This window comes from Pseudomonas plecoglossicida NBRC 103162 = DSM 15088 (assembly GCF_000730665.1).
In the GTDB taxonomy this organism is placed as follows: Bacteria; Pseudomonadota; Gammaproteobacteria; order Pseudomonadales; family Pseudomonadaceae; genus Aquipseudomonas; species Aquipseudomonas plecoglossicida.
In genome coordinates this window covers 1-227652 of sequence record NZ_BBIV01000005.1, presented here as the reverse complement: position 1 = coordinate 227652, position 227652 = coordinate 1, and the positions used below count along the sequence as shown (strand labels likewise).

Below are 227652 nucleotides of genomic sequence, written 5' to 3'. Positions count from 1 at the left end.
TGACTTTGGGGTCCGATTTTTGGGGGCGCTTTGCGCCCCAATCGCCGCCACAGGCCCCATCAATGGAACATGAACAGCGTCTCGTTGGCGAACTGCGCCTCGAACTGGTTCGCCGCCATCGGCCGCCCGAACAGGTAGCCCTGCACCTCGTCACAACCATGCTCGCGCAGGAACTCCAGTTGCTCATGAGTCTCCACGCCCTCGGCGATCACCGCCAGGTTGAGGCTGTGGGCCATGGCGATGATCGCCCGGGCAATCTGCGCATCCTGCTCGCCTTCGGGCAGGCCGTCGACGAAGGTGCGGTCGATCTTCAGCACGTCGATGGGGAACTGCTTGAGGTAGTTGAGCGACGAGTAGCCGGTACCGAAGTCGTCGACCGCGATGCTCAGGCCCAGCACCTTCAGGCTGTCGAGAATCTGCATCGCCTCGTTGACGTCGCGCATCAGGATACTTTCGGTCAGCTCCAGTTCCAGGCAGGCCGGCGGCAGCCTGGTTTCCTCCAGGATCGAGGCGATGCGGTTGCCCAGCTGGCCATCGGAGAACTGCCGTGCCGAGATGTTCACCGACACCTTCGGCACGCGCACCTTGGCCGTGTGCCAGGCCTTGAGCTGGCGGCTGGCTTCGCGCAGTACCCAGTCGCCGACGTCCACCACCAGCCCCAGCTCCTCGATCACCGGGATGAAGTCGCCCGGCGGCACCAGGCCGCGGGTCGGGTGACGCCAGCGCAGCAGCGCCTCGGCACCGGTCAGGCGTTTGCCGTCGCCGCTGAACTGCGGCTGGTAGAAGAGGATGAACTCGTTCTGTTCCAGGGCGTGGCGCAGGTCGCTCTCCAGCTCCAGGCGCTCCAGGGCGCTGGCGTTCATCTCGGCCTGGTAGAACTGGAAGTTGTTCTTGCCGCGCTCCTTGGCGTGGTACATGGCAGTGTCGGCGTTCTTCATCAGCTGGCTCAGCTCGCTGCCGTCCTGCGGGCTCAGTGCGATACCGATGCTGGCGGTGACGAAGAACTCGCGGTTTTCCAGCACGAATGGCCGCACCAGGCTGCCGAGGATGTTCTCGGCCACGTGGATGGCGCGGTTCAGCGCCATCTCGCGGGTGGCGCGCGGTTGCAGCAGCAGGGTGAACTCGTCGCCCCCCATGCGCGCCACGGTGTCGTCATCGTCGACGCAGGCCAGCAGGCGCAGAGCCATGTCCTTGAGCATGCGGTCGCCTGCGGCGTGGCCCAGGGAGTCGTTGATCGGCTTGAAGCGGTCGAGGTCGAGGAACATCAGCACCACCCACGCCTTTTGCCGCTCGGCCTGTTGCAGGGCCGTGTGCAGGCGGTCCTGGAACAGCGTGCGGTTGGGCAGGTGGGTAAGGGCGTCGTAGTAGGCCAGGCGGTGGATGCGCTGTTCGCTGGCCTTGCGCTCGCTGATGTCGGTGAAGAAGCACACGTAGCTGGCCAGGTCGCCTTCGTCGTCCAGCACCGCGGTAATGCCGACCCAGGCCGGATAGGGATCGCCGTCGCGGCGCTTGAGCCACACTTCGCCTTCCCAGCTGCCACGCTGGTGCAGCTGTTTGAGCACATAGCGCAGGTGGCCTTCCTGCTGCTCGTCGACCGTCAGCATGCCGGGCAATTGGTCGAGCACGTCGCTCATGGCATGGCCGCTGACCCGGCTGAAGGCTTCGTTGGCCTGCACGATGTAGCCGGCCGGGTCGGTGATGAGGATCGCCGAGGTGGAGTGCTCGAACACCGTGGCGGCCATGCGCAGGTCTTTTTCCGCGCGGCGCTGCTGGCTGATGTCACGGCCGACGCCGAGCACGCCCTCGAACCGCTGGTGGTCGTCCCACACCAGCACCAGGCGCAGCTCGATGGGGATCTTGCGGCCATCGGCGCGCAGGCAGTCGAACAGGAACAGTTGGGTCGGCAGTTGCTCGCGCAGTTGCGCCAGTTGCTCGGCATCACCCATGGCCCGGCTGACCCGCTCCATCAGGCTGTAGATGCCGGTGAGCTGGGCCGGGTTGGCGATGATCGACTGCCAGCCGTTGTCGAAGATCCATTCGGCCGGGTAGCCCAGCACCGCGTGTATCGAGGGGCTCACATAGTTGAGCTGCAACTGGCTGTCGGTGGAGAAGATCACGTCGCTGATGCTCTCGGCGAGCATGCGGTAGCGTTGTTCGCTGTCGCGCAGCGACTGGCTGGCTTCGATCTGCACGGTGACGTCCTTGGCCACGCCGATGATACGGGTGACCTGGCCGTCGCCGTCGCGGGCAAGCACTTGTTCGCGGATGTCGTAGCAGCGCCAGCCGCCGTCGCGATGGCGAAAGCGCAGTTGGGTGTGCAGCGACTGGCTGTGACCGCTGTCGCGCTGCTGCTGGCGCAGGGCCCGGTAGCTGGCGGCGTCTTCGGGGTGCAGCAGCAGTTCCCAGAAGCGCTCGCCCATCTGCGCCAGCTCGGTGCGGTCGTAGCCCAGGGTCTGGCCAAGGTGGCGGTTGCTGAAGATCATGCGCTGGCTGAGCATGTCCTGCACATACAGCTGGTCGGGGACGGTACGCACCACGTCCGACCAGAAGCTTTCCCGCTCCAGCAGCGACAGCTCCACCTGTTTGCGGCTGGTGATGTCGCTGATGCTCAGGATCACCGCCTGGTAGTCGCGGCGCTGCTGCGGCAGGCGGGCCATCAGCCACAGGTGCAGCTCGCCGCCCAGGGGGGCAGGCAGGCGCACCTCCAGTTCGAGGGAGGGGCGCTGCTCGATCAGTGCGTCGATCAATTGCATGCCGACACTGTCCAGGCCATCGCCGCTGCCATCGATCAGCCGTTGCCAGGCGCCTTCGTGGCATTGGACGTTGAGCAGCTGGCGCGCCACCTGGTTGATTTCGGTGATCTTCAGTTCCTGCAGCAGCGCGCGGCGCAGGTTGGGCTCGAGCGCCAGGCTCTGCTTGAGCGCGGCGAGGTTGCGCAGGTGGTAGCGGTCGATCTTGCCGGGCAGGCTGGCAAGATCGAGCACGCACAGGGCCACACCGGTGCCCTCGAAGATCTCCTGGTAGCGCCGGCGGTCTTCCTGCAGCGCGCGCTGGCGACGGCGCATGTTGATCAGCGCCAGCACCGGCAAAAGGGCGCAGAACAACGCCAGCAGGCACTTGCCGAGCAACGCCGGCAGCAGTTGCTGGCGGGCGAAGCCTGCATCGAACAGGCCGCGCAGTTGCCAGGTGCTGTTGTCGATGAAGGCCAGCATCACGCTCTGCAGCGGCTCATCGCTGGTCGCCGTAGGGGCATGGCGCTGCAGCACTTCGCCGCTGCGGCTGTTTTCCAGCAACCACAGGGGGTGACCGGAGCGGTCCAGGGGGGCGGTCAGGGCCTGGTAGTAGTCGCTGGACAGGCGCAACAGCCAGTAGCCGCGGTCCTGTTCGCTGGCCTGGCGCAGCAGCAGGTAAAGGGTGCGGTTGTCTGCCGAGTTGGTGAAAAAGTACGCACGGCCCTGGTTCAGCTCCAGCACTTCGTCGATCAGCTGGCGGTCGGGGCTGCCGGTCAGGCTGTCGGCGCTCAATTGCCCGGCGTGGTCGATCCAGGCCAGCTCGCGCAGGCCGGGAAGGCGTTCGCGCAAGGTCGCCAGCAGGCTGGGCAGGGCTGCCGGGGCAGGCGCCCTGGTGTAGGGTTGGACCACATTCAGCGCCTGCTGGGCCTGCAGTGCCATGTTCAGGTGCAGGCGGTCGGCAAGCTCCGCGCTGGTCTCCAGGTTCTGCTGGCGCTGGTCCGCCTGGGTATGGCTGAACTGCGCGAGCAGTTGCCAGAGCAGCAGGCCCAGCAGGACCAACGCGAGCAATGCCAACGCACCCTTTATCGAACCGCGCAGGGACGCGACCGGGGCCGAGGTGGCAGGGCACAGCGACGACGGTTTCTTGTAATTGGTCAAGCGTTGGACCTGCGATTGGGCTGGCGATGGCAGGGAGAGCTATGTACGGTGCGTACCGGCGGCCGCAGAGGCCCGAACCGTGGTGGCGCACTATAAAGCCGGGCACCCGAAACGGGCTAGTATTATGGCAACGTGCCAGCTTTCTTGTCTGCTGCCGACGGTCGTGGTCCGGGCCGCGGGTTCGGCAAGACCCTGCTTCCTGTGCGAGAATACCGCCCGCTTCAATGACAACGCTTCGGAGATGTTCGGTTTTGGTTACTCACTTTTCCTCCAATGGCCTCGATTCCGCCTGCGGGCGCAGCAGTCAGACCCTTGTCAGCACTGCCGTGACCGCGGACGTATCGTGCAGGTCGTGCCAGCGCTCGCTGGTCAAGCCTGAGGCGGCAGCTGCCGCGAAAAACAAGACGCCGTCGCTGGCCGAACTGCGCAAGACCGCCAAGGCGGCAGCGCCGGTCGAGACGGTAGCCGCGAGCAAGCCGGCGGCCAAGCTCGTCAGTGCGCCTGCCGCCAAGCCGGCCAAGGCCGTCGAGCAGCCAGCCCGCAGTGGTGGCTTCAGCGTGAAGGCTGCCTACGCCGCGCGCCTGGCCGAGCAGGGCGAGCGTTGCCGGTTGCCGCGGGGCAAGGCCAAGCAGCGCCAAGTCTGATTTTTGTGATGCCCTTTCCGGCCTTATTGCCGGCGATGGGCCGCTCAGCGGCCCCAATCATCCCCACCACCCTGTGAAATGCCGCGTGTTGGCGTAGAATGGGCGTCTTTGTTCAATCACATCTCGTAAACACATCGCCCTGGCCCATGCCGGGGCGATCGTCGATGTCTTTATCTATCTGATTAGAGGGCTTGGTTTTGGCTCAATACGTCTACACCATGCATCGGCTGAGCAAGGTCGTGCCGCCGAAGCGGGAAATTCTCAAGAACATTTCCCTGTCGTTCTTCCCGGGCGCCAAGATCGGCGTGCTCGGCCTGAACGGCGCGGGCAAGTCGACCCTGCTGCGGATCATGGCGGGCGTCGACAAGGAATTCGACGGCGAAGCCCGTCCGATGCCCGACATCAACGTGGGCTACCTGCCACAGGAACCGCAACTGGACCCGAACAAGTCCGTGCGCGAAGTGGTCGAGGAAGCGGTCAGCGTGATCAAGGACGCCCAGGCGCGCCTGGACGAGGTCTACGCGGCCTACGCCGACCCTGATGCCGACTTCGACAAGCTGGCCGCCGAGCAGGCCAAGCTCGAGGCCATCCTGCAGGCGGCCGACGGCCACAACCTGGAGCGTCAGCTGGACGTCGCCGCCGACGCCCTGCGCCTGCCGGCCTGGGATGCGCGCATCGAGCACCTGTCCGGTGGCGAGAAGCGCCGTGTGGCGCTGTGCCGCCTGCTGCTGTCGGCCCCCGACATGCTGCTGCTCGACGAACCGACCAACCACCTGGACGCCGACTCGGTGGCCTGGCTGGAGCGCTTCCTGCACGACTTCCCGGGCACCGTGGTAGCCATTACCCACGACCGTTACTTCCTCGACAACGTCGCTGGCTGGATCCTTGAGCTGGACCGCGGTGCCGGTATCCCGTACGAAGGCAACTACTCGGGCTGGCTGGAGGCCAAGTCGGATCGTCTGGCGCAGGAATCCAAGCAGCAGAGCGCCCACGAGAAGGCCATGAAAGAGGAACTGGAGTGGGTGCGCAAAGGCGCCAAGGCCCGCCAGTCGAAATCCAAGGCCCGTCTGCAGCGCTTCGAAGAGATGCAGTCGCAGGAGTTCCAGAAGCGCAGCGAGACCAACGAGATCTACATCCCGGCCGGTCCGCGCCTGGGCGACAAGGTCATCGAGTTCAAGAACGTTACCAAGGGCTATGGCGACCGCGTGCTGATCGACAACCTGTCGTTCGCCATGCCGAAGGGCGCCATCGTCGGCGTGATCGGTGGTAACGGTGCCGGTAAATCGACCCTGTTCCGCATGCTGATGGGCAAGGAACAACCGGATTCGGGCAGCATCGAGATCGGTGAAACCGTGCAGCTGGCCTGCGTGGACCAGAGCCGCGAAGACCTGGACGGTGGCAAGACCGTGTTCCAGCAGGTTTCCGACGGCTCCGACATGATCCGCATCGGCAACTACGAGATCCCCTCGCGTACCTACGTTGGCCGCTTCAACTTCAAGGGTGGCGACCAGCAGAAGTTCGTCAAGGACCTCTCCGGTGGTGAGCGTGGCCGCCTGCACCTGGCCCTGACCCTGAAGGAGGGCGGCAACGTCCTGCTGCTCGACGAACCGTCCAACGACCTCGACGTCGAAACCCTGCGTTCGCTGGAAGAAGCCCTGCTGGACTTCCCGGGCGCCGCGATCGTGATTTCCCACGACCGTTGGTTCCTGGACCGTGTGGCCACCCACATCCTGGCCTACGAGGACGACTCGAACGTGGTGTTCTTCGAGGGCAACTACACCGAGTACGAAGCCGACCGCAAGAAGCGCCTGGGCGATGCCGCTGCCCAGCCGCACCGTGTACGGCACAAGAAGCTGGCCCAGTAAGCCGGTTTCGGATGCACAGCAATGGGGCCCTTCGGGGCCCCATTTTTGTGCCTGGTGTCTGCTCGGCGCCGCCGTTATCGCAAGCCCGCAGACCAGGGTTTGCTGGTCCGAGATCCACGCACCGCTAATCTGATTTTGTATACATTTATATATATCGCACCAAATAATTTCAAAAAAACGACATTTCGCCCTATTCCAGTGCGTTTGCTTCTTGGTACATTTCCGAAAAAACCAAAAAGTCCAATCCCTCTTGGTGAGACGTCTACCATGATCGAATCTGTCGACCATTTCCTCGCGCGCCTGAAGCAACGTGACCCGGCGCAACCTGAATTCCACCAGGCCGTCGAAGAGGTGCTGCGCAGCCTCTGGCCGTTCCTCGAAGCCAATCCCCACTACCTTGAAGCCGGCATCCTCGAGCGCATGGTCGAACCCGAGCGCGCCGTTCTGTTCCGCGTGTCGTGGGTCGACGACCAGGGCAAGGTGCAGGTCAACCGCGGCTACCGCATCCAGATGAGCAGCGCCATCGGCCCGTACAAGGGCGGCCTGCGCTTCCACCCGTCGGTGAACCTGGGCGTGCTGAAGTTCCTGGCCTTCGAGCAAGTGTTCAAGAACTCCCTCACCTCGCTGCCCATGGGCGGCGGCAAAGGTGGCTCGGACTTCGATCCGAAGGGCAAGAGCGATGCCGAAGTCATGCGCTTCTGCCAGGCCTTCATGAGCGAGCTGTACCGCCACATCGGCGCCGACCTCGACGTGCCGGCCGGTGACATCGGCGTGGGCGCCCGCGAGATCGGCTTCATGTTCGGCCAGTACAAGCGCCTGGCCAACCAGTTCACCTCGGTGCTGACCGGCAAGGGCATGACCTACGGCGGCAGCCTGATCCGCCCTGAAGCCACCGGCTACGGCTGTGTGTACTTCGCCGAAGAAATGCTCAAGCGCCAGGACCTGCGCATCGATGGCCGTCGCGTGGCCGTTTCCGGCTCGGGCAACGTGGCCCAGTACGCAGCGCGCAAGGTCATGGACCTGGGCGGCAAGGTCATCTCGCTGTCGGACTCCGAAGGCACCCTGTACGCCGAGGCGGGCCTGACCGACGCCCAGTGGGACGCGCTGATGCACCTGAAGAACGTCAAGCGTGGCCGTATCAGCGAGCTGGCCGAGCAGTTCGGCCTTGAGTTCCGCAAGGGCCAGACTCCGTGGAGCCTGCCGTGCGACATCGCCCTGCCGTGCGCCACGCAGAACGAACTGGATATCGAAGACGCGCGCACCCTGCTGCGCAATGGCTGCATCTGCGTCGCCGAAGGCGCCAACATGCCGACCACCCTGGAGGCTGTGGATCTGTTCATCGAGGCCGGCATCCTCTATGCCCCGGGCAAGGCGTCGAACGCCGGTGGCGTGGCAGTGTCGGGCCTGGAGATGTCGCAGAACGCCATGCGCCTGCTGTGGACAGCAGGCGAAGTGGACAGCAAGCTGCACAACATCATGCAGTCGATTCACCATGCTTGCGTGCATTACGGTGAAGAGGCCGATGGCAAGATCAACTACGTGAAGGGCGCGAACATCGCAGGCTTCGTGAAAGTTGCCGACGCCATGCTGGCCCAGGGCGTGGTCTGATACAGGCCCTGGGGGCTGCTTTGCAGCCCAATCGCCGGCAAGCCTGCTCCCACAGCTGAACAATGTGGGAGCAGGCTTGGTGGCGATTGGGGCGCGCAGCGGCCCTGCCTTTCAACCTTCGCCCACGATCTCGATGATTTCTATCGACTGATCCCCCACCGGCCGCTGCCACATCACCTCATCCCCAGGCCCGGCCCCCAGCAACGCCCGCCCCAACGGCGAACCCCAGTTGATCAGCCCATGGCTGGCATCGGCTTCATCTTCCCCGACCAGCCGCACCACGTGCTCCTGGTCTTGCTCATCTAAAAACCTCACCTGGCTACCAATCTGCACCTTGTCGACCGAGGTGGCGGCAGGCACCACCTGCGCGCTCTGCACCCGGGCGCTGAAATAGCGCAGGTCGCGTTCGGTATCGGCCAGGCGTTGTTTGTCCGCGTGCTCGCCTTGAGCCTGCAATTCACTGCGCAAGGCATTGAGCTCGGCAACGCGCTGCTGCAGCTGGTGCAGACCACTGGCGGTGACGTAGTTGGGTTGGTCGCTGACCCGCCGCTCCACCGGTTGATCGGCCTGGGCGGCGGCCTGGTCCTCGTTGACGAATGCTCGGCTCATTGGCAGGCCTCCTTGTGCTGGAGACCATGGTGACAGGTCGGTGGTTTCAAGGGATGTCCGCTTGCGACCTAGTCGTGGCGATAGGCACGTGCGGCGTCGCGGTCTTTCTCCTGCTGCCATTCGCGGTCACGCTCGTTCCAGTAGCGGTCACGGTATTGGCGTTCATCGTCGTCTTTCTGGATGGCGTTGCACTGGCGAAAGCCATCGTCCCAGCCGCTTTCGTACTGGCGGTTCTGCAGGTAGCGCGAGACATCCTTGCGAAAGTCGCCGGCCATCGATTCGGCGGCCTGGTGGCCACTGCTGCAGCCGTCCTTGAAACCGTCGGCGTAGGAAGGGGGGTAGCCTTGGCTGAGCATTTGCTCGTGGGTGGATTCGCAGCCTGCCAGGAGCAAGGCGATGCAGAGGCCGAACCAGTACCGCGACATGAATTTCAAGGCCTCCTGAGTGATACAGGAAAGTCTAGGTGCTCAGTTGTCGTGGGGCTGTCAAAAGCGTGTCAAAGCGTCGGTTGGTTCACAAGGTTGCCTGTACCGGCCCCATCGCCGGCTTGCCGGCGATGGGGCCGGTACAGGCAACATCCAACTTCAATAGTGATACCACTTCAGCTCCAGCATCACCTCATTCTGCGCCGTCGCCAGATGGCTGAACTCCCGCGAAGCACTCAGTCGCAAACCCAGGTTCTGGCTGATTTCCCACTGCTGGTTCAGGCTCACGTTACGCCGCACTTCGCCATTGGTGAAGTAGTCCCCCTTGGCCTCCAGCGTCAGGTTGCCCAGCCCGTTGCGCCACAGCAGCCCGCCATTGAACCCCGCCGCCGGGGCGACGAACTGGGCGAAGTCGTTGTGGTGCTCGACCCGCACGGTACCCAGGGCAAAGCCCAGCAACCCGTCGGCCAGTTGCCAGGTCCCCCCGGCGCCGCCGTTGACATGGCTCACCAGCACCTCGTCGTCATGCTTGCCCGGCACCCGTTCCAGGCCGCCGGCCACCTGCCATGACCAGGGCTTGAGCAGTTCGTTGCGCGGTGTCAGCGAGCGGATCGTCGCCAGGTCCAGGCGTTGCACCTGCCAGTCGTTGCCTTCGTACTGGCGCAGCTTGAGCTGGAGGATTTCGATCTGTGCGCCGAGGGGGAAGCCGTAGGCGTTGTCGTTGAGGTCGTGATAGGCCATGCGCAGGCCGTACTCGGCGTAGGCACGGTCTTCGCGTGTGCCGACCCCCAGTTGCCAGGTGCGCGAGTCATGGCCGTCCTCGGGCAGGCCGGGGCGTTCGATCTGCAACGGCGGCGGCGGGTTGCTGTTGATCGCCCGCAGCAGCTCGAAACTGCGCCGTGCCTGGCCGGGGTCGCGCTCCTGGCCATTGGCGCGGTAGCGCTCCAGGCGGTACGCGGCATCCTGCACCAAGGCCTGGCGGTCGCGGGGCAGGGCGGTGAACGCGGGGCTTTGCAACTGAGCCGTGTCGGCACTCACTGCCAGTACCTGGCGCTTTTCGTCGTGGTCCAAGGGCTCTGCGCGGGCCAGCAGTTCGCGTTCGCGCGACGGGCGGTAGGTTTCACTGGCGACCAGCCCCGACTGCTTCACCGCCTTGACCGTATCGGTGGGGATGGCGGTGATCGGGAACTGCGAGGTCAGGTCCAGGCTCGGCCGGGCCACTTGCAGCAATTCGAGCAAACGGTACGAGCAGTTTTCGTCGAAGAAGAAATAGTCGAACTGGACCTGCTTGAGCTCCCACACATGCTCGACCATGCGCCCGGTTTCCTCGGGCGTCAGGTCCAGCTGGTATTCCCACAGGTCGCGGTTCTCCAGGCTGCGGTACTCGGAGAGTTTTTCCTGGTAGGGCATCAGCGCGAACAGGCCCGGGTAGCCGCCCATCAGGCCTTTCCAGGCGTACAGGATGCTGTTGTCGCTGCCTTCGATGTAGGCGCCGAAGTTGATCGCGTAGCTCAGCAGCGTGGTGTCGTCGCTGCGGGTGGTGGACTGGTCGATGCGCAGCAGGGTATGGCCGAACATCGACGACGGGCTGTTCAGGTAGGCCGCCGGGAAGATCAAGGCAGCACTGTGCGGGTCGATCGACTGGTACCAGGTCTTGAACTCCTGGCAGTCCGGCTGCGGCAGGCCTTGCAGGTCAAGCTGCTCGCGCAGCCAGCGGGTGCGCGCGGGGAAGACGCACTGGGCGTGCTTGTCGCCAAGGCTGGCCGGGGCATACAGCGCCTGCACCGTGGCCCGCAGTTCGCGGTCCGGGTGGTGCGCGCCGTCGTCGGCGAGGAAGAAGTTGTCATCGTCCACATAGCTGCGCCAGCCGCCAAGCTTGGCGGTTTCATAATGGCCCAGGGCAATCCAGTAAGGGGTGTTGGCCAGTTGCTGGAGACGGCCTTCATCCAGCACGGGTGCAGCATGGAGCGGGGCGCAGGCACACAGCGCCAGGTAAGCGAGGCGTTTGAGCATGTCGGGCAACTACGTCTGAACGATGCCGAAAGAAAGGGCGAAGCCCGCCCCGGAGCCGGGGCGGGAGCAACCGGCATCAGGCCTCGGTAGCGTACTTGGCCAGGCGCGGGTCGTTCTTCAGAACGGCGAGGGTGTTGCTGTGGACAGTCTCGGCAGTCACGTCGGCGCTGCTGAAGATCTGGTTGAAGTGCTGGTGGGCGACCGAAGCGAAGTAGCTGCGGTCTTCCGGTGCCACGCCAAGGACCACGGCATAGGTGGTCAGGGCTTCGCCCTGGCCCATGGCCATGTCTTCGGACAGTTCGTTCATCATGCCGTTCATGGCGAACCAGGACTTGCCACCGTAGGTCAGCGAGGCCTTGGTGGAGCAGCCGTTGGTGCCGGAGGTCATGCCGAAGGTGGCGTTGCCGGAGGTGCCGTTGGTGGTGGAGGCCAGGAAGTGGGCCGGTGTGCCGCGCTGGCCTTCGAACAGCATGTTGCCCCAGCCGCAGTTTGGGCCACCTGGCGCTTCGGCCATGGCGTTGAGGGAGACCACGGTGAACAGAGTACCCAGAAGAATCCGTTTCATAGCATTTGTTCTCTATTTGTCTTAACCAAGGGTCAGGGTTTCTGGCAACTCGGTTGCCAGGTCGGGGAAGCATTTCACCCACCCGCGCAGCTTGGAGTTTAGGCACGATCTAAAGGTTGCGTCATTCATTGCGAAAAATTTGCTCCTGTACTACCGCGCGGGCGCTGCGACATAAAGTCCCGCCGAGCCTTGCAAGGCGCGCGCGGGCAGCGCCAGAATGCTGCGTATCCGCCCCGCCGAAGTAAGGAAACCCAATGCCCGATCCTGTCGCTGCGCGCCTGCGTCTTGCGCCTGAAGCCCTGACCCGGCGCTTCTCCCCCGAGCAGTTTGCCTTCACCCATACCGACGATCTGGAGCCGTTTCGCGGAGTCCTGGGCCAGGAACGAGCTGTCGAGGCCCTGCAATTCGGCGTGGCCATGCCGCGCCCTGGCTATAACGTTTATGTGATGGGCGAGCCCGGCACCGGCCGCTTCTCGTTCGTCAAGCGCTACCTCAAGGCCGAGGGCAAGCGTCAGCAGACCCCGGCCGACTGGGTCTACGTCAACCACTTCGACGACACCCGCGAACCGCGTGCCCTGGAACTGCCCTCGGGCAGCGCCGCAGAATTCACCAGCGACATGGGCGGGCTGATCGACAACCTGCTGGCCACCTTCCCGGCGGTGTTCGAGCACCCGTCCTACCAGCAGAAGAAGGGCGCCATCGATCGCGCCTTCAACCAGCGCTACGACCGTGCCCTGGATGTGATCGAGCGCGCCTCGCTGGAAAAGGACGTGGCCCTGTACCGCGATGCCAGCAATGTCGCCTTCACCCCGATGGCCGACGGCAAGGCGCTGGACGAAGCCGAGTTCGCCCAGCTGCCGGAGGAAGTGCGTGAGCAGTTCCACGAGGACATCGCCCTGCTCGAGGAACGCCTGAACGAGGAGCTCGCCAGCCTGCCGCAGTGGAAGCGCGAGTCGAACAACCAGCTGCGCCAGCTCAACGAAGAGACCATCACCCTGGCCCTGCAGCCGTTGCTGGCGCCGCTGTCGGAAAAGTACGCCGAGAACGCGGCGGTTTGCGCCTACCTGCAGTCCGTGCAGTTGAACCTGCTGCGCACCCTGGTCGAGCAACTGGTCGACGACAGCAAGACCGATGCCGTGGCGCGCAAGCTGCTCGAAGAACAGTACGCGCCGAGCCTGGTGGTCGGCCACCACGCCGACGGTGGGGCACCGGTGGTATTCGAGCCGCACCCGACCTACGACAACCTGTTCGGCCGTATCGAATACAGCACCGACCAGGGCGCGCTGTACACCTCGTACCGCCAGCTTCGCCCGGGTGCGCTGCACCGTGCCAATGGCGGCTTCCTGATCCTCGAAGCCGAGAAGATGCTTGGCGAGCCGTTTGTGTGGGATGCGCTCAAGCGTGCCCTGCAGTCGCGCAAGCTGAAGATGGAGTCGCCGCTGGGCGAGCTGGGCCGGGTCGCCACCGTCAGCCTGACGCCGCAGATGATCCCGCTCAACGTCAAGCTGGTGATCATCGGCTCGCGCCAGCTGTACTACGCGTTGCAGGACCACGATTCGGACTTCCAGGAGATGTTCCGGGTCCTGGTGGACTTCGACGAAGACATGCCCATGGTCGACGAGAACCTGGAGCAGTTCGCCCAGTTGCTGCGCACCCGCACCAACGAGGAAGGCATGGCGCCGCTGACCAGCGATGCGGTGGCACGCCTGGCCACCTACAGCGCGCGCCTGGCGGAAAACCAGTCGCGCCTGTCGGCCCGTATCGGCGACTTGTTCCAGCTGGTCAGCGAGGCCGATTTCATCCGCCAGCTGGCCAGTGACGAGATGACCGACGCCGGGCACATCGAGCGTGCGCTGAAGGCCAAGGCCACGCGTACCGGTCGTGTCTCGCAGCGGGTGCTCGACGACATGCTCGCCGGCATCATCCTGATCGACAGCGAGGGCGCGGCGATCGGCAAGTGCAACGGGCTCACCGTGCTGGAGGTCGGCGACTCGGCGTTCGGCATGCCGGCGCGCATTTCCGCCACTGTCTACCCGGGCGGCAGCGGCATCGTCGACATCGAGCGCGAGGTCAACCTGGGCCAGCCGATCCACTCCAAGGGCGTGATGATCCTCACCGGTTACCTGGGCAGCCGCTATGCCCAGGAATTCCCCCTGGCGATTTCGGCGAGCATTGCCCTGGAACAGTCCTACGGCTACGTGGACGGTGACAGTGCCTCGCTGGGTGAGGCCTGCACGCTGATTTCCGCCTTGTCGCGTACACCGCTCAAGCAGTGCTTCGCCATCACCGGCTCCATCAACCAGTTTGGCGAAGTGCAGGCGGTGGGCGGGGTCAACGAGAAGATCGAAGGCTTCTTCCGCCTCTGCGAGGCCCGCGGCCTGACCGGCGAGCAGGGGGTGATCATCCCGCGCGCCAACGTTGCCACGCTGATGCTCGACGAGCGCGTGCTGCAGGCGGTGGAGAACGGCGTGTTCCATGTCTATGCGGTCAGCCAGGCCGACGAGGCGCTGAGCCTGCTGGTGGGCGAGGACGCCGGTGAACAGGACGACAAGGGCCAGTTCAGCGAAGGCAGCGTCAACGCCCGGGTGGTCGAGCGCCTGCGCGAGATCGCCGAAATGATCAGCGAAGAAGAGATCGAGAGGGCGGAAAAGGAGCGCCTTGAAGAGGTGATTGCCCAGGCCAAGCCGGCCTGAGTCAATTAAACGGCGCTGGCGGCCATGTGCTACCGTTCAGCGCCGTTTTTCTAACTTTCCGTACCGTTCTTCTATGCTGGAACCTAAGGACGGCATCAGGGTTCAGGACGGAAACAGCCTGGGCATTCCAGGCTGAACAGGGCTCAATGGAGGGGACGCGGCCATGCGCAACCTCAGCCTTACTCGCCAGTGCCTGGGCCTGGTGACCCGCATCGAATGCAGCATCCGTCCGCTGGCGGGGGACAACGGCATGTGGACCTTGCTGTTCGCCGCCGGCATGGCCGGCGAGCAACCTTCGGCGATCAAGGCCCAGGGACCTTTCCATGGGCCGCTGGTGGCCGAATCGGTGCTCAACGCCATCGTCGACAGCCTGACCCTGCATGGCTATCAGGTGACGGAGGGGCCACAGATCTGGACGCTGCACCTGCAAGCGCAGCTGCGCCGGATCAATGGCGAACGTTGCCGCAACCTTGGGGACTACCAGTTCCATCCTGAATCCTGAAAGCAGGGCACACCACAGTCTGTGTGGGAGCCGGCTTGCCGGCGATGAGGCTTTTGCTGTCACAGGTGGCTGGCTATACTCGCGCACGCTTTTCCAGTCACCTGACGAGTCCCAAACCCTCCATGGAACGTATTCTCGAAAACGCGATGTATGCCTCGCGCTGGCTGCTCGCCCCCATCTACTTCGGTTTGTCCCTCGGCCTGCTGGCCCTGGCGCTGAAATTCTTCCAGGAAGTCATTCACGTCCTGCCCAACGTCTTCGCCCTGAGCGAAGCCGACCTGATCCTGGTGATCCTGTCGCTGATCGACATGTCGCTGGTGGGCGGCTTGCTGGTGATGGTGATGATCTCGGGCTACGAGAACTTCGTCTCGCAGCTGGACATCGACGACAGCAAGGAGAAGCTCAACTGGCTGGGCAAGATGGACTCCTCGTCGCTGAAGATGAAGGTGGCCGCCTCGATCGTGGCGATTTCGTCCATCCACCTGCTGCGGGTGTTCATGGATGCGCAGAACATCTCCACCGACTACCTGATGTGGTACGTGATCATCCACATGACCTTCGTGGTGTCGGCGTTCTGCATGGGCTACCTGGACAAGCTCACCAAGCACTGAGTCCTTTCCGGCCCCATCGCCGGCACACCACCTTGCCCTGTGGGAACCGGCTTGCCGGCGATGGGGCCAGCGCAGTCCAACTGACGAGCGGCGTCAGTTATGCCTTGTGCAATCTCCCACCTTGTACAAAAAATGAGCACTCATGCCTGGTTCCACCAGCGAGGTGCTCCCATGAACCTGCATCAGCTCAACACCGAGGCCAGGGCTGGCCATGTCGACGAAGTCAATCTGATCGCCATCGAAGGCGGTGACTATCTGCTCGAGGCCCGGGTCAAGGGCCGCGCCCATCCCTTGGCCGATACCCGTGGCGAGCGCTTGCGGGTGCGTTCGGTGGAAGATGCGCGCAAGGTTCTGCAAACCATCCCGATGGTCTCGATGAACCTGGTGCACTGGTCCGTGCAGGATGAAATGTGCGGTATGGGCGCCCATCCGGAAGAAGACCTCAAGGTGCCGATTTCCCAGCGTTCGGCCTGGTAGCTGCTCGCAGCTCCCCAGTGTGCTAGGCTGCTCGCCCTTTTCATCAAGGGCGCGGCAGCACTGCGCCCTGCAGTGGAGCACGACAATGTCCGAACTCAACCTGTCCACCGACGAAACCCGCGTCAGCTACGGCATCGGCCGTCAGCTGGGCGGCCAACTGCGCGACAACCCGCCACCGGGCGTAAGCCTGGAAGCCATCCTGGCCGGCCTGACCGACGCCTTCAACGGCGCCGACAGCCGCGTCAGCGAAGCCGACCTGTCGGCCAGCTTCAAGGTCATCCGTGAAGTGATGCAGGCCGAAGCCGCTGCCAAGGCAGAAGCTGCTGCTTCCGCCGGCAAGGAATTCCTGGTCGAGAACGCCAAGCGTGATGGCATCACCACCCTGGCGTCGGGCCTGCAGTTCGAAGTGCTGACCGCAGGTGACGGCGCCAAGCCGAGCCGCGAGAGCAACGTGCGCACCCACTACCACGGCACCCTGATCGACGGCACTGTGTTCGACAGCTCCTACGATCGCGGCCAGCCAGCCGAATTCCCGGTCGGTGGCGTGATCGCCGGCTGGACCGAAGCACTGCAGCTGATGAACGCTGGCAGCAAATGGCGCCTGTACGTGCCGAGCGAGCTGGCCTACGGCGCCCAGGGCGTTGGCAGCATCCCGCCGCACAGCGTGCTGGTGTTCGACGTCGAGCTGCTCGACGTTCTGTAAGACCGCAATCGCCGGCAAGCCGGCTCCCACAAGGTTCTGTGCAAGCTGCACGGTCCCTGTGGGAGCCGGCTTGCCGGCGCTGTGTCCTGCCTCAATTCCAGTCTGTTCCCCCAGGGCGCAACGCCCGTGCATAGCAGAACAGAAACAGGTTCCTCACCAATTCCTTGAGCACCATCGGCTCGCTCGAATTGAGCCCTTCAAGGTCCAGGTCTCCCTGGTCGCGCAGTTCATCCAGCGCTTCTTCCTCGAGCACCGCGCACACTTCACCGGTTTCCCGGTGCAGGATGCGCAGATAAGGGTGGGGGCGGTCCAGCCAGGCGTCGATCAGATAAGTCATGGCTATTCTCCTTGGATAGCGGTCCCAATGAGAATAATTCTTATTATCAGAATAGCAAGCGCCAATTGGCGGATTTTGTGCAATCAGACCTTGCGCACGAATTCCGACTTCAGCTTCATGGCGCCGATGCCGTCGATCTTGCAGTCGATGTCGTGGTCGCCGTCGCACAGGCGGATGTTCTTGACCTTGGTGCCGACCTTGACCACCAGGGACGAACCCTTGACCTTGAGGTCCTTGATCACGGTGACGGTGTCACCGTCCTGTAGCACGTTGCCGACCGAATCCTTCTTCACCACGTCGTCGCCTGCAGCCTCGGCTTCGCCGTTGGCCGACCACTCGTGGGCGCATTCGGGGCAGATCAGCTGAGTGCCATCCTCATAGGTGTATTCGGAGTTGCATTTGGGGCAGGGTGGCAGAGTGCTCACTTCGGTTCCTTAAGCAGACAGGCGGTAAAGGCCCATATTGTATAAGGTTTTCTCCTGGAAGTGTTTTCGTCTGCACAAAAGCATCGCGGGCAAGCCCGCTCCTGCATGGATCGCGCATGCCCGAGGGCGATGTTGATCCTGTAGGAGCGGGCTTGCCCGCGATGAAGGCGACGCGATCTCAGTGCGTACGCGCGACGGCAAACTCGCTCAGCTCGACCAGCGCATCCCGGTATTCGCTGGCCGGCAGCACTTCCAGGCAGGCGATGGCACGCTTGACGTAATCACGCGCCAACTCGGCGGTGTACTTCAGCGAACCCGAGGCCTTGACCGCTTCACGAATCGGCTCCAGGTCTTCCAGGCCACCCTTCTGGATTGCCTGGCGTACCAGCGCAGCCTGTTCCGGCGTACCTTCGCGCATGGTGTAGATCAGCGGCAGGGTCGGCTTGCCTTCGGCCAGGTCGTCGCCAACGTTCTTGCCCAGGGCCTCGGCATCGCCTTCGTAGTCGAGCAGGTCATCGACCAGCTGGAAGGCTACGCCCAGGTGGTCGCCAAAGGTACGCAGGGCTTCGCGCTGCTCCTCGGTGGCTTCGGCCAGGGCCGCTGCGCTGTGGGTCGAGGCCTCGAACAGCATCGCGGTCTTGCCGCGAATGACCTCCATGTAGACCTCTTCGGTGGTGCTGGCGTCGCGTACCCGCGACAGCTGCAGTACTTCGCCCTCGGCGATCACGCGGGTGGCCTTGGAGAGGATCTGCATGACCGGCATCGAGCCCAGCTCGACCATCATTTCGAACGAGCGCGAATAAAGGAAGTCGCCCACCAGCACGCTCGGCGCGTTGCCCCACAGGGCATTGGCGGTGGAGCGGCCACGGCGCATGCCGGACATGTCGACCACGTCGTCGTGCAGCAGGGTGGCGGTGTGCAGGAACTCGATGGTCGCGGCCAGCAGGCGCAGGTCGTCGCCCTCGCGGCCCAGGGCCTTGCCGCACAGCAGCACCAGCAGGGGACGCAAGCGCTTGCCGCCGGCCGACGTGATATAGTCGCCGATCTTCGATACCAGCGGCACGCGCGAGGTCAGCTGCTTCTTGATGATCTCGTCGACGGCGCTGAAATCATCAGCTACCGCGCGGTAGAAGGTTTGGGGTTGCATCGGCTGCTCCAGTGAGGTTGCGCGGCATGCTAGGTCGCAGGTCCCGGTGTGTCAAGGCGCGCTGCCCGTGGCCCGGGGGCGGCACTTGCAAGCAAAAGCCGGGTTGCGTACAATCGCGCACCCTAACTTCCTGGGCAGCACCTGCCTTACGCAATTGCACAGGGCCGTTCCAGCCCCATGCAGCCATGCCAGCCAATACTCATCATATAAAGCGCTGGGTGAGCAGGATTATCGGAGAAATACCCATGTCTTACGCAGTAATCGTTACCGGCGGCAAGCAGTACAAAGTCGCTGAAGGTGAATTCCTCAAGATCGAGAAACTGGAAATCGCCACTGGCGAATCCGTGACCTTCGATCGCGTTCTGCTGGTTGCCAACGGTGAAGAAGTCACCATCGGCGCACCAGTCGTCGCCGGCGCTAAAGTGGTTGCCGAAGTCGTTTCGCAAGGCCGTCACGACAAGGTTCGCATCATCAAGTTCCGTCGTCGTAAGCACCACATGAAGCGTATGGGCCACCGCCAGTGGTTCACCGAGATCAAAATCACCGGTATCCAGGCTTAATTTCCTAGATCCCCTGAATTTATTTGGAGAATTGAACCATGGCTCACAAGAAGGCTGGTGGTAGTACTCGTAACGGTCGCGACTCAGAATCTAAACGCCTTGGCGTGAAGATGTATGGCGGCCAGGTTATCAAGCCGGGCAACATCATCGTCCGTCAGCGCGGCACCGAATTCCACGCTGGCTACGGTGTTGGCATGGGCAAGGATCACACCTTGTTCGCCAAGATCGAAGGCGTGATCAAGTTCGAGAAGAAAGGCGAGTTCATGCGCCGTTACGTGAGCATCGTCGCCGCTTAATCGCGACGTCGCTCCAGAAGCCCCGTCATGCGACGGGGCTTTTTCGTTTGTGGTGAGCCTCTTGCAAAGCTGTTTGTATGGGCTGCCGGCGTGGGTTTCTACGGTCGTACGGGGCCGCCGCGCTCATTTTTGCAAGAGCCTCAGGTTTTCAGGTATTCAACTCGCCGATTGGCGAGAGGCGGTTTTTGAATGAAGTTTGTTGACGAAGTATCCATTCGGGTCAAGGCCGGTGACGGCGGTAACGGTTGCATGAGCTTCCGCCGCGAGAAGTTCATCGAGAACGGTGGCCCCAACGGCGGTGACGGCGGTGATGGCGGTTCGGTGTACATGGTCGCCGACGAAAACCTCAACACCCTGGTCGACTATCGCTACACCCGTCACCACGAGGCCCAGCGCGGCTCCAACGGCGGCAGCACCGACTGCACCGGCAAGAAGGGCGAGGACCTGTTCCTGCGCGTGCCGGTCGGCACCACCGTGATCGACGCCTCGACCCAGGAAGTGATCGGCGACCTGGTCACCCCAGGGCAGAAGCTGATGGTCGCCCAGGGCGGCTGGCACGGCCTGGGCAACACCCGTTTCAAGTCGAGCACCAACCGTGCCCCGCGCCAGACCACCCCAGGCAAGCCGGGTGATCAGCGCGACCTGAAAATGGAGCTGAAGGTTCTGGCCGACGTTGGCCTGCTGGGCCTGCCGAATGCCGGCAAGAGCACCTTCATCCGTTCCGTCTCGGCCGCCAAGCCGAAGGTGGCCGACTACCCGTTCACCACCCTGGTGCCGAACCTGGGCGTGGTCAGTGTCGACCGCTGGAAGAGCTTCGTCATCGCCGACATCCCCGGCCTGATCGAAGGTGCCTCCGACGGTGCCGGCCTGGGTATCCGCTTCCTCAAGCACCTGGCGCGTACCCGCGTGCTGTTGCACCTGGTCGACCTGGCGCCGCTGGATGGCAGCAGCCCGGCCGATGCCGCCGAGGTGATCATCAACGAGCTGACCCGCTTCAGCCCGTCGCTGACCGACCGTGAGCGCTGGCTGGTGCTGAACAAGGCCGACATGCTGATGGACGACGAGCGCGACGAGCGCGTCAAGGAAGTGGTCGAGCGCCTGCAGTGGGAAGGCCCGGTCTACGTGATCTCGGCCATCGCCAAGCAGGGCACCGAGCAGCTCAGCCACGACCTGATGCGCTACATCGAAGACCGCGCCGACCGCCTGGCCAACGACCCGGCCTACGCCGAAGAACTGGCCGAGCTCGACCAGCGCATCGAAGACGAGGCCCGCGCCCAGCTTCAGGCCCTGGACGATGCCCGCACCTTGCGCCGCACCGGCGTCAAGAGCGTCCACGACATCGGCGACGACGATGCCTGGGACGATGATTTCGAGGACGACGAAGACGGCCCGGAAATCATTTACGTGCGCGACTGATCGGTTGCAGTACACTGAACGCCGCTCTTTGGAGCGGCGTTTTTGTATCTACGGTATCTACAGATTCGACATAGGTTGGAAGACAAGATGCGAAGCAAGGTGACTGGCGCCAAGCGCTGGGTCGTGAAGATCGGTAGTGCGCTGCTCACGGCGGATGGCAAGGGCCTCGACCGCGGCGCCATGGCCGTGTGGGTCGAGCAGATGGTCGCGCTGCGTGAGGCAGGCGTGGAGTTGGTACTGGTCTCCTCCGGGGCCGTGGCTGCCGGCATGAGCCAGCTGGGCTGGACCTCGCGACCGAGTGCGATGAACGAGCTGCAGGCTGCCGCCTCGATCGGCCAGATGCGCCTGGTGCAAGCCTGGGAGTCGAGCTTCGGCGAGCACGGCAAGCATACTGCGCAGATCCTCCTGACCCACGACGACCTGTCCGACCGCAAGCGTTACCTGAACGCCCGCAGTACCCTGCGTACCCTGGTCGACCTTGGCGTGGTACCGGTGATCAACGAGAACGACACCGTGGTCACCGATGAAATCCGCTTCGGTGACAACGACACCCTGGCCGCGCTGGTGGCCAACCTGGTCGAAGCCGACCTGTTGGTGATCCTCACCGACCGCGACGGTATGTTCGACGCCGACCCGCGCAACAACCCCGAAGCGCAGCTGATCTACGAGGCCCGTGCCGACGACCCGTCGCTCGATGCGGTGGCCGGCGGTACCGGCGGCGCGCTGGGCCGTGGCGGCATGCAGACCAAGCTGCGTGCGGCGCGCCTGGCGGCACGCTCGGGCGCGCATACCATCATCATCGGTGGCCGCATCGAGCGCGTGCTCGACCGCCTCAAGAGCGGCGAGCGCCTGGGCACGCTGCTGTCGCCCGAGCGCGGCATGCTGGCGGCGCGCAAGCAGTGGCTGGCAGGCCACCTGCAGACCCGCGGTACGCTGGTGCTCGACGCCGGCGCCGTGCAGGCGCTGCGTGAGGCCAACAAGAGCCTGTTGCCGGTGGGTGTGAAGACCGTGCAGGGCAGCTTCCGCCGCGGCGAGATGGTGGTCTGCGTCGGCCCCGATGGCCTGGAAGTGGCCCGTGGCCTGGCCAACTACAGCGCGCTGGAAGCGCAGAAGATCATCGGTCAGCCGTCCGATGCCATCGAGTCCGTGCTTGGCTACAGCGCAGAGCCCGAACTGGTGCACCGCGACAATCTGGTGCTGGTATGAGCGTGCTGAAGCGGGCGCTGGCGGTGATCGCGCTGGCCGTGCCGATGGTCGCCGGGGCCGAGGAAATCGGCCAGGTGTCCACCGTGTTCAAGTTCGTCGGGCCGAATGACCGCATCGTCGTCGAGGCGTTCGACGATCCCAAGGTCGAAGGTGTGACCTGCTACCTGTCGCGCGCCAAGACCGGCGGTGTGAAAGGTGGGCTGGGGCTGGCGGAAGACCGGGCAGAGGCGTCGATCGCCTGCCGTCAGGTCGGGCCGATCAACTTCAAGGGGGAGTTGAAAGATGGCGAGGAGGTGTTCAAGGAGCGCACCTCGCTGGTGTTCAAGACCATGCAGGTGGTGCGCTTCCTGGACAAGAAACGCAATACGCTGGTGTACCTGGTGTATAGCGACCGCATGATCGAGGGCAGCCCGCAGAATGCGGTGACCGCAATACCTATCCTGCCTTGGGCGCATTGATCTAGCGGGGAGGCCCTTGGCCTCCAATCGCTGGCAAGCCAGCTCCTACAGGGATCTCCACAGCCTTCAAGAGCACTAGAGATCCTCGTGGGAGCCGGCTTGCCGGCGATTGGGCCGCAAAGCGGCCCCGTGCACCGAATCAGGCCAGTTCCTCGGCCTCATCCTCGCGCACGATCGCCTTCACCTCATCCAGCCGGCTGATGTACTTCCAGTCCGCCTCGTCGATGTAGATGCCATTCGGCCCGCTGCCACCTTCCAGATCGATCGCCACCCGCGCCGACACCTGCGGCTTCACGCTCGCCAGAATCGGCACGAAGCCCAGCTGCAGGCTGGTCTCCAGCAGCGCCGCCTGGTTCCGTTCGTCGATGTCGGCCGCCTCGTCGAGGTAGTACGGCAGGCGAATGCGCCCGGCCAGGTCACGGTCCATCAGGTGCAGCAACAGGTACATGTTGGTCAGCGCCTTGATGGTCATGGTGGTGCCGTTGGACGCCGCGCCGTCGATGTCGGCGTGGATCACCGGCTGGCCATTGATCTTGGTGATCTCGAAGGCCAGTTCGAACAGGTCCTTGAGGCCCAGCTGGTTGTGGTTGGCCGCCACCAGCCGTGCCAGGTATTCCTTGGCCTCTTCGTTCTTGTGGTCCTGCTCGGCACTTTGCGTCAGGTCGAACACCGACAGGGTCTCGCCTTCCTCGTACTGGCCGGCGCTGTGGATGATCTGGTCGATGTGCTTGAGCGCTTCCTTGTTCGGCGCCAGCACCACGCGGAAGCTCTCCAGGTTCGATACCTGGCGCTTGTTGATCTCGCGGTTGAACAGGGCCAGCTGGTGTTCGAGGCTGTCGTAGTCGCTGCGGATGTTGCGCAAGGTCCGGGCGATGTCGGTGACGGCCGCGCGGCGCGCCTTGGCCAGGGTCAGGGCTTCGTCGGTGCGGTGCGCATAAGCGTTCACCAGCAGTTGCAGGCGACGCTCCATGTCGTCTTCGCTGTCGAACTTGGCCACGCCCTTGAGGCGTACCTGGGCGTACAGCGCCTCGATCTGGTTGTCGACGCGCTGCAGGCCTTGCCAGCTGTCCTGGTAGTCATTGAGCAGCGGCAGCAGGTTGTCCATGGAGTCGTCGACCGCTTCCATGAACGGCGTGCCGAACGGCAGGTCGGCCGGCAGCAGCTGGCGACGGCGCAGGGCGTCTTCCAGGGTGCGCTGCTTGGACTCCAGGTCGCCGATCTGGCGGCCGACCAGCTGCAGCTTGGCAGACAGCTGCTGGACGCGCTCGGTGAAGGCATCGCTGGAGCGCTTGAGCTCATCCTGGGCGGCTTCCAGCTGCGCCAGTTGCTCCAGCTTCTCGGGTTCTTCGGCAGCCAGGGTTTCGCTGCGGCGGAAATCTTCCAGCGCCTTCTGGGCATCCAGTACCTGCTGGTACAGCGCTTCGGTCTGCGCCTTGGAGGCGGTGCGGTCGGCAGCCACCGATTGCTGGGTCTTGAGCTGCTTGAGCTCGCGCTCCAGGCGGTCCTTCTGGTCGCGCAGCGCTGCACGATCGGCCAGGGCCTGCAGGGCGGGCGGGTCGATGTGCGAGAGGTCGATGGAAATGCCCGGGGCCTCGAAGCGCTCGCCCTTGAAGCTGTCGAGCACCGCTTCCAGGGATTTCACCCACAGGTCGCTGTCGTCCAGCTCGATGCCGCGCTCGCCCAATGGCAGGCTGAACAGCGCGCCGTTGAACAGGCGCATCAGGCGGTCGACGTCGCCCTGCGAGAACTCTTCGCGCAGGCGTGCGTAGCTGTTGTTGTCGGCGTGGTCGAGCTGCTGCTTGACCTGCTTCAGGCGTTTTTCCAGGTCGCGCACGCGCTCGTCGAGGTCTTCGGCAGAGAACTGGCGCGACTGGGCCAGGGCACCGGCCAGCTCGTCGTGGGCGTCCTTGGCCGCCAGCAGCTGCTGCTCCAGGACCTTGACGTCATCGACCAGGGCGAAGCGGTGCTTGAGCACCGACAGCTCGCCCAGCCAGCGCTGGATACCGGTGATCTCGCGCTCCAGGCGCATCAGCTCCTGGGTGCCGCCGCGCTGGTCGTTCTGCAGGCGGTCCTGCTCGCCACGGTAGTGCTCGGCCTGGATGACCAGTTCTTCCTTGCGCGCCATGGCGTATTCCTGCCAGGTGCCCAGCAGGTTGTCGAGCAGCGGCGAAAGGCGGTGCAGCTTGCCGCGCAGGGTGTCGCGCTGGGTCACGCCACCGGCCAGGGCCTCGACCAGGGGGCCGGCAGCGACCAGGGCGTTGTAGTCCTGTTCCATGCGGCGCACGTCGCGGAAGGCTTCTTCGCAGGCGGCGATGTAGTCGACGCTGCCCGAACGCAGGCTGTGCTCGAACGCGTCGAGAAACAGCTGCTTGAGTTTGGCCGCGGTGATTTCGCGCATGTGCAGCAGGTTGATGAACAGTGCGCGGAAGGTTTTCAGGCTCTGCTCGCTGGTCGAGCGCAGCGGGATCATGGTCAGGTCCAGCGGCACCGAAGTGTGGCCACCGACCAGCAGCCGACGCAGTTCGTCGGGCTTGAGTTCATAGGCCTTCAGGCCCAGGCGCTCGAGGTTGGTGAACAGCTCTTTCTGGCGCAGGCAGGTGTCGTTCTTCTGGTAGTGGGCCAGGTCCAGCTCGCCTTTGTAGGCGAAGAACTGGTGACCGAAACCACCTCCCGGGCCGCGGCCGACCACGCCGATCACGTGCGGGCCGTGGGGCAGGTTCAGTTCGCAGAGGATGTACGAGGTGTCGCTGGCGAAGTAGAAGCGGCGCGACTGCTCCAGGCTGTACTTGCCGAAGCTCATGTCGGACATGCGCGCCAGGATCGGGAACTGCAGGGCGTTGATCGAGGCCGACTTGCCCAGGTTGTTGGCGCCGTAGACCGACAGCGGGTGTTCCAGGGGGAACAGGCCAAGGCTGTAGCCGGCGGTGTTGAGCAGTGCGAAGCGGCGGATGCCGTAGCGTTCCTGGCTCATGCGTCAATCTCCTGTTGCTCTTCGCGGATGGCCCGGGCCAGGGCCTCTTCTTCGCTTTCCTCGGCCTCGAACGGGGTCAGGTCGAGCGGGTCGTCGGTGCGCGCCAGTTCTTCCGGGGTCTCTTCCTCGACCAGTACCGGGGTCGGCAGCGGCAAATCGCTGTGCAGGCTGGCGGCCAGGTCGCGGTCCTGCTGCACCGACAGGCACACGTCGAGGAAGCGGTGCATCGGCGGCAGGAAACGGTAGATGCCACCTTCTTCATGGGCAAAGCCCAGCTGGGTCATGCGGCGCATGATCTTTTCTTCCAGCTCGTCGACGGTCTGCACCTCGGCCTGCAGGAACAGGTCGCGGTACTTGTCCAGCAGCGAGGGCAGCTCGTCGCGGCCGATGCTGCCGCCATCGAGCACGGCCATCGGGTCGCGGCCCTGGTCGGCCAGGTGCTCGACCAGGATGAAGGTGAACAGCGACAGGCGCTGGGCCGTCTTGTTGACCTGCGCGGCGGCCTGGTCGGGGACGAAGTAGTAGAAGCCACGGGTATCGCAGACCAGCTCGAAGCCCAGGGCCTTGAACAGCGTGCGGTACTGGTCCTGGAAATTCGACAGCTGGGCGTACATTTCCGGGTCGCGGCGGCTGACATGGAAGCCTTTGAACAGCTCGCGGAAGATCGGCGCGAGCTGGGACAGTTCGGAGAGATCAAGATGCATTGGCTGGGCTCGCGTGGGTTTCAGGTTGCGCTTCGCGGCTGGACGACAGGGCGAACGAGCGCAGGCTGACCAAGTGTTCCTGGGTGGTGTAGTCGCGCCGTTCCAGGCGTTCGCGCGTGAAGCGCTTCTCCCGCGACAGGCGCGAGAACCAGTACAGCAGTTCGTCGGTGGCGCCTTCGGGCTCCTGCTCCAGCAGCCAGACCATCAGGTCGGGCAGCGGCAGGGCGTCCTGGCAGCGTTCGAGCATTTCCTTGACCGTGCGCGGTGCGCGCGGCAGCGGGCCACTCTGGGTCTTGTGGGCCTTGGGGAACTTGGCCGGTTTCGGTTCGAAGCGGGCCAGAGCGTAGACATACGCCTCGACCTGGCTGGCGCTGCCGAGGAAGGTGCTCTGCGGACGGGTGAACAACGGCATGGCGGCTTGCGGCACGGCGTCGATGCCCTTGCGCCGGATCACCGACAGGGCCAGCGCCGCACCACGGGTCACGGCGTTGTGCCGGCGCGCTTCTTCGCGCAGCGGCAGCAGCAGCTCGCGGGCATGGCGCAGGGTCAGCTGGGCGCTGGTCTGCATTTCCAGGATCCGCGCGTGGGTACGCAACAGCATGTCATCGTCGACCAGATGACCGAGGCGCGCCTGTTCGCCGAGCAGCTTGAGCAGCACGGTCTCGACCTTGCGCACGCCCTGTTCGAAGGCGCCGTCGGCGTTGACCAGCTGGATCATCGGCTCGACGTACTCGTCCCAGGTCGCCAGTACTTCGGCATAACGCTGGCGCAGCGGGATCTGGCGGTTGCTGGTCTTGGCCCGTTCGGCCACGGCGACCAGCGCCTGCTCGTCGTTGTCGAGCTTCTTCAGGACATCGCGCACGCGCATGTCGAGCAGGCGCAGCTGGCGCGCCAGGTCGTCGCTGTCACGGTTGTCGAAGGCGTCCTGGATATGCCCCGCGAGGCGTTCCAGGTGGCGCAGGTAGGCCTCGATCTCCAGGCACAGGCCCAGGCGGTGCTCGCGGCGCAGGTAGGCGAGGAAGTCGTGGATCTGGGCATTGAGCTCGAAACGGTTCGGGCTCTTGGCCACCGGAACCAGGATGTCCAGGCGGATCCACACGTCGAGCAGCTGGGTGATGTCCTGCGGCGTGCTTTCCACCTGCTGGCGGCCCAGTTGCTGGCGCAGTTCGACCAGGCTCAGGGTGCCTTGGTCGAAGCGCTCGCACAGCGGCTCGATCAGGGCCCAGTGTTCGGCTAGGGCGCGCAGGACGCGCTTGGGTTCGATCATTGGCGTCTACTCGTTGCCAAGTAAAAAGGGGGCGATTGTACTGCATCCGGGGGGGAGGATTTCACCCCTTGGTCTGTAATGAGGGATTACCCCTGATTTTGCTGGGGAATTCTCTGGCCTCTGTACCTGTGGGAGCCGGCTTGCCGGCGATGAGGCCCGTGTGGACAACAACTTTCTGCCGACCAGTTGCGGCGCTCCTTGGCCAACAGCGTTAGAATGCCCGACTGATTATTCCCCCCCGGAAACCGTGCCTTGCTGACCGAGCCCCGCCGCCGCGCCTACCTTTCCGCCATGCAAGTGGTGCATTGGCTGCCGCGCGCCGAACTGCCGTTCGCCGCACCTTCGCGCCCCGAGCTGCTGTTGCCGCAAGCGCCGGTCGACGAGGTCGACTTCGAGGCCAGGCCAGCCGCACCGGCTGCCAACCAGGCGCCAGTCGCCCCCCAAGCGCGCTCCGGCGAACGTCCGAAAATCGAGATTCCGCGCCCGGCCAGCACGCCCAAGCCCGCAGCCAAGCCGGTCGAGGCCGAGCAGGAGGCCCCGGCGCCACGTCCGGCACGGGTGCCGCCGCCGCGCTTCTCGCTGCAGCTGCTGCGTGCCGGCAGCTGCCTGCTGCTGGTGGAGCTGGCCACCGGGCAGCCGTTCCAGAGCCGCGACCCGTCCTACCTGCTGCTCAAGGACATGCTGCGCGCAGCCGGCTTGCCCGACGCGCCGCAGATCATCGGCGAGCCAGTGCGCTGGCCGCTGCTGGTGCGCGGCAACATGGACCAGGGGCCCGACGCGGCACGTGATTTCGTCCAGGGCTTCATCCAGGCGCGCCTGGAAGAAGCACCCTGCACCTGTCTGTGGCTGATCGGCCTGCCGGCCCTGCGCTTCGCTGCCGGTGCCGAAGAACACACCTATTACCAAGTACTGCAGCTCGACGGCCTGGGCGATGCCTGGGCCTTGCCGGGCCTTGAACTGTTGATGGACGAGCCGCAGCGCAAGGCGGACGTCTGGCAAGCGATGCGCCAGCTGATGGCGCGCTGGAAGAGCGTTGAATGAGTGAATCGATCAGTTTCCGCCCGATGACCGAGGCGGATCTGGATGCCGTGCTTAAGATCGAATATGCCGCGTTCAGCCACCCCTGGACCCGCGGCATCTTCCAGGATGCGCTCAAGTCCTACGAAGTGTGGCTGATGTTCGATGGCCAGCAGCAGGTTGGCCATGGCGTGATCAACGTGATCATCGACGAAGCGCACTTGCTCAATATCACCGTCAAACCCGAGAACCAGGGCTGCGGCCTGGGCTTGCGCCTGCTCGAGCACCTGATGGCGCGGGCCTATCAGCTCAATGGGCGGGAGTGCTTCCTCGAAGTGCGGGCCAGCAACCAGTCGGCCTACCGTTTGTACGAGCGCTACGGGTTCAACGAGATCGGGCGCCGGCGTGATTACTATCCGGTTGCCGGGGGGCGCGAGGATGCGCTGGTGATGGCTTGTACTTTGCTCGAAGACTGACTTGAATTGCCTGTGCTGGCCTTATCGCCGGCAAGCCGGCTCCCACAGGGGGGAGGCGTTGGCTCATGAGGCAGGGGGCAGGGATGAAGCGGGCGAGGGCATGGCTGATAGCGGCGGCATTGATCACGGGGACGGCGCTGGCCGACGAGCGTGACCTGTGGATGTTCGCTCAATGGGCGGGGGATCATCAGACCCGACCTTTCCGCGATATGCTGGTAAATGCCCGCCTTTATGGCGTGGTACCGATTCACCAGTTGCTGCGCTCGGCGTCCGACTGGACGCTGTGCCGCGCTTCACCGTTCGCGGTGCCACCGACTGCCAACTGGCCCGCAGTACGTTCCACACTGGCGCTGATCAAGACCCTCGACGACCAAGGCATCCTGCGCCAGTTCGAAGTGGTTTCCGCCTACCGCGAACCAGGCCTCAACCGCTGCGCCGGCGGTGCCGTGGGCAGCGCCCATACCCGCGCCTTCGCAGTCGATATCCTGCTGCCGGGCTGGGCCGACCCCAACCCGCTGTGCCGCTTCTGGCAGCAATACGGGCCGGCCTGGAGCATGGGCCTTGGGCGCTACCCGACAGGCCGCATCCATATCGATACGGCGGGCTATCGCACCTGGGGCGGGGATGGCAGCTCGGATTCGTCGTTCTGCAGCAAGCCCAGGTGAGCCAGGCAGGCCCGGCTCTCGGCGATGACCCAGTCGCTGAAGCGCTGGCGCTTGCCGCCGTCATCCAGGGGTTGTGGGCTGAGCAGGTGGTAGGCGGAGCCGTCGCGCAGGAAGCCGAACGGTGCCTGCAGCTGCCCGCTGCCGAGTTCGCCGCGCACCATCAGTGCCGAGGCGATGGCCAGGCCCAGGCCCGCGCTGGCCGCCTGTAGCGACAGGTAGAAGTGTTCGTAGTCGCTGCGTTCGTTGTGCGTTGCCTGCCGCCCACAGAGGCGCAGCCAGGTGGGCCATGCGCTTGGTCGGGAGCTGCTATGCAGCAGGCGTTGGCCATCGAGGTTGTCGCTGCCGGCGCGGCCGACCGGGCCTGTCCATTCATCGCAGATCTTCACGCTGTGCAGTGCTGGTGGCCAATGGAAGTCGTCGCGGCGTAGTGCCAGGTCGACGCCGCTGCGGGCGAAGTCCACAGGTCCACCTGCGGCCACCAGGTGCAGCTGCAGGTCCGGGTGCGCGTCATGAAAGCGCGGGATCAGCCAGCGCATGGCAATGGTGGGCTCGCAGGAGAGCACCAGCGTTGCCGCTTTTCTGCAGGCAAAAGAAAAGGGCCTACCTTGCGGTAAGCCCTTTTCAAGTTTGGTGGCTACACAGGGACTTGAACCCCGGACCCCAGCATTATGAATGCTATGCTCTAACCAACTGAGCTATGTAGCCGATGGCGCGCATTATTCCCTTGTGCGGCACCTGTGTCAACACTCATTTCAAAAAAATTTGCACGCTTTCAAAAACTTAGCCGCCGCCCCCGGTTCTAGCGCACGATCAGCCACAGGCCGAGTACGTCGTACAACTGCACGTGCTGCTCGGCGGCGAGTGCCCGGAGGCTCTGGTCAGGGCGGTCGAGGTTGAAATCGCCGTTCACGCGCCGATAGGCCGTCTGCTCGTCCATCATCCACACACGCCTGCCCTGGTAACTGGCCAGGCGCTCGACGACTTGGCCCAGGGGCATTTCGCTGGCGTGCAGGCGGCCGCTGCGCCAGGCGTCTGCGGTTTTTACATCGGCATTTTGCACCGGGTCGATCCGCGCCTCGTTGAATGTCACGCGTTCACCGGCTGCGACCATGCGCTGGTCAGCGCCCTGCACGATCATCGCCTTGCCGTTGAACACCAGCAGTTCGTCATGCCCGGCATGGCGCGCCACCATCAGCCGGGTGCCGAACACCTGGATACGAGCATCGTCTACCTGCACCTCCAGGGTGCGACCGTCGAGCTTCACCTCCAGATCCACCAGGCCCTGCACCAGCTGCAGTTGCCGGTTGCGCCCGCGCAGTTCGACGTTCATCGCGCTGGCGCTGTCCAGGTGCAAGGTCGAGCCGTCGGCCAGGCGCACGCTGCGCCGTTCGCCGGCGCCGGTATGCAGCTCGCTGCCCAGGCGCTGCATCAGCGGCCAGTACAGGTAGGCCAGTAGCCCCAGCAGCAGGACGAACAGCAGGGCCAGCCCCTGGCCCAGGCGGCTGCGCTTGACCTTGACCGGCCGCGGTCGAGGCCGGGCAGGGGGCGCTTGCATTTGCTGCCAGCAGGCCTCGAGCTCGGCATAGGCGCGGGCATTGTGCGGGGCCTGGCACCAGCGGCCGAACGCTTGGCGCTCGCGCTCATCGCAGCCAGGTTGGCGCAGGCGAGAGAACCATTGCAGCGCTTGCTGCTGGGGATCGGCCGGTGACTGCGAGGCGGGCGTCGGGCTCATGGATGGTGTGCTCGTACAAGGGCGGTTTCGCCCAACGATTACGGAGGAAGTGATGCAAGGATGCTAAATATATTGAGAACCATTTACAAGTACGTGCCGATCAGGGGACAAAAAAGGTAGCTATGTATCTATTTATTTCCTGATAATCGGATCCCAAACCCGCGCACGGAATTCAAGCCCATGGCTATCAGCAGCACACCCACTGCCAGCAGCGGTTCGGCGAGCCAAGCCAACCCGCTGGTGATGCGCATCATCGCCTTCTGCGCCCTGGCGCACCTGATCAACGACCTCATCCAGTCGGTGCTACCGGCGATCTACCCGATGCTCAAGGCCAACTACGACCTGAGCTTCGCCCAGATCGGCCTGATTACCCTGACCTTCCAGATCACCGCGTCGCTGCTGCAGCCCTGGGTCGGCTTCTTCACCGATCGCAAGCCGGCGCCCAACCTGTTGCCGCTCGGCACCCTGTGTACGCTGGTAGGTATTGTCATGCTGGCATTCGTCGGCAGCTTCCCGATGATCCTGCTGGCTTCGGCACTGGTGGGCATCGGCTCGTCGACCTTCCACCCGGAAACCTCGCGTATCGCACGGCTGGCCTCGGGCGGGCGCTTCGGGCTGGCGCAGTCGACCTTCCAGGTCGGTGGCAATGCCGGGTCCGCGTTCGGTCCGTTGCTGGTGGCCGCCATCGTCATCCCGTTCGGCCAGACTAACGTGGCCTGGTTCGGCGTGGCCGGGCTGCTGTTCTTCGCCGTGACCCTGATGCTGCGCCGCTGGTACAAGGAGCACCTGAACCAGGCCAAGGCGCGCAAGGCCGTACAGGCCACCCATGGCATTTCTCGCCCGCGGGTGATCGCGGCGTTGATCGTGCTGGGCCTGCTGGTGTTCTCCAAGTACTTCTACATGGCCAGTTTCACCAGCTACTTCACCTTCTACCTGATCGAGAAGTTCGACCTGTCGGTGGCCAGTTCGCAGCTGCACCTGTTCCTGTTCCTCGGCGCGGTGGCCGCTGGCACTTTCTTCGGCGGGCCGATCGGTGATCGCATCGGGCGCAAGGCCGTGATCTGGTTCTCGATCCTGGGCGTGGCGCCGTTCACCCTGGCGCTGCCGTATGCCGACCTGTTCTGGACCACCGTGCTCAGCGTGGTGATCGGCTTCATCCTGGCTTCGGCGTTCTCGGCGATCGTGGTGTATGCGCAGGAGCTGGTGCCGGGTAGCGTGGGCATGATTGCGGGGATCTTCTTCGGGCTGATGTTCGGCTTCGGGGGTATTGGCGCGGCGTTGCTGGGCTATCTGGCGGACTTGCGCGGTATCGAGTACGTGTATGGGTTGTGCTCGTTCCTGCCGTTGTTCGGGTTGTTGGCGGTGTTTCTGCCCAAGACCAGCAAGCGATGAAATCTTTGGGGCTGCATAGCAGCCCCAGCGATTGACGACTCAACCTGGCTTGGCCTAGAGTGCCGCCTCTTTTTTCCCCACCTGCGTAGTAACCCAAGCAATGCGCCGTACCCAGAGCCTCCCCCATGCCCGCCAGCCTGCCCACCAGGCCATGCGTCGCGCGTGGCCGAGCGATACGGTGCTCAAGCGTCGGCGCAGCGTGCTGTTTGCCTTCACCTTCTCGCCACACCTTGCCCTGAACTGACCTCTGCCCCTGCGTCGTCCGCCATCCCGGCGTGCGCGTGGGCGCCTGTATCTGCGCGTCTTTTCGGTTTTGCTTGGAGTGGTACATGAACATGCGTTTGCTGGCGGGCCTTCTGTTCGCCGTTTCGGTCGTTGGCTTCAGTCTGGGGGCCAGCCTGCCGCTGGTGTCGTTGCGTTTGCACGACGCCGGGGCCGGCACCCTGGAAATCGGCATCATCTCGGCCATTCCCGCCGCAGGCATGATGCTCTCGGCGTTCATGGTCGACGCCTGCTGCCGACTGCTGACCCGGCGCACCATCTACCTGCTGTGCTTCAGCCTGTGCACCGCCAGCATCGCGTTCCTCGAGTCGGCGTTCGACTCCATCGCGCTACTGGCCGTGCTGCGCCTGGGGCTGGGGATCGGCATGGGCATCGCCATCATCCTTGGCGAGTCCTGGGTCAACGAGCTGTGCCCGGACCATAACCGCGGCAAGATCATGGCGCTGTATGCGACCAGTTTCACCGGCTTCCAGGTGCTCGGCCCGGCGTTGCTGGCGTTGCTCGGAGCCAACAGCCCGTGGATCACCGGCGTGGTGACGATCTGCTACGGCCTGGCCCTGCTGTGCATCCTGCTGACCGTGCCCAACGACCATGTCGAGCATGGCGAGGAAGGCGAGAAAAGCTTTGGCCTGGCCGGTTTCTTCCGGGTGGCGCCGGCGTTGTGCGTGGCGGTGCTGTTCTTCTCGTTCTTCGACGCGGTGGTGCTGTCGCTGCTGCCGGTGTATGCCACCAGCCATGGTTTTGCCGTGGGTGTGGCGGCACTGATGGTGACGGTGGTGTTCGCCGGCGACATGGTCTTCCAGCTGCCATTGGGCTGGCTGGCCGACCGGGTTGAGCGGACCGGGCTGCACCTGGTGTGCGGGCTGGTGGCGATGGCGATCGGTATCGCCTTGCCCTGGCTGCTGCGCATGACCTGGCTGCTGTGGCCGTTGCTGGTGGTGCTGGGCGCGGTTGCGGGGGGCATCTATACCTTGGCGCTGGTGTTGATCGGCCAGCGTTTCAAGGGCCAGGACCTGGTGACGGCCAATGCCAGCGTCGGCCTGTTGTGGGGCGTCGGCAGCCTGATCGGGCCGCTGGTCAGTGGCGCGGCGATGGATGTCGCGCCGCATGGGTTGCCCATGGCGCTGGCGATCATGGCCGGGCTGTTCGTGTGCTTTGCCCGTCAGTCGTATCGGCGGGTGGGCAAGTTGCGCGCTGTGGCGGACTGAAGGCCCTATCGCCGGCTTGCCGGCGATAGGGCCAGTAATTCCCACCAGGATCAAAAGCTCCCGCGCGCAATATGATTGTGAATGGTTCTCAATTCTATGCGTGGTTGGGGGTGTGGAGCAATGGCATACCAAACCTTGGATGGTCACTTTCTCTCGGCCAAGGAGATTGGCTATAAATTGTTGCGAGAAACGGCACTCTTCTGATCGGCACAAGCCGCGTAGAATCCACCGCCAGATTGAAGTGTAAAGAGGAATATCCGATGAGGCTCTGCAGCCTTTCCCGTGTTTGCCTTGGGATGATGGCCCTGATGCTGGCATTGGCCAGCCCGGCCTGGTCGGCACCCGCCGTGCCAGTGTCCAGCCTGGCTGCCGCCGAACTGCCGGTGCTGGAGGAGGACGCCAGCTTCGCGCAGTTGAGCGATCGGCTCGACCAGATTCGCCAGGGCGTGACCAGCAATGCCAACGACGACCTGCTGTCGCAGCTGCGCCTGGCCGCCGTGCAGGTCCAGCGCCAGGCCGATGCCTTGAGCGCCTTGCGTGCGGCCGATGTGCAGAAGCTGGACGACAAGCTCAAGGTCATCGGCCCGGTGCAACCGGACGAAGCCCAGAGCCTCGCGTTGCAGCGCAAGGCGCTCGAAGCGGAAAGGAAGGCGGTGTTCGCCGAGCAGGAACAGGCCGCCAAGCTGACCCAGTCGGCCCGTGACCTGTCCACCCAGATCGTCAACCTGCGCCGCAGCCAGTTCAACTCGCAGGTCACCAGCCGCGCAGCCAGCCCGCTGACGCCGGCGTTCTGGAAGTCGCTGATCCGCCCCACCGACGAAGACGTGTACCGCCTGCGCGACTTGCGCGGCGAGGCGGCCGACGCGGTGGCCAGTGCCTTCAGTCCGGGCCACCGCTGGTTCTTCCTGACCAGCCTGGTGGGCGCGATCCTGGTCTGGACGCTGGTACGCCGGCTGCTCGAACGCCTGCTCGCCGACGCCATGGTTCGCTGGCTGCCGGTCGGTCGCCTGCGCCGCAGTGCATTGGCCCTGAGCGTCAGCCTGGCCACTCTGGGCACCATTGCCGGTTCGGTATCCTTGCTCCGTTGGGGCCTGGAAAGCAGCTCCGAGCTGGGCTCCGATATCGGCAGCCTGACCAATCACTTCCTTGCCCTGGTGGTGTTCAGCGCCTTCATCTCCGGCCTGGGCCGCGCCATGCTGATGCTGCAGCGCCCTTCCTGGCGGCTGCCGCCGATCCATGATCATGTGGCCAGCGCCCTGGGCTGGTTCCCCAAGATACTGGCGCTGGCGCTGATGGTCATGTTGACCATGGAGCGCATCAACAGCGTGATCGGCACCAGCCTGGCGCTGACCGTGGCGACCAACGGCCTGACCGCGCTGGTAGTGGCCGTGATCTTCTCGGCGGCACTGGTGTGCTACCGCCGCACCCTGCGCAAGCATGACCTGGAGCGCCCCAGCGGCCTGGCCGGGTTGATTCCGTTCGTGGTCGTGGTGTGGGTGGCGCTGATCACCCTGGCGCTGCTGGCCGGCTACCTGACCCTGGCCTACTTCCTGGCGGCCAAGCTGCTGTGGATCAGTGTGGTGGCGACCTGCGCCTACCTGTTGACCACCTTCCTCAGCGACCTGTGCGAGACCTTGCTGTCGCCCCGCCAGCCCGGCGGCCTGGCACTGGCCTCGACCCTCGGCCTGGCGCCCCGCCACCAGGCGCAGGCCAGCACCATCCTCAGCGGTGTCGCCCGCACCACGTTGCTGTTCCTTGCCGTGTTGCTGGCGCTGATGCCGTCGGGCACCAGCCCGAGCGAGCTGCTGGTCAGCCTGGGCGACTGGGACGGCACCGGTGGCAAGATGCTGGGCAACCTGAACATCGTGCCGCGGGACATCCTGCTCGCGGTGGCGATCTTCTTCGGTGGCCTGTTCGCCATTCGCGTGCTCAAGCGCTGGCTGAGCGAGCGGCTGCTGCCGGAAACCGACATGGACGCCGGCATGCGTGCCTCGCTGGTGACCCTGGTGGGCTACCTGGGCTTCCTGTTCCTGGCGATGATGGTGATGTCGACCCTGCACATCAACCTCACCAGCCTGACCTGGGTAGTCAGTGCGCTGTCGGTCGGTATCGGTTTCGGCTTGCAGCAGATCGTGCAGAACTTCATCTCCGGCCTGATCCTGCTTACCGAGCGTCCGGTCAAGGTGGGTGACTGGGTAAGCCTGGCCGGGGTCGAGGGTGACATCCGCCGGATCAACGTGCGCGCCACCGAGATCCAGATGTCCGACCGTTCCACGGTGATCGTGCCCAACTCGCAGTTCATCTCGCAGAACGTGCGCAACGTGACCATGGGCAACGCCTTGGGCGTGGTGAGCATTACCCTGACCCTGCCACTGGAAACCGATGCCAACCGGGTGCGCGAGGTGTTGCTCAAGGCCTTCCAGGAACACGAGGCGGTGCTCGATGCGCCGTCGGCGTCAGTGACGTTCAAGGACCTGACCAGCGCCGGCATGGTGATCGGTGTCAGTGGTTACGTGGCCGGGCCGCGGCAGGTGTCGGGGGCGCGCAGCGACCTGCTGTTCACCATCCTTGGCCAGTTGCGCGACGAGGGCATTTCCCTGTCTTCGCCGCAGAGCATGGTGCTGGTGCAGGAAGGCTCGCGCCCGGCTGACGAGCCGGCGTAACGCCCATCGCCGGCAAGCCGGCTCCCACAGTGAATCAGCAGCGCTGCCGATTTTCATGTGGGAGCCGGCTTGCCGGCGATTGGGCCGCGAAGCGGCCCCCTGCGCTCATCAGCCCAGGCACCGCGTCACATGCTTCACCGACAGATACCCCGACAGGCCCCAAGGCCCGAGCTCTCGCCCGATCCCGCTGCCCTTGGTGCCGCCCCACGAGGTCTCGACGAACACCGCCTGCACCGAGTTGATCCACACATGGCCGACTTCCAGCGCATCGGCTACGCGCTCGGCACGTTCCAGGTCGGCGGAGCAGACGGTGGCAACCAGGCCGAAGCGGCTGTCGTTGGCTTCGGCAATGGCCTGCGCCTCGGTCGAGAAGCGACGCGCGCACAACACCGGGCCGAAGATCTCTTCGCTCCACAGGCGGCTATCCACAGGCACATCGACATACAGCGTCGGGCTGACGAACCAACCCTCGCGGTCCAGCGCCTTGCCACCGGCCAGGCACTGCAAGCCTTCTTCACGGGCGGTCGCGAAGTAGCTGGCAACCTTCAGCCATTGCGCCTGGCTGGTCAGCGGCCCCATGTCCACTTCTTCGCTCAATGGATTGCCCACGCGCAGTTTTTCCAGTGCCTGCTGCAGGCGGGGAAGCAACGCATCGGCAATGCCATCCTGCACCAGCAGGCGCGAAGTGGCCGAGCACATCTGCCCGGCATTCCAGCTGATGCCGGCGACGATCCATTGCACCGCCTGCTCCACGTCGCAATCATCGAACACCACGATCGCCGACTTGCCACCCAGCTCCAGGGTCACCGGCCGGCATTGTGCCGAAGCGCTGCGCATCACCTGGCTGCCGACGCTGTTGCTGCCGGTGAACGACAGCTTGTCCAGCCCGTTGTGGCTGCTCAGGGCCGCGCCGGTCTCGGCCTTGCCGTTGACGATGTTCAACACGCCGGCCGGCAGGCCGATTTCGTCGGCGATCTGGCCGTAGGCCTGCTCGATCAGCGGGGTGACTTCCGAGGGCTTGAGTACCACGGTGCAGCCTGCGGCCAAGGCCGGGGCGAGCTTCCAGGCGCTGGTCACCAGCGGGAAGTTCCACGGCACGATCAGGCCGACCACACCCACCGGTTCCAGGCGGGTACGGGCGGTAAAACCGGGGGCGGCCAGCGGCACTTCGCGGTTCTTTTCCGGCAACTGCTCGGCCAGTTCGGCGTAGTAGGCGAAGGTGGCGACGGCATCGTCCAGGTCGATTTCCGCCTCGTGGCGCGGCTTGCCGTTGTTGCGCATCTGCAGGGCGATCAGCGCTTCGCGGCGCTGGCCCAACTGCTCGGCAAAACCCCGCAGGAATGCTGCACGGGCGGCTGCGCCGAGGGTTTTCCAGGAGGGCAGTGCATCACGTGCGGCCGCCACGGCCTGGTCGACCTGAGTGACGCTGGCCGCCATCATTTCGGCGAATGGCACGCCCAGCGACGGGTCGGTGACGGTGATGCAGTCGCTGCCTTGGCCTTCGACCCAGCGGCCAGCGATGTAATGGGAAGTGGTCATGGTCGTATTCCAGGTCAGGCCATTTCGGCGGTGGTCACCGGCATGTGCCGGGTGCTCTTGCAACGCACCCAGCGCGGGCCATTGGGGCCATACACGCCAGCAGGTTCAGGGAACAGGTTGAGCAGCAGCAGGTACAGCGCGCCGGCGATGCCCAGGGTGACCGGCAGGCTCAGGTCGATGCCGCCGGCCAGGTCGCCAAGCGGGCCGACGAACTGCCCCGGCAGGTTGACGAAGCACAGGCCGATCGCTGCGCTGGGGATCCACCCGCCCATGCCGCGCCAGTTCCAGCCATGCAGGAACCAGTAGTGGCCACCACGCTGGCCGCGGGTGAACACCTGCAGGTCGTCGGCGTGGTAGAAGCCGCGGCGGGTGATCAGGCCGAGGATCATGATCACCATCCAGGGGCTGGTGCAGGTGATGATCAGCACGGCGAAGGTCGACACGCTCTGCACCAGGTTGAAGGTGAAGCGGCCGATGAAGATGAAGGCGATCGCCAGCACACCGATCAGCAGGGTGGCGCCGGCGCGGCTGAGCAGGCGCGGGAACACGCTGGACATGTCCAGCCCGGTGCCGTACAGCGCGGTGGTGCCGGTGGACATGCCGCCGATCACGGCAATCAGGCACACCGGCAGGAAGAACCAGCTCGGCGCCACGGCCAGCAGACCGCCGACATAGTTGTTGGCGGCGATATAGTCCGGTGCCTGGGTGGCCACCAGGGTGGCGGTGCACAGGCCGAACAGGAACGGAATCAGCGTGGCGGCCTGGGCGGCGATCACGGCCAGCATGATGCGCGCCTTGGGGGTCTGGCGCGGGATGTAGCGCGACCAGTCGCCGAGGAAGGCACCGAACGACACCGGGTTGCTCATGGCCAGGATCGCCGCGCCGACGAAGGCTGCCCAGAACCCGGCCTGGCCGAGGTTGACGCTCCCGGCGAAGCCGGCATCGAAGGGCCCGGCGAAAGCGAAGATGCCCAGCAGGAACAGCAGGCTCGACGCCCATACGGCGATCTTGTTGACCCACAGCATGAAGCGGAAGCCGAAGATGCACACCACCAGCACCAGCACGGCGAACAGGCCGTAGGCCAGGCCCAGGGTCAGGTCGGTTTCCGGCAACCCGGCCAGGCGCTTGGCGCCACCGACCAGTGCATCGCCGGAGCTCCACACCGACAGCGAGAAGAACGCCACGGCCGTCAGCAGTGACAGGAACGAGCCGACGATGCGCCCGTGCACGCCGAAGTGGGCGCCGGACGACACGGCGTTGTTGGTGCCATTGAGTGCACCGAACAGGCCCATCGGCGCCAGGATCAGCGCCCCCACGCCGACACCGAGCAGAATGGCCCAGACGCCGGTCTGGAACGACAGGCCGAACAATACCGGGAAGCTCCCCAGCACCGCGGTGGCGAATGTATTGGCACCGCCGAAGATCAGGCGGAACAGGTCCAGCGGGGAGGCGTCGCGTTGATCGTCGGGGATCTGTTCGACGCCGTTGGTCTCGATACCGGTCGAGTGGCTCATGGTGAGGCTCCAGCGCGTAGTTGTAGGCCGGTGCGCGGCACGGGCCCTATTGTGGGTGCGATGGCAGGGCGGCAGGGCCGCGTGAAAGGGGTCAGGCTGCGCTGAATACCGACAGGTGCTCGTGGCAGGCCAGCCAGCGTTCGCCCTGGCGGCGCAAGACGATGGTCTCGCGCTCGCTCAGCTGGTGTTCCTCACCGGCGATGCGGATGTGCGTGGCGACATCGTGCATGAAGATCGCCACGTCACCATGCAGGCTTACCTGGGTATTGCTCGACACACAGCCGAGCACGGCGAAGCCTTCGGCCTGCCACTGGGCCCAGAGTTCTTCGTAGGCGCGGCGCGACAGCAAGGGGTGCGGCAAGGTATGGAAGAGGAAGGTGGCGTCTTCGCTGAAGCAGGCGAAGTAGCGGGCGGTGTCGTTGCTGGCGAAGGCGGATACGAGGTCGGCGGCAGCTTGCCGTACCTGGAGTGTCTGGTCCACGGGAGTGGCCTCACGGTTATTGTGATTGTCGTGAAGCGATTCTGGTGGGATGTGCGGGGAGGGATAAATCGCTGCGGGAAAATAATTAGTTCAGAAATTCCTGAACCAATGTGCTGGCGCGCCCCGCAACCGTTCACGCAAGCGATCGAGCAGCGCTGCCACTCGATCGCTCACTGATGTGCAGACTGAAACGGCAATCGTCGTTCAGTTGGCCTCGCGCACGGCACTCAAGAACGCCCGGGTACGCTCCTGTTGCGGGTTTTCATAGATCTGCGCCGGCGTCCCCTGTTCATGGATCTGGCCTTTATAGAAGAAGCACACGCGATCGGCGAACTCCCGGGCAAAGCCCATCTGGTGCGTCACCATCAGCATGGTCAGGTTGTGCTCGCTGCCCAGGCGGCGAATCACGTTCAGCACCTCGCCACACAGCTCCGGGTCCAGCGCCGAGGTCACTTCGTCGAACAGCATCACTTTTGGCCGCATCGCCAGCGCCCGGGCTATCGCCACACGCTGTTGCTGGCCGCCTGACAACTGCGACGGGTAGTGATCGAACTTGCTGCCCAGGCCGGTGACTATCTGCGCGGTCAGCATCCCCATGCACTGGGCGCGTGGCTGAACATTCCCGAGCGCTGGGAGGTGGACAGCCTGGTGCGGGCCTTGCGCCGCCGGCAGATCGCGGTCACGCCGCCGGAGCCGTTCTTGGTGCGCGGCACACCGCGACCGCGAGCGGTGCGCTTGTGCGTGGGTGCCGAGTGTTCCGAGGCCAAACTGCGCCAGGCCCTGGGCGATATGCGCGAGCTGTTCGGGCAGTACCCGCAGATCCATGAGCTTTGAATGGCCGGGCAAGACAAAATCTCAGGCAAATTGCCCTAGTACATTCATCGTGACAATTTTCGCCTCATACACTCCGCCCAACATCAGGTCACTTGTTGGGTCACGATCATGTCAGCGCTCTCGCTTCACGATCTCTATCTTGCCCGCCAGCGTATCCATGGCCTCGTGCGCCGCACGCCGCTGGAGCTGTCACCCAGCTTGTCGCGTCGCCTGGGTACGCCGGTCTACCTGAAGCTTGAAGCGCTGCAGACCACTGGCAGCTTCAAGCTGCGCGGTGCCAGCAATGCCATCGCCGCCCTCGGCCCCGAGCAACGCTCACGTGGCGTGGTCACTGCCTCGACCGGCAATCATGGCCGGGCGGTCGCCCATGTGGCGGCGCAACTGGGGGTGAAGGCGACCGTGTTTCTTTCTGGACTGGTACCGGACAACAAGGTCCGGGCCATCCGTGAACTGGGCGCCGAAGTGTGCATCGCCGGCCAGTCCCAGGACGATGCGCAGCAAGCCGCACTGCAGTACAGCGCCGATCACGGCGCAGCGTTGGTCCCACCGTTCGACCACCCCCAGGTCATCGCCGGCCAAGGCACCTTGGGCCTGGAAATCATCGAGCAGTTGCCCGAAGTCGAACAGGTACTGATCCCGCTCTCCGGTGGTGGCCTGTTCGCCGGCGTGGCGCTGGCACTGAAAAGCATCAACCCGGCGATCACCACCCACGGCATCAGCATGCAGCGTGGTGCCGCGATGAATGCCAGCCTGCAGGCCGGCAGCCCGGTCGAGGTCGAGGAGTTGCCGACCCTGGCCGACTCGCTCGGTGGCGGCATCGGCCTGGACAACCAGTACACCCTGGCCATGACCCGACGCCTGCTCGACCAGATCCACTTGCTGTCGGAGGCCTCGATCGCCAACGGCATGCGCCATGCCTACCAGCACGAACGGCTGGTGCTCGAGGGCGCCGGCGCGGTGGGCATCGCTGCGCTGCTCGACGGCCTGGTAACCGCCAGTGGCCCGGTCGTGGTGGTGGTCAGCGGGCGCAACGTCGACAGCGCGCAGCACCTGCGCGTGCTCAATGGCGGCGACGCCTGAGTACTCACCTTTCCCTCACTGGAGGTATTTCCAATGCCGGCCATCACCTTGCTCAGCGAAGCCGACTTGCGTAGCTGCATCACCCTGGACTGCGCCGCGGTCGATGCCATCGAACAGGCCTTTGCCCTGCTCGCCACGGCCCAGGTGGCGATGCCACCGATCCTGCGTCTGGACGTGCCTGAGCACAATGGCGAAGTGGACGTGAAGACTGCTTACCTGCCAGGGCTGGAGCGCTTCGCAATCAAGGTCAGCCCGGGCTTCTTCGACAACCCCAAGCTTGGCCTGCCCAGCCTCAACGGCATGATGATGCTGCTGTCGGCACGCACCGGCCTGCTCGATGCCTTGCTTCTCGACAACGGTTACCTCACTGCCGTGCGCACTGCTGCGGCGGGCGCCGGGGCCGCACGCTGGCTGTCGCGTCAGGACAGCCGCCGGGTGGCGCTGATCGGCAGCGGTGAGCAGGCGCGCCTGCAACTGCAGGCACTGCGCCTGGTGCGGCCGATCGAGCAGGTCAAGGTCTGGGGCCGCGATGCGGACAAGACCGCGGCGTTGTGTGACGAACTCGGGCGCGATGGGCGCTTGCAGCTGCAGGCTTGCGACAGTGTCGACCAAGCCATGCAGGCGGTCGACATCGCTATCACCTGCACCCCAAGCCGCACGCCGTTGATCCAGCCGCATCACCTGCAGCCCGGCCTGCATATCACCGCCATGGGCTCGGACGCCGAGCACAAGAATGAAATCGCACCCACGGCCCTGGCCCGGCTCGACCGCTACGTCGCCGACCGCCTGAGCCAGACCCGGGTACTGGGCGAACTGCACCACGCCTTGCGTGCCGGCGCGGTTGGTGAACAGGCCGGTCACTGCGAACTGGGCCAGATCATTGCCGGCCTGCAACCGGGCCGGGTGAGTGCCGATGAGGTCACGCTGTGCGACCTGACCGGCACCGGCGCCCAGGACACCGCCATCGCCAACCTGGCCTTCGAACGCGCAGTCGCCGCCAACAAGGGCCTGGCGTTTCTCAGCTGAAGCCATTTGCAATCCACTCACAAGAAGGGCATCCGTATGTCACAAACAGTGGTCAACCTGCCGTTCAGCCGGCAGGAATACGCCCAGCGCCTGGCCAAGACCCGCGCCGCCATGCAGGCGCAAGGCCTCGAGTTGCTGCTGGTTACCGACCCATCGAACATGGCCTGGCTGACGGGCTACGACGGCTGGTCGTTCTACGTGCACCAGTGCGTGCTGCTGGCGCTCGATGGCGAGCCGATCTGGTTTGGTCGTGGCCAGGACGCCAATGGCGCCAAGCGCACGGTTTTCATGCAGCACGACAACATCGTCGGCTACCCGGACATCTATGTGCAGTCGCGCGAGCGCCATCCGATGGACTACCTGTGCCAGGCGGTGATTCTGGCCAAGGGCTGGGGCGGCCTGCGCATCGGCGTGGAGATGGACAACTACTATTTCAGCGCCGCGGCCTACCAGGCCCTGTGCAAGCACCTGCCGCAGGCGCGTTTCAGCGATGCCGCCGGACTGGTCAACTGGCAGCGGGCGGTCAAGTCGCCGCAGGAAATCGCCTACATGCGCATCGCCGCGCGCATCGTCGAACAGATGCACGGGTGCATTCTCGAACGCATCGAGCCGGGCATGCGCAAGAACGAGCTGGTGGCGGAGATCTACCGCAGCGGCATTCTCGGCGTCGATGGCCATGGCGGCGACTACCCGGCCATCGTCCCACTGTTGCCGACCGGCGCCGACGCCAGTGCGCCGCACCTGACCTGGGACGACTCGCCATTCAGTCGCGGGGCGGGCACCTTCTTCGAGATCGCCGGCTGCTACAAGCGCTACCACTGCCCGCTGTCGCGCACGGTGTACCTGGGCAAGCCGCCGCAGCATTTTCTCGAAGGCGAGAAGGCCGTGGTCGAAGGTATCGCCGCCGGCCTCGATGCCGCGCGGCCAGGCAATACCACCGGAGACATCGCCCGGGCGTTCGACCCGGCGCTCAAGGTCGGGCCGCAGGTGTCGGCGGCGTGCTTGGAACGAGGGATGATCGCCCGGGCCATGCCGCATGGTGACATTCTTGGTTTTGCCCCACCGCTGGTGCTCACCCAGGAGGATGCCGAGAAGATCGTTGCCATTACCAAGGACGCGGTCGATGCCGTGGCCGGCAAGGTGCTCGGCTGATATTCGCACCAGGGGCCGCGTCCTGCTGCCCCTGGCTGCTGGCTCGCCGCAATGGCGTGCGCCAGCGCCTCAAAAATTATTTTTGATTTGAATCAATCGTTTTCCTGGACTTATATCCCGCGCTCTCCCGGTTGATGCACATCACGCTGCGCTTACAAGCGAAACGGCTAATCTTCGTGGATCGACCATAATGACTCTTCAGTCGCAGTCAGGAGCATGTGATGTCCAAGATCCACAAGCACAAAGACCTTGATGCCGCCACGGAAAAACTGTCCGGCAAGGCCTACGAGAAAGAGCTGAAAGACCTCCACGTGGAGCTGGTCAAGCTGCAGGAGTGGGTGGTGGCCAAGGGCCTGAAGGTCTGCATCGTGTTCGAAGGCCGGGACGGCGCCGGCAAGGGTGGCACCATCAAGGCGCTCACCGAGCGCGTCAGCCCCCGCGTGTTCCGCACCGTGGCGCTGCCTGCACCGACCGAGCGGGAAAAGACCCAGATGTACGCCCAGCGTTACCTCAACCACCTGCCGGCCGCCGGCGAGGTGGTGATCTTCGACCGCAGCTGGTACAACCGCGCCGGTGTCGAGCGGGTCATGGGCTTTTGCACGCAAGAGCAGTCCGAAAAGTTCCTGGCCGTGGTGCCGCTGCTCGAGAAACTGATGGTCGAGTCGGGGATCATCCTCATCAAGTACTGGCTCGAAGTCAGCCCCGAAGAACAGACCCGCCGCCTGCAGGACCGTATTAAGGACGGCCGCAAGCTGTGGAAGCTCTCGCCGATGGACCTCAAGTCCTACACCCGCTGGGACGAATACACCCGCGCCCGCGACGAGATGTTCGCCGCATCCGATTCTTCCTGGGCGCCCTGGTTCATGGCGCACTCCGACGACAAGCGACGCGCCAGGCTCAACATCATCAGTCACCTGCTGACCCAGGTTCCGTACAAGGACATCACCCGCGACGAGGTAGTGAAACTGCCCAAACGCGGCAAGATCGGCAAATACAAGCCTGTGGCCTACCCCTTCAAAGTCATCCCTGAGCGCGTATGATGCGCGCCCCTATGAAAAACCCAGGGAGTCGCTTCCATGCCACATGATGGAAGCCTGTTACAGGCGACAGTCGTGTTTCTGTTGGCCGTGGTCCTTCTGGTACCCCTGGCACAACGCTTGAAAATGGGTGCAGTGCCAGGCTACCTGCTGGCCGGCATCCTCATTGGTCCATCGGTATTCGGTCTGCTGGGCAGCCCGGACAACGTCGCACGCCTCTCGGAAATGGGCGTGGTCATGTTGCTGTTCGTGATTGGTCTGGAGCTTTCGCCGCGCCGGCTGTGGACCATGCGCCGGGCACTGTTCGGCATCGGTTCGCTGCAGGTCGGGCTCTCGGCTGCGATCATCGGTGCGTTGGCCTATTGGCTGTTCGATCAGTCGAAGGCGGCGGCGATCGTCCTGGGCGTGGGCCTGGCACTGTCGTCCACCGCCTTTGGCCTACAGGTGCTGGCCGAGCGCAAGGACCTGAACAAGCCCCACGGTCGGCTGGCGATCGCCATCCTGCTGTTCCAGGACATCGCGGCCATCCCGCTGATTGCCGTGGTGCCGTTGCTCGGTGGCGGTGTCGACGTTGTCGACGAACGTCACTGGCCGATGCTGGCGGTAGCGGTAGGCATCGGTGTGGTGATCATCTTTGGCCGTTTCCTGCTGACCCCGGTATTCAGGTGGACCGTCGGTTCGGGCCTGCCCGAGCTGTCCATGGCCACGGCATTGCTGGTGGTCCTGGGCACTGCCTGGATCATGGAGCATGTGGGTGTGTCCATGGCCCTGGGCGCATTCCTTGCGGGCGTGCTGATGGCCGACTCGCCCTTCCGCCATGAACTGGAAACCCAGATCGAGCCGATCAAGGGCCTGCTGCTCGGGCTGTTCTTCGTCGGCGTGGGAATGAGCGCTGACCTTAGCCTGCTGTTCTCCATGCCCTGGGTGGTTTTAGGGTTAACCTTATTGTTGGTGGCTATCAAAATGCCATTATTGCTTGCCTTGGGACGCTACGCAGGGGGGCTGACCCGACCTGAGGCGCTGTGCCTGGGCATCGTCCTGGCGTCTGGCGGCGAATTCGCCTTCGTCGTGTTCAAGTTGGCAATCGAACATCAGGTGCTGACACAGCAAGTGCACAATTTGCTGGTGCTCGCCATCACCCTGTCGATGGCCGTGGTGCCTCTGGTGATGCTGGCCCTGGCGCGTCAATTGCGGGATGACACCCGCCCCGAGCGTGCAACCGAGACGGGCGAGTGAACGGCGCCACATGGCGTCTTGAATGTTCGGAGATAGAACAATGCAACAAGGATTAAAGCTGGACAGCGCCCTGTCACGGGGTTTGCTGGATGTACTGATCAAGGCCGGTCTGATTGCCGCGCTGGTGATCTTCTCCTTCCAGGTGTTCCAGCCCTTTCTGGAGCTGATGCTGTGGGCGGTGATCCTCGCGGTCACGCTGTACCCGTTGCAGCAGCGTATCCGACGAGGCTCCGGCCTCAAGGACGGTTTCGCCGCGACGCTGGTGGTGCTGCTGATGCTGGTCGTGCTGCTGGTGCCGATCTACCTGGTGGTGGTGTCCATCAGCGAATCGGTGGAGAGCCTGGTGACGCTGCTCAAGAGCGGTGCCTGGAGCGTGCCGACACCGCCTGACTCGGTCGCCACCTGGCCGCTGGTCGGGCCCAAGTTGCATGCCCTGTGGCTGTCGGCCTCGGAAAGCCTGGCGCCGGTGCTGAACAACATGATGCCGTACCTCAAGGGTGCCGGCCTGGGCATGCTTGGCGCGGCAGCCAGCGCAGGCGGTGCCTTCCTGCTGTTCATCGCAGCGGTCATCATTTCCGGCGTGATCATGGCCTTTGGCGAGCGCGGCGAGATCGCGGCGCAGCGCATTGCCATGCGCGTCTCCGGCGAGGAGCGTGGCAAGCCGATCGCCCGCTTGTGCACCGCGACCATCCGCGCGGTGGCCCAGGGTGTGATCGGTATCGCCTTCATCCAGATGCTGCTGATCGGCGTCGGTTTCGTGGTCAAGGGCGTACCAGGGGCCGGGATGCTGGCCATTGCCGTGCTCATGCTGGGCATTGCCCAGGCCCCGGCGACCCTGATCACCCTGCCGGTGATCCTGTATGTCTTCCATGCCGACGGCTTCACCGCCGCGACCATCATCTTCGCCGTCTACACCTTCGTCGCCGGGCTCGCCGACAACGTGCTCAAGCCGCTGCTGCTGGGGCGCGGAGTGGACGTGCCGATGCCGGTGGTGCTGATCGGCGCCTTGGGTGGCATGGTGGTCAAGGGCATCATCGGCCTGTTCATCGGCCCGGTGATTCTCGGCGTGACCTATGTGCTGTTCTGGCAGTGGGTCGCCCTGCAGGTACCGGAAAACCCTGTTGAGCCGGACGCGTGAGACACTGCATCAAATGGCCTTCTGCCTTTAATGCCGTCAGCCTGCTGGCCCTGTTGGCAGGCTGCACCCAGGTCGGCCCGGACTTCAAGACGCCGCAAGACCCCTGGCTGGACAACTGGAACACGCCGGCGCTGGAACAGGCCGGGCTGCGCGCGGCGACGCCGGACTTGCAACAGTGGTGGACGGTGTTCGCCGACCCGACCCTGGATGCACTGATTGCCGAAGCCGACGCGCACAACACCAACCTGCGGGTCGCCGGCCTGCGCATTGCCGAGGCGCGCGCGCAGTTGTCCATCGTCCAGACCGGACGTTATCCACAGCTGCAGCAGATGCGTGCGCAAAGCCTGTACCTCAAGCAGGACCAGTCGGGCGCCGCCAGCGCCCGCGATTCGGTGTTCTGGCAGTCCAGCGTGGGCTTCGACATCGGCTGGGAAATCGACTTCTGGGGCCGTTTCAGCCGCGCCATCGAAAGCGCCGACGCAGCCTACTTCGCCTCCCAGGCCAACTACGCCGACGTCATGGTGCTGCTGCGTGCCCAGGTGGCCGATACCTACTTCGCCGTGCGCACCACCGAAGCACGCCTGGCGATTGCCGAAGAGAACGCCAAGCGCCAGGCGCGCAGCCTGGAAATCACCGAGCGGCTGTTCCGCCACGGCGAGAACGATGAGCTCGACTGGCAGCAGGCGCGCACCCAGTACCTGGCGACCCAGGCCACCATCCCCGAGTTCGAGAACCAGCTCAACGCCTTGCACAACGTGCTGACGTCATTGCTTGGCCGACCGCCGGGGCCGTTGCCGGAGTTGCAGGCACGCCACGGCCAGTTGCCGATGCCCGACCGTGTCGTGCTGCAGGACGTACCCGCCAGCCTGCTGCTGCGCCGCCCGGACATACGCGCGGCCGAGCAGGCGGTGGCGGCGCAGTCGGCCTTGGTCGGTGTCGCCGAATCGGACCTTTATCCCCATTTGAGCCTGCTCGGCAGCATTGGCTGGAGCTTCATCTCGGCCAACAACCTGCCCGACAGCTTCGATATGGCCGCCGGGCCGAGCATGATCTGGAACCCGTTCGACTACGGCCGGCGCAAGAACGCCGTGCGCGTGGAAGATGCGCGGCTGCAGCAACTGATCGAGTTGTACCACCAGGGTGTGCGCGAAGCGGCGCGCGAGGCCGACGATGCCGCCAGTGGCCTGGTGCGTTCGCTGCAAAGTGCGACCATTCGGCACGACGCCTCCGAGGCAGCCCAGCGCTCGCTGAACCTGGCCAGTTCGCAGTACCGCGAAGGCTTCGCCGACTTCCAGCGCGTGCTCGATGCCCAGCAACTGCTGTTGCAGCAACAGGATGGCTACCTGGTCAGCCGCGGCAACGCGGTCAGCAGCCTGGTGAATTTGTACAAGGCGTTGGGCGGAGGCTGGGATGCCCGGCACGCGCCCATCGACCGCGAAACCCGTCAGCAGATGCAGGAACGTACCGACTGGGGCGATCTGCTCGACGAACCTGAACAGGGTGGAACGCAATGAGCGAAGTAAAGAATGTGCCCGCTGTGCAGGACCAGGCCCCCGATCGCGGCATGCACTGGGTGCTGTTGATCATTGTCGTGAGCCTGGTCTGGTACCTGCTCGCCGACCGCTTCACGCCCTACACCCAGCAGGCTCGCCTGCAGGCCTACGTGGTCCCGGTGGCGGCCGAAGTCGCAGGGCAGGTCAAGCGTGTGGCGGTGGGCAACAACCAGGAAGTGCGCCGCGGTGATGTGCTGTTCGAACTGGATCAGGATCAGTACCGCATCGCCCTGGCCCGTGCCGAGGCCGACCTCGATACCGTGCGGCGGCAGGTGGGCGCCAGCACCGCCGGCATCGAATCGGCCCAGGCATCGCTGGTGGCGGCACAGGCCAACGAACGCAAGGCACGCCAGGATGCCGAGCGGCTCAAGCGGTTGATCGAAGAAGACCCGGGCACGGTGTCGGTACGCCGTCTGGAAGGGGCAGAGGCCACCCGTGACCAGGCCATCAGCAAGGTGGCGGCGGCGCGTGCCGAAGTGGCACGGGCGCGTGAGCAGCAAGGGGGTGACGATGCCGACAACGCACAGTTGCGCAGTGCGGCAGCCAACGTCGAAAAAGCCCGCCTGGACCTTGCCCGCACGGTCGTGCGCGCTGACGCCAACGGCTTGATCACCGACCTGCGCACCGACGTTGGCCATTACGTCGGCGCGGGCACACCGATGATGACCCTGATTGCCATCCATGATGTCTGGATCAGTGCCGACATGACCGAGAACAACCTGGGCCGTCTGCGTCCTGGCGTGCCGGTGCTGGTGATCCTTGATGCCATGCCCGGTGAGGTGCTCAAGGGGCGGATCCGCAGCATCGGCTATGGCGTGAGCGTCGGCCAGCCTGCGCCACCCGGCAGCCTGCCGACGGTGCAGAACAGCCGCGAGTGGCTGCGCTCGGCGCAACGCTTCCCGGTGATCGTCGAACTCGACGGCGATCAGTTGCAGGACAAGTCCGGGCTGCGTGTGGGTGGCCAGGCTGAAGTCATGGCCTTGCCCGGTGAGGGCAACCCGTTGAACCTGCTGGGTCGGGTGTTCATGTGGCTGATGAGCTGGCTGGCCTATGCCTATTGAGTTGCGCCGCCTGCGCGCACTGCGCCTCGCCTGGGGCGTAGCGCTGTGCCTGGCGGTGAGCTTTGGCCTGGGGCTGCCGATACCGATCCTGGCGCCGGTGTTCGCGGTATTGCTGCTGGCCATGCGCAGTGCGCCACTGCCGTTGCGCGCCGCGCCGGCGCTGGCCGTGCTGGTTCTGCTCAGTTGCGGCAGCGGCCTGTTGCTGATTCCGCTGTTGCGCCATGCCCCGCTGAGCGGTGTGCTGCTGGTCGGCGTCGGGGTGTACCTGGTACTGCGCTACGCCCTCAAGGGTGGCAATGGCTTGCTGGCCAACTTGCTGGTGATCGGCTTGACCATGATCGCCGCAGCCGGCACCAGTGATTTCACCTTGGCACTGTCGGTGGTCGAGGCCCTGGCCAAGGGCATGCTGCTGGCGACCCTGGCTACCGCAGTGGCCCATGTGCTGTTTCCCGAACCTGCCGATGCACCGGCGCAACCGTCGCCGCCACTGCTCCCGGCCCAGGCCGTCAGTTGGGTCGCCTTGCGTGCCACGCTGATCGTCATGCCAGCGTTTCTGCTGGCGCTGATCGCCCCGGACCAGTTCATGCCACTGATCATGAAATCGGTGAGCCTCGGCCAGCAGGCCGAGGAAACCCGTGCCCGGCACGCCAGCCGCGAGCTGATCGGCTCGACCTTGCTGGCCGGGGTGCTGGCCATACTGATATGGGGCGCGCTGAGCTTGTTCGCGCACCTGTGGATGTTTTTTCTGTGGGTGTTGCTGTTCACGCTTTGGCAGGCGCGGCGGTTATACCGTGTGGTGTCGACCCGGCACAGCCCTGGCTACTGGGTCAGCTGCCTGACCACCATGCTGATCCTGCTCGGCCAGTCGGTGCAGGACAGCGCCAATGGGCAGGATGTGTATGGCGCCTTTGCCGTGCGCATGGCGCTGTTCCTTGCGGTGTCGCTGTATGCCAGCGCCATGCTGACCTGGATCGACCGGCGCAGGGTTCGGGCTGCTTAGTTGTGCATCCTGGCCCTATCGCCGGCAAGCCGGCTCCCACAGGTACACCACAGGCCTTTGTAGGAGCCGGCTTGCCGGCGATAGGGCCAGAACAGGCTACCTAGGGCTGCCAGTCGATGCCGCTGTCTGCCAGGTAGGCATCCACAGCCGCCCCGACCGTGGGGTGAAACGCGTTCTCGCCCATGTGCTGGAACAAGCCGAATTTCTTCATCTTGTCCTTCACCGGGTCTTTCATCTCGGCAAACTGCAACTCCACCCCCCGGGCCTCCAGCGCCCGGTCCAGCTCGGCGAGCATGTCTGCCGAAGTGACGTCGATGCTGGTCACAGGCTCCGCCGCTATCACCAGCCGCTGCACCGGCGTGGGCGATTCATCGACGGCATCGAGCACGGTGTTCTGGAACTGCTCGGCGTTGGCGAAGAACAGCGGTGCATCCCAGCGCAGCAGTACGAAGCCCGGAATTCGCCGAGCCTGTGGATAACGTTTCACATCATGGTAGCCACGGGTGCCGTCGACACGGCCAAGCACCGCGAAATGCGGGCGCCAGCCGTCCCAGAGGAACTCGATCACCGAGATTGCCACGGCAATGCAGATGCCCGGGATCGCGCCGAACACCGCGACGCCGACGAAGCAGGTGAACGACAGCCAGAATTCCCACTGCTGCATGCGGAAGATGCGCTTGAGGTCGGCGAATTCGAACAGCCCCAGTGCCGCTGCAATGACCACGGCGGCCAGTGCGCTGTTGGGCAGGTGCTGCATCAGGTTGGGCGCGACCAGCAACAGCAGGGTCACTGCCAGGGCGCCGATGATGCCGGTCAGCTGAGTCTTCGAGCCCGCCGCTTCAGCCACTGGCGTGCGCGAGGAGCTGCTGCTGATGGGGATGCCCTGGAACAGGCCGGCGGCGAGGTTCGCGACGCCAAGACCGAACATCTCCTGGTTGGGGTTGACCGGGGTTTTCAGGCGGGCCGCATAAGTACGTGACAGCACGCTGGTGTCGGCGAACGACACCAGCGCCACGGCGATCCCGCCCAGCAGCACTTCGACCAGGTCGATGTCGCTTACCCAGGGGAACACCAGGCTGGGCAAGCCCTGGGGCAGTTCGCCGAGCACCTTCACGCCCTGCTGGTCGAGCTGCAACAGGCTCACCGCCAGCGTTGCCAACACCACCGCGATGAGGATGCCCGGAAGGCGCTTGAAGGGCTTGAGCAACAGGATCAGCGCCAGGCTGCCGGCACCGACGGCAAAGCTGGGCCAGTGCCCTTGGCCCGCCAGCAGCGCCTGGGCCAGGTTCCAGAGGTCGCGCAACGGCCCCTGGCTGTCGACGGAAATACCGAACAGCTTCGGCAGCTGGCTGATCAGCACGGTCAGGGCGATGCCGTTCATGTAGCCGTAGCGGATCGGCTTGGACAACAGTTCGGTGATGAAACCCAGGCGCAGCAAGCCGGCTATCACGCAGAAAGCGCCGGCCACCAGGGCCATCATGCTGGCAATGGCGATCGCCCGTTGCGGGTCGCTGGCCGCGTACTGCACCACCACTGCCAGGATGGGCGCGGCCAGTGCCGAGTCGGGTCCAAGCACGAGGATCCGGCTGGGGCCGAACAGGGCATAGGCCAGCAGCGGAATGATGGTGGCGTACAAGCCATAGATGCCCGGTACCCCGGATGCTTCGGCGTAGGCGATGCCCACTGGGACCAGCATGGTGGTCAGCACCAGGCCGGCGGCGATGTCCTTGGGTAGCCAGGCTGCTTTGTAGTTGAGCAGTGTGGCCAGGCCTGGCAGCCAGCGCTTCCAGTCGAAGCGGGGGCGGGGAGGGGTTTCATGCATGGTCGAGGCTCCGACTTTACTGAGACTCAGCTTAGGTAAGCAGCGGGCCTTTTCCAGGCCTGAAACGACAGCGCCCCGATCGCCGGCAAGCCGGCTCCCACAAAGATCACATCGAACCCTGTGGGAGCCGGCTTGCCGGCGATCGGGGCGCCGCGGGTGTGGCGTTATACGTTGAAGCGGAAGTGCATCACATCGCCGTCTTTCACGATGTAGTCCTTGCCTTCCAGGCGCCATTTGCCGGCTTCCTTGGCACCGCCTTCACCCTTGAACTGGATGAAGTCGTCATAGGCCACCACTTCGGCGCGGATGAAGCCTTTTTCGAAGTCGGTGTGGATCACGCCAGCGGCTTGTGGCGCAGTGGCACCGACGCGCACGGTCCAGGCACGAACTTCCTGCACGCCGGCAGTGAAGTAGGTCTGCAGGTTCAGCAGCTCGTAACCGGCGCGGATCACGCGGTTCAGGCCAGGCTCTTCCAGGCCCAGGGCCTCGAGGAACATGTCCTTCTCTTCGCCGTCGTCGAGCTCGGCGATTTCGGCTTCGATCTTGTTGCACACCGGCACCACGACCGCGCCTTCTTCCTCGGCGATGGCCTTGACCACGTCCAGGTGCGGGTTGTTGTCGAAGCCGTCTTCGGCGACGTTGGCGATGTACATCACCGGCTTGCTGGTCAGCAGGTGGAAGCCGCGGATGACGGCTTTCTCGTCGTCAGCCATGTTCTTCATCAGGCTGCGCGCCGGCTTGCCTTCGGTGAAGTGCGGGATCAGTTTTTCCAGAATGGCCTTCTGTGCCAGGGCTTCCTTGTCGCCGCCCTTGGCGTTGCGGGTGACCTTCTGCAGTTGCTTCTCGCAGCTGTCGAGGTCGGCGAAGATCAGCTCCAGGTCGATGATCTCGATGTCACGCTTGGGGTCGACGCTGTTGGAAACGTGAATCACGTTCTCGTCTTCGAAGCAGCGCACCACGTGGGCGATGGCGTCGGTCTCGCGGATGTTGGCGAGGAACTTGTTGCCCAGGCCTTCACCCTTGGACGCACCGGCCACCAGGCCGGCGATGTCGACGAACTCCATGGTGGTCGGCAGGATGCGGTTGGGCTTGACGATTTCCGCCAGCGCCGCCAGGCGTGCGTCGGGCATCGGCACGATGCCGCTGTTCGGCTCGATGGTGCAGAAAGGGAAGTTCTCCGCCGCGATGCCAGACTTGGTCAGGGCGTTGAACAGGGTGGACTTGCCGACGTTGGGCAGGCCGACGATGCCGCAATTGAAACCCATGGGTATTCCCCTCTCTAGGAAATCAGGCCTTCTGGCTGTGCAGCTCGCGCATCGCCTTGGCGAAATCGCCGGCAAGCACGTCCGGCAGCACGCCGAGGGCAAAATCGATGCTGGCGTCGAGCTTCTCCTGCTCGGCGCGCGGCGCGCGGCCCAGGACGAAGTTGGAGACCAGTTTGGCGTCACCCGGGTGGCCGATGCCAAGCCGCAGGCGGTGGAAGTCGTTCTGGTTGCCGAGCTGCGCGATGATGTCGCGCAGGCCGTTGTGCCCACCATGGCCGCCACCGCGCTTGAGCTTGGCGACGCCGGGAGGCAGGTCGAGTTCGTCATGCGCCACCAGGATCGCTTCCGGCTTGATGCGGAAGAAATTGGCCAAGGCCGCCACGGACTGGCCGCTACGGTTCATGTAGGTGGTGGGGATGAGCAGACGAACGTCGTTGCCCTGATGGCTGAATTTAGCCGTCAGGCCGAAATACTTGCGGTCAGCGGTCAAGGTGACGCGCTGGGCGCTGGCAATGCGTTCAACGAAAAGAGCCCCTGCGTTATGCCGGGTCTGTTCGTATTCGGGGCCGGGGTTACCCAGGCCGACGATCAACTGGATGGCGGTCACGTAGGGGCTCTTCCTTGGAGTTGGTGGGTTACGGTGCGCGGCACTGTAACCCGATCAACACCGGCGCGCGAGTGGATTACTCAGCGGCGCCTGCTTCAGCTTCTGGAGCAACGCGCGGGGCGTGAACGTTGGCAACAGCTTTGTCATCACCGTGGGCCAGAGCAACGAACTCTACGCCTTTCGGAGCTTTCAGGTCCGACAGGTGGATGATGGCGCCGATTTCAGCATTGGCCAGGTCGACTTCGATGAACTCAGGCAGGTCTTTGGCTTCGCAGGAAACTTCGATCTCGGAAACAACGTGCGAGATCTCGCCGCCTTTCTTGATCGGGGCTTCTTCGCCGACGAAGTGAACCGGAACCTTGGCGGTCAGCTTCTGGCCAGCAACGACACGAACGAAGTCGGCGTGCATGATGAAGCCTTTGGCCGGGTGGCGCTGCATGGCCTTGACCACGACGTTCTGCTTGGCGCCGTCGACGTTCAGTTCGATAACGTGGCTGAAGGCAGCTTCGTTTTCGAACAGCTTGGCGATTTCCTTGGCCACGATGGTCAGGGATTGAGCTTCTTTATCGCCACCGTAAACAACGGCTGGGATGTTGGCGGAGTGACGCAGGCGGCGGCTCGCACCTTTCCCCAGGTCAGTACGCGCTTGGGCGTTCAGAGTGAAATCAGTCATTTTGTTTCTCCAAAATAGCCTCCCGAGGGCGTTTGCGACCAGCGCCAACGGGGATGGCAAAAAAGCCCCGCCCCAACGAATGCTGGGGCGGGGCGCTTCACATCAACACGTGTTCCGCTTAGCGGAACATCGCGCTGATCGATTCTTCATTGCTGATGCGGCGTACCGCTTCAGCGACAACCGGTGCGATATCCAGCTGGCGGATACGGTCACAGGCTTGAGCAGCGGCGGACAGCGGAACGGTGTTGGTCACCACCAGCTCGTCCAGTACCGACTTCTCGATGTTCTCGATCGCGCGGCCCGACAGGACAGGGTGCGTGCAGTAGGCGTAAACCTTGGCAGCGCCGTGTTCTTTCAGGGCCTTGGCCGCGTGGCACAGGGTACCGGCGGTATCGACCATATCGTCTACCAGGATGCAAGTGCGCCCTTCGACATCACCGATGATGTGCATCACTTCGGAGTGATTGGCCTTTTCGCGGCGTTTGTCGATGATACCCAGGTCGACACCCAGGGACTTGGCGACGGCACGTGCGCGCACGACACCACCGATGTCCGGGGAGACGATCATCAGGTTCTCGAAACGCTGGTCTTCGATGTCGTCGACCAGTACGGGCGAGCCGTAGATGTTGTCGACGGGGATATCGAAGAAACCCTGGATCTGGTCAGCGTGCAGGTCGACGGTGAGAACACGGTCGATACCCACGACAGTGAGCATGTCAGCGACGACTTTGGCGCTGATGGCTACACGTGCCGAACGCGGACGGCGGTCCTGGCGGGCGTATCCGAAGTAAGGAATCACGGCGGTGATTCGCGACGCAGAGGAGCGGCGGAAGGCATCAGCCATCACGACCAGTTCCATCAGATTGTCGTTGGTAGGGGCACAGGTTGGCTGGATGATGAACACGTCCTTACCACGAACGTTTTCATTGATCTCAGCACTGATTTCGCCGTCGGAGAACTTACCGACAGAAACATCACCCAGTGGAATATGCAGCTGACGTACGACACGCCGAGCCAGATCGGGGTTAGCGTTCCCCGTAAAGACCATCATCTTGGACACGCGCAGTACCTGAAGGCTGAGGGTATACCTGGATGAGTATAAGGAAAATGGCAGGGGCGGCTGGATTCGAACCAACGCATGGCAGGATCAAAACCTGCTGCCTTACCGCTTGGCGACGCCCCTGTATCTGTTGCTGCGAGCGCTAGGCACTCGACTTCTTGATCAGACTTTGCAACTCACGATGCAACATCGAAACATTGCTTCCTTTCGCCACAAACCCTGTTTGGGTCTCTGAAAGAAGGGCCAGAACTTTATCAGCTTCGGCTTTGCTTGGGAAGGCCCCAAACACGCAACTTCCAGTCCCGGTCAGTCGAGCCTTTGTGAATTTACCCAATGAATTCAACGCATTGCGAACTTCTGGGTAACTCTGCTCTACCACCGGTTGACAGTCATTTCGACTGTTTCCCTCGGGAACGGGGCGCATCTTAAGGGGGAGGGAATCACGTGTCAACTGTGGATGTGAAAAAATTTCTACAGTGCTGACAGACACTTGCGGCACCAGCACGACATACCAGGGCTCTTGCGGCTCGACCGGGGTCAGTTGCTCGCCCACCCCTTGGGCGAACGCCGCGTGGCCACGCACGAACACCGGCACGTCGGCGCCCAGGGTCAGGCCCAGGGCGGCCAGGCGGTCTTCGTTCCAGTCCAGATGCCACAGGTGCGCCAGCGCCAGCAGGGTGGTCGCGGCATCCGAGCTGCCGCCACCGATACCGCCGCCCATGGGCAGCACCTTGTGCAGCCAGATGTCGGCGCCACGGTGGGTGCCGGACTGCTCCTGCAATTTGCGCGCGGCGCGCACGATCAGGTTGCTGTCGTGGGGCACTGCTTCGATGTCGGTGTGCAGGCGGATCACGCCGTCTTCACGCAAGGCGAAAGTCAGTTCGTCGCCGTGGTCGAGGAACTGGAACACGGTTTCCAGCTCGTGGTAGCCGTCGGGGCGGCGGCCGATGATGTGCAGCCAGAGGTTGAGCTTGGCAGGGGCGGGCAGGGTGAGTTTGCGCATCGGTCAGTGGCCCAGCTGGCGTGGCTGCCAGTCCTTGACCACGAGGGTCACGTCCAGGTCCTTGCCGTGCAGCTTCAGGCGCTCGGGCAGCCAGTAGCCGTTCTGCTCGGTGTAGCTCAGATACTGCACCTGCCAGCCATCCTGATCGAGGGACGCCAGGCGGCTGTCACTGTCCAGGGTCAGCTTGCTCTTGCTGTCGGGGGCGGGCAGACCGCGCACCCACCAGACCAGGTGCGAGACCGGCAGTTGCCAGCCAAGCTGCTCTTCCAGCAAGGCTTCGGGGCTGTCTGCCTGGTAACGGCCCTGGTTGGCCACTTCCAGCACCACGCCGCCAGGGCGCCCGGTCAGGCGCGCGGCGCCGCGGCCCAGGGGGCCGGCCAGGCGGATGTCGTAGTAGTCCTGGCGCTGCAGCCAGAACAGCGTGCCGCTGCCGGAGTCGCGCGGGGCGCGGATGCCGACCTTGCCGTTGATCTGCCAGCCATCGAGGTTGCTCAGCTGTTCCTTGTGGGCGCGCCACTGCTGGGGGTCGCCTTGGCCCTGCAGGGCTTCGCGGCTACCGAAGCCGGCGCAACCGGCGAGCAGGGCAATCAGGGTGAAGGTGATGCAATGGCGCAAGAACATGGCGTTAAAGGGTCTCGGATCCGGTCAGGCGCAAGACGGTCTTGCGCAGGATAGGGCTGTCGGGCTGGGTTTCGAAGGCCTTGGCCCAGACCTGGCGTGCTTCGCGGCGCTTGCCGTTGGCCCAGAGGACTTCACCCAGGTGGGCGGCCACTTCATGGTCGGGGAAGCGCTCCAGTGCCTGGCGCAGGTAGCGCTCGGCTTCATCGAGGTTGCCCAGGCGATAGGCGACCCAGCCCAGGCTGTCGAGGATCGCCGGGTCGTCCGGGGTCAGTTGGTAGGCCTTGTCGATCAGCGCCTTGGCCTCGGTATAGCGGGTAGTGCGGTCGGCCAGGGTGTAGCCCAGGGCGTTCAGGGCCATGGCGTTTTCCGGCTCGCGGGCGATGATGGCGCGCAGGTCTTTTTCCATCTGCCCCAGGTCGTCGCGCTTTTCAGCAAGCATGGCGCGGGTATAGAGCAGGCTGAGGTCGTCCGGGTAGTGCTGGAGCGCCTGTTGCAGTACCTGGCTGGCCTGGGCGTCCTTGTTGTTGTTGCTGTAGCTTTCCGACTCGATCAGGTACAGCTGGACGGCGATGTCCGGCTGCGCTTCACGGGCGGCGGCGAGCAGGCGCGAGGCCTCGGCGCCGCGACCGTTGGCGATGAGGATATCGGCCTGGCGCAGTTGTGCCGGCAGGTAATCGGGGCCGGGGCCGACCAGGGCATACTCGCGCAGGGCGCCGGCCGGGTCGTGGCGTTCTTCGGCGATGCGGCCCAGGTTCAGGTGCGCGGCATCGACATTGCTGTCGCGGTCGATCATTTCGCGCAGGTAGCTTTCGGCTTCGTCCCAGTCCTTGTTCTCCATGCACACCAGGGCCAGGGAGTAGCGCAGTTCATCGTCGTCGGGGTATTGCTGGACCAGGCTGATGAATTCGCCCTTGGCGTCGGCGATACGGTCCTGTTCGACCAGGGTGCGCGCGTAGGTCAGGCGCAGGCGCTTGTCATCCGGGTTGTCGCGGATCGCGCCACGCAGCAGCGGCAGGGCCTCCGAGCCGCGATCGAGGGCCTGGAGAAGGCGTGCGCGGAGCAGGATCGGGGCGATTTCGCCATCCTGGGCCGGGTGCTCCTCGAGCAGTTCGAGGGCCTCTTCGGCCTTGCCGTCCTGATTGAGCAGCAAGGCTTTGCCGAAGATCAGCTGACTGTTGTCCGGGTGCTTGACCAGCAGGCGGTCGAAACTCTGCATCAGGCCATCGCGGGTGCCCTGGTCGGTTTCGGCGGCGGACAGGGCGAGGAAATCGAAGTGGGTGTCGCCGTGACCCTGCAGCACCTTCTCCATGTAGTCCATGGAGTCGTCATAACGGCCGGCGCGTGCCAGCTGGATGGCGGCGGCGCGCTGGGCATCGAGGTTCTGCGGGTCGTTGCGGGCCCAGACCAGCGCGTTGTCGAGGGCCGGCTCGTCGGCACCGAGGTATTCGGCGATGCGGTAGGCGCGCTCGGACACGCCTGGGTCCTGGGTCTTGGCAGCCTGGTCGGTGTAGTTGGCCAACGCGATGTCGAAGCGGTTGCGTTGCCCGGCCAGTTCGGCCACCAGCAGGCTGTACAGCGTGTCTTGCGTGAACGACCCATACGCCACGGGCTTTTGCGCCTCGCTTTTGTCGGCCTCGGCAACGGTAGGCTCGGCACTTTTCGGGGCCAGGCTCTGGCAGCCCTGGAGCAGGGCGAAGGCAAGCAGCAATGCGTAGGGTCTGTTCATATAAAGGCTTAGAAGGACTTACCGGCGGTCGGAGCATCATGACACAAGCGCGGGGGCAAACCCACCTGCGAAGGTCGAGGTTTACAGCAAGAGCTGCATGGGTCGGACCATGGCGGGAGGCGGAGGTTCTGAGGGATCGGCCGAGGCGGTGAGGTGAAGGGGCGGTTGAAACAAACGATTGAAAAAGTTCCATTTGACGAAGTGAATGATACTACGACTGGTGCGGGACGTTCCGATAGCCGATTTTGGTGGTTGAGTTAGTTTACGGCTTCAAATATCGAAGCCGCTCGGAAATATACCTTGAGAAGTCCATGGGTTCTTCAGGTGCATTTCAGGGAGGGCAAACTCAAGGAACAAGAAATGTCTGTGATATCGAAATCGCTTGAAGAGCTGCTTGCCGCTATCTATGCCGACGACAAGGTTTCCATGCGTGAATTCCTGACGCTGCAGGAAGATGCTGACCGCCGCTGGGACAAGGTCATTGATGAACTGGGGCCGAACACCACATTGCTGGCGTTCCAGAAGGCCATGGATGTAGCCATGCACATGCTGCATCTGAGTGTTGAACATATCAAGAAACAAGAGCTCACTGATCTGGGTGAGGCGATTGTCAAGGATGCCGTCACCGCTCAGGTCGAATATGTGAGAGCAGGCTGTGCGCTGAGCCTGCGGGCTTTGAAGGTCGGGCCGAATACGCTCTGACTAGATATTGAGGCGCTGAATGTCGGCTGTCTCTTCTGCAGTCTGGGCGAGGGTGCTAGCTCCATTTTTAGCACGCTCGCCTCGCCTTTATCTCTTGAGTTAACCTCGCTCAAAATACCTTGTGAAGCCTTCGAATATGATTAGGGATGAAACGGAGAGTATCAGGCAATACCAGAAAAACAGAAGCAGGTGCTTGGTTTTCTGTGGAATGCTTTGGATGTCAATGGGGTCTGCCAAGTTTCGGCGTATATAAAAATTTGGGGTCGAGAGCATCCCGGCGATCCCGCATAGTCTCATCATCTTGCCGAGAATTCCTGCAGTGGAGTACATCGAACGGTTTCCTTGCACAAACTTGCAATTAATTAGCTGAGACTCAATGGTTTCGATATGTCGGCAGGCGATGTAAATGAGCGCCACAAGGCTGATCATTAGTGAGGTCAACATAAAAAATGAAATGAACATCCACGGCGAGCTTGTCATTTATCAAGCGCCTCGTACAAAAAGTCTCCAAATTTTGTCGTCTATCCCTCTCAGGTATTGGATGCACTAGTTTCACACCCGGTACCTTGCTTTTTCACAAAGGATTCTGAAAGCCACGCCGCCTACATCGTAGATCTTGTCAGTGTCAGCAGCTCTGACATAGGTTGGAACAGGCAAGCACTCCTGTGCCTGCAAGATCAATCGTCGATCAATTCATCCAAAAGTACAGAGTTACTCGGAAACACATTAGCGCAATAAGTAGCCCAAGAAGTAAATTCCAGGTTGTGATTAGTGGCGTCTTTAATCGAGCCGGCATATTTTGAAAGTCATTTAAATCGATCAGGCCTCTGCGTGCGCATAATTTGGGTGCCATTAGGGAGAAAGAAATCATGCCGATACGCAAAAGTTTTCCGAGCAAGCCGGCTTCTGAGTAGGCTGATTTGTTGTCGCGAACCATTTTGCAATTTGATAAGGATGCTTCGATCTCGTCAATATGGCGATAAGCGATGTAGGTGACTACGCACATGGTCACCGCCAATGGTGCGATTATGAGAAATCCAATAATCGCGGCTATCGCTGGGGTCATTTGATGAAGTTCTCATAAAGGTAATCAGCCATTACCTCGAAGCCCATACTGCCCGCTTCTCCCCCTGCGACTCCGCCTATTGCGCCACCGACCACTCCACAAACTAGCGCGCCAGTCCCGCCGGTCGCCTGCATTCATCCGCTCGCCCCGAGGTACATGCTTGATGCACTTCCATTCCTGACGCGTAGATATCAAGCGCAATGCCGATGAAGGTGCCTTTTTTGACCAGTCTGGCTGCCTGTGCGACTCCCGCAACCTTATCCGCATACCCTGCAATCTTCCCAGTGTGCAGGTAGCTCTTAGTAGAAATCGCCAGTGCCCTTTTGATCGACCCTCTATTCCGCAGACCAGCCCCGAATGCTGCCAGCTTGCTCAACTGTTCATCCAGCTTCACGAACAGCGCAGCACGCCTTGCATAAAACTGGTCACGGGCCTTGAGCGTGCCGGAGCCAAGGTACTCCTTATGCAGCTTTTCAATTTCCAGCAGGGTGTCCTGAATAGCCTTCAGATGCCGGCTCCAGCCATCACTGACCACGCCCGCGCCCATTGAGGCGTGGGCGAGCAAGCTCTTCAGCAGTTCGAAATTATCCAGAAAGAAGTGGTCAGCACCCTGGCCGCTAGTCATCAAGCCCATGTGCGCGATGGCGGCCTTAGACATGAGAAAGGCCTCGTGGCTTGTGCAGGAAGGGGTGGTCCAATCACCCATGATGACCAGTTCGCCACTTTTGACCACTGTGTTGTAGATATGCGAATTCAGCACATCGAACTTGCTGGCAGCATGCCCCGTCAGGGCAAGGCCAGCCTTGAGCGTGTGGTAGTTCTGCATCCTGGGATTGATATAGGCGCGTGCCTGAGACATGGCCATACCCTCACGCGTATTTAGTGTTGCCGATGCGGTCCCAGCCGCCGGCGATGTTGCCGCCGCCGCTGCCGTCGATGCGTTGCTGCTGGGTATAGGTGGTCTTGATCCTGCCGTAATCGAGTTGGACCACCTCGATCGGCACACCGTCGGCGGCGCTTTGGGTGTAATCGGCAATGATCACTTCTTCGAGGACGATCTCGTAGTACTTGAGCTTGTCACCCCCCGCGCGGCACAGCGCGAGCCTGACTTCCTTGAGGTGCTGGCCTGCGCAACTGGCTTCCATAAGTTTGCAACTGGCACTGTCGAGAAACTTGGTGAAAGTGAAGTTGCTTACGGCGGTACGACCCGAAGTCGCTCCACCGGCAGAACTTGCAGTGGCAGAAGTGCTTTGGCTGACACCGAAGTCATAGCCCGTGACTTCGATCCATTTGTTGTATTTCTCATCCAGGGCTTCGCCGGGGATTTCGTCGATTTTTATATAAGCGTCAAAAGCCATGCCTACCGCTCCTTGGCAATCATTGGGTGTGAGGGGTTTGTATATGCTGGCGGGAACTTGGCCCGGGCAGTGAAGGGCAAGGCTAGGCATTGATGCTGGGTAATGCAATGGTTGGGGTGTTATTTCGGAAAAGGACTACAAGTTATCGGATTTAATCCCGGTGAATGTGTCGAAACATGTCGTTGACACCCACTTTATGTAGGAAAAGTTTCTGTACTTTGTTTAATTATTAAACGTCCTTCTTCAGTCAGCCCAGTGCTGACTGACGCATACATTGCTCGATGGATCAAACCGACCCTTGTGGTTGTGGGAGCCGGCTTGCCGGCGATCACCGGCGAAGCCGGTGCCAGGCATTCGCGGTGCCTGCATCGCCGGCAAGCCGGCTCCCACAGGGGCACCCAGCTGTCAGCGCCAAGGCTTCCACAGGGACATCTGCTGTCAGCGCCAAGGCTCCCACAGGGCCATCTGTTGTCAGGGCGAAGGCCTCTCCACGGCCACCTGCCGGCAGGGCGCAGCCTGCTATCACTCCGATAGCGAACGGTGGTTGTTCTAAAACCTGCGAAAGAGGACAATTATCGGCTTCCCGTCACAACCAGCGACCTTGCATGGCCTTTCTTGCACTCGGTATCAACCATAAGACTGCCTCGGTAGACGTACGCGAGCGCGTGGCGTTTACTCCAGAGCAGCTGGTCGACGCCCTGCAGCAGCTCTGCCGACTGACCGCCAGCCGCGAGGCGGCGATCCTGTCCACCTGCAACCGTAGCGAGCTTTATATAGAGCAGGACCACCTGTCTGCCGACGCCGTTCTGCAGTGGCTGGCCGAATACCACCGGCTGAGCCTGGATGAGCTGCGCGCCAGCGCCTACATCCATGAGGAACACGACGCGGTCCGGCACATGATGCGGGTGGCCTCCGGCCTGGACTCGCTGGTGCTCGGCGAGCCACAGATCCTCGGTCAGATGAAGTCGGCCTACGCCGTGGCGCGTGAGGCCGGTACCGTCGGCCCGCTGCTCGGGCGCCTGTTCCAGGCCACCTTCAGCGCCGCCAAGCAGGTGCGTACCGACACCGCGATCGGTGAAAACCCGGTGTCGGTGGCCTTTGCCGCAGTGAGCCTGGCCAAGCAGATCTTCAGCGACCTGGGCCGCAGCCAGGCGTTGCTGATCGGTGCCGGTGAAACCATCACCCTGGTCGCCCGCCACCTGCATGAGCAGGGCGTGCGACGTATCGTCGTGGCCAACCGGACCCTTGAGCGCGCCAGCACCCTCGCCGAGCAGTTCGGTGCCCACGCCGTGCTGCTGGCCGACATCCCCCAGGAACTGGCCAACAGCGATATCGTCATCAGCTCCACCGCCAGCCAGCTGCCGATCCTCGGCAAGGGCGCCGTGGAGAGCGCGTTGAAGCAGCGCCGGCACAAGCCGATCTTCATGGTTGATATCGCTGTGCCGCGCGACATCGAGCCGCAAGTGGGCGAACTCGACGACGTCTACCTGTACACCGTCGACGACCTGCACGAAGTGGTCGCGGAAAACCTCAAGAGCCGCCAGGGCGCGGCCCAGGCTGCCGAGGAACTGGTCTCGGTGGGCGCCGAGGACTTCATGCTGCGACTGCGCGAGCTGGCGGCAGTGGACGTGCTGCGCGCCTACCGCCAGCAGAGCGAACGCCTGCGCGACGAAGAACTGCAAAAGGCCCAGCGTCTGCTGGCCAACGGCGGCAACCCCGAGGATGTGCTGGCCCAACTGGCCCGGGGGCTTACCAACAAACTTCTGCACGCGCCCAGCGTGCAACTGAAAAAGCTCTCGGCCGAGGGCCGCCTCGATGCGCTGGCCATGGCCCAGGAACTCTTTGCCCTCAACGAGGGCTCGACGGACAAATCCCCGCAATGAAAGCGTCGCTGCTGAACAAACTGGACACGCTCCAGGACCGCTTCGAGGAACTCACCGCGCTGCTCGGTGACGCCGAAGTCATATCCGACCAGACTCGCTTTCGCGCCTATTCCCGCGAATACGCCGAAGTGGAGCCGGTGATCGCCGCCTATCAAGGCTGGCGCAAGGTGCAGGACGACCTCGAAGGCGCCCAGGCGCTGCTCAAGGACGCCGACCCCGACCTGCGTGAAATGGCCGTGGAAGAAGTGCGCGAAGCCAAGGAGCAACTGATCGGCCTGGAGTCGCAGTTGCAGCGCATGCTGCTGCCCAAGGACCCCAATGACGGTCGCAACGTGTTCCTGGAAATCCGCGCCGGCACCGGTGGCGACGAGGCGGCGATCTTCTCGGGCGACCTGTTCCGCATGTATTCGCGCTACGCCGAGCGGCGTGGCTGGCGCCTGGAGATTCTCTCGGAGAACGAAGGCGAGCACGGCGGCTACAAGGAAATCATCGCCCGCGTCGAAGGCGACAGCGTGTACGGCAAGCTCAAGTTCGAGTCCGGCGCGCATCGCGTGCAACGTGTACCTGAGACCGAATCCCAGGGCCGCATCCACACTTCGGCATGCACCGTGGCGGTACTGCCCGAGCCCGACGAGCAAGTGGCGATCGAGATCAACCCGGCCGACCTGCGCGTGGACACCTACCGCGCTTCCGGCGCCGGCGGCCAGCACGTCAACAAGACCGACTCGGCGATCCGCATCACCCACTTGCCCACCGGCATCGTGGTCGAGTGCCAGGAAGAACGTTCGCAGCACAAGAACCGTGCGCGTGCCATGTCCTGGCTGTCGGCCAAGCTCAACGACATGCAGACCAGCGCAGCCCAGAACGCCATTGCCAGCGAGCGCAAGCTGCTGGTCGGCTCGGGCGACCGCTCCGAGCGCATTCGTACCTACAACTATCCACAGGGCCGGGTTACCGATCACCGCATCAACCTGACCTTGTATTCCCTCGACGACATCCTCGCCGGTGGCGTGGACGCCGTGATCGAACCCTTGCTGGCCGAATACCAGGCCGACCAACTGGCCGCCCTGGGGGACTGATGACCATCATTGCCAGCCTGCTGCGCAACGCGCAGTTGCCGGACTCGCCCAGCGAGCGCCTGGATGCCGAACTGTTGCTGGCCGCCGCCATCGGCAAGTCGCGCAGCTACCTGCACACCTGGCCCGAACGCATCGTCAGCAGCGAGGATGCCGACACCTTCGCCGGCTACCTGCAGCGCCGGCGTGCCGGCGAGCCGGTCGCCTACATCCTCGGCCAGCAGGGCTTCTGGAAGCTCGACCTGGAAGTGGCCCCGCACACCCTGATTCCGCGCCCGGACACCGAGCTGCTGGTCGAGGCGGCCCTTGAGCTGCAGCCGGCGTCGCCGTCGAAAGTGCTCGACCTGGGCACCGGCACTGGCGCCATTGCCCTGGCCCTGGCCAGCGAACGCCCGGCCTGGCAGGTCACGGCGGTAGACCGGGTGGAGGAGGCGGTGGCGCTGGCCGAGCGCAACCGTCAGCGCCTGGGCCTGGGCAATGTCCAGGTGCTGGCCAGCCATTGGTTCGCCAACCTGGCCGGCCAGCGTTTCGATCTGATTCTGAGCAATCCGCCCTACATCGCCGCCGAGGATCCGCATCTGGCTGCCGGTGATGTGCGTTTCGAACCCAGCAGTGCGCTGGTGGCCGGTGTCGATGGTCTGGACGACCTGCGGGCAATCGTCAGCCAGGCGCCACAGCACCTGTTGCCAGGGGGCTGGCTGCTGCTCGAACATGGTTACGACCAGGCATTGGCCGTGCGTGAACTGCTGACCGTGCAGGGTTTCATCGAGGTTGCCAGCCGCAAGGACCTTGGCGGCCATGAACGTATTTCCTTGGGGCGCCTGCCATGTTGAGCGATCAGGAACTGTTGCGATACAGCCGGCAGATCCTGCTGGCGCAAGTGGACATCGACGGCCAGTTGCGGCTCAAGCGCAGCAAGGCATTGATCGTAGGCCTGGGCGGCCTCGGCTCGCCGGTGGCGTTGTACCTTGCCGCGGCAGGCGTGGGCGAACTGCACCTGGCCGATTTCGATACCGTCGACCTGACCAACCTGCAGCGTCAGGTGATCCATGACAGCGACAGCGTTGGCATGAGCAAGGTGGATTCGGCCCTGCAGCGCCTGCAGGCGATCAACCCCGAGATCAACCTGGTCGCTCACCGTCAGGCGCTGGACGAAGATTCCCTGGCGGCCGCCGTGGCGGCAGTCGACCTGGTGCTGGACTGCTCCGACAACTTCTCTACCCGCGAGGCGGTCAATGCGGCCTGCTTCGCCATGGGCAAGCCGCTGGTCAGCGGCGCGGCGATCCGCCTGGAAGGGCAGTTGTCAGTGTTCGACCCGCGGCGCGACTACAGCCCTTGTTACCACTGCCTGTACGGGCACGGCAGCGAAGCCGAGCTGACCTGTAGCGAAGCCGGCGTGATTGGCCCGCTGGTTGGCCTGGTGGGTAGCTTGCAGGCCCTTGAGGCGATGAAGTTGCTGGCCGGTTTCGGCGAGCCGCTGGTGGGGCGTCTGTTGCTGATCGATGCTCTCGGTACCCGCTTGCGCGAGTTGCGGGTCAAGCGTGACCCGGCCTGCGCCGTATGCGGCAAGCGCGATGGCTGAGCGTTCGGCGCCGGTCGGCGTGATGGATTCGGGGGTCGGCGGCTTGTCCGTCCTCACCGAGATCCAGCGGTTGCTGCCCAACGAATCGCTGTTGTACGTGGCTGACAGCGGCCATGTTCCGTATGGCGAAAAATCACCGGATTACATTCGCCAGCGTCTACGGCGCATTGCCGAGTTCTTCCAGGCACAAGGTGCCAAGGCCATGGTCCTGGCGTGCAATACCGCGACGGTTGCGGCGGTTGCCGACCTGCGCGAGCTGTACCCCGATTGGCCGCTGGTGGGGATGGAGCCGGCGGTCAAGCCTGCTGCCGCCGCCACTCGTTCCGGCGTGGTGGGCGTGCTGGCGACCACCGGCACTTTGCAAAGCGCCAAGTTCGCCGCCTTGCTCGACCGCTTCGCCAGCGACGTGAGGGTGGTCACCCAACCCTGCCCAGGGTTGGTCGACCTGATCGAGACGGGCGATCTGGGCAGTGAGCAGTTGCGTCAGCTGCTGCTTGGCTATGTACAGCCGCTGTTGGCTGCAGGGTGCGACACGTTGATTCTCGGTTGTACCCATTACCCGTTCCTGCGCCCGCTGCTGGCCACGATGCTGCCGGCCGATGTGGCCATCATCGACACCGGCGCTGCCGTGGCGCGGCAGCTGCAGCGCCTGCTGGCCGCGCGCGATCTGCTGGCCGAGGGGCCTGCCCGCAAGGCAACTTTCTGGAGCAGCGCCGATCCACAATCCTTGAGCAACGTCCTGCCTGTGCTGTGGCATGAGTCAGGCAGCGTGCAGCCTTTTCAGTTGTAAAAAAAACGTGAAAAACCGCTGAACTATCAAGCCGCCGCTTTCTACCGATTTGCCTGACGTACGGCAAATACAAAAAAAGGAAGAAGGATGTTTCTCATGAAGAAACGGCTCGGCTTGGCGGCACTTGCCGTGGTCATCTTGGGGCAAGCAGCGTCGTCACAGGCTGCTGATGTGTCATTTGCAGTGGGGCAGACCGGCGATTCGACAATGGTCTACCGCTTGGGGCTGCAATCGAACTGGGACGCCAGCTGGTGGCAAACCAGCGTCGGCCGGCTGACTGGCTATTGGGACGGGGCGTACACCTATTGGCAGGGTGACGAAACGGCGAGCAACCATAGCCTGTCGCTCGCACCGGTTTTCGTCTACGAATTTGCCGGCCAGTCGGTGAAGCCCTATATCGAGGCAGGCATCGGGGTTGCAGCTTTCTCGAGCACCGAGGTGGAAAGCAACGAGCTGGGCTCGGCGTTCCAGTTCGAGGACCGGGTCGGCTTTGGCTTGCGCTTCGCAGGTGGGCACGAGATTGGCGTGCGGGCCATTCACTACTCCAATGCGGGTATCACACAGCCTAACGATGGGGTTGAAACCTATACCCTGCATTACCGCATGGCACTCTGATCGTTTCAGTACCGAGCGTTGCGCGGGCAAGCCTGCGCAACAGCCGGTATCAGCGTGACAGCGGCCACAGGCTGCTCAAGTCCAGGACCTCCAGCACCAGTTCCGGTTCTCGCAGTGGCAAGCGCTTCAACAGCTCAGCGGCTGCACTTTGTGGCGTCCAGTTCTCGGGCCTGGCGTGCACGGCGGTCACCGGTACCTTCAAGGATTGCGGCGCCACCACCGTCAGCGCGATGCCGCGCTCATCCAATTCGTCGCGCTCTTCACGCAGCCACTGGGGCATGTTGTTCCAGCCAGCAGTGACCTGCGTCGGTGCATACAGCTGCAGCGCCGAATAGCGATTGAAGATGGCCATGACCTGCGCAGCGTCGCCCTTGGCCAATAATGGCAAGGCCTTGGTCAGGCAATGTTCGCCAGCCAACTGGTTGCTGCTGACGATGGTTTCGAACAGTTCGTCGTCCGGCACATCATCAGCCAGGTAGTCACAGGTGCCGGCGTTGATGATCAGCCCATCCAGTGCCCCCCAGGCGTGACATAGCTGCAGGCAGGCACTGACCGCCTGCTCTTCTTCATGCAATTGCCAGGGAAGGCGCAACAGCTTGCTGTCGTGGCGCGATGCCAGGGCCTGCAGTGCCTTGGCGTCCTTCCCGCTGGCGGCAACCCGGTGCCCTTGTTCAAGAAGCTCTTCCACGAGTGCCAAACCCAGTCCGTTGGTGGCGCCCGTTACCCAGAAACGACGCGAGTGATTCAAGATGCTCTCTACTCCTGTCGGCGCGGAAGGCTTTTGAAGGCCTCCATAGCGCGTTGACGACTACTTGCGAGATCAACAATTGGACTGCTGTAGGAATTAATAGACAAAAGATTCGCAGACTTCACGGGGTAATGAATAGTTTTATTATCGAGTACCCCTAGTTCTGGTAGCCACTGGCGGATAAAACGCCCTTCCGGGTCGAACCGCTGCGATTGCGAAACCGGGTTGAACAGCCGGAAATAGGGCACGGCGTCGGTGCCGGTGGATGCGCTCCACTGCCAGCCGCCGTTATTGGCGGCCAGATCACCGTCTATCAGATGACGCATGAAATGGCGTTCGCCCTGGCGCCAGTCGATCAGCAGGTTCTTGCTGAGAAACATCGCGACGATCATGCGCAGGCGATTGTGCATCCAGCCGGTGTGCAGCAGCTGGCGCATGGCTGCGTCGATGATCGGAAAACCGGTGCGCCCCTCTTTCCAGGCTTGCAGGTCTTGCGGTGCATTGCGCCAGGGCAAGGCTTCGGTGTGGGCGCGGAAGGCCCGATGGCGTGACACCTGTGGATAACCTTCCAGGATGTGCTTGTAGAACTCACGCCAGAGCAATTCGTTGACCCAGGTCTGGATGCCGTTGCTGCCGCTGTCGAATTCGCCGCGGTTGTTGGACAACGCGGCGTGCAGGTATTGCCGGGGCGATATCACGCCGGCTGCCAGGTAGGCGGATAGCTGACTGGTGCCGGTCCGGGCGGGGAGGTCGCGCAGGTGCGGGTAGTCCTCGACGGTTTCGTCGAGAAACCGCTCGAGTCGCGCTTGCGCTTCGTCCTCACCGGCCGGCCAATGCTCGCTGAGTGCACGCGGTGGTTTGTCGAAGCCCTCGATATGCTGAGGGATCGGGTCGCTGTCGATGCCAAGTGGCGCCTGCCGTTTCACCCGCTGGGCAAGCGCGGGCAGGCTGCGGTGAAGGTGCTCCAGGCAAGCTTTCTTGAATTGGCTGAAGACCTGGAAGTAAGCCCCGCTGCGGGTCAGGATGGTGCCGGGGCGTAACAGCAACTGGTCCAGGTAGCCATGGGCCTGGACCCCGGACGCCTGCAGCAGCGCCCGTGTGGCCTGGTCGCGCCGGTTCTCGTTGACGCCGTACTCGTCGTTCCAGTGCACCGCTTCGATCGCATGCTTGCGGCATACCTCGAGCACGCATGGGGCAGCTTCATCCCATGTGTCGATCTTGCGAATCAGCAGCGGGATGTTGAGCTTGCCCAGCGACCGGCGCAGGTCGCGCAGGTTGCGCAGCCAGAAGTCCACTTTGCATGCCGCGTCGTCATGGGCCTGCCATTGGCCCGGGCTGGTCAGCCACAGGGCCACGACCGGGCCGCGCTCGGCGGCGGCGCTGAGGGCGGTGTTGTCGTCGATGCGCAGGTCGCTGCGCAGCCAGATCAATTGCATGGCGAAGTCATCTCGGGAGGTCAGCGGTATGGTGCTGAAGAAGGCGCAGGGCCGCTTGGGGGGTATCGAACAGGAATAGATCGGGAAGATCGAACGCCTGCAGCTGGGCTTGATGAAGGGAAATCGTGGCGCCGCCGAGCAACTTCACCCCGGGCATGCCCCGAAGCGTGCGCTGCAGCGCCAGTGTTTCGATGCGCGGGCCAAGGTGCAGCAGCACTGCCCTGGGGCGCAAGGCGGCGGTCGCGCGCTGCAGGTTTGCGCCACTGACCGGCTGCTCCAGTACTTCGACGGGTATGCCGTTGCTGCTCAGCAACCAGGCACACAGCCAAAGGGTGGGATCGAAGCGGCGCTCGTCCTCTTCGACGAGCAGTACCGCGGGGCCTTGCAGCAGCAGGTTGTCATGGTAGACCCGTGCACCCAGCTTGCTGCGCAGCCAGGTGTGGAAAAACACTTGTTCGAGCTGGGCGTTGAAATAGGTGCTCCAGCGCAGGGCCAGGGCTTCCAGCAACGGCAATAGCAGCTGTTCGCAGAGGGTGATGGCGGGGTACAGGGCCATGGCCTGGTTCAATTGTTGATCCAGGGCGCGCTGGGAAAGGCCGGCGATGGCTTCGATCAGCTGTATCTGCCGTGCTTGCCAGTCGCCCAGAGGAGCGGTGTCGATGGCTTTGTCGAGCAGCTCGCGTACCTGGCCCATCGATGCGCCGCGTTCCAGCCAGGTCAGTATCGCCTTGACCCGTTCGACCTGCTCGTCAGGGTAGAGGCGGTGGCCCTTGGCGGTACGTTGCGGTTTCAACAGGCCATAGCGCCTTTCCCAGGCACGCAACGTCACCGGGTTCACGCCCGTGCGGCGCGCCAGCTCGCCGATGAGCAACAGCTCGTCAGACCGCATTGCGCAGCCCCAGGCTGTCGGGGTGCGGATGCAGGTAGGCCTGCTGCTGCAGATAAGGATCAGGGTGTTTGCGCAGGTAGTGCTTGAGCAGGGTGAGCGGTACCACCAAGGGCACGATACCTTGTTGGTACTGATCGATGATGTGCTGCAGCTCGGCTTTGTCCTGCTGCGTCAACGCCCCCTTGAAGTAGCCACTGAGGTGCTGCAGGACGTTGCCATGGGTGCCTCGGCTGGCGCAGCGGCGCAGGGCCTGCATCAGCTGGCTGAAGTAGCGCGGGCCGAGCAGCTGCGGGTCGACATCCCGGCTCATGCTGCCGAGCACTCGGCCGAGCTGGCGGTAGGCCTGCGGGTTGTTGGCCATCAGCAGGTACTTGTAGCGCGAGTGGAAGCGCACCAGCGCACCGCGGCTCAGGCCTTCGCCCAGCTGGCGTTGCCAATCGGCATAGGCATACACGCGGCTGATGAAGTTTTCCCGCAGCACCGCGTCGTGCAGGCGGCCTTCTTCTTCCACCGGCAGGTCGGGGCGAAGGGCGCAGAATGCGGCGGCATAGGCACCCCTGCCACCTTGTGCGGCGGGGTGGCCATTGTCCTGGTAGACCTTGACCCGTTCCAGACCACAGGAAGGTGACTTCTGCATGAAGATATAGCCGCAGATATCATTCAGCTCATGGGCCATCTGCTCGCCGTAGTTGCGCAGTGGGCCGGTCAAGTCCATGCCTGGGTTGCGCGTGCCGACCACGGCAGGCAGGTCGGGATCGCCGACCAGCCTTATCGGGTCGCGCGGCACACCCAGACCGATGGCGACCTCCGGACAGATCGGCAGGCAGTCGAAATGTTCATCCAGCAGTTCGCGACAGAGTTCGGAGGCCTTGTGCCCGCCGTTGTAACGCACGTTGTGCCCGGTCAGGCAGGCGCTGATGGCGATACGAGGCTTGGTGGCAGCGGCTTCGTGCATGGCTATCTCCAGAATAAACTTGTACATGGACCATTGCGTGTACAAGTTTATTCCAGCACAGCTGAAAACTTATGCAAGTACTTTTCTATGTACAGCTTTTCTGCGCCGTTTACTCGAGGTGCTCCAGCAGCCGTCGTGCCGCTTCCTGGCCACTGAGCCAGGCACCTTCCACGCGGCCGGACAAGCACCAGTCGCCGCAGGCATACAACCCTTGATCGGCATCGGCGAGTGCGCCCCATTCATGGTTGACCGCCGGCCGGGCATACAGCCAGCGGTGGGCGAGGGCGAAGCTTGGTGCTGGCACCACGCAGCCGACCAGCTCGGCAAATTCACCCCACAACTGTTCGATCACTTCTTCCTTGGCCAGGTCGATGTGCTGCTTGCTCCAGGCAGAAGTGGCATGCAGTACCCAGGTGTCGAGGTGTTCGTCGCGGCCGGGCTTGCTGCGGTTGCGCGCGAGCCAGTCGAGGGCGGCGTCCTGCACGAAGCAGCCTTGCATCGGGGTGTCCAGCGGGGTCTGGAAGGCCAGGGCGACAGCCCAGGTAGGTTCCATCACCACCCCGGCGGCCACCGCCGCGAGCTTGGGGGTGGCGGCCAGCAGCGGCGTGGCCTGCGGTGCTGGCACAGCAATTACCACGCGGCTGTATGGGCCGTGGCTGCAGCCTTCGGTGTCCTGCAAGTGCCAGTACTGTTTGCCTCGGAACACTTCGGCGATACGGCAGCCGAAATTCACCGTCACGTCCTTGAGCAGGCCGCGGGTGATGGCACTCATGCGCGGCACGCCGACCCAGCGGGTCTGCTCGTCAGGGGATGGCGTGAGTTCACCGGCGCGGTAGTTGTACAGCTGAGGTTTCCACTGTTCGGCCCAGCCCGATTCCACCCAGTGCTGCACCTGCTCGACGAAACGACGGTCGCGGGCGGTGAAGTACTGTGCACCCAGGTCGAGGGCGCCGGCTTCGCTGCGCTTGCTGGCCATGCGGCCGCCACTGCCGTGGCCTTTGTCGAACAAGTGAACGGCTTGCCCGGCCTTTTGCAGGGCCTGGGCGGCGGACAGGCCGGCGATACCGGCACCGATGATGGCAATAGGTACTGTCATGATGGCCTCTTCAAACCTTGCTGTACGCAGACTACGCTGTCAGGCAAACCTGTACAATGCACAATGCTTGTATAAGGTTATTCCGCTTATGGAGCAGGTTGGCCTATGTTTATCCGAGAGCGTTTGGTTAAAAAAGTGCCTTGTTGTTAAAAATAGACCATCGCCGCACTCTGCGAGGACACAGCCATGCATATATTGCTGACAGGCGGTACCGGCTTGATCGGCCAGCACCTGTGCCAGTTCTGGCTCGGCCAGGGCCACCGGTTGACGGTGTGGAGCCGGCGCCCCGATCAGGTGCCACGTTTGTGTGGCAGCGGTGTGCGCGGCATCGCGCAGTTGCAGGACCTGGCGGCGGACGACCCGGTGGACGCGGTGATCAACCTGGCGGGTGCGCCAATTGCCGACCGGCCCTGGTCGGCTGCCCGACGGCAACTGCTGTGGGCCAGTCGCATCACCCTCACCGAGCAGTTGCTGGCGTGGCTGCAGAGCCGGGAGCAACGCCCGCAGGTGTTGATTTCCGGCTCTGCCGTGGGCTGGTATGGCGATGGTGGCGAACGTGAACTGACCGAGGCCTCGCCACCCGTGCGGGAGGATTTCGCCAGTCAACTGTGCATCGCCTGGGAGGAAACCGCCCTGCGTGCACAAAACCTTGGCCTGCGGGTAGTGCTGGTGCGCACCGGGCTGGTACTGGCCAGCGATGGCGGCTTTTTGTCGCGCCTGCGGCTGCCGTTCAAGCTGGGGCTGGGCGGGCCGTTGGGCGATGGCCGCCAGTGGATGCCCTGGGTCCATATAGACGACCAGGTCGCGTTGATTGATTTTCTCTTGCAGCACAAGGACGCCAGCGGTCCTTATAATGCCTGCGCACCAGAGCCGGTGCGCAACCGTGAGTTCGCCAAACGCCTGGGGCGGGCCCTGCACCGGCCGGCGTTCATGCCGATGCCCGCGCTGGTGCTCAAGGCCGGGCTTGGCGAATTGTCGACCTTGCTGCTAGGCGGCCAGCGGGCGCGCCCGGTACGTCTGCTGGCAGCGGGCTTCACCTTCCGCTTCAACGATCTGCAATCGGCCCTGGACAACTTGTCCAGTCGCCTCTGACATAGGACGCTGCATGACCGATCATGCCCTGCTGCTGGTCAACCTGGGTTCCCCGGCCTCCACCTCGGTGGCCGATGTACGCCGCTACCTCAACCAGTTCCTGATGGACCCCTACGTGATCGACCTGCCCTGGCCGCTGCGGCGTCTGCTGGTGTCGCTGATCCTGATCAAGCGCCCGGAACAGTCGGCCCATGCCTATGCCTCGATCTGGTGGGACGAAGGTTCGCCACTGGTGGTACTGACCCGCCGTCTGCAGGCGGCGATGGTCGAGTACTGGCCGCACGGGCCGGTGGAAATCGCCATGCGCTATGGCCAGCCGGCGCTGCCGGACGTGTTGGCCCGCCTGGCTGCGCAAGGTGTGCAAAAGGTCACCCTGGCGCCGCTGTATCCACAGTTCGCCGACAGCACGGTGACTACCGTGGTGGCGCAGGCCGAACAGACAATTGCCGAGCGACAGCTGCCGCTGCAACTGCGGGTACTTCAGCCGTTCTACGATCACCCCGATTACATCGAGGCCCTGGCTGCCAGCGCCAGGCCGTACTTGCAGCAGGATCATGACCACCTGCTGCTGAGCTTCCATGGCCTGCCCGAGCGCCACTTGAAGAAGCTCGACCCCACCGGCGCACATGACTTCCAGGCAGCGGACTGCTGCAAGGATGCCAGCGCCGAGATGCGCGCGGTGTGCTACCGCGGCCAATGCCTGGCGACGGCCAAGGCCTTTGCGACGAAGATGGGCATACCGGATGGCAAGTGGTCGGTGTCATTCCAGTCGCGCCTGGGGCGGGCCAAGTGGATCGAGCCCTATACCGAGACACGCCTGGATGAGCTGGGCAAGGCTGGGGTGAAGAAGCTGCTGGTGATGTGCCCGGCGTTCGTGGCCGACTGCATCGAGACGCTCGAGGAGATTGGCGACCGGGGCAAGGAACAGTTCATCGAGGCAGGGGGCGAGGAGTTGGTGCTGGTGCCGTGCCTGAATGATCACCCGCAGTGGGTGAGGGTGCTGGCGGGGATGTGCGAAAAGGTCTGATCTTGAGATTGTCTGCCCTGGCCCTATCGCCGGCAAGCCGGGGCTCCCACAGGTCTTTTGTTGTCTCTGTGGGAGCCGGCTTGCCGGCGATAGGGCCAGGGCAGGCCTCAGTCACCTCATGGCAACTGATCATCCAGCTTCTTGTGCTTCCAGCCGTCGTTGCCCGGCAGGATCAGGTTCAGCGCAATGGCCACGATGGCGCACAGGGCGATGCCCTTCAGGCCCCAGTCGTCAGGGCCGTCGCCGCTGCCGATCAGCACGCCGCCGATACCGAACACCAGGGTGACCGACACGATCACCAGGTTGCGGGCTTCGGACAGGTCGATCTTGTGGCGGATCATGGTGTTCATCCCGACCGCCGCGATCGAACCGAACAGCAGGCACAGAATGCCGCCCATCACCGGTACCGGAATGCTCTGCAGCAGCGCACCGAACTTGCCGATGAAGGCCAGGGTGATGGCGAAGACCGCCGCCCAGGTCATGATCTTCGGGTTGTAGTTCTTGGTCAGCATCACCGCGCCGGTTACTTCCGCGTAGGTGGTGTTGGGCGGGCCGCCGAACAGGCCGGCGGCCGTGGTCGCCAGGCCGTCGCCAAGCAGGGTGCGATGCAGGCCTGGCTTTTTCAGGTAGTCACGACCGGTCACGCTGCCCACCGCAATCACCCCGCCGATGTGCTCGATCGCTGGTGCCAATGCCACCGGAACGATGAACAGGATGGCCTGCCAGTTGAACGCCGGAGCGGTGAAGTTGGGGATGTCCAGCCACGGCGCGGCGGCGATCTTGGCAGTATCGACCACGCCGAAGGCGAACGACAGGGCAAAGCCGACCAGCACGCCGGCGATGATCGGCACCAGGCGGAAGATGCCTTTGCCGAACACCGCGACGATCAGGGTGGTCAGCAGCGCCGGCATGGAGATCAGCATGGCGGTCTTGTACGGCAGCAGCACGCTGCCATCGCCGGCCTTGCCCATCGCCATGTTGGCGGCGATCGGCGCCATGGCCAGGCCGATGGAGATGATCACCGGACCGATCACCACCGGTGGCAGCATGCGGTCGATGAAACCGGTGCCCTTGATCTTCACCATCAGGCCCATGAAGGTGTAGACGAAGCCTGCGGCCATCACGCCGCCCATGGTTTCGGCCAGGCCGAACTGGCCCTTGGCGAGGATGATCGGGGTGATGAAGGCAAAGCTCGAAGCCAGGAACACCGGCACCTGACGGCCGGTGACCAGCTGGAACAGCAAGGTGCCGATGCCGGCGGTGAACAGCGCGACGTTCGGATCGAGGCCGGTGATCAGCGGCATCAGCACCAGCGCGCCGAATGCCACGAAGAGCATCTGCGCGCCCGAAACGACCTGGCGCCAGAGCGGGTCGTTGAAGCCGTCCTGCATGGTCAGGCGTCCTTCTGCTTGGTGCCGAAGATCTTGTCGCCGGCATCGCCCAGGCCCGGCACGATATAGCCGTGCTCGTTGAGGCGCTGATCGATCGAGGCGGTGTAGATGCGCACATCCGGGTGGGATTTCTCGACCATGGCGATGCCTTCGGGGGCCGCGACCAGGACCATGGCACGGATTTCCTTGCAGCCCGCCTTCTTCAGCAGGTCGATGGTGGCGACCATCGAATTGCCGGTGGCCAGCATCGGGTCGATGATCAGGGCCAGGCGCTGGTTGATGTCCGGCGCGAGTTTTTCCAGGTAGGTGTGGGCTTCGAGGGTTTCCTCGTTGCGCGCGACACCGACGGCACTGACCTTGGCGCCCGGGATCAGGCTGAGCACGCCGTCGAGCATGCCGATACCGGCGCGCAGGATCGGTACTACGGTAATCTTCTTGCCGGCGATCTTTTCCACTTCGACCTTGCCACACCAGCCTTCGATCTCGTAGGTTTCGAGGGGCAGGTCCTGGGTGGCTTCATAGGTCAGAAGGGCGCCGACTTCCTGGGCGAGTTCGCGAAAATTCTTGGTGCTGATGTCGGCGCGGCGCATCAGGCCGAGCTTGTGGCGGATCAGCGGATGGCGGATCTCACGAGTGGGCATAGGGGGCTCCGAAAGGCGGGCAAAAAAACCGCGCTAGGTTAATCTATTCAGCCTTTGCTGTCGTGCAGTCCTTTGCACGTTAGTCCATAAATGCTTGATCTGTGACGAGCGGATGCGTACCTTTGCCCGCTTTTCCAAACTGCACCCCCGGAGAGCGCCATGTCCGCTGATCTCGAGCACATTCGCCAAGTCATGCGCGAGGCAGACTGCCTTTACAACGAAGCCGAAGTGGAAGCGGCCATCGCCAAGGTCGGCGAGCAGATCTGCAAAGACCTGCACGACAAGAACCCGGTAGTGTTCTGTGTGATGAACGGCGGCCTGATCTTTGCCGGCAAGCTGCTGACCCACCTGCAGTTCCCGCTGGAGGCTTCGTACCTGCACGCCACGCGCTACCGCAACCAGACCAGCGGCGGTGAGCTGTTCTGGAAGGCCAAGCCTGAAGTGTCGTTCATCGACCGCGATGTACTGATCGTCGACGACATCCTCGACGAGGGCCACACCCTCAGTGCCATCATCGAATTCTGCAAGCATGCCGGCGCCCGTTCGGTGCACACCGCCGTGCTGATCGACAAGGACCACGACCGCAAGGCCAGCCCTGAGCTGAAAGCCAGCTACGTCGGCCTGCCTTGCATTGACCGCTACATCTTCGGTTATGGCATGGACTATAAAGGGTACTGGCGCAACGCAAACGGCATCTTCGCGGTCAAGGGACTGTAATCATGAGCCAGCCTGCCTTCATCGACCAATCGCTGTTTGCCGGGCTGGCGCTCAAGGCTGCCGAGTCTGCGCGTGGGCGTCATCACCATAGCTTCCACGGTGCTCAGGAGCCTTTCCATCGAATGGCGGTTGGATTGCAGCCGTCTACCTACGTTGCGCCCCACCGCCACCTCAGCGAGGACAAGGCAGAAACGCTGTTGGCGCTGAAAGGGCGGCTGGGGTTGCTGGTATTCGACGACCAGGGCGTGGTGATCGAAAAGCGCGTCCTGCAGGCTGGCGGTGATTGTGTTGGCGTGGACGTGCCGCCTCGTCTGTATCACTCGATAGTGGTGCTGGAAGCCGACAGTGTGCTGTTCGACTGCAAGGCGGGGCCCTACGTCCCGCTGAGCAAGGAAGAGCAGGCTCAGTGGGCGCCACGCGAAGGCGAAGAGGGTATGGCCGAGTACCATGCCTGGATGCTCGCGCAGTTCGATTGATCTTCGCTGTGGTTCAGCATGCTAGAGTGCGCCTTCATGCCAAGGAGCCTCTCATGCGTGCGCTTGTTCCCCTGCTGTTGGCGGTAAGCCTGCCCTTGGCTGCCGCCCCCCTGCACAGTCAGTTTCTCCCGCCCGATGACCAGGCCCTGCGCCAGGAAGCGCCAACCGCCCAGCAACTGCTGCAAGTGACCGACTATTCGGTAGTCGTTGGCGCCCAGCGGCAATCCGACCAGCAGCCGATTCCGATCACCCCCTCGCTGCAGGTGCGTCTCAAGGGCAAGCCGCTGAGCAAGGGCGCGACCATCAGCCAGGTGCTGCTCACGTTCGATGGCGAAGCGGGCAAGAGCCTGAAAAAGCCGGTCTATGACGAAAAGACTCGCACCTTGAGCCTCAATTACCCGGTCAGCGATTACCGGGTGATCATGGACCTGCTGCGCAACGAGACCCTCTATGTGCAGTTCCTCACCTATGCCAATGGCCACATCTGGGCCGACCTGCACACCGGCACCGTACGTACGCGTTGAGGCGCGCCGCCTGTGGGGGGTACACTGCCGGCCTTCGAAAATCCCGTGATGGTCCAGTTGGAGCCGGCAATGCGCAAAGACAAGAAGCAGGTGATTGGTGACGAGATCAGCGATGACTACGTCAAGACGTTCCTCCAGTTCGAGCCGGCCGATGGCCTGACCTCGCCGTCGCTGCACAAGCTGGTCAAGGCTTACCGTGGCCTGCGCGTCGATGACTTCGAGCGTTTCGTAGGTTTCTTCGTCGCGGCCGGTTTTGACCTCGATGGCAAGGACGAGCACGGCAAGACCTTCGTCGAGCAGATCGCTGACCAGCGCAATGCGCCCGAGTACATCGAGATCATCGACAAGGCTCGCTGATCTGTAATCTGCAAGGGTCTCATCGCCGGCAAGCCGGCTCCACAGTTGCAGATAGTGTGGGAGCCGGCTTGCCGGCGATGAGGCCCACGAAAGTACAGGCACAAAAAAACGCCCCGCGGGGCGTTTTTTCGTTTCAGCCAGATCAGGCGTAATGCTTGGCCGGGCTGTCTTCCACCAACTCTAGCGCCACATCGTTTTCGGCACTGATCTTGTGGTACAGGGCCGCATCGGTGGCCAGGGTCTTCTCGCGAGCCGGGAAGATTTCCTTGAGCTTGTCAGCCCAGGCACCTTTGGCCTGCTCGGGGAAGCAGCGTTCGATCAGCTCGAGCATGATCGAAACGGTCACCGAGGCACCCGGCGAGGCGCCGAGCAGTGCAGCCAGGCTGCCATCTTCAGCTGCAACCAGTTCGGTACCGAACTGCAGGATGCCGCCTTTCTTCGGATCCTTCTTGATGATCTGCACGCGTTGGCCGGCCACTTCCAGGCGCCAGTCTTCGGCTTTGGCCTCCGGGTAGAAGCGGCGCAGGGATTCCATGCGCTGTTCCATCGACTGCATCACTTCGCTGACCAGGTATTTGGTCAGGTCCATGTTGTCGCGGGCCACGGCCAGCATCGGGCCGATGTTGCCCATGCGTACCGAGAGCGGCAGGTCCATCAGCGAACCGTGCTTGAGGAACTTGGTGGTGAAGCCTGCATACGGTCCGAACAGCAGCGAGGTCTTGCCGTCCACCACACGGGTGTCCAGGTGCGGCACCGACATCGGCGGTGCGCCGACCGCGGCCTGGCTGTAGACCTTGGCCTGGTGCTGTTTGACGATTTCCGGGTTGTCGCAACGCAGCCACTGGCCGCTGACCGGGAAGCCGCCGAAGCCTTTGCTTTCCGGAATACCGGACAGCTGCAGCAGCGGCAGGGCCGCGCCACCGGCGCCGAGGAACACGAAGCGGGCGTCCACTTCACGGCTGCCCCCGCTGTTGACGTCCTTGATGCTGACGGTCCAGCCGCTGCCTTTACGGCGCAGGCCGACCACTTTCTTGCTGTACTTGACCTGCGCTTGCGGTGCGTCGCCCAGCAGCTTGAGCAGCTTGTTGGTCAGTGCGCCGAAGTTGACGTCGGTGCCCTTCATCACGCGGGTGGCGGCGATACGCTGGTCGGCCGGGCGGCCTGGCATCATCAGGGGGATCCAGTCCTTCATCACCGCCTGGTCTTCGGTGTATTCCATCTCGGTGAAGGCGTGGTGCTGCTTGAGCAGCTCGAAGCGCTTCTTGAGGAAGGACACACCCTTGTCACCTTCGACGTAGCTCAGGTGCGGGACCGGGTTGATGAAGGCTCGGGCCGAGCCGAAATTGCCTTTCTTGCTCAGGTAGGCCCAGAACTGGCGCGAGACCTCGAACTGGGCATTGATGTGCACGGCCTTCTTGATGTCGATGCTGCCATCGGCGGCCTGGGGCGTGTAGTTGAGCTCGCACAGGCCGGCGTGGCCGGTGCCTGCGTTGTTCCAGGGGTTGGAGCTTTCCGCGGCCCCGGAGTCCATCGCCTCGACGACCTCCAACTTGAGCGTCGGGTCGAGCTCCTTGAGCAGTACGGCCAGGGTGGCACTCATGATGCCCGCGCCTACCAGTACTACATCAACCGATTCGTTCTGCGCCATTTAACGCGTCTCCACAATCTACAGCTACCTAATTGACAGCATAGGACCCCGGGTTCGCCAGGATCGCCATGTCCGACTCTTCGCAGTTCTTGCAACTTCCGCGGACACCGCCAATCAGTCTTCGGGTTCAGCTATTGAACGCCGCTTGCCACGGGTGCGGCAATTCGACTTATGGTCAAGGTGTCGTGCGTGCGCTATGGAACGGCCTCAATTACCCATGTTGGATGAGTGATCTAGCCGCCTGTTCAGGGCTGTTCGGGACACATCTGTCGCTTTTGCACATGCCAGACTGTTCATTGCTCGCCACACTCTCGTGAAGTTGTGAAAAACCGTTTTTTCACGCTCTTTTGGAGTCGTGAACCTCAAAAGGGGGCTGCGCGATGGCAAACCCGAAGGTTCATGCAGTGCGAAGGGCCGGAAAAGCAGGCACGACAGCCGATGCAAGACCTCAGTGGAAGGCTCTCTGTGGGCGATGCGTTGAAGGTGCCGGGGTCAAACGGCAAATGCGGGGCCCGATCAGGAGACGTCCTTATAATCGGGGGGAGATTATAACGATGTCGCGGGCAGAAAGGTCGTAATTCGTGGTTTTTATTGCAGCGTTTGTCAGGCAGGCAGGCTGCGCTGTTGCCAGCGACGGCTTGCGCTGGCGCAAACCCGGGCATCGGCGGGCAACTCGCGGCCCAGCCAGGCCAGGTGAATCTCGCTGACCTGGACCCATCCGCCGCCGCCTGGAAGTTGCCGGCAGCGCTTGAAAGCCAGGCATTTTCCCGCTGCATCGAGACGGGCATAGCAGTTGTCGCGCGGGCGTTGGAAGAGCAAGGTCCAGAGCGAGGCCATGGCAGCGAGTCCTGTGCGTTAGGGCTGGCGCAAGGATAGCGGCGCGGCCATGAAACGATTGTGACAAGCGGGCCGCACCGATGACTGGTCGTGCCCTGGCTAGGTATACTGTGCACCTTTGCCGCATTTTCTGGAGAAACGCGCATGTTGCATCGACTGTTGTTCGGTTTGATCGCCGTAGCCAGCCTCGGCCTGGTCGGTTGTGCCCACAGCCCGCAACAACTCACACCGCAACCCACGCTCAATGCCCAACTCGCGCCGGTCGGCCATGGCCAGCCGGTGGTGGTGAAGGTGGTCGACGGCCGGGCTTCGCAGTCGCTGGGCACTCGGGGTGGCATGTACCCTGAAACCAGCACCATCAGCGTCAGCGGCAACGATGTCGTGCCCAAGCTGCAGGCCCAGGCTGAAGCCGCAGTGCGTCTGCTGGGCTTCACCCCGACGCCGAATGCCGGCAACGCGCCTCAGCTGACCGTGACCCTGGCCGAGCTCAAGTATCAGTCGCCCAAGGACAACCTGTACGTGACCGAGGCCACCATTGGCGCCACCTTCCGTGCCGATGTGTCCAATGCCAACCGCCGTTACAGCGGTCGCTACGGCGCTTCCCTGGACCAGCGCTTCGGCATGGCGCCAAACCAGGAAACCAACACCAAGCTGGTAAGCGATGTGCTGAGCGATGCGTTGACCCGCCTGTTCAAGGATCCGACCATCGGTCAGGTGCTGGCCGAGTAATCCTTCGCGTGTCGACGTGAAAAGCCCGCTGTCTCGTTCCGAGGCAGCGGGCTTTTCATTTGTCCGGCCTCAGGCCGCTTCGATGTGAAAGTCCAGCACGCTGACGCCGGTAAGTATGTCGACCTCTGGCAAGTCCTGGTGCGCATGCCCGCCCAAGGCGCAGTAGACCAGCCACTGGCGATCCTGGACATTGATGGCCAGGCCGTCGATCAGCGCCTGCTGCTCATCGCTCTGGGTCACGAGATAGAGTCGATCCTGGTTTTCGGCGTGCAACATGAACAAGCTCCGTCACTGGAAGAGGCCGCAAGGGTGGACTGTTCTGATGACGAGCATGTGACAGATGAAATCTGGCGACACTTGGTCGCCAAGGTCGGGCACCAGGAGCGGACTCCGGTAGAATGCCGACCTTCGCTGTCGTTCAAACCGAGGTTGCGTGATGTCCTTGCAAGTGCTCTGGGGGTTCCTGTCCGCCCACCCGGCCAAGCTGATCAATGTGCTGGCGCTGTTGATGACCTGCCCAGGCGGCATGCTGCTGCAAAGTGCGCGGCGCCGCGAGGCTGTCAGCCGTGAAAGCCTGGCCGTGGAGGAAGGGGTGGTGGATGCGTTCGACCAGCGGGTGCCGCGCTACTACTACATCCTCGGGTTTTCCTGCCTGGCGCTGGCCTTGCTGGTGTCCTGGTTCAGTACCTGGATCTGATACATCGGGGCCGCTTGGCGGCCCCATCGCCGGCAAGCCGGCTCCCACAGGGACATGAGCAGCCCCCGACAGGTCAGGCCACCGGCGCCTGTTGCCTGACCTGATACTGATTGCGCACCGGGGTCGCATACTGCAGCACCAGATACGGCCGCTGCTCCTCAGGGCAAGCATCCAGGCGGCGCTGCCATTCCTCCCTGGCCTTCGCCAGTTCTTCAGCCGGGAACACCTTTTCGGCGCTTGGTACCTGCAGCGCCTCGTCCTTCTCGCTCCACATCGCATAGGCCAGGTAGTGCACCGGGAACAGCCGGTAGCCACCGAGGATCTGCCGATCGATTTCCTGAGCCAGTTGCTTGGTGTCTTCGTAGTAGTCGGTGACCGGCGCTGCGAAGTTGATGTGCACCCGGCCCTTGTAGCCGGTAATGCCCTTGGCAATGCTGTTGTCGTCCTCGCCCGGAGCCTTCTTGTAGGTGCCGGTGGTGGCGCGGATGTACAGCTCGCGGGCCTTGGCCTGGTCGCAAGGGTCGTATTCGTAGCTGATCGAAACCGGGATCAGGTTCAAACCCTGGATCACGGCACCGAACGGCTCGTCCTTGCGGCTCATGTGGAACATCTTGAGGATCGCCGAGTCGGTGCGGTCGTCACCATCCTTGGCGCGTCCTTCGGCCTGGGCGATCCAGATCGAAGCAGCGTCGTTGCGGATCGAATGGTTGATGTAGGCCGACAGCAGCTGGTAGGCCGCGAGCTTTTCACGGCGTCCGGTGATCGAACGGTGGACGATGAAGCTCTTGTTCAGGCGCATCATGTCGCTGACGAACGGCTTTTGCAGCAAGTTGTCGCCGATGGCGATGCGCGGCGTCGGCAGGCCTGCGTGGTACACCGCGTAATTGACGAACGCCGGGTCCATGACGATATCGCGGTGGTTGGCCAGGAACAGGTAGGCAGTCCCCGACTTGAGCTGTTCGACGCCGGAGTAGGTGACACCGTCGGTAGCGCGCTCGATGGTCTGGTCGACGTAATACTCGACCTTGTCCTGCAGGGTGGAAACGCAGGTGACCCCGGCGAATTCCTTGCGCAGTCGCCGGGCGATCAACGGCTTGAGCAGCCAGCCGAGTGCGCCTGCGGCGCGCGGGAAGCGGAAGTGGGTGAGGATATCGAGGAATGCCGGGTCGCTGAGCAGGCGTGCCAGAACGGCAGGGACCTCAGCGTCGTCGTACGGTCGGATGGCATCGAATTCGCCCATCATGCTCTCTTGTTGGAAACGGCTAGGGTAATAAGGTAGGGGTGGGGCCCGAAAAAACGGCTCGGGCACACGCAAGCCCTGTAAACAGACCGACAATTATACGCATAAGTCACCCCGGAGGCCGCGATGCTCGAACAAGCGTTCTACGATTGCCCCTATTGTGGCGAGGAAGTCGAAACCACTGTGGACTTGTCCGGGGGCGACCAGGAGTACATAGAGGACTGTCAGGTGTGCTGCAAGCCTATTCGCTTCGTGCTGCAGGTTCATGGCGAAGAGTGGATGCTGGACGTCTACGGCGAGAATGACTGATGCGGCGGATCTACGAACCGGAAAACCTGCTGGAGGCTGAAATGCTGGCTGGCATGCTTGCCAGTGAAGGCATCGAGGTGCACCTGGTCGGCCGTGACCTGATGGGGGCTGCAGGCGAGTTGCCGATGCAGGGTCTGCTTGGCCTGGCAGTACCCGATGAGCAGGCCGGCTACGCGCGGCAGCTGATCGATGCGTACAATGGTGCCCAGCCGCTTGCCGGCGACGAACCGGAGAGTTATCCCGGTACCTTGATCTGCTAGGTTCTGAAATCGCTCATGTGTGGACGCTACGCCCTGTTTCGCTGGCCCCAGGCACTCGCCGGGCTGCCAGGCTTCCCTGCCGGCCAGCCGGCGCAGTGGAACATCTCGCCAGGTGCCTCGGTGCTGATCCAGCGCCAGCTCGACGGCCAGATGCAAGTGGCCAAGGCGCGCTGGGGCCTGACGCCGGCCTGGCTCACCGACCTGTCCCGAACCCCGGCCCACGCCCGGGCCGAAACCTTGGTCGAACAACCGATGTTCCGCGAGGCGTTCCGCCAGCGGCGTTGCCTGATGCCGGCCAACGGCTTCTACGAGTGGCGCGGTAGCGTACGCAAGCGCCCCTATTGGCTGACGCCCGGAGAAGGTTCGGCGCTGTGTTTTGCGGCGGTGTGGGAGGCGTATCCGGTTCAGGATCAGGTGTGGCTCAGTTGCGCGGTGGTGACCCAGGCGGCGATGAATCAGCGCCGGCCGCTGATCCTCGATGACGCAGGGCAGGCGGCCTGGCTAGACCCTGAAACCCCCTTGCCGCGGCTGCATGAACTGCTGGCCGCCCCGCCGGTCACGCTACGCGAGCGGGCGCTGGCCAACTTCGTCAATGATCCCAAGCTCGATGCCCCGGAATGCCTGACGCCGGCCTGATGTTGCCAGGGCTGCGCCGGCAGGCAAAATCTTCCCTGCGGCTATGGCGGCCCCACGCGACTAGGCCTACGATACTGCGCATGTAATCAGGGAGTGTTTTCATGCGTAAGTCTTTTGTCGTCAGTCTGCTCAGTGCTGGCATCCTGCTGGCCGGCTGTCAGGCGGTGAATACCACCAGCGGCGGTGCTGTCGGCGTCGAGCGCAAGCAGTACATGTTCAGCATGCTCTCGACCGATGAGGTCAACCAGATGTACGCCCAGTCGTACAAGCAGACGCTCGGCGAGGCGTCGACCAAGGGCGTACTGGACAAGTCCAGCGCCGATGCCAAGCGCGTCCAGGTCATCGCCGATCGGCTGATTGCCCAGGCGCCGAAGTTCCGCCCGGATGCCGCGCAGTGGCAATGGGAAGTCAACGTGATCAAGAGTGACGAGCTCAATGCCAACTGCGGCCCTGGTGGCAAGATCATCGTCTACACCGGCCTGATCGATCAGCTCAAGCTGACCGACGCCGAGATCGCCGCCGTGGTCGGCCACGAAATTGCCCACGCCTTGCGCGAGCACAGCCGTGAAGCGATGTCCAAGGCCTATGGCGTGGAAATGGCCCGTCAGGGCGCCGGTGCGCTGTTTGGCCTGGGCCAGAGCAGCATCGCCCTGGCCGACCAGGTGGTGAACTACGCCATGACCCTGCCCAACAGCCGTGCCAACGAGAACGAAGCCGACCTGATCGGCCTGGAGCTCTCGGCGCGGGCCGGCTACGACCCGAATGCCGCGATCACCTTGTGGAACAAGATGAGCAAGGCTTCCGAAGGGGCGCCGCCTGAATTCATGAGCACTCACCCGGCGTCCGAAAGCCGGATCGCCTCGTTGAAGTCGGCGATTCCCAAGGTGATGCCGTTGTACGAGGCGGCCAAGAAGTAATTGCGTTTCGGGCTGCTTTGCAGCCCAATCGCCAGCAAGCTGGCTCCCACATTGACACCGCTGTACCTGTGGGAGCCGGCTTGTCGTGGCGACGAACCGCGGCGATGGGCCGCAACGCGGTCCCAGGCTTTTCCCCTTACCCCACCCAGCCACTGGCCTTCATTGCCGAGTACACGGCCACGATCGCCAGCACGAAGAAGGCTGCAGCCGCCAGGCGGCGAATCAGTGTCAGCGGCAGTTTCTCCGCGGCAAAGTTGCCCGCCAGTACCACCGGCACGTTGGCAATCAGCATGCCCAGGGTGGTGCCGATGATGACCATGATCAGGTGCGGATACTGGGCTGCCAGCATCACCGTGGCGACCTGGGTCTTGTCACCGATCTCGGCCAGGAAGAACGCGATCAGCGTGGTGAGGAACGGGCCGAAGCGGCGCGCCGGGTTCTCGTCGTCATCCATCTTGTCCGGCACCAGCGTCCACAGCGCGGTGGCGGTAAAGCTCGCGGCAAGGATCCAGTGCAGTGCCGTCTGGCTGAAGAACCCGCCTACCCAGGCGCCGACCGCACCCGCGGCGGCATGGTTGGCAAGGGTCGCGGCGATGATGCCGGCAATGATCGGCCAAGGCTTGCGGAAGCGGGCAGCGAGAATGAGTGCGAGCAATTGCGTCTTGTCGCCGATTTCGGCGAGGGCGACGATCGCGGTGGGGACCAACAGAGATTCCAGCATCAGGATTCCTACGGGGGCGGGTCGACACGGCTATGACACGTACAGCCTCCCCGCCCCGGGTAAGGTGTGCGTGTCATAGGTCTTGTCAAACCCTGGATCTGTCTGTGCAGATCGTGGGTCGCACGCGCCATGGCCTGTGGGCCAAGTGTGTTGACGGGTGCCGGGCGAGCAGGGCGCTCGCGGGAGACTACTCCCCTAGGACGGTGCGGATTCTGCCTAGCCGAAACGGTTTCGGCAAGCCCTGATTTTATCCACGGGTTGCCCGGTAGATACGGAAGCCATCGGCTTCAGCGCACGTCTGGCAGTTGCCCAAGGCGCCTTCGATCAGCGGCTGGTAGCGCAGGAAACTGTTGGCGACCAGGCGCATTTCTCCACCTTTTCGCAGATGATCGCCTGATTTTTTCAGCAGGTTCTCGGAAGCCTGGTAGTTGGTGTGGACACCGGTATGGAACGGCGGGTTGCTCAGGATCAGGCTCAGCTCGCGGGGCGCCGCGTCGATGCCGTCACCGCTGACCACCTGGCCTTCCAGCTGGTTGGCAGCCAAGGTCAGGCGGCTGGCGGCCACGGCGAATGCATCCACATCCAGCAAGGTGACCTGGCTCTGTGGATAACGCCGCTTGACGGTCGCCCCGAGCACGCCGGCGCCGCAGCCGAAGTCCAGCACATGGCCGACCGGCAGATTGTCCAGGTGCTTGAGCAGCAGCGCCGTGCCGCGGTCCAGGCGGCCATGGCTGAACACCCCGGGCAGGCTGACGACTTGCAGCGGGCCATCTTCCAGATCGAGTTGGAAACGCTCGGCCAGGCTTTCCAGGGGCTTGGCTTCTGGCGCGTGCTCCACGGTCACCTGCCACAGCTGACAGTGGCGTGCGCTGTCAAGCTTGCGTGGCTTGCCGAACGCCTGCAACTGCTTGGCCGCGCCTTCGATGCCACCCCGTTTTTCCCCCACCAGGTACAGCTCACGCCCCCCCAGGCGCGAGGCCAGGGCATTGAGCAGGTAGGCTGCCAGCTCGCGGGATTTGGGCAGGAACAACACGGCTGCGTCGAAGGCGACCGTTGGCGCCTCGACGCCGTAATGGCTACGGCCGGCGAAGCGGCTGTCGAGCATGGCCTGATCGCCCGCATGCCAGGTCCAGCCGTGCGCCTTGGGCAACTGGCCGAGCAGGCCGTCGGCGGGGGCGCCGGCGAGCAGCAGCGGGCCCTGGAACAGGTCCGCCTGGCGGAGCAACACTTCACTGCGCGGGTCCATGGACGACGCCTCCTGGAAAAAAGTGGCGCAGTGTAGCAGAGCCGGTCGCTACGCTCAGCAGACCACGCGGCGCGGCTGACCGGCGAAGAAGGCCTGGGCGTTCTCGCTGAGCTGGCCGACGATGCGCTGGCGCGACTCCACCGCGCCCCAGGCGCTGTGCGGGGTAATGATCAGGCGCGGGATGTCCTGGGCCAGCAGCGGGTTGCCATTGACCGGCGGCTCCACGCTCAGCACGTCGGTGGCGGCGCCGCCCAGGTGGCCATTGCGCAGGGCATCGGCCAGCGCCTGCTCGTCGATCAAACCACCACGGGCGGTGTTGACCACCAGCGCACCGGGCTTGAGCGAGGCCAGTTCGCGGGCACCGATCATGTGCCGGGTGTGTTCGTTCAGCGGGCAGTGCAGGGTCAGGGCATCCACCTGAGGCAGCAGCTCATCCAGTGGCAGTCGATCGTCGCGCGCCGGGCGCCCGGGGATCTGGCCACTCAACACGCGCATGCCGAAGGCCTCTGCCAGTCGCGCGACAGCGCCACCCAGCTCGCCATGGCCGAGCAGGCCGAGGGTCTTGCCTTCGAGCTCGACGATCGGGTAGTCCAGCAGGCAGAACTGGCTGGCCTTCGCCCATTGCCCGTCCGCCACGGCCCGGTTGTAGTCGCACAGGCGCGTGGCCAGGGCCAGCAGCAGGGCGAGGGTGTGCTGGGCCACCGAGGGCGTGCCGTAGCCTTGGCAGTTGCACACGGTGATGCCTTGGGCGCGCGCCGCCGCCAGGTCGACATTGTTGGTGCCGGTGGCGGCTACCAGGATCAGCTTGAGCTGGGGGTTGGCTGCCAGGGCATCGGCGTCGAGCATGACCTTGTTGCTCACCACCGCGATGGCGCCCTGCAGGCGTTCGGCCACCTGCTCGGGGCTGGTCGAGGCGAACAGCTGCAGTTCGTCGAACTGATCGTGCAGCGGGGACAGGTCAAGGTCACCGAGGTCCAGGGACTGGTGATCGAGAAACACGGCGCGACGCGGGCTGGGCATCGGTAAGGCTCCAGGGGCAATGACGGGGTGATCGGTCAGTCCGCACAATGCCACTCATACCTTCGGCAGCCAAATCATTCCTTCGGCTGATTTGGTCGTCACATTGGCGAACTACAGTAGATACCAGACTTGTCCGGTTCGCTTTTCAAGAAGGGATATCCATGCTGCAGACCCGCATTATCAAGCCCGCCGAGGGCGCCTATTCGTTCCCCCTGTTGATCAAACGCCTGCTGATGTCCGGCAGCCGTTATGAAAAAACCCGCGAAATCGTCTATCGCGACCAGTTGCGGCTGACTTATCCACAGCTCACCGAGCGCATCGCGCGCCTGGCCAACGTGCTGACCGAGGCCGGGGTCAAGGCCGGCGACACGGTGGCCGTGATGGATTGGGACAGCCACCGCTACCTGGAGTGCATGTTCGCCATCCCGATGATCGGCGCGGTGGTGCACACCATCAACGTGCGCCTGTCGCCCGAGCAGATCCTCTACACCATGAACCACGCCGAAGACCGTCTGGTGCTGGTCAACAGTGACTTCGTCGGGCTCTACCAGGGCATTGCCGGGCAGCTGACCACGGTCGAGAAGACCCTTCTGCTGACCGACGGCGAGACCAAGACGGCCGAGTTGCCCGAGCTGGTGGGCGAGTACGAGCAGTTGCTCGCCGCGGCCAGCCCGCGGTACGACTTCCCGGACTTCGACGAGAACTCGGTGGCCACCACCTTCTACACCACCGGCACCACCGGCAACCCGAAAGGCGTGTACTTCACCCATCGCCAGCTGGTGCTGCACACCCTGGCCGAGGCGTCGGTGACCGGCAGCATCGACAGCGTGCGCCTGCTCGGCAGCAACGACGTCTACATGCCGATCACGCCGATGTTCCATGTACATGCCTGGGGCATTCCCTATGCGGCGACCATGCTGGGCATGAAGCAGGTCTACCCCGGGCGTTACGAGCCGGACATGCTGGTCAGGCTGTGGCGCGAGGAGAAGGTCACGTTCTCCCACTGCGTACCGACCATCCTGCAGATGCTGCTCAACTGCCCGAGTTCGCAGGGCCAGGATTTCGGTGGCTGGAAGATCATCATCGGTGGCAGCGCGCTGAACCGCTCGCTCTACCAGGCCGCGCTGGCCCGTGGCATCCAGTTGACGGCGGCCTATGGCATGTCCGAAACCTGCCCGTTGATCTCCGCCGCGCACCTCAACGATGAGCTGCAGGCGGGTACCGAGGACGAGCGCGTCACCTACCGGATCAAGGCCGGTGTGCCGGTGCCGTTGGTGGAGGCGGCGATCGTCGACGGCGATGGCAACTTCCTGCCGGCCGATGGCGAGACCCAGGGCGAGCTGGTGCTGCGCGCCCCCTGGCTGACCATGGGCTACTTCAAGGAGCCCGAGAAGAGCGAAGAGCTGTGGCAGGGCGGCTGGCTGCACACCGGCGACGTCGCCACGCTCGATGGCATGGGCTACATCGATATTCGCGATCGCATCAAGGATGTGATCAAGACCGGTGGCGAGTGGATCTCGTCACTCGACCTCGAGGACCTGATCAGCCGCCACCCTGCCGTGCGCGAAGTGGCGGTGGTGGGGGTGGCCGATCCGCAATGGGGCGAGCGCCCATTCGCGCTGTTGGTGGCGCGCGACGGCCAGGCCATCGATGCCAAGGCGCTCAAGGAACACCTCAAGCCATTCGTCGAGGAAGGGCATATCAACAAGTGGGCGATTCCCAGCCAGATCGCCGTTGTTACTGAAATTCCCAAGACCAGTGTCGGCAAGCTCGACAAGAAGCGCATCCGCCAGGACATCGTCCAGTGGCAGGCCAGCAACAGCGCCTTCCTGTCCACCGTCTAGGCAGACCGCGGGTCGCGTGCGACAGAACGCGACCCGCGAGCTAGAGCGGTTTGTTTGTTGCAAAATGGAAAAATTACGCCATCCTTCAACCCTGCCAGCGTGCAAACTGGAAATAAACGACTGAATTGGCGCGACGTCGCGCAAATCACACTTTAGAGGGATCAAGCACCTGTGCCTGCTGGCTATAGTCGGGGCCAGGGGATTTTCAGGAATGGGGGAGGGCGACAGGTGCAATACCTGTCGCCGCGGGTGCAAGCCCGCACACCGGTCTCACGGACCGTTCTTGAAAGGACTCACTGCCATAACAAAAAAAGTACATGGAGTAGCGTCGATGACATCTGCAACCACGATCTGGCGCCGGGCCAAGCTGCCCTTGGCGGTCAGCCTTGCTTCCACGCTCGCAAGTCCGGTTTTTGCGGTCAGCTTCAACATCGGTGAAATCGAAGGCCAATTCGACTCGTCGCTCTCCGTCGGGGCCAGCTGGTCGACCGCCAACCCGAACAAGAACCTCATCGGGGTCAACAATGGCGGCAAGGGCCTGTCACAAACCTCCGACGATGGCCACCTCAACTTCAAGAAGGGCGAAACCTTCTCGAAGATCTTCAAGGGCATCCATGACCTCGAACTGAAGTACGGCGATACCGGTGTGTTCGTGCGGGGCAAGTACTGGTACGACTTCGAGTTGAAGGACGAGAGCCGCCCGTTCAAGGACATCAGCGATTCCGGCCGCAAGGAAGGCGCCAAGTCGTCCGGCGCCCAGTTGCTCGACGCCTTCGTCTACCACAACTACTCGATCGGCGATCAGCCTGGGTCGGTGCGCCTGGGCAAGCAAGTGGTGAGCTGGGGTGAAAGCACCTTCATCGGCGGCGGCATCAACTCGATCAACCCGATCGATGTGGCGGCGTTCCGCCGCCCGGGCGCCGAGATCAAGGAAGGCCTGATTCCGGTCAACATGTTCTACATCTCGCAGAGCCTCACCGACAACCTGTCGGCCGAAGCCTTCTACCAGATCGAGTGGGACCAGACCGTCGTCGACAACTGCGGTACCTTCTTCTCCCAGCCCGACATCATTGCCGATGGTTGCACCGACAACCTGCGCGTGCTCAACAGCAGCCGTACCGTGCCGGTGCCGGCCCAGCAGTTCCTCGCCACCCAGGGCGTGGACATCAACGAAGAAGGTGTGATGGTGGCGCGTGGCGCCGACCGCGATGCTCGCGACAGCGGCCAGTTCGGCGTGGCCATGCGCTACATGTTCGAGCCGCTGGACACCGAGTTCGGTGCCTACTTCATGAACTACCACAGCCGCGCGCCGATCTTCAGCGCCACTGGCGCCCCTGCGTCGGTGTTTGGCGGCCTGAGCGCACTGCCGCCGCAGCTGCGTGCGCTGGCGCCGCTGATCGTGGCGGGCAACTCGGAGTACTTCGTCGAGTACCCCGAGGATATCCGCCTGTATGGCCTGAGTTTCTCCACCACGCTGCCTACCGGTACCGCGTGGAGCGGCGAGCTCAGCTACCGGCCGAATGCGCCGGTGCAGCTCAATACCACCGATATCCTGTTCGCCGGCGTACGTCCGATTGGTGGCGCGCTGGGCAACGCATCGCTGCTCACCGGTACCCCGGGCGAGGACCTGCACGGCTATCGCCGCAAGGAGATCACCCAGTTCCAGACCACCCTGACGCACTTCTTCGACCAGGTGATGGGCGCCAGCCGCATGACCGTGGTCGGCGAGTTGGGCGTCACCCATGTCGGTGGCCTCGAGAGCGCGCACGATACCCGTTACGGCCGCGACCCGGTGTTCGGCCCGGGCCCGCTGCCACCCACGGCCGGCAACGATACCTGCCAGGCGCTCAACGCAGGCACCATCGCCGGCGCAGGCCCGGGCGCCTCGACCGCCAACCTGAGCCGCAACTGCGAGAATGACGGTTTCACCACCAGCACCTCCTGGGGCTACCGCGCCCGGGTCATCTGGGACTACAACGACGTGTTCGCCGGGGTCAACCTCAAGCCCAACGTGGCCTGGTCGCATGACGTGTCCGGCTACTCGCCGGGCCCGGGCGCCAACTTCGAGGAAGGTCGCAAGGCAATCAGCCTGGGCCTGGACGCCGAGTACCAGAACACCTACACCGCGAGCCTGTCGTACACCAATTTCTTCGACGGCGAGTACAGCACCGTGGATGATCGCGACTTCGTCGCCCTCAGCTTCGGCGTGAACTTCTAAGCACTCAGATCCAGGACGACACCACATGAACAAGACCAGAAGTCTGCTGCAAGCCGGTGTGCTGGGCCTGTCCCTGCTGGCCAGCAGCGTCATGGCGGCAGTTTCCGCCGACGAAGCGGCCCAGCTGGGCGGCATCCTGACGCCAATGGGCGCGGAAAAGGCCGGAAACGCCGATGGCTCCATCAGCGCCTGGCAACCCCTGTCGAAGACCGCGGGCAGCGTCGATGCAAGGGGCTTCCTCGCCGACCCCTATGGCAGTGACAAGCCGCTGTTCACCATCACCGCGCAGAATGCCGAGCAGTACAAGGACAAGCTGTCGCCGGGCCAGATGGCGATGCTCAAGCGCTACCCCGACACCTTCAAAATCCCGGTGTACAAGACCCACCGTGGCGCCAGCGTGCCTGATGAGGTGTTCGCCGCCATCAAGAAGAACGCCACCGCCACCACGCTGGTCGAAGGTGGCAACGGGCTGAACAACTTCCAGGTCGCCGTGCCGTTCCCGATCCCCAAGAGCGGGCTGGAGGTGATCTGGAACCACATCACCCGCTACCGGGGCGGCAGCGTCAGCCGCCTGGTCACCCAGGCCACGCCGCAGCAGAATGGCTCCTACAGCCTGGTGTATTTCTCCGACCAGTTCGTGTTCCGCGACCGCATGAAGGACTACGACCCGAACAACCCGGGCAATATCCTCTTCTACTTCAAGCAGGAAGTGACCGCGCCAGCGCGCCTGGCCGGGACCGTGCTGCTGGTGCACGAGACCCTCGACCAGGTCAAGGAACCGCGCAAGGCATGGATCTACAACGCCGGTCAGCGACGGGTACGCCAGGCGCCGCAGGTCTCCTACGACGGCCCAGGTACGGCTGCCGATGGCCTGCGTACCTCGGACAACCTCGACATGTACAACGGTGCACCCGACCGCTACGACTGGAAGCTCGAAGGCAAGAAGGAGATGTACATCGCCTCGAACGCCTACAAGCTCGACGATCCGAAGCTCAAGTACGCCGACATCCTCAAGGCAGGCCATATCAACCAGGACCTGGCCCGTTACGAGCTGCGTCGGGTATGGCACGTGGTCGCGACGCTCAAGCCTGGCCAGCGGCACATCTACGCCAAGCGTGACTTCTACATCGACGAAGACACCTGGCAGGCCGCGGTGATCGACCAGTACGACGGCCGTGGGCAGCTGTGGCGGATATCCGAGGCGCACGCCCAGGACTACTACAACGTCCAGGTGCCGTGGTACACCCTGGAAGCCATCTACGACCTGCAGTCGGGCCGCTACCTGGCCCTGGGCATGAAGAACGAGGAGAAGCGCGCCTACGACTTCGGCTTCACTGCCAGCAAGGCCGACTTCCAGCCTGCCGCCCTGCGTCAGTCCGGTATTCGCTGAGCCGTACATGCCACTCCGTGTGATCCCCCAGAACGCCCCGGCTTGCCGGGGTGTTTCTGTTCTGTTGCCCCAATCATTCTGCTGAATACCTCGCCAAACCCCCGCACCAGCCGCTGTCTGTCAGCCATGTTGCTTTTTGTCGCAGTCTTTTCCTGGGAAGCGGAGCCCATCATCTTCAAATGCGCTGCGTTACCCGCTAGTCTCGCAACAATCCGTACCGCCGTAGTCTTCCAATCAGAACGAGCCGGCCATGACAGATCTGTCCCGTACGCATGGATTCGCCAGCCAGGCCATGGACTTGCTGGACGGGCGTTTCTTCCGGCCGCCCTTGCCGGACGGCCACGTGACGCGTGCGCGCCTGTGCCAGCGGCTGCACGCCGGCCTGAACGGGCGCTTGCTGCTGGTCAATGCCCCGGCAGGTTTCGGCAAAAGCTCCCTGGCCATCGAATTCTGTGAAGCGCTGCCCGAGCACTGGCGCAGCCTGTGGCTGGGCCTGAGCCAGCGTGATGCCGACCCCGGTCGCTTCCTCGAACGTCTGCTCGAAGGCCTGCAGCAGTATTGCCCGGCACTGGGCGGCCAGGCCATGGGGCTGCTGAAGATGCGCCAGCGCCACCAGCCATTCGCTTTCGAGGAATGGATCGATGGCCTGCTGGACGAACTGGCGCTTTACCTGCAGGCCGATACGCCGCTGCTGCTGGTGCTGGATGACTATCACCTGGCCCAGGGGGCGGTGCTCGACCGCTGCCTGCAATTCTTCCTCAATCACCTGCCAGCCGGCATGGTCCTGCTCATCACCAGCCGGCAGCGCCCGGACTGGCACCTGGCGCGGCTGCGCCTGTCGCGGCAGCTGGTCGAACTCAACGAGCAAGACCTGCGCCTGACGGCCGATGAAGCCCTGGCCGTCATCGGTCGCCAGCCGACCGGGTTGCGCGGCCAGGCCCTGGACAACCTGATCCAGCGCAGCGATGGCTGGGTCGCCGGGCTGCGCTTCTGGCAACTGGCAGCCAGCGAGTGTGGCGACGAGCACGCCTTGCCGCAGGCGCTGCACGGTGGCGAAGGGCTGATCCGAGATTACCTGTTGGAGGAGGTCATCGACATCCTGCCGCTGGACGTTCAGGCCTTCCTGTTCGACACCGCCTGCCAGGAGCGCTTCTGCGCAGCGTTGTGCGACGCCGTGCGCGAACGCCACGACAGCGCTGCGATCCTTGCCTTCCTGCAGGCCCATCAAGTGTTCCTGGTACCGCTGGACGAACATGGCCACTGGTATCGCTACCATCACCTGTTCTCCGACCTGTTGCGCAGCCGGCAGGCCAGCGAACCGCCTGCCCGCCTGCACTTGCGCGCCTGTCGCTGGTTCCAGGCGCAGGGCCTGCTCGACGAGGCCGTGGAGCAGGCCTTGCGTGCCGGCCATCTGGACGTCGCCGCCAACCTGGTGCAAAGCCTTTCGGAGGAGCAGCTGCTTGCCGAGCAGAACGTCGGCATGCTGTTGCGCTGGAAGATGGACCTACCCGACAGCCTGCTGATCAGCACCCCGCGGCTGATCGTGCTGTACAGCTGGGCGCTGGGGTTGGCCTGCCAGTTGGATGCGGCAGAAGAGCTGGCCAGTCACCTCAGCCGTTTTCTGCCAGCGCCTTCGGCCACTGCGCAGAGGTCGATGCTGGCGCAATGGCTGGCATTGAGCGGGGTGATCGCCCGCGGCCGTGGCGATCGCCAGCGCACCCTGGCCTATTGCGGCGAAGCGCTGCAAAGCTTGCCATGCAAGCGCTATGGGCAACGGCTGGTGTGCTTGTCGACGCTGTCGAACCTGGCCGTCGCCGACGCCGACTACTGGCGTGCACGTGGCTGGAACCGTGAAGCGCTGGAATTGGCCCAGCGTGTGGGCAACCCCTTGTTCGAAGCCTTGGCGCACTATGATCGAGCGCGGGTGCTGCATGCCCGTGGCGAGGTGCTGCGCGCGCTGGAAGAGGTGCGGCAGGGGCTGCAGCGCCTGCAAGGGCTGCCGGCGCAGCGTCTGTATGCCGTGCGTGCACGACTGACCTTGTACGAAGGCTATCTGCTGGTGTGGCGCCTGCAGCCTGCCCAGGGACGCGCGCGCTTGCGTGCAGGGCTGGGCGAGGCCCGAGCCTGTCGCGACATCAGCGTACTGATCGGCCATTGTGTGATCGCCGCGCTCGACGGTCGCGAGGGCCACTATGCAGAGGCGTTCGCCGAGCTGGCCGAAGCGGAGCGGCTGATGCACATCTGGGATGTGCCGCCCATCTTCTACCTGGCCATGATCACCTTGGTGAAGTGCGAACTGTGGCTGGCCCAGGGGCGCACGGACCTGGCCGAGTCCTGGCTGCTGCGCCTGGGGCAGACCTACGGCGGCGAGCTGCGTGCAGCGGCGCCCGAATTCCACCCGTTGCTGCCCTTGCATATCGAGTTGCAGCAGGCCCTGCTCGAGCGCGTCCAGGGTTGCATCGACGCGGCGGTGGCGCGCTTGCGTGGCCTGGTCGAGCGTGGCAATGCCAGTGGCGGCATGTTGCTGGCGCTGAGTGCATCATGCCAATGGATCGACCTGTCGTTGGCGCAAGGGCGCGACGCCGAGGCCGCCGAACTGCTGCCGATGGCCCTGGCGGCGGCCCAGGGTGGCGTGATGTTGCCATTCCAGCGGCTGGTCGAGTTGCATCCGTCGTGGCTGCGCGAACAACTGCTCGCACATCCCGGCTGCCAGCTGCAAGCAGAGCTGCTGGCGCTTCTGCCAGAGGTTGCGGTGCCATCGGGCGGCACCGGTGAAGCGCTGAGCGGCCGTGAGCTGGCAGTTCTGGAGTTGATCGCGCAGGGTTGTTCCAACCAGCAGATCAGCGAACGCCTGTTCATCTCCCTGCATACCGTGAAGACCCACGCCAGCCATATCAACAGCAAGCTGGGTGTGGAGCGGCGTACCCAGGCGGTTGCGCGGGCCAAGTCGATGGGCCTGCTGGCCTGATGCCGGCCTTGGTTTTTTCCAGATAGCCGTTTTCCCCTCATCTTTCCCGACCAACGGCCGATAAAGGATTCGGCGGTAAGCATCGCCTCACGCCATCTTCCTTCATCCCAATACAGGTCGTGTTGATGCTGCAGTACGGGCAAAAAAGTTTTCTGATCGTCGACGACTTCACCGACTTCCGCACCTCGACCCGTTCGATGCTGCGGGAGCTGGGCGTGCGTGACGTGGATACTGCCGACAGCGGTGAGCAGGCCCTGCGCCTGTGCGGGCAGAAGCGCTATGACTACATCCTCCAGGACTTCCATCTTGGCGACGGCAAGAAGAACGGCCAGCAAGTGCTCGAGGACCTGATCCTCGACAAGCTGATCAGCCATGAATGCGTGTTCATCATGGTCACTGCCGAAAGCAGCCAGGCCATCGTGCTCAGTGCCCTGGAGCACGAGCCCGATGCCTACCTGACCAAACCGTTCAACCGCGTAGGCCTGGCCCAGCGCCTGGACAAGCTCACCCAACGCAAGACCTTGCTCAAGCCGATCCTCCAGGCCCTGGACCGCAGCCGCCCGGCCGAGGTGCTGGCGGCCTGTGCCGAACTGTGCAAGAAAGACCCGCGCTTCGCCCCCTTGTGCCTGCGCTACCGCGCCGATGCCTTGCGTGACCTCAACCGCTTCGAAGAGCTGGAGAAGTTCCTCAAGGCCATCCTCGCCAGCCGCCCGCAGCCTTGGGTGTACGCCGCGCTGGGCAGCCTGATGCACAAGCGTGGCCAGCATGCCCAGGCCCAGGGTGTCTACGAACAGGCGCTCAAGGCCTTCCCGATCATGCCCGGTCTGTACGATGGCATGGCCGAGGTACTGGTGGCCCAAGGCGACAGCAAGCGTGCACAGAACATGCTTGAAGAGGCGGTGCGCCTGTCGCCGCTGGCGGTGCGACGGCAAGCGACGCTGGGCAAGCTGGCGCTGGACAACGAAGACTTCGAGGGCGCCTCGAAGGCATTTCGTCATGCAGTCAATCAGGGCCAGAGTTCCCGCTACAAGGACCCTGAAAGCAACCTTGGCCTGGTCCAGGCCTTGATGAGCAAGAATGCCGGTTTTGGCCTGGATGCCCGTGCCCGTGTCGAGATCAATACCGTGCTCAGCGAGGTGGCCAAGGACAATGCCGAAGACCAGGGGCTGCAAGTGCGTGCTCGCCTGATGAAGGCCGCCAGCCTGCAGCAGGCAGGCGATGCCGAAACGGCCGCCAAGCTTACCGAGCAGGCCATTGCGCGGCTGGACAAGATGGAGCAGTTCTTCTCGGTCGAAGCCGCCTTGACCGTGGCCAGGCAGCTGCAGGCGCTTGGTCAGGAAGCCGCCAGCGGCAGCATTCTCAAAGGTTGCGTGGAAACCTACGGTGACGACCCCAAGGTCATGCAGAGCGTGGCAAAGCTCACCGATGATCCAAGTGTGCTTGGCGCTGTCACCGAGGCGGTTGACCTCAACCGACAAGGCGTACGCAGCTATCAGGCCGGGCAGCTCAACGAAGCGTTGCAGATGTTCCGCAAAGCCTTGTCGTTGCAGCCGAAGAACATCAGCATCGCACTCAATACTGCCCAGGCGTTGCTGCGCATCGGTGGCGAGAACACACCGCCGGCCATCCTGCAGGAATGCCGCAGCTGCCTGACTTGTGTGTCGGGGATCCCCGCCAGCGACAGCCGCTACGATCGCTACCGCAAATTGCACACCAAGGTTTTCGGCGCATGAGCCAGGACAACCAGGGGCTGGATTTTTCCACGGTGATTGCCTCCACCGTGCACGACCTCAAGAACTCGCTGTCAGCGCTGATCCAGTCCCACGACCAGTGGCTTGCACGCCTGCCCGAGGACTTGCGCGGCGGCACCGAGCAAGGTGTGATCGAACACGAGTTCCGTCATCTCAACGGCATGCTGGTGCAGATGCTCGGCTTGTACAAACTGGGCGTCAATCAGTTGCCGATCTGCCCGGACTACCACGAGCTGGACGATTTCATCGAAGCCCAGCTGGCGGCCCACCAGCAAGTGCTGGAACACAAGGACATCCTTACCACCTGGCGCATCGACAGCGACGACCCGCTGGGCTTCTTCGACCGTGAGCTGGTCGCCTCGGTGATCGCCAATGTGCTCACCAATGCCACCCGCTATGCCGGGCACGCACTGTTGATCACTATCGGGGAAGAGCACCAGCAACTGGTCATCAGCGTCAACGATGACGGACCGGGCTACCCGGCACGGATGCTCGAGCGCCAGCAGGATTACGTTCAGGGTATTGATGCACAGAGCGGCAGCACTGGCCTTGGCCTGTACTTTGCCGCGCGGATCGCGGCGTTGCATGAGCGCGACGGCGTGCGCGGGCGGATCGAGATTGCCAATGGCGGGGCGCTTGGGGGAGGGTTGTTCAAGCTCTACCTGCCATAGACGGGTTTGTAAGCCTTTTCCCAAGGCTTTGTGAGGAAGCGCTTACTCGTGACATCCAGGCTTTTTTTACGGCCCGGTGAGTGACACTGTAGATACGACGTTTCTACATTTCACTTGCAATCACTTGGAGGGTTTCTACCATGTATCTACCTTTGGAGATACTCATGCAGATCAAGATTCAGCAGTGGGGCAATAGTGCCGCCATTCGCCTGCCAGCAGCAGTGCTCAAACAGATGCGCCTCGGTGTCGGCTCGACCCTGAGCCTGGATACGACCGGCGAAACGCTGGTTCTCAAGCCCGTGAGGCCCAAGCCCAAGTACACGCTTGAAGAGCTCATGGCGCAATGTGACCTGAATGCGCCCGAGCCCGAGGACATGGCCGACTGGAACGCAATGCGCCCAGTAGGGCGCGAAGTGTGAAGCGGGCCAGGTTCGCAAGGGGCGACATCGTTCGAATCAACGTCGACCCGACGGTTGGTCGGGAACAACAGGGGAGCGGCCGTCCGGCCTTGGTAATCTCGCCGGCAGCCTTCAACGCCTCGGGGCTCGCCGTGATCGTTCCCATATCCCAGGGTGCGGATTTTGCCAGGCATGCCGGTTTTGCGGTTACCCTGAGCGGGGCGGGTACGCAGACCCAAGGTGTAATGCTTTGCAATCAAATTCGCACGGTCGACCTTGAAGCCCGAGGTGCCAAACGTATCGAGTCGGTTCCGGAGGTGGTAATCCTCGACGCGCTGGCTCGCATTCAAACGCTATTCGATTGATCGGTTCTCATGGAAAACACATCGCTTGCCCTGATCCGCGAAACCTTCCCCGTAGGCCCTCTGCAGTGCAACTGCACGCTGATCGGCGACCCACTGACCAAGAAGGCCATCGTCGTCGATCCGGGCGGCGATCCGGAGAAGATTCTTGCCCGCCTGCAGGCCCACGGCCTGACCCTGGTGAGCATCATCCACACCCACGCGCACTTCGATCATTTCCTCGCCTCGGGCAAGCTCAAGGCGCTCACCGGTGCCACGTTGCACCTGCACAAGGATGACCAGTCCCTGTGGGACAACCTGGAAATGCAGTGCCAGATGTTCGGCGTGCCCTATACCCCGGTGCCTTCGCCTGACCGCTGGCTCGGTGATGACGAAGAGCTGGCCTGTGGCTGCGGCGTGGCCTTGCACACGCCGGGGCATACCCCGGGTTCGATGAGTTTCTGGTTCGCCGACGCGAAACTGCTGATCGCCGGTGATACCCTGTTCCGCCGTGGTATCGGCCGTACCGATCTGTGGGGCGGCGACCAGCGCGCCATCGTTCGCTCGATCAAGGAGCGCCTGTACCGCCTGGATGAAGAGGCCATCGTGGTCACCGGCCACGGGCCCGATACCCGGCTGGGTGACGAGATGCGCGAGAACCCGTTCGTGCGGGCATGAACGTGCATGAACGTCGTTTCATGGAATTATTTTGCCTTCACGCAATCCAAGGCTGGCATCGATCCATCTGCGATCTGCCGCACAACTGAATTTTTGTAGGAGCTTGTCCATGTTCACCATGCGTCGTCTGATTATCGTCGCAACCGCTGCAGCCCTGATGACCGGCTGCGCCGGCCAGAATCCTTATGACAGCCAAGGTCAGGCGCAGGGCGGTTCCACCGGGATGAGCAAGACCGCCAAGTACGGCGGCCTGGGTGCGCTGGCCGGCGCTATCGCCGGTGCCGCCATCGATCACGACAACCGTGGCAAGGGTGCTCTGATCGGCGCCGCTGCTGTCGGTGCCGCCGCTGCCGGCTATGGCTACTACGCCGACAAGCAGGAAGCCGAGCTGCGCGCGAAAATGGCCAACACCGGCGTCGAAGTGCAGCGCCAGGGTGACCAGATCAAGCTGATCATGCCGGGCAACATCACCTTCGCCACCGATTCGGCGAACATTTCCCAGAGCTTCTACGCGCCGTTGAACAACCTGGCGGGTTCGTTCAAGCAGTTCAACCAGAACACCATCGAAGTGGTTGGCTTTACCGACAGCACCGGCAGCCGCCAGCACAACATGGACCTGTCGCAGCGCCGCGCCCAGGCAGTCAGCAGCTACCTGACCTCGCAGGGCGTCGATGCCTCGCGCGTATCGGTACGCGGCATGGGCCCGGATCAGCCGATCGCCAGCAACGCCGACGCCAATGGCCGGGCGCAGAACCGCCGGGTGGAGGTCAACCTGAAGCCGATTCCAGGCCAGGAGTACCAGCAGGGGCAGGTTCAGCAGTAATCCTGATCTGACCTGACATCGGGGCCGCATTGCGGCCCCGATGCGTTTATGGGTGAGTGCTGGCCTGAATGGCGGTCAGGGCGATGGTATGCACGATATCGTCCACCTGCGCCCCCCGCGGCAGGTCGTTGACCGGCTTGCGCAAGCCTTGCAGCATCGGCCCCAGGCTGACCCCGTCGGCACTGCGTTGCACCGCCTTGTGGGTGGTGTTTCCGGTATTCAGGTCAGGGAACACGAACACCGTCGCGCGCCCGGCCACCGGGCTTTGCGGCGCCAGCTCGCGGGCAATCTGCGGGTTGGCAGCGGCGTCGTACTGCAGCGGCCCGTCGATCAGCAAGCCGTGGTCCGCGGTTTGTGCCAGGCGCGTCGCCTCGCGCACCTTCTGCACTTCCTCGTCGCTCGCCGAATCGCTCGAGTAACTGATCATCGCCACCCTGGGCGCAATGCCGAAGGCGTGCGCCGACTCGGCACTCTGCCGGGCGATTTCCGCGAGCTCCCCGGCACTGGGATGCGGGTTCATCACACAGTCGCCGTACACCAGCACCTGCTCGGGAAACAGCATGAAGTACACAGATGACACCAGGCTGGCACCCGGGGCGGTCTTGATCAGCTGCAGGGCAGGGCGAATGGTGTTGGCGGTGGAGTGGACCAGGCCCGAGACCAGACCATCGACTTCGTCCAGCGCCAGCATCATGGTGCCGATCACCACCGGGTCCTCCAACTGCTGTTCGGCCATGGGCGCGTTGAGGTTCTTGCTCTTGCGCAGGTCGACCATCGGTTCGACATAGCGGCCGCGAATCAGGTCAGGGTCGAGTATTTCCAGGTCGGCTGGCAGGCTGATGCCCTGGGCACGGGCCACGGCCTCCACGGCTTCGGGCTTGGCCAGCAGTACGCAGCGGGCGATGCCGCGCGCCTGGCAGATCGCCGCGGCCTGTACCAGTAGGGGCTCGGCGCCTTCCGGCAGGACGATGCGTTTGTTGGCCTGCTGGGCCCGCTGGATCAGCTGGTAGCGGAATACTGCAGGCGACAGGCGCAGCTCGCGAGGTGTGCCGCAGCGCTGGTGCAGCCAGGCGGCATCCAGGTGGCTGGCGACGAAATCGGTGATGAACTCGGCGCGTTCGCGGTCGTCCACCGGGATTTCGCGATTCAGCGAATTGAGCTGGTTGGCGGTGTCGTAGGAGCCGGTGCTGACCGACAGGATCGGCAACCCGGCCTGCAAGGCACCACGGCACAGGCCGAGAATACGTGCATCGGGCTTGCTGTCGCTGGTCAGCAGCAGGCCGGCCAAGGGCACGCCATTGATCGCCGCCAGGCTCACGGCCAGGATGATGTCGTCGCGATCGCCGGGGGTGACCACCAGGGTGCCCGGGGTCAGCAGCGGCACGGTATTGGCCACGGTACGGGCGCAGATGATGATCTTGTTCATGCGCCGCTGCTCGTAGTCACCGGCATTGAGCACCTGGGCACCGAGCAGTTCGGCCACGTCGCGGGTGCGCGGGGCGTTCAGTTCGGGCTGGAAGGGGATGCAGCCGAGCAGGCGGAAGTCGTTGCCACGCAGCAAGGGCGAATGTTCGCGCAGGCGCGTGGCGAAGTCGGCCATGCTTTCGTCGGTGCGCACCTTGTTGAGGATCACCCCGAGCACTTTCGGGTCGCGCGGGCCGCCGAACAGTTGGGCCTGCAGCTCGACGCGCCCGGACAGTTCGCTGAGCACTTCGTTTTCCGGCGCCGAGACCAGGATCACCTCGGCGTCCAGGCTCTTGGCCAGGTGCAGGTTGACCCGGGCCGCATAGCTGGCATGGCGGGTCGGCACCATGCCTTCGACCACCACCACGTCATTGCCGACGCAGGCTTGCTGGTAGAGGCTGATGATCGCCTCGAGCAATTCGTCGAGCTGGCCATCGCCGAGCATGCGCTCGACCTGGGCCAGGCTCAGGGGCATGGGCGGCTTGATGCCGTGGGTGCGGGCGACCAGCTCGGTGGAGCGTTCCGGGCCAGTGTCGCCAGGGTGCGGCTGGGCGATCGGCTTGAAGAAGCCGACCTTGAGCCCGGCGCGCTCCAGGGTGCGCACCAGGCCCAGGCTGATGGAGGTCAGGCCGACGCCGAAATCGGTCGGCGCGATGAAAAATGTCTGCATGTGCTTCTCGAAATAAGCGTTGCAAGGAGTCAACGGCCAAGGGTAGCGCTATCGGCCTGCCGTGCACACCAGCCACACGCGAAAGCCTGGCCGATGCGCTGCGCCCGTTGCGCAGGGTCAAGCACCCACGGGCGTGCCTGCCACGGCGGCTGGTGGCGCAGGTGCTGGGTATGGCCGCAGGAAAGCGTGACCACCCAGTGGCCTTCATCGTCCTGGTGGAAGCCGATGATCCGACTGATGGGTCGCTCCTCGCCCTTGCTGCGTTCGCAATCGGGCGATGCGTTGGTTACACTTGTGGGCTCTACATACTTTTGCAAAAGGTCTTGCCCCATGCTGATCGCCGCCAACAAGGCTGTCTCCATCGACTATACCCTGACCAACGACGCCGGGGAGACCATCGACAGCTCCGCCGGTGGCGCGCCGCTGGTCTACCTGCACGGTGCCCAGAACATCATCCCGGGCCTGGAAAAAGCCCTGGAAGGCAAGCAAGCTGGCGACGAGCTGAACGTCACCATCGAGCCGGAAGATGCCTACGGCGAGTACCTGGCCGAGCTGGTCAGCACCCTGAACCGCAGCATGTTCGAAGGCGTCGACGAACTGGAAGTGGGCATGCAGTTCCACGCATCGGCGCCGGACGGCCAGATGCAGATCGTCACCATCCGTGACCTCGACGGCGACGACGTGACTGTAGACGGCAACCACCCGCTGGCTGGCCAGCGCCTGACCTTCCAGGTCAAGGTGGTCGATGTGCGTGATGCCAGCGAAGAAGAAATCGCTCACCGCCACATCCATGGCGAAGGTGGCCATCACCACTGATTTTCTGCGCTAAGCTCAGAAGGTCGCCAGGCGCTCGGACAAGCCGACACGCCTCCCCGAGGGAGGTCACGGCTTGGATGAGCGCCTTTTTAGTGGGCGCAATTCGCCCCTGCGGCAACCGGGAACCTGAGAGGGGATACAACATGAGTGCATTTCACGACCTGACATTGAAGGCGCTGGACGGCCAGGATCTGCCCCTGGCACCGTTCAAGGGCCAGGTGGTGCTGGTGGTCAATGTCGCGTCCAAATGCGGTCTGACACCGCAATACGCCTCACTGGAGAAGCTCCAGCAGCAGTTCAAGGGCAAAGGCTTCAATGTGCTGGGCCTGCCTTGCAACCAGTTCGCCGGCCAGGAGCCTGGCAGCGAAAAGGAAATCCAGGATTTCTGCCGCCTCAACTATGGGGTGAGCTTCCCGCTGGGGGCCAAGCTCGAGGTCAACGGGCCGCAGCGCCACTCGCTGTACCGGTTGCTGGCGGGTGAGGGGGCCGAGTTTCCGGGGGACATCACCTGGAATTTCGAGAAATTCCTGGTGGGCAAGGATGGACGCGTGCTGGCGCGATTCGCGCCGCGTACCGCGCCAGATGATCCGGCGGTGGTGCAGGCCATCGAAAAGGCCTTGGTCTAAGCAGGCTTGCTCCCACAGGTCCAGCAGCACTGCAGATCGTGTGGGAGCCGGCTTGCCGTGGCGACGAACCGCGGCAATGGGGCGCGAAGCGGTCCCGGCGATACAGCAGAATCACTCAAATCAATAATGCTGGGCTCAGCTCCCGGCTGCCCCTAACCTCAGGCGCATTTCCCCTCCAGACGGAAGTGCCAATGTCCAGCAATCCACTGTTCCAGCCGTTCACCCTCGGCGCGCTCGAGCTGCCGACCCGTGTGGTCATGGCCCCCATGACCCGTACCTTCTGCCCTGGTGGCGTACCTCACGATGGCGTGGTCGAGTACTACCGTCGCCGTGCTGCCGCAGGCGTGGGGCTGATCATCACCGAAGGCACCACGGTCGGCCACAAGGCCGCCAACGGTTACCCCAATGTCCCGCGCTTCCATGGCGAAGACGCCCTCGCCGGCTGGAAGCAGGTGGTCGATGCGGTGCATGCCGAAGGCGGGCGTATCGTCCCGCAGCTGTGGCACGTCGGCGCAGTGCGCCGCCTGGGCACCGAACCGGATGCCGGCGTGCCGGGCTACGGGCCGAGTGGCAAGATCAAGGATGGCCAGGTGCTGGTGCAGGGCATGAGCCATGACGATATCTTCGATGTGATCGGCGCATTCGCCCAGGCTGCTCGCGATGCCCAGGCCATCGGCATGGACGGCGTGGAGATCCACGGTGCCCATGGTTACCTGATCGACCAGTTCTTCTGGGAAGCCAGCAACCGCCGCGACGATGAGTACGGCGGCGATCTGGCCGGGCGTTCGCGCTTTGCGATCGAGCTGATCCGCGCCGTGCGGGCGGCCGTGGGGCCGGACTTCCCGATCATCTTCCGCTTCTCGCAATGGAAGCAGCAGGATTACAGTGCGCGCCTGGTCGAAACGCCAGAGGCCCTGGCAGCGTTCCTCCAGCCATTGTCCGAGGCCGGCGTGGACATCTTCCACTGCTCCACCCGCCGTTTCTGGGAACCGGAGTTCGAAGGCTCGACATTGAACCTGGCCGGCTGGACGCGCCAATTGACCGGCAAGCCGACCATTACCGTGGGCAGCGTGGGGCTCGACGGCGAGTTTCTGCAGTTCATGGTCGATACCGACAAGGTGGCCAAGCCGGCCAGTCTGGAGGGCCTGTTGCGTCGACTGGGCGACGAGGAGTTCGACCTGGTCGCGGTGGGCCGGGCACTGCTGGTGGATGCCGAATGGGCGCAGAAAATCCGCGAAGGTCGTGAGGCGCAGGTGCTGCCGTTCAGCCGCGAGGCGCTGTCGACCCTCGCTTGATGGCCAAGGCCGCGTCTGCCACTGGGGCTTCGCAAGGCAGCGCGTGGCAGGCATTGCGCAAGTGCATCTCGAATTGCTCGACGATCGCCGGCCAGCCTTGGCGGCTGGCGTGCTGACGAGCGTTGAGGCGAACCCGGCGCAAGGTCTCGCTTTCCTCCAGCAACCAGCAGGCTGCATCGACGAAGGCAGCCTGGTCACCGGGCATGGCCAGTGCGCCACTGTGACCATGGCGGATGTGCTGTGCGGCAGCGGCCTCGTCATAGGCGACCACCGCCAGGCCCGAGGCCATGGCTTCGAGCACCACGTTGCCGAACGTTTCAGTCAGGCTCGGGAACAGGAACAGGTCGCCGCTGGCGTAATGTTCGGCCAGGGTCTCGCCCCGCTGTGCGCCGCAGAAAAGCGCATCTGGAAGCTGTTGTTCCAGGCTTTCCCGCTGGGGGCCGTCACCCACCACGATCAAGCGCAAGCGCCGATGTGGATAAGTTTTCTGCAGCGCTGCCATGCAAGGTCGAAGCAGGGCCAGGTTCTTTTCCGCGGCCAGGCGCCCGACATGCAGCACGGCAAGGTCATCCGCAGCCAACCCCCAGGCATCGCGCAGTGCCTGGTTGCGCCTTGATGGGTTGAACAGGCAGGCATCGACGCCGCGGGCCATCAGCGCCAGGCGTTCGAAGCCGCGGCGCTCCAGTTCCAGGCGTTGGCTGGCACTGGGTACCAGGGTGGCGATGGTGCGCCGGTGGAACCAGCGCAGGTAATGGGTGAGCAAGCGTGCCAGCAGGCCCAGGCCGTACTGGCCGGAATATTGCGGAAAGTTGGTATGAAAGCCGCTGACCACAGGGATGTCCAGGCGCCGGGCTGCGCGCAGCGCGCTGAGCCCCAGAGGGCCCTCGGTGGCGATGTACAGCACGTCCGGTCGCAGCTTGCGCCAACGCCGCAACAAGCTGTGCATCGACACTTCGCCCCACTGCAGACCGGGGTAGCCTGGCAGTGCCCAGCCGCGGCACAGCAGTAGTTGCTGGTCGTTATCCACAGGCGCTTCGCCCGCCTGGCGCGGTCGCACGATCTCGACGTGGTGGCCGCGCTGGCGCAAACCGTCACTCAGGCGGCCAAGGGTATTGGCTACCCCGTTGATTTCGGGTGGAAAGGTCTCGCTGACCAGGGTGATGCATAGGGCAGGTGTATTCATGACAAAAAGTTTCCGCCTGCGGCATTGCGCGCTTGTGACACACATGTGACGTGCACATGACGGTTGATTCCCGGCCATTTCAACGGTGTGAATTTTTCCTTTCGTGCAGCTCAAGAACTCGCGCCAGGCAGCCGATGAAGTTGCATTCGATCAGGTGAAGCGCCCCAGGAGAGCGGAATGTTCAACAGCAAGCTCAAGAAAGAAATCCAGGAACTGCGTGAGGCCCTGTGGTCGGTGGAGCAGGTCAAGAGCAGCCTGGACAGCGAAATGCTGGTGCTGCAACTCGACCCCGACGGGCGCATCGAGGAGGTCAACGGCAATTTCGAGAAAGAGATGCTTTACCGTGCCGAGCAACTGATCGGGCGCAACATCGAAGAAATTGTGCCGGCGCACGTGAAAAAGCTCGACTTCTACCAGCGCATGAAAAGCGCCATCAGCCGTGGTGAGCACCTCAACGGCGCATTCCGCCTGCTGCGTGGCAATGGCGAGGAAGCCTGGCTGCGCTCGATCCTGCAGCCGGTGAAGGCCCGTGACGGACGCATCAAGCACTTTTCCATGCACTCCAGCGACCTGACGCGCACCATCGAGACTTCGCGCGAGCACGAAAGCCTGATCAAGGCGCTGATGCGCTCCACCGCCGTGATCGAGTTCAGCCTCGATGGCCAGGTGCTGACGGCCAACGAGCGCTTCCTGCAATCGGTGGGTTACAGCCTGGAGCAGGTGCGCGGCAAGCATCACCGCATGTTCTGCGAGCCGGAAGAGGCCAGTTCAGCGGCCTACCAGGCGTTCTGGGACCAGCTGCGCCGTGGCGAGTACGTGGCCGATCGGTTCAAGCGTGTCGACGCCCACGGGCGCACGATGTGGCTGGAAGCGTCCTACAACCCGATCTTCGACGCCCACGATGTGCTGTACAAGGTGGTGAAGTTCGCCACTGTCATCACCGACCAGGTCAACCAGGAGCAGGCCGTGGCCCTGGCTGCGGACATTGCCTACAACACTTCGCTGGAGACTGACAACAGCGCCCGCAAGGCCACCGATGTGGTGACCCAGACGGTGGACGTGATGCGCGGGCTGGAAGGCTCCATGCAGGACGCCGCCGAAGGTATCCAGGCGCTGGACAAGCAGTCCAAGGTCATCGGCGCGATCATCAAGACCATCAGCGACATCGCCGGGCAGACCAACTTGCTGGCGCTCAACGCTGCCATCGAAGCCGCCCGCGCCGGTGAGCAGGGCCGAGGTTTTGCGGTGGTCGCCGACGAAGTACGTCAGCTGGCGTCACGCACCAGCAGTGCCACCGAGGAAATCGCCAAGGTGGTCCAGCAGAACGAGCAGTTGGCCCAGGCGGCAGTGGACATCATCGATACCAGCAAACGCCAGGCCGAGCAGGGGTTGGCGCTGGCGGCGGATACCGGTGGGGTGATCGTGGAGATTCAGGAAGGGGCGAAGAAGGTGGTGGATGCAGTGGGGCAGTTCTCCAGTCAGCTCAACCACTGATGACGAGGTGGAGCCGCGAAGCGACCCCTGTGTAGCGACAGATCAGCCCTCCTGTTCTGTCTGTTTGATGTGTCTGTACACAATGGTGATAGCTTCGTTGATCAGGTTCAGGTCGATTTTGAGGTGCTGGTCGATACTGGCCAGGCCTCGAGTCTTGAACAACCCGCCTTGGCTGCCGAGGGAGGGGCGTTCACTGTCCAGCACGGCCTCGGTCAACATCTCAACCAGCGTTCTGGAGTAGCTGACCACATTGTCATCGCCCCAGGTGGTGTAGAAAATCTGATCGTAAGTCCGTATCGCCTGGGAAGGCACGCGCAGCGATGGCCTCGACCCGTTCAGCCAGGAGCACCCGGATACGGTCTCCCGAGCTGCTCACCACATTGCCTTGGGGCATGTGGAAGTGGTGGTGCTGTTGTTGGGGGCGATCGTCTCGTACCTCACACGGGGGCGTGGCGATGTCCGGGTGCTGGCGCAGGAGATGGCGGCCAGCAGCAAGGGAGCGGGGCTGGGGCAGTGGATGCTCAAGCATGAGGAGGGGTTGAAGAAGCGGCCGGATTTGCAGGTGCCGGAGCGGCGCAAGGGGGCGATGGATGATACGCAGCCTGTGCAGCCGAATCGGCCTGCAGGGAAAGACAAGGAGCCTTCAAAGGGCAAGCCCGGTAGCATGCCACTTCATACGGTGCCGTGCTTCAAAGCGGACAAGCTACCGGGCTCCAAGCATGGGTCCTGGATTGAAGGAAGCCCTCTGGAAACGCGAGACAAATATCACTTGATTGCACGCAGCGCCTTTGGTGATCTCTATTTATGGGAAGAAAATAGCGGATTATCAGTTACGATCGATAGTCTACTTTCTCGTTATACGGGGGAGGATGTAGATCTAAGCTTGGGAGGAATGGACAGGGAGGTGCAAAACTTTTTTTGTCTGTTGATAAAGAATCCAATGATTTTGGTGATTTTTTCGAGCCCGCCAAGAAGAAACTGGGCCTGCTGAAGGTTGATGAGATGTACGGGTTTGTGCCCGCCTTGGCGTTCGGCGGGCAGGTTGCCTTTGCTAATATCGAGAAAGTCAAGGCGGTGGAGCATCTGATGATACTGTCACAAATTTCCGCGCTAGAGCCCTACAGCTTTTCCGACTTTTGAATCAGTGATCTGCAGATGGGGCTGCATCGCAGCCCCTTCACGTTTCAGCTGCGCTCCCGCACCCAGAACAACGTGGCCCCCGCCACCGCCGCCGGCATCATCAGCACGTTCACCCCCGGGATCATCAGCGCCAGGTAGGTAATCCCGCCAAACCCCAGCGACTGCCAACGCTTCTGGCGCAGCCAGGCGAGCATGTCCTGCCAGCTCATCTTGTTGTTGTCCGCCGGGTAGTCGATGTACTGGATGGCCATCATCCACACCCCGAAGATCAGCCACAGCGGCGCGGCGATCACGTTGACCACCGGGACGAACGAGAGGATGAACAGGCCGATGGCCCGCGGCAAGAAGTAGCCGAGCTTGCGCATCTCGCGGCTGAGGGTACGCGGTACCATGGCCACCAGTTCACCCCAGCTGAAGGCCGGGAAGTTGTCCTGGCCACGCACCACCACTTCGACCTTTTCGGCCAGAAAACCGTTGAACGGCGCCGCGATGATGTTGGCCACCAGGGTGAAAGTGAAGAACACCATCAGCACCAGCAAGGCGACGAACAGCGGCCAGAGGATGTAGCTGAGAAAGCTCAGCCAGTCCGGCAGGGTCGGCATCAGGGCGTCGAGCCACAGGCTGAACTGGTGCCCGGCGAAGTAGACCAGGCCGCCGAACAGCAGCAGGTTGATCGCCAGCGGCAGCAGCACGAACAACCGCAGGTTGGGGCTCAGCACCAGTTTCAGGCCTTCGCGCAGGTACTGGGGGCCAGAGAGGACAGGGGCTTGCATCGAGACGCTCCGCAGACAAGTGAAAACGCGCTGACCTTACCGAGTTTGCAGCGCCGACGAAAGGCGGGCGATCATGAAGAAACTAGCTGTAACAAATGCCCCAGAGCGGCTTTTGCCCGATGAAATCCACACATAGAGGTTGCCTATGAGGTGGATTGTCGAAGGATATTTCCTTAATCTCTGCCACCTCGCTACAGTGCGCTCAATTTTCTGCTTTCGGGACCTGCGCGTTGTAGCCTTCCCCAAGTGCTGCGCGGGTCCTTTTTAACTTTTCCAGCTGGCGCAGCCGGTATACCGATGCCGGCCCCTGCGGCCCGCTCGACAGGAGTTCGACATGTCTGAAGTACGTCATTCGCGCGTCATCATCCTCGGATCCGGCCCTGCCGGTTACAGCGCTGCGGTCTATGCCGCCCGCGCCAACCTCAAGCCGCTGCTGATCACCGGCATGCAGGCTGGCGGCCAGCTGACCACCACCACCGAAGTCGACAACTGGCCGGGCGATCCCCATGGCCTGACCGGCCCGGCGCTGATGCAGCGCATGCAGGAGCACGCCGAGCGCTTCGAGACCGAGATCGTCTTCGACCACATCAACGCCGTCGACCTGGCCAACAAGCCCTTCACCTTGCGGGGCGACAGCGGCACTTACACCTGCGATGCCTTGATCATCGCCACTGGCGCCAGCGCGCGTTACCTGGGCCTGCCGTCGGAAGAGACCTTCATGGGCAAGGGCGTTTCCGCTTGCGCGACCTGCGACGGCTTTTTCTACCGCAACAAGCCGGTAGCGGTCGTCGGCGGTGGCAACACCGCAGTCGAAGAGGCGCTGTACCTGGCCAACATCGCCAGCAAGGTGACCCTGGTGCACCGCCGCGAGACCTTCCGCGCCGAGAAGATCCTGGTCGACAAGCTCAACGCCCGCGTTGCCGAAGGCAAGATCGAGCTCAAGCTCAACGCCACCCTGGACGAAGTGCTGGGCGACAACATGGGCGTGACCGGTGCTCGCCTGAAGAACAACGACGGCAGCAGCGACGAAATCAGGGTCGACGGCGTGTTCATCGCCATCGGCCACACCCCGAACACCTCGCTGTTCGAAGGCCAGCTGACCCTCAAGGACGGCTACCTAGTGGTCAACGGCGGTCGTGAAGGCAATGCTACCGCAACCAACGTGGAAGGTGTGTTCGCCGCCGGTGACGTGGCTGACCACGTCTACCGTCAGGCCATTACCTCGGCCGGCGCCGGTTGCATGGCTGCGCTGGACGTCGAGCGTTACCTGGACGGGTTGGCCAACGCCTCGTTCTGATGTGATGACGCTGGGGCTGCCTTGCAGCCCAATCGCCGGCAACCCACAAAAAAACCGGCCCATTGGCCGGTTTTTTCATGCCTGCGATCAGCTCACAGGCTCAACCGCATCGACAGGTCCACAGCCTTCACATCCTTGGTCATGGCGCCAATGGAGATGTAGTCCACACCGGTTTCGGCAATCACCCGCAGGGTGCTCTCGTTCACGCCGCCACTGGCTTCGAGCTTGGCCTTGCCGGCCGTGATGCGCACCGCTTCGCGCATTTCGTCCAGTGTCAGCTCGTCGAGCATGATGATATCGGCACCGGCCGCCAGCGCCTGGCGCAGTTCGTCCAGGCTCTCCACCTCGATTTCCACCGGCTTGCCCGGCGCGATGCGGTGCGCCGCCGTCACGGCCTCGGCCACGCCACCGCTGGCGGCAATGTGGTTTTCCTTGATCAGGAAGGCATCGTAGAGGCCTATGCGGTGGTTATCGCAGCCACCGCAGGTCACTGCGTACTTCTGTGCCAGGCGCAGGCCTGGCAGGGTCTTGCGGGTGTCGAGCAAGCGCACCTGGGTACCGTCGACCAGGTCGGCCAGCAAGCGCGCACGGGTGGCCACGCCCGACAGCATCTGCAGGAAGTTCAGCGCACTGCGCTCGCCGCTGAGCAGCGAGCGTGCCGGGCCTTCGAGGTGGAACAGCGGCTGGTTGGCGACGGCGCGGTCGCCGTCGGCCACCTGCCAGTGCACCGCCACACGGGGGTCGAGCTGGCGGAACACGGCATCGACCCAGGCGCTGCCGGCAATCACGCAGTCTTCACGGGTGATGATGGTGGCCTTGGCCAGGCGCTCGGCCGGGATCAGCTGCGCGGTGATATCGCCACTGCCAATGTCCTCCAGCAGCGCGCGGCGCACGTTGGCTTCGATCTCGGCGGTCAGGTCGGCAAGGCGTAGGTTCGGCATGGTCGGCTCCACAAGCAAGGTGCCGGCGATTATAGGGCAGGGGGACGGTGTGTACAGCCGCCTTGCGGGCGACCTTTGGTCAGGCCGGCCGAGCATCCACGGGAAAGCGGGGTCTTTGAGCGGCAGGTGCTGGCAGCTGTCAGTCTTTTTACTGCATCTGCGCGCCTGCACCGGCCATGCGGATCAGGCACCGAACGAGGTAAGGGTGGACGAGGCGATCGTGCTGGCCCTGGCCGAAGAACCCGCCTGTGTGCCGCTGTGCCAGGTCGATGAGCGCGCCGTGGAATGGCGGGTGATACGTCACCTGCGTATCGGCGCCTGGATCGAGGTGCTGGACGATGACGAGGCGCTGCGCTGCAAGCTGGTGGCGCGCATCGACGGCAGCGACCGTCTGGTGTTCGCCAACCGCACCGGCATGAAGGTGCGCGAGTGGAGCACGGCCGGCCTGGTCCAGGCGTTGCGCCGTGGTGAAGTGCGCATGCTCGATGACGGGCTGCTGTTCGAGCGGGCGTTGGCCGCGGTGCTCGAAAACTTGCGCCAGCAGCAGGTTCACTGAAGGCAGGCGCAACACCGGCATTACAACGATTCACATGCAAAGCGCCGCCCGGGCAGGGCATACTGCGGTTCTGTACCCGGCGTTTTTCAGGACCTACCCCATGCAATTGGACCGTGCCACGGGCTGGTTCCACGGAACCGGAATCACCCACTGCCCATCGCCGAACTTCAATGCCCGCCCCGAGGGCGAATCGATTTCCCTGCTGGTGATCCACAACATCAGCCTGCCGCCCGCCTGTTTTGGCAGCGGCAAGGTGCAGGCCTTCTTCCAGAACCGCCTGGACCCCGATGAACATCCTTACTTCGCCAGCATCAGCCACCTCACCGTGTCGGCGCACCTGTTCGTCGAGCGCGACGGCGCCGTCACCCAGTTCGTGTCCTTGCTCGAACGTGCCTGGCATGCCGGGGTTTCCCGTTTCGACGGGCGCGAAGGCTGCAACGATTTTTCCATCGGTATCGAACTGGAGGGCACTGACGATCTGCCCTACACAGAGGCCCAGTACGCCGTGCTGACGCAACTGACCCGGCACATCCAGGCGGCCTGGCCGGCCATCGGCCTGGATCGCATCCAGGGCCACAGCGATATCGCCCCCCAGCGCAAGACCGACCCCGGCCCGGCATTCGACTGGCCGCGCTACCGCGCTGACGTGAAGGACAACGAGGACAAGGCATGAGTTTTCTGGTGTTGTTGCTGGCGCTGTGGGTAGAAAAATTCTCTGCCCTGCGCCACCAGGTGCAACGGGATGGTTTCTTCCTGGGTGAACTGGTACGCCTGGAGCGCAGCGGCAAGGTGCACCCCTGGTGGACCTTGGCCATCCTGGTGCTGGCGCCGGTGGCGCTGCTGGTCTTGCTGCTGCATGTGCTCGACCCGGTCGCCTACGGCTTGCTGGCCTTGCCGGTGCACCTGGTGGTGCTGATCTACAGCCTGGGGCGCGGCGATGCCAAGGCGTCCCTCGGGCCGTTCCGCGATGCCTGGCGGCGTGGCGACGACCAGGCCGCGCTGCATGTGGCCGAGCGCGACCTGGGGCTGGCAGCGGACGAGCCGCACAGCCTGCTGGTGCGCGTGCAGGGCAATCTGTTGTGGCAGGTGTACCAGGGTTTCTTCGCCGTGATCTTCTGGTACTTCGTGCTTGGCCCTGGCGCGGCGCTGGCTTATCGCTTGCTGGCGCTGACGGCCGAGCACAGTGGCCAGCCTGCGCTCAAGGCCCGTGCCGAGCGACTGAGGCATGTGATGGACTGGCTGCCGGTCCGTCTGCTGGCACTGAGTTTCGCCTTGGTGGGCAACTTCCTGGCGGTGACCCGGGTGATGCTGCACGAGGTGCTCAACGTGCATATCAGTGCCGCGCATCTGGTGGCCAGGGTGGGCCGGATTGCCGACGACATCCCCGAACATGAAGACAGCCAGCGTGGCCTGGGGCGGCTGGACAGCCTCTGGGAGCTGCTGCTGCGCGCTGCCGTGTTGTGGTATGCGGGCTTTGCCTTGTGGACGGTGCTGGTCTGAGCAAGCGCGCTGACAGCTTCTTACCTGTGGAAGCCGGCTTGCCGGCGATAGGGCCGGTACTACCAACCAAACAACTCACAGGCATTCTTGCTACTGGCTTGCGCCAGGACGTCTGCCTCGATGCCCATCAGCCCAGCCAGAGCCTCGGCTATCTCCGGCAAATGCTCCGGGCTGTTGCGCTGCCCGGCGAACATCGCCGGTGCCATGTCCGGCGAGTCGGTCTCGAGCACGACGCTTTCCAGCGGTAACCGGGCGATGGTCTTGCGCAACCGCAACGCCTGCGGCCAGGTCGCGGCGCCGCCCAGCCCAAGCCGAAAACCCAGCTTGATGTATTCGCGCGCCTCTTCATGACTGCCGGCAAACGCGTGGATCACCCCCGCCCGCGCCGGCTTGTAACGCTTGAGCGTGGCGATCACCTGGGCATGGCTGCGGCGCACGTGCAGCAGGGCGGGCAGGGCGAAGTCGCAGGCCATCTGCAACTGCGCTTCGAACAGCGCCTGCTGACGTTCCTTGTCCAGCGCTTCGAGGTAGTAGTCCAGGCCGAACTCGCCCACGGCGCACAGCCGCGGGTCACCGCTCAGGCGTTCCAGCCATTCGCGCAATTGCACCAGGTGCTCGGGGCAATGCTGGTCCAGGTAGACCGGGTGCAAGCCGAGCGCCGCATGCACGCAAGGTTCAGCGCAGGCCAGGTCCCAGACCCGCTGGAAATTGGCCTGATACACCCCCAGCACCACCATCCGCTGCACCCCGAGCGCCGCCGCATTGGCCAGCAGGCGCGGCCGGTCGGCGTCGAAATCGGGGAAGTCCAGATGGGTGTGGGTGTCGATCAGGTGCATGGTCAGCCTGCAGCAATGCGTTGCTTGAAGGTTCGACCGATGGCATGCACGCCGGGTTCGTAGCGTTTCTCTTCGATCGCGGCCAGGGCCAGCTCCAGCGCTGTCGAGGCGATCAGGCCGTGTTGCTGGGCCATGGCGTTGACCGGCAGCGGCAGGAAGTCCAGCAGCTGGTTGTCACCGAAGGTGCCCAGTTGCAGCTGGCGCGAGTCGGCCGAGCGCGCCTGCAGGGTGTCGAACACGCCTTGCAGCAGCACATAGGAGGTGGTCACCAGGGCATCCGGCAGCCCACCCAGCTCGTCGACCAGTTGCTGCATCAGGCGCTGGCCGCATTCGCGGCTGAAGGCCTCGCCTTGATAACGCCGCACGTCACCGGCAAAACCTTGCAAGGCCTCGTCGAAGCCACCGGCACGCGCCTGGCTGACCGACAGTTCCGGGCGCGCACCGATCAAGGCGATGCTGCGTGGCGCAGTGCTCAGCAGGCTGTCGGCCAGCTGGCGGCTGGCATCGCGGTCGTCACTGATGACCGAGCAGAAGTGTGCCGGGTCCAGGCGCCGGTCGATGGCGATCACCGGCAGGCCTTTGTCCTGCAGGTCGCGGTAGCTGTCGTCTTCGGGCGGCAGGCAGCTGGCGACGAACAGGGCATCGCAGCGCCGGGCACGGAACAGTTGCTGCAGCTGGCGTTCGCTGTCGGGCTGGTCGTCGCTGCTGGCAATCAGCAACTGGTAGCCACGGGCACGGGCGCCCTGTTCCAGTTGTTTGGCGATGCGGGCGTAGCTGGGGTTCTCCAGATCCGGGAGAATGAAGCCCAGGGTACGGGTGTGCCGGCTGCGCAGGCCCGCGGCCTGCGGGTTGGGGGTGAAGCCGTGGGCCTCGACCACCGCGCGCACGCGCTCGACAGTGCTGCTGCTGATGCGCTGCTGTTCAGCTTTGCCATTGATGACGTAACTGGCAGTGGTCACGGACACACCGGCCAGACGGGCGATATCGCTGAGTTTCACCGAATTTTCCTTGTTATTACCGGGACTGGTCGTGGGACAGGACCGAATAGTTTGACCCGGTCAGGCTGCCACGCGCAGACGACCATTGTCGCAATTGTCCGACAGGATGGGGCTTTTTCCCTGGAAGATTATCGAGTAACGTGGCCGCTTGGTCAGGTTAAACGTTTCAGCTGTCTATTTTTCTGCCCCGCCTGCCGCTCGTGCAAGGCCGTTGAACTGGCTGAAACCGTGAATTTCACAACAATACCTCACTACCCGGCATTTATCGCAAGGGGCTGCAAAAGGAGAAGGTCATGCTCGAGCTCGCCAAGGAGCAGATAGCCATGGGCCAGACGGCCGCCGACAAGGCCGAGGCATTGCGCCTGCTGGCGCAGCAGCTGGTGGCCGATGGCCTGGTCGCTGACGGCTACCTGCAAGGGCTGCAGGCGCGCGAGGCGCAAGGGTCCACGTTCCTTGGCCAGGGCATCGCCATCCCCCACGGCACCCCGCAGACGCGTGACCTGGTGTTTGCCACCGGCGTGCGCCTGCTGCAGTTTCCCGAGGGTGTCGACTGGGGCGACGGCCAGATCGTCTACCTGGCGATCGGCATCGCTGCCCGTTCCGATGAGCACCTGCGCCTGCTGCAATTGCTGACCCGTGCCCTGGGCGAAACCGACCTGGCCGAGGCCCTGCGCCGGGCCAGCTCTGCCGAGGCGTTGCTCAAGCTACTGCAAAGCGCGCCGCAGGAATTGGCGCTGGACGCACAGCTGGTCGGCCTGAACCTGCCCGCCGAGGACTTCGACGAATTGGCCTGGCGTGGCGCGCGCCTGCTGCAACGGGCCGGCTGCGTCGATGGAGGGTTTGCCGCCGTGCTGCAACAAGCCGAGCCATTGCCGCTGGGCGAGGGCCTGTGGTGGCTGCACAGCGAACGTCAGGTGCGCCAGCCGGGCCTGGCTTTCGTCACCCCGCAGCAACCCTTGCGCTATCGTGACCAGCCGCTCAATGGCCTGTTCTGCCTGGCCAGCCTCGGTGTGGCGCACCAGGCATTGCTCGAACGCCTTTGCGAAGTGCTGATCGAGGGCCGTGGGCAAACGCTGTACCAGGCCACCAGCAGCCGCGCCGTACTCGAAGTGCTGGGCGGCGAGGCGCCTGCCGACTGGCCCAGTGCACGCATTGCCCTGGCCAACCCCCACGGCCTGCATGCTCGCCCGGCGAAGATCCTTGCGCAGCTGGCCAAGGGCTTCGAAGGCGAGATTCGCCTGCGCGTGGTGGACAGCGCGCAGCCGGCGGTGTCGGTCAAGAGCCTCAGCAAGCTGCTCAGCCTGGGTGCCCGACGTGGGCAGGTGCTCGAACTGATCGCCGAGCCGTCCATCGCCAGCGACGCCTTGCCTGCCCTGCTGGCCGCCATCGAAGAGGGCCTGGGCGAGGCGGTGGGACCCTTGCCAGCCATCGCCAGCCAAGCCGCGTCGATGCCGGCCGAAGTACTTCAGGCACCCACCGCAGGCAGCCGCATCCAGGCGGTGGGCGCGGCACCTGGTATCGCCAGTGGGCCGGCGCATGTCTGTGTCGAGCGTGAGATCGACTACCCGTTGCGTGGCGAATCGCCCACACAAGAGCGCCTGAAGCTGCAGCAAGCCCTGGCAGCGGTGAACGGCGAGCTGCAGGCGCTGGTACAGCGCAGCGACAAGGCCATTGGCGAGATCTTCGTCACCCACCAGGAAATGCTCGCTGACCCGGCGCTGAGCGACGATGTCGAACTGCGCCTGGCCCAGGGCGAGAGTGTCGCAGCCGCGTGGATGGCCGTGATCGAAGCGGCCGCGCGCCAGCAGGAGGCGCTGCACGATGCGTTGCTGGCCGAGCGCGCCGCCGACCTGCGCGACATCGGTCGCAGGGTGCTGGCCCAGCTCTGTGGCGTGCAGGCCCAGGCCGAGCCCGAGCAAGCCTATGTACTGGTGATGGCCGAAGTGGGCCCTTCCGATGTCGCCCGGCTGGATCCGGCCCGGGTCGCCGGCATCGTCACCGCGTATGGTGGCGCCACGGCCCACAGCGCAATCGTCGCCAGGGCCCTGGGCATTCCGGCGGTGGTCGGCGCGGGTGCAACGATTCTGCAGCTCGAGGCCGGTACTGCGTTGCTACTCGATGGCCAGCGCGGCACCCTCAGCGTGGCGCCTCCTGCCGATGAGCTGCACCGTGCGCTGGCCGAGCGCGACCAGCGCGAACAGCGCCTGCGCGCCGCCTGGACCGATCGCCTGGCACCTGCCGTGACTCGCGACGGCCATGCCGTCGAGGTGTTCGCCAACATCGGCGAGAGCAGCGGCATCGACAAGGTCGTGGACCAGGGCGCCGAAGGCGTCGGCCTGCTGCGCACCGAACTGCTGTTCATGGCCCATCCCCAGGCCCCGGACATTGCCACCCAGGAAGCCGAGTACCGCCGTGTCCTCGATGGCCTGGAAGGGCGGCCACTGGTGGTGCGTACCCTCGATGTGGGTGGCGACAAGCCCTTGCCCTACTGGCCGATCCCCAGCGAAGACAACCCGTTCCTTGGCGTGCGCGGCGTGCGCCTGACCCTGCAGCGGCCGCAGATCATGGAAGATCAGTTGCGTGCCCTGCTGTGTGCCGCTGATAACCGCCCGCTGCGGATCATGTTCCCGATGGTCGGCCAGGTGCACGAATGGCGCGAAGCAAGGGCCATGGTCGAGCGCCTGCGTGAGGAAATCCCGGTCGCCGATCTGCAGCTTGGCATCATGGTCGAAGTGCCGTCTGCAGCCCTGCTGGCGCCACAGCTGGCGCGCGAGGTGGACTTCTTCAGCATCGGCACCAACGACCTGACCCAATACACCCTGGCCATCGACCGGGGCCACCCGAGTCTCTCGGCCCAGGCCGACGGGCTGCACCCGGCGGTGCTGAGCCTGATCGACATGACCGTTCGCGCCGCCCACGCCCATGGCAAATGGGTGGGCGTGTGCGGGGAGCTGGCCGCCGACCCTCAGGCCGTGGCCGTGTTGCTGGGCCTGGATATCGACGAGCTGAGCGTGGCAGCGCGCAGCATTGCCGAAGTAAAGGCCCTGGTCCGCCAGGCCAATCACCAGACGGCCCGCGCCCTGGCGCGCGAGGCCCTGCAACAGGACAGCGCCGCGGCAGTTCGCGCGCTGGTGGAGCGTTACTGAATGGCCAAGATCCTCACCCTGACCCTGAACCCGGCGCTGGACATTACCGTCGGCCTCGACGCCCTGCGCCCCGGGCACGTCAACCGAGCCCATGATCAGCGCAGCCATGCCGCCGGCAAGGGCCTGAACGTGGCCCAGGTCCTGGCTGACCTGGGCCACAGCGTGACGGTCGGTGGCTTCCTTGGCAGCGATAACCTGCAACCGTTCGAGGCGCTGATCGCGCAACGCGGTTTTACCGACTGCTTTGTCCGCGTGCCCGGCGAAACCCGTAGCAACCTCAAGCTGGTGGAAGCCGATGGCCGCGTCACCGACATCAATGGGCAAGGGCCGCAGGTCGATGACGCCGCTCAAGCTGCCTTGCTCGATCGCTTGCAAGCGATAGCGCCAGGGCACGACGCAGTGGTTGTGGCCGGCAGCCTGCCGCGTGGCGTCAGCCCGCAGTGGTTTCGCCAATTGCTGGAACGGTTGCAGGCGATGGACCTGAAGGTCGCCCTGGACAGCAGCGGCGAGGCCCTGCGCGCCGGCCTGCAAAGTGCGCCCTGGCTGGTCAAGCCCAATACCGAGGAGCTGGGCGAGGTACTGGGCCTCGCCGTGCATGGCCCCGCCGCCCAGCGCGCCGCCGCCGAGCGGATTCTGGCCACGGGGGTGGAGCATGTGGTGGTGTCGGCGGGCGAGCAGGGGGTCAGCTGGTTCGCCGCTGGCCGTGCGCTGCGCGCCGAGCCGCCGCAGGTGCGCGTGGCCAGCACCGTGGGCGCCGGCGACTCGCTGGTGGCCGGCATGGTCCACGGCCTGCTGTTGGCCGAAGCCCCGGCGCAGACCCTGCGCCGCGCCACCGCCATCGCCGCCCAGGCGGTGACCCAGGTCGGCTTCGGGATCCACGACCGCGAACAACTGGCGCGCCTGGAAGCCGCCGTGCAACTGACAGAACAACAAGAGGGTTGCCGATGAACATCGCCATTGTCACCGCCTGCCCCAATGGCCAGGTGTCCAGTGTGCTGAGCGCGCGCCTGCTGGCGGCTGCTGCCCAGCGCCGTGGCTGGAAAACCTGCGTCGAAGTCGTCGATGCCGAGCATCCGGAGCGCCAGCTCAGCGCCGAGCAGATCGCGCAAGCCGATTGGGTGCTGGTGATCAGTACGGGCTCGCTGGACCTGTCCCGGTTCACCGGCAAGCGCGTTTACCAGAGCACGCCGGCCCAGGCCCTGGCCGACCGCGAAGGGTTTCTCGACCGGGCCGCCGCCAATGCCCGGGTTCAGACGGATGTCCCCGCCCAGGTGGGCCAGCCAGCGGCTGCGCGCATCGTCGCGGTCACCGCCTGCCCGACGGGCGTGGCGCACACCTTCATGGCCGCCGAGGCCCTGCAACAGGCCGCTCAGCATCTGGGCCACGCGTTCACCGTGGAAACCCAGGGCTCGGTCGGCGCGCGCAACCCGCTTTCGGCCCAGGCCATCGCCGAGGCCGATGTGGTGCTGCTGGCCGCCGATATCGAGGTGCCCACGGCCCGTTTCGCCGGCAAGCGCATCTACCGCTGTGGCACGGGCATCGCGCTCAAGCAGGCCCGGGCAACGCTGGACAAGGCGTTGGCCGAAGCCAAGGTGGAAAGTGCAGGCGATACCACAGCTGCCGTTGCCAAGGCGGAGAAGACCGGTGTCTACAAGCACCTGCTCACCGGCGTGTCATTCATGCTGCCGATGGTAGTGGCCGGTGGTCTGTTGATCGCCTTGTCATTCGTGTTCGGCATCGAGGCGTACAAGGAGCCGGGCACCCTGCCGGCCGCCTTGATGCAGATAGGCGGCGAGGCGGCCTTCAAGCTGATGGTGCCGTTGCTGGCGGGCTATATCGCCTGGTCCATCGCCGACCGTCCGGGCCTTGCCCCGGGGATGATCGGCGGCCTGCTGGCCGGCACCCTGGGTGCCGGCTTCATCGGTGGCATCGTTGCCGGCTTTCTTGCCGGCTACAGCGCCAAGGCCATTGCCCGCTGGGTCCGGCTGCCGAGCAGCCTGGAGGCACTCAAGCCGATCCTGATCATCCCGCTGCTGGCGAGCCTGTTCACGGGCCTGGTGATGATCTACGTGGTCGGTCAGCCGGTGGCGGCCATGCTCGAAGGGCTGACGCACTTTCTCGACAGCATGGGTACCACCAATGCCATTCTGCTCGGCCTGCTGCTGGGCGGCATGATGTGCGTCGACCTGGGCGGGCCGATAAACAAGGCCGCCTATGCATTCTCGGTCGGGCTGCTGGCCTCGTCGAGCTATGCGCCGATGGCCGCGACCATGGCGGCCGGCATGGTGCCGCCGATCGGCCTGGGCATCGCCACCTTCCTGGCACGGCGCAAGTTTGCCCAGAGCGAGCGGGAAGCGGGCAAGGCGGCGTTGGCGCTGGGTTTGTGCTTCATCTCGGAAGGGGCGATTCCGTTCGCGGCCAAGGACCCCCTGCGGGTGATTCCGGCGAGCGTGGCAGGCGGCGCGTTGACCGGCGCACTGTCGATGTACTTCGGCTGCAAGTTGATGGCGCCCCATGGCGGGCTGTTCGTGCTGCTGATACCCAATGCGATCAACCATGCGCTGCTGTATCTGCTGGCGATCGTGGCCGGCAGCCTGCTGACGGCGGTGGTGTATGCCTTGATCAAGAAGAGTGAGCGGGTCGAGTTGGCGGTGGCGCCGGTCAAGGGGTGAGCCTTGCGTTGGTCTCACTGGCCTCATCGCCGATGCTTCTGCCGCAACGGCACCAGCAAGTCCCCCAGGCCGTTATGGTCGACTTCATGCATCAACGCCAGCAATCCACCCAGCTCCCCGGCCGGAAACCCCTTGCGCGCAAACCACGCCAGGTAATCCCCCGGCAGGTCGGCAATGATCCGCCCCTGGTATTTACCAAAAGGCATCGTGCGCGTGACCAGCAGTTCGAGGGTTTCCGGTTTCATGGAGGATGCCTGCCAAGGAAATGCGCCGACCATACTGCAATCTGCACGAACGCCCAAGCGGCGATCATGCACAACGCCGTTTGGTCGTGATCGGCGGAATTCATTAACTAATTGTTTTACAGGTATTTTTTTGAGACGTTGAGCTTGGCACGAAGACTGCTCCGTTATAGGTGACTATCACCTGCCAAGGAGTTATGCCATGAGCAATCCCAACAAAGACGTGATCGACGTGCTCAACGACCTGATCGAGTACAGCAAGGATGGCGAGAAGGGTTTCAAGACCTCGGCCGATGATGTGAAGAATCCTGAGTTGAAGGCGTTCTTCGTCCAGCGCGCAGGCGAGTGCAGCGCTGCTGCAAGCGAACTGCAAAGCGAAGTGCGCCGACTCGGTGGTGACCCGGAAACCTCCACCAGCATCAGCGGCGACATGCACCGCGGCTGGGTGAACCTCAAGTCGATGGTGACCGGCAAGGACGAAGAGGCCGTGCTCAATGAAGTGGAGCGCGGCGAGGACCATGCCCTCAAGGCCTACAAGGAAGCGCGCGAGAAACTGGTCAAGCTGGGCCGCGCGGCCAGCGACCAGAGCTATGCGCTGGTCGAGAAGCAGCTGCAAGGCGTGCAGCGCAACCATGACCAGGTGAAAGCGCTGCGCAACGCCGCCCGCGCGCGCTCCTAAGCGCTCGGCCCCTCTACCCGGTTGCGGCCATTGGCCTTGGCCCGGTAGAGGGCTTCGTCCGCGGCACCCAGCACCTGCGTCAGGTCTTGCTGGGTACCTGGAATGTATACACCGATGCCGACGCTGACCGTGACCGAACGGGCATCGTCGGCAAACGGTGCCAAGGCTTCGACCCCTGTCCGGATGCGTTCGGCCAGCAGCAGGGCGCCGGGCAGTTCGGTCTCCGGCAGAATCACCTGAAACTCTTCCCCGCCATAGCGTGCCGCCAGGTCGGCGGGACGGCGCAAGCACTGTTCAATGGCCTTGGCCACCTCACGCAGGGCATGGTCGCCACCGGCATGGCCGTGGCGCTGGTTGAACGCCTTGAAGTGGTCCACATCGACCATCAGCACCGCCAACGGCTTGCGATTGCGCTGGGCGCGGGCCCATTCCAGACGTAGCACCTGATCCAGCCGACGGCGGTTGGCAAGGCCCGTGAGGCTATCGGTTGCCGCCAGGGTGGCCAGGCCCAACTCGGCTTCCTGGCGGCGCTGCAGTTCGCGTCCCAGCAGCAAGGTCAGCCAGAGGATGCCGACGCACAATACCCCGGTAGCGACGCTCACCAGAATCGCCGTGCGCCGCCACGACTGGAACACCTCGTCGGCCGAGTTCACCACCAGCACGATCAACGGCAGATCGGCGACCCTGGCAAAGGTGAACATGCGCTGGGCGCCGGTACTGCTCGAGGGCGCGTTGAAACTGCCGCTGCGCTCGCTGAGCACGCGCTTGAAGTTCGGCCGCTCGCTGTAGTCGCCGCCGATCCGCGGGTCCTGCGGGCGTGAGGGTTGCCGGGCGAGCAACTGGCCGTTGGTGTTCAACAGGTTGATGCTGCTGTCCTCGCCGATGTCCAGGCGTTGGAACAGTTCGTTGAAATAGGAGAGGCGCAAGGCGCCTGCGGCCACCCCTGCGAATTCCCCCGTGGGGCCTGGAATGCGCCGGCTGAAACTGATGCACCAGTCGAGGTCGCCGAGCCTGGCCTTGAACGGCGGGCCCACCACCAGGCCCAGGTCGGGGTTGTGCAAGTGGGCCTGAAAGACCCCGGTGTCAGCGAAGTTGGCCTTGCGCGGCACGTTGCTGGTGGAGTCGCCCACCACATCGCCTGCCTTGTCGAGCCACAGCACGTCCCCACGGCGTTTATCGACGAAGGCTTCGTTGAACAGCAAGCGTTGGCGCAGTGGCCCAGGGATCTCGGGCAACTCCTTGCGGTTGACTGCCCAGATCAGCCCCTGCAGGGACTGATCGTAGAGTTCCACATTGCGCAGGATGTCGCTTTCGATCAGTTGCACGATGTTGTTCGAGGCGCGAATCGCCGACTGCTCCACGCTGTCGCGTTCGCGCGCCAGCAGGTAGCTGACGATGGCCACGATGGCGAGCACGGCAAGGCAACTGCCCAGGTTGAGGATCAGCTCGGGGTGCGACCTGTAGAGTGCGAGACGCGGTAATCGAGTGGGCATGCGCGCTATTGCTGAGGCAGGGCCATTTGCGGCGGCGACATTTTAGGGAAGCGGGAGTTGTCGGACAAGATTTGTCCGACGGAATCGTCCGGGGGCTGCGTTGCAGCCCATCGCCGGCAAGCCGGCGAAACGGGGGCAAGGCCCCCGCCCGCGGTCTGGGATCAGAACACGTTCAATGGATAATCGACGATCACCCGCAGTTCATCGTTGTCGCTGTTGTCGTCGATCGACGCATAACCCTGGCTGCCGCGGTGGGTGGCATAGCGCACCAGCACCGACAGATCCTTCAGGTTGCCTTCCTGGAACACATACTTCACGTCCAGGTCACGCTCCCAGTGCATGGCGTTCTTGCCATCGGCGCGGTAGTAGTCGTAGTGGCGGGTGTCCTGGGTGGCTTTGCTCAGGTCCGCCTCGCCGCGCGAGTACGAGACCATGGTGCTCAGCCCGGGAATGCCGACACCGGCGAAGTTGTAGCCATACTGCAGCTTCCACGAACGCTCGTTGGGTGCGTTGAAGTCGGAGTACATGCGCGAGTTGTCCAGGTACACGCTGTCACCCAGGTTGATGTAGTCGAACGGCGTGTTGCCGTTGACCCGCTGGTAGGCGGCGGTAACGCTGTGATAGCCGGCATTGACCGTGAAATGCAGGCTGTAGGTGTTGTTGTCGATCTCGCCCAGCAGCGCCTGGCCGGTGTCCTGGGTGTGGTAGAAGTGCACGCCCGGGTTGAGGCTGACCAGGTCGTTGACCACGTAGGTGTAGTCGAAGTCGGCGTAGTACTGGTTCCAGATGTCCTTCAGCTCGGCCGCATACAGGTTGGCGCTGATGTTCTCGGTGCCGGTCCAGGCGGCGCCTGCCCAGTTCAGGTGCTCGCTCTTGTCGCCTTCGTCCAGCGCACCGTAGTAGGTGTCGATACGGCGGTGGCCGCTCTGGTTGTAGGGCTTGGTGAAGCTGACCTGGCCACCTTCGAGCAGCAGGCCGTCGATGCTGGTGTTGGTCAGGCTCACGCCACGGAAGGTCTGCGGCAGCATGCGCGACTCACCCCCGGCGATCACCGGGTTGGTGAGGAACAGGTCACCGGCCTTGAGCTCGGTGTCGAACGCCTTGAGCTTGACCGCCGCGCCAGCGGTGGAGAACGAGTGCGGCGCCGCGCCCAGCTCGCCGTCGTCCTTGAAGTGCGAAGGCAGGATGCTGGTACCGGCATGGCCGCCACCACCGTCGAGCTTCAGGCCCAGTATGGCATGGGCGTCGAGGCCGAAGCCGACTACCCCAGGGGTATAGCCGGACTCGAATCGGGCGACCGCCCCCTGGCCCCACTCGCGCTTGTCGCGCACGCCTTGGTTGAGGTTGTTGCGGTTGAAATAGGCATTACGCAAATGCAGGTTGAACGACGAGCCTTCGATGAAGCCATCAGCCTTGTCTTCATCTGCCTGGGCGGCGACAGGCATCGTTGCAGCCAATGCAATGAACAGCGGGGTAAAACGAAACGCAGAAGACACCGGTACAAGCTCCTTTGGTCTGACGGTGGGGCAGTTTTTATTTTTGAATGTGCAACTTTCTTGTTCGCGACGTAACAACCAGGCTGATCGTCAAAGCACATAAAAAAGCCGCTGATCGGCAGCGGCTTTAAAAGGCTAACATATCGGCAGCGGTGCTGCCCATGACGTAGCCGAGGGAAAACTCGGGCGGCAGCGAGGTGAACTCAGCTGTCGGCGTTGGCTTCGACGGATACTTTAGAGGCTGTCTGTTCCGGTGCTTTCAAGGCGTCGGCTTTCTGTGCGACGACTTCGCGGGCTTCCTGATGAACAGCGGCAAGTTCTGCATTACGGGCGACAAAGGCCTGGGATTCTTCTGCCATGGCCAGGGGCGACAACAACAGGGAAGACAGAACGAAAACGCTGGCAATACCCATACTGTTGGACATTTTGAAACTACCTTCTTGCAACGCAAGTGCTAATGGGAACAGGGCTAAAGTTAGTCGTTTCAAGGCCCTGGAAACAGCGTCCCTGGTGATAAGCACTGTTGCGCAAAAGGTAATGATTGCGTTGAAAAGCAATTAGACTTTCGCCCCAAACCCGCGTGTTTGAGCGCTTGGCAGGCGAATGCCGAAGGTGTTCGAGCCACCTTCGCTACGCACGAAAACATCCCCACCATGCATCACTGCGATCGCCTTGACGATCGCCAAGCCCAACCCATGGTTGCCCCCGCCACTGTTGCTGCGGGCTGCATCCACCCGGTAGAAGCGCTCGAACAGCAGCGGCAGGTGGGCATCCTCGATCGCCGGCCCCGGGTTGCTCACGGCGATGCTGACCTGCTGCGGGCCGGCATCGATGTGCACCTGGATAGCCTGGTTCGGCGCGGTGTGCTGCACGGCATTGTTCAACAGGTTGATCAGCGCCCGACGCAGCTGGGCCTTTTCGATGGGGGCCAGAGCATCGCCACTGACCGTGACGCTGACCTGGGCGTCTTCGAGGATGTAGTCCAGGTAATCGAGGGTGGTCGCCACTTCCTCGGCCAGTGACGCCTGGGTCAGTGCCGTGGCCTTGCTGCCCTGGTCGGCGCTGGCAAGGAACAGCATGTCGTTGATGATGCTGCGCAGGCGCTCCAGCTCCTCCAGATTCGATTGCAGCACTTCGAAGTAGTGCTCCGCGCTGCGGCCGCGGGTCAGGGCCACCTGGGTCTGGCCGATCAGGTTGGTCAGCGGCGAGCGCAGTTCGTGGGCGACGTCGGCGTTGAAGGCTTCGAGGCGTGAGTAAGCCTGGCTGACCCGGTCGAGGGCGGCATTGAACGCGCCGGCGAACTGCGCCAGTTCCGGTGCCAGCTTGCTGGTTTGCAGGCGGCCGTCGAGGCGCGGCGGTGCCAGGGCCTGGGCTTCGTTGGACAGGGCCAGCAGCGGGCGCAGGCCGATACGGGCCACCCAGTAACCCAGCAGCGAGGCCAGCAGCACCCCCAGCACGGCCAGGCCGACGATGGCCACCAGCAGGCTGTGCTGCGCCTGCCAGAAGGTTTCGGTGTCGATGGCGATCAAGAAACGCAGCGGTGGCCGATCGCCCAGGGCCGGCAGTTCGCTCACCAGCACCTTGTAGGGATAGGGGCGGTCGGGCAGGCGCAGTTCGCGCATGCCTTGCGGGCCTTCGGCGAAGGCGCGCACCAGCTCGCTGGGGTGGCCGTACTCGAAGGCCGGGTTGCTGCTGACTACCCTGCTCACTACCCAGAACCGTATGCGCTTGTCCTCCTCGCTGAGCAGGTTGAGCTTGTTGGTGATCTTGGCCCAGTGCTCGGGCGTGCCGAAGCGGTTGAGGGTGGATTCGAGCACGCTGTAGCGCGCGTCCAGCTCGGCCGCCGGCAGCAGGTCGAGGCTGCGGTCGACCTGGCGGTAGAGCGCCGAGCCGATCAGCACGAACACGGCCAGCGCCACCAGGATGAACAGCGCCGAAAGGCGCAGTGCGAGGGAGTTAACCGGCACGGTTTTCCAGGACATAGCCCATGCCTCGGATGGTGTGCAGCAGCTTGTTGTCGAACGGTCCGTCGAGCTTGGCGCGCAGGCGCTTGATCGCCACTTCGACGACATTGGCATCGCTGTCGAAGTTGATGTCCCAGACCAGCTCGGCGATGGCGGTCTTGGAGAGGATTTCGCCCTGGCGCCGGGCCAGCACGCTGAGCAGCGAGAACTCCTTGGCGGTCAGCTCCAGGCGGGGGCCTGCGCGGCTGGCCTTGCGCGCCATCAGGTCGATCCACAGGTCGCCGACCTGGATCTGCAGCGGCTCGTGGCTGCTGCTGCGGCGGGTCAGGGCCTGCAGGCGGGCGACCAGTTCGAGGAACGAAAACGGTTTGCCGAGGTAGTCGTCGGCGCCTTCGCGCAGGCCGTGGATGCGGTCTTCGACACGCTCGCGGGCGGTGAGCATGATCACCGGTGTCTGCTTGCGCGCGCGCAACGCGCGCAGCACCCCGTAGCCGTCCAGGCCCGGCAGCATCACGTCGAGCACGATCACCGCGTAGTCGCCTTCCAGGGCCAGGTGCAGCCCGTCGATGCCGTCACGCGCAAGGTCGACGGTGAAGCCTTGCTCGCTCAGGCCGCGATGCAGGTAGTCGGCGGTTTTCTCTTCGTCTTCGATGATCAGCACACGCATGGTCGTCTTGTCTCAGCTGGCACTTGGCGCGGCCGCAGGGGCCGCCTTGCGGCGATGGAACAGGCGCTCCAGGGCCAAGTATATGACCGGGGTGGTGAACAGCGTCAGCGCCTGGCTCACCAACAGGCCGCCGACCACGGCGATGCCCAGCGGCTGGCGCAGCTCGGCACCGGTGCCGAAGCCGAACATCAGCGGCAGCGCGCCCAGCAGTGCGGCCAGGGTGGTCATGATGATCGGGCGAAAGCGCACCAGGCACGCCTGGCGGATCGCCTGCTCGGGCGTCATGCCCTGATGGCGCTGGGCTTCCAGGGCGAAGTCGATCAGCAGGATGCCGTTCTTCTTGACGATGCCGATCAGCAGCACCACGCCGATCAGCCCCATGATGCTGAAGTCTTGCCCGCTGCCCCAGAGCAGGATGATCGCGCCCAGGCCTGCCGAGGGCAGGGTGGAGATGATGGTCAGCGGGTGGACCAGGCTCTCGTAGAGCACGCCGAGGATGATGTACACCGCCACCAGCGCGGCCAGGATCAGGTAGGGCTGGCTCGACAGCGAGCTCTGGAACGCCTGGGCGGCGCCCTGGAAATTGCCGGCGATGGAATCGGGCATGCCCAGTTCGCGCTGGGTGCGGTCGAGGATCTGTACTGCATCGCCCAGGGCCACGCCGGGCGCCAGGTTGAACGACAGGTTGGCGGCCGGGAACAGGCCGTCATGGCTGATCGACAGCGGCCCGGTGCTGGGCGCGGCCACATGGGCCAGGGCCGACAACGGCACCATTTCGTTGGTCAGCGGCGAGCGCAGGTAGAAGAAGTTGAGGCTTTCGGCCTTGCCGCGCTGGCGAGCGTCCAGTTCGAGGATCACCTTGTACTGGTTGGTCTCGGTCTGGAATTCGCTGATCTGCCGCTGGCCGAAGGCATCGTACAGCGCCTGGTCGACGTCGGTGGTGGTCAGGCCGAAGCGCGCCGCGGCCTGGCGGTCGATGTCGATGCGTGTGACGCTGGCGCCCAGCTGCAGGTCGTTGGACAGGTCGCGGAAGGCCGGGTTTTCGCGCAGGCGTTCGGTCAGGCGCTGGGTCCACAGGTTGAGGGCGACGCCGTCGTTGCTCTTGAGCACGTACTGGTACTGGGTGCGCGAAGGCCCGGAGCTGAGGTTGATGTCCTGGCCGGCGCGCAGGTACAGGACGATGCCGGGCACCTGGGCCAGTTTCGGGCGCATCCGGTCGATCCATTCGCTGGCCGAGACCTCGCGATCGCCGCGTGGCTTGAGCGAGATCCAGAAACGGCCGTTGGCGATGGTCTGGTTGCTGCCGGTGACCCCGACCGAGTGCGAATAGGCGCGCACAGCCGGGTCGTCACCGATGACCTTCGCCAACGCCAGGTGTTTTTCGATCATCGAGGGATAGGAAACGTCCGCCGCTGCCTCGCTGGTGCCGAGGATGAAGCCGGTGTCCTGCAACGGGAAGAAGCCCTTCGGAATCCCCACGTAGCCGGCCACCGCCAGCGCCAGGGTCAGGCCGAACACGCCAAGGGTCAGGCGCCGATGTGCCAGGGCGCGGTCCAGGCCCTTCTCGTACCAACGCAGCAGGCGCGCGCCGAAGCCGCCGTCATGTTCGCCGGGCGGGCGCCGCATGATCAGCGCCGCGAGGGTCGGGGCCAGGGTCAGCGACACCACCACCGAAATCAGGATGGTGGCCGTGGCGGTCAGGGCGAACTCCTTGAACAGCCGCCCGACCACGCCGCCCATGAACAGCAGCGGGATGAACGCGGCGATCAGCGAGAAACTGATCGACACCACGGTGAACCTGATTTCGCCGGCGCCCTTGAGCGCCGCGGTGCGGCTGTCGTCGCCGGCTTCCAGGTGGCGATGGATGTTCTCCACCACGACGATGGCATCGTCCACCACGAAGCCCACGGCGATGACGATGGCCACCAGCGTGAGGTTGTTGAGGCTGAACCCCAGCACGTACATCAGCGCGCAGCTGGCGATCAGCGACACGCCCAGTACGCTGGAGACGATGAAGGTCGCCGACCACTGGCGCAGGAACAGCGCCATCACCCCGATCACCAGCGCCACGGCGATCATCAGCGTCAGTTCCACCTCGTGCAGTGAGGCGCGGATGGTCTGGGTTCGGTCCTGCAGTACCGACACCGCCACCGAGGCCGGCAGCATCTCCTCCAGGCGGGGCAGGGCGTCGAGCACGCGGTCCACGGTATCGACGATGTTGGCCCCGGGCTGGCGGAAGATCACCAGGTTCAACCCCGGCTGGTCGCCGGACCAGGCCTTGACGTAGGCATTCTCGGCGCCGTTGATCACCTTGGCCACGTCGTTCAGGTGCACCGGCGCGCCGTTGCGGTAGCTGACGATGAGCCTGGCGTAGTCCTCGGGATGGAACAGCTGGTCGTTGGCGGCGATGGTCGACACGCTGTGCTCGCCATACAGCGCACCCTTGGCCAGGTTGAGGCTGGTCTGCTGGATGGCCTGACGCACATCGGCCAGGGTCAGGCCGATGGCCGCGAGCTTCTCGGGCTGCGCCTGGACGCGGATGGCCGGGCGCAACTGGCCGGTGATGTTGATCAGGCCGACCCCTTCGATCTGGCTGAGCTGGCGGGCCAGCAGGGTCTCGGCATAGTCGCTGAGCTCGTTGCCGGGCATCTGCGCCGAGCTGACGGTGAGGATCACCACCGGGCTGTCGGCGGGGTTGACCTTGCGCCAGGTGGGCGGACTGGGCAGGTCCTGGGGCAGGCGCGCGGTGGCGGTGTTGATCGCGGCCTGGACCTCCTGGGCGGCGGTGTCGATGTTCTTGTCGAGGGTGAACTGCAGGATCAGCGTGGTCGAGCCCAGGGCACTGCTGCTGGTCATCTGGGTCATGCCGGGGATGGCGCTGAACTGCACCTCCAGCGGCGTGGCGACCGACGAGGCCATGGTTTCCGGGCTGGCGCCGGGCAGTTGGGCGGTGACCTGGATGGTCGGGAAGTCGGCCTCGGGCAATGGCGCCACGGGCAGGCGCGGGAAGGCGATGGCCCCGAGCAGCAGCATGGCGAAAGTCAGCAGCAGGGTGGCGATGGGGTGGTCGATGCACCAGGCCGAGACGCCATTGCGGTTGTTCATGGCTGGCTCCTGCGCTCGGCCATCTTGGCCGCTGCCGGCGCGTCTGGCGTGACCTCGACCCGCGCACCAGGCTTGAGGCGCGACTGGCCGTCGAGCACCAGGCGGTCACCGGCCTTGACTCCGGCGACGATGTTCAAGGTGCTGTCCTGGTACAGCACCTTGACCGGCACGCTGGTGACCTTGTCGCCGTCCACCCGGTAGACGAAGTGGCCATCGATACTGCGTTGCACCACCGGCGGCGGTACTACTAGAGCGTTTTCGTCCATCGCCGTGCGCAGCCGCACGGTCACCAGCTGGCCTGGCCACAGGCGGCCATCCTTGTTGTCGAACTCGGCTTTCACCCGCACGGTGCCGGTGTTGGCGGAGATCTGGTTGTCGATCAGGGCCAGGTGGCCTTCGCCCAGCAGGCTACGCTCGCCATCGGCGTCCATGAAGGCTTGCACAAGCGCTGGCGTGGGCGCCTTGAGCAGGGCTTGCAGGGTCGGCAGCATCTGCTGCGGCAGGGAAAACTCCACGGCGATGGGGTCGATCTGGGTCACGCTGAACAGGCTCTGGGTATCGCTGGTGCGCACCAGGTTGCCGGGGTCGACATTGCGGATGCCGACGCGCCCTGTCACCGGTGAGCGGATCTGCGTGTAGGACAGCTGCACTTCGGCATTGGCGATGGCCGCCTGGTTGCCCTTGACCGTGGCTTGCAGCTGGTTGACCAGCGCCTGTTGCTGGTCGAGGGTCTGCTTGGACACGCCGTCGTCGGTGCTGAGCAGCTTGTAGCGCTTGAGGTCGACACCGGCCACCTGGATCTGCGCCTGGCTCTGGCCGAGCTGAGCGCGGGCCTGGTCGAGCGAGGCGCGAATGCTGCGGTCGTCGAGGGTGGCGAGCAGGTCGCCTTGCTTGACCCATTGGCCTTCCTTGACCAGCACCTGGGTCAGCACGCCCTCGACCTGGGGGCGCACTTCGACGCTGTGCAGTGACAGCACCGAGCCGATGGCGCTGGCGTAGCGTGGTACGTCCTGCTGGGCGACGCTGACCACGCGCACCGGGATGGCGGTGGCTGCGCGGGTGACCGGCGCCTGCCGCTGGCCGTACCAGATACCCAGGGCCGCCAGGACCAGCAGTGCGGCGGTGGCCAGGAGGAGAGAGCGGGAAGGACGTCGCATCGGTGCGGGCACCTTGGCCAGGGGAAGGGGGTGTCTGTACCCCATCTTATAGCGCCCTGACCGGGTCGGCAGCATGACGGCTGGCTGACAGCGCTGACAGTTTCGGCCTCATCGCCGGCAAGCCGGCTCCCACAACAATCGTTGGCGCTGCTCGCCCCCTGTGGGAGCTGGCTTGCCAGCGATGAGGCCGGGCCTGCTTCCACCTGTCAGCTCACCGGGCCTCAGGATCCCACTCGCTGACAAAAGCGTGCTGCTGCTTGCGATCGTACAGGCACAGCTCGGTTCCGGTGCGTCCCTGCATGTGCTTCTGTGGATAGACTCCTTCGATCAACAGCGCGCTGAAGCCCACCTGGTCATCGAACTCCGCAGGCTTGCCGCGGGCGTGGGCATCCTTGAACTGGCTGGCTGCTAGGCAAGCCTTGAGCATCTGCTGGCGCTGTTCGTTCCAGGCCTGGCTGCTGGAGGCCTGGGTCATGCCGCTGAAAAGGGTGCAAGCGATCAGGAGAAAGCTGGAAAACTTCATGGCGCGGTTCCGACGAATGATCCGAGGGGCGCGAATTATGCCCGAGTCATCCCCGGCGACGAGCCAGGGAGTTTGTCGCCGAATATGACAACACGGACCTCAGCGTTCGGCAAACACCACGGTGCGGGCGGCGACCACCAGGCAGTCGGTCAGCTCCGGCGAAGAGAACTTGGTGAGAATCGCATTGGCCCCGGCCAGCCGGGCTTTTTCGGCACTCATCACGCTGTCCAGCGAAGTGTGCAGCAGGATGTAGAGGTGCTGGAAGTCAGGCGTTTCGCGCAGGGTGCGGGTGAACGCATAGCCGTCCATTTCCGACATCTCGATGTCCGACACGATGATGTTGATTTCCTGGGCTGTACCTTGCAGCTCCAGCAATACGTTGATCGCATCCTTGGCACTGCGGGCGGTGTGGCAGTCGATGCCGAGGTTGCGCAGGGTATGCACCGACTGCTGCAGCGCGACCTGGCTGTCGTCCACCACCAGGATATTGGCGGCGGCCAGCAGGCTGGCGTCTTCTTCGCCGAGGGCCCCCGGGTGCGCCGCAGGTTGCGGCGGGGCGATGGCATGGATGACCTTCTCGATGTCCAGTACCTGCACCAGGTGGTCGTCGACCCGGGTCACGCCGGTGATGTACGAACGGTTGCCCGAGCCATAGGGTGGCGGTTTGATGTCGGTGCTCAGGCAATGGACGATGCGGCTCACGGCCTGCACGTGCAGGCCCTGGCGCGAGCGGCTGATCTCGGTGACGATCAGGCAGCCGCCGTCGGGATCGGCCAGCGGGCGTTCGCCGATGGCCCGGGACAGGTCGATCACCGACAGCGAATTGCCGCGCAGGGTCGCCACGCCTTTCACATGGGGGTGCGACTCGGGCAGCTTGGTCAGCGTCGGGCAGGGGATGATCTCGCTGACCTTGAGCAGGTTGATTGCCATCAGCTTGCCGCTGCGCAGGGTGAACAGCAGCAGGGACAGCGAGTCCGCGCGGGCATTTTGCGTGGCCATTGGGAACCTTCAGGCAAGTGTGTATCAGGAGAGAATGCCGGGTTATCGGCCCGGACCGGCCAGGCTTTAGGCAAAAAGAAGGGGCCTTGCGGCCCCTCGGTAGTCAGAAATTGTAACGTGCCCCCAGGTTCACGCCCCAGGGCTGCTCGATATGGTTGCCCTTCATGTAGTCGAAGCCAACCTGTACCTGCACGGTGTCGGTCACTTGCGCGGCTACCCCGGCGCCGAGTTCGATGCGGCTGCCAGAGAGGTCGTTGTCGAACCTGTTGTCGTTGATCTTCACCGGGTTGTTGCGGGCGAACTCGTGGGCACCGGCGACCTTCACGTAGGGCTGCACGAAGCCGCCATCACGCAATGGGAAGGTGCGACCGACATGGCTACCGACCTTGCCCAGCATCGAATCGGCACTGCGGGTGCTGGCACGCATGCCGTTGTCCAGGCTGTAGCTGGCGCCGTCCACCCACAGCACGGAGGCTTGGGCGAACGGTTCGACGAACCACTCATCGTCGAGCTTGATGTGCTTGCCCACTTCGACCGAGGCGCCGATACCGTTGTTGCTGTAGTCGCCCTTGGCCTTGCGACCATCGCTCATGCGCACGTCCGACTTGTTCTGGAAGCGGTTGGCCTTGATCAGCGCGTCGATGTACAGGCCGTCGTCCGCCAGCCAGGTGGTGTAGGCACCCAGGTAGAAGCTGTCGACCTTGCCGGTGGTTCCGCCCGAGAGGTCGAGGTCCGAACGGCTGTAACCACCCATGACGCCTACCAGCCACTGACCATTAGCCGAAGGCATCGGTGCATCGGCACCAAAGGCGATGCCTTGCTGGACCTGGTCATAGGCCGCGCCGGCACCCGCCGCCACCTTGTATTTGTTGCCGTAGCTACGCAGCCAGCCGCCACCTTGTTCCTGACCATTGCGCAACTCACCCATGCGCCCGCGCAAGGTGCTCGATTCGCCGTACCATACGGTCGGCGCGGCGCTGAACAGGCCAGTGACCGAGCGGGCGCCGGGGGTGGTGGTGTCGCCCTTGCGCACCAGGAACCAGTCATCGCCGCGCTGCTCCAGCTCATAGGCGAAGGTGCCGAAGTCCACCTGCCCGCCGATCAGACCGAATTGGGAGGTGCTGCCTTCGCCGGTGTGCACCACCTGATGGGCGGCCACGTCAGCGCTCGGGTCGGTACCGGTGTTGGCCACCAGCAGTTGGTGATTGCCGCTGGCCTTGCCGGTGACATCGAGGAAGTCGCCTTGCTGGCTGGCCAGGTCAGTGCCGAGCATGAAGGTGCCGTTGCCGGACAGTTCGCCCAGTTGCAGGCGGCTGAAGCCGGTACTGCCCTCGGTACCGCGCAGGTTCACTGTGCCGCCGGCGAGGTTCAGGCTGTCGATGCTGGAGTCGCCGGTCATGATCCACGAAGAACTGCCGTCGATGGACAAGGAGTGGGCGTTGTCGATGCTGCCGGTCAGGCTGGACTGATTGGCGAAGCTCAGGTCGAGGCTGGCACCTTGCTCGGCGACGATGTTGCCGGTCAGGTGGCTGTTGTTGACGAGGGCGTTGGCGCTGGCGCCTTCGGCGACTTCCACGATGACGCCATTACCGGCCGAGAGCGTCGAGCCGTTGTTGATCTCGATGTATGCGGTCTCGGTGGTGGTATCGGGTCGTATGACCTTGATGGCACTGCCCTGACGTCCCACCACGGCAGATTGATCGAGCACCAGCGTCGCACCCTGCTCTTTGAGCCCGGTGAAACTCGAAAAAAGGACCACGCCATTGTTGTCGCCCGATACCACGCTACCGTTGCGCACGAAAGCAGTGGCGCCTGCCACTACCACCCCGGCGCCGCCTGTCACTGCGCCGCTGCCAGGCCCTCCGGCGTATCCGTCGACCTGGGTGTTGCTCAGGTCCAGTATCGCGCTGTTGGTCACATTGATGCCTCGGCCCACCCCTGACACGGTGCTGTTGCTGATGCGCGCCGTGGAGGCTTGTTCTGCCCCGATAAGGTTGATGCCGAACGCTGTGGCATTGGGTTTTGCGGGGTCGACGGTGGCAACGATGGTGCTGCCATCGATGACTGCGTGGCTGTTGCTCAGGGTGAGGGCATGAATACCGGTCGAGTCGACCCTGCCCTGCTGCATGTTCACGCGGGAACCCTGAGTGGCGAAGATTCTGTTGGTCTTGCCGCCTGGCACTACATTGAGCGTGGCCCTTCTTTCCAGCTCGTAGCGCTTGACGGGGCTGCTTTCGCGTACGGTGTAGGAACTGTTAGGCGGAAGGATGATGGTTTCGTTGGCCAGTACGGGAGACACTGAAGCAATCCCGAAGGCAACCAACGTGCAGGCTTTCACGGGGTTCATGGTCGTTCTCGGTTAAAAAATCGAGGCGCCATTTGACCGGAATGATTCACAAGTTCCCGCAGGAAAATTCTGATTATGGGTGTAAGAAAAGCCCTCAATAAATTACACGTAGTTACATCTTTTACGGATCACCAGGCGAACTGAAGCCCAACATTCACGCCCCACGGTTGTTCGATGTTCTTGCCGTTGCTGTAATCGATGTCGGCGTGCAGCTGCAGTATGTCGGTGAGTTGTGCGGCAACGCCGGCACCGATTTCCCCTCGGCTCCCGGACAGGTCGTCATGGAAGGTCGTGCGATTGACCTTGACCTCATTGTTGCGCGCAAACTCGCGGGCCACTGCCAGCTTCACATAGGGCTGCACGACCCCCCCTTTGTCCAGTGGCAGCGTTCGACCGATGTGCGTACCGATTTTTCCAAGCAATGAGTCTGCTCGATTGCTGTCCGCCTGCAGGCCATTGTCCAGTTCATAGTGCTCACCCTCTACCCACAGCGCTGATACTTGCAGGTACGGTTCGACGAACCAGCCGTCATCGAGCGTGATGTGTCGACCGGCTTCGATCGATCCGCCCACGCCATAGTTGTCGTAATTTCCCTTGGACTTTTCCCCATCGTTCATTCGCGCATCCGCCTTGTTGTCGAAGCGGTTGGCTTTGAGGATTGCGTCCACGTAGTAGCCATTGTCTGCGAGCCAGGTCGTGTAGAGGCCTACGTAGTAGCTGTCGACACCGCCGTTGCTGCCCTGCTGCATGTTCAACTCGGAGTTGCTGTAGCCAGCCAGCAGGCCGCCCAACCATTTGCCCTGTTGGCTTGGCAGCGTGGTATCGACACCCAATGACACACCCTGCTGGATTTGTCCGTAGTTCACCTGGTCGTCGGCCGAGACGCGATACTTGTTGCCATAGGTGCGTGCCCAGAATCCACCCTGGCCGTAACCTTTCCTCAATTCACCCATCCGGCTGCGCAGCGTGCTGAGTTCGCCATACCAGACCGTCGGCGCCGCACTGAACAGGGCAATGGCAGTTTGCGTGCCAGGAGAAATGATCGGGGCTGAATGCTGTGCCAGATACCAATCGGTACCTTGTTGCTCCAGCTCGTAGGAAAAGGTGCCGAGGTCTACCAGCCCATTGCTGCCGAGCAGGGTAAAGCTGGCGTTGCCGCCTTCGGTATGCACTACCCGTTGTGCAAAGTCACTGGCCGGTTCCACACCGGTATTGACGATGGCCAAGCGGTGGTTGCCTTCGGCCTGGCCTTCGATGTTCACCAGGTCGCCTTGGCCTTGTGCCAGGTCGGTGCCCAGCACGAAGGTGCCGTTGCCTTCGAGTCCTGAAGCCGTGAAGGTACGGAATGCAGCGTTGCCGCCGCGCAAGTTGACGGTACCGCCATCGAGGCGCAAACCGGCCACCTTCGAATCGCCGACCATGTCGAAGGTCGACCCTGTCTGGATGAGCGTATTGCCAACCTGATCGAGCGTGCCGGTCAGGTGCGCACCGTTGCTCAGGCTCAGGGTACCCGGCGTGTTCGCATCCTGGGTCAGGTCACCGCTCATACGGCTGTTGTCCAACGCCAGGCTGCCCGCGTTGATGACCGAGCCGGCAAGGTTCGAACCATGCTCAAGCGTCACCGCCGTGCTGCTACCGGACGCCGAGACCACATTGCCGCTCAGGCTGCTGGCGTCCAGGTGCAGGCTGCCGATGTTTTGCACATTGCCGCTCAGCGTCGAACCTGCCCGCAGGGTTGCCGTGGCAGTCGAACCTTCGGCTTGAATGAGGTTGCCGCTGACGTGGCTGGCATCCAGTGTCAGGTTGCGAACATTGTTCAGATTACCGGCCAGGGAGGCGTTATTGCTCATCAGCACATCCGCCACTGCACCATCGGCCACCTGGATATTGCCCGCCAGGGCACTGGCATCGACAGTCAATTGCGCCTGTGCCATACGATTTGGCAAGTCGCCGGGCAGGCCGACTTCGACCAGCGTGCCGTTGGCGGTCCGCAAGGATGATCCGTCACGGATTTCGATGGTGGCGAGCATGGGGCCACTGCCAAGATTGCTGACCACGATCGTGCTCCCGGTTTTCGATTCCAGGCTGGCGTGTTCCAGCACCAGATGCGGGTTTGCACTGCCGGGAGAATTGGAAAACAGCCCTGCCGCCCAATTGCTGCCGGTGGCGGTGGTATCACGCAAGACAGCTTCGCCGCCAACCAGTGTTACGCCTAGCCCGCTGCCGGCAATGGAGCCGCCTACGGCACCTGTACCGGTGATGCGCGAGCCAATGACGGTTGCGCTGCTGCCACCATCGACATTCAGGCCACGGCCTGCTCCGCTGATCGTGGTGTTTTCCACTTGTACCGTCGAGCCCGGGATTGACTCGTCCACCCCCCTGACCACTGACAGCGCGGTGTTGTTGTCGGAGATCACGGTGGCGTTGCGGATGGTGCCCTGGCTTTCCGTCAACACCACCGCGCGCAGGTTGCCGCCATTCACCGTGGCGCCGTCGAGCGTGAGGTTCGAGCCAGGGTTGGCGAGGATCGTAAGCGACTGGCCACCGGGTTCGATGGTCAGGCTGGCTGCGTCCAGCGTCCAGCGTTCGACAGGGTCACCGGGGCGAACCGTGACGTTGCTACCGGGCGGCAGGTTGGCTGCGTACAAGGTACCGGAAAAGCCGATGCACAGGGGAAGTAGAAGAAATCGTTGTGAGCGTTCACGGTCAATAACGTCCATGCTGGTTTCCCCATAAACTTGTTGTTATACAGCCGAGAGACCTGACTTGCGTGTCGCTCCATTCAATACCTTGATATTTACCCGTATGAGAGGCCACGGGCTACCTGGTAAAAATGCTAGGTTACAGGCAAATCGATGCGAACTAGCATCATCCAAGGCGTTACCAGTGCGGTATCGCCGACCCTATTGCCAATACCCGACTGGATAATTACCCGTTGCGTAATGGCGTGGCTCTTGAATATGAATATCAAAGTCTCACCTTAAAGGATGGTGTCCGATGAACGCTCCGATACGGCTTTCAAAAACTAGTGCGCCACGACATAGTGGGATCTCACCCTTGATGTTGGACCCCCTTGTCGTCCCGGACCGTGATCCGATTCGTGGGATCATTCCAATCGATAAGTTGACCGCTGATTTGCTGGTAGAGGTGCCCAAGGGGGCAGAATTCAGGAACTCGTTATCTATTCAACTTTTCATCAATAATGATTTCGAAGATCCTGATAACTTTATTGGTGATCCGGTTGATCTTGCGTCGTTTGATCTTACCGACCCGACGCTTGTCAAGTTTGACCTTTTTTACAAGACTACCGAGTTTCCCGCGCAGGGCGCGAATGTCACAGTTTCATTGAACTATTTCCTTTTCGACACGGCATCGGAGTCTGGCGTGGCGGCCGGCCTACCTCTCTCGGTACGCTTCGATCGCCAACCTGCCGGCGGCGACGAGCTGCCGCCGATTGCCTTTACTGATGAGCAACTCAGTGGCATCACCGCCAGCGATCTCGATGTCGATGGTAAATTGAACACTATCGTCGATCCCTACCACCTTGGCGAAGAAGGTGACCTCGTTGAATTGTGGCTCGGTGACAGCGCGACCAATGGCAGCTACCTGGCGCCGACTTACCCCGTGACTGATCCGAGACTGCAGCTTCCGGTCAGTTTCACGCGGGAACAGTTAGACGCCGTTGGCGATGCTCAGGCGATGTACTTCGGTTATCGCGTGACCGATTTTGCGGGTAATGTGAGCCCGGTATCCAACCTGACCGCGATCGATGTCTTCATCAACTTGCCTACCCTCGACCCACCTGTGGTACCTGAAGCAGCAGACGGCCTGGTGACTTACAACGATGCCAACCCCAGCGTGACCGTGGAGATTCCGCGTTACGATGGCGCCGCGCTCAATGACGCGATCGTCGTACTCTGGGGGGGCTTGCCAACCAACCCCCATGCGTTGACCCAAGCCGATATGGATCGTGACCCTCTCTTGCCCGTGGCCTACATCGAAGTGCCCTATGCCACCGTGGCTACAGCGGGTAATGGCATGGCCATCGAAGTGCTCTATCAGATGACTCGGGCCGGTAGTCCGATGCTGCCATCGCCGAAAGTCGATGTGCCGGTAGACCTGAGAACACCTGGCGGCCCGGATCCAGATCCCGATCCTGAACTTCCCGAGCACGGCAATATCAGGGTGCCTTCCATTCAATGCGGGACCAGCCCGGTCAATACCATCGATCCGACGGATTTTGGCAAGGACGCGGTCGCCACGGTGTTCCGTCAAGGTGTGGATAACAATCCAATCTGGCTGGTGGACGATGTTATCCAGATGCATTGGGCGACTATCTCTAACCCAGAGATCGCTTCGATGACGGTGACAGTCCCCAATGAAGGCGCGAATATTCCAATTCCCATCCCCTTCACCGATGTGATCGAGGCCATTGGCGTAGGGCCCGTGGATACTTGGTTCACGCTGACCCGCGAACTGCCTGCCGAGGGCGGGGGCACCGTGCCAGTAACGGTCAGATCGCCCATCCAGGAAGTGCAGGTTGCGTCAGCAAGTGCTTTGCCGGGTGATGGTAACCAGCTGGCGGCGGCTGATTTCTGGGAAAAGAATGCCAGCAATATCATCGTCAAACGGGTTGGTGCAAGAGGTACCAGCGTGCGTATTTCGTTGGCGGGTGTTTCCAATATCGGCCTGGCCCTCAATCCAACGATCAGTTACAACTTCGTGGGGCTTGAAAGTGGGGATGCGAATGGCCCTCCCACGCCTCCTGGTGCCGAGATCGAAGATTCCAGGATCACGGCAACCGATGTCCCACTGGAACAGTCGCATATTGACGATGGTTACTTCGAGGTGGCGCTGCCCTATGCGAAAACCTACTTCATCTGTCGTAACGGTGCGAAGCTGAATTATTCCCTTGCCAACGACTTTGGTCGCAACAGCAATCATGTCGAAGCCTTCGTCCGATTCGCAATGAATGAGGCGGGCGGTAGTTGCCTGGTACCGACGTTCGCCAAAGCATCGGGTGTTATGGCGAGCATGACAAGCGCGCCTACAAAGCACGCACTTTCGGTTTCCGATAACAACCTTCCTCCGATTGCCTTCACTGAGGAACAACGCAGCGGGATCAGTGAAGACGACCTGGAGCAAGGTGTGTTGGTCGCTGCCGTCAACCCCTACTTCGGCGTCGCCGAGGGCGATGTCATCGAGCCTTGGGTCGGGACCAGCGAGGCGGAGAGTTCCGGCATTTATCTGAGCTCCAGTACTGTGGATGATCCGGACAAGAAGACGCCGATCAACTTCGCCGGCGAGAGCATTCTGGAGGTCGGCAACAACCAGCGGCTCTACTTCGGCTATCGCGTGACTGATAAGGGCGGCGAGGTCAGTGGGTTGTCGCGTTTGGTCGGGATCCAGGTGAATATCGAGTCCAGGTAAGCCACTGGGTGTGAAAAAAAGAGAGGGGCGAAAGCCCCTCTCCGATTTTTACAGACTCACTGGACTTGCGAACTTTCAAGGCTTGCTTCGCCCTGTTCAATGGCTTGATCACCGAATAGTCATGGGCACTGATCTTGGCATATTCGTAAGGCGCGCCGGAATAAGGGCTGGCGCTGAAATATCAGGTTCTTCACGGTTTGCCGGGGAAGTCATTCTTTTTCATGAAGATCAAGAATGACTTCTACGGCAATCCGCGTAGAACTTTTTCGACAAAGGTTTGCAATAAGCGTCTTGCCAAGCGTTGTGGTTGTGAACTAGTAAAAATGCCAGGTTACGAAGTGCCCGTTACTGGATACATTCGAAGTACGCCATCGGGAAAGAATTGTTGTTCCCCCTGGCGCCAATGCCGCACGCATGGGCCGCGCGGTCGTTTTTTCACCTATGAAGAACACCAACCATGAGCGCAGAAGAAAAGTTCCTCAATCAACTCAAGGTTGCCGCACTGGCGGATGCCTTGAACCCACTTGTGATTTCCGACATGGATTCACCGGGCAACGAACGCAAGGGCCTCGGTTGGAACGAACTCTTCGATCCCCGGCGTCTCGTGCCGATGAGTGCACGTCTGCCAGAAGTCATTCGCCTGGGCGACGAAATCGGTTTGTACTGGACCCTTACAAAGCCATCCACGCAACCCCCAGAGGAAGGCCCGGTGGACACTCGGATTCAATTTTATGAATTGGATCAGGCCACCATCGACAGGGGATGGCTGAGCTTCGCCGCAACGCGTGAACTGATGAAAATCCCAGATGACCTGGTACTTGAACTTGTACGTAAACTGGAGCCCGAGCACCACCCCAGGTTCCTGCAGGCTCTCAAACTTGAACGCCTGCCTGAACCCCCGGCAGTGCGTGAGTTTCCTGAACCGTTCCTTGGTTATTTCTACTATTCCATTTACGATCCGAACTCCCAGAATCTCCGCTTTTCAGACTATCGCGAGGTGCTGATCGACCTGCAAGTGCCTGGCGGTCTGGACCCCAAGCCTGAGACGCCGATCAACGAGTTCCTGACTGCCCCCATAGTAATCCCTTCGAGAATCGAAACACCCGCTACGCCGGTAACGGTCACAGTAGATGCGTGGGACTTCATGCAAGCTGGCGATGTACTGACGCTGATCTGGAACGGGGTGCGCTTCGATAACCCCGTCCTGGAAGAGGGAGATGTCAGCAAAGATCCAGTGGTAATCCAAGTGCCTGCAGATGTAATCGAGCGCGGCGGCAGCGGCGATAATTTGCTGGTTTTTTACGAGATCCGTGACCAGGTACAGAACTACTCGCGCCCTTCGCCTCCTGCCTACGTAACGGTCGAAGACCCGAATGCCCTTGAGGCACCTGAGGTCGAAGGTGCAGAAAACCCTCCGTACCGGTTGGACCTGGATGCGCTGAATGGCGCTGATGTGGTCATTATTCTCCCAATCTATGACGGCTATGAGCGGGGTGATACGGTCACCATGCACTGGATCGGATTGACTGCCGATGCCGATGGCATGCAAGTGCCTTATGACTGGCCGGCGAGGGACATCAATGGCGCTCGCGACATGATTTTCGAACTGCCCTTTGCACTGGCTGCCCTGGTGGTCAATGGTTCGGCAAACGTCTTCTACGAGTCGCAGCCCAAAGGGGGGGGAGCGGCCAGGCCATCGAAAAGACGCTCTATCTCGATCGTCGGCCAATCCCTTGAGTTGCTGCCACCCGTGCTGCTGGAGGCCGTTGGCGACACCATCGATCTCGCTACGCTGACCGAAGAAGTGGTGCAGGTACGCATTCCGTTGTATCCAGGTCAGCGGGCGGGCGATGTGGTGACCTTGTCCTGGACGGGGCAAGTGGGCGAGGGCGGTGGCATGACCTGGGAGACAGACCTGACAGTCCCGCCGGGCGGTGAAAAAACGGAGCTTGTGTTTGACGTCAGCTTGCCCTTCCTGGAGCCGCTGGTGGATGGCACGCTGACCTTGAGTTACTCGGCGTTCACCCCCGACTTCGATCTCCGGCGGTCGTCGAGTGAGGTTGTCTACAACGTGGTCGATAGCGGCGCGGTGGACTACCCAGCCCCAACCTGCGCCCAGGTGCAGGGCAGTGGCGCCAATGCCTTCTTGCCTTCCGACACAGCCATTGCGGTGTTCGATATACCCAATACCGCGCCGCTTCGCACCGGGGATGTGGTCACGCTTCATTTTGCAGCAGCGTCTGGCACGCCGCCGGAACCCGTTATTGCACCCAAGACATTCAGCGGGTTCCCGTTCAACTTCAGCGTCGCCAATGCAGACATTCTTCCTTTTGTAGAGGTGGACATGTCGGTGACTTACTCTGTGGTACGCGGCAACGGCTGAGAGTCCAGTCCCGAAGGACTGGCTGATCTCCCACAGGAACAGCACAAGGCTCTGGCAATGTGCTGTCCCTGTGGGAGCCGGCTTGCCGGCGATGGCCGCGCAGCGGCCTTCAGCGCTCGCGCAATGCCTCCCTGGCGCGGTTCAACGGCTTGATCAGGTAATCGAGAATGGTCTTCTCACCGGTGCGAATATCCACCGTGGCGATCATCCCCGGCACGATGGCAAAGCGCTTGCCGGCCTTGTTCTGCAGGCTGTCCTGCTCGGTACGGATGAACACCCGGTAGTAGTAGATTTCCGGCTTCACTTCATCCTGCAGGGTGTCCGGCGAAATCCCCACCACCTTGCCATCCAGCCCGCCATACACCGAATAGTCGTAGGCGCTGATCTTCACCTTGGCCGCCTGGTCGGGGTGGATGAAGGCGATGTCCCGTGGCGCGATGCGGGTTTCGATGAGCAGGCGCTCGTCCATCGGCACGATCTTCATCACCTGCCCGCCCGGCTGCACCACACCGCCCAGGGTGTTGACCTCGATGTCCTTGACGATGCCGCGCACCGGCGAGCGCAGGGTCAGGCGCGACAGTGAATCGCTGCGACCGCGGATCACTTCCGACAAGCTGTCGGCCTCGGCGCTGGCTTTGGCCAGCTCCTCGCGGGCGCGCACCAGGTAGTCCGAGCGCGCTTCGCTGGCCTTGAGCTCCAGCTCCGAGCGCTGGCGGTTCAGGCGGATCACCTCGACCCGGCTGGAGGCACCCATCTTGGCCAGGTTCTCGGTAATCTTCAGTTCGCTGCGCACCAGCCGCAGCGAGTCCTCGATGCCCGCCAGGGTCTGCTCCAGGCCGCGTCGGCGGGTTTCGTAGAGGGCGGTCTCGGCGTCGATCAGCTCCGGCGAATCCCGCAGGCTGTCGGGGAAGTTCAACGGCTTGCCGGTCACCTCGGCGCGCAGCCGCGCGACGCTGGCCTTGGCCGCCCGGTACTTGGCCTCGCTCTCGCCGACGCTGGACGCGGTCTTGGTCGGGTCGAGCTGGGCCAGCACCTGGCCGCGATCGACCAGGGTGCCCTCGGCGACGTTCATCTCGGCGACGATGCCGCCTTCGAACGACTGGATCACCTGCTCCCGCGAGCTGGGGATCACCTTGCCGGTGCCCGTCGACACCTCGGTCACCTCGAACCAGGCAGCCCAGCCGAGAAACGCGGCGAGCATCAGCGCGCACAGGGTGATGACGCGCCCGGCGCGCAGCACGGCCTGGTCGTCCTGGCCATCCAGGTAGGAGGCGGGGAGTTCATGGTCGCTCATGCCTGGCCTCCTTGCAGTTTCGCCAAGGCCGCGTCGCGGCTGTCGTCGACGACGACGCGCCCACCATCGAGCACGATGATCCGATCGACGCGCTGCAGCACGCTCAAACGGTGGGTGGCGATCACCAAAGTCCGGCCCTGGCAGAAGCGGTCGAGACTGTCGAGCAGCTTGCGCTCGGTCATGTCGTCCAGCGAGGCGGTGGGTTCGTCCAGCAGCAGCACCTGCGGCTGGCGCACCAGCAGACGCGACAGCACCAGGGCCTGGCGCTGGCCACCGGAAAGGCCCATGCCGCCCTCGAGGATCAGGTGGTCCATGCCCTTGGTCAAGCGCCGGACGAAGTCCAGGGCGCCGGTGGCAGCCAGTGCGGCGACCAGTTCCTGGTCGCTGGCCTGGCCGGCGCCGAGGGTGAGGTTTTCCCGCAGGGTGCCGTGGAACAGACGTGCGTACTGGGGCAGCAGGCCCACGTCGCGGCGCAGGTCGGCCGGGTCGAGGTGGGCCAGGGCGATGCCGTCCAGGGTGACTTCGCCTTGCGCCAGGTCCATGGCCCCGCCAAGGGCCTGCAGCAAGGTCGACTTGCCCGCACCATTGCGCCCCAGCACGGCAATCCGTTCGCCCGGCTGGATGTCCAACTGGCCGATGTTCAGCACCGGTGGCGCTTCGGCCTCGTAGCGGAAGTTGGCCTGGCGCAGCCGGTACTCGCCACGGATGGCAGGCAGGTGCACGCGGGCTTCGCCTTCGGGGTGGTCGACCGGGGACTGCATCAGCTTGTCCAGGCCCTGCAGCGCCACCTTGGCTTGCTGCCAGCGGGTCAGTACATGGGTCAGCTGGGCCAGCGGCGCCATCATCCGCGACGACAGCATCGAGGCAGCCACCAGGCTGCCGGTGGTGAGGTCGCCGGCAATGACCATGGGCGCGCCGATGACGATGACCACGGCGAACACCGCACCCTGCACGTTCTGGGTCCAGGTCACCAGGCCGTTGGTCAGGGTGCGCAGGCGCAGGTTGGTGTGGGCGCAGGCGGCGTTGTACTGGTTCCATTGCCGCTCGAAGCGCGCTTCGGCCTGCAACGCCTTGATTTCGTCCAGGCCCTGGATGCTTTCCACCAGCATGGCATTGCGCAGCGACGACTCGCGCATCGACGCGTTGGCCAGGCGCGCCAGCCGCCGCTGCGCGAGCAACCCTGGCAGCACCATGGCCAGCAGCGCCACCAGCGGGATCAACACCAGCACCCCGCCGATCAGCCAGAACACCAACAGGAACAGCAGGAAAAACGGCAGGTCGGCCAGCGCCGTGGCGGTGCTCGAGGTGATCAGGTCGCGGATCGATTCCAGCTCGCGCAATTGCGAGATGAACGAGCCGGTGGATTTTGGCCGTGCCGAGTTGCGCAGGCGCAGGGCGTGGCCATAGACCAGGTCGGACACGCGCAGGTCGGCGCGCTTGCCGAGCAGGTCGGTCACTTTCAGGCGCAGCAGGCGCATGCTGAAATCGAACACCAGCGCCAGCACCACGCCGCCGAACAACACGTACAGGGTCGGCAACGATTCGGCCGGAATCACCCGGTCGTACACCTGCATGGAAAACAGCACACCGGCCAAGGCCAGCACGTTGGCCACCAACGACGCGACCATCACCTGCCCGTAGGGGCGCAGGTCGCGCAGCACGATACGGGCGAACCAGTGGCGGTCGTAGGGCGCGGTGTAGTCGTCGGTGCGCACGTCGCGCAAGGGCCGCGCCGGGCGCATCAGCGCGACCCGGTTGATGCGCCCTTCGAGCGCGCTGCGCGGCAGGCGCGAGGTCAGGCGCTGGTCGCCGGCAAACACCACGGCCAGCTCGTTTTCTTCGGTCACCGCTTCGACCACGGCCAGTTGGCCATCGTCGAGCTCCAGCACCAGCGGCGTGCGCCATTGCTTGAGGGCCTTGGCGTCGAAGCGCACGAAGCGCAGCGCAAGGCCTGCCTGGCGCGCCATGTGGCGGAGAATTTCGTCCAGTGGCCGGGCATCTTCCACCGCGGCCAGGCGGATACGCTGGGGCGAGACGTCCAGGCGGTAGTGGTGGGCGACTTGCAGCATCACTTCCAGCCAGGGCCCGAGGTCAGGGCGCTCGGCCACTGCCTGTTCGCCGTTGTGCTGCAGATTGGCCTGGCTCGGATTGACGGTATCGTTCATGGCTCGATCTCCACCCCTTGCAGGTTGCGCCCTTCCAGACCGAAGGCGCTGCGCAGGCCGCCGGTGTTGTACAGGCAGTCGACGTCCAGGCGCAGCAGGTCGGAGCGTGTGCCGGCGAGGTCGAAACGTGACTGATAGATTTCCTGCTCGGCGTTGAGCAGGTCGAGCAGCGGTCGCGTGCCCAGGTCCAGGTACTGCCGGCCATACAGCATGCGCGCTTCCTGGATGCTGACCTGGCGCGCTTCCAGCGAATTCAGCCGGCGCCCCAGCCCGGAAGTCTGCGCCATGGCTTCGGCGAGGCCACGGCGGGCCTGCAGGCGCGCGGCATCCTCGGCGGAATCGGCGGCGCTGAGAGCGTGGCCGGCGGCGCGGCTGCGGGCGCTGATGGCGCCGCCCTGGTAGATCGGCACCTCGAGGTTCAGGTAGATACCGGCCTGGGTCCGGTCGAGGCTGTGGTTGTCGCGGTCGTAGTCATTGTCCAGGTAATGGTTGACCTGCGGCTGCAGTGACAGGGTCGGGTAGGCTTCGGCCTTGGCCTGTGCCAGCTCCGCCTGCGATTGCGCACGCAGGGCCAGGGCCATGAGCACGGCGGGCAGGCGGTCGTCGCCATTGGCCGGGCGCTTGCAGGCCTGGTTCAGCTCCGGCGGCGCTTCCTCGGCCAGTGCCGGTGGCGACACACGGCCCAGCAGGGCCGCGAGGATCGAGCGCCAGCGCTGGTACTGCGCCTGGTATTCCTCGAGGGTGGCGCGAGCGGCCTCGACCCGCGATTCGGCCTGGACCAGATCGGAGCGGGTGCTGGCGCCCATGTCGCTGCGCTGGCGCGCCATGCCGGCGATGTCGTCGACCCCGCGGATCTGCTCGCGGGCGATGACCATCAGTTGCTCGTAGCGGCGCGTTTCGATCCAGGCATAGGCGGTGTCGCGCGCCAGGTCATCGACCACCAGCAGGATGTTGGCCTGGGCCCGGGTGGCGGCGGCGTGGGCGGCATCGACGGCGCTGTCGACCTTGCCGAAATCGTAGAGCATCTGCTTGAGCGACAGGTTCAGGGCCTGGCTGTTGCGGTCACCGCCGTAGCCTGAGTCGTAGCCGGTGCGGATACCTCCGGAAAGCTGCGGGTAATAACCGGCGCGGGCCACGTTGATGCCTTCGCCTTGCTTGTACAGGTTGCCGATGGCTTCGGCGACGCTCGGGTGCCACTGCGCGGCAGCCAGCACGGCTTCGGAGAGCCCCAGTCGGTCATCCGCGCTGGCCGACTGGCCTGACGGCGGACGAGCGGGGATGGCGTCGGGTGCATCACGCAACAGTGATGGCCCGATGGTGCGCAGCGAGGGATCTATGTCGTCGGCTGCCAGGGCAACCGGGTGGGTTGTGAGCACCAGGAGCCCGAGGGCTCCCGGCAACAGCGGTGACAGCGGACGGCGTCGCTTCACGAAATTCCCTTACTGCTGTTCATCCATGCCGCCGGGCGTGATGCCCGGCGGGTCGCAGTGGCCTCAGACGACATGGATGCCGTTCTGCACCCACAAGTGGTGGCTGGGATCCTCCTGGGCCGTGTACTGGCTGTAGTCAGTACCGTCAGCGGTTTGGTTCCCGGTCAGTGACCAGTTGTCGGTGAGGTGTACCGAGTCCTTGTCATCGCCCTTGATGATCAAGGTGTCTTTGCCGGTTTCGGTGATTGCCACCACATCCGTCAGGTTGAGGGTCAACGCCACCGAACTGGTGTCGTTGAGGTCGATGATCTCGATGTCGTGGACCCGCCCGACCAGGTCGCCGAGGTTGATGCTGGCATCGCCGCCGCCCCACAGCAGGGTGTCGGTGCCAGTGCCGCCGTCGACGCTGGCGAACTGCTGGTCGACCACTACCAGGGTGTCGTCCCCGGCGCCACCCTGCAAGGTGATGTGGCCACCTTGGCTGCCGTCGAGGTGGTCGTTGCCATCGGTACCGGCGATGACTTCGCTGGAGGCGGCTGCGGCGACCAGCGCCAGGTTGTCGTCGCCGCTGTCGGCCAGCATCGAGGTGGTGGCGGTGAAGGCGGCGGTGTTGTCCAGGTTGATGGTGAGGGTGGCCACGTCGCTGGTGCCGTTGGGGTGGGTCAGCTCGTAGGTGAAGGTGTCGTGCTGGCCGATTACCGCGGAGGTCAGCCCCGGGTTGAGGGTATAGCTGTAGCTGCCGTCGGCATGCACCAGCAGCGTGCCGTAGCTGCCGGCCACGCTGACCCCGTTGTAGCCGGGGATGACGTAGGTGTTGGCCGCGACCAGCACGCTCAGCACAGTGAGCGACGAACCGAGGGTGTCGGCGCCGCCGCCGGCGGTATCGGTCAGCAGGTTGCCGGTGACCGGGGTGTAGCCGCTGACCACGAACTCGTTGGTGTGCGTGGTGGTGGTGTTGAGGCTGGTGGTGATGGAGCTGGCCAGGCCGATGCCACCGGCCGTGACCCGGATATGGTAGGTACCGGGCCCCTGGTTCTGGAAGGTGTAGCCGGCGCCGCCGCCGAGCAGGCTGACCAGCGAACTGCCGCCCACCGCCTGCACCAGCACGTACTGCCCGGTGGCCGGGTTGAGCTTGAGCAGTTCCAGGGTGGTGCCGTTGAGCAGGCTCAGCAGGTTGGCCGAGTTCACCACCACTTGCAGGTTGGCCGTGGTGTCGGCGCCGACCGTGGTGGTGTAGGTCGCCTGGCGGCTGCCGATCAGCGGCAGGCTCAGCGAACCGAGGCTGGCGCTGCTGGTGTCCACGCGGTTGGCCAGGGCGATCTGGGTGCTGTCGATGTCATTGACGGCATCCACCACCGTGGCTGGTGCACTGAGGTTGCTGTCGCTCCAGATCTCCCCGGCCTGTGGGCTGTCGATGCGCACGTAGAGGTTGGCGACGTCGGTCAGGCCGTTGCCGTGCACCAGCTGGTAGCTGAACACATCCACCTTGCCGACGCTCGAGGGCGTGCCGTTCGGCGTGTAGGTGTAGCTGCCGTCGGCGCGAATCACCAAGGTGCCGTACAAGCCTTGCACTTCGGTGGCGCCGCCGGCGTTGACGAAACTGCCGTTCTTCAGCACCTGCAGCACCGCAGCGCTGTCCGGGCCGCGGGCATCGGTGCTGCCATCGACACCCGGGTCGCTGATGACGTTGCCGTTTACCGGGGTACCGATACCGGTGAACTGGGTCAGGCTGGTGGTATCGATGTCCAGGGTGGTGGTGACGTTGGTGATCAGGCCAATGCCGCCGCTGCCGACGGTCAGGCGGTACTCGCCGGCCTGCAGCACGCCGATGTCGACGCGGATGCCCTGGCCCAGCGGCAGCAGGATCAGGTCGAGCAGGCCCTGGCTGGTGCCGGTGGCCAAGGTCACCCAGGCGCCGGACGCATTCTTCACCTGCAGGGTGAAGGTGGCGCTGTTGAGCAGGGCCAAGGCGCTGTTGGTGGTCAGGGTCAGGGTCGGGTCCACCGTGGTGCCGGCACCGACCGTCCAGGTAAAGGTCTTGGTGAAGCCGGACAGCAAGGTGGTGAAGCTGTCGTTGTAGGTCTGGTGGGCGACCACCGGCGCCAGGTTGACGGTGGCGGTGGTCAGGTTGTCGCTGGCGATCACCGGGGCGTTGGCGTCGATGTCCGGCGCGGTGATGTTGACGTTGCCGGAGGTGTTGTTGCGCGGGTCGGTGAGGGTCACCGACAGCACCTGGCCGTTGTCCTGGGCAGGGCTCAGGGTGACGGTGAAGGTGCCGTTGGGTTGCACGGTCGCGGTCTGCAGCACGGTGCCACTGGCACTGCGCACGGTGACGGTGGCGCCTGGCTCACCGCTGCCGGTGAGGGTGCTGCCGTCGGCGCTGACCACCAGGTTGCTGGCGGCCGCCGGAGGGGTGAGGTCCGGTGCGGTCAGCGCGGTGGCGGTCGAGACGTTGCCTGCCGGGTCGGTGAGGGTGACGTTCAGTGCCTGGTTGTCGATCTGCGCTGCGGCCAGGCTGACCACGAACAGGCCGTTGCTGCCGACGGTGGCGGAGCCCAGCACGGTGCCGGCGCTGTTGCGCACGACCACCGTGCTGCCGATCTGGCCAGAACCGCTCACCGTGGTGCCGTTGGCGTTGATTGCTGCCACTGGGGCGGCGGGCGGTGTGGTGTCCGGGGCGGTGAGGGTGGCGCTGCCAGACAGGTTGCCGGCGGCGTCGGCCTGGCGCACGGTGAGCAGTTGCCCGTCGTTCTGCGCGCTGGCGAGGGTGATGCTGAAGTTGCCGTCGGCTTGTACCACGGCGGTGCCGAGCTGGCCGTTCGGCCCCACGACGGTGACCGTCGCGCCGGGCTCGCCGGTGCCGGTCAGCACCGTACCGCCGGTGTTGAGCCCAAGGTTGCTCGGTGGCACAGGCGCCTGCAGGTCCGGCGCGGTGTAGCGGGTGCTGCCAGAGACATTCTGTGCGGCATCGGCCTGGCTCACGCCGAGCACCTGGCCGTTGAGCTGGGCGCTGGCCAGGTTGATGCTGAACGCGCCTCCTGCATTCACCACACCACTGCCGAGCACGCTGCCGCTGGCGTCGCGCACCGTGACCGTGGCGCCTGCTTCACCGGTGCCGGTCAGGACCAGGCCATTGGCCGACAAGGCAGTGATGACCGGGTTGTCCGGCGGGGTGATGTCGGCGGCCTGGACGATCAAAGGCAGCGATTCGCCACCGAGCAGGGTCGAGGTGGTCACCGACAAGGTCTGGCCGTTGAGCTGCGGGCTGTTCAGCGTGAGGGTGAAGGTGCCGTTGAGGTTGGCCGCGCCGTTGCCGATCAATGTGCCTGCCGCATCGTAGACGCGGATCGACGCACCCGCGGCCGCAGTACCGGTCAAGGTCAGGCCGTCGGCGGCCAGCAGCGCACTGGTGGGCGGCTCAGGCGTCGGGATCAGGGGGGTGATGTAGTCGGCTTCAGCCGAGGTGTTGCCTGCCAGGTCGGTCTGGGTGACGATCAGCTGCGCGGCCGAGCCAGGGGCAGGGCTGAGGTCGACCTGGAAGGTGCCGTTGGCGGCGACGATGCCGGTGCCGATCACCACGTCGTTGAGTTTGACGGTCACCGTCGCACCGGCCTCGCCACGTCCGCTCAGCACGTCGTAGGCGGTGTTGATGTTCAGGTTGGTGACGAGTGCCGGCGCGGCGGTGTCCGCTGCCTGGTAGCTCGCGGGCGGCGAGGTGTTGCCGGCCTCGTCGGAGGCCACCACCGTGAGCAGTTGGCCATTGTTCTGTGCCGGTGCAAGCGTGACAGTGAACTCACCGTTTTCAGGCACGACGACCGTGCCGATCAGCGTATTGTTCGGGCCACGCACGGTGATGGTGCTGCCGGCTTCACCGGTACCGCTGAGCAGCGTGCCGCCACCACCCAGGGTCAGGTCGCCGGGTTGCGCGGGCGGGGTCAGGTCCGGTGCGGTCACTTGCAGGGGCGCAGAGGGATTGCCCGTGGCGTCCTGGGCAATGATGGTCAGGACCTGGCCGTTGATCTGTGGCGGGTTGAGGTTGAGCACGAAGGTGCCGTCGGCATCGACCACCCCCTGGCCGAGCATGTCGCCCCGGTCGTTCATCACCGTGACGCGGGTGCCCGCATCCCCGGTTCCGCGCAATTGCGTGCCGCTGTCGTTGAGATCGGCAAGCACGGCGCCTGGTGGTGTGATGTCGACCGCCGTGAGGGTGCTGATCGGCGATACGTTGCCGCTGCGGTCCGTCAGGACCACTTGCAGCAACTGGCCATCGAGTTGCGGCGCATTGAGGTTGACCACGAAGGTGCCGTTGGCGGCGACCGTGGCGGTGCCAATCTCCAGGGTGCCGACATACACGCGTACGGTGGTGCCGGCTTCGCCGGTGCCGCTGAGTTGATCGCCGCTGGCGCTCAGGTGCAGCCCGGCAGCCGCCGCCGGCGGCGTCAGGTCCGGTGCATCGACCGTGACCGGAGCGCTGATGTTGCCGGGTGGGTCGGCCTGCTGCACCGACAGCACCTGCTGGTTGATCTGCGCCGGCGTCAGCGGGACGCTGAAGCTGCCATCGGCGAGCACCAGGGTGGTGCCCAGGATTACGCCCGCGGCGTTGGTCACGGTCACGGTCGCGCCTGCTTCGCCGCGCCCGGTGACCACACTGCCGTCGGCGTTGATCGCGACATCGGTGAGCGCGGCAGGCGGGGTGAAGTCAGGGGTTTGCAAGGTGGCGACGGCCGACACGTTACCGGCGGCGTCGGCCTGGGTGATGCTCAGCAGCTCGGCGTTGCCCAGTGCCGGGGCGAGGGTGACGGTGAAATGGCCGCTGGCATCGACTCGCGCGGTGCCGATCTCGACACCCGCCGGGTTGAGCACGCTGATCAACGCACCGGCTTCGCCACGGCCGGTGAGGGTAATACCGTCGCTGGAGATCGCCAGTTCGGCAGGCGCGGCGGGGGGCGTGGTATCGGCCGCCGTGATCGGGCTTGGGTTCGACTGGTTGCCGGCGGCGTCGGTCAACACCACCTGCACCTGCTGGCCGTTGGCCTGAGGCGCACCGAGGCTGACCTGGAAGGTGCCATCGGCGCGGACCACGGCGGTGCCCAGCACGCTGCCATCGGCGGCCAGCACTTTCACCGTGCTGCCGGCCTCGCCGGTGCCGTCGAGCAGGCTGCCGCCTGCGCTGAAGGCGAGGTTGGCGGCAGCATCGGGGGCCACGCGGTCAGGCGCGGTGAGGGTGACGCTGTTCGACTCGTTGCCAGCGGCGTCCGTCTGGCTGGCGCCGAGCTGCTCGCCGTTGATCTGCGCGGCGCTCAGGGCAATGCTGAAATGGCCGCTGGCGTCGACCACGCCGGTGCCGAGGTCGATCCCGCCTTCACCGATCACGCTGACCGTGGCGCCCGGCTCGCCTCGCCCGCTGAGGGTCAGGCCATCGCTTGCCAGTACCAGGTCGGTCAGCGGTTGCGGTGCGGTGCTGTCCGGTGCCTGCAGGGTGGCTGGCAGTGAAGCACTGCCATCGGTGCCCACGGCACTGACCTGCAGCACTTCGCCGTTGGCCTGGGCGCTGCCGAGGGTGACGCTGAAGGTGCCGTCGTTGCCGACCGCTGCAGTACCCAGCAGGGTGCCCCCGGGGCCGTAGACGTTCACCGTGCTGCCCGGTGTGGCGCTGCCGGTGACCACCAGGCCATCGGCCGACAGCAGCAGGTTATCGGGCGTCTCTGGCGCCAGGTTGCCCGGCGCGGTGACGGACTGCGCGGGCGATGCGTTCTGGGCGGCATCGGCCTGGGTCACGCTGAGGCTTTCACCGGCAGACGCCGCCGGGGCGAGGCTGACGCTGAAGCGACCATCGCTGCCGACCGTTGCCGTACCAAGGGACGTGCCATCGGGGGCGCGCACGGTGACCGTGGCGCCCGCTTCACCGGTACCGGTCAAGGTGGCGCCATCGGCCGAGACGGCCAGGTTGGCGACCGCGGCGGGCGGGGTGGTGTCGGCAGCGGTGTACGGGGTGCTGGGCGACAGGTTCCCGGCGGCATCGGTGGCGCTGACCTGCAAGGTCTGGCCGTTGGTCTGGGCACTGTCGAGGGTGACCTGGAAGGTGCCGTTGCTGTTGGCCACGGCAGTGCCCAGCAGGTTGCCCGCCGCATCGCGCACGCTTACCGTGCTGCCCGCTTCGGCGATGCCGCTCAGCTGCAGTCCGCTGCCGGCCAGGGCCAACGCGCTGGGCGCTGCCGGCGGAGTGAAGTCCGGCGCGATGACGGCGACGGCGGCCGAGGTGTTGTTGCCCGCATCGGTCTGGGTCACGCTCAAGTGCTGGGCATTGAGCTGGGCACTGGTGAGGGTGAGGGTGAAACTGCCGTTGGCAGCCACCAGGCCGCTGCCGATGATGGTGCCGTCGGGCCCGCGCACGGTCACGCTGGCACCGGCTTCACCGAGACCGGTCAGGGTCAGACCATTGTTGTTGAGCACCACGTTGCTAAGCGCTGCCGGTGGCGTCAGGTCCGGGGTGCTCAAGGTGATGGCGGGCGAGGTGTTGCCCGCGGCATCCACCTGGCTCACGCCGATCGCCTGGCCGTTGGCCTGGGGGGTATCGAAGGTCACCGTGAAGCGGCCATCGGCACCGACGGTGGCGCTGCCGACCACGCTGCCGGCGGCGTTGCGTACCTGCACGGTGGCGCCCACTTCGCCGCTGCCGGACAACTGCCGGCCATCGGCGCTGAGCAGCGTATCGCTGACTGCTGCCGGTGCAGTGCGGTCGGGCGTCGCCAGGCTCGATGGCGCCGACACGTTGCCGGCGGCATCGGTGAGGGAGACCTGCAGGGCACTGCCCGTGGTTTGCGCATTGGGCAGGGTGATCTGGAACTGGCCGCTCTGGTTGACCGTGCCGGTCGCCAGGATTGCGCCACTGGCGTCGCGCACGGTGACGATCGCACCTGCTTCGCCCTGGCCGCTGACCACGGTGGCGGCGCTGTTCAGGCTCAGCCCGGTGGCGGCGTCTGGCGCCTGCAGGTCGGGTGCTTGCAGGGTGGCGGCGAGCGAAGTGTTGCCGGCGGCGTCGGCCTGGGTGATGGTCAGGTTCTGGGCGTTTGCCTGTGGCGGTGTCAGGTTGATGCTGAACAACCCGTTGCTGCCTACGGTCGCGGTGCCCAGCAGGGTACCCTGGGCATCCACCACGCGTACGGTAGCGCCCACTTCGCCGTGGCCGGTGAGGGTGCTGCCGCTGCGGTCGAGGGTGAGCTGGTCGGGTGCATCTGGTGCGGTCCTGTCCGCCGCGACGATGGTTGCCGGCACCGAAGGCTGGCCATCCAGCGAGGCGCGGGCGGTGACTTGCAGGGTCTGTGCATTGAGCTGGGCGTTGCTGAAGAACACCCGGAACGTGCCATCGCTACCGACCGTGGCGGTACCCAGGGTGGTGCCGCCGGAGGTCACGGTGATCAGCGAACCCACGGTGCCTTCCCCGGTGAGCAGGAACCCGTCGGCGCTGATCAGCAGGCCGCTGGGGGTGGCCACTTCTGTGCCGTCGGGGCCATTGAGGGGGGTGGGGGTTGCATTGCCAGCGCCATCGCTGACCACGACCTGGACGAGGTCGCCGCTGGCCAGCGGTGGCGCGACCGTGATCACGAAGCTGCCGTCGGGAGCTGCCGTGGCCGTGCCCAGTACCGTGCTGCCGTCACGCACGGTGACCGTGCTGCCGGGTTCGGCGGTGCCGCCGACGGTTGCGCCATCGGGGCTGACGGCAAGGTCCGTGGCGGCGGCGGGCGGCGTGTTATCCGGTGCGCTGATGGTGGTCGTGGCCGAGTCGTTGCCCGCACCATCGGTGACCACCACGGTCACGGCTTCGCCATTGGTCAGAGGCGTGTCCAGTGACACGCTGAAACTGCCATCGGCATTCACGGGGACGGTGATCACGTTGCCGTCGGGGTCGGTGACCGTCACCGAACTGGCGCCTGGTGCAGTGCCGGTGACCGTGGTGCCGTCCGCGCTCACGCCGACATCGGTCGGCAGCACCGGCGGGGTGAGATCGGGTGCGGTGGCCTGGCCTGCGGTGGAGGCATTGCCGGCCGGGTCGGTCAAGGTCACCTGGAGCGTCTGGCCATCGAGTTGCGCAGGCACCAGCGGCACGCTGAAGTTGCCGTTCGCCGGGATCACCAGGGTGCCCAACAGGTCGCCGTTGGCGTTGCGCACCTGCACCGATGCGCCGGCTTCACCCGTGCCGCTGAGCACGCTGCCATCGGCGCTGACCTGCAAGCCGGTCGGGGTGGCCGGCGCGCTGCTGTCGTCGGCCGTGAAGCTGGCCGATGGCGAAGCATTGCCCGCTGGGTCCACCAGTACTATCGACAGCACCTCACCGTTGGCCTGGGCCGGGTTGAGGGTGACGCTGAACGTACCGTCTTCATTCACCGTGGCACTGCCCAGCAACTGCCCGGCCGCGTTGCGCACCAGCACGGTGCTGCCGGCTTCACCCTGGCCATCGAGCTTCGTGCCGCCTGCGGTCAGTTCGAGGCCTTGGGCGGCTTGCGGCCCTTGCAGGTCGGTAGCGGTCACGGTGCCGGCCGTGGAGGTATTGCCAGCAGCGTCTGCCTGGGTGATGGACAGGGTCTGGCCATTGAGTTGTGGCGGGTCGAGGGTGACGTGGAAGCTGCCATCGGCCGCCACCACGGCAGTGCCGAGCACCGCGCCGCCGGCCCCGGTCACTCGCACCTGGGCGCCAGGCTCGCCGGTGCCCGACAGGACGCCGCCATTGGCGGACAAGCTCAGGCCGCCTGGGATGGCAGGTGCCTGGCTGTCCGGTGCAGACAGGTCGACCGCTGCCGAAACGTTGCCGGTCGGGTCGCGTTGTTCGACGGTCAGTGCCTGGCCGTTGGTCTGTGCCGTACCGAGGGTGATTTCGAAGGTGCCGTTGCTCGCCACCACCGCGCTGCCCAGTACGCTGCCATCAGCGCCGCGCACGGTGACGGTGGCGCCCGGCTCGCCGGTGCCGGTAACGGTCGTGCCGCTGGCATCGATGCCAGGGCTGCCGACGGCCTGCGGCGGGGTGCTGTCGGGCGCGGTGAAGTCCACCGCTGCAGAACTGTTGCCCGCGGCATCGATCACGCGGATGGCCAGGGTTTCGCCATTGGCCTGGATCGGGTCGAGGGAGAGGCTGAAGGTGCCATCCGGCCCGGCGATGGTGCTGCCGATCAGGGTGCCGTTGGCATCACGCACCTCTACGCGGGCGCCGGCTTCGGCGCTGCCAGTGAGGGTGCGCCCATCGGCGCTGATCACCAGGTTGCTGGCCGGTGCTGGTGCTGTGGTGTCACCACCGCCAGTGTCGATATCCGGCGCGGTGACACTGCCGGCGGTCGAGGTGTTGCCGGCGTGGTCGGTGGCAGTCACGTGCAACTGCTCGCCGTCGACCTGTGGCGGCACGAGGCTGATGCTGAACGCACCGTTGGCGCCCGCCACGGCGCTGCCGAGCACGGTCGTGCCGTCGGCGGCGAGTACTTTCACGGTGCTGCCCGGCTCGGCGCGGCCGGTCAGCACACTGCCGTCGGCGCTGATGGTCAGGCCGCTGGGTTGGGCGGGAGGCAGCAGGTCGGCCGAGGTCACCGCGCCGGGTGCGGAAACATTGCCGGCGGCATCGGTAAGCAGCACTTGCACGGTGCTGCCGTCGACAAGCGCCGGCTGGAGCGTCAGATGGAAGGTGCCGTCCGCGCCGACGGTGCCGGTTGCCAGGACATTGCCATCGGCATCGCGCACTTGCACCGTTGTGCCGGCTTCGCCGCGGCCACTGAGTCGCTTGCCGGCCTGGTCGATCACAAGGTTGGTCGGCGCATCGGGTGCAGTGGTGTCGGGCGGATTGCCCACGCCACCGTCGGGGGCTGTCACCGACGCGGGATCGGAGCTGTTTCCGGCAGGATCGGTCAGGGTGACACCCAGTTTTTCGCCGTTGGTCTGTGGCGAGTTCAGCGAGACATCGAAAGTACCGTCGGCCCCTACCGTGCCGGTGCCGATCACATTGCCGGCGGCATCGCGTACCGTGACCGTGGTACCCGCTTCGCCACGGCCGGTCACGTGCAGGCCATCGGGCGATACCAACAGATCGATGGCGCTGGCCGGGGGCGTGGTGTCACCAGGTGCGGAGCCGCCACTGCTGCCGCCACCGCTGCTGTGGTCCGCGGCCGCAGCCGCGCCACCGACGCCAAGCAGGCTCAGGGCGGCGATGGCCCAGGTCGGGGTGGCACTGCCGGCCACGCCGATGCCGGCCACCAGTTCATCGAGCGAGGCCACTTCGTCGAAGGTGAATCCGGTGAAGGCCGCGGCGTCATAGTTGGCGTGCCATAAGGTACCGTCTTCGCCGACGAACACCATGTCGCTACCGACGCCGGCCTGGTCCACGGCGAAGAAGTTGCCGACGGTGACCTTTTCCCCGGATTTGAGGGTGACGATCAGGTCCTGGCCACGGCGGGTGACGGTGGCCACCTGATCAGGGGCAACTGGCATCTGCACGACACCTGGGCTTTTGAGCGCGATATCACCCCAGGCATTCTGGGTGGCGACGGCGGATTGCTTGTCGGCGACGACGATGTTGTCCATGGATGCTCCCTGCTGGTGTGCGGTACGCGCAGGCGGACCTGCCTTGCGAGCTCGCCTGTCAGGCGCAGCTTGGCCGTGTAGCGGCCTGTGACCGGTGCTATGGGAGATATAGCAGTCCAGCAGGAAGCAACCAGAGGCTTTCTGGGTTAATCCTTTGGTAGAAACACGTCTAGCGCAGGCCTAAGCGCCTGGCCAGGCGGCTGAGGTTGGCGCGGTCCAGGCCCAGCTCGCGGGCGGCTGCAGCCCAATTGTCCTGATGGCGTTGCAGGCAGGCGTCGATGAGCTGGCGCTGGTAGCTGTCGAGCGCTTCGCGCAGGCGGCCGTCAGGCAGTGAAGTTGCCGGGGCCGGGGCTGGGGCGGGTTGCGCAGGCGTGGCGGAGACGGCGCGTACGTCAAGGTCGCTGGCCTCCAGGGTGAGGATGCGTGGCCGCTGTGGATGCTGGCCCATGGCTTTGAGCGCCGAACGGCCGATCAGGTGTTCCAGTTCGCGCACATTGCCGGGCCAGTCGTAGGCCAGCAGTGCGGCCTGAGCTTCGCTGCTCAGGCGCAGGCTGTTGAGGCCCAGGCGCGATCGGTTCTGTTCGAGGAAGTAACCGGCCAATAGCAGCACATCGCGCCCACGTTCGCGAAGCGGCGGCACCTGCAGCGGGTAGACGCTCAAGCGGTGGTAGAAGTCGGCGCGGTAGTTGCCGTTGCGCACTTCGGCGGCCAGGTCGCGGTTGGTGGCGGCGATCAGGCGCACGTCGACCCGGTGCTCGCGGTCCGAGCCCAGGCGCTGCAGCTGCCCGCTCTGCAGCACCCGCAGCAGCTTGGCCTGCACGGTCAGCGGCAGTTCTCCGACTTCATCGAGAAACAGCGTGCCGCCGTTGGCCAGCTCGAACTTGCCCCGGCGTTCGCCGTGGGCGCCGGTGAAGGCGCCGCGCACATGGCCGAACAATTCGCTCTCCACCAGGGTGTCGGGCAAGGCGGCGCAGTTGAGGCTGATCAGCGGCTTGTCGGCGCGGCTGCTGGCCTGATGCAGGGCTTGGGCGACCAGTTCCTTGCCCACGCCGGTTTCGCCGGTGATCAGCACGGTCAGGTCGCTGCCGCCGACCAGGCGGATTTCTTCCACCAGTTGTTTGTGTGCCTTGCTCTGGCCGATCAGCTCCCGGTCCTGGCCGCTGGCCTGGCGATAGATCTCGGCGCGGTAGTGTTCGTCCTCGGCGCGCAGGGCCAGGTGTTCGATGCGCTCGGCCACGGTCACGGTGGCGGCCGCCAGGCTGGCGAAGGCTTGCAGGGCGTCCAGCTCCAGGCTCTGGAACTGGCCGGGGGTGAGGGCGTCGAGGGTCACCAGGCCCCAGGGGCGTTCATCGACCATCAACGGGCAACCCATGCAGTCATGCACTTCAAGGGCAGCGTCGTGGGCGTTGACCAGGCCGTCGTAAGGGTCGGGCAGGTCGGAGTCGCTGGCGAAACGGGTCGGTTCGGCGCGGCTGAGGAGAATCTGGAAGCGGGGGTGCTCGCTGACCTTGAAGCGCCGGCCCAGGGTGTCGGCAGACAGGCCATCGACGGCCAGGGGCACCAGCCATTCGCCGTCCAGGCGCAGCAGCGCGGCAGCGTCGCAAGGCAGCAGGCCGCGCATGGCCTGGAGCAGACGCCGGTAGCGCTCCTGATCGGGCAGGTCGCAGGACAGGTCGCTGACCAGGGGGAGCAGGGCGGTGAGCAAGGGCTTTGCGGTCATAAAGACTCCTGTTGGTCGATATGACTATACGCCGGCGTTGGTCGTTTTGACATGATCCCCGTCAAACCCCTGATTTTACGGGCCGAAAAAGTTGGCACGATTGCTGAAGCACCTGAAGCAAACCATTCAAGCCTCAGGCTCAGGAGTCGTTGCAATGCTCAATGCCGAACAACGTGCAATCATCAAAGCTACCGTGCCCCTGCTGGAAACCGGCGGCGAAGCGCTGACCACCCATTTCTACAAGATGATGCTCAGCGAGTACCCGGAGGTTCGTCCCCTGTTCAACCAGGCCCACCAGGCCAGCGGCGACCAACCGCGCGCCTTGGCCAACGGTGTGCTGATGTATGCCCGGCACATCGACCAACTGGAGCAGTTGGGCGGCCTGGTCGGCCAGATCATCAACAAGCATGTGGCCTTGCAGATCCTCCCGGAGCACTACCCGATCGTCGGTAGCTGCCTGCTGCGCGCCATCGAGGAAGTGCTTGGCAAGGAAATCGCCACCCCGGAAGTCATCGCTGCCTGGGCCGCTGCCTATGGCCAGTTGGCCGATATCCTGATCGGTGCCGAGGAAGGCCTCTATAAACAGAAGGAAGAGGCTGCCGGTGGCTGGCGCGGTACCCGTGAGTTCCGCCTGGTACGCCGTGAGCAGGAAAGCAGCGAGATCGTTTCCTTCTATTTCGCCCCGGTCGATGGCAAGCCGGTGCTCAAGGCCGAGCCTGGCCAGTACATCGGCTTGCAGCTGTTCATCGACGGTGCCGAGCAGCGCCGCAACTATTCGCTGTCGGCCTTGTGCGATGGCGAGCAGTATCGCATCAGCGTCAAGCGGGAGGAGGGCGGCAAGGTCTCCAATTTCCTGCATGAGCAACTGGCGGTCGGCCAAACCCTGCAGCTGTTCCCGCCGGCCGGTGATTTCACCCTGGCCGCCAGCGACAAGCCGCTGGTGCTGATCAGTGGCGGCGTGGGCATCACCCCGACCCTGCCCATGCTCGAGGCTGCGCTGAAGACCGAGCGTGCGGTGCATTTCATCCACTGTGCGCGCAATGGCTCGGTGCATGCGTTCCGTGACTGGATTGATGGCTTGGCCGAGCGCCATCCGCAGCTCAAGCGCTTCTATTGCTATGCCGAGCAGGAAGGTTCGCAGGGGGCCGATGCCGTGGGCTTGCTGAATGAGGCGCTGCTGGCCGAGTGGTTGCCGCGTGAGCGGGATGTGGATGCCTACTTCCTTGGGCCCAAAGGGTTCATGGCGGTGATCAAGCGGCAACTGAAGGGGCTGGGTGTGCCTGAGGCGCAAAGCCGTTATGAGTTCTTCGGGCCGGCGGCTGCCCTGGAGTGATGTGCTGACTGGGCTGGCCCTATCGCCGGCTTGCCGGCGACAGGGCCGGTACTGGCTTCCTCTATATAAGGAAATATAAAACGCAACGGCCACCCTTCACTTTAATCCTCCTTTAATCACTGTATCCTTCACTCCCGGGTGTCGAGGGGCTTGCTCCTGCGCGGCCCCCGGGAAGTCGCTTTTAGCCGGCAGACGTTGAACCGACGTCGCCGCAGCCGGTCTGAAGCCCACTCCGGATAGCTCGCTTGCTCGACACGCAACAAGGCCCTGCCTGCGTGTAGACTTGCGCCTGGCAGGCACATCACGCTGCCCTCTATCCATCGAAGGAATCGGCAATGAACGAACTGACATCGCGCCTGAATCGTGAACGGCGCTATCTGGTGCTGCTGGGGCTGATCTGCCTGTCCATGATCGGCGGCGCGCTGTACATGCAGGTCGTGTTGGGCGAAGCGCCATGCCCACTGTGCATCCTGCAGCGCTATGCCCTGCTGTTCATCGCGATCTTCGCATTCATTGCCGCGGCGATGCCTGGCCGGCGCAGCCTGACCTTCTTCGAGTGCCTGGTCGTGCTCAGCGCCATTGGCGGAATCATTGCGGCCGGCAACCATGTGTATATACTCGCCAACCCCATGGTCAGCTGCGGCATCGATACCCTCCAGCCGATCGTCGACGACCTGCCGCTGGCCAAGCTGTGGCCCCTGGCGTTCCAGGTGGATGGTTTCTGCAGCACGCCATACCCGCCGATCCTTGGTTTGTCGCTGGCGCAATGGGCGCTGCTGGCATTCGTCCTGACGGCCATCCTGGTACCGCTCTGCATCTACCGCAACCGGCGCCAGCGTTAGACATTAGTCCCGATTTCAGTGAGGTCTTTTGCACCCACAGAGAAGAGGGAAAATTCCACTCCCGCTTGATCCAGATCAATCACCAAGCCTTGCGCAGCGCGGGCTTGAGGGCTATCAAGCGGGGTGCGACAAACTGTCGCGAAGTTGAATTTCCGGCCTGCATTGTTGCGGATTCCGTAAAAGACTGTTGCTCAATAAGTCATAGTCAAGGGTTGGCGACCTCACTACAATCGCCCCCAATTTCCGTTCGGCACTGCTTGCAAGTCGCAGGATTGAAGGAAGCCTCAGCGCTCCCTTTTGCTGACTTCGTCAAGTTTCGCCCAGCGGCGATACCGGGCGGACCCCCCTCCGCGTTTTCCCGCACCAAATGGACTTGGTCTGAAGTACAGGCCTGTTGCCTACGAAACCATAAGCACCGCTATCTCGCTTGACGCCAGATCCTGCAGTCGGATCTACGGCAGGAGCGAGTACGGGCGTGAATTGCCTCACTTGGCAGGACGAAGTGTTGGCCACCAAAACACAAATTGCATTGAAGCAAGCTGATCTAGAGGTCGTGAGATGAGTAAAAAGCGTTACCCCAGACTGTTTGGCATATTGCCCTTTTTAGGCATGCTTTTACTCAGTGGGTGCAACTGGACCCTGCTCGACCCGAAAGGTCAGGTCGGCATTGAGCAAAAGAACCTCATCCTCATCGCTACCGGCCTGATGCTGCTGGTGGTGATTCCGGTCATCATCATGACCGTGGCGTTCGCCTGGAAGTACCGTGCTTCCAACAAGGCTGCCACCTACACCCCCGACTGGTCGCACTCGACCAAGATCGAGGCCGCGGTGTGGATCATCCCGATCATCATCATCATCGCTCTGGGTTACGTCACCTACAAATCCACCCACAAGCTGGACCCGTACCGTCCACTGGATTCCGATGTGAAGCCGGTGCAGATCGACGTGGTCGCGCTGGACTGGAAATGGCTGTTCATCTACCCGGAGCAGGGCATCGCCACGGTCAACAAGATCGTCTTCCCGGCTAACACCCCGGTCAACTTCCGCGTCACCTCCGACGCCGTGATGAACTCGTTCTTCATCCCGGGCCTGGGCGGCCAGATCTACGCCATGGCCGGCATGACCACCAAGCTGCACCTGATCGCCAACGAGAACGGCGAGTTCGACGGTATCAGCGCCAACTACAGCGGCGCTGGCTTCACCGGCATGAAATTCAAGGCTACTGCAACTTCCCAGGAAGACTTCGACAAGTGGGTCGCCGAGGTCAAGCAGTCGCCGAAGAAGCTGGACAAGGCAGAGTACGACGCTCTGGCCAAACCTAGCGAATACAACCCAGTCGCGCTGTATAGCGAGGCCTCGCCTGACCAGTTCCAGCTGATCGTCGACAAGTACGAAGGCATGAACCGCGGTCGTCCGAGCCACGAAGAAGCAGGCAGCAAAGATCTGGCCACAACCAAGGGTGTGGAATCGAGTATGCAACCAGCTGCCGGTGCAGAGGAGTAAGAGATGTTCGGTAAACTAAGCCTGGAGGCGATACCCTATCACGAGCCGATAGTCATGGTGACGCTTGCCATGATCGCGCTCGGCGGTATCGCTGTCGTCGGTCTGATCACCTATTTCCGCAAGTGGACCTACTTGTGGACCGAGTGGCTGACCACGGTCGACCACAAGAAAATCGGGGTGATGTACATCATCGTCGCGATGGTCATGCTGCTGCGCGGCTTTGCCGACGCCATCATGATGCGTACACAGCTGGCTGCTGCTACCGGCGGCTCCGAAGGCTACCTGCCGCCTGAACACTATGACCAGATCTTCACCGCTCACGGTGTGATCATGATCATCTTCATGGCGATGCCGTTCTTCACCGGCCTGATGAACCTCGCGGTTCCTCTGCAGATCGGTGCACGTGACGTTGCCTTCCCGTTCCTGAACTCCCTGAGCTTCTACCTGCTGCTGGCAGGCGTGCTGCTGGTCAACATCTCCCTGGGCGTCGGCGAATTCGCCAAGACCGGTTGGGTTGCCTATCCGCCGCTCGCGGGTATCCAGTACAGCCCTGGGGTGGGTGTCGACTATTACATCTGGGCGCTACAGCTATCCGGATTGGGTACGACGCTTACCGGCGTGAACTTCCTCGTCACCGTGATGAAGATGCGCGCACCTGGCATGAAACTGATGGACATGCCGATCTTCACCTGGACCTGCACCTGGGCCAACGTGCTGATCGTCGCTTCGTTCCCGATCCTGACCGCTGCACTCGCACTGCTGACTGTTGACCGTTATCTGGACTTCCACATCTTCACCAACGAGCTTGGTGGGAACCCGATGATGTACGTCAACCTGTTCTGGGCGTGGGGTCACCCTGAGGTCTACATCCTGATCCTGCCGGCCTTCGGCGTGTTCTCGGAAGTCACTTCCACCTTCTCCGGCAAGCGTCTGTTCGGCCACCACTCGATGATCTACGCATCGGGCGCCATCGCCGTTCTGGGCTTCGCCGTATGGCTGCACCACTTCTTCACCATGGGTGCCGGCGCCAGCGTCAACACCTTCTTCGGCCTGGCGACGATGCTGATCTCCATTCCGACCGGTGTGAAGCTGTTCAACTGGCTGTTCACCATGTATCAGGGCCGCGTGCGCTTCACCGCGCCAATGCTCTGGACCCTGGGCTTCATGATCACCTTCTCCATCGGTGGCATGACTGGCGTTCTGCTGGCTGTTCCAGGTGCTGACTTCGTCCTGCATAACAGCCTGTTCGTGATCGCTCACTTCCACAACGTGATCATCGGTGGTGCGGTATTCGGCTACATCGCCGGCTTCGCCTACTGGTTCCCGAAAGCCTTCGGCTTCACCCTGAACGAGAAGTGGGGCAAAGCTGCCTTCTGGTTCTGGATCTCGGGCTTCTACGTTGCGTTCATGCCGCTGTACGCCCTGGGCTTCATGGGCATGACCCGTCGTCTGAACCACTCCGACAACCCACTGTGGGAACCCTACCTGTACGTTGCCGTCGTCGGCGCCGTGCTGATCCTGTTCGGTATCGCTTGCCAGCTGATCCAGCTCTACGTTTCGGTCCGCGACCGCAACCAGAACCTGGACGTGACCGGCGACCCATGGGGCGGTCGTACCCTGGAATGGTCGACTTCGTCGCCACCTCCGTTCTACAACTTCGCTCACATGCCTGAGCAGGTTGGCCTGGACGCCTGGCACGAAACCAAGGAAACCGGCAACGCCTACAAGCCAGCGAAGAAGTTCGACGCCATCCACATGCCGAGCAACACCTCTACCGGTTTGTTCATGGGCCTGTTCCTGACCGTCTTCGGCTTTGCCTTCATCTGGCACATCTGGTGGCTGGTTGGTGCAAGCTTGGTTGCAACCATCGCTGTCTTCGTTCGCCACGCTGCGCGTGACGACCAGGGCTACATGGTTCCGGCCGAAGAAGTGGCGCGCATCGAAGGCGAGCGCATGAAAGCGCTGGCCAAAGCAGGTGCTCTGCCTGCCGGCGCACGTGTCGAATCGTTTGAGCGGGTGTAATCAATGTCCAGTCAAGTAATGCACGGTGCTGCTCATGGTCACGACCATGGGCATGACGACCACCACCACGACTCGGGCCAGATGACCGTACTCGGTTTCTGGCTGTACCTGATGACCGACTGCATCCTGTTTGCGTCGCTCTTCGCCACCTACGCGGTGCTGTCCGGCAGTTTTGCCGGCGGCCCGTCGGGTCACGACATCTTCCAGCTCGACTTCGTGCTGGTTGAAACCGCGTTCCTGCTGCTGTCCTCGATCACCTTCGGCTTCGCCATGCTGAAGATGTTCGCTGGCAAGAAAGCAGGCGTACTGGGCTGGTTGGCTGTGACCTTCCTGTTCGGTGCTGGCTTCATCGCGATGGAAATCTATGAATTCCATCACCTGATCGGTGAGGGCTTCGGCCCTCAGCGCAGTGGCTTCCTGTCGGGCTTCTTCGCCCTGGTAGGCACCCACGGCCTGCACGTGACCGCCGGCCTGATCTGGATGGCGATCATGATGTTCCAGATCAACAAGCACGGCATCACGCCGACCGCCAAGACCCGCATGAGCTGCCTGAGCCTGTTCTGGCACTTCCTGGACGTGGTCTGGATCTGCGTATTCACCGTCGTCTACCTGCTGGGGGTTCTGTAATGGCTAACGCACACGACACTCATCACGAAGGTAACCACGGCAGCGTCAAGTCCTACATGGTCGGCTTCGTACTGTCGATCATCCTGACGGCGATCCCGTTCGGCCTGGTGATGTTCCCGAGCCTGCCGAAGAACCTGACCGTCCTGGTCGTGGTGGCCATGGCCGTCATCCAGGTGGTAGTGCACCTCGTGTACTTCCTGCACATGGACCGCTCGAAAGAGCAGCGTTCCAACGTGTCGACGTTCCTGTTCACCGTCCTGGTAATTGCACTGCTGGTCGGCCTGTCGCTGTGGATCATGTTCAGCATCCACTTCGAAATGCTGGCCAAGTGAGGTAAGACTGCATGTCCGTTAAGCACTTTATCCAAATCACCAAACCGGGGATCATTTTCGGTAACGTGCTTTCCGTGGCAGGCGGTTTCTTCCTTGCCGCGAAGGGCCATGTGGACTTCGCCCTGTTCCTGGCGGTGGTGGTAGGTACGTCCCTGGTGGTTGCGTCCGGTTGCGTGTTCAACAACTGCATCGACCGTGACATCGACATCAAGATGGAACGCACCAAGAACCGCGTCATGGTCCAGGGTGGCATGTCGCTGCCCCTCGCGCTGGTCTACGCCACCCTGCTCGGGGTGGCCGGCTTCAGCCTGCTGTATGTCCAGGCCAACCCGCTGTCGGCGTTCTGCGCAGCTGTAGGCTTCATCGTCTACGTCGGTTTCTACAGCCTCTGGCTGAAGCGCAAATCGGTGCACGGCACCTTGGTCGGCAGCCTGTCCGGTGCCATGCCTCCGGTGATCGGCTACTGCGCCGTGAGCAACAGCTTCGACCTGGCTGCGGTGACCCTGCTGGTGATGTTCAGCCTGTGGCAGATGCCGCACAGCTTCGCCATCGCGATCTTCCGTTTCAAGGATTACAGCGCTGCCAACATTCCGGTCCTGCCGGTGGCGCGCGGCATCCTCGCGGCGAAGAAGCAGATCGTGCTGTACGTGCTGGCCTTCGTGCTCGCCACCCTGATGCTCACCCTTGGCGGTTACGCCGGCCTCGGCTACCTGGCCGTGGCTGCGGCCATGGGCCTGTACTGGCTGTACATGGCCTGGGGTGGCTACAAGGCCGAGGACGACAGCAAGTGGGCGCGCAAGGTGTTCGGCTTCTCCATCCTCACCGTCACTGCCCTGAGCGTGATGATGTCGGTGGACAGCCAGACTGCTGCGGACGTGCTGATGACGTACGCGCGCTGATACAGTCGCCTGTTACAGAAAAACCCCGGCCTTGGTGCCGGGGTTTTTTTATGCCTGTTCCGGCCCTATCGCCGCGGTTCGTCGCCACGACAAGCCGGCGATAGCGCCAGACCTGAAAACATGAAATTCGAATTTTCAAAAAATTCATCTGAAAAGTTCTAACAAAACAGGAAATTGTCATTTACAGGCAAACTGTTTCGGCATTATCTTCTGATTCGGCCGTCGCAACGGCCAGCGTCGCTCGGACGGTTCCGGGCGCTTACGTACTCAGAGGAAACCATGGCCAACCCAGGTTCGCCGCGCCGCTTCGCGCGCATCGATCGTCTTCCCCCTTACGTCTTCAACATTACCGCCGAGCTCAAGATGGCGGCCCGCCGCCGCGGCGAGGACATCATCGACCTGAGCATGGGCAACCCCGACGGGGCCACGCCGCCACACATCGTCGAGAAGCTGGTGCAGGTCGCCCAGCGCGAAGACACCCATGGCTACTCCACCTCCCGCGGCATTCCGCGCCTGCGCCGGGCCATCTCCAACTGGTACAAGGAACGCTACGAGGTCGATATCGACCCGGAAAGCGAAGCCATCGTCACCATCGGCTCCAAAGAGGGCCTGGCACACCTGATGCTCGGCACCCTCGACCACGGCGACACCGTGCTGGTGCCCAACCCGAGCTACCCGATCCACATCTACGGCGCAGTGATCGCTGGCGCCCAGGTGCGTTCGGTACCGCTGGTGCCCGGCGTCGATTTCTTCAACGAGCTGGAGCGCGCGATCCGCGAGTCGATCCCGAAACCGAAGATGATGATCCTCGGCTTCCCGTCCAACCCTACCGCCCAGTGCGTGGAGCTGGACTTCTTCGAGCGCGTGGTGGCCCTGGCCAAACAGTACGATGTACTGGTGGTACATGACCTGGCCTACGCCGATATCGTCTATGACGGCTGGAAAGCGCCATCGATCATGCAGGTGCCGGGGGCCAAGGACATCGCCGTGGAATTCTTCACCCTGTCCAAGAGCTACAACATGGCGGGCTGGCGGATCGGCTTCATGGTCGGCAACCGCGAGCTGGTCAGTGCGCTGGCGCGGATCAAGAGCTATCACGACTACGGCACCTTCACGCCTCTGCAAGTGGCCGCCATTGCGGCGCTCGAAGGTGACCAGCAATGCGTGCGCGACATTGCCGAGCAGTACCGCCAGCGCCGCAACCTGCTGGTCAAGGGCCTGCACGAGCTGGGCTGGATGGTCGAGAACCCCAAGGCGTCGATGTACGTCTGGGCGAAGATTCCGCAGCAGTGCGCGCACCTCGGTTCGCTGGAGTTTGCCAAGAAGCTGCTGGCTGAAGCCAAGGTCTGCGTGTCGCCGGGCATCGGCTTCGGTGACTATGGCGACGACCACGTGCGCTTCGCCCTGATCGAGAATCAGGACCGTATTCGCCAGGCGATCCGCGGTATCCGCCAGATGTTCCGGGCGGACGGCCTGGCCCGCAAGTAAGGCCGGATCAGGGGCCGTTAAGCGGCCCCCGATGTTGTCGGATCGACGGCAAACTATTTTTGCATTACCCCTCTTCTCAGCCGACCTGGCTTCGATTACAAATGGCGCGCAGGCCCAGCCCCGATAACAACAACCTTCCCTCCGTGCCATCATGTCCGAATACAACCCTTGCCTTGACTGCGGCGCTTGCTGCGGGTACTTCCGTGTGTCCTTCTTCTGGGGCGAATGCCAGTCTGCCGGTGGCCTCGTGCCGGACGACCTGGTGGTGCAGATCAACCCCACCCGCGTGGCGATGATCGGCACCGATGCCAAACCTTGCCGGTGCGTGAGCTTGCAGGGCGAGATCGGCAAAGAGGTGGCGTGCACCATCTACGCCAACCGTTCCAGCCCGTGCCGCGAGTTCGAGGCGTCGTGGGAGGGTGGGGTGCACAACCCGAGCTGCGACGATGCGCGTGCTGCCTATGGGCTGCCACCGCTGACGCCACCTGGCGCCAACGAGCCGCATTGGCCGGATGACGGGGCCGAGGTGGCCTGATCGTGCGTCGATAGTCTGGGCCTTATCGCCGGCAAGCCGGCTCCCACAGGTGAGCTTGCGCTGTACCTGTGGGAGCCGGCTTGCCGGCGATTGGGCTGCTCTGACCGGGCACATGACGGTAGACTGTCCTCTTCCCAGCAATGGACAGGAGATCCGGCGTGACCCCACCCCGCAGTTTCCCCAGCGACCTCAGCCTCGACAGCCCACGCCTGCAACTGCGCCCGATGCGTCATGCCGATGCCGCGCAGTGGCTGGCGATCATGGCCGACCCCGAGGTCATGCGCTATTGGCACCATGCACCCTGGCACGACCTGGCCGAGGCCCAGAGCGCCCTGGCCGCCGACCGCGAGGCCTATGCCAATGGCGAGCAGCTCAAGCTGGGCATGTACCGTCGCGACAATGGTGAACTGATCGGCATGGTCCAGCTGTTCAACATCGATGATGTCTCGCGCCGTGGCGAGATCGGCTATTGCCTGGCCAGTGCGGTGCAGGGCAGGGGCTACATGGATGAGGCGCTGACCTGTTTCATCGACTACCTCGCCCACACCCTGCACATGCGCCGCCTGGAAGGCGAGATCGACCCCCGCAATCAGGGCTCGGCACGTACCCTCGAGCGCCAGGGCTTCGTCCTCGAAGGCACCTTGCGCGCGCGCTGGTGCGTGGCGGGCGAGTTGTCCGACTCCGGTATCTACGGCTTGCTGCTCGAGCCCCCTGTGGCATGACGGCTTTCTACCTGACCTTCAGCCTTGCCCTGTACCTGCTTGCCCTGTGCTTCGACGGCGCGGTGATGAGCGCCGGCACCCACATGCCGGCCCTGCAGATGCTGTTGTACGGGCCCTGGGGCGTGCCGTTCGGGCTGTTCCAGTGGTTTGCCAACCCGCTGTTGGCCCTGGCCATCCTTGCCCATCGACGCTGCCGCCGTTTGGCCTTGGTGGCCGGTTTGGGCGCACTGTACCTGGCGGTCAGCAGCTTCGGCATCGAGCGGCTGCCGGACAACATCAGCTACGCGTTCCATGTGCGCACAGGCTTTGGGGCAGGTTTCTACCTCTGGTTGTCGTCCATTGCCGTGTTTTGTGCAGGGCAGGCCTGGTATTGCCGGAAGGCGCGCAGCAGCACCGACATGCCGGGCTGGCATTGGCTCGATGTGGCGCTGATCACGGGACTGGCCCTGGCCCTGTATGTCGCGACGCAAATGCCGTCGTTGCGCTTCGAGCCGGGCCAGGTGTTGATGCCGCCGGAGCATTCCCGCGCACTTTGATGGAGGACCGCAATGAAGCAGCAGTATCTGATGGGATTGGCGCTGGCCAGCTGCATGCCGCTGGCGATGGCGGGCGACAACTCGCAGTCTTATGCGCAGTGCATGGACAAGGCGTCCAGCACGGTGGCCATGAGCGGGTGCATCCAGGCCGAGACCAGGCTGCAGGATGAGCGCCTGAACCGCGTCTACAAGCAATTGCTGGGCAGGCTCGATGCGGGGCAGCAGAAGCGCCTGCGTGAGGTGCAGCGGCAATGGATCGGCTATCGCGATGCCAACTGCGCATTCCATGTCCAGGCCAGTGGCGGGAGCATGGCGCAGCTCGAGGGCGGCATGTGTGTGCTGGACATGACCCGCGACAGGGCGGCGGAGCTGGAGCGGGTGCTCAGCCCTGGGCAGTGATGCGTTCTGTGCAGGCCCCATCGCCGGCAAGCCGGCTCCCACAGGATCATCACTGCCCTCGTGGGAGCCGGCTTGCCGGCGATGGGGCGCGAAGCGCCCCTAGCTTCTCACCCGTGGCTCACGTTTGGCCCGGGCCTTGAGGTACTCACGCACCTCCACCGCATCCCCGGCAAACTCGATTCGCCCAGCCTTGGCCTCGCGCTGGTAGGCATACATCGGGTCGTAGTATTCCTGCAGCAACCCCTCGATCCAGCCCCGGTGCAGGTCCACCGCACCATTGCGTACCTGCTCCTCCAGCGCCTGGCGCAGGATTTCGTGCAACCGCTGGAAGCGTTCGCCCCCCAAGCGTTTGTGGATATTGCTCATGCTCTGCAACATGCGCTCGGCGAACAGCCGGCGGCCATCCTCCTCGCCATGCAGCGTGACGAACTCCGCGCACAGATTGATCACATAATCGCGCAGGATACGTTCCACGCGGTTTTCGAAGCTGTCCTCAAGCCACACCATCGGGTACTGCTGCATGCCCTGGTACAACGCCAGCGGCACCGAGCAGCTGCCGACGATGCGACCCTCGTCCTCCAGCACGAACTGCTGGATGCCTCGGGCGCGCTTCTTCAGCACATCGATCGCCAGCTTGTTCTCGAAATCGATCTGCGCCGGCTGCGCGGTGGCGCGCTTGCCGAAGCTGGAGCCGCGGTGGTTGGCATGGCCTTCGAGGTCGAGCACGTTGTTCAGTTGCTGCAGCACATCGGTCTTGCCGGTGCCGGTCAGGCCGCCCACCAGCACGAAATCGCACTGCTCGACAGCTTGCTGGGTAGTGTCCAGCAGGAAGGTGCGCAGGGCCTTGTAGCCGCCCTTGATCCGAGGGTAGTCGATCCCGGCTTCATCGCGCAGCCATTGCTGGACGATCAGCGAACGCAGGCCGCCACGGAAGCAGTACAAGTAACCGTTGGGGTGCGCCTTGGCGAAACTGGCCCAGGCATGCAGGCGCTCGCGCTTGATGGCGCCGCTGACCAGTTGATGGCCGAGGGTGATGGCGGCGGCCTGGCCTTGCTGTTTGTAGCAGGTGCCGACCTTTTGCCGCTCCTGATCAGTCATCAGCGGCAGGTTGACCGTGTTGGGGAAGGCCCCTTTGACAAACTCGATGGGCGCACGCATGTCCATCATCGGCGCGTCATCGAGGAACAGCTGGCGCAAATCGGTGCAGTCGGGGCGCATCATTTCACCTCGACCGCGTGGCTCTGTCGCTCGACCAGCTTGCCGATCGGCGCCAGTTGCAGGCCCAGTTCGGCGGCCACGGCGAGGAATTCGGCCTCGCCTTCAGGGCTGACCGCTACCAGCAGGCCGCCGCTGGTCTGCGGGTCGCAGAGCAGGTGCTTCCGCTCGTCGTCGAGCGCGCCGAGCTTGTGCCCGTAGCTGTCGAAGTTGCGCAACGTGCCACCCGGGACGCAGCCTTCGGCCAGGTAATGTTCGACGCTCGGCAGGCGCGGCACGGCGGCGTAGTCCAGGTGCGCGGTCAGGCCGCTGCCCTCGGCCAGTTCGACCAGGTGGCCGAGCAGGCCGAAGCCGGTCACGTCGGTCATCGCCTTGACGCCGTCGAGCTTGCCGAAGCGGCTGCCTGGGGTATTGAGGGTGCACATCCAGTCACGTGCCAGGCCTTGGTCCTGTTCGCGCAGCTTGGCCTTCTTCTCGGCGGTGGTAAGGATGCCGATGCCCAGCGGCTTGGTCAGATACAGGCGGCAGCCGACGGTAGCGGTGTCGTTGCGCTTGAGGTGACGTTTGCTGACCACGCCGGTCACGGCCAGGCCGAAGATCGGCTCGGGGGCATCGATGGAGTGTCCGCCGGCCAGGGGAATACCGGCCTCGGCGCAGACTGCGCGGCCGCCACGGATGACCTCGCGGGCCACCTCTGGGGGCAGCACGTTGACCGGCCAGCCGAGGATGGCGATGGCCATCAGCGGGTCGCCGCCCATGGCGTAGATGTCGCTGATGGCGTTGGTCGCGGCGATGCGGCCGAAGTCATACGGGTCGTCGACGATGGGCATGAAGAAATCGGTGGTGGACACCACGCCACGCTCGTCATCCAGGGCGTAGACGGCAGCGTCGTCGCGCGAGGCATTGCCGACCCAGAGTTTCGGGTCCAGGGCCTGGGCGCCGCTCTCGGCAAGAATCACATCCAGCACCTTGGGGGAAATCTTGCATCCACAGCCGGCACCGTGGCTGTACTGGGTCAGGCGAATCGGCTCGCTCATACGCACCTCAGGGATCAAATTGTTGCGCGATTGTAGCAAAGCTGGCCTTTGCGGCTGTGGCTCTTATACTTCCCACGGTCGGCAGGTTGCCGCAATTTTCCCCGCTATTGACCCGGAGAACTCCCATGCTCAAACGCCCATTGGCGCTCGCCGCCGGCCTCGTGCTGTGTTGCTGTGCTGTTGTCGCCCAGGCCGCTGATACCTTGCGGGTAAGTGCAATTCCCGATGAGGCGCCAACCGAGCTGCAGCGCAAGTTCAAGCCGTTGGGCGAGTACCTGTCCAAGCAACTGGGCATGGAGGTCAAGTTCGTACCGGTGGCCGATTACCCGGCGGTGGTCGAGTCGCTGGCCAGCGATCGTCTGGACATGGCCTGGCTGGGCGGCTTCACCTTCGTCCAGGTGCACCTGAAAGACCCGACCGCCACGCCGCTGGTGCAGCGTGAGCAGGATGCCCAGTTCACCTCCAAGTTCATCACCGCCAACCCGGATGTGAAGAGCCTGGCCGACCTCAAGGGCAAATCGTTCGCCTTCGGTTCGATCTCGTCCACTTCGGGCAGCCTGATGCCGCGCTACTTCATGCTCAAGGAAGACAACATCAAGCCCGAGAACTACTTCAGCCGCGTGGCCTACTCCGGCGCCCATGACGCCACCGTGGCCTGGGTGCAGGCCGGCAAGGTCGATGGCGGCGTGCTCAATGCCAGCGTCTGGCAGAAGCTGGTCGATGCCGGCAAGGTCGATACCAGCAAGGTCAAGGTGTTCGCTACCACGCCGACCTACTACGACTACAACTGGACCGTGCGCGGCAACATGGACCCGGAGCTGAAAGAGAAGATCAAGCAAGCTTTCCTTACCCTCGACCCGGCCAACCCTGAGCACAAGGCGATCCTCGATCTGCAGGCCGCCAGCCGCTTCATCGAGACCAAGCCCGAGAACTACGTGGGCACCGAGCAAGCCGCACGCGAGGCCGGCCTGCTCAAGTGACTATTCATGTACAGGGCGTCAGCCTGAGCCACGGCCAGGTACGCGCGCTCGACGCAGTGAGCCTGCGCATCGACAAGGGTGAGCGGGTGGCGATCATCGGCCCGTCCGGCGCCGGCAAATCCAGCTTGCTGCACCTGATGGCCACGGCCGTGCAGCCCAGCAGCGGGCGGCTGGAGTTGTTCGACCAGCAGCCCTGGGCACTGTCTGCCAGTGCCCGTCAGCGCTTGCGGGCCAGGGTAGGCCTGGTGCATCAGGCACCGCCCTTGCCGCCGCGCCAGCGGGTGGTGACTGCGGTGCTGGCCGGCCGGCTGGGGCAGTGGAGCACCCTGCGTGGCCTGCTTAACCTGGTTTATCCCACGGATGTGCCGGGTGCACGCCAGGTACTGGCAGAGCTTGGCCTGGCCGAGAAACTCTTCGACCAGTGCGGGAAGTTGTCCGGCGGCCAGCTGCAGCGGGTCGGTATCGCCCGCGCGCTCTATCAACGTCCCGAAGTGCTGCTGGCCGATGAACCGGTATCGGCGATGGACCCGGTGCTGGCCGAGCACAGCCTGGCGTTGCTCAACCGCCATGCGCAGGCCAATGGCGTCACCCTGGTGGCCAGCCTGCACGCGGTCGAGCTGGCGTTAGCGCACTTCCCGCGGGTCATCGGCATTCGTGAGGGCCAGGTGGCATTCGATTGCGCGGCCGCCGCGGTGAGCGAACAGCTGCTCGACGCGCTGTACGCCAACGAGCAGCTGGCCTCGCCGGTTGTCCAGGGGCCGCCTCTTACGGTGCAGATCCCCCGATGCTGAAGGCCGACGTCCGCGACCCGGCGCTGCTGCCGCGTTTGTTGTTCACACTGCTTGCCCTGGCCTTGCTGTGGCCTGGGCTGCAGATCAGCGAACTGAACCCCGGCGTGCTGCTGCAGGCTGAAAACCGTCAGCAGATCGCCAGTTTCACCGGTGCGTTCTGGCCCCCGGCGCATGACGCCGAGTTTCTCGAATTGCTCTACACGTCGACCTTGCAGACCCTGGCCGTTGCCACTGCCGGGATGGCCTTGGCGTTGCTGCTGGCGATCCCGGCCAGCCTGCTGGCCAGTCGCGCCCTGTCGTTGCGTGCGGCGTCCCGGAGCGGTCGCGCCGGCGGTTGGTCGCGCCTGGTGCGGATGCCGGTGCGGGGGCTGCTGATCTTCCTGCGCAGCGTGCCGGAAATCGTCTGGGCGCTGTTGTTCGTGCGCGCCGTAGGGCTGGGGCCGACCGCTGGGGTGCTGGCCATCGCCATCACTTACAGCGGCATGCTGGGCAAGGTCTATGCGGAAATCTTCGAGTCGGTCGACCAGCGGCCGGCCCATGCCCTGCTGCAGGCTGGCAGTGGCCGGCTGGCGGCATTCTGCTACGGTATCTTGCCGAGTGCTGTGGCGGAGTTGGTGTCGTACACCGTCTATCGCTGGGAGTGCGCGGTGCGGGCGTCGGTGGTGATGGGCTTCGTCGGAGCGGGAGGGCTGGGTCAGCAGATCGACCTGTCCATGCGCATGTTCGCCGGCGGTGAAGTGGCGAGCATGCTGCTGGCCTTCTTCGGCCTGGTGCTGCTCGCTGACCTGCTCAGCCGCTTTCTGCGCGGGAGGCTGGCATGAACCGGTTGGTCAACCTGCTGGTCATCAGCGCCATCGTCGCGGCGGTGATGGCGTCGTTCGGCTATCTGGACCTGGAGCTGCAGGCGCTGGTGGGCGATGGTGGGTTGGGGCAGATGGGGGCGTATGCGCGGCGCTTCCTGCATCCGGACTTATCCACAGAGCATCTGCGCGCGGTTGGGCGTGGCGCCATGGAAACGCTGGCCATGTCGGGGTTGGGTACGCTGCTGGCGATGGTCCTGGGCATGCTCCTGGCCTTGCCGGCGGCGGGGCGTTTCGGTTGGCCGCTGCAAGCGGCTGCACGGTTGCTGCTCAATGCCTTGCGTGCCATCCCGGAGCTGGTCTGGGCGGCATTGACCGTGCTGGCGGCAGGGTTGGGCCCCAATGCCGGTACCCTGGCGCTGGCGTTGCACACGGCGGGCGTGCTGGGGCGGCTGTTTGCCGAAGCGCTGGAGAATGCACCGGCCGAGCCTGCTGCGGCGATTCGCCTGCAAGGTGGCGGGCAGGTGGCCGCGTTCTGCTTTGGCACTCTGCCCAACCTGTGGCCGCAGCTGCTGGCCTACAGCCTCTACCGCTGGGAAAACAACATTCGCATGGCCAGTGTGCTGGGCTTTGTCGGTGCAGGTGGCTTGGGGCAGATGCTGTATGCCACGTTGAGCCTGTTCCAGGAGGCGCAGGCGAGCACGGTGATCCTGGCGATGCTGGTGCTGGTGTTGCTGGTCGATGCCTTCAGTGATGTGTTGCGCCAGCGCTATGTGCGCGCTTGAGGGGTAGCCGGGGATTGGGCTGCAAAGCAGCCCCTCACTGCATCAACTCCCCACACTGCGCTTCGCGCTGCATCGACTCCAGGTTGCGCTCGATCGTTTCGCAGATCGTATCCATCTGGATCTGGTGCTCGCTGAAGCGGAACGGGCTCTGCAGATCGGTGCCGATTCGCTCGATCGCCAGCAACATGAAGCCGACTACCGTGGACGCCAGCGGCGTGAACCAGCCCAGCGACTCCACCAGCCCCACCGGCACGATCAGGCAGAACAGCGTGATGAACAGCCGCGGAAAATACACGTAAGGGTAGGGCAGTGGCGTGTTGGCGATTCGCTCCATGCCGCCCTGGGCGTTGGACAGGTCCACCAGCGTCGACTCCAGCCGCGCCAGGCGAATGCTGTCCAGGCGCCCGGCCTGATACTCGCGCGCCAGCAGCGCCGCCGAACCACCGAGTATGTCGTTGGCGAAGTTGTTCGAACGGTTGCGCCGCTCGAACTCGGCCGGCGGGATGAACGCCATCAACTCGTCCGGGCAGGCCTCGCCCTTGAGGTGCGCGGCCAGGCAGTTCACATAGGCGATATGCCGGCGCAGCAGCGTGGCCTTGACCGGGTTCAGCCCGTCATCCGGGTCGTCGATCAGCGTCAGTGTCTGCCGGGCGAAGCTACGCGAACCGTTCACCAGCGCGCCCCACAATGTGCGCGCCTCCCACCAGCGGTTGTAGGCGCTGCTGTTGCGAAAGCTCACCAGCACCACCAGCGCCGACCCCAGCAAGGTCAGCGGGATCAGCGGCAAGGTGAACTTGCTGTTGAAGAACAGCATGAAATCGATGGTGACCAGCACGTCCCAGATCAGCAGCCAGAACAGCGACCAGCCGATGTAGCCGAAGGTCTTCACCACCAGGCGGTACTTGCGGGCGATGATGTCTTTCATGCGGGGGATCTCGAAACGGGGGCGATGCAGGATCCGACGTCGTGTGAGGTAGAAGGTTCGGCGCTGAATGTTGCAAGGGATTTTGTGGCTATCTCAGCGCGGAAAAAGCTGACTCAGTTCAAGGACGCGACCGAATTTCTATTTCGGTGCAGCGCCGACAGAGTGGAATTACTTCCAAATCTTGAATATTCGTATCCATATGGATACGATTGGGGTGTCCACATGATCTGCGTTGTTGAGCAAACCGAGCACTTCGCTCGCTGGTTGGCGGGCTTGAAAGACCTCAGGGCCAAACTGGCTGTCGGTCGGAGGATCGAACGAGCGGCGATGGGTAATCTGGGCGACTTCAAGTCAGTTGGAGGAAGCATCAGTGAACTTCGCGTCGACGTCGCTGGGGGGTACCGGATCTACTTCACGCGAAAGCAACACCGGTTGATCATTTTGCTTGTTGGAGGGGACAAATCCTCTCAGGCCACCGATATCCTGAAGGCCAGAAAGCTGGCAAAGGAGCTGAAATGAACGAGAAGCTCATTCCTTTTGACATGGTCACACTGCTGGACAGCGACGAAGCTATCAGCGAGTACCTGAGTCAGGTCCTGGCCGATGGCGACACGGATGAAATCATTCGTGCGCTCGGCCACATTGCAAGGGCGCGTGGAATGTCTCAGATTGCAGCCGGTAGTAGTTTGGGAAGAGAGAGCCTTTACAAGGCCCTCACACCTGGGGCAAAGCCCCGCTTTGATACAGTACTGAAGGTCATTCGGGCGCTTGGCATCGATCTTTCTGCGCGGCCTCACCTGGTTTCGAGCTGACTCTTTCAGTTTCGATGCAAAGTTTGCTTCATCTGTACCAACGCCACCCGCTGTCCATCCGGGGCCTGCCGTTCCTCGATGCCAAATGGTACAAAGCCAAGCTGTGGATAAAGCAGCAACCCCGCCGTGTTGTGATTGAAGCACGACACCCAGACCTCGCGTGCCGCGTACTGCTCGCGGGCCAGTTCGACCATGCGTTGCACCAGGTAACGCGCTACGCCATGACCGCGTGCGGCAGGGGCTACCACCACGTTGCCCAGGGCGCAGATACCGCCCTGTTCGGCCTTGTAGAAATTTGCAAAGCCGAGCACCGCACCTTCGGCCTCCACTACCGTGGAACCGCTGCGTTGGTTGATGGCCTCGGTCAATTGCGCAGGAGTGAGGGGATAGGTGGCTTTGGGGAACATGTAGAACAGCTCGTCCGGGCCTTGCGGGAAGCAGCAGATGGCGGGGATGTCGCCGGGCTGGACGGGGCGGTGGGTGAGGTGCATGGCAGGTCCTTTTGCGGTGTGTGTTCAGGCCGCTTGGCGGGCAACGACATCATAGGCCAGATGGAGCGCACTGACCGACGCAGTCAAGGCTTGGTCGCAACCGCCACATACCCCTTGACCGGGCCAGGCGGGCCACCGGGTCTGTGCTTCTGCGCCAGGTACTGGAAGCGCCGCCACTCCTTGTCGATCTCGCTGTACGACATGAACACGCTGACACGCGCCTTGTCGGCCAGGTCGGGCCGGTTGCGGCTGTCGATCTCATCCTTGGGGATGAACGCCACATTGATCCCGACCACCTTGCCGTCCTCGGCGAACACCGGCCCGCCGGACATGCCTTTGACCATCGGGCCATCATGCACCGAATAGAAGACGCTGCCGGGCGTGCCTTCCAGCCGCACCAGCGAATCCAGAGTCCGGCCCTTGCCCTGCACCGGCATCATCAGGCTGTTGAAACCGATTGCGGTCACTGCCTCGCCTGGCACGTACTGGCGCCAGAGTGGCACCTTGGCGGCCTTGTGCTTGAAGAACACCACGTCGCCGAGGCCTTCATGGACCACGTTGCGCAGGAAGGGCGTGTGTTTGGCGGTGACGGCGTAGTCCTCGTTCCACTGGATGGCGGTGGCCATCAGCAGCATCGGCAGAGGGGCGCCCGAGGTGACTACGAAAGCCTGGTCGTAGACGGGGTCCGATACGTAAGTGGTCGGCATTCCATTGCACCCACTCAGCAGCATCATTGCTGCCAGACAGGGCACGGTCGATTTCATGATCTGCACAGCCAAGCAAGTGGGATTGTAACTATGGCTATGTGCCATTACGTCGGCAATACTTTCTGTGTATATCCGATGAGTGAAATCTTAAGTAGCGGGCGCGGTGCTGGCCAATAGATTGCAGCGATGGCGGGAGGGGGCGTGGCCGGTGGGCTGGCGTCAAGCAAGCGGCCGGATTCGAGCGCTGAATCGCAGGCACAAAAAAACCGACCACAAGGTCGGTTTTTTCTGGATTTGGTGCCCCGAGGGAGACTCGAACTCCCACTCCTTTCGAAAACGGATTTTGAATCCGCCGCGTCTACCAATTCCGCCATCAGGGCGTGTGGCGCGCAGTATAGAGAGGTGCCTTCGGTCGGTCAATCGGCTTTCATGGTCAATTTTCACGCGTTGGGCTAAACTTCCCGGCCCTGCCGAACCCGAACATCATCATGCGCGTCGCCGATTTTTCTTTCGAACTCCCCGATTCCCTGATCGCCCGCCACCCTCTGGCCGAGCGCCATGGCAGCCGCCTGCTGGTCCTCGATGGGCCGAGCGGGGCCCTGGCGCACAAGCAGTTCACCGACCTGCTCGACTTCCTGCGCCCTGGCGACCTGATGGTGTTCAACAACACCCGGGTAATCCCGGCGCGGTTGTTTGGCCAGAAAGCCTCCGGTGGCAAGCTGGAAGTGCTGGTCGAACGCGTGCTCGACAGTCATCGCGTGCTCGCCCATGTGCGTGCCAGCAAGGCGCCGAAGGAAGGCGCGACGATCCTCATCGACGGCGGCGGCGAGGCCGAGATGGTCGCGCGCCACGACACGCTGTTCGAGCTGCGCTTCACCGAAGAGGTGCTGCCACTGCTCGAGCGTGTCGGCCACATGCCGCTGCCGCCGTACATCGACCGCCCCGACGAGGGCGCCGACCGTGAGCGCTACCAAACCGTCTACGCCGAGCGCGCGGGCGCCGTGGCAGCCCCGACTGCCGGCCTGCATTTCGACGAGGCGCTGCTGGAGAAGATCGCCGCCAAGGGCGTCGAGCGCGCCTTCGTCACCCTGCACGTGGGCGCCGGCACCTTCCAGCCGGTGCGAGTCGACAAGATCGAAGACCACCACATGCACAAGGAATGGCTCGAAGTGAGCCAGGACGTGGTCGACGCCATCGCCGCCTGCCGTGCCCGTGGTGGTCGCGTGGTCGCGGTTGGTACCACCAGCGTCCGTTCGCTGGAGAGCGCGGCGCGTGATGGTGTGCTCAAGGCCTTCAGCGGCGACACCGACATCTTCATCTACCCGGGCCGCCCGTTCCATGTGGTCGACGCCCTGGTCACCAATTTCCACCTGCCGGAGTCCACGCTGCTGATGCTGGTCTCGGCCTTCGCCGGTTATCCCGAGACCATGGCTGCCTACGCGGCGGCGGTCGAGCAGGGTTACCGCTTCTTCAGTTACGGTGATGCCATGTTCATCACCCGCAATCCGGCGCCGCGCGGCCCCGAGGATCAAGCATGAGTCGCACCTGTCGAATGTCCTTCGAACTGCTGGCCACCGACGGCAAGGCCCGTCGTGGTCGCCTGACCTTTCCCCGTGGCACGGTCGAGACCCCGGCGTTCATGCCGGTGGGCACCTATGGCACGGTCAAGGGCATGCTGCCGCGTGACATCGAGGCCATCGGTGCCGAGATCATCCTCGGCAACACCTTCCACCTGTGGCTGCGCCCGGGTACCGAGGTGATCAAGAAGCACAACGGCCTGCACGATTTCATGCAGTGGAAGGGCCCGATCCTGACCGACTCCGGTGGCTTCCAGGTGTTCAGCCTGGGCGCCATGCGCAAGATCAAGGAAGAGGGCGTGACCTTCGCCTCGCCAGTCGACGGCTCCAAGGTGTTCATGGGCCCCGAGGAGTCCATGCAGGTGCAGCGCGACCTGGGTTCGGACATCGTGATGATCTTCGACGAATGCACGCCGTACCCGGCCGAGCATGATGTGGCGCGCACCTCCATGGAGCTGTCGCTGCGCTGGGCCCAGCGTTCCAAGAATGCTCACGGCGACAACACCGCAGCGCTGTTCGGCATCGTCCAGGGCGGCATGTACCAGGACCTGCGCATGCGTTCGCTGGAGGCCCTGGTCAACATCGACTTCGACGGCCTGGCCATCGGCGGCCTGTCGGTGGGCGAGCCCAAGCACGAAATGATCAAGGTGCTGGATTACCTGCCGGCACAGATGCCTGCTGACAAACCTCGTTACCTTATGGGGGTAGGCAAACCCGAAGATCTGGTTGAGGGTGTGCGCCGCGGCGTCGACATGTTCGACTGCGTGATGCCGACGCGCAACGCGCGCAATGGCCATCTGTTCGTCGATACAGGGGTGATCAAGATCCGCAACGCGTTCCATCGCCACGATGATTCGCCGCTGGATCCGACCTGTGACTGCTACACCTGCAGCAACTTCTCCCGCGCCTACCTGCATCACCTGGACAAGTGCGGTGAAATGCTGAGCAGCATGCTGAATACCATCCACAACTTGCGCCATTACCAGCGCTTGATGGCCGGTTTACGCGAGGCTATTCAACAGGGTAAATTGGCCGCCTTTGTCGACGCCTTCTACGCCAAGCGCGGGCTTCCCGTGCCGCCCTTGGACTGACTGTTCGCACTAACTTATTAGAACTTTACAACTGGAGTGCCCAATGAGCTTCTTGATCCCCGCCGCCTACGCGGACGCTGCAGCACCCGCCGCTGGCCCAGCCGGCACCGGCTTCGAGTGGATTTTCCTGGTCGGTTTCCTGGTCATCTTCTACTTGATGATCTGGCGCCCACAGGCCAAACGTGCCAAAGAGCAGAAGAACCTGCTGAGCAACTTGCAAAAAGGTGACGAAGTTGTCACCAACGGCGGCATCGCTGGCAAGATCGTCAAGGTCTCCGATGATTTCGTGGTGCTGGAAGTTTCCGACACCGTCGAACTGAAGTTCCAGAAGGGCGCCATTGCCGCGACCCTGCCAAAAGGTACGCTCAAGGCTATCTGAGTTACCGGTTTTTCTTTCCAGTCGGGGCGCGCAACGCGCCCCGCGTCTTGAACGGGCGGCGTGATGCTGAACAAATACCCTCTGTGGAAATACGCACTGATCGTGTTGGTACTGGCGATCGGTTTTATTTATTCCGCTCCCAACCTCTACCCGGATGATCCTGCGGTGCAGATCAGCGGTGCCAGCTCTGCGCTGCACGTGAATCAGGCCGAACTCGATCGCGTCACCAAGGCGCTGACCGAGGCCGGTATCACCGTCAAGGGCGCGAGCCTGGGCGAGAAGGGCAGCGGGCTGGTACGCCTGACCAACCAGGAAGACCAGCTGCCAGCCAAGGATGTCGTGCGCAAGGCACTGGGCGATGATTACGTCGTGGCCCTGAACCTGGCTCAGACCACTCCGCAATGGCTGCGCAACCTGGGTGCAAGCCCGATGAAGCTGGGCCTGGACCTGTCCGGTGGTGTGCACTTCCTGTTGGAAGTGGACATGGACAAGGCCATGAGCGCCCGCATGAAAGTCTACGAAGGCGAGGTCAAGACCTTGCTGCGCAAAGAGCGCATCCGCTACCGCAGCCTGCCTCAGCAGGATGGCGGCATCATGCTGGGCTTCGCTGACGATGCTACCCGCGAGCAGGCGCGTGCCCTGATCCGCAAGAATTTCAATGATTTCGAGCTGACCACCACCGAGCGCAACGAGCTCGCCGTGCTGCGTCTGGCGCTGACTCAGGCGAAAGTCGCCGAGATCCGCGAATACTCGATCAAGCAGAACCTCACCACCGTGCGCAACCGGGTCAACGAGCTGGGTGTGGCCGAGCCGCTGGTGCAGCGCCAGGGCGCCAACCGCATCGTGGTCGAGCTGCCGGGCGTGCAGGACACCGCCGAAGCCAAGCGTATCCTCGGCAAGACCGCCAACCTGGAGTTCCGCTTCGGTGCCGAGCCGGGCGCTTCCAAGGCCACTACCGAGGTCTTCGAGTTCCGCGAAGGCGGTCGTTCCGCCCAGGTCGAGCGCGGTCTGATCATCACCGGTGACCAGGTCACCGACGCCCAGGCCAGCTTCGACGAGCACGGTCGCCCACAAGTGAACATCCGTCTCGACGGTCACGGTGGCGAGCTGATGAGCCGCGCCACGCGCAGCAACGTCGGGCGCAGCATGGCGGTGATCTTCATCGAGCAGAAGCCGGTTACCCGCTACGTCAAGCAGACCGTCGACGGCGTCGAGAAGGAAGTGCCGGTACAGAGCTTCCAGGAAGAGAAGAAGATCATCAGCCTGGCGACCATCCAGTCGCCGCTGGGCAGCCAGTTCCGCATCACCGGCCTCAACGGCCAGGGCGAATCGTCCGAACTGGCCTTGCTGCTGCGTGCCGGTGGCCTGGCCGCACCGATGTACTTCGCCGAAGAACGTACCATCGGTCCGAGCCTGGGTGCCGACAACATCACCAAGGGTATCGATGCTTCGCTGTGGGGCATGCTGTTCGTCTCGCTGTTCATCATCGCCATCTACCGTGCGTTCGGTGTGATCGCCACCGTGGCCCTGGCCGGCAACATGGTCCTGCTGCTGGCGCTGATGTCGCTGCTGGGCGCGACCCTGACCCTGCCGGGTATCGCCGGTATCGTGCTGACCATGGGTATGGCGGTGGACGCCAACGTGCTGATCTTCTCGCGGATTCGCGAGGAGCTTAACGCCGGCATGTCGGTGCAGCGCGCCATCCACGAAGGTTTCAACCGCGCCTACACCGCGATCATCGACGCCAACCTGACCAGCCTGCTGGTCGGCGGCATCCTGTTCGCCATGGGTACCGGCCCGGTCAAGGGCTTTGCGGTTACCATGTCCCTCGGGATTTTCACCTCGATGTTCACCGCCGTCATGGTGACCCGTGCAATGGTCAACCTGACCTGCGGCGGGCGTGACATCAAGAAGCTGTGGGTTTGAGGGAGCTACGATGAAAACCATCAATTTCATGGGCGTGCGCAATGTCGCGTTCGCCATTACCGTGCTCCTCACCGTGCTGGCGCTGTTCAGCTGGTGGCAGAAAGGCCTGAACTTCGGCCTGGACTTCACCGGCGGTACGCTGATCGAGCTGACTTACGAGCGTCCGGCCGACCTCAAGGCTGTACGCGCCGAGCTGGTGGATTCCGGCTTCCACGAGGCCGTGGTGCAGAGCTTTGGTGCCACCACCGACCTGCTGGTGCGCATGCCGGGTGATGACCCGCAGCTGGGCAACAAGGTGGCTGCGGCCTTGCAGAAGGCCGGTGGCGACAACCCGGCGACGATCAAGCGCGTCGAGTTCGTCGGCCCGCAGGTTGGTGAAGAGCTGCGTGACCAGGGCGGCCTCGGCATGCTGCTGGCACTGGGCGGCATCCTCATCTACCTGGCCTTCCGCTTCCAGTGGAAGTTCGCGGTCGGCGCGATCGTCTCGCTGATCCACGACGTGGTGGTGACCCTGGGTATCCTGTCGTTCTTCCAGATCACCTTCGACCTGACGGTACTGGCGGCGGTGCTGGCGATCATCGGTTACTCGCTCAACGACACCATCGTCGTGTTCGACCGGGTGCGTGAGAACTTCCGCGTGATGCGCAAGGCTTCGCTGATCGAGAACATCAACGTCTCGACCACCCAGACCCTGCTGCGCACCATCGCCACGTCGGTTTCGACCCTGCTGGCGATTGCCGCGCTGCTGTTCTTCGGCGGTGACAACCTGTTCGGCTTCTCGCTGGCGCTGTTCATCGGCGTCATGGCGGGTACCTACTCGTCGATCTACATCGCCAACGTGGTGCTGATCTGGCTGAACCTGAACAGCGAAGACCTGATCCCGCCTGCCAAGGCCGAAGGTGTGGATGACCGTCCTTAAGGGCTGACTTCACGCCGTTTGGCAGTGAAAAGGCGCGAGTGTTGAACTCGCGCCTTTTTTTTCGCTCCAAGGCTGGGAGAAGGCGGGTTGACCCCCGCAGGTACGATCAGGAGGTTCATGTGAACAAATCAATGCTGGTGGGTGCGGTACTGGGTGCTGTCGGTGTAACTGCCGGAGGTGCTGTGGCGACCTACAGCTTGGTGAACAAAGGGCCTGAATACGCCCAGGTCACCGATGTGCAGCCGATCAAGCAGCAGGTGAAGACACCGCGCGAAGTCTGCAAGGATGTCGCCGTGACGCGTCAGGCGCCGGTCAAGGACCAGCACCAGATCGCCGGTACCGTCGTTGGCGCTATCGCCGGCGGCTTGCTGGGCAACCAGATCGGCGGTGGTACGGGCAAGAAGATCGCTACCGTGGCCGGTGCGGTGGGTGGTGGTTATGCCGGTAACAAGGTACAGGAGGGCATGCAGGAGCGTGACACCTATACCACCACGCAAACCCGCTGCAATACGGTCAATGACATCAGTGAGAAGGTGGTCGGGTACAACGTCACCTACTCCATCGGTAACCAGGTTGGCAAGGTGAAGATGGATCGCGAGCCGGGCCAGACCATTCCGCTGGACAAGAATGGCAACCTGATCCTGAGCGAAGCTGGGCAGTGATTTGATGTTGCCTGCTCTGGCCCCATCGCCGGCAAGCCGGCTCCCACAATTCCTGTAGGAGCCGGCTTGCCGGCGATGAGGCCGGTACAGGCAGCACAAAATTCAGGCATAAAAAAAGCACCCTCGGCGGGTGCTTTTTTGTGCCTGCAATCGGCGCTTAGCGCTTCATGTGTTCTGGCAGGTGCGGCTGGATGGCAGTCAGCACGGCCTTGAAGCACTTGATGTTGCCGGCGACGATGTGGCCCTTGTCGAGGAAGTCGTGGCCACCGTTGAAGTCGCTCACCAGGCCGCCCGCTTCCTGGATCAGCAGCACGCCTGCCGCCATGTCCCATTCGGACAGGCCCGACTCCCAGAAGGCGTCGAAGCGGCCGGCGGCGACGTAGGCCAGGTCCAGGCTGGCGGAGCCGGCGCGGCGGATGCCGGCGGTCTGGCCAGTCAGGGCGCGGAACATGCCCAGGTAGTTGTCCATGTCAGCCATCTGGTTGTCACGGAACGGGAAGCCGGTACCCAGCAGGGCGCCGTCCAGGCTGGTGCGCGAGCTGACGCGCAGGCGACGGCCATTGAGCTGGGCGCCACGGCCGCGGCTGGCGGTGAATTCTTCCTGGCGTACCGGGTCGACGATCACGGCGTGTTCGAGGCGACCACGGTATTTGCAGGCAATGCTGACTGCGAAGTGAGGAATGCCGCGCAGGAAGTTGGTGGTGCCGTCCAGCGGATCGATGATCCACAGGTAGTCCTTGCCTTCTTCGCCGGTGCCCGCGTGCAGGCCGGTTTCCTCGCCCTGGATGGAGTGGTTCGGGTAGGCCTTGCGCAGGGCGTTGACGATGCTCTGTTCGGCGGCGCGATCGACCTCGGAGACGTAGTCCTTGGCCTCTTTCTCGTCGACCTTGATGCTATCCAGGCGTTCGATGGAGCGGAAGATCAGTTCACTGGCGCTGCGAGCGGCGCGCAGGGCGATATTCAGCATAGGCTGCATGGGCGGGTCACCTGGAGATGTTAAAGAAGAAAGCCGGACATTCTAGCAGAAAAGTTTGGCGGCAGAAGTGTCACATTTGCTTTCATGGCGTTACGCTGGTCGGTTCTGTAAGATCGATACCCCCAAAACCTGCATCTGTGAGCACAACACCTTGCTGCAAAATATTCGTGTTGTTCTGGTCAATACCAGCCACCCCGGCAACATCGGCGGCGCTGCGCGTGCCATGAAAAACATGGGCTTGTCGCGTCTGGTGCTGGTGCAGCCAAAAGAGTTCCCGGCCGGTGACGCCACGGCGCGCGCCTCGGGTGCCGATGACGTGCTGGCCAACGCCCAGGTGGTCGACAGCCTCGAAGAGGCGCTGGTCGGTTGCAACCTGGTGATGGGCACCAGTGCCCGTGAGCGCAGCATCCCCTGGCCGCTGATCGACCCCCGTGAGTGCGGGGCCAAGGCCGTGGAGCACGCCACTGGCGGCGAAGAGATCGCCCTGGTGTTCGGGCGCGAGCACGCCGGCCTGACCAACGAAGAACTGCAGCGATGTCACTTCCACGTGCACATTCCCTCGAACCCCGACTTCAGTTCGCTGAACCTTGCCGCCGCGGTCCAGGTGCTCTCCTACGAGGTGCGCATGGCCTGGCTGGCAGCCGAAGGCGCGCCGTCGAAAGTCGAGAAGTTCGAAGCCAACTCGCTGCGCAGCAACGAGCTGGCGACCATGGACGAAATGGAGCTGTTCTACGAACACCTGGAGAAAACCCTGGTGGACATCGGCTTCCTCGACCCGGAGAAGCCCAAGCACCTGATGCCGCGCTTGCGTCGGCTGTACGGGCGCAGCTCGGTCAATCGTTCGGAAATGAGCATTTTGCGCGGCATCCTCACCGAGACCCAGAAGGTCGCACGGGGCGAGCCGCATAAACGGAAGGACTGACAGATGTTCGAGCGTCTGCGTGAAGATATCCAGAGTGTTTTCCACCGTGACCCGGCGGCGCGCAACGCCTTCGAGGTCCTGACCTGCTACCCGGGCATGCATGCGATCTGGCTGCATCGCCTGGGCAACGCGCTGTGGAAGCGTGACTTCAAGTGGCTGGCCCGGCTGGTGTCCAACTTCGGGCGCTGGATGACCGGCATCGAGATCCACCCCGGCGCCACCATCGGCCGGCGCTTCTTCATCGACCACGGCATGGGCATCGTCATCGGCGAAACCGCCGAGATCGGCGACGATGTCACCCTTTACCAAGGCGTGACCCTGGGCGGCACCAGCTGGAACAAGGGCAAGCGCCACCCGACCTTGGAAAACGGTGTGGTGGTCGGTGCCGGCGCCAAGGTGCTGGGGCCGTTCACTGTGGGTGCCGGGGCCAAGATCGGCTCGAATGCGGTGGTCACCAAGGCGGTGCCGGCCGGTGCTACCGCGGTGGGCATTCCGGGTCGGATCATCGTCAAGAGCGAAGACAGCGAGCTGGAGGCCAGGCGCAAGGCCATGGCCGAGAAGATCGGATTCGATGCCTATGGCGTCAGTGGCGACATGCCCGACCCGGTGGCGCGCGCCATCGGCCAGATGCTCGACCACCTGCAGGCCGTCGATGAGCGGCTGGAGGGCATGTGCGGCGCGTTGACCAAGATGGGTAGCGACTACTGTGCCAAGGAGTTGCCGGCGCTGCCGGAAGACGACTTCAGCGAAGGGTCTGTCGTGGCCCGGCGCGACACTCAGTCGCATTGAAAACGCCTCGCTGAACGCGTGCTGACATATGGGGCGTGTGCACACGCCCCTTTGCTGCTACAATCGCGCCCGCCTCCCAGATGCCAATTCCGACTAAAGCAGTAGGTCTAATAGTTGACTTAAATGCTCGGGAATCGCATACTCGCACACATCCTGTAACTCCCGTGGTACCCATTAGCCATGCGACTGACTACCAAAGGCCGATACGCCGTGACTGCCATGCTTGACCTGGCGTTGCACGCGCAGCATGGGCCGGTGTCTTTGGCCGACATTTCCGAGCGCCAGGGCATTTCCCTCTCTTATCTGGAACAGCTGTTCGCCAAGCTGCGCCGCAGCAGTCTGGTTTCCAGCGTGCGCGGTCCGGGTGGTGGCTATCAGCTGTCGCGCGGCATGGAGACCATCCAGGTGGCCCAGGTCATCGACGCGGTCAATGAATCGGTCGATGCCACCCGTTGCCAGGGCCTCGGGGACTGCCATGCCGGTGACACCTGCCTGACCCACCACCTGTGGTGCGACCTCAGCCAGCAGATCCATGAATTTCTCAGCGGCATCAGCCTGGCTGACCTGGTCATGCGCCGTGAGGTGCAAGAGGTCGCCCAGCGCCAGGACCTGCGTCGTGTCGCAGGCCGTACTGCCCAGCTGGACAAGATTGAGACGTCCGCCGTCGACTGACCCTTCATTAACAGTGCCGACGAGCGACGCCACCGCCTGATAGGAGATACCCATGAAGTTGCCGATCTACCTCGATTACTCCGCTACCACGCCGGTCGACCCTCGGGTCGCCCAGAAGATGGCCGACTGCCTGCTGGTCGACGGCAACTTCGGTAACCCGGCCTCGCGTTCCCACGTATTCGGCTGGAAGGCCGAGGAAGCGGTCGAGAACGGCCGTCGTCAGGTCGCCGAGCTGATCAACGCCGACCCGCGCGAAATCGTCTGGACCAGCGGTGCCACCGAGTCCGACAACCTCGCCCTGAAAGGCGTGGCGCACTTCTATCAGACCAAGGGCAAGCACATCATCACCTCCAAGATCGAGCACAAGGCGGTCCTGGATACCGCTCGCCAGCTCGAGCGTGAAGGTTTCGAAGTGACCTACCTGGAGCCAGGCGAAGACGGCATCGTCACCCCGGCCCAGGTCGAGGCGGCGCTGCGCGACGACACCATCCTGGTCTCGCTGATGCACGTGAACAACGAAGTCGGCTCGATCAACGACATCGCCGCCATCGGTGAACTGACCCGTTCGCGCGGCGTACTGTTCCATGTCGATGCCGCCCAGTCGGCAGGCAAGGTCGAGATCGACCTGCAGAAGCTGAAGGTCGACCTGATGTCGTTCTCGGCGCACAAGGTCTACGGTCCCAAAGGGATCGGCGCGCTGTACGTCAGCCGCAAGCCGCGTGTGCGTCTGGAAGCGATCATCCACGGCGGTGGCCATGAGCGCGGCATGCGTTCGGGCACTCTGCCGACCCACCAGATCGTCGGCATGGGCGAAGCCTTCGCCATCGCCAAGCAGGAAATGGCCGCTGAAAACGTGCGCATCAAGGCTCTGAGCGACCGCTTCTTCAAGCAGGTCTCGGATCTCGAGGAACTGTACGTCAACGGCAGCCAGACTGCCCGCGTGCCGCACAACCTGAACCTGAGCTTCAACTATGTCGAAGGCGAGTCGCTGCTGATGTCGCTGAAAGACATCGCCGTATCGTCCGGTTCGGCCTGCACCTCCGCTTCGCTCGAGCCGTCGTACGTACTGCGTGCGCTGGGCCGTAACGACGAGCTGGCGCACAGCTCGATTCGCTTCTCCTTCGGCCGCTTCACCAGCGAAGAAGAAGTCGACTACGCCGCGCAGAAAGTCTGCGAGGCGGTGAACAAACTGCGTGAACTGTCGCCACTGTGGGACATGTACAAAGACGGCGTCGACATCTCCAAGATCGAGTGGGCCGCCCACTAAGCAGTCGCCGGCAAGAGCGGCTCCCTGATGAGGAAGGAATTGCACCATGGCATACAGTGAAAAGGTCATCGACCACTACGAAAACCCGCGCAACGTCGGCAAGATGAATGCCGAGGACCCGGATGTCGGCACCGGTATGGTCGGCGCCCCGGCGTGCGGTGACGTGATGCGCCTGCAGATCAAGGTCAACGAGCAAGGCATCATCGAAGATGCCAAGTTCAAGACCTACGGCTGCGGTTCGGCCATCGCTTCCAGCTCCCTCGCCACCGAGTGGATGAAGGGCAAGACCCTGGACGAAGCCGAAACCATCAAGAACACCCAGCTGGCGGAAGAACTGGCATTGCCGCCAGTGAAGATCCACTGCTCGGTTCTCGCCGAGGATGCCATCAAGGCAGCCGTGCGCGATTACAAGCAGAAGAAAGGCTTGATCTAAGTCGCCTGCAGGGCAAGAGCTAAGGAGTTCCGATGGCTATCAGCATGACAGAAGCCGCCGCCAACCACGTGCGGCGTTCCCTCGAAGGGCGCGGCAAGGGCGAGGGCATCCGCCTGGGCGTGCGCACCACCGGTTGCTCGGGCCTGGCCTACGTGCTGGAGTTCGTCGACGAACTGGCGGACGAAGACACCGTGTTCGAGAACCATGGCGTCAAGGTGATCATTGATCCCAAGAGCCTGGTCTACCTTGACGGCACCGAGCTGGACTTCGTCAAGGAAGGGTTGAACGAAGGCTTCAAGTTCAACAACCCCAACGTGCGCGGTGAGTGTGGCTGCGGCGAAAGCTTCAACGTCTGAGGCTGGCTGTGGGTACTCCTTGTCATTACGCTCTGTTTGATCTCCAGCCGTGCTTTCGGCTGGACCTCGACAAGCTGGCCACTCGCTATCGCGAGTTGGCCCGCGAGGTCCATCCTGACCGTTTTGCCGACGCCTCCGAGCGCGAGCAGCGGGTAGCGCTGGAGAAGTCCGCGGCCCTCAACGACGCCTACCAGACCCTGCGCAGTGCGCCGCGCCGTGCCCGCTACCTGCTGGCCATCGGCGGCCACGAAGTGCCCCAGGAAGTCACGGTCCATGACCCCGACTTCCTGTTGCAGCAGATGCAGTGGCGCGAAGAGCTCGAAGAGCTGCAGGACGAAGCCGACCTCGACGGTGTTGCCGTGTTCAAGAAGCGCCTCAAGGGTGCCCAGGACACGCTGAACGAGGATTTCGCCGCCTGCTGGGATGTGCCTGCCGAGCGTGACCAGGCCGAACGCCTGATGCGCCGCATGCAGTTCCTCGACAAGCTCGCCCAAGAAGTGCGCCAACTGGAAGAGCGCCTCGACGATTAACCCGGCGCCGCCCGTGATGACGCCTAAGGTAATTAGATAAGCATGGCCCTACTGCAGATCGCCGAACCCGGTCAAAGCCCTCAGCCGCACCAGCGCCGCCTGGCGGTTGGCATCGACCTGGGCACCACCAATTCTCTGGTCGCTGCCGTGCGCAGCGGTCGCAGCGAGCCCCTGCCCGATGCGCAGGGCAACGTCATTCTGCCGTCGGCAGTTCGCTACCTGGCTGCCCACAACGAGGTCGGCCTGGCGGCGCGCGAGGCGGCGTCCAGCGACCCGCTGAACACCGTGCTGTCGGTCAAACGCCTGATGGGCCGCGGCCTGGCAGACGTCAAGCAACTCGGTGAACAGTTGCCGTACCGCTTCATCGGCGGCGAGTCGCACATGCCGTTCATCGACACCGTGCAGGGCCCGAAGAGCCCGGTGGAAGTGTCTGCCGACATCCTCAAGGTGCTGCGCGAACGCGCCGAACTGACCCTGGGCGGTGAGCTGGTAGGTGCGGTGATCACCGTGCCGGCCTATTTCGACGACGCCCAGCGCCAGGCGACCAAGGATGCGGCCAAGCTGGCCGGCCTGAATGTGCTGCGCCTGCTCAACGAGCCGACCGCAGCGGCCGTGGCCTATGGCCTGGACCAGAATGCCGAAGGCCTGGTGGCCATCTATGACCTGGGTGGCGGTACCTTCGACATTTCCATCCTGCGCCTGACCGCGGGCGTGTTCGAAGTGTTGGCCACCGGTGGCGATACCGCCCTGGGCGGTGACGATTTCGACCACGCCATCGCCGGCTGGATCATCGAACAGGCAGGCCTGTCCGCCGACCTCGACCCGGCCACCCAGCGCCAGCTGCTGCAAGCCGCCTGCGCCGCCAAGGAAGCCCTGACCGACACCGACGTGGTCGGCATCGCGCATGGCACCTGGCAGGGCGAGCTCAGCCGTGCTGCCTTCGAAGCCATGATCGAGCCGATGATCGCCCGCAGCCTCAAGGCCTGCCGCCGCGCCGTGCGCGACAGCGGCGTCGAGCTGGAGGAAGTCGGCGCGGTGGTCATGGTCGGTGGCTCGACCCGCGTACCGCGCGTTCGCGAGGCCGTGGGCGCGCTGTTCGGCCGCACCCCGCTGACTTCGATCGATCCTGACCAGGTGGTGGCCATCGGTGCCGCCATCCAGGCCGATACCCTCGCCGGCAATCGCCGTGAAGGGGGCGAACTGCTGCTGCTCGACGTCATCCCGCTGTCCCTGGGCCTTGAGACCATGGGCGGGCTGATGGAGAAGGTGATCCCGCGCAACACCACCATTCCGGTGGCCCGCGCCCAGGAATTCACCACCTACAAGGATGGCCAGTCGGCCATGATGATCCACGTCCTGCAGGGCGAGCGCGAGCTGATCAGCGACTGCCGCTCCCTGGCGCGCTTCGAGCTGCGCGGCATTCCGGCCATGGTCGCCGGTGCGGCGAAGATCCGCGTGACCTTCCAGGTCGATGCCGACGGCCTGCTCAGCGTTGCTGCCCGCGAGCTGGGTTCTGGCGTGGAAGCCAGCATCCAGGTCAAGCCGTCCTATGGCCTGACCGATGGCGAGATCGCCCGCATGCTCAAGGACTCCTTCGAGCACGCCGGCTCCGACAAGCAGGCCCGCCAGCTGCGCGAGCACCGGGTCGATGGCGAGCGTCTGCTCGAAGCGGTCCAGGGCGCCCTGGACGCCGATGGCGAGCGCCTGCTCAGCAGCGAGGAGCGCGAAGCCATCGAATTCCAGATGCAACAATTACGTGATTTGCTGACCGGCACCGATGGCCCAGCCATCGAGCAACAGACCAAGCGTCTGTCGCAGGTGACCGATGCATTTGCCGCCCGTCGCCTTGATTCGACGGTCAAAGCCGCACTGGCCGGGCGCAACCTGAATGAGATCGAGGAGTAACCGATGCCGCTGGTGACATTCCTGCCGCACGAGAAGTTCTGCCCCGAGGGGCTGACCGTGGACGTCGAGCCCGGGACCAACATCCTGGAGCTGGCCCACGATCATCACATCGAGATGGAAAGCGCCTGCGGTGGCGTCAAGGCCTGCACCACTTGCCATTGCATCATCCGCAAGGGCTTCGATTCGCTCGAAGAGGCCGATGAGCTGGAAGAAGACATGCTGGACAAGGCCTGGGGCCTGGAGGCGCAATCTCGCCTCGGCTGCCAGGTGGTCGTCGCCGATCAAGACCTGACCATCGAGATTCCCAAGTATTCGCTCAACCACGCTGCCGAAGCGCCGCACTGAGGTCTGCCCCGATGAGCCTGAAATGGATTGATGTACTTGAGATCGCCATCCAGCTTGCGGAAAGCAAGCCGGAAGTCGATCCTAAATATGTGAATTTCGTCGATCTGCACCGCTGGGTGCTGGCCTTGCCAGAATTCAGCGACGATCCGTCACGTGGCGGTGAGAAAGTGCTCGAGGCCATCCAGGCGGCCTGGATTGAAGAAGCCGACTAAGCGTGACGCTGCAGGTTAGGCAATCCCCTGGAACCCGCGTATAATTCGCGGGTTTAATTTTTCGTAACACTCATATTCTGGAGTTTTCCATGGCTGTTCAACGTACTTTCTCGATCATCAAGCCTGACGCCGTTGCCAAGAACGTGATCGGCAAGATCACCACCCGCTTCGAAGAAGCCGGCCTGAAAATCGTTGCCTCGAAAATCAAGCAACTGTCCAAGGCCGAAGCCGAAGGCTTCTACGCCGAGCACAGCGCTCGTGGCTTCTTCGGTGACCTGGTTGCCTTCATGACTTCCGGCCCGGTCGTCGTTCAGGTTCTGGAAGGCGAAAACGCCATCGCTCTGAACCGTGAGCTGATGGGCGCTACCAACCCTAAAGAAGCTGCTGCCGGCACCATCCGCGCTGACTTCGCCGAGTCGATCGACGCCAACGCCGTTCACGGTTCGGACTCCGAAGCTGCTGCTGCTCGCGAAATCGCTTACTTCTTCGCTGCTACCGAGGTAACCACTCGCTAAGCGAAAGCTTAAGGGTGAAGGTGAATCCATGACGACATCTACCGGCAAAATCAACCTGTTGGGGCTGACCCTGCAGGAAATGGAACAGTTCTTCGACTCGATCGGGGAGAAGCGCTTTCGCGCTGGCCAGGTGATGAAGTGGATTCACCATTTTGGCGTCGACGATTTCGCCGCCATGACCAATGTCGGCAAGGTCCTGCGCGAAAAGCTCGAGGCCGTTGCCGAGATTCGCGGTCCGGAAGTGGTCAGTGAAGACATTTCCGCTGACGGTACCCGCAAGTGGGTGGTCCGCGTTGCCTCCGGCAGCTGCGTAGAGACCGTCTACATCCCCACCGACGATCGCGGCACGCTCTGTGTCTCGTCGCAAGCCGGCTGCGCCCTGGACTGCAGTTTCTGCTCCACCGGCAAGCAAGGCTTCAACAGCAACCTCACCGCCGCCGAAGTGATCGGCCAGGTGTGGCTTGCGAACAAATCCTTCGGGACCGTTCCGGCCAAGATCGACCGCGCGATTACCAACGTGGTGATGATGGGCATGGGCGAGCCCCTGCTGAATTTCGACAATGTCATCGCCGCCATGAAGATCATGATGGAAGATCTGGGCTATGGCATTTCCAAGCGTCGCGTCACCCTGTCCACCTCGGGCGTGGTGCCGATGATCGACGAACTGGCCAAGCACATCGACGTGTCGCTGGCCCTGTCGCTGCACGCACCGAACGACGAACTGCGCAACCAGCTGGTGCCGATCAACAAGAAGTACCCGCTCAAGATGCTGCTGGAGTCGTGCATGGGCTACATGTCGACCCTGGGCGGCAAGCGCGTGCTGACCATCGAGTACACCCTGCTCAAGGATGTCAACGATCAGCCCGAGCATGCGGCGCAAATGATCGAGCTGCTGCGCGACGTGCCGTGCAAGATCAACCTGATCCCGTTCAACCCGTTCCCCCATTCGGGTTACGAGCGACCCAGCAACAATGCTATCCGTCGCTTCCAGGACCTGCTGCACCACGGCGGTTTCAACGTGACCACCCGTACCACCCGCGGCGAAGACATCGACGCCGCCTGCGGTCAGCTGGTCGGCCAGGTCAACGACCGTACCCGCCGCAGCGAACGCTACATTGCAGTGCGGCAGCTTTCCGCCGACGCTGAGCTTTCAGACAGCGCCGTGCACCACTGAGGCCGGTCTTGCCATGAGCCTGCGCGCCGCGCTGTCGATCCTTGCGCTTTCGCTGCTGGCCGGCTGCGTGTCGGGCGGCGCGAGCGACCCTTTGGCCAATCGCCAGGGCAGGGTGGAGGCGGGACGGGCTTATGTGCAGCTTGGGCTTGGCTATTTGCAACAAGGTTTGACCGAGCAAGCCAAGGCCCCACTGGGCAAGGCCTTGGCCCTTGATGCCAGTGACGCCGATGCCCACGCGGCCCTGGCGCTGGTATTCCAGGCCGAAGGGGAGCCGCTGCTGGCTGAGGCCCACTTCAAGAAAGCACTGGCGGCTGCCCCAGGCGATACGCGAATTCGCAACAACTACGGCAGTTTCCTATATGCTCAGCAACGTTTTGCCGAAGCCGAGCAGATGTTTCGCCTGGCCAGTGACGATAGCCTGTATCCTGAGCGCTCCAGGGTGTACGAGAACCTTGGCCTGACAGCGCTGAAGCTGGAAGACCGCGACCAGGCCCATGCGTATCTGTCCAAGGCACTGCAACTGAACCAGCGGCAGCCCAGGGCGTTGCTGGAAATGGCTGAGTTGTCCTACGAAAACAGGCATTATGTGCCGGCCCGGGACTACTACGATCGTTTCAGCCAGCTGAGCGACCACAGTGCCCGCAGCCTCCTGCTGGGCAGCCGTCTTGCCCGGGTGTTCGACGAGCAGGGCACACTGGCCGAGCTGGGCCAGCAATTACAACGACTTTATCCCGGTACGCCGGAATATCAGCAATACCTGTCGGAGCAACGATGAAAGCCGCGCATCCCGAAGTAGCAGCAGCGACTGGCCAGAACCCCGGTGAGCTGTTGCGCCAGGCCCGCGAAAAACGGGAGTGGTCGCAAGCCGAGGTGGCCCGCAAGCTCAACCTCACCGTAAGTTCACTGAACCACGTGGAAACCGGCGCCTTCGACAAGCTGCCAGGTCATACCTTCGCCCGTGGCTACATCCGCGCCTACGCCAAACTCATGGACCTGGACCAGGCATCCCTGGTCGAGGCCTTCGATCAGTACACCGGTACCCATGCCAAGGGCAGCGAAGTGCATTCGCTGGGCCGCATCGAAGAACCGGTGCGCCTGTCGCACAACATCCTGCGCGGTGTCAGCCTGTTGCTGCTGGTTGCCGTCATTGGCGGCAGCTTCATCTGGTGGCAAGACCAGGGCAGCCTGCGTGGCAAGGACCTGGCCAAGATCGCCCTGGAGCACGTCGAGGTCGAAAGCGCCGACGGCACTACCCAGATCCACCCGCTGGATGAGCCTGAAGACCAGGCCGTGACCGCCAGCCAGCAGGCCGAGAGCGCACCGCTGCCGCTGGAACAGGCCCCGGCCGAGCCGGCTGCAGAGCCCGCTGCCGAAGCCCCGGCTGCGGCTACCGCGCCCGCCCCGGCTCAGCAGGCGCCTGTAGCACCCGTGGCTGCACCCGCTGCACAGGCACCAGTACCTGCACCTGCTACGCCAGTAGCACCGGCCGCCCCTGTGGCCGCCGTGGCCAACGTGCCGGCGGTTGCCGCCACCGAGCCTGCCACCGTACCGGCTGGCAGCGCCAAGGTCGCGATCCAGTTCACTGCCGATTGCTGGACCCAGGTCAGCGACGGCAACGGCAAGGTGCTGTTCAGCGCCATCAAGCGCAAGGGTGACAACCTCGAGCTGACCGGCAAGCCGCCGTTCGCGGTGCGCCTGGGCTTTGCCCGCGGCGCCCAGGTCAGCTACAACGGCCAGGCCGTCGATGTTGCTCCGTTCACCAGTGGCGAGACCGCTCGCCTGAAGTTGGGACAGTAAGTCATGCACGGCGAATCTCCGATCAAACGTCGCGAATCCCGCAAAATCTGGGTCGGCAATGTGCCGGTGGGTGGTGATGCCCCCATCGCTGTGCAGAGCATGACCAACACCGACACCAATGATGTTGCCGCCACCGTGGCGCAGATCCAGCGCCTGGTCGATGCCGGCGTGGACATCGTCCGCGTCTCGGTCCCGGACATGGACGCCGCCGAGGCGTTCGGCAAGATCAAGCAGCTTGTCAGCGTGCCGCTGGTCGCCGACATCCACTTCGACTACAAGATCGCACTGCGCGTGGCCGAACTGGGCGTCGATTGCCTGCGTATCAACCCGGGCAACATCGGCCGTGAAGACCGTGTGCGCGCCGTGGTCGATGCCGCCCGCGACCGTGGCATTCCGATCCGCATCGGCGTCAACGCCGGCTCCCTGGAAAAGGACCTGCAGAAGAAGTACGGCGAGCCGACCCCGGCCGCGCTGGTCGAGTCTGCCCTGCGCCACGTCGAGCATCTCGACCGTCTGGACTTCCAGGACTTCAAGGTCAGCGTCAAGGCTTCCGACGTGTTCATGGCCGTCGAGGCCTACCGTCTGCTCGCCAAGCAGATCGTCCAGCCCCTGCACCTGGGTATCACCGAAGCCGGTGGCCTGCGTTCGGGCACGGTGAAATCCGCCGTCGGCCTCGGTATGCTGCTGGCCGAAGGCATCGGCGATACCATCCGTATCTCGCTGGCGGCCGACCCGGTCGAGGAAGTGAAGGTCGGCTACGACATCCTCAAGTCGCTGCACCTGCGCTCGCGTGGCATCAACTTCATCGCCTGCCCGAGCTGCTCGCGGCAGAACTTCGATGTGGTCAAGACCATGAACGAGCTGGAAGGGCGCCTTGAAGACCTGCTGGTACCGCTGGACGTGGCGGTGATCGGCTGTGTGGTCAACGGCCCCGGCGAAGCCAAGGAAGCCCACGTGGGGCTGACCGGCGGCACGCCGAACCTGATCTACATCGACGGCAAGCCGGCGCAGAAGCTGACCAATGACAACCTGGTCGATGAGCTGGAAAAACTCATCCGCCAGAAAGCGGCCGAAAAGGTCGAGGCTGACGCGGCGCTGATCGCCCGCAGCTGACACACAGATTCGTAAGGACTTTTCGTGAGCAAATCGCTGCAAGCCATTCGTGGCATGAACGACATCCTGCCGGAGCAGTCGCCGCTGTGGCGCTACTTCGAAGGCACCGTGGCCGGTCTGCTGGACACCTACGGGTACAGCCAGATCCGCACGCCGATCGTCGAGTTCACCGAGCTGTTCAAGCGCTCCATCGGTGAAGTGACCGACATCGTCGAAAAAGAGATGTACACCTTCGAGGACCGCAACGGCGATTCGCTGACCCTGCGTCCCGAAGGCACCGCCGCCTGCGTGCGTGCCGTGCTCGAGCACGGCATCACCGGCAACGGCCAGGTGCAGAAGCTCTGGTACATCGGCCAGATGTTCCGCCACGAACGCCCGCAGAAAGGCCGCTATCGCCAGTTCCACCAGATCGGCGTGGAAGTGTTCAACCTGGACGGTCCGGACATCGACGCCGAGCTGATCATGCTCACCTGGCGCCTGTGGGGCCTGCTGGGCATCCAGGACGCGGTCAAGCTCGAACTGAACAGCCTGGGCACCAGCGAAGCCCGTGCCCGCTACCGTGACGCGCTGGTCGAGTTCCTCTCGGCGCGCCTGGAGCAGCTCGACGAAGACAGTCAGCGTCGCTTGAAGAGCAACCCGCTGCGCATTCTCGACAGCAAGGACCAGGGCACCCAGGCGGTGCTGGTCGGCGCGCCGAAGCTGGAAGACTACCTGGACGAGAAATCCCGCGTTCACTTCGAGGGCCTCAAGGCCCGCCTCGACGCCGCCGGTATTCCGTTCGTGATCAACACCAAGCTGGTGCGTGGCCTGGACTACTACAGCAAGACCGTGTTCGAGTGGGTCACCGACAAGCTCGGCGCCCAGGGCACCGTCTGCGCCGGTGGCCGCTACGACGGCCTGGTCGAGCAGATGGGTGGCAAGCCGACCACCGGCGTTGGTTTCGCCATGGGTATCGAACGCCTGATCCTGTTGCTGGAAACCCTCGGCAAGGTACCGGAATCGATCAACCGCCAGATCGACATCTATCTGTGCGCCTTCGGCGAGCAGGCAGAGCTGGCTGGCCTGCGCCTGTCCGAAGGCCTGCGCGATCGCCTGCCGGGCCTGCGCCTGGCGGTCAACGCCGGTGGTGGCAGTTTCAAGAGCCAGTTCAAGAAAGCGGACAAGAGCGGCGCGCTGTTCGCCCTGATTCTTGGCGACGACGAGCTGGCCAAGCAAGAGATCGGCCTGAAGCCCCTGCGTGGTCAGGGCGAACAACAGAACATTGCCTGGGATGCTCTGGCTGAGCACCTGGAAACCGCGATCGCACAAGCGTAACGCGGTTCAACAAGCGAATAGGCGAAAAGGAGTATTGGGGTGTCGAGTACTGATGATGATGACCTGGCAGGGGTCAAGGACTGGTGGAACCGCAACGGCAAGCCACTGCTGACCGGCGCACTGCTGGCCGGTGTGGTGGTGCTGGGCTGGAACACCTGGCACAAGTACCAGAACAACCAGTCGCAAGGTGCCTCGCAGCTGTACCAGGCCTTGCTCGAGACCAGCCTGACGCCGAGCGGCCAGCCTGATGCGACCAAGGTCGCGGAGCTGTCCGGCAAGCTCAAGAGCGAGTTCGGCGGTACGGCCTATGCCCAGTACGGCAGCCTGTTCGTGGCCAAGGTCGCCGTCGAGAGCGGCAAACTCGATGATGCTGCCAGCGAGCTCAAGGGCGTGCTGGACAAGCCGGCTGACGTGACCCTCGGCGAAATCGCACGCCAGCGCCTGGCGCGTGTCATGGCTGCCCAGAACAAGGCCGAAGACGCCTTGAAACTGCTCGATGGCGACGCTGAAAAGGCATTCCTGGCCAGTCGTGAAGAATTGAAGGGCGACCTGCTGGTGCAGCTGGGTCGTGCCGACGATGCCCACAGCGCATACGAGAAAGCCAAGGCCGCGCTGTCCGATGACGCCGCTGTCGGTGGACTGCAACTGAAGCTGGATGACCTGGCCAAAGGGGACGCGTGACGTGATCGGTTGGAAACAAGCAGCAGTGCTGAGCCTGGCCGTGCTGGCCGCAGGTTGCAGCAGCAACAGCAAGAAGGAACTGCCTCCGGCCGAGCTGACCAAGTTCACCGAGGAAGTGGTGCTGAAGAAGCAGTGGAGCCGCTCGATCGGTGACGGCCAGGGCGAAACCTACAACACCCTGGTACCGGCCATCGAAAACGACCGGATCTACGCCTCCGACGTCAACGGCGAAGTCTTCGCTCTGGACCGCATCACCGGCGACGTGGCGTGGAAGAAGGACCTGGAGCTGCCGGTTTCCGGCGCGGTCGGTGTCGGTTACGGCCTGGTCATGCTCGGCACCCTCAAGGGCGAAGTGATTGCCCTGGACTCCAGCACCGGTGAGGAACGCTGGCGTTCCCGGGTGACCAGCGAAGTGCTGGCTCCACCTGCCAACAATGGTGATGTGGTGGTCGTGCAGACCCAGGACGACCGTCTGATCGGCCTCGACGCCGCCACGGGCGACCGTCGCTGGATCTACGAGAACACCCCGGCCGTACTGACCCTGCGTGGCACCGGTGCGCCGATCGCGACCAACCGGCTGGCCGTCGCCGGCCTGTCCACTGGCAAGGTGGTGGCGGTGGACATCAACAACGGCGTGCCCGTTTGGGAAAGCCGTGTGGCCATCCCGCAGGGTCGCTCCGAGCTGGACCGCGTGGTCGATATCGACGGCGGCCTGCTGCTGTCCGGTGGTACCCTGTACGTCAGCACCTACCAGGGCCGCGTCGCGGGCCTGGACCTGGAAAGCGGCCGCGTGGTCTGGCAGCGTGATGCTTCCAGCTACGTGGGTGTCGCCCAGGGCTACGGCAACGTCTACGTCAGCGAAGCCTCGGGTACTGTCGAGAGCGTCGACGAGCGCTCTTCCAGCGCCCTGTGGACCAACGACTCGATGGCCCGCCGCCAGTTGTCGGCACCGGAAGTGTTTTCCAGCTACGTGGCTGTCGGTGACTTCGAGGGTTACCTGCACCTGCTGAGCCAGGTCGATGGCCGTTTTGTCGGCCGTGAGCGTATCGACAGTGATGGCGTGCGCGCCCGGCCCCTGGTGGTCGGCGACACCATCTACGTCTTTGGCAACAGCGGCAAGCTCGAGGCACTGACCATCCGCTGAAGCTATGCTCAAGACCGCTACAGGTCTTGAGTTGCGGCGTAGGACACGCCGCCCGAACTCCGGCCGCTGCCTTGCAGCGGCCTTTGCATTTTCAAGAATTCAAGAGTGGAGAGCCGCATGGTTCCCGTAATCGCCCTGGTGGGCCGGCCGAACGTCGGCAAATCCACCATGTTCAACCGCCTGACCAAGACCCGCGATGCCATCGTCGGTGACCTGTCTGGCCTGACCCGTGACCGCCAGTATGGTGATGCCAGCTGGCAGGGTCGTTCCTACATCCTGATCGACACCGGTGGTATCACCGGCGACGAAGTGGGCATGGACGAGAAGATGGCCGAGCAGTCGCTGATGGCCATCGAAGAAGCCGATCATGTGCTGTTCCTGGTCGATGCCCGTGCCGGCATGACTGCCGCCGACCAGATGATTGCCGAGCACCTGCGCAAGCGCAACAAATCGGCCATCCTGGTCGCCAACAAGATCGACAACATCGACGCCGACGTCGCCCGCGCCGAGTTCTCGCCGCTGGGCATGGGCAACGCCATTCCGGTGGCCGGCTCCCAGGGCCGTGGCATCAACCAGCTGATGGAGTTCGTGCTGGGTCATATTCCTCGTGACGCCGAGGAAGAAGCCCTGGATCAGGAGGTTGCCGAAGGCGAGGAAGCCGTCCGTATTCCAGGCCCGAGCGAAAAGGATGGCATCAAGATCGCCATCATCGGCCGTCCGAACGTCGGCAAGTCGACCCTGGTCAACCGCATGCTCGGCGAAGAGCGCGTGGTGGTCTACGACCAGCCGGGGACTACCCGTGACAGTATCTACATCCCGTTCGAGCGCGATGACGAGAAGTACACCTTCATCGACACCGCCGGCGTGCGCAAGCGCGGCAAGATCCACGAGGAAGTCGAAAAGTTCTCGGTGGTGAAGACGCTGCAGGCGATCAAGGACGCCAACGTGGTGATCTTCGTCATGGACGCCCGCGAAGGTGTGGTCGACCACGACCTCAACCTGCTGGGCTTCGCCCTCGAGGCCGGCCGCGCCATCGTCATCGCCCTGAACAAGTGGGACGGCATGGAGCCGGGCGAGCGCGACTACGTGAAGACCGAGCTGGAGCGCCGGCTGTTCTTCGTCGACTTCGCCGACATCCATTTCATCTCGGCGCTGCACGGCACGGGCGTTGGCCACCTGTACAAGTCGGTGCAGGCCGCGTTCAAGTCGGCGGTGACCCGCTGGCCGACCAGCCGCCTGACGCAGATCCTCGAAGATGCCGTGAGCGAGCACCAGCCACCGCTGGTCAACGGCCGTCGCATCAAGTTGCGTTATGCCCACCTCGGTGGTGCCAACCCGCCGCTGATCGTGATCCACGGCAACCAGACCGAGAAGATTCCGAAGTCGTACTCGCGTTACCTGGAAAACACCTACCGGCGCGTGCTCAAGCTGGTCGGTACGCCGATCCGCATCGAGTACAAGGGCGGTGAGAACCCGTACGAGGGCAAGAAGAACACCCTCACCGACCGCCAGGTCAACAAGAAGCGCCGCCTGATGTCGCACCACAAGAAGGCCGAGAAAAAGCGCCGCGACAAGCGTTAGCAAGCAGCAAGCTTCAAGCTGCAAGCCGCAAGAAAGAACGGACATGATGCATACCGCTTTTTCTTGTGGCTTGGAGCTTGTAGCTTATAGCTCTCAGTCCCCCAGGAAAGAGGGCTTCATGATCCGCAGCAAACTGCCGAATGTCGGCACGACCATCTTCACCACCATGTCCCAGCTCGCCGCGCAGACCGGCGCGCTCAACCTCTCCCAGGGTTTCCCCGACTTCAATGGCCCGCAGGCACTGCTCGATGCAGTCGGCCGCCATGTCGCCGCCGGGCATAATCAGTACGCACCGATGACCGGCCTGCCAGCCCTGCGCCAGCAGGTGGCCGCCAAGGTCGAGCGCCTGTACGGCGCCAAGGTCGATGCCGATCAGGAAGTGACCATCACCCCCGGCGCCACCGAGGCGATCTTCTGTGCCATCCAGGCGGTGATCCAGGCCGGTGACGAGGTCATCGTCTTCGACCCCAGCTACGACAGCTATGAGCCTTCCGTGACGCTGGCCGGTGGCCGTTGCGTGCATGTGCAACTCGGCGCCGCTGACTTTCGCATCGACTGGCAGAAATTCAGCGATGCACTGACCCCGCGCACGCGTATGGTCATTCTCAACTCGCCGCACAATCCCAGCGGCGCACTGATCAGCCGGGAAGACCTCGATCAACTGGCCCGCCTGATCGCCGACCGCGACATCTACCTGGTCAGCGACGAGGTCTACGAACACCTGGTCTATGACGGCGTGCGCCATGCCAGCGTGCTGGCCCACGAACAGCTTTACCAGCGCGCGTTCGTGATCAGCTCGTTCGGCAAGACGTATCACGTCACGGGCTGGAAGACCGGCTACGTGATCGCGCCGCCGGCCCTGAGCGCAGAGCTTCGCAAGGTGCACCAGTACGTCAATTTCTGCGGCGTGACACCGCTTCAGTGTGCCCTGGCCGACTACATGGCCGGGCACCCCGAGCATATCGATGAACTGCCGGCCTTCTACCAGGCCAAGCGCGACCTGTTCTGCGACCTGCTCGAAGGTTCGCGCTTGGGTTTCACCCGCACACCGGGTACTTATTTCCAACTGGTGGACTATTCGCAGATCCGCCCGGACCTGAACGACGTCGACATGGCCCTGTGGCTGACCCGTGAGCACGGTGTGGCGACCATTCCGGTTTCGGTGTTCTACCAGCAACCCATCCCCGAGCAACGCCTGGTCCGCCTGTGCTTTGCCAAACGTGAGGAGACGCTGCGTCAGGCAGCGGAAAAACTATGCGCGATCTGAGTACACTGCCCAACCTGAGAGTCGCCCTGGTCCAGACCACCCTGGCCTGGCACGACCGCGAGGCCAACTACGCGCACTTCGAGGTGTTGCTGGACCAGGCCGGTGACGTCGACCTGGTGATCCTGCCGGAGATGTTCACCACCGGTTTCTCCATGGAGTCCGAACGCCTGGCCGAGCCCGAGAACGGCCCGACCTACAAGTGGCTCAAGGCCCAGGCCAAGCGGATCGGCGCGGTGATCACCGGCAGCGTGATCGTCCAGGCCGCCGACGGCAGCCATCGCAATCGCCTGCTGTGGGCGCGGCCAGACGGCGAGATCCTGCATTACGACAAGCGCCACCTGTTCCGCATGGCCGGCGAGCACAAGTACTACACCCCCGGCGAGCGCCAGGTGCAGTTCGAGGTCAATGGCTGGCGGGTGCGTCCGCTGATCTGCTACGACCTGCGTTTCCCGGTGTGGAGCCGCGATGCCCAGGACACCGACCTGCTGCTGTACACCGCCAACTGGCCGGCGGCGCGCCGTCAGCACTGGAACCGCCTGCTGCCGGCTCGTGGCATCGAGAACCTGTGCTATGTGGCGGCGGTGAACCGGGTGGGCACCGATGGCAAGGGCTTCGCCTATTCGGGCGACAGCCAAGTGCTGGACTTCCAGGGCGAGAGCCTGCTCAGCGCAGGCGAGGCGGACGGGGTGTTCACGGCGGTGTTGAGTGCGGCGGACCTGGCGGCCTATCGAACCCGGTTCCCGGCCAACCTGGACGCTGATACCTTTGAGTTGCACTGAGAACATACCGGCCCTATCGCCGGCAAGCCGGCGATAGGGCCAGTTCTTACTACATCACTCGATAATCAGTACACATCCCGCCGATACCGCCCATCCTCGATCAGCAGTTGCACAGCCTCTTGCCCCAGAATACCTTCGAGCGCCGCATCCACCCCCGCAGCCATTCCTTGCAGGCTGCCGCAGACGTACACACAAGCCCCATCGGCCACCCAGCGCCTGAGCGCATCGGCGTGCTGCAGCAACACATCCTGCACATACACTTTCTCGGCCTGATCCCGCGAAAATGCAAGATCCAGTCGTGCCAGGTCGCCGCTGTCCAACCAACCTTGCAGCTCCTCGCCACACAGCAAGTCATGTGCCCGGTTGCGTTCACCGAACAGCAGCCAGTTGCGCTGTTCGCCGCCCTCGACCCGTGCCTTGAGCAGGCTGCGCAGGCCCGCCAGGCCCGTGCCGTTGCCGATCAGGATCATCGGCGCCGCGGTTTCCGGCAAATGGAAACCGCTGTTGCGGCGCAGCCGCAAGCTGAGCGTGCCGCCCAGTGGCAGGTACTCGGTCAACCAGCCTGAACCCAAGCCCAGGGTGCCGTCGCCATGGCGTTCCTGGCGCACGATCAGCTCCAGCACGCCATCGCTGGCGATCGAGGCGATGGAGTACTCGCGGCTGCCGATCGGCACCAGTGCGTCGACCAGCGCTTGCGGCTGCATGCCGACCAGGTGGTCGCGGCGTGCCGGCAACTGGCGGCCAGCCAGCGCCTGGGCAAGGCTTTCCTGCAGGCCGTCGAGCTGCACCTTGGCGTTGGCATCCAGCGCCATGCCGCTGAGGAAGGCGTCGATCCGTGGCTGGCCATTGAGTGGCAGGATCTCCACCAGGTCGCCGGCCTGCCAGCTGGCAGGCTGCTCCGGGTGCAGGCCGACCAGGTACACCGGCTGGCCCTGGCTGCCGGCATTGAGCAGCTGGCGACGCACCAGGCTCCAGTTGCCGAAGCTCGGCGCCTGCCAGGCAGTGACCGGCTGGGCACCGGTCAGCTGCGCCAGGGCTTGTTGCCAGTGGTGCAGCGCCGACGGGTCGGCGTTGTCCACTTCCACCGGGCTGAACGCACTGCTGGCGCCGCGCTCGCCGAGCCAGGCCTGCAGGCGCCGGGCAAAGCCGCAGAAGTGCGGATACTGGCGGTCACCCAGGGCGAGCACGGCATAGCTGAGGTTGTTCAGCGCCCACGGCTGGCCCAGGACTTTTCGCTCGAAGGCTCGCGCGCTGTCGGGGGCTTCGCCGTCGCCAAAGGTGCTGACCACGAACAGTGCGCGGCGGGCCTGGCGCAGGGCGTTTTCGTCCAGCTCGGCCAGGGCGCGTACCTGTACCGGCAAGCCGGCGGCCTGCAGTTGCCCGGCGCTTTGCCAGGCCAGTTGCTCGGCAAAGCCGCTCTGGCTGGCGAAGCCGATCAACCAGCTGTCGGTGCCGGCGTTGGCGTTGTCGACGTTGCCGCGGGCGGCGCGCACCTGGCGCTTCTTGCGGCGGCGGTCGAGGTACAGCAGCCAGCCGGTGACGAAGAACAGCGGCATGGTCAGGCTGGCGAGGGTGACGATGATGCGCCCCGGCAGGCCGAAGTATTCGCCGACATGCAGGGCGTAGACGCTTTGCAGCAACTGCGCCTTGAAGGATTTGTCGGTGTAGCGGTCGTGGTTTTTCACCTGGCCGGTGGCCGGGTCGAGGACCAGGGTATTGAAGGCGCGAGGGTGCGCCGCGGTGTCTTGCAGGTAGAACAGATTGGCCGGCTGGCCGCCCGCTGGCGGCAGGCGCAGGTTGTAGCTGGCAAGACCGGGGCCTGCGGCATCCTTGAGGTTGGCCCAGATGGCGTCATAGTCGACCACCAGCGGCGGCGCGTTCTTGTCGACCTTCTGCGGCCCGTGGCGGCCCCGGCCTTCACCGCGCTTTTGCTGCTGACCGGCAGCAGGGGTATCGCCCAGCAGCCTGTTCAAGCCCTCGCGGTACCACTCGTACGACCAGAACAGGCCGGTGAGGGCAAACAGCAGATAGAACAGCAGGCACCAGGTGCCAGCCACCGCGTGCAGGTCCCAGTTGAAGGCGCGCCCCTTCTTGGCCCAGTCGAAGGTCAGCCAGGTGCGCCAGTTCAGTGCCTTGCGCGGCCAGCGCAGGTACAGGCCGGAGAGGCAGAAGAAGATCAGCATCAAGGTGCAGGCGCCGGTGATCTGCCGGCCGCTGTCGCCCATGGCCAGGAAGCGGTGCAGCTGCAGCATCAGGTTGAAAAAGCCTTGCCCGGCCACTTCGCCCTTGAGCTCGCCGGTATACGGGTCGGCGTAGCGCAGCTCGCCCCGGCGTTCGCCCGGGGCAGGGGTGAAGAAGATGCGCGCGGCATTGCCCTCGCGGACATCGACCCACAGCATCGAGATCTTGTCCCCTTGCTCGGTCTCGACCCGGCGCACCAGCTCGCTCGGCGGCAGCACGCCTTCGGGGCGCACCTCGACCTTGAGCACGTCGGAATTGATCGCCCGCAGCAGTTCTTCCTGGAACGAATACAGGGCCCCGGTGATGCCCATCAAGGCGAGCACCAGGCCGGCAGTGATGCCAAAGAACCAGTGCAATTGGAACAGCGTCTTCTTCACCACATCGATCACCTTGTCTTGCTGCCGCGCGTTGCACGGGGTGCATTATGCCTTGGTACGCAAAAGCCCCGCTCATGGCAATGAACGGGGCTTGGGGGTGCTGCTTCAGAAGTGGAAAGCGGTGGTCAGCAAGGTGGTCCGCCCGGCCGCCTGGTTGGCGAAGTGGGTGGAGAATGCCTTGTCGTAGTACACCTCGTTGGTCAGGTTCTGCACGTTCAGCTGCAGGTCGACGTTCTTGGTCAGCTTGTAGGCGGCCATGGCGTCGTAGCGTACGTAGCTGTCGACCATGGTGGTGTTGGCCACGCTGCCATAGACATCATCCACGTAGAACGCGCCGCCACCGATGGTCAGCTTCGGCGTGATCGAGTAGGTGGTCCACACGCTGGCGCTGTTGTTCGGCGTGTTTGGCAGCTGGTTGCCGTCGTTGGCCTTGCCCAGCGGGCCGCCATCGATCTGGCGAGCTTCCATGTAGGTGTAGCCGGCGAAGACCTGCCACTTGTCGGTGATCTTGCCGCTGGCCGACAACTCGATGCCTTCTACGCGGGTTTCGCCGACGTTTTCGTAGCTGTCGGTGTCCACCTGGACGCGGGCGTTTTCCTTCTCGGTGCGGAACAGCGCAGCGGTCAGGGACAGGCGCTGGTCGAGCAGGTCCCACTTGGTGCCGATTTCGTAGTTGGTGGTTTCTTCCGGCTCCATGTCGCTGGACAGCAGGTTGCCGTTGCGATCCGGGGTGCCGCCCAGCGGGTTGCCCTCGGTGCCTTCGCCCAGCATCGCGCCGGGTGGCGTGGCGGAGGTGGCATAGGACACGTAGATGCTGCCGTTCTCGGCCGGCTTCCACACCAGGCCCAATTGGCCGGTGACGAACTCGCTGACGTCATCGCCTTTGGCGGTGGTGGTGCCAGCGGCGTTGTAGGTCTTGTAGTCGGTGTCGAAGTGGTCGTAGCGCAGGCCCATGTTGACCAGCCACTCTGGGGTCAGCTCCAGGGTGTCGAACACGTAGATCGCGCGGGTCTTGCTGTTGGTGGTGGTGCCGGCGTAGTTGCGCGCGATGCTGCCGCTCCACGGGTCGTCCGGGTTCGGGTTGCTCAGCGAGGTGCAGTTGTAGCCGCTGTTGGCGCCGATCATCGCCGGGGTGCAGTTGGTGTTCGCGGCGCCGCCTGGGACTGTGTCGGTATTGACCGTGTAGGAAGAGCGCTCGCTCTCTTCCCGGCTCAGCTCGATCCCGGTGGAAAAGCTGTTCTTCAGGCCACCCAGGTAGAACTCGCCGAACAGGTCGGTCTGGTTGGTGGTGGTGTCGGTGTTGCTCACGCGGCTGTTGGCCCGGCGCCACACGCTGCCATTGTTGACGTTGCCCTTGCTGTCGTCAGGCTGGGTCAGGATGTAGTCCTGCATGCTGCTGCCATGACGCAGGGTGTTCTTGACGGTCAGCGACTCGTTCAGGTCGTGTTCGACGGCAATGGTGGCGATGTCCACGCGGGTCTTGCGGAAGTCGCGGTTGGTCAGGCCGTAGAAGTTGTCGCTGTCGCCGCCGTCGTTGGGCTTGCTCGGGTGCGCCGAGGTACGCTTGCTGCTGCCACCGGTCGGGATGGTGTACGGGATGCCCGAGTCTGGCAGGTCGTCGCTTTCCAGGTGGTAGTAGTCGAGGTTGACGCGGGTCGGGGTGCCGAGGCCGAAGGCCAGCGACGGTGCGATACCCCAACGGTCGTAGTTGACCTTGTCACGGCCGGAGACGTTGCTTTCATGGCTCATCAGGTTCAGACGACCGGCAGCGGTGTCGCTGAATTGGTAGTTGCCATCGAGGGTGTAGCGCTGGGTCTGGTCGCTGCCCCAGGTCCAGCCACCGTCCAGCGAGTTGCCCAGGTGGGCGCGCTTGCTCACCAGGTTGATGGTGCCGCCCGCGGCGCCGCGGCCACCGATGGCCGAGTTCGGGCCCTTGGCCACTTCGACCGATTCGATGGCGAAGATTTCACGGGTTTGCGAGCCGGTGTCGCGCACGCCGTCCAGGTAGGTGTCGCCCTGGGCGTCGAAGCCACGGATGAACGGACGGTCGCCTTGCGGGTTGCCGCCTTCGCCAGCGCCGAAGGTGATGCCTGGCACGGTGCGCAGGGCGTCCTGCAGGGTCAGGGCGTTGGTGTCCTTGATCACCTGTTGCGGGATCACGGTGATCGAGCGCGGGGTGTCCACCAAGGGTGCGGTGTACTTCTGCGAGGAGGCCTTCTCGACCTTGTAGTCGGTACTGGCCTGTTCAGCCTTGCCATTGACGCTGGTCGCGTCGAGGGTGATGGCGCTGTTGGCGGCCGGATCGGCGGCGTAGGCAGACGAAGCGCTGAGGGCGACGCCGATGGCGGACACGATCAGGCGTGGTGAACTCACTGCAGATGGTACGTGACGCATTGTTATGGACCTTCCCCAAGGTGTGAAGGCCGCGGATCATAGTGTAAGCGATTGTAACTAGCAATTGAGAGTCGTTACCATTCGCTAGGAATTTACAATCTTTACAAGTTCTCTTTACGTTTTGATTTGACTGAAACGTCTTAAGCGCCGAAAGGGCTTGTGCGGCGTAAAAGGGAATAAATATCATTGCCGCCTTTACCTCTCTTGTACGGTGCCGTCGCCATGCTGTTTCACATTCCCGGTCTGTTCGACAGCGACGAACTCGCCCGCATTCGCCAGGCGCTGGAGCAGGCCGACTGGGCCGACGGCAAAGCCACCGCCGGGTATCAGTCGGCCAAGGCCAAGCACAACCTGCAGTTGCCGGAAGGGCACGCCTTGGCCAAGGAAATCGGCGGCGCGCTGATCGACCGGTTGTGGCAGACCCCGCGCTTCCTGTCGGCTGCGCTGCCGCACAAGGTGTTCCCGCCACTGATCAACTGCTACCGCGAAGGTGGCAACTTCGGCTTCCACATCGACAACGCCCTGCGCCAGCCCAAGGGCAGCCCGGAGCGGGTGCGCACCGACCTGTCCTCGACCTTGTTTCTCAGTGAGCCGGACAGCTACGACGGTGGCGAGCTGGTGATCCAGGACACCTTCGGTATCCAGCAGGTCAAGCTGGCCGCCGGCGACCTGGTACTGTACCCCGGCACGAGCTTGCACAAGGTCAACCCGGTGACCCGCGGGGTGCGTTATGCGGCGTTCTTCTGGACCCAGAGCCTGGTGCGCGAGGACAGCCAGCGGGCGCTGCTGTTCGAGATGGACAATGCCATCCAGCAACTGACCGCCGACGTGCCGGAGCATCCGTCATTGCTGCAGTTGACTGGCACCTACCACAACCTGCTGCGCCGCTGGGCGGAGGTCTGAACCGTGTCTTACCAGCTACGGCGTGAAGAAGTAGTGGATGTCGACGGCCTGCGGGCCATGATCGAACACAGCCCAGGCCAGGCGGCCCAGGCGATCCTGGCTGCCGCCGGGGAGGGCGTGGTCGAGGCGCAATTGCTGCTCGGGCAGATCCTGCTCGACGGGCGTGGCATCGAGCAGGACGCCATCGTCGCGCGACGCTGGTTCGGCATCGCCGCCCAGGGTGGCAGCGCCATGGCGTACAACATGCTCGGTCGTTGCCTGGAGCATGCCTGGGGAGGGGAGGCTGACCTTGCACAGGCCGCCATCCACTATGCGCGCGCGGCGGATGCCGGGCTCGACTGGGGGCTCTACAACCTGGGCAACCTGCTGGCTACCGGGCGTGGCTTACCCGCCAACCAGGCGCAGGCGCTGCTGTGCTACGAGAAGGCCGCACACCTGGGTCATGCCAAGTCGATGAACCTGTATGGCCGCTACCTGGAGCATGGCATCGCCATTGCGCCGAGTCCGGTACGGGCGGTGCGCTGGTATCGGCGTTCGGCCGAGGCGGGGGATTTTCGCGGGATGTTCAGTTTGGCGATGGTGCTGTTCGAGCGTGGGCAGATGGCTGAGGCCGGGTCGTGGCTGGACCAGGCGCGAGAAGCAGGGAACCTGAATTTTCTGCGCAGTGCCTTGGTGACCTTGCAGGGGGCGGGGCCGATGTTGATGGCCTTTGCGGCGCGGTATGCCGAAGAGCTGGAAAAACGCGGAGATTGAGGGTGTCTGTTCCGGCCTTATCGCCGGCAAGCCGGCTCCCACAGGGTTCGGTGCGCTCTTTGTGGGAGCCGGCTTGCCGGCGATAAGGCCAGTACAGGCAAAACAAGAACGGGGCCTTTCGGCCCCGTCTTGCATTACAGGTAGTAAGCCTTCAGCGGCGGGAAGCCGTTGAATTCCACCGCGCTGTAGCTGGTGGTGTAGGCACCGGTCGACAGCCAGTACAAGCGGTCACCGATCGCCAGGTTCAGCGGCAGGCCGTACTTGTAGTTCTCGTACATGATGTCGGCGCTGTCGCAGGTCGGGCCGGCGATGACCACTTCTTCTGCCTCGCCTTTCTTCTCGGTCCAGATCGGGAACTTGATGGCTTCGTCCATGGTTTCGATCAGGCCGGAGAACTTGCCCACGTCGGTGTAGATCCAGCGCTCGACCGCAGTGCGCGACTTGCGCGCCACCAGCACCACTTCGCTGACCAGGATGCCGGCGTTGGCGATCAGCGAACGGCCTGGCTCCAGAATGATTTCCGGCAGCTCGTCACCGAAGTCTTCCTTGAGGAAGCGGATGATCTCTTCGGCGTAGGTTTCCAGGCTGTTGGTGCGGGTGATGTAGTTGGCCGGGAAGCCGCCACCCATGTTGATCAGCTTCAGCTCGATGCCGTCTTCTTCCTTCAGGCGCTCGAAGATCACCTTGACCTTGGCGATGGCCGCATCCCACACGCTGATGTCGCGCTGCTGCGAGCCGACGTGGAAGGAAATGCCGTAGGGCACCAGGCCCAGGTCGCGGGCGAGGATCAGCAGGTCCATGGCCATGTCGGTCTGGCAGCCGAACTTGCGCGACAGCGGCCAGTCTGCAGTGGTGGAGCCTTCGGTGAGGATGCGCACGTAGACCTTGGAGCCCGGCGCGGCCTTGGCGATGTTGCGCAGGTCGGCTTCCGAGTCGGTGGCATACAGACGCACGCCTTTCTCGTAGAAGTAGCGGATGTCCTTGGACTTCTTGATGGTGTTGCCGTAGCTGATGCGGTCGGCGCTGACGCCGCGGTCCATGACCTTGTCCAGTTCGTAGATCGAGGCGATGTCGAAGCTCGAGCCTTTCTCTTTGAGCAGGTCGATGATCTCGACGGCCGGGTTGGCCTTGACCGCGTAGTAGACCTTGGCGAATTCGAACCCGGCGCGCAGGTCGTCGTAGGCCTGGCTGATCATCTGGGTATCGATGAGTACGAACGGGGTTTCCTGCTTGTCGGCGAACGCCTTCATTTTCTGGAAGGTGTCACGCGCGAAATAGTCTTCGACCTGGATCGACATGCTCAGGGACTCCATGGGCAAACTGAAAAGATAAGTGGCTGCAAACTGAACGTCCTCCGTATCCCCACTTTGGTTCGCCTACTCAGTACTTGAGCCGGATGGATCGTTTCCAGCATGGACGTTCGGCGCGCACTTTAGGGCGTGAAGAATGCAGAATCAACAGGCAATCCGGGCGTGATCGCCGTGGATCGACGACCAGCCATTTGAATAACCGACTCGTGTGACCGGCTGATGTTCCCTGAGATGTTTCAAGCGTAAAAAATTGTGGAATGGACCGTATCGAGGCCATCGCGGATCAATCCGCTCCTACGGGCTTTTCAGGTTGCTTGCAGCAGCGGACTCATCCGCGATGCCCCCTCAGGTGTTCATATTTATGGCCACGAAAGCTGGCACGGCTGTGCATGAAATTCGCCATAATTTTTTTGTGACCGATCGGCGGATTTGCCCCTATTGATGAGAAACATTACTATTCGCACCCTTATCCGCCTCCCTGACGACCCCGACCGTGTCTGGACACAAAGGCTTCCTCGACCACTACCATGAGCTGATCGGCACCTGGACGCGCAAGCTGCGCAGTCGACAGCAGGCCGAGGACCTCACCCACGATGCGTTCGTCCGGGTAATGGAAAACCCGCGCGAGCAGGTCGAGCAGCCGCGTGCCTACCTGCACCAGACGGCGCGCAACATCGCGGTGGACGGTTATCGCCGCGAAGACCGGCGCCAGGCCCTGGAGCTGGAAGCCTTCGAGGAGGGGGCCGGCGGTACGGGCGATCCGGAAGCCTACATGCATGCCCTGGAACTGGCCGAGAGCGTCGAGCGGGCGCTGGCCGAGTTGCCCGTCAACTGCCGCCGGGTGTTCGTCTGGCAGAAAATCGAAGGCCTGAGCCAGGCCGAGATCGCCGAGCGCATGGGTTTGACCAAGAACATGGTCGAAAAGTATATGATCCGCACGCTCCGACATCTGCGTGAGCACCTGGATGTGTCGGCACGATGAGTCAGGAGACCCAGCCCATGAAACAGCACGCTATCGATAGCGTCCGCGAGCAGGCGGCCGAATGGTTCGCCCGTGTGCAGGATGCGCCCGGCGATGCCGGGCTGCAGGCGCAGCTCGCTGCCTGGCTGGCCGTCGACCCGCAGCACCGCGAGGAATACCAGCAGCTCGCCCGGCTGTGGCAGGCCGCCGACTTCATACCACGCCAGCGTCTCGAGGCGCTGTGCCAGGCCGAGCCGGTTCGGCAGTTGCCACGTCGGCGCCTGTTGCACCAGGCATTGGCAGCCAGCGTGGCGGTGGCCGCCCTGGGGCTGGGCTGGGGCAGCTGGAAGTACCAGCAACTCAATCATCAGGACACCTTGCAGACGGCATTCGGTGAGCGCCGCCAGGTGCAGCTACCGGATGGCTCGCGCCTGGACCTCAATGGCGCTACCGAGCTGCAGGTCGACTTCAGCGCTGGCCGGCGGCATATCGTACTGCGGGCGGGCGAAGCGATGTTCAGCGTTGCCCATGACAGCAACCGGCCGTTTGTGGTCGATACCGCACAGGGCAGCGTGACGGTCACCGGTACCCGTTTCGACGTGCGTCTGGACCCGGCGGCCACCCGCGTGGCGGTCGAGCAGGGTTCGGTGCGGGTGCAGGGCCAGGGCGCCGCGCTGGCGCAACTGACTGCCGGCCAGGGGTCGCATATCGACGATCGAGGCAACGTGGCAGCGCCTTATGCGGTCAATCCCTGGGCCCTGACCGCGTGGCGCCAGGGCAAGCTGGTGTTCGACAACGCAACCCTGGCCGAGGTGGTCGTCGAAGCCTCGCGCTACCGCGCCCAGCCGCTGCGGGTCGCGCCGGGCAAAGTGGCGCAGCTGCGCCTTTCCAGCACCTTCAGCATCGACGACACCGACGCCCTGCTGCGCGCCTTGCCGAGCATCCTGCCGGTGGCCATCAAGACCCATGAAGATGGTTCGCGAGAAATAATCGCGAAATAGATTCAGGTTTTTTTTCCCTCGTTCGTCTTCCCCGCCAGCTGCAACTGCCAAGCATTTCCATTTGCATGTGATTGGCGTTATCCCGACCTTCAGGATGTTTCGACGACGTGAACAACAACAAGCCTTTTCCACGCTTGCGTGCCATGGCGCTGGCCCTTGCGGTCAGTGCGGTAGCCGCCAACAGCCAGGCCGAGCAGGCCGGCACCGCGATCCAGATCCAGGCCCAACCGCTGGCCTCGGCGCTGAGCCAGCTGGGCCAGCAGACCAACCTGCAGCTGTTCTTCAGCCCAGAACTGGTGGCCGGCAAGCAGGCGCCGGCGGTTACCGGCCAGCTGACGCCGGTGCAAGCGCTGCAACAGTTGCTGCAAGGCAGCGGCCTGACCTACGAAATGTCCCAGGACACCGTGGTGGTAAAGCCCCTGCCGACCACGCTGGACCTCGGCAGTGGCAGCCTTGAGCTGGCACCGACCGATATCAAGGTGGTCGGCGACTGGCTGGGCGATGCCGACCAGGCGGTGGTGCAGAACCACCCCGGTGCACGCACCGTGGTACGTCGCGAGGCCATGGTGGAAAAGGGCGCGATGAACGTGCGCGATGTGCTGCGCGGCATTCCTGGGGTGCAGGTGCAGGATTCCAACGGCACCGGCGGCAGCGACCTGTCGCTCAACGTCGGTGTGCGCGGCCTGACCTCGCGCCTGTCGCCGCGCTCGACGGTACTGATCGACGGCATCCCGGCTGCCTTCGCGCCTTATGGGCAGCCGCAGCTGTCGATGGCGCCGATCTCCTCGGGCAACCTCGACAGCATCGACGTGGTGCGCGGCGCAGGTTCCGTGCGCTATGGCCCGCAGAACGTCGGCGGGATCATCAACTTCGTCACCCGCGCCATCCCTGAAAAACCCTCGGCGCAGTTGTCCACCACCCTGGAAACGTCCCAGCACGGCGGCTGGAAGCACACCGAGTCGGCCTTCGTCGGCGGCACCGCCGACAACGGCATGGGCGTGGCCCTGCTGTACACCGGGGTGAACGGCAACGGTTACCGCGAAAGCAACAACGGCAACGACATCGACGACGTCATCCTCAAGACCCATTGGGCGCCGACCGACGTCGACGAGTTGTGGCTCAACTTCCACTACTACGATGGCCGAGCCGACATGCCCGGTGGCCTGACCCAGGCGCAGTACGACAGCAACCCGTACCAGTCGCTGCGCGACTACGACTACTTCGCCGGGCGGCGCAAGGACGTGTCGTTCAAGTGGCAACGCCAGCTGGACGAGGCCACCCAGTTCGAAGTGCTGACCTACTACACCGACAGCTTCCGCGGCAGTGCCATTGCCTCGCGCGACATGAAGACCCTGTCATCGTACCCGCGCAACTACCACACCTTCGCCATCGAGCCGCGGGTGTCGCGGATCTTCTTCACAGGCCCAGCCACCCAGGAAGTCAGCGTCGGCTACCGCTACCTGAAGGAAGCCATGCGCGAGCAGTCGACCCGCCTGGCCCTGATCGACAACGTGCCGACGCCGACCCCGACGTCCGACGGCCATGTGTTCCAGGACCGCAGTGGGGGTACCGAAGCCAGCGCCTATTACATCGACGACAAGATCGATATCGGCAACTGGACCATCACCCCCGGGGTTCGCTTCGAGCACATCAACACCGACTGGCGCGACCGCCCGGTGCTGGACGCCAACCACAAGCCGGTGCCGGAGAAGAACCGCAGCATCACCAGCGACGAGCCGTTGCCGGCCCTGAGCGTGATGTACCACGTCTCCGATGCCTGGAAACTGTTCGCCAACTACCAGACCTCGTTCGGCAGCCTGCAGTACTTCCAGCTGGGTCAGGGGGGTGTCGGCGACAACACGGCCAACGGCCTGGAGCCGGAGAAGGCCAAGACCTACGAGATCGGTACGCGCTATGACAACGGCGGCTTCGCCGGTGAGCTGACCCTGTTCTACATCGACTTCGACGATGAACTGCAGTACATCAGCAACGATGTCGGCTGGACCAACCTGGGCGCCACCAAGCACCAGGGGATCGAGGCCTCGGCACGTTATGACCTGGCTGGGCTGGACCCGCGCCTGGAAGGCCTGTCGGTCAATGGTGGCTACACCTACACCCGCGCTACCTACGAAGGGGATATCCCCGGCTTCGAAGGCCGCGACCTGCCGTTCTACTCGCGCCAGGTGGCGACAGCGGGTGTGCGCTATGCGGTCAACCGCTGGACCTGGAACCTGGATGCCTACGCCCAATCCAAGCAGCGCGCGCCGGGTACCGGGATCAATGCCGATGGCAGCTTCAACGGTGACTACATCACCGAGCCGAGTGCCGATGGGCAGTTTGGCGACATTCCGGGCTACGTGACCTGGCATGCCCGTGGCGGGTACGACTTCGGGCCGAAGCTGTCGAACCTGTCGGTGGCGGCGGGGGTGAAGAACCTGTTCGACAAGCAGTACTTCACGCGCTCCAGCGACAACAATGCCGGCATCTATGTCGGTGAGCCGCGCACCTTCTATGTGCAGGCCAGTGTAGGGTTCTGATACCGCGTAGGCTCGATCGCCGGCAAGCCGGCTCCCACACAGGATCGAAGCAAGCCTGATGTGGGAGCCGGCTTGCCGGCGATCGGGGCGCAAAGCGCCCCCAGCACTTTAGGAAGCCACCACCTCGGCCGGCGACACGATGCTGGTCTTCGCCCCCCGCGATCTCCCCGAACTCAGGTAAGCCGCAATCGACTCCTGGGTCACTTCCCCAAGGAACACCTGCTCGGCGTCGAGCACCGGCAACCACGCGCGGTTGTACTCGTACATCCGCGACAACAGGATGCGCAGATGTTCATCGTGCGAAGCCGTGGCATTGAACGGTCTCAGGAAGTCCCCGCACACCCCTTGCTGGCGGTGCATGTCTCGCCGGCGCACATAGCCCAGGGCCTTGTTCTGCGCATCGGTCACCACCACGTAGCGGCGGTCGTGCTCGTCGAGCAGTTCCAGGGCATCGCTGACCGGCGTTTCGGGGCTTGCCGACGGGGCGTTGTCCGCCGCGTCTTCGGCACGCACCAGCAACAGGCGCTTCAGGGTGCTGTCCTGGCCGACGAAGTTGCTGACGAAATCATCCACCGGGTGCGCCAGCAGGGTGTCCGGGTGGTCCAGCTGGAGCAGCTTGCCGGCGCGGAAGATAGCGATCTTGTCACCCAGCTTGATCGCTTCGTCGATGTCGTGGCTGACCATGATCACGGTCTTGTTCAGCGCCCGCTGCATTTCGAAGAATTCGTTCTGGATCATCTCGCGGTTGATCGGGTCGACCGCGCCGAACGGCTCGTCCATCAGCAGCACCGGCGCATCGGCGGCGAGCGCGCGGATCACGCCGATGCGCTGCTGCTGGCCACCGGAAAGCTCCCGCGGGTAGCGCTGCAGGTACTGCTTGGGTTCGAGCTTGATCATGCTCATCAGCTCGCGGGCACGGTCATGGCAGCGTTGCTTGTCCCAACCCAGCAGGCGTGGGACCACGGTGATGTTCTCTTCGATGGTCATGTTGGGGAACAGGCCGATCTGCTGGATCACGTAGCCGATCTGGCGGCGCAGGGTCACTTCATCGAGGCCGCTGGTGTCTTCGCCATTGATGAACACCTGGCCGGAGGTCGGGGTGATCAGGCGGTTGATCATCTTCAGCGTGGTGCTCTTGCCGCAGCCCGAAGGGCCGAGGAACACGCAGATTTCGCCTTCGTTGACGGTGAGGCTGACGGCGTCCACGGCTTTGACGTCCTTGCCGTTGACGTTGAAGGTCTTGCTGAGGTTCTTGAGTTCGATCATGAGCGCAGTCCTTCTGGAGTCAGGGCACGTTGCAGGGTTTGCAGGAGCAGGTCGGCGATGATCGCCAGCAGGCTGACCAGCACGGCGCCGACCAGCAGCATCGACATGTCGCTGCGGCTGATGGAGGTGAGGATGAGCACGCCCAGGCCACCAGCGCCGATGGTGGCGGCGATGGTCATGACGCCGATGTTCATCACCACGGCGGTGCGCACCCCGGCGAGAATCACCGGTACCGCGATGGGCAGCTCGACCATGCGCAGGCGCTGGCCGAAGGTCATGCCGATGCCGCGTGCGGCTTCACGGATGCCGGGCTCGACATTGGTCAGGGCCAGGTAGGTGTTGCGCAGGATCGGCAGCAGCGAATAGAGGAACACGGCCGTGATCGCCGGCAATGGCCCCAGTCCCTGGCCGAACTTGGAGTAGAACGGCAACAGCAGGCCGAACAGGGCGATCGACGGGATGGTCAGCAGCACCGTGGCGCTGGCCTGCAGCGGGCCGGCAACAGCCGGGAAGCGGGTCATCAGGATGCCCAGAGGCACGCCGACGACGATCGCCAGGCCGACGGCGATGCCGACCAGCATGATGTGCTGCCAGGTCAGTTGCAGCACCTGGGCCCAGTCGAGGTGGGCGAACGTGTCGAGCAGGCTCATGGCTGTACCTCCTTGAGAGGATGCTCACGCAGGAATGCGGCGGCGACGGCGGTCGGGTTCTGGTGTTCGACGTCGACCTTGGCGTTGAGCTGGCGCATGGTCTCGTCGTCGAGCTGCTCGGCCAGTGGCTTGAGCAGGCCGGCCAGTTGCGGGTTGGCGTCGAGTACAGCCTTGCGTATCACCGGGGCTGCGGTGTAGTCGGGGAAGTAGTGCTTGTCGTCTTCCAGCAGCTTGAGGTTGAACGCGCTCAGGCGGCCGTCGGTGGTGTAGACCAGGCCTGCGAACACTTGATTGTTGTGCATGGCGGTGTAGACCAGGCCTGCGTCCATCTGGCGGATGTTGGCGCGGCCGACTTGCAGGTCGTACATCTCCTTCAGGCCGACCAGGCCGTCCGGGCGGTTGGCGAACTCGGTGTCCAGGGCCACCAGGTGATTGCGTTTGTGCTCATCGCGCAGCACCTGGTTGAGGTCGCTGATCGAGTTGACCTGCGGGTAGGCCTCGGCGACCTGTTTGGGCAGGCCCAGGGCGTAGGTATTGCTGAACTTCGAGGGAGTCAGCCAGATCAGGTCTTTCTTTGCGTCCAGTTCCTTGACCTTGGCGTAGGTGGCCTCGGCGCTGGGCATGCGCTCATCGATGTGGTTGTAGGACACCAGCGACACGCCGGTGTACTCCCACATCAGGTCGAGCTGGCCGGTTTCCTGGGCCTGGCGGGCAATACTGCTGCCAAGGCCGCTGGTGACGCGCACCTCGAAGCCGTTGGCGCGCAGGTATTGGGCGGTGATTTCGGCGAGCACGGTCTGTTCGGTGAACACCCGCGCGCCAATGCGCACCAGCGGTTTGTCCGCCGCCTGGGCAAATCCTGCGAACAGCAGGGCCGCGCCCAGCAGCAAGGCGATTGTCTTCTTCATACGTTCCCTCTTGTCAGTGGGCCAGGCCACGTTCCAGCCAGCGCTTGCTGGAGAAACTCACCGCAGCGTCCAGCACCAGTGCCAGCAACGCGGTACACGCAGCGCCGAGCAGCAGCTGTGGTTGGTTGTTCAGGGCGATGCCGGGGAAGATCAGGCTGCCCAGGCTGTTGGCACCGATCAGGAATGCCAGCGGGGCGGTACCGACATTGAGCGCCAGGGCCACGCGCACTCCGCCGATGATGATCGGCACGGCGTTGGGCAGTTCCACCTGCCAGAGTTGCTGGCGCGGGGTCATGCCGATGCCGGTGGCGGCTTCCTTGAGCGAGGCGGGGACGTTTTTCAGGCCCTCGTAGGTGTTGCGCACGATGGGCAGGAGGGAGGCGAGGAACAGCGCGAAGATCGCAGGCCCGGCGCCGATGCCCAGGATACTCAGGGCGATGGCCAGAACGGCCAGAGGAGGGATAGTGTTGCCAACGTTGAAGAACTGCATGAAGCGCTCGGCCTTGTCGACCCGGTGCGGTCGACTCAAGGCAATGCCGGCGGGGATGCCCACGGCCAACGCCGCCGCCATCGAAGCCAGCACCAGGACCAGGTGCGCTTGCAGGTAGAACCCAAGATCATCGCGATAGCGCGCGATCGTGTCGATGCCGATCCAGTGGATCAGCAGGGCCAGGATGACGAGCACGGCGGCCCATCCCAACAGCCCTTTACCGTAGCGTGTTGCCACAGGCGGACTCCTTGTTGTCGGCGAGCACACTCTTTTTTTGACCGGCCATGGTGGGCGGCGAGTGGTGTGTTCGCGAGTAAGCAGCGTGAGGCAACCGAAGGCTGCGATCAGGCCATGAGCCGAACCCCGTCGGGCCCGAAAATGCTGATGAAACCAGTCCCCAAGCGAAGCGGGTTGCAGGGGAGTGGACGTCTCCGTGGGCGTAAAGGTTCCCATCTGATGAGGCATTTGGCCAGTGTTAATCACTAGAGAGGGGGAATGTTGACGAGATAAAACAGCGTCTTGATTTGCTGAAGGCGTTGAAATAACTGCCCTGTGGCCATTTGTCGTGATAAAGCGATTGTCTGCGGATTTTGTCGTGTGAGCACTGGCCCTATCGCCGCGGTTCGTCGCCACGACAAGCCGGCTCCCACAGCGATCTCCACAATGTGCAGTACC

At 63.8% G+C, this 227652-nt stretch carries 198 protein-coding genes, 3 tRNA genes, 8 pseudogenes and 1 riboswitch; of the genes and pseudogenes, 126 read left to right on the top strand and 83 right to left on the bottom strand.

The window, feature by feature from the left end; all coding sequences use genetic code 11:
- Positions 1–59: 59 nt before the first annotated feature.
- A complete protein-coding gene (locus PPL01S_RS04000; RefSeq protein ID WP_016392864.1) occupies positions 60–3890 on the bottom strand; it encodes a sensor domain-containing protein in 3831 nt (1276 codons plus the stop codon).
- Between the two features lie 251 nt (positions 3891–4141).
- On the opposite strand from PPL01S_RS04000, the gene PPL01S_RS03995 reads away from it, so the two are divergent.
- From PPL01S_RS03995 to gdhA, 3 genes are all read left to right on the top strand, one after another.
- On the top strand, positions 4142–4534 hold the full coding sequence (locus PPL01S_RS03995; protein ID WP_028625283.1) for a hypothetical protein: 393 nt from the start codon (positions 4142–4144) through the stop codon (positions 4532–4534).
- Positions 4535–4731: 197 nt separating this feature from the next.
- Positions 4732–6399, top strand: a complete 1668-nt coding sequence (gene ettA / locus PPL01S_RS03990; RefSeq protein WP_016392862.1) for an energy-dependent translational throttle protein EttA — start codon at positions 4732–4734, stop codon at positions 6397–6399.
- Between the two features lie 267 nt (positions 6400–6666).
- Positions 6667–8007 carry an NADP-specific glutamate dehydrogenase gene (gene gdhA / locus PPL01S_RS03985; protein ID WP_016392861.1) on the top strand — a complete coding sequence of 447 codons (1341 nt, stop codon included), beginning with the start codon at positions 6667–6669 and terminating at the stop codon, positions 8005–8007.
- Between the two features lie 111 nt (positions 8008–8118).
- On the opposite strand, the gene PPL01S_RS03980 is transcribed toward gdhA, so the two are convergent.
- The 4 genes from PPL01S_RS03980 to PPL01S_RS03965 form a co-directional block, all read right to left on the bottom strand.
- The gene (locus PPL01S_RS03980) at positions 8119–8616 is read right to left on the bottom strand and encodes a GreA/GreB family elongation factor (RefSeq protein WP_028625284.1); all 498 of its coding nucleotides are present in this window, start codon (positions 8614–8616) and stop codon (positions 8119–8121) included.
- 68 nt (positions 8617–8684) lie between these two features.
- Entirely contained in the window at positions 8685–9041 is a 357-nt protein-coding gene (locus PPL01S_RS03975; protein WP_016392859.1) for a lipoprotein, read from the bottom strand.
- Positions 9042–9200: 159 nt separating this feature from the next.
- Positions 9201–11054, bottom strand: a complete 1854-nt coding sequence (locus PPL01S_RS03970) for an Lnb N-terminal periplasmic domain-containing protein (protein WP_016392858.1) — start codon at positions 11052–11054, stop codon at positions 9201–9203.
- A 76-nt stretch (positions 11055–11130) separates the two neighbouring features.
- The gene (locus tag PPL01S_RS03965; protein ID WP_016392857.1) at positions 11131–11619 is read right to left on the bottom strand and encodes a DUF3015 domain-containing protein; all 489 of its coding nucleotides are present in this window, start codon (positions 11617–11619) and stop codon (positions 11131–11133) included.
- 254 nt (positions 11620–11873) lie between these two features.
- Here PPL01S_RS03965 and PPL01S_RS03960 point away from each other — a divergent pair, with 254 nt between their 5' ends.
- The 5 genes from PPL01S_RS03960 (at position 11874) to bamJ (ending at position 16605) form a co-directional block, all read left to right on the top strand.
- A complete protein-coding gene (locus tag PPL01S_RS03960; RefSeq protein WP_028625285.1) occupies positions 11874–14312 on the top strand; it encodes a Lon protease family protein in 2439 nt (812 codons plus the stop codon).
- A gap of 163 nt (positions 14313–14475) precedes the next feature.
- Positions 14476–14814, top strand: a complete 339-nt coding sequence (locus PPL01S_RS03955) for a PA4575 family protein (protein WP_016392855.1) — start codon at positions 14476–14478, stop codon at positions 14812–14814.
- A gap of 122 nt (positions 14815–14936) precedes the next feature.
- The gene (locus PPL01S_RS03950) at positions 14937–15425 is read left to right on the top strand and encodes a TIGR00645 family protein (RefSeq protein ID WP_008092009.1); all 489 of its coding nucleotides are present in this window, start codon (positions 14937–14939) and stop codon (positions 15423–15425) included.
- 171 nt (positions 15426–15596) lie between these two features.
- Positions 15597–15902: a DUF6482 family protein gene (locus PPL01S_RS03945; RefSeq protein WP_016392854.1), complete on the top strand. Its 306-nt coding sequence runs from the start codon at positions 15597–15599 to the stop codon at positions 15900–15902.
- 85 nt (positions 15903–15987) lie between these two features.
- On the top strand, positions 15988–16605 hold the full coding sequence (gene bamJ, locus PPL01S_RS03940; protein ID WP_016392853.1) for a BamJ family beta-barrel-assembly machinery protein: 618 nt from the start codon (positions 15988–15990) through the stop codon (positions 16603–16605).
- Between the two features lie 91 nt (positions 16606–16696).
- Here the strand turns inward: bamJ and PPL01S_RS03935 are convergent, their stop codons facing one another.
- The 3 genes from PPL01S_RS03935 to PPL01S_RS03925 all read right to left on the bottom strand — a co-directional run bounded on the left by PPL01S_RS03935 (position 16697) and on the right by PPL01S_RS03925 (position 18514).
- Positions 16697–16942, bottom strand: a complete 246-nt coding sequence (locus PPL01S_RS03935; RefSeq protein ID WP_016392852.1) for a PA4570 family protein — start codon at positions 16940–16942, stop codon at positions 16697–16699.
- Positions 16943–17025: 83 nt separating this feature from the next.
- Positions 17026–17367 (bottom strand): zinc ribbon domain-containing protein YjdM, encoded by a 342-nt coding sequence (locus PPL01S_RS03930; RefSeq protein ID WP_016392851.1) that lies wholly within the window; start codon positions 17365–17367, stop codon positions 17026–17028.
- 178 nt (positions 17368–17545) lie between these two features.
- Positions 17546–18514, bottom strand: coding sequence for a polyprenyl synthetase family protein (locus tag PPL01S_RS03925; RefSeq protein WP_016392850.1), 969 nt, complete (start codon positions 18512–18514; stop codon positions 17546–17548).
- 245 nt (positions 18515–18759) lie between these two features.
- Here PPL01S_RS03925 and rplU point away from each other — a divergent pair, with 245 nt between their 5' ends.
- The 5 genes from rplU (at position 18760) to PPL01S_RS03900 (ending at position 22450) form a co-directional block, all read left to right on the top strand.
- The gene (gene rplU / locus PPL01S_RS03920; protein WP_008092021.1) at positions 18760–19074 is read left to right on the top strand and encodes a 50S ribosomal protein L21; all 315 of its coding nucleotides are present in this window, start codon (positions 18760–18762) and stop codon (positions 19072–19074) included.
- A gap of 38 nt (positions 19075–19112) precedes the next feature.
- The gene (gene rpmA / locus PPL01S_RS03915; RefSeq protein WP_003247464.1) at positions 19113–19370 is read left to right on the top strand and encodes a 50S ribosomal protein L27; all 258 of its coding nucleotides are present in this window, start codon (positions 19113–19115) and stop codon (positions 19368–19370) included.
- Between the two features lie 189 nt (positions 19371–19559).
- Complete coding sequence (gene cgtA, locus PPL01S_RS03910; RefSeq protein WP_016392849.1) at positions 19560–20786, top strand: Obg family GTPase CgtA; 1227 nt, start codon at positions 19560–19562, stop codon at positions 20784–20786.
- Positions 20787–20873: 87 nt separating this feature from the next.
- On the top strand, positions 20874–21992 hold the full coding sequence (gene proB / locus PPL01S_RS03905; RefSeq protein WP_016392848.1) for a glutamate 5-kinase: 1119 nt from the start codon (positions 20874–20876) through the stop codon (positions 21990–21992).
- Positions 21989–22450: a CreA family protein gene (locus PPL01S_RS03900; protein WP_016392847.1), complete on the top strand. Its 462-nt coding sequence runs from the start codon at positions 21989–21991 to the stop codon at positions 22448–22450. Before proB ends, PPL01S_RS03900 begins: the two co-directional genes overlap by 4 nt.
- A 139-nt stretch (positions 22451–22589) precedes the next feature.
- Here PPL01S_RS03900 and mksF read toward each other — a convergent pair whose 3' ends face one another.
- Genes mksF through mksB form a run of 3 tightly spaced genes read right to left on the bottom strand, consistent with a single transcriptional unit; the run spans position 22590 to position 27392 of the window.
- Positions 22590–25421, bottom strand: a complete 2832-nt coding sequence (gene mksF, locus PPL01S_RS03895; RefSeq protein ID WP_016392846.1) for an Mks condensin complex protein MksF — start codon at positions 25419–25421, stop codon at positions 22590–22592.
- A complete protein-coding gene (gene mksE / locus PPL01S_RS03890) occupies positions 25418–26125 on the bottom strand; it encodes an Mks condensin complex protein MksE (protein ID WP_016392845.1) in 708 nt (235 codons plus the stop codon). Before mksE ends, mksF begins: the two co-directional genes overlap by 4 nt.
- Positions 26115–27392, bottom strand: coding sequence for an Mks condensin complex protein MksB (gene mksB, locus PPL01S_RS03885; protein ID WP_016392844.1), 1278 nt, complete (start codon positions 27390–27392; stop codon positions 26115–26117). The genes mksE and mksB overlap by 11 nt, the downstream gene beginning before the upstream one ends.
- 252 nt (positions 27393–27644) lie before the next feature.
- Between mksB and PPL01S_RS03880 the strand changes: the two genes are divergently transcribed.
- The 3 genes from PPL01S_RS03880 to PPL01S_RS03870 all read left to right on the top strand — a co-directional run bounded on the left by PPL01S_RS03880 (position 27645) and on the right by PPL01S_RS03870 (position 29550).
- The gene (locus PPL01S_RS03880) at positions 27645–28433 is read left to right on the top strand and encodes a hypothetical protein (RefSeq protein ID WP_016392843.1); all 789 of its coding nucleotides are present in this window, start codon (positions 27645–27647) and stop codon (positions 28431–28433) included.
- Positions 28430–28885 (top strand): ribosomal protein S18-alanine N-acetyltransferase, encoded by a 456-nt coding sequence (rimI, locus tag PPL01S_RS03875; protein ID WP_008095185.1) that lies wholly within the window; start codon positions 28430–28432, stop codon positions 28883–28885. The genes PPL01S_RS03880 and rimI overlap by 4 nt, the downstream gene beginning before the upstream one ends.
- A gap of 83 nt (positions 28886–28968) precedes the next feature.
- Entirely contained in the window at positions 28969–29550 is a 582-nt protein-coding gene (locus PPL01S_RS03870) for a D-Ala-D-Ala carboxypeptidase family metallohydrolase (protein WP_016392842.1), read from the top strand.
- Here PPL01S_RS03870 and PPL01S_RS03865 read toward each other — a convergent pair.
- The 3 genes and pseudogenes from PPL01S_RS03865 to PPL01S_RS03855 form a co-directional block, all read right to left on the bottom strand.
- Positions 29490–30116 (bottom strand): annotated as a pseudogene (locus PPL01S_RS03865) (LysR substrate-binding domain-containing protein); the annotation flags it as partial. The gene PPL01S_RS03870 and the pseudogene PPL01S_RS03865 overlap by 61 nt on opposite strands.
- 62 nt (positions 30117–30178) lie before the next feature.
- A tRNA-Met gene (locus PPL01S_RS03860) sits at positions 30179–30255 on the bottom strand.
- 94 nt (positions 30256–30349) lie between these two features.
- Positions 30350–31282 (bottom strand): FecR family protein, encoded by a 933-nt coding sequence (locus PPL01S_RS03855; RefSeq protein ID WP_016392840.1) that lies wholly within the window; start codon positions 31280–31282, stop codon positions 30350–30352.
- A 180-nt stretch (positions 31283–31462) separates the two neighbouring features.
- Between PPL01S_RS03855 and PPL01S_RS03850 the strand changes: the two genes are divergently transcribed.
- From PPL01S_RS03850 to PPL01S_RS03840, 4 genes are all read left to right on the top strand, one after another.
- Positions 31463–32674 (top strand): MFS transporter, encoded by a 1212-nt coding sequence (locus tag PPL01S_RS03850; protein ID WP_016392839.1) that lies wholly within the window; start codon positions 31463–31465, stop codon positions 32672–32674.
- A 100-nt stretch (positions 32675–32774) separates the two neighbouring features.
- Positions 32775–32918 carry a hypothetical protein gene (locus tag PPL01S_RS25380; protein ID WP_016392838.1) on the top strand — a complete coding sequence of 48 codons (144 nt, stop codon included), beginning with the start codon at positions 32775–32777 and terminating at the stop codon, positions 32916–32918.
- Positions 32919–33003: 85 nt separating this feature from the next.
- Positions 33004–34164, top strand: a complete 1161-nt coding sequence (locus PPL01S_RS03845; protein ID WP_028625286.1) for an MFS transporter — start codon at positions 33004–33006, stop codon at positions 34162–34164.
- A gap of 260 nt (positions 34165–34424) precedes the next feature.
- Complete coding sequence (locus PPL01S_RS03840) at positions 34425–36827, top strand: DUF3772 domain-containing protein (protein ID WP_028625287.1); 2403 nt, start codon at positions 34425–34427, stop codon at positions 36825–36827.
- Positions 36828–36935: 108 nt separating this feature from the next.
- Here the strand turns inward: PPL01S_RS03840 and PPL01S_RS03835 are convergent, their stop codons facing one another.
- The 4 genes and pseudogenes from PPL01S_RS03835 to PPL01S_RS24455 all read right to left on the bottom strand — a co-directional run.
- Positions 36936–38366, bottom strand: coding sequence for an aldehyde dehydrogenase family protein (locus PPL01S_RS03835; RefSeq protein WP_016392113.1), 1431 nt, complete (start codon positions 38364–38366; stop codon positions 36936–36938).
- Between the two features lie 14 nt (positions 38367–38380).
- The gene (locus PPL01S_RS03830; protein WP_028625288.1) at positions 38381–39880 is read right to left on the bottom strand and encodes a purine-cytosine permease family protein; all 1500 of its coding nucleotides are present in this window, start codon (positions 39878–39880) and stop codon (positions 38381–38383) included.
- Between the two features lie 91 nt (positions 39881–39971).
- Complete coding sequence (locus PPL01S_RS03825) at positions 39972–40361, bottom strand: YybH family protein (protein ID WP_016392115.1); 390 nt, start codon at positions 40359–40361, stop codon at positions 39972–39974.
- 204 nt (positions 40362–40565) lie between these two features.
- Positions 40566–40910: pseudogene (locus tag PPL01S_RS24455) on the bottom strand (ATP-binding cassette domain-containing protein); the annotation flags it as partial.
- Here PPL01S_RS24455 and PPL01S_RS25020 point away from each other — a divergent pair.
- The 10 genes from PPL01S_RS25020 to PPL01S_RS03770 all read left to right on the top strand — a co-directional run bounded on the left by PPL01S_RS25020 (position 40905) and on the right by PPL01S_RS03770 (position 51478).
- Positions 40905–41195, top strand: a complete 291-nt coding sequence (locus PPL01S_RS25020; RefSeq protein WP_444517570.1) for a hypothetical protein — start codon at positions 40905–40907, stop codon at positions 41193–41195. The pseudogene PPL01S_RS24455 and the gene PPL01S_RS25020 overlap by 6 nt on opposite strands.
- Before the next feature lie 108 nt (positions 41196–41303).
- Entirely contained in the window at positions 41304–42275 is a 972-nt protein-coding gene (eutB, locus tag PPL01S_RS03810; protein ID WP_028625289.1) for a hydroxyectoine utilization dehydratase EutB, read from the top strand.
- Between the two features lie 33 nt (positions 42276–42308).
- Complete coding sequence (gene eutC / locus PPL01S_RS03805) at positions 42309–43301, top strand: ectoine utilization protein EutC (RefSeq protein ID WP_016392119.1); 993 nt, start codon at positions 42309–42311, stop codon at positions 43299–43301.
- Between the two features lie 36 nt (positions 43302–43337).
- Entirely contained in the window at positions 43338–44453 is a 1116-nt protein-coding gene (locus PPL01S_RS03800) for a M24 family metallopeptidase (protein WP_016392120.1), read from the top strand.
- Positions 44454–44674: 221 nt separating this feature from the next.
- Positions 44675–45493 carry a polyphosphate kinase 2 gene (ppk2, locus tag PPL01S_RS03795; RefSeq protein ID WP_016392121.1) on the top strand — a complete coding sequence of 273 codons (819 nt, stop codon included), beginning with the start codon at positions 44675–44677 and terminating at the stop codon, positions 45491–45493.
- A gap of 36 nt (positions 45494–45529) precedes the next feature.
- A complete protein-coding gene (locus tag PPL01S_RS03790) occupies positions 45530–46726 on the top strand; it encodes a monovalent cation:proton antiporter-2 (CPA2) family protein (protein ID WP_028625290.1) in 1197 nt (398 codons plus the stop codon).
- 40 nt (positions 46727–46766) lie between these two features.
- Complete coding sequence (locus tag PPL01S_RS03785) at positions 46767–47864, top strand: AI-2E family transporter (RefSeq protein WP_016392123.1); 1098 nt, start codon at positions 46767–46769, stop codon at positions 47862–47864.
- Positions 47861–49378, top strand: coding sequence for an efflux transporter outer membrane subunit (locus tag PPL01S_RS03780; protein WP_016392124.1), 1518 nt, complete (start codon positions 47861–47863; stop codon positions 49376–49378). Before PPL01S_RS03785 ends, PPL01S_RS03780 begins: the two co-directional genes overlap by 4 nt.
- Positions 49375–50478, top strand: a complete 1104-nt coding sequence (locus PPL01S_RS03775) for an HlyD family secretion protein (protein ID WP_016392125.1) — start codon at positions 49375–49377, stop codon at positions 50476–50478. The genes PPL01S_RS03780 and PPL01S_RS03775 overlap by 4 nt, the downstream gene beginning before the upstream one ends.
- The gene (locus tag PPL01S_RS03770) at positions 50468–51478 is read left to right on the top strand and encodes a DUF2955 domain-containing protein (RefSeq protein ID WP_028625292.1); all 1011 of its coding nucleotides are present in this window, start codon (positions 50468–50470) and stop codon (positions 51476–51478) included. Before PPL01S_RS03775 ends, PPL01S_RS03770 begins: the two co-directional genes overlap by 11 nt.
- Before the next feature lie 100 nt (positions 51479–51578).
- On the opposite strand, the gene PPL01S_RS03765 is transcribed toward PPL01S_RS03770, so the two are convergent.
- The 9 genes from PPL01S_RS03765 to PPL01S_RS03725 all read right to left on the bottom strand — a co-directional run bounded on the left by PPL01S_RS03765 (position 51579) and on the right by PPL01S_RS03725 (position 60255).
- The gene (locus tag PPL01S_RS03765; protein WP_016391681.1) at positions 51579–53300 is read right to left on the bottom strand and encodes a SulP family inorganic anion transporter; all 1722 of its coding nucleotides are present in this window, start codon (positions 53298–53300) and stop codon (positions 51579–51581) included.
- A gap of 164 nt (positions 53301–53464) precedes the next feature.
- Positions 53465–54565, bottom strand: a complete 1101-nt coding sequence (ychF, locus tag PPL01S_RS03760; protein WP_008099042.1) for a redox-regulated ATPase YchF — start codon at positions 54563–54565, stop codon at positions 53465–53467.
- A gap of 22 nt (positions 54566–54587) precedes the next feature.
- On the bottom strand, positions 54588–55172 hold the full coding sequence (gene pth, locus PPL01S_RS03755; protein WP_016391680.1) for an aminoacyl-tRNA hydrolase: 585 nt from the start codon (positions 55170–55172) through the stop codon (positions 54588–54590).
- Positions 55173–55248: 76 nt separating this feature from the next.
- Entirely contained in the window at positions 55249–55845 is a 597-nt protein-coding gene (locus tag PPL01S_RS03750) for a 50S ribosomal protein L25/general stress protein Ctc (RefSeq protein ID WP_016391679.1), read from the bottom strand.
- A 118-nt stretch (positions 55846–55963) separates the two neighbouring features.
- The gene (locus tag PPL01S_RS03745) at positions 55964–56905 is read right to left on the bottom strand and encodes a ribose-phosphate pyrophosphokinase (RefSeq protein ID WP_016391678.1); all 942 of its coding nucleotides are present in this window, start codon (positions 56903–56905) and stop codon (positions 55964–55966) included.
- A gap of 48 nt (positions 56906–56953) precedes the next feature.
- A tRNA-Gln gene (locus PPL01S_RS03740) sits at positions 56954–57028 on the bottom strand.
- A 19-nt stretch (positions 57029–57047) separates the two neighbouring features.
- The gene (gene ispE, locus PPL01S_RS03735; RefSeq protein WP_016391677.1) at positions 57048–57908 is read right to left on the bottom strand and encodes a 4-(cytidine 5'-diphospho)-2-C-methyl-D-erythritol kinase; all 861 of its coding nucleotides are present in this window, start codon (positions 57906–57908) and stop codon (positions 57048–57050) included.
- 3 nt (positions 57909–57911) lie between these two features.
- The gene (gene lolB, locus PPL01S_RS03730; protein ID WP_016391676.1) at positions 57912–58529 is read right to left on the bottom strand and encodes a lipoprotein insertase outer membrane protein LolB; all 618 of its coding nucleotides are present in this window, start codon (positions 58527–58529) and stop codon (positions 57912–57914) included.
- 4 nt (positions 58530–58533) lie between these two features.
- Positions 58534–60255: a tetratricopeptide repeat protein gene (locus PPL01S_RS03725; protein ID WP_016391675.1), complete on the bottom strand. Its 1722-nt coding sequence runs from the start codon at positions 60253–60255 to the stop codon at positions 58534–58536.
- Positions 60256–60615: 360 nt separating this feature from the next.
- Between PPL01S_RS03725 and PPL01S_RS03720 the strand changes: the two genes are divergently transcribed.
- Positions 60616–60957, top strand: a complete 342-nt coding sequence (locus PPL01S_RS03720; RefSeq protein WP_016391674.1) for a hypothetical protein — start codon at positions 60616–60618, stop codon at positions 60955–60957.
- A 1062-nt stretch (positions 60958–62019) separates the two neighbouring features.
- Here the strand turns inward: PPL01S_RS03720 and PPL01S_RS03710 are convergent.
- A pseudogene (locus PPL01S_RS03710) lies at positions 62020–62882 on the bottom strand (hypothetical protein).
- 10 nt (positions 62883–62892) lie between these two features.
- The gene (locus PPL01S_RS03705; protein ID WP_016391671.1) at positions 62893–63381 is read right to left on the bottom strand and encodes an Hcp family type VI secretion system effector; all 489 of its coding nucleotides are present in this window, start codon (positions 63379–63381) and stop codon (positions 62893–62895) included.
- Between the two features lie 605 nt (positions 63382–63986).
- Here PPL01S_RS03705 and hemA point away from each other — a divergent pair.
- From hemA to PPL01S_RS03675, 6 genes are all read left to right on the top strand, one after another.
- A complete protein-coding gene (gene hemA / locus PPL01S_RS03700; RefSeq protein WP_028625293.1) occupies positions 63987–65264 on the top strand; it encodes a glutamyl-tRNA reductase in 1278 nt (425 codons plus the stop codon).
- Entirely contained in the window at positions 65261–66343 is a 1083-nt protein-coding gene (prfA, locus tag PPL01S_RS03695) for a peptide chain release factor 1 (RefSeq protein WP_016392111.1), read from the top strand. The genes hemA and prfA overlap by 4 nt, the downstream gene beginning before the upstream one ends.
- A complete protein-coding gene (prmC, locus tag PPL01S_RS03690) occupies positions 66343–67173 on the top strand; it encodes a peptide chain release factor N(5)-glutamine methyltransferase (protein ID WP_016392110.1) in 831 nt (276 codons plus the stop codon). Before prfA ends, prmC begins: the two co-directional genes overlap by 1 nt.
- The gene (locus tag PPL01S_RS03685; protein WP_016392109.1) at positions 67167–67922 is read left to right on the top strand and encodes a molybdopterin-synthase adenylyltransferase MoeB; all 756 of its coding nucleotides are present in this window, start codon (positions 67167–67169) and stop codon (positions 67920–67922) included. The genes prmC and PPL01S_RS03685 overlap by 7 nt, the downstream gene beginning before the upstream one ends.
- The gene (murI, locus tag PPL01S_RS03680) at positions 67915–68712 is read left to right on the top strand and encodes a glutamate racemase (protein ID WP_028625294.1); all 798 of its coding nucleotides are present in this window, start codon (positions 67915–67917) and stop codon (positions 68710–68712) included. The genes PPL01S_RS03685 and murI overlap by 8 nt, the downstream gene beginning before the upstream one ends.
- A 96-nt stretch (positions 68713–68808) precedes the next feature.
- Positions 68809–69327, top strand: a complete 519-nt coding sequence (locus tag PPL01S_RS03675) for an acyloxyacyl hydrolase (protein ID WP_028625295.1) — start codon at positions 68809–68811, stop codon at positions 69325–69327.
- A 49-nt stretch (positions 69328–69376) separates the two neighbouring features.
- Here the strand turns inward: PPL01S_RS03675 and PPL01S_RS03670 are convergent, their stop codons facing one another.
- From PPL01S_RS03670 to PPL01S_RS03650, 5 genes and pseudogenes are all read right to left on the bottom strand, one after another.
- Positions 69377–70075, bottom strand: coding sequence for an SDR family oxidoreductase (locus PPL01S_RS03670; RefSeq protein WP_028625296.1), 699 nt, complete (start codon positions 70073–70075; stop codon positions 69377–69379).
- Between the two features lie 8 nt (positions 70076–70083).
- Positions 70084–71511 (bottom strand): deoxyribodipyrimidine photo-lyase, encoded by a 1428-nt coding sequence (gene phrB, locus PPL01S_RS03665; RefSeq protein ID WP_028625297.1) that lies wholly within the window; start codon positions 71509–71511, stop codon positions 70084–70086.
- Positions 71502–72400: pseudogene (locus PPL01S_RS03660) on the bottom strand (MerR family transcriptional regulator). The gene phrB and the pseudogene PPL01S_RS03660 overlap by 10 nt, the downstream one beginning before the upstream one ends.
- Positions 72390–73355, bottom strand: a complete 966-nt coding sequence (locus tag PPL01S_RS03655; protein WP_028625298.1) for a YbgA family protein — start codon at positions 73353–73355, stop codon at positions 72390–72392. Before PPL01S_RS03655 ends, PPL01S_RS03660 begins: the two are co-directional and overlap by 11 nt.
- Positions 73356–73464: 109 nt before the next feature.
- Positions 73465–74451, bottom strand: coding sequence for an NAD(P)/FAD-dependent oxidoreductase (locus PPL01S_RS03650; RefSeq protein ID WP_016392102.1), 987 nt, complete (start codon positions 74449–74451; stop codon positions 73465–73467).
- Between the two features lie 186 nt (positions 74452–74637).
- Between PPL01S_RS03650 and PPL01S_RS03645 the strand changes: the two genes are divergently transcribed.
- Together PPL01S_RS03645 and hemH are read left to right on the top strand one after the other, a co-directional pair.
- Positions 74638–75543 carry a TIGR01777 family oxidoreductase gene (locus PPL01S_RS03645; RefSeq protein ID WP_028625299.1) on the top strand — a complete coding sequence of 302 codons (906 nt, stop codon included), beginning with the start codon at positions 74638–74640 and terminating at the stop codon, positions 75541–75543.
- Between the two features lie 13 nt (positions 75544–75556).
- On the top strand, positions 75557–76570 hold the full coding sequence (hemH, locus tag PPL01S_RS03640) for a ferrochelatase (protein WP_016392100.1): 1014 nt from the start codon (positions 75557–75559) through the stop codon (positions 76568–76570).
- 116 nt (positions 76571–76686) lie between these two features.
- Here the strand turns inward: hemH and PPL01S_RS03635 are convergent, their stop codons facing one another.
- Both PPL01S_RS03635 and upp read right to left on the bottom strand, forming a co-directional pair.
- Positions 76687–77961 (bottom strand): uracil-xanthine permease family protein, encoded by a 1275-nt coding sequence (locus tag PPL01S_RS03635; RefSeq protein ID WP_016391569.1) that lies wholly within the window; start codon positions 77959–77961, stop codon positions 76687–76689.
- 2 nt (positions 77962–77963) lie between these two features.
- The gene (upp, locus tag PPL01S_RS03630; protein WP_028625300.1) at positions 77964–78602 is read right to left on the bottom strand and encodes a uracil phosphoribosyltransferase; all 639 of its coding nucleotides are present in this window, start codon (positions 78600–78602) and stop codon (positions 77964–77966) included.
- Between the two features lie 159 nt (positions 78603–78761).
- Here upp and PPL01S_RS03625 point away from each other — a divergent pair, with 159 nt between their 5' ends.
- The 4 genes from PPL01S_RS03625 (at position 78762) to PPL01S_RS03610 (ending at position 80676) form a co-directional block, all read left to right on the top strand.
- Positions 78762–79319: a hypoxanthine-guanine phosphoribosyltransferase gene (locus tag PPL01S_RS03625; RefSeq protein ID WP_016391567.1), complete on the top strand. Its 558-nt coding sequence runs from the start codon at positions 78762–78764 to the stop codon at positions 79317–79319.
- Between the two features lie 2 nt (positions 79320–79321).
- The gene (locus PPL01S_RS03620; RefSeq protein WP_028625301.1) at positions 79322–79795 is read left to right on the top strand and encodes a WbuC family cupin fold metalloprotein; all 474 of its coding nucleotides are present in this window, start codon (positions 79322–79324) and stop codon (positions 79793–79795) included.
- Between the two features lie 53 nt (positions 79796–79848).
- The gene (locus tag PPL01S_RS03615) at positions 79849–80319 is read left to right on the top strand and encodes a hypothetical protein (RefSeq protein WP_016391565.1); all 471 of its coding nucleotides are present in this window, start codon (positions 79849–79851) and stop codon (positions 80317–80319) included.
- Between the two features lie 69 nt (positions 80320–80388).
- The gene (locus tag PPL01S_RS03610; RefSeq protein WP_016391564.1) at positions 80389–80676 is read left to right on the top strand and encodes a PA4642 family protein; all 288 of its coding nucleotides are present in this window, start codon (positions 80389–80391) and stop codon (positions 80674–80676) included.
- A gap of 142 nt (positions 80677–80818) precedes the next feature.
- Here PPL01S_RS03610 and mqo read toward each other — a convergent pair whose 3' ends face one another.
- Positions 80819–82324 carry a malate dehydrogenase (quinone) gene (gene mqo / locus PPL01S_RS03605; RefSeq protein WP_016391563.1) on the bottom strand — a complete coding sequence of 502 codons (1506 nt, stop codon included), beginning with the start codon at positions 82322–82324 and terminating at the stop codon, positions 80819–80821.
- A gap of 603 nt (positions 82325–82927) precedes the next feature.
- Positions 82928–83161 carry a hypothetical protein gene (locus tag PPL01S_RS03600; protein WP_028625302.1) on the bottom strand — a complete coding sequence of 78 codons (234 nt, stop codon included), beginning with the start codon at positions 83159–83161 and terminating at the stop codon, positions 82928–82930.
- A gap of 144 nt (positions 83162–83305) precedes the next feature.
- Between PPL01S_RS03600 and PPL01S_RS03595 the strand changes: the two genes are divergently transcribed.
- Positions 83306–83890, top strand: coding sequence for a YajG family lipoprotein (locus PPL01S_RS03595; protein ID WP_016391561.1), 585 nt, complete (start codon positions 83306–83308; stop codon positions 83888–83890).
- Between the two features lie 69 nt (positions 83891–83959).
- On the opposite strand, the gene PPL01S_RS03590 is transcribed toward PPL01S_RS03595, so the two are convergent.
- Positions 83960–84166, bottom strand: a complete 207-nt coding sequence (locus PPL01S_RS03590; RefSeq protein ID WP_016391560.1) for a hypothetical protein — start codon at positions 84164–84166, stop codon at positions 83960–83962.
- Positions 84167–84326: 160 nt separating this feature from the next.
- Here PPL01S_RS03590 and PPL01S_RS03585 point away from each other — a divergent pair, with 160 nt between their 5' ends.
- Complete coding sequence (locus PPL01S_RS03585) at positions 84327–84587, top strand: hypothetical protein (protein ID WP_028625303.1); 261 nt, start codon at positions 84327–84329, stop codon at positions 84585–84587.
- 73 nt (positions 84588–84660) lie between these two features.
- On the opposite strand, the gene PPL01S_RS03580 is transcribed toward PPL01S_RS03585, so the two are convergent.
- On the bottom strand, positions 84661–85830 hold the full coding sequence (locus PPL01S_RS03580; RefSeq protein WP_016393895.1) for a 1-acyl-sn-glycerol-3-phosphate acyltransferase: 1170 nt from the start codon (positions 85828–85830) through the stop codon (positions 84661–84663).
- 123 nt (positions 85831–85953) lie between these two features.
- Between PPL01S_RS03580 and PPL01S_RS03575 the strand changes: the two genes are divergently transcribed.
- The 4 genes from PPL01S_RS03575 to PPL01S_RS03560 all read left to right on the top strand — a co-directional run bounded on the left by PPL01S_RS03575 (position 85954) and on the right by PPL01S_RS03560 (position 87949).
- Complete coding sequence (locus PPL01S_RS03575; RefSeq protein ID WP_008096588.1) at positions 85954–86136, top strand: CPXCG motif-containing cysteine-rich protein; 183 nt, start codon at positions 85954–85956, stop codon at positions 86134–86136.
- Positions 86136–86396, top strand: coding sequence for a putative signal transducing protein (locus tag PPL01S_RS03570; protein ID WP_016393896.1), 261 nt, complete (start codon positions 86136–86138; stop codon positions 86394–86396). The genes PPL01S_RS03575 and PPL01S_RS03570 overlap by 1 nt, the downstream gene beginning before the upstream one ends.
- 15 nt (positions 86397–86411) lie before the next feature.
- Positions 86412–87032, top strand: coding sequence for an SOS response-associated peptidase (locus PPL01S_RS03565; RefSeq protein WP_016393897.1), 621 nt, complete (start codon positions 86412–86414; stop codon positions 87030–87032).
- Positions 87033–87133: 101 nt separating this feature from the next.
- Positions 87134–87949 (top strand): M48 family metallopeptidase, encoded by an 816-nt coding sequence (locus PPL01S_RS03560; RefSeq protein WP_016393898.1) that lies wholly within the window; start codon positions 87134–87136, stop codon positions 87947–87949.
- A 136-nt stretch (positions 87950–88085) separates the two neighbouring features.
- Here PPL01S_RS03560 and PPL01S_RS03555 read toward each other — a convergent pair whose 3' ends face one another.
- The 3 genes from PPL01S_RS03555 to PPL01S_RS03545 form a co-directional block, all read right to left on the bottom strand.
- Positions 88086–88667, bottom strand: a complete 582-nt coding sequence (locus PPL01S_RS03555) for a TMEM165/GDT1 family protein (protein WP_171817235.1) — start codon at positions 88665–88667, stop codon at positions 88086–88088.
- Between the two features lie 90 nt (positions 88668–88757).
- A riboswitch (yybP-ykoY riboswitch) is annotated at positions 88758–88878 on the bottom strand.
- A 39-nt stretch (positions 88879–88917) separates the two neighbouring features.
- The gene (locus tag PPL01S_RS03550; protein ID WP_028625305.1) at positions 88918–89916 is read right to left on the bottom strand and encodes a methyltransferase; all 999 of its coding nucleotides are present in this window, start codon (positions 89914–89916) and stop codon (positions 88918–88920) included.
- A 54-nt stretch (positions 89917–89970) separates the two neighbouring features.
- Positions 89971–90936: a 2-hydroxyacid dehydrogenase gene (locus PPL01S_RS03545; protein WP_016393901.1), complete on the bottom strand. Its 966-nt coding sequence runs from the start codon at positions 90934–90936 to the stop codon at positions 89971–89973.
- Between the two features lie 161 nt (positions 90937–91097).
- Between PPL01S_RS03545 and PPL01S_RS03540 the strand changes: the two genes are divergently transcribed.
- From PPL01S_RS03540 to PPL01S_RS03495, 10 genes are all read left to right on the top strand, one after another.
- Complete coding sequence (locus PPL01S_RS03540; RefSeq protein ID WP_028625306.1) at positions 91098–92780, top strand: fatty acid--CoA ligase; 1683 nt, start codon at positions 91098–91100, stop codon at positions 92778–92780.
- Positions 92781–93111: 331 nt separating this feature from the next.
- Positions 93112–94998, top strand: coding sequence for a DUF1302 domain-containing protein (locus tag PPL01S_RS03535; RefSeq protein ID WP_016393903.1), 1887 nt, complete (start codon positions 93112–93114; stop codon positions 94996–94998).
- Positions 94999–95023: 25 nt separating this feature from the next.
- Positions 95024–96388 carry a DUF1329 domain-containing protein gene (locus tag PPL01S_RS03530; protein ID WP_028625307.1) on the top strand — a complete coding sequence of 455 codons (1365 nt, stop codon included), beginning with the start codon at positions 95024–95026 and terminating at the stop codon, positions 96386–96388.
- A 250-nt stretch (positions 96389–96638) separates the two neighbouring features.
- Positions 96639–99356 (top strand): winged helix-turn-helix domain-containing protein, encoded by a 2718-nt coding sequence (locus PPL01S_RS03525; RefSeq protein ID WP_016393905.1) that lies wholly within the window; start codon positions 96639–96641, stop codon positions 99354–99356.
- 125 nt (positions 99357–99481) lie between these two features.
- Positions 99482–101089 (top strand): tetratricopeptide repeat-containing response regulator, encoded by a 1608-nt coding sequence (locus PPL01S_RS03520; protein WP_016393906.1) that lies wholly within the window; start codon positions 99482–99484, stop codon positions 101087–101089.
- Positions 101086–101778, top strand: a complete 693-nt coding sequence (locus PPL01S_RS03515; protein ID WP_016393907.1) for a sensor histidine kinase — start codon at positions 101086–101088, stop codon at positions 101776–101778. Before PPL01S_RS03520 ends, PPL01S_RS03515 begins: the two co-directional genes overlap by 4 nt.
- 140 nt (positions 101779–101918) lie before the next feature.
- Complete coding sequence (locus PPL01S_RS03510; RefSeq protein ID WP_081663563.1) at positions 101919–102197, top strand: AbrB/MazE/SpoVT family DNA-binding domain-containing protein; 279 nt, start codon at positions 101919–101921, stop codon at positions 102195–102197.
- Positions 102194–102541, top strand: a complete 348-nt coding sequence (locus PPL01S_RS03505) for a type II toxin-antitoxin system ChpB family toxin (RefSeq protein ID WP_016393909.1) — start codon at positions 102194–102196, stop codon at positions 102539–102541. The genes PPL01S_RS03510 and PPL01S_RS03505 overlap by 4 nt, the downstream gene beginning before the upstream one ends.
- A 9-nt stretch (positions 102542–102550) precedes the next feature.
- Positions 102551–103195 carry an MBL fold metallo-hydrolase gene (locus PPL01S_RS03500; protein WP_016393910.1) on the top strand — a complete coding sequence of 215 codons (645 nt, stop codon included), beginning with the start codon at positions 102551–102553 and terminating at the stop codon, positions 103193–103195.
- A gap of 109 nt (positions 103196–103304) precedes the next feature.
- Positions 103305–104018, top strand: coding sequence for a YiaD family glycine zipper/OmpA-like lipoprotein (locus PPL01S_RS03495; RefSeq protein ID WP_016393911.1), 714 nt, complete (start codon positions 103305–103307; stop codon positions 104016–104018).
- A gap of 46 nt (positions 104019–104064) precedes the next feature.
- Here the strand turns inward: PPL01S_RS03495 and pta are convergent, their stop codons facing one another.
- Positions 104065–106152 carry a phosphate acetyltransferase gene (pta, locus tag PPL01S_RS03490; protein WP_016393912.1) on the bottom strand — a complete coding sequence of 696 codons (2088 nt, stop codon included), beginning with the start codon at positions 106150–106152 and terminating at the stop codon, positions 104065–104067.
- A 29-nt stretch (positions 106153–106181) separates the two neighbouring features.
- The gene (locus tag PPL01S_RS03485) at positions 106182–106484 is read right to left on the bottom strand and encodes a DUF3565 domain-containing protein (RefSeq protein WP_016393913.1); all 303 of its coding nucleotides are present in this window, start codon (positions 106482–106484) and stop codon (positions 106182–106184) included.
- Between PPL01S_RS03485 and PPL01S_RS03480 the strand changes: the two genes are divergently transcribed.
- From PPL01S_RS03480 to PPL01S_RS03470, 3 genes are all read left to right on the top strand, one after another.
- Positions 106483–106968, top strand: a complete 486-nt coding sequence (locus PPL01S_RS03480; RefSeq protein WP_016393914.1) for an FKBP-type peptidyl-prolyl cis-trans isomerase — start codon at positions 106483–106485, stop codon at positions 106966–106968. The genes PPL01S_RS03485 and PPL01S_RS03480 overlap by 2 nt on opposite strands.
- A gap of 143 nt (positions 106969–107111) precedes the next feature.
- Positions 107112–107594: a glutathione peroxidase gene (locus PPL01S_RS03475; RefSeq protein ID WP_016393915.1), complete on the top strand. Its 483-nt coding sequence runs from the start codon at positions 107112–107114 to the stop codon at positions 107592–107594.
- Between the two features lie 191 nt (positions 107595–107785).
- The gene (locus PPL01S_RS03470; RefSeq protein ID WP_016393916.1) at positions 107786–108889 is read left to right on the top strand and encodes an NADH:flavin oxidoreductase; all 1104 of its coding nucleotides are present in this window, start codon (positions 107786–107788) and stop codon (positions 108887–108889) included.
- On the opposite strand, the gene PPL01S_RS03465 is transcribed toward PPL01S_RS03470, so the two are convergent.
- Positions 108858–110072, bottom strand: coding sequence for a glycosyltransferase family 4 protein (locus tag PPL01S_RS03465; RefSeq protein ID WP_016393917.1), 1215 nt, complete (start codon positions 110070–110072; stop codon positions 108858–108860). The two genes, PPL01S_RS03470 and PPL01S_RS03465, sit on opposite strands and share 32 nt — an antisense overlap.
- A 177-nt stretch (positions 110073–110249) precedes the next feature.
- Between PPL01S_RS03465 and PPL01S_RS25955 the strand changes: the two are divergent.
- Together PPL01S_RS25955 and PPL01S_RS25950 are read left to right on the top strand one after the other, a co-directional pair.
- Positions 110250–110978 (top strand): annotated as a pseudogene (locus PPL01S_RS25955) (PAS domain-containing protein); the annotation flags it as partial.
- 156 nt (positions 110979–111134) lie between these two features.
- On the top strand, positions 111135–111566 hold the full coding sequence (locus PPL01S_RS25950; protein ID WP_371041508.1) for a methyl-accepting chemotaxis protein: 432 nt from the start codon (positions 111135–111137) through the stop codon (positions 111564–111566).
- 42 nt (positions 111567–111608) lie between these two features.
- Here PPL01S_RS25950 and PPL01S_RS03455 read toward each other — a convergent pair whose 3' ends face one another.
- Positions 111609–111878, bottom strand: coding sequence for a hypothetical protein (locus PPL01S_RS03455; protein WP_016393919.1), 270 nt, complete (start codon positions 111876–111878; stop codon positions 111609–111611).
- Here PPL01S_RS03455 and PPL01S_RS25580 point away from each other — a divergent pair.
- A pseudogene (locus PPL01S_RS25580) lies at positions 111856–112296 on the top strand (DUF6861 domain-containing protein); the annotation flags it as partial. The gene PPL01S_RS03455 and the pseudogene PPL01S_RS25580 sit on opposite strands and share 23 nt — an antisense overlap.
- Positions 112291–112706, top strand: a pseudogene (locus PPL01S_RS25470) (T6SS immunity protein Tdi1 domain-containing protein); the annotation flags it as partial. The pseudogenes PPL01S_RS25580 and PPL01S_RS25470, both read left to right, overlap by 6 nt.
- A 44-nt stretch (positions 112707–112750) precedes the next feature.
- Here the strand turns inward: PPL01S_RS25470 and cysZ are convergent.
- A complete protein-coding gene (cysZ, locus tag PPL01S_RS03440) occupies positions 112751–113479 on the bottom strand; it encodes a sulfate transporter CysZ (protein ID WP_016393922.1) in 729 nt (242 codons plus the stop codon).
- A 334-nt stretch (positions 113480–113813) separates the two neighbouring features.
- Here cysZ and trxB point away from each other — a divergent pair, with 334 nt between their 5' ends.
- Positions 113814–114776 carry a thioredoxin-disulfide reductase gene (trxB, locus tag PPL01S_RS03435; protein WP_016393923.1) on the top strand — a complete coding sequence of 321 codons (963 nt, stop codon included), beginning with the start codon at positions 113814–113816 and terminating at the stop codon, positions 114774–114776.
- Between the two features lie 92 nt (positions 114777–114868).
- On the opposite strand, the gene nadC is transcribed toward trxB, so the two are convergent.
- Entirely contained in the window at positions 114869–115717 is an 849-nt protein-coding gene (gene nadC, locus PPL01S_RS03430; RefSeq protein ID WP_016393924.1) for a carboxylating nicotinate-nucleotide diphosphorylase, read from the bottom strand.
- A gap of 151 nt (positions 115718–115868) precedes the next feature.
- Between nadC and PPL01S_RS24445 the strand changes: the two are divergent.
- The 3 genes and pseudogenes from PPL01S_RS24445 to ampE form a co-directional block, all read left to right on the top strand.
- A pseudogene (locus PPL01S_RS24445) lies at positions 115869–116273 on the top strand (DUF1631 domain-containing protein); the annotation flags it as partial.
- Between the two features lie 100 nt (positions 116274–116373).
- Positions 116374–116946, top strand: coding sequence for a 1,6-anhydro-N-acetylmuramyl-L-alanine amidase AmpD (gene ampD / locus PPL01S_RS03420; RefSeq protein WP_016393926.1), 573 nt, complete (start codon positions 116374–116376; stop codon positions 116944–116946).
- Positions 116943–117773: a regulatory signaling modulator protein AmpE gene (gene ampE / locus PPL01S_RS03415; protein ID WP_016393927.1), complete on the top strand. Its 831-nt coding sequence runs from the start codon at positions 116943–116945 to the stop codon at positions 117771–117773. The genes ampD and ampE overlap by 4 nt, the downstream gene beginning before the upstream one ends.
- A gap of 59 nt (positions 117774–117832) precedes the next feature.
- On the opposite strand, the gene PPL01S_RS03410 is transcribed toward ampE, so the two are convergent.
- Together PPL01S_RS03410 and cra are read right to left on the bottom strand one after the other, a co-directional pair.
- Positions 117833–118609 carry a TatD family hydrolase gene (locus PPL01S_RS03410; protein WP_016393928.1) on the bottom strand — a complete coding sequence of 259 codons (777 nt, stop codon included), beginning with the start codon at positions 118607–118609 and terminating at the stop codon, positions 117833–117835.
- Between the two features lie 2 nt (positions 118610–118611).
- A complete protein-coding gene (cra, locus tag PPL01S_RS03405; protein ID WP_016393929.1) occupies positions 118612–119607 on the bottom strand; it encodes a catabolite repressor/activator in 996 nt (331 codons plus the stop codon).
- Between the two features lie 293 nt (positions 119608–119900).
- On the opposite strand from cra, the gene ptsP reads away from it, so the two are divergent.
- From ptsP to PPL01S_RS03390, 3 genes are read left to right on the top strand one after another with little or no spacing between them, the layout of a single operon-like run.
- Positions 119901–122753 carry a phosphoenolpyruvate--protein phosphotransferase gene (gene ptsP / locus PPL01S_RS03400; RefSeq protein ID WP_016393930.1) on the top strand — a complete coding sequence of 951 codons (2853 nt, stop codon included), beginning with the start codon at positions 119901–119903 and terminating at the stop codon, positions 122751–122753.
- Positions 122754–123701 (top strand): 1-phosphofructokinase, encoded by a 948-nt coding sequence (pfkB, locus tag PPL01S_RS03395; RefSeq protein ID WP_016393931.1) that lies wholly within the window; start codon positions 122754–122756, stop codon positions 123699–123701.
- Positions 123698–125425 (top strand): PTS fructose-like transporter subunit IIB, encoded by a 1728-nt coding sequence (locus tag PPL01S_RS03390; protein ID WP_016393932.1) that lies wholly within the window; start codon positions 123698–123700, stop codon positions 125423–125425. Before pfkB ends, PPL01S_RS03390 begins: the two co-directional genes overlap by 4 nt.
- A 23-nt stretch (positions 125426–125448) precedes the next feature.
- Here PPL01S_RS03390 and PPL01S_RS03385 read toward each other — a convergent pair whose 3' ends face one another.
- Entirely contained in the window at positions 125449–125670 is a 222-nt protein-coding gene (locus PPL01S_RS03385) for a DUF3820 family protein (protein WP_016393933.1), read from the bottom strand.
- Between the two features lie 199 nt (positions 125671–125869).
- On the opposite strand from PPL01S_RS03385, the gene PPL01S_RS03380 reads away from it, so the two are divergent.
- Positions 125870–126346 (top strand): ferritin-like domain-containing protein, encoded by a 477-nt coding sequence (locus PPL01S_RS03380; RefSeq protein WP_008097096.1) that lies wholly within the window; start codon positions 125870–125872, stop codon positions 126344–126346.
- Here PPL01S_RS03380 and PPL01S_RS03375 read toward each other — a convergent pair.
- The 11 genes from PPL01S_RS03375 to PPL01S_RS03325 all read right to left on the bottom strand — a co-directional run bounded on the left by PPL01S_RS03375 (position 126343) and on the right by PPL01S_RS03325 (position 142817).
- Positions 126343–127839 carry a sensor domain-containing diguanylate cyclase gene (locus tag PPL01S_RS03375; RefSeq protein ID WP_016393934.1) on the bottom strand — a complete coding sequence of 499 codons (1497 nt, stop codon included), beginning with the start codon at positions 127837–127839 and terminating at the stop codon, positions 126343–126345. The genes PPL01S_RS03380 and PPL01S_RS03375 overlap by 4 nt on opposite strands.
- A 161-nt stretch (positions 127840–128000) precedes the next feature.
- Entirely contained in the window at positions 128001–129335 is a 1335-nt protein-coding gene (locus tag PPL01S_RS03370) for an OprD family porin (RefSeq protein WP_028625309.1), read from the bottom strand.
- Between the two features lie 203 nt (positions 129336–129538).
- Complete coding sequence (locus tag PPL01S_RS03365; protein WP_016393936.1) at positions 129539–129760, bottom strand: hypothetical protein; 222 nt, start codon at positions 129758–129760, stop codon at positions 129539–129541.
- Between the two features lie 132 nt (positions 129761–129892).
- Positions 129893–131317 (bottom strand): heavy metal sensor histidine kinase, encoded by a 1425-nt coding sequence (locus tag PPL01S_RS03360; RefSeq protein ID WP_028625310.1) that lies wholly within the window; start codon positions 131315–131317, stop codon positions 129893–129895.
- Positions 131292–131966, bottom strand: coding sequence for a heavy metal response regulator transcription factor (locus tag PPL01S_RS03355; RefSeq protein WP_028625311.1), 675 nt, complete (start codon positions 131964–131966; stop codon positions 131292–131294). Before PPL01S_RS03355 ends, PPL01S_RS03360 begins: the two co-directional genes overlap by 26 nt.
- A gap of 12 nt (positions 131967–131978) precedes the next feature.
- A complete protein-coding gene (locus PPL01S_RS03350; RefSeq protein ID WP_028625312.1) occupies positions 131979–135071 on the bottom strand; it encodes a multidrug efflux RND transporter permease subunit in 3093 nt (1030 codons plus the stop codon).
- Entirely contained in the window at positions 135068–136228 is a 1161-nt protein-coding gene (locus PPL01S_RS03345) for an efflux RND transporter periplasmic adaptor subunit (RefSeq protein WP_016393940.1), read from the bottom strand. The genes PPL01S_RS03350 and PPL01S_RS03345 overlap by 4 nt, the downstream gene beginning before the upstream one ends.
- Positions 136229–136439: 211 nt before the next feature.
- Positions 136440–136751, bottom strand: a complete 312-nt coding sequence (locus tag PPL01S_RS03340; RefSeq protein WP_016393941.1) for a hypothetical protein — start codon at positions 136749–136751, stop codon at positions 136440–136442.
- 99 nt (positions 136752–136850) lie between these two features.
- Positions 136851–137750 (bottom strand): chemotaxis protein, encoded by a 900-nt coding sequence (locus PPL01S_RS03335; RefSeq protein ID WP_016393942.1) that lies wholly within the window; start codon positions 137748–137750, stop codon positions 136851–136853.
- Between the two features lie 103 nt (positions 137751–137853).
- On the bottom strand, positions 137854–140097 hold the full coding sequence (locus tag PPL01S_RS03330) for an autotransporter outer membrane beta-barrel domain-containing protein (RefSeq protein WP_016393943.1): 2244 nt from the start codon (positions 140095–140097) through the stop codon (positions 137854–137856).
- Positions 140098–140225: 128 nt separating this feature from the next.
- On the bottom strand, positions 140226–142817 hold the full coding sequence (locus PPL01S_RS03325) for an autotransporter outer membrane beta-barrel domain-containing protein (protein ID WP_081833298.1): 2592 nt from the start codon (positions 142815–142817) through the stop codon (positions 140226–140228).
- A 340-nt stretch (positions 142818–143157) separates the two neighbouring features.
- On the opposite strand from PPL01S_RS03325, the gene PPL01S_RS03320 reads away from it, so the two are divergent.
- Together PPL01S_RS03320 and PPL01S_RS03315 are read left to right on the top strand one after the other, a co-directional pair.
- Complete coding sequence (locus PPL01S_RS03320; RefSeq protein WP_016393945.1) at positions 143158–145527, top strand: hypothetical protein; 2370 nt, start codon at positions 143158–143160, stop codon at positions 145525–145527.
- 457 nt (positions 145528–145984) lie between these two features.
- Positions 145985–147910, top strand: a complete 1926-nt coding sequence (locus PPL01S_RS03315; protein WP_028625314.1) for a hypothetical protein — start codon at positions 145985–145987, stop codon at positions 147908–147910.
- Between the two features lie 109 nt (positions 147911–148019).
- On the opposite strand, the gene PPL01S_RS03310 is transcribed toward PPL01S_RS03315, so the two are convergent.
- From PPL01S_RS03310 to norR, 5 genes are all read right to left on the bottom strand, one after another.
- Positions 148020–149204 (bottom strand): HlyD family type I secretion periplasmic adaptor subunit, encoded by a 1185-nt coding sequence (locus PPL01S_RS03310; protein WP_016393948.1) that lies wholly within the window; start codon positions 149202–149204, stop codon positions 148020–148022.
- Complete coding sequence (locus PPL01S_RS03305) at positions 149201–151369, bottom strand: type I secretion system permease/ATPase (RefSeq protein WP_028625315.1); 2169 nt, start codon at positions 151367–151369, stop codon at positions 149201–149203. Before PPL01S_RS03305 ends, PPL01S_RS03310 begins: the two co-directional genes overlap by 4 nt.
- On the bottom strand, positions 151366–152799 hold the full coding sequence (locus tag PPL01S_RS03300) for a TolC family outer membrane protein (protein ID WP_016393950.1): 1434 nt from the start codon (positions 152797–152799) through the stop codon (positions 151366–151368). Before PPL01S_RS03300 ends, PPL01S_RS03305 begins: the two co-directional genes overlap by 4 nt.
- A 63-nt stretch (positions 152800–152862) precedes the next feature.
- A complete protein-coding gene (locus PPL01S_RS03295; protein WP_028625316.1) occupies positions 152863–163359 on the bottom strand; it encodes a BapA/Bap/LapF family large adhesin in 10497 nt (3498 codons plus the stop codon).
- 169 nt (positions 163360–163528) lie between these two features.
- Positions 163529–165079, bottom strand: a complete 1551-nt coding sequence (gene norR / locus PPL01S_RS03290) for a nitric oxide reductase transcriptional regulator NorR (RefSeq protein ID WP_028625317.1) — start codon at positions 165077–165079, stop codon at positions 163529–163531.
- A 154-nt stretch (positions 165080–165233) separates the two neighbouring features.
- Here norR and hmpA point away from each other — a divergent pair, with 154 nt between their 5' ends.
- The 12 genes from hmpA to PPL01S_RS03230 all read left to right on the top strand — a co-directional run bounded on the left by hmpA (position 165234) and on the right by PPL01S_RS03230 (position 176317).
- The gene (gene hmpA, locus PPL01S_RS03285; RefSeq protein ID WP_016393953.1) at positions 165234–166412 is read left to right on the top strand and encodes an NO-inducible flavohemoprotein; all 1179 of its coding nucleotides are present in this window, start codon (positions 165234–165236) and stop codon (positions 166410–166412) included.
- A gap of 335 nt (positions 166413–166747) precedes the next feature.
- A complete protein-coding gene (locus PPL01S_RS03280) occupies positions 166748–167254 on the top strand; it encodes a disulfide bond formation protein B (RefSeq protein WP_016393954.1) in 507 nt (168 codons plus the stop codon).
- Between the two features lie 558 nt (positions 167255–167812).
- Positions 167813–168757, top strand: a complete 945-nt coding sequence (cyoA, locus tag PPL01S_RS03275; RefSeq protein WP_016393955.1) for a ubiquinol oxidase subunit II — start codon at positions 167813–167815, stop codon at positions 168755–168757.
- Between the two features lie 3 nt (positions 168758–168760).
- Positions 168761–170779, top strand: coding sequence for a cytochrome o ubiquinol oxidase subunit I (gene cyoB / locus PPL01S_RS03270; RefSeq protein WP_016393956.1), 2019 nt, complete (start codon positions 168761–168763; stop codon positions 170777–170779).
- 3 nt (positions 170780–170782) lie between these two features.
- Positions 170783–171406 carry a cytochrome o ubiquinol oxidase subunit III gene (gene cyoC / locus PPL01S_RS03265; RefSeq protein WP_028625318.1) on the top strand — a complete coding sequence of 208 codons (624 nt, stop codon included), beginning with the start codon at positions 170783–170785 and terminating at the stop codon, positions 171404–171406.
- Positions 171406–171738 carry a cytochrome o ubiquinol oxidase subunit IV gene (gene cyoD / locus PPL01S_RS03260; protein ID WP_016393958.1) on the top strand — a complete coding sequence of 111 codons (333 nt, stop codon included), beginning with the start codon at positions 171406–171408 and terminating at the stop codon, positions 171736–171738. Before cyoC ends, cyoD begins: the two co-directional genes overlap by 1 nt.
- An 11-nt stretch (positions 171739–171749) precedes the next feature.
- Positions 171750–172637 (top strand): heme o synthase, encoded by an 888-nt coding sequence (cyoE, locus tag PPL01S_RS03255; protein WP_016393959.1) that lies wholly within the window; start codon positions 171750–171752, stop codon positions 172635–172637.
- A 279-nt stretch (positions 172638–172916) separates the two neighbouring features.
- Positions 172917–174125 carry an alanine transaminase gene (alaC, locus tag PPL01S_RS03250; protein WP_028625319.1) on the top strand — a complete coding sequence of 403 codons (1209 nt, stop codon included), beginning with the start codon at positions 172917–172919 and terminating at the stop codon, positions 174123–174125.
- Between the two features lie 151 nt (positions 174126–174276).
- Positions 174277–174660 carry a YkgJ family cysteine cluster protein gene (locus PPL01S_RS03245; protein ID WP_016393961.1) on the top strand — a complete coding sequence of 128 codons (384 nt, stop codon included), beginning with the start codon at positions 174277–174279 and terminating at the stop codon, positions 174658–174660.
- Between the two features lie 158 nt (positions 174661–174818).
- Positions 174819–175382 (top strand): GNAT family N-acetyltransferase, encoded by a 564-nt coding sequence (locus tag PPL01S_RS03240; protein ID WP_016393962.1) that lies wholly within the window; start codon positions 174819–174821, stop codon positions 175380–175382.
- Positions 175379–175918 carry a hypothetical protein gene (locus PPL01S_RS03235; RefSeq protein ID WP_028625320.1) on the top strand — a complete coding sequence of 180 codons (540 nt, stop codon included), beginning with the start codon at positions 175379–175381 and terminating at the stop codon, positions 175916–175918. Before PPL01S_RS03240 ends, PPL01S_RS03235 begins: the two co-directional genes overlap by 4 nt.
- Before the next feature lie 12 nt (positions 175919–175930).
- Positions 175931–176317, top strand: a complete 387-nt coding sequence (locus PPL01S_RS03230; protein WP_016393964.1) for a lysozyme inhibitor LprI family protein — start codon at positions 175931–175933, stop codon at positions 176315–176317.
- Positions 176318–176416: 99 nt separating this feature from the next.
- On the opposite strand, the gene mnmH is transcribed toward PPL01S_RS03230, so the two are convergent.
- Both mnmH and selD read right to left on the bottom strand, forming a co-directional pair.
- Positions 176417–177535: a tRNA 2-selenouridine(34) synthase MnmH gene (gene mnmH, locus PPL01S_RS03225; protein WP_028625321.1), complete on the bottom strand. Its 1119-nt coding sequence runs from the start codon at positions 177533–177535 to the stop codon at positions 176417–176419.
- Positions 177535–178569, bottom strand: a complete 1035-nt coding sequence (selD, locus tag PPL01S_RS03220) for a selenide, water dikinase SelD (protein WP_016393966.1) — start codon at positions 178567–178569, stop codon at positions 177535–177537. The genes mnmH and selD overlap by 1 nt, the downstream gene beginning before the upstream one ends.
- A 125-nt stretch (positions 178570–178694) precedes the next feature.
- Between selD and PPL01S_RS03215 the strand changes: the two genes are divergently transcribed.
- Genes PPL01S_RS03215 through phnE form a run of 4 tightly spaced genes read left to right on the top strand, consistent with a single transcriptional unit; the run spans position 178695 to position 181925 of the window.
- A complete protein-coding gene (locus PPL01S_RS03215; protein ID WP_016393967.1) occupies positions 178695–179549 on the top strand; it encodes a putative selenate ABC transporter substrate-binding protein in 855 nt (284 codons plus the stop codon).
- On the top strand, positions 179546–180340 hold the full coding sequence (locus PPL01S_RS03210; RefSeq protein WP_016393968.1) for a phosphonate ABC transporter ATP-binding protein: 795 nt from the start codon (positions 179546–179548) through the stop codon (positions 180338–180340). The genes PPL01S_RS03215 and PPL01S_RS03210 overlap by 4 nt, the downstream gene beginning before the upstream one ends.
- Complete coding sequence (locus PPL01S_RS03205) at positions 180334–181161, top strand: PhnE/PtxC family ABC transporter permease (protein WP_016393969.1); 828 nt, start codon at positions 180334–180336, stop codon at positions 181159–181161. Before PPL01S_RS03210 ends, PPL01S_RS03205 begins: the two co-directional genes overlap by 7 nt.
- A complete protein-coding gene (gene phnE / locus PPL01S_RS03200; protein ID WP_016393970.1) occupies positions 181158–181925 on the top strand; it encodes a phosphonate ABC transporter, permease protein PhnE in 768 nt (255 codons plus the stop codon). Before PPL01S_RS03205 ends, phnE begins: the two co-directional genes overlap by 4 nt.
- A 34-nt stretch (positions 181926–181959) precedes the next feature.
- Here phnE and PPL01S_RS03195 read toward each other — a convergent pair whose 3' ends face one another.
- On the bottom strand, positions 181960–182850 hold the full coding sequence (locus tag PPL01S_RS03195) for a bestrophin family protein (protein ID WP_016393971.1): 891 nt from the start codon (positions 182848–182850) through the stop codon (positions 181960–181962).
- Between the two features lie 222 nt (positions 182851–183072).
- On the opposite strand from PPL01S_RS03195, the gene PPL01S_RS03190 reads away from it, so the two are divergent.
- Together PPL01S_RS03190 and PPL01S_RS03185 are read left to right on the top strand one after the other, a co-directional pair.
- Positions 183073–183369, top strand: coding sequence for a type II toxin-antitoxin system RelE/ParE family toxin (locus PPL01S_RS03190; RefSeq protein WP_028625322.1), 297 nt, complete (start codon positions 183073–183075; stop codon positions 183367–183369).
- Positions 183366–183662: an addiction module antidote protein gene (locus PPL01S_RS03185; protein WP_028625323.1), complete on the top strand. Its 297-nt coding sequence runs from the start codon at positions 183366–183368 to the stop codon at positions 183660–183662. Before PPL01S_RS03190 ends, PPL01S_RS03185 begins: the two co-directional genes overlap by 4 nt.
- Before the next feature lie 5 nt (positions 183663–183667).
- On the opposite strand, the gene PPL01S_RS03180 is transcribed toward PPL01S_RS03185, so the two are convergent.
- From PPL01S_RS03180 to PPL01S_RS03170, 3 genes are all read right to left on the bottom strand, one after another.
- The gene (locus PPL01S_RS03180) at positions 183668–184153 is read right to left on the bottom strand and encodes a GNAT family N-acetyltransferase (protein ID WP_016393974.1); all 486 of its coding nucleotides are present in this window, start codon (positions 184151–184153) and stop codon (positions 183668–183670) included.
- An 83-nt stretch (positions 184154–184236) separates the two neighbouring features.
- Positions 184237–184884: a trypsin-like peptidase domain-containing protein gene (locus PPL01S_RS03175; protein WP_028625324.1), complete on the bottom strand. Its 648-nt coding sequence runs from the start codon at positions 184882–184884 to the stop codon at positions 184237–184239.
- A 271-nt stretch (positions 184885–185155) separates the two neighbouring features.
- Positions 185156–185240: transfer RNA gene (locus PPL01S_RS03170), tRNA-Leu, on the bottom strand.
- A 108-nt stretch (positions 185241–185348) separates the two neighbouring features.
- Between PPL01S_RS03170 and queA the strand changes: the two genes are divergently transcribed.
- The 6 genes from queA (at position 185349) to PPL01S_RS03140 (ending at position 191414) form a co-directional block, all read left to right on the top strand.
- Positions 185349–186398: a tRNA preQ1(34) S-adenosylmethionine ribosyltransferase-isomerase QueA gene (queA, locus tag PPL01S_RS03165; protein ID WP_028625325.1), complete on the top strand. Its 1050-nt coding sequence runs from the start codon at positions 185349–185351 to the stop codon at positions 186396–186398.
- 14 nt (positions 186399–186412) lie between these two features.
- A complete protein-coding gene (gene tgt / locus PPL01S_RS03160) occupies positions 186413–187528 on the top strand; it encodes a tRNA guanosine(34) transglycosylase Tgt (RefSeq protein WP_016393977.1) in 1116 nt (371 codons plus the stop codon).
- A 43-nt stretch (positions 187529–187571) separates the two neighbouring features.
- Positions 187572–187907: a preprotein translocase subunit YajC gene (gene yajC / locus PPL01S_RS03155; protein WP_008092587.1), complete on the top strand. Its 336-nt coding sequence runs from the start codon at positions 187572–187574 to the stop codon at positions 187905–187907.
- A 63-nt stretch (positions 187908–187970) separates the two neighbouring features.
- The gene (gene secD, locus PPL01S_RS03150; protein ID WP_016393978.1) at positions 187971–189833 is read left to right on the top strand and encodes a protein translocase subunit SecD; all 1863 of its coding nucleotides are present in this window, start codon (positions 187971–187973) and stop codon (positions 189831–189833) included.
- Between the two features lie 10 nt (positions 189834–189843).
- Positions 189844–190752 (top strand): protein translocase subunit SecF, encoded by a 909-nt coding sequence (secF, locus tag PPL01S_RS03145; protein WP_016393979.1) that lies wholly within the window; start codon positions 189844–189846, stop codon positions 190750–190752.
- Between the two features lie 119 nt (positions 190753–190871).
- A complete protein-coding gene (locus PPL01S_RS03140; RefSeq protein WP_016393980.1) occupies positions 190872–191414 on the top strand; it encodes a glycine zipper 2TM domain-containing protein in 543 nt (180 codons plus the stop codon).
- A gap of 157 nt (positions 191415–191571) precedes the next feature.
- Here PPL01S_RS03140 and suhB read toward each other — a convergent pair whose 3' ends face one another.
- The gene (gene suhB, locus PPL01S_RS03135; protein WP_016393981.1) at positions 191572–192390 is read right to left on the bottom strand and encodes a type III secretion system regulator SuhB; all 819 of its coding nucleotides are present in this window, start codon (positions 192388–192390) and stop codon (positions 191572–191574) included.
- Between the two features lie 151 nt (positions 192391–192541).
- On the opposite strand from suhB, the gene trmJ reads away from it, so the two are divergent.
- The 21 genes from trmJ (at position 192542) to PPL01S_RS03030 (ending at position 211186) form a co-directional block, all read left to right on the top strand.
- Positions 192542–193312 carry a tRNA (cytosine(32)/uridine(32)-2'-O)-methyltransferase TrmJ gene (trmJ, locus tag PPL01S_RS03130; protein WP_016393982.1) on the top strand — a complete coding sequence of 257 codons (771 nt, stop codon included), beginning with the start codon at positions 192542–192544 and terminating at the stop codon, positions 193310–193312.
- Between the two features lie 3 nt (positions 193313–193315).
- Positions 193316–194101, top strand: coding sequence for a serine O-acetyltransferase (gene cysE, locus PPL01S_RS03125; RefSeq protein ID WP_016393983.1), 786 nt, complete (start codon positions 193316–193318; stop codon positions 194099–194101).
- 180 nt (positions 194102–194281) lie between these two features.
- Positions 194282–194773, top strand: coding sequence for a Fe-S cluster assembly transcriptional regulator IscR (iscR, locus tag PPL01S_RS03120; RefSeq protein ID WP_008092572.1), 492 nt, complete (start codon positions 194282–194284; stop codon positions 194771–194773).
- Positions 194774–194825: 52 nt separating this feature from the next.
- A complete protein-coding gene (locus PPL01S_RS03115) occupies positions 194826–196040 on the top strand; it encodes an IscS subfamily cysteine desulfurase (protein ID WP_016393984.1) in 1215 nt (404 codons plus the stop codon).
- A 46-nt stretch (positions 196041–196086) separates the two neighbouring features.
- Positions 196087–196473 carry a Fe-S cluster assembly scaffold IscU gene (gene iscU, locus PPL01S_RS03110; protein ID WP_007929523.1) on the top strand — a complete coding sequence of 129 codons (387 nt, stop codon included), beginning with the start codon at positions 196087–196089 and terminating at the stop codon, positions 196471–196473.
- Between the two features lie 32 nt (positions 196474–196505).
- Positions 196506–196829, top strand: coding sequence for an iron-sulfur cluster assembly protein IscA (gene iscA, locus PPL01S_RS03105; RefSeq protein ID WP_008092567.1), 324 nt, complete (start codon positions 196506–196508; stop codon positions 196827–196829).
- An 8-nt stretch (positions 196830–196837) separates the two neighbouring features.
- On the top strand, positions 196838–197359 hold the full coding sequence (hscB, locus tag PPL01S_RS03100) for a co-chaperone HscB (RefSeq protein WP_008092565.1): 522 nt from the start codon (positions 196838–196840) through the stop codon (positions 197357–197359).
- Between the two features lie 42 nt (positions 197360–197401).
- Positions 197402–199264, top strand: a complete 1863-nt coding sequence (hscA, locus tag PPL01S_RS03095) for a Fe-S protein assembly chaperone HscA (RefSeq protein ID WP_016393985.1) — start codon at positions 197402–197404, stop codon at positions 199262–199264.
- A gap of 3 nt (positions 199265–199267) precedes the next feature.
- Complete coding sequence (gene fdx / locus PPL01S_RS03090; protein ID WP_016393986.1) at positions 199268–199609, top strand: ISC system 2Fe-2S type ferredoxin; 342 nt, start codon at positions 199268–199270, stop codon at positions 199607–199609.
- Positions 199610–199620: 11 nt separating this feature from the next.
- Complete coding sequence (gene iscX / locus PPL01S_RS03085) at positions 199621–199821, top strand: Fe-S cluster assembly protein IscX (RefSeq protein WP_016393987.1); 201 nt, start codon at positions 199621–199623, stop codon at positions 199819–199821.
- 89 nt (positions 199822–199910) lie between these two features.
- The gene (gene ndk / locus PPL01S_RS03080; RefSeq protein WP_008092560.1) at positions 199911–200336 is read left to right on the top strand and encodes a nucleoside-diphosphate kinase; all 426 of its coding nucleotides are present in this window, start codon (positions 199911–199913) and stop codon (positions 200334–200336) included.
- Positions 200337–200364: 28 nt separating this feature from the next.
- Positions 200365–201510: a dual-specificity RNA methyltransferase RlmN gene (gene rlmN / locus PPL01S_RS03075; protein ID WP_028625327.1), complete on the top strand. Its 1146-nt coding sequence runs from the start codon at positions 200365–200367 to the stop codon at positions 201508–201510.
- A gap of 13 nt (positions 201511–201523) precedes the next feature.
- Positions 201524–202285: a type IV pilus biogenesis/stability protein PilW gene (gene pilW / locus PPL01S_RS03070; protein ID WP_016393989.1), complete on the top strand. Its 762-nt coding sequence runs from the start codon at positions 201524–201526 to the stop codon at positions 202283–202285.
- A complete protein-coding gene (locus PPL01S_RS03065; protein WP_028625328.1) occupies positions 202282–203307 on the top strand; it encodes a RodZ domain-containing protein in 1026 nt (341 codons plus the stop codon). Before pilW ends, PPL01S_RS03065 begins: the two co-directional genes overlap by 4 nt.
- A gap of 3 nt (positions 203308–203310) precedes the next feature.
- Complete coding sequence (gene ispG / locus PPL01S_RS03060) at positions 203311–204420, top strand: flavodoxin-dependent (E)-4-hydroxy-3-methylbut-2-enyl-diphosphate synthase (RefSeq protein WP_016393991.1); 1110 nt, start codon at positions 203311–203313, stop codon at positions 204418–204420.
- Positions 204421–204444: 24 nt separating this feature from the next.
- Positions 204445–205734 (top strand): histidine--tRNA ligase, encoded by a 1290-nt coding sequence (gene hisS / locus PPL01S_RS03055; protein ID WP_028625329.1) that lies wholly within the window; start codon positions 204445–204447, stop codon positions 205732–205734.
- A 39-nt stretch (positions 205735–205773) separates the two neighbouring features.
- Entirely contained in the window at positions 205774–206415 is a 642-nt protein-coding gene (locus PPL01S_RS03050; RefSeq protein WP_016393993.1) for a tetratricopeptide repeat protein, read from the top strand.
- A gap of 1 nt (position 206416) precedes the next feature.
- Positions 206417–207559, top strand: coding sequence for an outer membrane protein assembly factor BamB (gene bamB / locus PPL01S_RS03045; protein ID WP_016393994.1), 1143 nt, complete (start codon positions 206417–206419; stop codon positions 207557–207559).
- Positions 207560–207676: 117 nt separating this feature from the next.
- Entirely contained in the window at positions 207677–209140 is a 1464-nt protein-coding gene (gene der, locus PPL01S_RS03040) for a ribosome biogenesis GTPase Der (protein WP_016393995.1), read from the top strand.
- Positions 209141–209258: 118 nt separating this feature from the next.
- The gene (locus tag PPL01S_RS03035) at positions 209259–210407 is read left to right on the top strand and encodes a pyridoxal phosphate-dependent aminotransferase (RefSeq protein ID WP_016393996.1); all 1149 of its coding nucleotides are present in this window, start codon (positions 209259–209261) and stop codon (positions 210405–210407) included.
- Positions 210395–211186 (top strand): amidohydrolase, encoded by a 792-nt coding sequence (locus PPL01S_RS03030; protein WP_016393997.1) that lies wholly within the window; start codon positions 210395–210397, stop codon positions 211184–211186. The genes PPL01S_RS03035 and PPL01S_RS03030 overlap by 13 nt, the downstream gene beginning before the upstream one ends.
- Positions 211187–211251: 65 nt before the next feature.
- Here the strand turns inward: PPL01S_RS03030 and PPL01S_RS03025 are convergent, their stop codons facing one another.
- Positions 211252–213807, bottom strand: a complete 2556-nt coding sequence (locus tag PPL01S_RS03025) for a sulfite reductase flavoprotein subunit alpha (protein ID WP_028625330.1) — start codon at positions 213805–213807, stop codon at positions 211252–211254.
- Positions 213808–213909: 102 nt separating this feature from the next.
- The gene (locus tag PPL01S_RS03020) at positions 213910–216198 is read right to left on the bottom strand and encodes a TonB-dependent receptor (RefSeq protein WP_016393999.1); all 2289 of its coding nucleotides are present in this window, start codon (positions 216196–216198) and stop codon (positions 213910–213912) included.
- Between the two features lie 222 nt (positions 216199–216420).
- Here PPL01S_RS03020 and PPL01S_RS03015 point away from each other — a divergent pair, with 222 nt between their 5' ends.
- Positions 216421–217101 carry a Fe2+-dependent dioxygenase gene (locus PPL01S_RS03015; protein WP_016394000.1) on the top strand — a complete coding sequence of 227 codons (681 nt, stop codon included), beginning with the start codon at positions 216421–216423 and terminating at the stop codon, positions 217099–217101.
- 3 nt (positions 217102–217104) lie between these two features.
- Positions 217105–217854 (top strand): tetratricopeptide repeat protein, encoded by a 750-nt coding sequence (locus tag PPL01S_RS03010; RefSeq protein ID WP_028625331.1) that lies wholly within the window; start codon positions 217105–217107, stop codon positions 217852–217854.
- A gap of 134 nt (positions 217855–217988) precedes the next feature.
- Here PPL01S_RS03010 and PPL01S_RS03005 read toward each other — a convergent pair whose 3' ends face one another.
- Positions 217989–219152 carry a type III PLP-dependent enzyme gene (locus PPL01S_RS03005; RefSeq protein ID WP_012270610.1) on the bottom strand — a complete coding sequence of 388 codons (1164 nt, stop codon included), beginning with the start codon at positions 219150–219152 and terminating at the stop codon, positions 217989–217991.
- Between the two features lie 505 nt (positions 219153–219657).
- On the opposite strand from PPL01S_RS03005, the gene PPL01S_RS03000 reads away from it, so the two are divergent.
- From PPL01S_RS03000 to PPL01S_RS02990, 3 genes are all read left to right on the top strand, one after another.
- Positions 219658–220146 (top strand): RNA polymerase sigma factor, encoded by a 489-nt coding sequence (locus PPL01S_RS03000; RefSeq protein WP_016394002.1) that lies wholly within the window; start codon positions 219658–219660, stop codon positions 220144–220146.
- Positions 220147–220163: 17 nt separating this feature from the next.
- Complete coding sequence (locus PPL01S_RS02995; protein WP_016394003.1) at positions 220164–221126, top strand: FecR family protein; 963 nt, start codon at positions 220164–220166, stop codon at positions 221124–221126.
- A 107-nt stretch (positions 221127–221233) separates the two neighbouring features.
- Positions 221234–223663, top strand: a complete 2430-nt coding sequence (locus PPL01S_RS02990; RefSeq protein WP_016394004.1) for a TonB-dependent siderophore receptor — start codon at positions 221234–221236, stop codon at positions 223661–223663.
- 108 nt (positions 223664–223771) lie between these two features.
- On the opposite strand, the gene PPL01S_RS02985 is transcribed toward PPL01S_RS02990, so the two are convergent.
- From PPL01S_RS02985 to PPL01S_RS25530, 5 genes are all read right to left on the bottom strand, one after another.
- On the bottom strand, positions 223772–224929 hold the full coding sequence (locus PPL01S_RS02985; RefSeq protein WP_016394005.1) for an osmoprotectant ABC transporter ATP-binding protein OsmV: 1158 nt from the start codon (positions 224927–224929) through the stop codon (positions 223772–223774).
- On the bottom strand, positions 224926–225579 hold the full coding sequence (locus tag PPL01S_RS02980) for an ABC transporter permease (RefSeq protein ID WP_016394006.1): 654 nt from the start codon (positions 225577–225579) through the stop codon (positions 224926–224928). The genes PPL01S_RS02985 and PPL01S_RS02980 overlap by 4 nt, the downstream gene beginning before the upstream one ends.
- Entirely contained in the window at positions 225576–226487 is a 912-nt protein-coding gene (locus tag PPL01S_RS02975; RefSeq protein ID WP_016394007.1) for a glycine betaine ABC transporter substrate-binding protein, read from the bottom strand. Before PPL01S_RS02975 ends, PPL01S_RS02980 begins: the two co-directional genes overlap by 4 nt.
- A 13-nt stretch (positions 226488–226500) precedes the next feature.
- Positions 226501–227214, bottom strand: coding sequence for an ABC transporter permease (locus PPL01S_RS02970; RefSeq protein ID WP_016394008.1), 714 nt, complete (start codon positions 227212–227214; stop codon positions 226501–226503).
- 245 nt (positions 227215–227459) lie between these two features.
- Positions 227460–227652 (bottom strand): hypothetical protein (locus PPL01S_RS25530; RefSeq protein WP_217997300.1); only part of this gene is annotated, 193 nt, incomplete at its 5' end.

What these genes read in the sequence shown, in the direction of transcription:
- PPL01S_RS03295 (WP_028625316.1), bottom strand. Translation starts at nt 163,359, where the DNA reads ATGGACAACATCGTCGTCGCCGACAAGCAATCCGCCGTCGCCACCCAG.
- PPL01S_RS03465 (WP_016393917.1), bottom strand. Translation starts at nt 110,072, where the DNA reads ATGAATACACCTGCCCTATGCATCACCCTGGTCAGCGAGACCTTTCCA.
- PPL01S_RS03750 (WP_016391679.1), bottom strand. Translation starts at nt 55,845, where the DNA reads ATGACTGATTTCACTCTGAACGCCCAAGCGCGTACTGACCTGGGGAAA.
- eutB (WP_028625289.1), top strand. Translation starts at nt 41,304, where the DNA reads ATGTCAGCGCTCTCGCTTCACGATCTCTATCTTGCCCGCCAGCGTATC.
- cysE (WP_016393983.1), top strand. Translation starts at nt 193,316, where the DNA reads ATGTTCGAGCGTCTGCGTGAAGATATCCAGAGTGTTTTCCACCGTGAC.
- tgt (WP_016393977.1), top strand. Translation starts at nt 186,413, where the DNA reads ATGTCCTTCGAACTGCTGGCCACCGACGGCAAGGCCCGTCGTGGTCGC.
- PPL01S_RS03345 (WP_016393940.1), bottom strand. Translation starts at nt 136,228, where the DNA reads ATGCGACGTCCTTCCCGCTCTCTCCTCCTGGCCACCGCCGCACTGCTG.
- PPL01S_RS03470 (WP_016393916.1), top strand. Translation starts at nt 107,786, where the DNA reads ATGTCCAGCAATCCACTGTTCCAGCCGTTCACCCTCGGCGCGCTCGAG.
- PPL01S_RS03835 (WP_016392113.1), bottom strand. Translation starts at nt 38,366, where the DNA reads ATGACCACTTCCCATTACATCGCTGGCCGCTGGGTCGAAGGCCAAGGC.
- PPL01S_RS03600 (WP_028625302.1), bottom strand. Translation starts at nt 83,161, where the DNA reads ATGGCCTCGCTCTGGACCTTGCTCTTCCAACGCCCGCGCGACAACTGC.
- ispG (WP_016393991.1), top strand. Translation starts at nt 203,311, where the DNA reads ATGCACGGCGAATCTCCGATCAAACGTCGCGAATCCCGCAAAATCTGG.
- PPL01S_RS03510 (WP_081663563.1), top strand. Translation starts at nt 101,919, where the DNA reads ATGTATCTACCTTTGGAGATACTCATGCAGATCAAGATTCAGCAGTGG.
- PPL01S_RS03645 (WP_028625299.1), top strand. Translation starts at nt 74,638, where the DNA reads ATGCATATATTGCTGACAGGCGGTACCGGCTTGATCGGCCAGCACCTG.
- PPL01S_RS25380 (WP_016392838.1), top strand. Translation starts at nt 32,775, where the DNA reads ATGCGCCGTACCCAGAGCCTCCCCCATGCCCGCCAGCCTGCCCACCAG.
- PPL01S_RS03305 (WP_028625315.1), bottom strand. Translation starts at nt 151,369, where the DNA reads ATGAACGATACCGTCAATCCGAGCCAGGCCAATCTGCAGCACAACGGC.
- PPL01S_RS03900 (WP_016392847.1), top strand. Translation starts at nt 21,989, where the DNA reads ATGAGCGTGCTGAAGCGGGCGCTGGCGGTGATCGCGCTGGCCGTGCCG.
- PPL01S_RS03855 (WP_016392840.1), bottom strand. Translation starts at nt 31,282, where the DNA reads ATGAGCCCGACGCCCGCCTCGCAGTCACCGGCCGATCCCCAGCAGCAA.
- PPL01S_RS03355 (WP_028625311.1), bottom strand. Translation starts at nt 131,966, where the DNA reads ATGCGTGTGCTGATCATCGAAGACGAAGAGAAAACCGCCGACTACCTG.
- ampE (WP_016393927.1), top strand. Translation starts at nt 116,943, where the DNA reads ATGAGTTTTCTGGTGTTGTTGCTGGCGCTGTGGGTAGAAAAATTCTCT.
- PPL01S_RS03215 (WP_016393967.1), top strand. Translation starts at nt 178,695, where the DNA reads ATGCTCAAACGCCCATTGGCGCTCGCCGCCGGCCTCGTGCTGTGTTGC.
- PPL01S_RS03495 (WP_016393911.1), top strand. Translation starts at nt 103,305, where the DNA reads ATGTTCACCATGCGTCGTCTGATTATCGTCGCAACCGCTGCAGCCCTG.
- PPL01S_RS02975 (WP_016394007.1), bottom strand. Translation starts at nt 226,487, where the DNA reads ATGAAGAAGACAATCGCCTTGCTGCTGGGCGCGGCCCTGCTGTTCGCA.
- PPL01S_RS03320 (WP_016393945.1), top strand. Translation starts at nt 143,158, where the DNA reads ATGTTGGACCCCCTTGTCGTCCCGGACCGTGATCCGATTCGTGGGATC.
- PPL01S_RS03955 (WP_016392855.1), top strand. Translation starts at nt 14,476, where the DNA reads ATGCGCAACCTCAGCCTTACTCGCCAGTGCCTGGGCCTGGTGACCCGC.
- selD (WP_016393966.1), bottom strand. Translation starts at nt 178,569, where the DNA reads ATGAGCGAGCCGATTCGCCTGACCCAGTACAGCCACGGTGCCGGCTGT.
- pfkB (WP_016393931.1), top strand. Translation starts at nt 122,754, where the DNA reads ATGGCCAAGATCCTCACCCTGACCCTGAACCCGGCGCTGGACATTACC.
- PPL01S_RS03980 (WP_028625284.1), bottom strand. Translation starts at nt 8,616, where the DNA reads ATGAGCCGAGCATTCGTCAACGAGGACCAGGCCGCCGCCCAGGCCGAT.
- rplU (WP_008092021.1), top strand. Translation starts at nt 18,760, where the DNA reads ATGTCTTACGCAGTAATCGTTACCGGCGGCAAGCAGTACAAAGTCGCT.
- secF (WP_016393979.1), top strand. Translation starts at nt 189,844, where the DNA reads ATGAAAACCATCAATTTCATGGGCGTGCGCAATGTCGCGTTCGCCATT.
- PPL01S_RS03310 (WP_016393948.1), bottom strand. Translation starts at nt 149,204, where the DNA reads ATGAGCGACCATGAACTCCCCGCCTCCTACCTGGATGGCCAGGACGAC.
- PPL01S_RS03185 (WP_028625323.1), top strand. Translation starts at nt 183,366, where the DNA reads ATGAACGAGAAGCTCATTCCTTTTGACATGGTCACACTGCTGGACAGC.
- queA (WP_028625325.1), top strand. Translation starts at nt 185,349, where the DNA reads ATGCGCGTCGCCGATTTTTCTTTCGAACTCCCCGATTCCCTGATCGCC.
- mksB (WP_016392844.1), bottom strand. Translation starts at nt 27,392, where the DNA reads ATGATCGAACCCAAGCGCGTCCTGCGCGCCCTAGCCGAACACTGGGCC.
- cyoA (WP_016393955.1), top strand. Translation starts at nt 167,813, where the DNA reads ATGAGTAAAAAGCGTTACCCCAGACTGTTTGGCATATTGCCCTTTTTA.
- PPL01S_RS03540 (WP_028625306.1), top strand. Translation starts at nt 91,098, where the DNA reads ATGCTGCAGACCCGCATTATCAAGCCCGCCGAGGGCGCCTATTCGTTC.
- PPL01S_RS03675 (WP_028625295.1), top strand. Translation starts at nt 68,809, where the DNA reads ATGAAGAAACGGCTCGGCTTGGCGGCACTTGCCGTGGTCATCTTGGGG.
- PPL01S_RS03580 (WP_016393895.1), bottom strand. Translation starts at nt 85,830, where the DNA reads ATGATGGGCGAATTCGATGCCATCCGACCGTACGACGACGCTGAGGTC.
- PPL01S_RS03960 (WP_028625285.1), top strand. Translation starts at nt 11,874, where the DNA reads ATGCCCGATCCTGTCGCTGCGCGCCTGCGTCTTGCGCCTGAAGCCCTG.
- PPL01S_RS02980 (WP_016394006.1), bottom strand. Translation starts at nt 225,579, where the DNA reads ATGAGCCTGCTCGACACGTTCGCCCACCTCGACTGGGCCCAGGTGCTG.
- PPL01S_RS03530 (WP_028625307.1), top strand. Translation starts at nt 95,024, where the DNA reads ATGAACAAGACCAGAAGTCTGCTGCAAGCCGGTGTGCTGGGCCTGTCC.
- der (WP_016393995.1), top strand. Translation starts at nt 207,677, where the DNA reads ATGGTTCCCGTAATCGCCCTGGTGGGCCGGCCGAACGTCGGCAAATCC.
- PPL01S_RS03830 (WP_028625288.1), bottom strand. Translation starts at nt 39,880, where the DNA reads ATGAGCCACTCGACCGGTATCGAGACCAACGGCGTCGAACAGATCCCC.
- PPL01S_RS03565 (WP_016393897.1), top strand. Translation starts at nt 86,412, where the DNA reads ATGTGTGGACGCTACGCCCTGTTTCGCTGGCCCCAGGCACTCGCCGGG.
- gdhA (WP_016392861.1), top strand. Translation starts at nt 6,667, where the DNA reads ATGATCGAATCTGTCGACCATTTCCTCGCGCGCCTGAAGCAACGTGAC.
- lolB (WP_016391676.1), bottom strand. Translation starts at nt 58,529, where the DNA reads ATGTTCTTGCGCCATTGCATCACCTTCACCCTGATTGCCCTGCTCGCC.
- PPL01S_RS03970 (WP_016392858.1), bottom strand. Translation starts at nt 11,054, where the DNA reads ATGCTCAAACGCCTCGCTTACCTGGCGCTGTGTGCCTGCGCCCCGCTC.
- PPL01S_RS03230 (WP_016393964.1), top strand. Translation starts at nt 175,931, where the DNA reads ATGAAGCAGCAGTATCTGATGGGATTGGCGCTGGCCAGCTGCATGCCG.
- PPL01S_RS03850 (WP_016392839.1), top strand. Translation starts at nt 31,463, where the DNA reads ATGGCTATCAGCAGCACACCCACTGCCAGCAGCGGTTCGGCGAGCCAA.
- PPL01S_RS03705 (WP_016391671.1), bottom strand. Translation starts at nt 63,381, where the DNA reads ATGGCTTTTGACGCTTATATAAAAATCGACGAAATCCCCGGCGAAGCC.
- PPL01S_RS03030 (WP_016393997.1), top strand. Translation starts at nt 210,395, where the DNA reads ATGCGCGATCTGAGTACACTGCCCAACCTGAGAGTCGCCCTGGTCCAG.
- PPL01S_RS03350 (WP_028625312.1), bottom strand. Translation starts at nt 135,071, where the DNA reads ATGAACAACCGCAATGGCGTCTCGGCCTGGTGCATCGACCACCCCATC.
- phrB (WP_028625297.1), bottom strand. Translation starts at nt 71,511, where the DNA reads ATGCAATTGATCTGGCTGCGCAGCGACCTGCGCATCGACGACAACACC.
- PPL01S_RS03635 (WP_016391569.1), bottom strand. Translation starts at nt 77,961, where the DNA reads ATGCAGGACGGCTTCAACGACCCGCTCTGGCGCCAGGTCGTTTCGGGC.
- PPL01S_RS03800 (WP_016392120.1), top strand. Translation starts at nt 43,338, where the DNA reads ATGTCACAAACAGTGGTCAACCTGCCGTTCAGCCGGCAGGAATACGCC.
- PPL01S_RS03560 (WP_016393898.1), top strand. Translation starts at nt 87,134, where the DNA reads ATGCGTAAGTCTTTTGTCGTCAGTCTGCTCAGTGCTGGCATCCTGCTG.
- PPL01S_RS03015 (WP_016394000.1), top strand. Translation starts at nt 216,421, where the DNA reads ATGCTGTTTCACATTCCCGGTCTGTTCGACAGCGACGAACTCGCCCGC.
- alaC (WP_028625319.1), top strand. Translation starts at nt 172,917, where the DNA reads ATGGCCAACCCAGGTTCGCCGCGCCGCTTCGCGCGCATCGATCGTCTT.
- ychF (WP_008099042.1), bottom strand. Translation starts at nt 54,565, where the DNA reads ATGGGTTTCAATTGCGGCATCGTCGGCCTGCCCAACGTCGGCAAGTCC.
- PPL01S_RS03005 (WP_012270610.1), bottom strand. Translation starts at nt 219,152, where the DNA reads ATGTCGATCCAGGTCGAAGACTATTTCGCGCGTGACACCTTCCAGAAA.
- yajC (WP_008092587.1), top strand. Translation starts at nt 187,572, where the DNA reads ATGAGCTTCTTGATCCCCGCCGCCTACGCGGACGCTGCAGCACCCGCC.
- ptsP (WP_016393930.1), top strand. Translation starts at nt 119,901, where the DNA reads ATGCTCGAGCTCGCCAAGGAGCAGATAGCCATGGGCCAGACGGCCGCC.
- rimI (WP_008095185.1), top strand. Translation starts at nt 28,430, where the DNA reads ATGAGTGAATCGATCAGTTTCCGCCCGATGACCGAGGCGGATCTGGAT.
- PPL01S_RS03925 (WP_016392850.1), bottom strand. Translation starts at nt 18,514, where the DNA reads ATGCAACCCCAAACCTTCTACCGCGCGGTAGCTGATGATTTCAGCGCC.
- PPL01S_RS03975 (WP_016392859.1), bottom strand. Translation starts at nt 9,041, where the DNA reads ATGTCGCGGTACTGGTTCGGCCTCTGCATCGCCTTGCTCCTGGCAGGC.
- PPL01S_RS03360 (WP_028625310.1), bottom strand. Translation starts at nt 131,317, where the DNA reads ATGTCCTGGAAAACCGTGCCGGTTAACTCCCTCGCACTGCGCCTTTCG.
- PPL01S_RS03520 (WP_016393906.1), top strand. Translation starts at nt 99,482, where the DNA reads ATGCTGCAGTACGGGCAAAAAAGTTTTCTGATCGTCGACGACTTCACC.
- PPL01S_RS03720 (WP_016391674.1), top strand. Translation starts at nt 60,616, where the DNA reads ATGTCTGTGATATCGAAATCGCTTGAAGAGCTGCTTGCCGCTATCTAT.
- PPL01S_RS03330 (WP_016393943.1), bottom strand. Translation starts at nt 140,097, where the DNA reads ATGAACCCCGTGAAAGCCTGCACGTTGGTTGCCTTCGGGATTGCTTCA.
- PPL01S_RS25950 (WP_371041508.1), top strand. Translation starts at nt 111,135, where the DNA reads ATGCGCGGGCTGGAAGGCTCCATGCAGGACGCCGCCGAAGGTATCCAG.
- nadC (WP_016393924.1), bottom strand. Translation starts at nt 115,717, where the DNA reads ATGCCGAACCTACGCCTTGCCGACCTGACCGCCGAGATCGAAGCCAAC.
- PPL01S_RS03535 (WP_016393903.1), top strand. Translation starts at nt 93,112, where the DNA reads ATGACATCTGCAACCACGATCTGGCGCCGGGCCAAGCTGCCCTTGGCG.
- PPL01S_RS02985 (WP_016394005.1), bottom strand. Translation starts at nt 224,929, where the DNA reads ATGATCGAACTCAAGAACCTCAGCAAGACCTTCAACGTCAACGGCAAG.
- PPL01S_RS03485 (WP_016393913.1), bottom strand. Translation starts at nt 106,484, where the DNA reads ATGGGGCAAGACCTTTTGCAAAAGTATGTAGAGCCCACAAGTGTAACC.
- PPL01S_RS03315 (WP_028625314.1), top strand. Translation starts at nt 145,985, where the DNA reads ATGAGCGCAGAAGAAAAGTTCCTCAATCAACTCAAGGTTGCCGCACTG.
- PPL01S_RS03175 (WP_028625324.1), bottom strand. Translation starts at nt 184,884, where the DNA reads ATGCTGCTGAGTGGGTGCAATGGAATGCCGACCACTTACGTATCGGAC.
- PPL01S_RS03180 (WP_016393974.1), bottom strand. Translation starts at nt 184,153, where the DNA reads ATGCACCTCACCCACCGCCCCGTCCAGCCCGGCGACATCCCCGCCATC.
- PPL01S_RS03115 (WP_016393984.1), top strand. Translation starts at nt 194,826, where the DNA reads ATGAAGTTGCCGATCTACCTCGATTACTCCGCTACCACGCCGGTCGAC.
- PPL01S_RS03035 (WP_016393996.1), top strand. Translation starts at nt 209,259, where the DNA reads ATGATCCGCAGCAAACTGCCGAATGTCGGCACGACCATCTTCACCACC.
- PPL01S_RS03545 (WP_016393901.1), bottom strand. Translation starts at nt 90,936, where the DNA reads ATGCCCAGCCCGCGTCGCGCCGTGTTTCTCGATCACCAGTCCCTGGAC.
- PPL01S_RS03840 (WP_028625287.1), top strand. Translation starts at nt 34,425, where the DNA reads ATGAGGCTCTGCAGCCTTTCCCGTGTTTGCCTTGGGATGATGGCCCTG.
- ispE (WP_016391677.1), bottom strand. Translation starts at nt 57,908, where the DNA reads ATGCGCAAACTCACCCTGCCCGCCCCTGCCAAGCTCAACCTCTGGCTG.
- PPL01S_RS03575 (WP_008096588.1), top strand. Translation starts at nt 85,954, where the DNA reads ATGCTCGAACAAGCGTTCTACGATTGCCCCTATTGTGGCGAGGAAGTC.
- bamJ (WP_016392853.1), top strand. Translation starts at nt 15,988, where the DNA reads ATGTCCGAACTCAACCTGTCCACCGACGAAACCCGCGTCAGCTACGGC.
- PPL01S_RS03945 (WP_016392854.1), top strand. Translation starts at nt 15,597, where the DNA reads ATGAACCTGCATCAGCTCAACACCGAGGCCAGGGCTGGCCATGTCGAC.
- PPL01S_RS02995 (WP_016394003.1), top strand. Translation starts at nt 220,164, where the DNA reads ATGAAACAGCACGCTATCGATAGCGTCCGCGAGCAGGCGGCCGAATGG.
- iscX (WP_016393987.1), top strand. Translation starts at nt 199,621, where the DNA reads ATGAGCCTGAAATGGATTGATGTACTTGAGATCGCCATCCAGCTTGCG.
- cyoC (WP_028625318.1), top strand. Translation starts at nt 170,783, where the DNA reads ATGTCCAGTCAAGTAATGCACGGTGCTGCTCATGGTCACGACCATGGG.
- ndk (WP_008092560.1), top strand. Translation starts at nt 199,911, where the DNA reads ATGGCTGTTCAACGTACTTTCTCGATCATCAAGCCTGACGCCGTTGCC.
- pta (WP_016393912.1), bottom strand. Translation starts at nt 106,152, where the DNA reads ATGCAGACATTTTTCATCGCGCCGACCGATTTCGGCGTCGGCCTGACC.
- PPL01S_RS03410 (WP_016393928.1), bottom strand. Translation starts at nt 118,609, where the DNA reads ATGCACCTGATCGACACCCACACCCATCTGGACTTCCCCGATTTCGAC.
- PPL01S_RS03515 (WP_016393907.1), top strand. Translation starts at nt 101,086, where the DNA reads ATGAGCCAGGACAACCAGGGGCTGGATTTTTCCACGGTGATTGCCTCC.
- PPL01S_RS03020 (WP_016393999.1), bottom strand. Translation starts at nt 216,198, where the DNA reads ATGCGTCACGTACCATCTGCAGTGAGTTCACCACGCCTGATCGTGTCC.
- PPL01S_RS03475 (WP_016393915.1), top strand. Translation starts at nt 107,112, where the DNA reads ATGAGTGCATTTCACGACCTGACATTGAAGGCGCTGGACGGCCAGGAT.
- suhB (WP_016393981.1), bottom strand. Translation starts at nt 192,390, where the DNA reads ATGCAGCCTATGCTGAATATCGCCCTGCGCGCCGCTCGCAGCGCCAGT.
- rpmA (WP_003247464.1), top strand. Translation starts at nt 19,113, where the DNA reads ATGGCTCACAAGAAGGCTGGTGGTAGTACTCGTAACGGTCGCGACTCA.
- hscA (WP_016393985.1), top strand. Translation starts at nt 197,402, where the DNA reads ATGGCCCTACTGCAGATCGCCGAACCCGGTCAAAGCCCTCAGCCGCAC.
- upp (WP_028625300.1), bottom strand. Translation starts at nt 78,602, where the DNA reads ATGCCCACTCGTGAGATCCGCCATCCGCTGATCCGCCACAAGCTCGGC.
- PPL01S_RS03205 (WP_016393969.1), top strand. Translation starts at nt 180,334, where the DNA reads ATGCTGAAGGCCGACGTCCGCGACCCGGCGCTGCTGCCGCGTTTGTTG.
- mqo (WP_016391563.1), bottom strand. Translation starts at nt 82,324, where the DNA reads ATGGCGCAGAACGAATCGGTTGATGTAGTACTGGTAGGCGCGGGCATC.
- prfA (WP_016392111.1), top strand. Translation starts at nt 65,261, where the DNA reads ATGAAAGCGTCGCTGCTGAACAAACTGGACACGCTCCAGGACCGCTTC.
- prmC (WP_016392110.1), top strand. Translation starts at nt 66,343, where the DNA reads ATGACCATCATTGCCAGCCTGCTGCGCAACGCGCAGTTGCCGGACTCG.
- PPL01S_RS03610 (WP_016391564.1), top strand. Translation starts at nt 80,389, where the DNA reads ATGCGCAAAGACAAGAAGCAGGTGATTGGTGACGAGATCAGCGATGAC.
- PPL01S_RS03335 (WP_016393942.1), bottom strand. Translation starts at nt 137,750, where the DNA reads ATGGCCACGCAAAATGCCCGCGCGGACTCGCTGTCCCTGCTGCTGTTC.
- cysZ (WP_016393922.1), bottom strand. Translation starts at nt 113,479, where the DNA reads ATGCAAGCCCCTGTCCTCTCTGGCCCCCAGTACCTGCGCGAAGGCCTG.
- PPL01S_RS03325 (WP_081833298.1), bottom strand. Translation starts at nt 142,817, where the DNA reads ATGGACGTTATTGACCGTGAACGCTCACAACGATTTCTTCTACTTCCC.
- mksE (WP_016392845.1), bottom strand. Translation starts at nt 26,125, where the DNA reads ATGCATCTTGATCTCTCCGAACTGTCCCAGCTCGCGCCGATCTTCCGC.
- PPL01S_RS03595 (WP_016391561.1), top strand. Translation starts at nt 83,306, where the DNA reads ATGTTGCATCGACTGTTGTTCGGTTTGATCGCCGTAGCCAGCCTCGGC.
- phnE (WP_016393970.1), top strand. Translation starts at nt 181,158, where the DNA reads ATGAACCGGTTGGTCAACCTGCTGGTCATCAGCGCCATCGTCGCGGCG.
- mksF (WP_016392846.1), bottom strand. Translation starts at nt 25,421, where the DNA reads ATGAGCCAGGAACGCTACGGCATCCGCCGCTTCGCACTGCTCAACACC.
- rlmN (WP_028625327.1), top strand. Translation starts at nt 200,365, where the DNA reads ATGACGACATCTACCGGCAAAATCAACCTGTTGGGGCTGACCCTGCAG.
- PPL01S_RS03685 (WP_016392109.1), top strand. Translation starts at nt 67,167, where the DNA reads ATGTTGAGCGATCAGGAACTGTTGCGATACAGCCGGCAGATCCTGCTG.
- PPL01S_RS03935 (WP_016392852.1), bottom strand. Translation starts at nt 16,942, where the DNA reads ATGACTTATCTGATCGACGCCTGGCTGGACCGCCCCCACCCTTATCTG.
- PPL01S_RS03385 (WP_016393933.1), bottom strand. Translation starts at nt 125,670, where the DNA reads ATGAAACCGGAAACCCTCGAACTGCTGGTCACGCGCACGATGCCTTTT.
- PPL01S_RS03380 (WP_008097096.1), top strand. Translation starts at nt 125,870, where the DNA reads ATGAGCAATCCCAACAAAGACGTGATCGACGTGCTCAACGACCTGATC.
- PPL01S_RS03570 (WP_016393896.1), top strand. Translation starts at nt 86,136, where the DNA reads ATGCGGCGGATCTACGAACCGGAAAACCTGCTGGAGGCTGAAATGCTG.
- PPL01S_RS03525 (WP_016393905.1), top strand. Translation starts at nt 96,639, where the DNA reads ATGACAGATCTGTCCCGTACGCATGGATTCGCCAGCCAGGCCATGGAC.
- PPL01S_RS03235 (WP_028625320.1), top strand. Translation starts at nt 175,379, where the DNA reads ATGACGGCTTTCTACCTGACCTTCAGCCTTGCCCTGTACCTGCTTGCC.
- fdx (WP_016393986.1), top strand. Translation starts at nt 199,268, where the DNA reads ATGCCGCTGGTGACATTCCTGCCGCACGAGAAGTTCTGCCCCGAGGGG.
- iscR (WP_008092572.1), top strand. Translation starts at nt 194,282, where the DNA reads ATGCGACTGACTACCAAAGGCCGATACGCCGTGACTGCCATGCTTGAC.
- PPL01S_RS03390 (WP_016393932.1), top strand. Translation starts at nt 123,698, where the DNA reads ATGAACATCGCCATTGTCACCGCCTGCCCCAATGGCCAGGTGTCCAGT.
- hmpA (WP_016393953.1), top strand. Translation starts at nt 165,234, where the DNA reads ATGCTCAATGCCGAACAACGTGCAATCATCAAAGCTACCGTGCCCCTG.
- PPL01S_RS03765 (WP_016391681.1), bottom strand. Translation starts at nt 53,300, where the DNA reads ATGCATGAAACCCCTCCCCGCCCCCGCTTCGACTGGAAGCGCTGGCTG.
- cyoE (WP_016393959.1), top strand. Translation starts at nt 171,750, where the DNA reads ATGTCCGTTAAGCACTTTATCCAAATCACCAAACCGGGGATCATTTTC.
- PPL01S_RS03550 (WP_028625305.1), bottom strand. Translation starts at nt 89,916, where the DNA reads ATGGACCCGCGCAGTGAAGTGTTGCTCCGCCAGGCGGACCTGTTCCAG.
- PPL01S_RS03365 (WP_016393936.1), bottom strand. Translation starts at nt 129,760, where the DNA reads ATGTCCAACAGTATGGGTATTGCCAGCGTTTTCGTTCTGTCTTCCCTG.
- mnmH (WP_028625321.1), bottom strand. Translation starts at nt 177,535, where the DNA reads ATGCGCCCCGACTGCACCGATTTGCGCCAGCTGTTCCTCGATGACGCG.
- PPL01S_RS03340 (WP_016393941.1), bottom strand. Translation starts at nt 136,751, where the DNA reads ATGAAGTTTTCCAGCTTTCTCCTGATCGCTTGCACCCTTTTCAGCGGC.
- PPL01S_RS03195 (WP_016393971.1), bottom strand. Translation starts at nt 182,850, where the DNA reads ATGAAAGACATCATCGCCCGCAAGTACCGCCTGGTGGTGAAGACCTTC.
- cgtA (WP_016392849.1), top strand. Translation starts at nt 19,560, where the DNA reads ATGAAGTTTGTTGACGAAGTATCCATTCGGGTCAAGGCCGGTGACGGC.
- hemH (WP_016392100.1), top strand. Translation starts at nt 75,557, where the DNA reads ATGACCGATCATGCCCTGCTGCTGGTCAACCTGGGTTCCCCGGCCTCC.
- PPL01S_RS03480 (WP_016393914.1), top strand. Translation starts at nt 106,483, where the DNA reads ATGCTGATCGCCGCCAACAAGGCTGTCTCCATCGACTATACCCTGACC.
- iscU (WP_007929523.1), top strand. Translation starts at nt 196,087, where the DNA reads ATGGCATACAGTGAAAAGGTCATCGACCACTACGAAAACCCGCGCAAC.
- norR (WP_028625317.1), bottom strand. Translation starts at nt 165,079, where the DNA reads ATGACCGCAAAGCCCTTGCTCACCGCCCTGCTCCCCCTGGTCAGCGAC.
- murI (WP_028625294.1), top strand. Translation starts at nt 67,915, where the DNA reads ATGGCTGAGCGTTCGGCGCCGGTCGGCGTGATGGATTCGGGGGTCGGC.
- hemA (WP_028625293.1), top strand. Translation starts at nt 63,987, where the DNA reads ATGGCCTTTCTTGCACTCGGTATCAACCATAAGACTGCCTCGGTAGAC.
- PPL01S_RS03965 (WP_016392857.1), bottom strand. Translation starts at nt 11,619, where the DNA reads ATGAAACGGATTCTTCTGGGTACTCTGTTCACCGTGGTCTCCCTCAAC.
- PPL01S_RS03870 (WP_016392842.1), top strand. Translation starts at nt 28,969, where the DNA reads ATGAAGCGGGCGAGGGCATGGCTGATAGCGGCGGCATTGATCACGGGG.
- PPL01S_RS03625 (WP_016391567.1), top strand. Translation starts at nt 78,762, where the DNA reads ATGTCCGCTGATCTCGAGCACATTCGCCAAGTCATGCGCGAGGCAGAC.
- PPL01S_RS03245 (WP_016393961.1), top strand. Translation starts at nt 174,277, where the DNA reads ATGTCCGAATACAACCCTTGCCTTGACTGCGGCGCTTGCTGCGGGTAC.
- PPL01S_RS03655 (WP_028625298.1), bottom strand. Translation starts at nt 73,355, where the DNA reads ATGCACGAAGCCGCTGCCACCAAGCCTCGTATCGCCATCAGCGCCTGC.
- pilW (WP_016393989.1), top strand. Translation starts at nt 201,524, where the DNA reads ATGAGCCTGCGCGCCGCGCTGTCGATCCTTGCGCTTTCGCTGCTGGCC.
- ppk2 (WP_016392121.1), top strand. Translation starts at nt 44,675, where the DNA reads ATGTCCAAGATCCACAAGCACAAAGACCTTGATGCCGCCACGGAAAAA.
- PPL01S_RS03770 (WP_028625292.1), top strand. Translation starts at nt 50,468, where the DNA reads ATGCCTATTGAGTTGCGCCGCCTGCGCGCACTGCGCCTCGCCTGGGGC.
- PPL01S_RS03950 (WP_008092009.1), top strand. Translation starts at nt 14,937, where the DNA reads ATGGAACGTATTCTCGAAAACGCGATGTATGCCTCGCGCTGGCTGCTC.
- cyoD (WP_016393958.1), top strand. Translation starts at nt 171,406, where the DNA reads ATGGCTAACGCACACGACACTCATCACGAAGGTAACCACGGCAGCGTC.
- PPL01S_RS03585 (WP_028625303.1), top strand. Translation starts at nt 84,327, where the DNA reads ATGTCCTTGCAAGTGCTCTGGGGGTTCCTGTCCGCCCACCCGGCCAAG.
- PPL01S_RS03190 (WP_028625322.1), top strand. Translation starts at nt 183,073, where the DNA reads ATGATCTGCGTTGTTGAGCAAACCGAGCACTTCGCTCGCTGGTTGGCG.
- ampD (WP_016393926.1), top strand. Translation starts at nt 116,374, where the DNA reads ATGCAATTGGACCGTGCCACGGGCTGGTTCCACGGAACCGGAATCACC.
- PPL01S_RS03620 (WP_028625301.1), top strand. Translation starts at nt 79,322, where the DNA reads ATGAGCCAGCCTGCCTTCATCGACCAATCGCTGTTTGCCGGGCTGGCG.
- PPL01S_RS03500 (WP_016393910.1), top strand. Translation starts at nt 102,551, where the DNA reads ATGGAAAACACATCGCTTGCCCTGATCCGCGAAACCTTCCCCGTAGGC.
- PPL01S_RS03615 (WP_016391565.1), top strand. Translation starts at nt 79,849, where the DNA reads ATGCGTGCGCTTGTTCCCCTGCTGTTGGCGGTAAGCCTGCCCTTGGCT.
- trxB (WP_016393923.1), top strand. Translation starts at nt 113,814, where the DNA reads ATGTCTGAAGTACGTCATTCGCGCGTCATCATCCTCGGATCCGGCCCT.
- PPL01S_RS03375 (WP_016393934.1), bottom strand. Translation starts at nt 127,839, where the DNA reads ATGCCCACTCGATTACCGCGTCTCGCACTCTACAGGTCGCACCCCGAG.
- PPL01S_RS03725 (WP_016391675.1), bottom strand. Translation starts at nt 60,255, where the DNA reads ATGAACAGACCCTACGCATTGCTGCTTGCCTTCGCCCTGCTCCAGGGC.
- PPL01S_RS03650 (WP_016392102.1), bottom strand. Translation starts at nt 74,451, where the DNA reads ATGACAGTACCTATTGCCATCATCGGTGCCGGTATCGCCGGCCTGTCC.
- PPL01S_RS03785 (WP_016392123.1), top strand. Translation starts at nt 46,767, where the DNA reads ATGCAACAAGGATTAAAGCTGGACAGCGCCCTGTCACGGGGTTTGCTG.
- PPL01S_RS03065 (WP_028625328.1), top strand. Translation starts at nt 202,282, where the DNA reads ATGAAAGCCGCGCATCCCGAAGTAGCAGCAGCGACTGGCCAGAACCCC.
- cyoB (WP_016393956.1), top strand. Translation starts at nt 168,761, where the DNA reads ATGTTCGGTAAACTAAGCCTGGAGGCGATACCCTATCACGAGCCGATA.
- PPL01S_RS03790 (WP_028625290.1), top strand. Translation starts at nt 45,530, where the DNA reads ATGCCACATGATGGAAGCCTGTTACAGGCGACAGTCGTGTTTCTGTTG.
- secD (WP_016393978.1), top strand. Translation starts at nt 187,971, where the DNA reads ATGCTGAACAAATACCCTCTGTGGAAATACGCACTGATCGTGTTGGTA.
- PPL01S_RS03590 (WP_016391560.1), bottom strand. Translation starts at nt 84,166, where the DNA reads ATGTTGCACGCCGAAAACCAGGATCGACTCTATCTCGTGACCCAGAGC.
- iscA (WP_008092567.1), top strand. Translation starts at nt 196,506, where the DNA reads ATGGCTATCAGCATGACAGAAGCCGCCGCCAACCACGTGCGGCGTTCC.
- PPL01S_RS03280 (WP_016393954.1), top strand. Translation starts at nt 166,748, where the DNA reads ATGAACGAACTGACATCGCGCCTGAATCGTGAACGGCGCTATCTGGTG.
- proB (WP_016392848.1), top strand. Translation starts at nt 20,874, where the DNA reads ATGCGAAGCAAGGTGACTGGCGCCAAGCGCTGGGTCGTGAAGATCGGT.
- PPL01S_RS03845 (WP_028625286.1), top strand. Translation starts at nt 33,004, where the DNA reads ATGAACATGCGTTTGCTGGCGGGCCTTCTGTTCGCCGTTTCGGTCGTT.
- PPL01S_RS03775 (WP_016392125.1), top strand. Translation starts at nt 49,375, where the DNA reads ATGAGCGAAGTAAAGAATGTGCCCGCTGTGCAGGACCAGGCCCCCGAT.
- eutC (WP_016392119.1), top strand. Translation starts at nt 42,309, where the DNA reads ATGCCGGCCATCACCTTGCTCAGCGAAGCCGACTTGCGTAGCTGCATC.